Annotated in this window: 238 protein-coding genes and 3 pseudogenes (1 of these 241 running past the window's edge); 147 read left to right on the top strand and 94 right to left on the bottom strand. The window is 69.6% G+C overall.

Translation table 11 applies throughout. The features are described from left to right. The first annotated feature begins 96 nt into the window (after window positions 1-96). The 7 genes and pseudogenes from GPZ80_RS19200 to GPZ80_RS19230 all read left to right on the top strand — a co-directional run bounded on the left by GPZ80_RS19200 (window position 97) and on the right by GPZ80_RS19230 (window position 3,721). Complete coding sequence (locus tag GPZ80_RS19200) at window positions 97-342, top strand: FitA-like ribbon-helix-helix domain-containing protein (protein ID WP_187221971.1); 246 nt, start codon at window positions 97-99, stop codon at window positions 340-342. Beyond that, the gene (locus tag GPZ80_RS19205; protein WP_187221973.1) at window positions 339-776 is read left to right on the top strand and encodes a type II toxin-antitoxin system VapC family toxin; all 438 of its coding nucleotides are present in this window, start codon (window positions 339-341) and stop codon (window positions 774-776) included. The genes GPZ80_RS19200 and GPZ80_RS19205 overlap by 4 nt, the downstream gene beginning before the upstream one ends. 13 nt (window positions 777-789) lie before the next feature. Continuing rightward, window positions 790-1,362 (top strand): annotated as a pseudogene (locus GPZ80_RS19210) (radical SAM protein); the annotation flags it as partial. A gap of 128 nt (window positions 1,363-1,490) precedes the next feature. Continuing rightward, window positions 1,491-2,000, top strand: coding sequence for a helix-turn-helix domain-containing protein (locus GPZ80_RS19215; protein ID WP_187221975.1), 510 nt, complete (start codon window positions 1,491-1,493; stop codon window positions 1,998-2,000). Then, a complete protein-coding gene (locus GPZ80_RS33755; RefSeq protein ID WP_187221977.1) occupies window positions 1,997-2,341 on the top strand; it encodes a HepT-like ribonuclease domain-containing protein in 345 nt (114 codons plus the stop codon). The genes GPZ80_RS19215 and GPZ80_RS33755 overlap by 4 nt, the downstream gene beginning before the upstream one ends. Window positions 2,342-2,393: 52 nt before the next feature. Next, window positions 2,394-3,515, top strand: coding sequence for an ADP-ribosylglycohydrolase family protein (locus GPZ80_RS19225; protein WP_281401352.1), 1,122 nt, complete (start codon window positions 2,394-2,396; stop codon window positions 3,513-3,515). 44 nt (window positions 3,516-3,559) lie between these two features. Continuing rightward, window positions 3,560-3,721, top strand: a complete 162-nt coding sequence (locus GPZ80_RS19230; RefSeq protein WP_166657836.1) for a hypothetical protein — start codon at window positions 3,560-3,562, stop codon at window positions 3,719-3,721. 52 nt (window positions 3,722-3,773) lie between these two features. Here GPZ80_RS19230 and GPZ80_RS19235 read toward each other — a convergent pair whose 3' ends face one another. Both GPZ80_RS19235 and GPZ80_RS19240 read right to left on the bottom strand, forming a co-directional pair. Further along, window positions 3,774-4,085: a DUF2631 domain-containing protein gene (locus GPZ80_RS19235; protein WP_187221980.1), complete on the bottom strand. Its 312-nt coding sequence runs from the start codon at window positions 4,083-4,085 to the stop codon at window positions 3,774-3,776. 69 nt (window positions 4,086-4,154) lie between these two features. Continuing rightward, window positions 4,155-4,424: a GlsB/YeaQ/YmgE family stress response membrane protein gene (locus GPZ80_RS19240; protein WP_091371006.1), complete on the bottom strand. Its 270-nt coding sequence runs from the start codon at window positions 4,422-4,424 to the stop codon at window positions 4,155-4,157. A 216-nt stretch (window positions 4,425-4,640) separates the two neighbouring features. Between GPZ80_RS19240 and dxr the strand changes: the two genes are divergently transcribed. The 8 genes from dxr (at window position 4,641) to map (ending at window position 14,082) form a co-directional block, all read left to right on the top strand. Continuing rightward, window positions 4,641-5,891 (top strand): 1-deoxy-D-xylulose-5-phosphate reductoisomerase, encoded by a 1,251-nt coding sequence (gene dxr / locus GPZ80_RS19245; RefSeq protein WP_187221982.1) that lies wholly within the window; start codon window positions 4,641-4,643, stop codon window positions 5,889-5,891. A 2-nt stretch (window positions 5,892-5,893) separates the two neighbouring features. Then, window positions 5,894-7,114 (top strand): M50 family metallopeptidase, encoded by a 1,221-nt coding sequence (locus tag GPZ80_RS19250; protein WP_187221984.1) that lies wholly within the window; start codon window positions 5,894-5,896, stop codon window positions 7,112-7,114. 41 nt (window positions 7,115-7,155) lie between these two features. Beyond that, window positions 7,156-8,283 carry a flavodoxin-dependent (E)-4-hydroxy-3-methylbut-2-enyl-diphosphate synthase gene (ispG, locus tag GPZ80_RS19255; RefSeq protein ID WP_187222430.1) on the top strand — a complete coding sequence of 376 codons (1,128 nt, stop codon included), beginning with the start codon at window positions 7,156-7,158 and terminating at the stop codon, window positions 8,281-8,283. 58 nt (window positions 8,284-8,341) lie between these two features. Further along, entirely contained in the window at window positions 8,342-9,718 is a 1,377-nt protein-coding gene (locus tag GPZ80_RS19260; protein WP_187221986.1) for an AAA family ATPase, read from the top strand. A 131-nt stretch (window positions 9,719-9,849) separates the two neighbouring features. After that, on the top strand, window positions 9,850-10,452 hold the full coding sequence (locus GPZ80_RS19265) for an HNH endonuclease (protein WP_222719548.1): 603 nt from the start codon (window positions 9,850-9,852) through the stop codon (window positions 10,450-10,452). Window positions 10,453-10,493: 41 nt separating this feature from the next. Beyond that, entirely contained in the window at window positions 10,494-11,351 is an 858-nt protein-coding gene (locus GPZ80_RS19270) for a GNAT family N-acetyltransferase (RefSeq protein ID WP_187221988.1), read from the top strand. 46 nt (window positions 11,352-11,397) lie between these two features. Beyond that, window positions 11,398-13,203, top strand: coding sequence for a penicillin-binding transpeptidase domain-containing protein (locus tag GPZ80_RS19275; RefSeq protein ID WP_187221990.1), 1,806 nt, complete (start codon window positions 11,398-11,400; stop codon window positions 13,201-13,203). Between the two features lie 21 nt (window positions 13,204-13,224). Further along, complete coding sequence (gene map / locus GPZ80_RS19280) at window positions 13,225-14,082, top strand: type I methionyl aminopeptidase (protein WP_187221992.1); 858 nt, start codon at window positions 13,225-13,227, stop codon at window positions 14,080-14,082. 35 nt (window positions 14,083-14,117) lie between these two features. On the opposite strand, the gene GPZ80_RS19285 is transcribed toward map, so the two are convergent. Then, the gene (locus tag GPZ80_RS19285; protein WP_187221993.1) at window positions 14,118-14,807 is read right to left on the bottom strand and encodes an alpha/beta fold hydrolase; all 690 of its coding nucleotides are present in this window, start codon (window positions 14,805-14,807) and stop codon (window positions 14,118-14,120) included. A 49-nt stretch (window positions 14,808-14,856) separates the two neighbouring features. Here GPZ80_RS19285 and GPZ80_RS19290 point away from each other — a divergent pair, with 49 nt between their 5' ends. Next, window positions 14,857-16,377 carry a cobyric acid synthase gene (locus GPZ80_RS19290; protein WP_187221995.1) on the top strand — a complete coding sequence of 507 codons (1,521 nt, stop codon included), beginning with the start codon at window positions 14,857-14,859 and terminating at the stop codon, window positions 16,375-16,377. Between the two features lie 181 nt (window positions 16,378-16,558). Here the strand turns inward: GPZ80_RS19290 and GPZ80_RS19295 are convergent, their stop codons facing one another. Together GPZ80_RS19295 and GPZ80_RS19300 are read right to left on the bottom strand one after the other, a co-directional pair. Next, complete coding sequence (locus tag GPZ80_RS19295; protein ID WP_187222434.1) at window positions 16,559-17,233, bottom strand: FadR/GntR family transcriptional regulator; 675 nt, start codon at window positions 17,231-17,233, stop codon at window positions 16,559-16,561. A gap of 5 nt (window positions 17,234-17,238) precedes the next feature. Then, on the bottom strand, window positions 17,239-18,654 hold the full coding sequence (locus GPZ80_RS19300; protein ID WP_187221997.1) for a mycothione reductase: 1,416 nt from the start codon (window positions 18,652-18,654) through the stop codon (window positions 17,239-17,241). Between the two features lie 47 nt (window positions 18,655-18,701). Between GPZ80_RS19300 and GPZ80_RS19305 the strand changes: the two genes are divergently transcribed. After that, window positions 18,702-19,091: an AMIN-like domain-containing (lipo)protein gene (locus GPZ80_RS19305; protein WP_187221999.1), complete on the top strand. Its 390-nt coding sequence runs from the start codon at window positions 18,702-18,704 to the stop codon at window positions 19,089-19,091. On the opposite strand, the gene GPZ80_RS19310 is transcribed toward GPZ80_RS19305, so the two are convergent. Beyond that, window positions 19,088-19,624: a YbhB/YbcL family Raf kinase inhibitor-like protein gene (locus GPZ80_RS19310; protein WP_187222001.1), complete on the bottom strand. Its 537-nt coding sequence runs from the start codon at window positions 19,622-19,624 to the stop codon at window positions 19,088-19,090. The two genes, GPZ80_RS19305 and GPZ80_RS19310, sit on opposite strands and share 4 nt — an antisense overlap. 127 nt (window positions 19,625-19,751) lie before the next feature. Here GPZ80_RS19310 and GPZ80_RS19315 point away from each other — a divergent pair, with 127 nt between their 5' ends. Beyond that, on the top strand, window positions 19,752-20,801 hold the full coding sequence (locus GPZ80_RS19315; protein WP_187222002.1) for a M48 family metallopeptidase: 1,050 nt from the start codon (window positions 19,752-19,754) through the stop codon (window positions 20,799-20,801). Between the two features lie 493 nt (window positions 20,802-21,294). On the opposite strand, the gene GPZ80_RS19320 is transcribed toward GPZ80_RS19315, so the two are convergent. Continuing rightward, a complete protein-coding gene (locus GPZ80_RS19320) occupies window positions 21,295-21,627 on the bottom strand; it encodes a YnfA family protein (protein WP_187222004.1) in 333 nt (110 codons plus the stop codon). 4 nt (window positions 21,628-21,631) lie between these two features. Further along, on the bottom strand, window positions 21,632-22,522 hold the full coding sequence (locus GPZ80_RS19325; protein ID WP_312880441.1) for a M15 family metallopeptidase: 891 nt from the start codon (window positions 22,520-22,522) through the stop codon (window positions 21,632-21,634). 133 nt (window positions 22,523-22,655) lie between these two features. Here GPZ80_RS19325 and GPZ80_RS19330 point away from each other — a divergent pair, with 133 nt between their 5' ends. Then, window positions 22,656-23,426, top strand: coding sequence for a S1 family peptidase (locus GPZ80_RS19330; protein ID WP_187222008.1), 771 nt, complete (start codon window positions 22,656-22,658; stop codon window positions 23,424-23,426). 13 nt (window positions 23,427-23,439) lie between these two features. Continuing rightward, window positions 23,440-23,895 (top strand): GNAT family N-acetyltransferase, encoded by a 456-nt coding sequence (locus tag GPZ80_RS19335; RefSeq protein WP_187222010.1) that lies wholly within the window; start codon window positions 23,440-23,442, stop codon window positions 23,893-23,895. A 152-nt stretch (window positions 23,896-24,047) separates the two neighbouring features. Here the strand turns inward: GPZ80_RS19335 and GPZ80_RS19340 are convergent, their stop codons facing one another. After that, window positions 24,048-25,214 carry an 8-amino-7-oxononanoate synthase gene (locus GPZ80_RS19340; protein WP_187222012.1) on the bottom strand — a complete coding sequence of 389 codons (1,167 nt, stop codon included), beginning with the start codon at window positions 25,212-25,214 and terminating at the stop codon, window positions 24,048-24,050. 74 nt (window positions 25,215-25,288) lie between these two features. Between GPZ80_RS19340 and GPZ80_RS19345 the strand changes: the two genes are divergently transcribed. The 12 genes from GPZ80_RS19345 to GPZ80_RS19400 all read left to right on the top strand — a co-directional run bounded on the left by GPZ80_RS19345 (window position 25,289) and on the right by GPZ80_RS19400 (window position 38,323). Further along, complete coding sequence (locus GPZ80_RS19345; protein WP_187222014.1) at window positions 25,289-26,590, top strand: SAM-dependent methyltransferase; 1,302 nt, start codon at window positions 25,289-25,291, stop codon at window positions 26,588-26,590. Window positions 26,591-26,704: 114 nt separating this feature from the next. Next, window positions 26,705-27,496 carry an ABC transporter ATP-binding protein gene (locus tag GPZ80_RS19350; RefSeq protein ID WP_187222436.1) on the top strand — a complete coding sequence of 264 codons (792 nt, stop codon included), beginning with the start codon at window positions 26,705-26,707 and terminating at the stop codon, window positions 27,494-27,496. Window positions 27,497-27,504: 8 nt separating this feature from the next. Continuing rightward, window positions 27,505-28,302: an ABC transporter ATP-binding protein gene (locus tag GPZ80_RS19355; protein ID WP_376771701.1), complete on the top strand. Its 798-nt coding sequence runs from the start codon at window positions 27,505-27,507 to the stop codon at window positions 28,300-28,302. Further along, window positions 28,299-30,098, top strand: coding sequence for an AMP-dependent synthetase/ligase (locus GPZ80_RS19360; protein ID WP_187222018.1), 1,800 nt, complete (start codon window positions 28,299-28,301; stop codon window positions 30,096-30,098). Before GPZ80_RS19355 ends, GPZ80_RS19360 begins: the two co-directional genes overlap by 4 nt. Further along, complete coding sequence (locus tag GPZ80_RS19365) at window positions 30,095-31,003, top strand: branched-chain amino acid ABC transporter permease (RefSeq protein WP_246477268.1); 909 nt, start codon at window positions 30,095-30,097, stop codon at window positions 31,001-31,003. Before GPZ80_RS19360 ends, GPZ80_RS19365 begins: the two co-directional genes overlap by 4 nt. Beyond that, window positions 31,003-32,100 (top strand): branched-chain amino acid ABC transporter permease, encoded by a 1,098-nt coding sequence (locus tag GPZ80_RS19370; protein ID WP_187222019.1) that lies wholly within the window; start codon window positions 31,003-31,005, stop codon window positions 32,098-32,100. Before GPZ80_RS19365 ends, GPZ80_RS19370 begins: the two co-directional genes overlap by 1 nt. A 17-nt stretch (window positions 32,101-32,117) precedes the next feature. Beyond that, a complete protein-coding gene (locus GPZ80_RS19375; protein WP_187222021.1) occupies window positions 32,118-33,398 on the top strand; it encodes an ABC transporter substrate-binding protein in 1,281 nt (426 codons plus the stop codon). Window positions 33,399-33,436: 38 nt separating this feature from the next. Then, entirely contained in the window at window positions 33,437-34,642 is a 1,206-nt protein-coding gene (gene cbiE / locus GPZ80_RS19380) for a precorrin-6y C5,15-methyltransferase (decarboxylating) subunit CbiE (RefSeq protein WP_187222023.1), read from the top strand. Beyond that, window positions 34,642-35,352, top strand: coding sequence for a PIG-L deacetylase family protein (locus GPZ80_RS19385; protein ID WP_187222025.1), 711 nt, complete (start codon window positions 34,642-34,644; stop codon window positions 35,350-35,352). The genes cbiE and GPZ80_RS19385 overlap by 1 nt, the downstream gene beginning before the upstream one ends. A gap of 298 nt (window positions 35,353-35,650) precedes the next feature. Then, a complete protein-coding gene (locus GPZ80_RS19390; RefSeq protein WP_187222027.1) occupies window positions 35,651-36,460 on the top strand; it encodes an alpha/beta hydrolase-fold protein in 810 nt (269 codons plus the stop codon). A gap of 51 nt (window positions 36,461-36,511) precedes the next feature. Continuing rightward, window positions 36,512-37,372 carry a DUF7847 domain-containing protein gene (locus GPZ80_RS19395; protein WP_187222029.1) on the top strand — a complete coding sequence of 287 codons (861 nt, stop codon included), beginning with the start codon at window positions 36,512-36,514 and terminating at the stop codon, window positions 37,370-37,372. 54 nt (window positions 37,373-37,426) lie between these two features. Then, window positions 37,427-38,323 carry an NAD-dependent epimerase/dehydratase family protein gene (locus tag GPZ80_RS19400; protein WP_187222031.1) on the top strand — a complete coding sequence of 299 codons (897 nt, stop codon included), beginning with the start codon at window positions 37,427-37,429 and terminating at the stop codon, window positions 38,321-38,323. Here GPZ80_RS19400 and GPZ80_RS19405 read toward each other — a convergent pair. Together GPZ80_RS19405 and GPZ80_RS19410 are read right to left on the bottom strand one after the other, a co-directional pair. Beyond that, window positions 38,310-38,528, bottom strand: coding sequence for a DUF397 domain-containing protein (locus GPZ80_RS19405; protein ID WP_187222033.1), 219 nt, complete (start codon window positions 38,526-38,528; stop codon window positions 38,310-38,312). The two genes, GPZ80_RS19400 and GPZ80_RS19405, sit on opposite strands and share 14 nt — an antisense overlap. A 5-nt stretch (window positions 38,529-38,533) precedes the next feature. Next, complete coding sequence (locus GPZ80_RS19410) at window positions 38,534-39,373, bottom strand: helix-turn-helix domain-containing protein (RefSeq protein ID WP_187222035.1); 840 nt, start codon at window positions 39,371-39,373, stop codon at window positions 38,534-38,536. A gap of 118 nt (window positions 39,374-39,491) precedes the next feature. Between GPZ80_RS19410 and GPZ80_RS19415 the strand changes: the two genes are divergently transcribed. From GPZ80_RS19415 to GPZ80_RS19425, 3 genes are read left to right on the top strand one after another with little or no spacing between them, the layout of a single operon-like run. Continuing rightward, entirely contained in the window at window positions 39,492-39,773 is a 282-nt protein-coding gene (locus GPZ80_RS19415) for a hypothetical protein (protein WP_187222037.1), read from the top strand. Further along, on the top strand, window positions 39,770-40,171 hold the full coding sequence (locus GPZ80_RS19420) for a hypothetical protein (protein WP_187222038.1): 402 nt from the start codon (window positions 39,770-39,772) through the stop codon (window positions 40,169-40,171). Before GPZ80_RS19415 ends, GPZ80_RS19420 begins: the two co-directional genes overlap by 4 nt. A 15-nt stretch (window positions 40,172-40,186) precedes the next feature. Next, window positions 40,187-40,585, top strand: a complete 399-nt coding sequence (locus GPZ80_RS19425; RefSeq protein WP_187222040.1) for a DUF6292 family protein — start codon at window positions 40,187-40,189, stop codon at window positions 40,583-40,585. Here GPZ80_RS19425 and GPZ80_RS19430 read toward each other — a convergent pair. The 3 genes from GPZ80_RS19430 to GPZ80_RS19440 form a co-directional block, all read right to left on the bottom strand. Continuing rightward, the gene (locus GPZ80_RS19430) at window positions 40,564-40,782 is read right to left on the bottom strand and encodes a hypothetical protein (protein WP_187222470.1); all 219 of its coding nucleotides are present in this window, start codon (window positions 40,780-40,782) and stop codon (window positions 40,564-40,566) included. The genes GPZ80_RS19425 and GPZ80_RS19430 overlap by 22 nt on opposite strands. Beyond that, window positions 40,779-41,726 (bottom strand): acyl-CoA desaturase, encoded by a 948-nt coding sequence (locus GPZ80_RS19435; protein ID WP_187222043.1) that lies wholly within the window; start codon window positions 41,724-41,726, stop codon window positions 40,779-40,781. Before GPZ80_RS19435 ends, GPZ80_RS19430 begins: the two co-directional genes overlap by 4 nt. A gap of 280 nt (window positions 41,727-42,006) precedes the next feature. Next, entirely contained in the window at window positions 42,007-45,555 is a 3,549-nt protein-coding gene (locus tag GPZ80_RS19440; protein ID WP_187222045.1) for a carboxypeptidase regulatory-like domain-containing protein, read from the bottom strand. A 257-nt stretch (window positions 45,556-45,812) separates the two neighbouring features. On the opposite strand from GPZ80_RS19440, the gene GPZ80_RS19445 reads away from it, so the two are divergent. From GPZ80_RS19445 to cobA, 3 genes are all read left to right on the top strand, one after another. Continuing rightward, a complete protein-coding gene (locus GPZ80_RS19445; RefSeq protein WP_187222047.1) occupies window positions 45,813-46,217 on the top strand; it encodes a hypothetical protein in 405 nt (134 codons plus the stop codon). Between the two features lie 131 nt (window positions 46,218-46,348). After that, on the top strand, window positions 46,349-46,798 hold the full coding sequence (locus tag GPZ80_RS19450; protein WP_187222049.1) for a winged helix-turn-helix domain-containing protein: 450 nt from the start codon (window positions 46,349-46,351) through the stop codon (window positions 46,796-46,798). 48 nt (window positions 46,799-46,846) lie between these two features. Then, window positions 46,847-48,073 (top strand): uroporphyrinogen-III C-methyltransferase, encoded by a 1,227-nt coding sequence (gene cobA / locus GPZ80_RS19455; RefSeq protein WP_187222051.1) that lies wholly within the window; start codon window positions 46,847-46,849, stop codon window positions 48,071-48,073. Between the two features lie 497 nt (window positions 48,074-48,570). On the opposite strand, the gene GPZ80_RS19460 is transcribed toward cobA, so the two are convergent. From GPZ80_RS19460 to yaaA, 3 genes are all read right to left on the bottom strand, one after another. Further along, the gene (locus tag GPZ80_RS19460) at window positions 48,571-50,205 is read right to left on the bottom strand and encodes a DEAD/DEAH box helicase (protein ID WP_187222053.1); all 1,635 of its coding nucleotides are present in this window, start codon (window positions 50,203-50,205) and stop codon (window positions 48,571-48,573) included. Window positions 50,206-50,464: 259 nt separating this feature from the next. Then, window positions 50,465-51,424 carry a serine protein kinase RIO gene (locus GPZ80_RS19465; protein ID WP_187222055.1) on the bottom strand — a complete coding sequence of 320 codons (960 nt, stop codon included), beginning with the start codon at window positions 51,422-51,424 and terminating at the stop codon, window positions 50,465-50,467. A 175-nt stretch (window positions 51,425-51,599) separates the two neighbouring features. Continuing rightward, on the bottom strand, window positions 51,600-52,340 hold the full coding sequence (gene yaaA, locus GPZ80_RS19470) for a peroxide stress protein YaaA (RefSeq protein WP_187222057.1): 741 nt from the start codon (window positions 52,338-52,340) through the stop codon (window positions 51,600-51,602). Window positions 52,341-52,416: 76 nt separating this feature from the next. Between yaaA and GPZ80_RS19475 the strand changes: the two genes are divergently transcribed. After that, on the top strand, window positions 52,417-53,367 hold the full coding sequence (locus tag GPZ80_RS19475; RefSeq protein WP_187222059.1) for a GNAT family N-acetyltransferase: 951 nt from the start codon (window positions 52,417-52,419) through the stop codon (window positions 53,365-53,367). Here the strand turns inward: GPZ80_RS19475 and GPZ80_RS19480 are convergent. After that, entirely contained in the window at window positions 53,357-53,722 is a 366-nt protein-coding gene (locus GPZ80_RS19480) for a VOC family protein (RefSeq protein WP_187222061.1), read from the bottom strand. The genes GPZ80_RS19475 and GPZ80_RS19480 overlap by 11 nt on opposite strands. A gap of 116 nt (window positions 53,723-53,838) precedes the next feature. Here GPZ80_RS19480 and GPZ80_RS19485 point away from each other — a divergent pair, with 116 nt between their 5' ends. Then, on the top strand, window positions 53,839-55,587 hold the full coding sequence (locus GPZ80_RS19485) for a proline--tRNA ligase (protein ID WP_187222063.1): 1,749 nt from the start codon (window positions 53,839-53,841) through the stop codon (window positions 55,585-55,587). 228 nt (window positions 55,588-55,815) lie between these two features. On the opposite strand, the gene GPZ80_RS19490 is transcribed toward GPZ80_RS19485, so the two are convergent. From GPZ80_RS19490 to GPZ80_RS19500, 3 genes are read right to left on the bottom strand one after another with little or no spacing between them, the layout of a single operon-like run. Beyond that, entirely contained in the window at window positions 55,816-56,781 is a 966-nt protein-coding gene (locus GPZ80_RS19490; protein WP_187222065.1) for a DUF8017 domain-containing protein, read from the bottom strand. Continuing rightward, a complete protein-coding gene (locus GPZ80_RS19495) occupies window positions 56,778-57,521 on the bottom strand; it encodes an HAD family hydrolase (protein WP_312880443.1) in 744 nt (247 codons plus the stop codon). Before GPZ80_RS19495 ends, GPZ80_RS19490 begins: the two co-directional genes overlap by 4 nt. Before the next feature lie 50 nt (window positions 57,522-57,571). Next, complete coding sequence (locus tag GPZ80_RS19500) at window positions 57,572-58,276, bottom strand: DUF8017 domain-containing protein (protein ID WP_187222067.1); 705 nt, start codon at window positions 58,274-58,276, stop codon at window positions 57,572-57,574. Window positions 58,277-58,377: 101 nt separating this feature from the next. Here GPZ80_RS19500 and GPZ80_RS19505 point away from each other — a divergent pair, with 101 nt between their 5' ends. After that, a complete protein-coding gene (locus GPZ80_RS19505; RefSeq protein ID WP_187222069.1) occupies window positions 58,378-59,382 on the top strand; it encodes a YhgE/Pip domain-containing protein in 1,005 nt (334 codons plus the stop codon). Window positions 59,383-59,501: 119 nt separating this feature from the next. On the opposite strand, the gene GPZ80_RS19510 is transcribed toward GPZ80_RS19505, so the two are convergent. Continuing rightward, the gene (locus tag GPZ80_RS19510) at window positions 59,502-59,912 is read right to left on the bottom strand and encodes a YjbQ family protein (RefSeq protein WP_187222071.1); all 411 of its coding nucleotides are present in this window, start codon (window positions 59,910-59,912) and stop codon (window positions 59,502-59,504) included. A gap of 23 nt (window positions 59,913-59,935) precedes the next feature. Between GPZ80_RS19510 and GPZ80_RS19515 the strand changes: the two genes are divergently transcribed. Both GPZ80_RS19515 and GPZ80_RS19520 read left to right on the top strand, forming a co-directional pair. After that, the gene (locus GPZ80_RS19515; protein ID WP_187222073.1) at window positions 59,936-60,943 is read left to right on the top strand and encodes an aminotransferase class V-fold PLP-dependent enzyme; all 1,008 of its coding nucleotides are present in this window, start codon (window positions 59,936-59,938) and stop codon (window positions 60,941-60,943) included. 70 nt (window positions 60,944-61,013) lie between these two features. Beyond that, window positions 61,014-61,754: a hypothetical protein gene (locus GPZ80_RS19520; protein ID WP_187222075.1), complete on the top strand. Its 741-nt coding sequence runs from the start codon at window positions 61,014-61,016 to the stop codon at window positions 61,752-61,754. A gap of 1 nt (window position 61,755) precedes the next feature. Here the strand turns inward: GPZ80_RS19520 and GPZ80_RS19525 are convergent, their stop codons facing one another. After that, complete coding sequence (locus GPZ80_RS19525) at window positions 61,756-62,208, bottom strand: ferritin-like domain-containing protein (RefSeq protein WP_187222077.1); 453 nt, start codon at window positions 62,206-62,208, stop codon at window positions 61,756-61,758. Further along, a complete protein-coding gene (locus GPZ80_RS19530) occupies window positions 62,205-62,663 on the bottom strand; it encodes a hypothetical protein (protein ID WP_187222079.1) in 459 nt (152 codons plus the stop codon). Before GPZ80_RS19530 ends, GPZ80_RS19525 begins: the two co-directional genes overlap by 4 nt. Before the next feature lie 197 nt (window positions 62,664-62,860). Here GPZ80_RS19530 and rimP point away from each other — a divergent pair, with 197 nt between their 5' ends. The 13 genes and pseudogenes from rimP (at window position 62,861) to GPZ80_RS19595 (ending at window position 75,837) form a co-directional block, all read left to right on the top strand. Continuing rightward, window positions 62,861-63,430, top strand: a complete 570-nt coding sequence (gene rimP, locus GPZ80_RS19535) for a ribosome maturation factor RimP (RefSeq protein WP_187222081.1) — start codon at window positions 62,861-62,863, stop codon at window positions 63,428-63,430. Next, complete coding sequence (nusA, locus tag GPZ80_RS19540) at window positions 63,427-64,431, top strand: transcription termination factor NusA (RefSeq protein WP_091371056.1); 1,005 nt, start codon at window positions 63,427-63,429, stop codon at window positions 64,429-64,431. Before rimP ends, nusA begins: the two co-directional genes overlap by 4 nt. Before the next feature lie 21 nt (window positions 64,432-64,452). Further along, complete coding sequence (locus GPZ80_RS19545; RefSeq protein ID WP_187222083.1) at window positions 64,453-64,806, top strand: YlxR family protein; 354 nt, start codon at window positions 64,453-64,455, stop codon at window positions 64,804-64,806. A gap of 85 nt (window positions 64,807-64,891) precedes the next feature. Then, a complete protein-coding gene (gene infB, locus GPZ80_RS19550) occupies window positions 64,892-67,930 on the top strand; it encodes a translation initiation factor IF-2 (protein WP_187222085.1) in 3,039 nt (1,012 codons plus the stop codon). Window positions 67,931-67,991: 61 nt separating this feature from the next. After that, window positions 67,992-68,289 (top strand): annotated as a pseudogene (locus GPZ80_RS19555) (DUF503 domain-containing protein). A 62-nt stretch (window positions 68,290-68,351) separates the two neighbouring features. After that, a complete protein-coding gene (gene rbfA, locus GPZ80_RS19560; RefSeq protein WP_187222087.1) occupies window positions 68,352-68,807 on the top strand; it encodes a 30S ribosome-binding factor RbfA in 456 nt (151 codons plus the stop codon). Next, window positions 68,791-69,663 carry an alpha/beta hydrolase gene (locus tag GPZ80_RS19565; protein WP_187222088.1) on the top strand — a complete coding sequence of 291 codons (873 nt, stop codon included), beginning with the start codon at window positions 68,791-68,793 and terminating at the stop codon, window positions 69,661-69,663. The genes rbfA and GPZ80_RS19565 overlap by 17 nt, the downstream gene beginning before the upstream one ends. Before the next feature lie 49 nt (window positions 69,664-69,712). Then, on the top strand, window positions 69,713-70,681 hold the full coding sequence (locus tag GPZ80_RS19570; protein WP_187222090.1) for a DHH family phosphoesterase: 969 nt from the start codon (window positions 69,713-69,715) through the stop codon (window positions 70,679-70,681). Between the two features lie 23 nt (window positions 70,682-70,704). Next, window positions 70,705-71,169 (top strand): hypothetical protein, encoded by a 465-nt coding sequence (locus GPZ80_RS19575; protein ID WP_187222092.1) that lies wholly within the window; start codon window positions 70,705-70,707, stop codon window positions 71,167-71,169. Between the two features lie 291 nt (window positions 71,170-71,460). After that, window positions 71,461-72,867, top strand: a complete 1,407-nt coding sequence (locus GPZ80_RS19580) for an ABC transporter substrate-binding protein (RefSeq protein WP_187222093.1) — start codon at window positions 71,461-71,463, stop codon at window positions 72,865-72,867. Beyond that, complete coding sequence (locus tag GPZ80_RS19585; protein WP_187222095.1) at window positions 72,864-73,778, top strand: carbohydrate ABC transporter permease; 915 nt, start codon at window positions 72,864-72,866, stop codon at window positions 73,776-73,778. Before GPZ80_RS19580 ends, GPZ80_RS19585 begins: the two co-directional genes overlap by 4 nt. 13 nt (window positions 73,779-73,791) lie before the next feature. Next, window positions 73,792-74,718: a carbohydrate ABC transporter permease gene (locus GPZ80_RS19590; RefSeq protein WP_312880445.1), complete on the top strand. Its 927-nt coding sequence runs from the start codon at window positions 73,792-73,794 to the stop codon at window positions 74,716-74,718. 18 nt (window positions 74,719-74,736) lie between these two features. Further along, window positions 74,737-75,837: an ABC transporter ATP-binding protein gene (locus GPZ80_RS19595; protein WP_187222096.1), complete on the top strand. Its 1,101-nt coding sequence runs from the start codon at window positions 74,737-74,739 to the stop codon at window positions 75,835-75,837. 352 nt (window positions 75,838-76,189) lie between these two features. Here the strand turns inward: GPZ80_RS19595 and GPZ80_RS19600 are convergent, their stop codons facing one another. Both GPZ80_RS19600 and GPZ80_RS19605 read right to left on the bottom strand, forming a co-directional pair. Then, window positions 76,190-76,987 (bottom strand): type I restriction enzyme HsdR N-terminal domain-containing protein, encoded by a 798-nt coding sequence (locus GPZ80_RS19600; RefSeq protein ID WP_187222099.1) that lies wholly within the window; start codon window positions 76,985-76,987, stop codon window positions 76,190-76,192. 115 nt (window positions 76,988-77,102) lie between these two features. Continuing rightward, entirely contained in the window at window positions 77,103-77,618 is a 516-nt protein-coding gene (locus tag GPZ80_RS19605; protein WP_187222101.1) for a CGNR zinc finger domain-containing protein, read from the bottom strand. Between the two features lie 64 nt (window positions 77,619-77,682). Here GPZ80_RS19605 and GPZ80_RS19610 point away from each other — a divergent pair, with 64 nt between their 5' ends. The 11 genes from GPZ80_RS19610 to GPZ80_RS19660 all read left to right on the top strand — a co-directional run bounded on the left by GPZ80_RS19610 (window position 77,683) and on the right by GPZ80_RS19660 (window position 89,086). Continuing rightward, window positions 77,683-78,975: an MATE family efflux transporter gene (locus GPZ80_RS19610; RefSeq protein ID WP_187222103.1), complete on the top strand. Its 1,293-nt coding sequence runs from the start codon at window positions 77,683-77,685 to the stop codon at window positions 78,973-78,975. A 95-nt stretch (window positions 78,976-79,070) separates the two neighbouring features. Continuing rightward, window positions 79,071-80,399, top strand: a complete 1,329-nt coding sequence (locus GPZ80_RS19615; RefSeq protein WP_187222105.1) for an MFS transporter — start codon at window positions 79,071-79,073, stop codon at window positions 80,397-80,399. An 11-nt stretch (window positions 80,400-80,410) separates the two neighbouring features. After that, window positions 80,411-81,319 carry a tRNA pseudouridine(55) synthase TruB gene (truB, locus tag GPZ80_RS19620; RefSeq protein WP_187222107.1) on the top strand — a complete coding sequence of 303 codons (909 nt, stop codon included), beginning with the start codon at window positions 80,411-80,413 and terminating at the stop codon, window positions 81,317-81,319. A 280-nt stretch (window positions 81,320-81,599) separates the two neighbouring features. Next, window positions 81,600-82,550, top strand: coding sequence for a bifunctional riboflavin kinase/FAD synthetase (locus GPZ80_RS19625; protein WP_187222109.1), 951 nt, complete (start codon window positions 81,600-81,602; stop codon window positions 82,548-82,550). A gap of 70 nt (window positions 82,551-82,620) precedes the next feature. Further along, window positions 82,621-83,091 (top strand): XRE family transcriptional regulator, encoded by a 471-nt coding sequence (locus GPZ80_RS19630; protein WP_187222112.1) that lies wholly within the window; start codon window positions 82,621-82,623, stop codon window positions 83,089-83,091. Continuing rightward, window positions 83,088-83,585 carry a 2'-5' RNA ligase family protein gene (locus GPZ80_RS19635; RefSeq protein WP_187222114.1) on the top strand — a complete coding sequence of 166 codons (498 nt, stop codon included), beginning with the start codon at window positions 83,088-83,090 and terminating at the stop codon, window positions 83,583-83,585. Before GPZ80_RS19630 ends, GPZ80_RS19635 begins: the two co-directional genes overlap by 4 nt. Window positions 83,586-83,691: 106 nt before the next feature. Beyond that, window positions 83,692-83,961: a 30S ribosomal protein S15 gene (gene rpsO, locus GPZ80_RS19640; protein WP_091371089.1), complete on the top strand. Its 270-nt coding sequence runs from the start codon at window positions 83,692-83,694 to the stop codon at window positions 83,959-83,961. Between the two features lie 256 nt (window positions 83,962-84,217). Beyond that, window positions 84,218-86,479 carry a polyribonucleotide nucleotidyltransferase gene (locus GPZ80_RS19645; protein WP_187222116.1) on the top strand — a complete coding sequence of 754 codons (2,262 nt, stop codon included), beginning with the start codon at window positions 84,218-84,220 and terminating at the stop codon, window positions 86,477-86,479. A 32-nt stretch (window positions 86,480-86,511) separates the two neighbouring features. Continuing rightward, the gene (locus GPZ80_RS19650; RefSeq protein WP_187222443.1) at window positions 86,512-87,876 is read left to right on the top strand and encodes a M16 family metallopeptidase; all 1,365 of its coding nucleotides are present in this window, start codon (window positions 86,512-86,514) and stop codon (window positions 87,874-87,876) included. Beyond that, window positions 87,873-88,646 (top strand): 4-hydroxy-tetrahydrodipicolinate reductase, encoded by a 774-nt coding sequence (dapB, locus tag GPZ80_RS19655; RefSeq protein ID WP_312880446.1) that lies wholly within the window; start codon window positions 87,873-87,875, stop codon window positions 88,644-88,646. The genes GPZ80_RS19650 and dapB overlap by 4 nt, the downstream gene beginning before the upstream one ends. Before the next feature lie 2 nt (window positions 88,647-88,648). Beyond that, window positions 88,649-89,086: a tetratricopeptide repeat protein gene (locus GPZ80_RS19660; RefSeq protein WP_187222118.1), complete on the top strand. Its 438-nt coding sequence runs from the start codon at window positions 88,649-88,651 to the stop codon at window positions 89,084-89,086. Window positions 89,087-89,091: 5 nt separating this feature from the next. Here the strand turns inward: GPZ80_RS19660 and GPZ80_RS19665 are convergent, their stop codons facing one another. Beyond that, window positions 89,092-89,634 carry a carboxymuconolactone decarboxylase family protein gene (locus tag GPZ80_RS19665; protein WP_187222120.1) on the bottom strand — a complete coding sequence of 181 codons (543 nt, stop codon included), beginning with the start codon at window positions 89,632-89,634 and terminating at the stop codon, window positions 89,092-89,094. Window positions 89,635-89,686: 52 nt separating this feature from the next. Further along, the gene (locus GPZ80_RS19670) at window positions 89,687-90,427 is read right to left on the bottom strand and encodes a class I SAM-dependent methyltransferase (RefSeq protein ID WP_187222122.1); all 741 of its coding nucleotides are present in this window, start codon (window positions 90,425-90,427) and stop codon (window positions 89,687-89,689) included. Between the two features lie 110 nt (window positions 90,428-90,537). On the opposite strand from GPZ80_RS19670, the gene GPZ80_RS19675 reads away from it, so the two are divergent. Next, complete coding sequence (locus GPZ80_RS19675) at window positions 90,538-91,293, top strand: helix-turn-helix domain-containing protein (protein ID WP_187222124.1); 756 nt, start codon at window positions 90,538-90,540, stop codon at window positions 91,291-91,293. Between the two features lie 99 nt (window positions 91,294-91,392). Next, on the top strand, window positions 91,393-91,623 hold the full coding sequence (locus tag GPZ80_RS19680) for a DUF397 domain-containing protein (RefSeq protein WP_187222125.1): 231 nt from the start codon (window positions 91,393-91,395) through the stop codon (window positions 91,621-91,623). Here the strand turns inward: GPZ80_RS19680 and GPZ80_RS19685 are convergent. Both GPZ80_RS19685 and GPZ80_RS19690 read right to left on the bottom strand, forming a co-directional pair. Next, entirely contained in the window at window positions 91,591-92,100 is a 510-nt protein-coding gene (locus GPZ80_RS19685) for a YqaA family protein (RefSeq protein WP_187222446.1), read from the bottom strand. The two genes, GPZ80_RS19680 and GPZ80_RS19685, sit on opposite strands and share 33 nt — an antisense overlap. Window positions 92,101-92,161: 61 nt before the next feature. After that, window positions 92,162-92,719: a GNAT family N-acetyltransferase gene (locus GPZ80_RS19690; RefSeq protein ID WP_187222127.1), complete on the bottom strand. Its 558-nt coding sequence runs from the start codon at window positions 92,717-92,719 to the stop codon at window positions 92,162-92,164. 207 nt (window positions 92,720-92,926) lie between these two features. Between GPZ80_RS19690 and GPZ80_RS19695 the strand changes: the two genes are divergently transcribed. From GPZ80_RS19695 to GPZ80_RS19705, 3 genes are all read left to right on the top strand, one after another. After that, a complete protein-coding gene (locus GPZ80_RS19695) occupies window positions 92,927-93,874 on the top strand; it encodes an EamA family transporter (RefSeq protein ID WP_187222129.1) in 948 nt (315 codons plus the stop codon). Further along, window positions 93,871-95,091: a winged helix-turn-helix domain-containing protein gene (locus GPZ80_RS19700; protein WP_312880447.1), complete on the top strand. Its 1,221-nt coding sequence runs from the start codon at window positions 93,871-93,873 to the stop codon at window positions 95,089-95,091. Before GPZ80_RS19695 ends, GPZ80_RS19700 begins: the two co-directional genes overlap by 4 nt. Window positions 95,092-95,250: 159 nt before the next feature. Continuing rightward, window positions 95,251-97,563, top strand: a complete 2,313-nt coding sequence (locus GPZ80_RS19705) for an ATP-binding protein (RefSeq protein ID WP_187222133.1) — start codon at window positions 95,251-95,253, stop codon at window positions 97,561-97,563. A gap of 108 nt (window positions 97,564-97,671) precedes the next feature. Here GPZ80_RS19705 and GPZ80_RS19710 read toward each other — a convergent pair whose 3' ends face one another. The 3 genes from GPZ80_RS19710 to GPZ80_RS19720 all read right to left on the bottom strand — a co-directional run bounded on the left by GPZ80_RS19710 (window position 97,672) and on the right by GPZ80_RS19720 (window position 100,517). After that, a complete protein-coding gene (locus tag GPZ80_RS19710) occupies window positions 97,672-98,949 on the bottom strand; it encodes a PucR family transcriptional regulator (protein WP_187222134.1) in 1,278 nt (425 codons plus the stop codon). Window positions 98,950-99,153: 204 nt separating this feature from the next. Beyond that, on the bottom strand, window positions 99,154-100,035 hold the full coding sequence (locus GPZ80_RS19715; protein WP_187222136.1) for a DUF4097 family beta strand repeat-containing protein: 882 nt from the start codon (window positions 100,033-100,035) through the stop codon (window positions 99,154-99,156). Then, entirely contained in the window at window positions 100,032-100,517 is a 486-nt protein-coding gene (locus tag GPZ80_RS19720) for a toxin-antitoxin system HicB family antitoxin (RefSeq protein ID WP_187222138.1), read from the bottom strand. The genes GPZ80_RS19715 and GPZ80_RS19720 overlap by 4 nt, the downstream gene beginning before the upstream one ends. Window positions 100,518-100,615: 98 nt before the next feature. Here GPZ80_RS19720 and thyX point away from each other — a divergent pair, with 98 nt between their 5' ends. The 7 genes from thyX to thmT all read left to right on the top strand — a co-directional run bounded on the left by thyX (window position 100,616) and on the right by thmT (window position 106,940). After that, on the top strand, window positions 100,616-101,368 hold the full coding sequence (thyX, locus tag GPZ80_RS19725; RefSeq protein WP_091371120.1) for an FAD-dependent thymidylate synthase: 753 nt from the start codon (window positions 100,616-100,618) through the stop codon (window positions 101,366-101,368). A 5-nt stretch (window positions 101,369-101,373) separates the two neighbouring features. Further along, window positions 101,374-101,766 (top strand): ACT domain-containing protein, encoded by a 393-nt coding sequence (locus GPZ80_RS19730; RefSeq protein WP_187222140.1) that lies wholly within the window; start codon window positions 101,374-101,376, stop codon window positions 101,764-101,766. A gap of 98 nt (window positions 101,767-101,864) precedes the next feature. Further along, window positions 101,865-103,319, top strand: coding sequence for a serine/threonine-protein kinase (locus GPZ80_RS19735; RefSeq protein WP_312880448.1), 1,455 nt, complete (start codon window positions 101,865-101,867; stop codon window positions 103,317-103,319). 23 nt (window positions 103,320-103,342) lie between these two features. Next, window positions 103,343-103,969, top strand: coding sequence for a TIGR03085 family metal-binding protein (locus tag GPZ80_RS19740; RefSeq protein ID WP_187222142.1), 627 nt, complete (start codon window positions 103,343-103,345; stop codon window positions 103,967-103,969). A 71-nt stretch (window positions 103,970-104,040) separates the two neighbouring features. Then, window positions 104,041-105,054 carry a 4-hydroxy-tetrahydrodipicolinate synthase gene (gene dapA, locus GPZ80_RS19745; RefSeq protein ID WP_187222145.1) on the top strand — a complete coding sequence of 338 codons (1,014 nt, stop codon included), beginning with the start codon at window positions 104,041-104,043 and terminating at the stop codon, window positions 105,052-105,054. Further along, window positions 105,051-106,751: a ribonuclease J gene (locus GPZ80_RS19750; protein ID WP_187222147.1), complete on the top strand. Its 1,701-nt coding sequence runs from the start codon at window positions 105,051-105,053 to the stop codon at window positions 106,749-106,751. The genes dapA and GPZ80_RS19750 overlap by 4 nt, the downstream gene beginning before the upstream one ends. A 9-nt stretch (window positions 106,752-106,760) precedes the next feature. Beyond that, window positions 106,761-106,940 carry a 2-hydroxymuconate tautomerase gene (gene thmT, locus GPZ80_RS19755; protein WP_187222148.1) on the top strand — a complete coding sequence of 60 codons (180 nt, stop codon included), beginning with the start codon at window positions 106,761-106,763 and terminating at the stop codon, window positions 106,938-106,940. 167 nt (window positions 106,941-107,107) lie between these two features. Here thmT and GPZ80_RS19760 read toward each other — a convergent pair whose 3' ends face one another. Both GPZ80_RS19760 and GPZ80_RS19765 read right to left on the bottom strand, forming a co-directional pair. Continuing rightward, the gene (locus tag GPZ80_RS19760; RefSeq protein ID WP_187222150.1) at window positions 107,108-109,399 is read right to left on the bottom strand and encodes a SulP family inorganic anion transporter; all 2,292 of its coding nucleotides are present in this window, start codon (window positions 109,397-109,399) and stop codon (window positions 107,108-107,110) included. Between the two features lie 187 nt (window positions 109,400-109,586). Further along, window positions 109,587-110,477 (bottom strand): EamA family transporter, encoded by an 891-nt coding sequence (locus GPZ80_RS19765; protein WP_187222152.1) that lies wholly within the window; start codon window positions 110,475-110,477, stop codon window positions 109,587-109,589. A 185-nt stretch (window positions 110,478-110,662) separates the two neighbouring features. On the opposite strand from GPZ80_RS19765, the gene GPZ80_RS19770 reads away from it, so the two are divergent. Further along, on the top strand, window positions 110,663-111,526 hold the full coding sequence (locus GPZ80_RS19770) for a spermidine synthase (RefSeq protein ID WP_187222154.1): 864 nt from the start codon (window positions 110,663-110,665) through the stop codon (window positions 111,524-111,526). A 134-nt stretch (window positions 111,527-111,660) separates the two neighbouring features. On the opposite strand, the gene GPZ80_RS19775 is transcribed toward GPZ80_RS19770, so the two are convergent. Next, window positions 111,661-112,491, bottom strand: coding sequence for a lysophospholipid acyltransferase family protein (locus GPZ80_RS19775; protein ID WP_187222156.1), 831 nt, complete (start codon window positions 112,489-112,491; stop codon window positions 111,661-111,663). 110 nt (window positions 112,492-112,601) lie between these two features. Between GPZ80_RS19775 and GPZ80_RS19780 the strand changes: the two genes are divergently transcribed. The 3 genes from GPZ80_RS19780 to GPZ80_RS19790 all read left to right on the top strand — a co-directional run bounded on the left by GPZ80_RS19780 (window position 112,602) and on the right by GPZ80_RS19790 (window position 116,436). Then, the gene (locus GPZ80_RS19780; protein WP_187222158.1) at window positions 112,602-115,049 is read left to right on the top strand and encodes a DNA translocase FtsK 4TM domain-containing protein; all 2,448 of its coding nucleotides are present in this window, start codon (window positions 112,602-112,604) and stop codon (window positions 115,047-115,049) included. A 138-nt stretch (window positions 115,050-115,187) separates the two neighbouring features. Next, on the top strand, window positions 115,188-115,877 hold the full coding sequence (locus GPZ80_RS32150; RefSeq protein WP_312880449.1) for a DUF5684 domain-containing protein: 690 nt from the start codon (window positions 115,188-115,190) through the stop codon (window positions 115,875-115,877). Between the two features lie 106 nt (window positions 115,878-115,983). Further along, window positions 115,984-116,436 (top strand): hypothetical protein, encoded by a 453-nt coding sequence (locus GPZ80_RS19790; RefSeq protein ID WP_187222160.1) that lies wholly within the window; start codon window positions 115,984-115,986, stop codon window positions 116,434-116,436. Here the strand turns inward: GPZ80_RS19790 and GPZ80_RS19795 are convergent. From GPZ80_RS19795 to GPZ80_RS19810, 4 genes are all read right to left on the bottom strand, one after another. After that, window positions 116,361-116,897 (bottom strand): phospholipase, encoded by a 537-nt coding sequence (locus GPZ80_RS19795; RefSeq protein WP_187222162.1) that lies wholly within the window; start codon window positions 116,895-116,897, stop codon window positions 116,361-116,363. The genes GPZ80_RS19790 and GPZ80_RS19795 overlap by 76 nt on opposite strands. A gap of 225 nt (window positions 116,898-117,122) precedes the next feature. Then, entirely contained in the window at window positions 117,123-117,998 is an 876-nt protein-coding gene (locus GPZ80_RS19800) for a MerR family transcriptional regulator (RefSeq protein ID WP_222719553.1), read from the bottom strand. Window positions 117,999-118,174: 176 nt separating this feature from the next. After that, window positions 118,175-118,675: an amino-acid N-acetyltransferase gene (locus tag GPZ80_RS19805; RefSeq protein ID WP_187222165.1), complete on the bottom strand. Its 501-nt coding sequence runs from the start codon at window positions 118,673-118,675 to the stop codon at window positions 118,175-118,177. Window positions 118,676-118,685: 10 nt separating this feature from the next. Further along, entirely contained in the window at window positions 118,686-118,877 is a 192-nt protein-coding gene (locus tag GPZ80_RS19810; protein WP_187222167.1) for a hypothetical protein, read from the bottom strand. Between the two features lie 207 nt (window positions 118,878-119,084). On the opposite strand from GPZ80_RS19810, the gene GPZ80_RS19815 reads away from it, so the two are divergent. Continuing rightward, window positions 119,085-120,293, top strand: a complete 1,209-nt coding sequence (locus GPZ80_RS19815; RefSeq protein ID WP_187222169.1) for an acetyl-CoA C-acetyltransferase — start codon at window positions 119,085-119,087, stop codon at window positions 120,291-120,293. Here GPZ80_RS19815 and GPZ80_RS19820 read toward each other — a convergent pair whose 3' ends face one another. Next, on the bottom strand, window positions 120,294-120,647 hold the full coding sequence (locus tag GPZ80_RS19820; protein ID WP_187222171.1) for a VOC family protein: 354 nt from the start codon (window positions 120,645-120,647) through the stop codon (window positions 120,294-120,296). It abuts the gene before it with no gap. A 159-nt stretch (window positions 120,648-120,806) separates the two neighbouring features. Here GPZ80_RS19820 and rimO point away from each other — a divergent pair, with 159 nt between their 5' ends. The 11 genes from rimO to GPZ80_RS19875 all read left to right on the top strand — a co-directional run bounded on the left by rimO (window position 120,807) and on the right by GPZ80_RS19875 (window position 129,044). Then, window positions 120,807-122,297, top strand: coding sequence for a 30S ribosomal protein S12 methylthiotransferase RimO (rimO, locus tag GPZ80_RS19825; RefSeq protein ID WP_376771697.1), 1,491 nt, complete (start codon window positions 120,807-120,809; stop codon window positions 122,295-122,297). Then, complete coding sequence (gene pgsA, locus GPZ80_RS19830; RefSeq protein WP_187222173.1) at window positions 122,294-122,932, top strand: CDP-diacylglycerol--glycerol-3-phosphate 3-phosphatidyltransferase; 639 nt, start codon at window positions 122,294-122,296, stop codon at window positions 122,930-122,932. Before rimO ends, pgsA begins: the two co-directional genes overlap by 4 nt. Beyond that, on the top strand, window positions 122,929-123,438 hold the full coding sequence (locus GPZ80_RS19835) for a CinA family protein (RefSeq protein ID WP_187222175.1): 510 nt from the start codon (window positions 122,929-122,931) through the stop codon (window positions 123,436-123,438). The genes pgsA and GPZ80_RS19835 overlap by 4 nt, the downstream gene beginning before the upstream one ends. Window positions 123,439-123,682: 244 nt before the next feature. Further along, window positions 123,683-124,120 (top strand): helix-turn-helix domain-containing protein, encoded by a 438-nt coding sequence (locus GPZ80_RS19840; protein WP_187222177.1) that lies wholly within the window; start codon window positions 123,683-123,685, stop codon window positions 124,118-124,120. Between the two features lie 12 nt (window positions 124,121-124,132). Then, the gene (locus GPZ80_RS19845; RefSeq protein ID WP_187222179.1) at window positions 124,133-124,537 is read left to right on the top strand and encodes a hypothetical protein; all 405 of its coding nucleotides are present in this window, start codon (window positions 124,133-124,135) and stop codon (window positions 124,535-124,537) included. 174 nt (window positions 124,538-124,711) lie between these two features. Next, on the top strand, window positions 124,712-125,554 hold the full coding sequence (locus tag GPZ80_RS19850) for a PspA/IM30 family protein (RefSeq protein WP_187222181.1): 843 nt from the start codon (window positions 124,712-124,714) through the stop codon (window positions 125,552-125,554). Window positions 125,555-125,561: 7 nt separating this feature from the next. After that, window positions 125,562-126,335, top strand: coding sequence for a phage shock envelope stress response protein PspM (pspM, locus tag GPZ80_RS19855; protein ID WP_187222183.1), 774 nt, complete (start codon window positions 125,562-125,564; stop codon window positions 126,333-126,335). After that, window positions 126,332-127,006: a phage shock envelope stress response protein PspM gene (gene pspM / locus GPZ80_RS19860; RefSeq protein WP_446678430.1), complete on the top strand. Its 675-nt coding sequence runs from the start codon at window positions 126,332-126,334 to the stop codon at window positions 127,004-127,006. The genes pspM (GPZ80_RS19855) and pspM (GPZ80_RS19860) overlap by 4 nt, the downstream gene beginning before the upstream one ends. Window positions 127,007-127,074: 68 nt before the next feature. Beyond that, window positions 127,075-127,338, top strand: coding sequence for a hypothetical protein (locus tag GPZ80_RS19865; protein WP_187222192.1), 264 nt, complete (start codon window positions 127,075-127,077; stop codon window positions 127,336-127,338). A gap of 90 nt (window positions 127,339-127,428) precedes the next feature. Next, complete coding sequence (locus GPZ80_RS19870; protein WP_187222194.1) at window positions 127,429-127,671, top strand: hypothetical protein; 243 nt, start codon at window positions 127,429-127,431, stop codon at window positions 127,669-127,671. A gap of 101 nt (window positions 127,672-127,772) precedes the next feature. Continuing rightward, complete coding sequence (locus GPZ80_RS19875; RefSeq protein ID WP_312880468.1) at window positions 127,773-129,044, top strand: uracil-xanthine permease family protein; 1,272 nt, start codon at window positions 127,773-127,775, stop codon at window positions 129,042-129,044. Here GPZ80_RS19875 and GPZ80_RS19880 read toward each other — a convergent pair. Beyond that, window positions 129,019-130,032 (bottom strand): quinone-dependent dihydroorotate dehydrogenase, encoded by a 1,014-nt coding sequence (locus GPZ80_RS19880; protein WP_187222198.1) that lies wholly within the window; start codon window positions 130,030-130,032, stop codon window positions 129,019-129,021. The two genes, GPZ80_RS19875 and GPZ80_RS19880, sit on opposite strands and share 26 nt — an antisense overlap. A 43-nt stretch (window positions 130,033-130,075) precedes the next feature. On the opposite strand from GPZ80_RS19880, the gene GPZ80_RS19885 reads away from it, so the two are divergent. Then, window positions 130,076-130,900: a hypothetical protein gene (locus tag GPZ80_RS19885; protein ID WP_187222200.1), complete on the top strand. Its 825-nt coding sequence runs from the start codon at window positions 130,076-130,078 to the stop codon at window positions 130,898-130,900. Between the two features lie 103 nt (window positions 130,901-131,003). Next, window positions 131,004-131,669: a phosphotransferase gene (locus tag GPZ80_RS19890; RefSeq protein WP_222719554.1), complete on the top strand. Its 666-nt coding sequence runs from the start codon at window positions 131,004-131,006 to the stop codon at window positions 131,667-131,669. A gap of 68 nt (window positions 131,670-131,737) precedes the next feature. Here the strand turns inward: GPZ80_RS19890 and GPZ80_RS19895 are convergent, their stop codons facing one another. Both GPZ80_RS19895 and ppgK read right to left on the bottom strand, forming a co-directional pair. Beyond that, window positions 131,738-133,048, bottom strand: coding sequence for an RNA polymerase sigma factor (locus GPZ80_RS19895; RefSeq protein WP_312880453.1), 1,311 nt, complete (start codon window positions 133,046-133,048; stop codon window positions 131,738-131,740). Between the two features lie 175 nt (window positions 133,049-133,223). Continuing rightward, window positions 133,224-133,973, bottom strand: a complete 750-nt coding sequence (ppgK, locus tag GPZ80_RS19900) for a polyphosphate--glucose phosphotransferase (RefSeq protein ID WP_187222206.1) — start codon at window positions 133,971-133,973, stop codon at window positions 133,224-133,226. Between the two features lie 80 nt (window positions 133,974-134,053). On the opposite strand from ppgK, the gene GPZ80_RS19905 reads away from it, so the two are divergent. Then, window positions 134,054-134,854, top strand: a complete 801-nt coding sequence (locus tag GPZ80_RS19905) for an inositol monophosphatase family protein (RefSeq protein ID WP_187222208.1) — start codon at window positions 134,054-134,056, stop codon at window positions 134,852-134,854. A 61-nt stretch (window positions 134,855-134,915) separates the two neighbouring features. Here GPZ80_RS19905 and cei read toward each other — a convergent pair whose 3' ends face one another. Next, the gene (gene cei, locus GPZ80_RS19910) at window positions 134,916-135,611 is read right to left on the bottom strand and encodes an envelope integrity protein Cei (RefSeq protein ID WP_312880454.1); all 696 of its coding nucleotides are present in this window, start codon (window positions 135,609-135,611) and stop codon (window positions 134,916-134,918) included. 498 nt (window positions 135,612-136,109) lie between these two features. Between cei and GPZ80_RS19915 the strand changes: the two genes are divergently transcribed. Further along, on the top strand, window positions 136,110-136,418 hold the full coding sequence (locus GPZ80_RS19915) for a DUF4193 domain-containing protein (RefSeq protein WP_091371191.1): 309 nt from the start codon (window positions 136,110-136,112) through the stop codon (window positions 136,416-136,418). A gap of 73 nt (window positions 136,419-136,491) precedes the next feature. On the opposite strand, the gene GPZ80_RS19920 is transcribed toward GPZ80_RS19915, so the two are convergent. After that, on the bottom strand, window positions 136,492-136,977 hold the full coding sequence (locus GPZ80_RS19920; protein WP_312880455.1) for a DUF3093 domain-containing protein: 486 nt from the start codon (window positions 136,975-136,977) through the stop codon (window positions 136,492-136,494). A 24-nt stretch (window positions 136,978-137,001) separates the two neighbouring features. Between GPZ80_RS19920 and dut the strand changes: the two genes are divergently transcribed. From dut to GPZ80_RS19935, 3 genes are all read left to right on the top strand, one after another. Next, complete coding sequence (dut, locus tag GPZ80_RS19925) at window positions 137,002-137,478, top strand: dUTP diphosphatase (protein WP_187222210.1); 477 nt, start codon at window positions 137,002-137,004, stop codon at window positions 137,476-137,478. Continuing rightward, window positions 137,479-138,123 carry a DUF3710 domain-containing protein gene (locus GPZ80_RS19930; RefSeq protein WP_187222212.1) on the top strand — a complete coding sequence of 215 codons (645 nt, stop codon included), beginning with the start codon at window positions 137,479-137,481 and terminating at the stop codon, window positions 138,121-138,123. Between the two features lie 145 nt (window positions 138,124-138,268). Further along, the gene (locus GPZ80_RS19935; protein WP_187222213.1) at window positions 138,269-138,640 is read left to right on the top strand and encodes a single-stranded DNA-binding protein; all 372 of its coding nucleotides are present in this window, start codon (window positions 138,269-138,271) and stop codon (window positions 138,638-138,640) included. Window positions 138,641-138,713: 73 nt separating this feature from the next. Here GPZ80_RS19935 and GPZ80_RS19940 read toward each other — a convergent pair whose 3' ends face one another. Both GPZ80_RS19940 and GPZ80_RS19945 read right to left on the bottom strand, forming a co-directional pair. Then, a complete protein-coding gene (locus GPZ80_RS19940) occupies window positions 138,714-138,998 on the bottom strand; it encodes a hypothetical protein (RefSeq protein ID WP_187222215.1) in 285 nt (94 codons plus the stop codon). Beyond that, window positions 138,995-139,744 (bottom strand): alpha/beta fold hydrolase, encoded by a 750-nt coding sequence (locus tag GPZ80_RS19945; protein WP_312880456.1) that lies wholly within the window; start codon window positions 139,742-139,744, stop codon window positions 138,995-138,997. The genes GPZ80_RS19940 and GPZ80_RS19945 overlap by 4 nt, the downstream gene beginning before the upstream one ends. A 64-nt stretch (window positions 139,745-139,808) precedes the next feature. Here GPZ80_RS19945 and GPZ80_RS19950 point away from each other — a divergent pair, with 64 nt between their 5' ends. The 3 genes from GPZ80_RS19950 to GPZ80_RS19960 all read left to right on the top strand — a co-directional run bounded on the left by GPZ80_RS19950 (window position 139,809) and on the right by GPZ80_RS19960 (window position 142,011). After that, window positions 139,809-140,186, top strand: a complete 378-nt coding sequence (locus tag GPZ80_RS19950) for an OB-fold nucleic acid binding domain-containing protein (protein ID WP_187222217.1) — start codon at window positions 139,809-139,811, stop codon at window positions 140,184-140,186. Next, window positions 140,183-140,893 (top strand): DUF3159 domain-containing protein, encoded by a 711-nt coding sequence (locus GPZ80_RS19955; RefSeq protein ID WP_187222219.1) that lies wholly within the window; start codon window positions 140,183-140,185, stop codon window positions 140,891-140,893. Before GPZ80_RS19950 ends, GPZ80_RS19955 begins: the two co-directional genes overlap by 4 nt. 167 nt (window positions 140,894-141,060) lie before the next feature. Next, window positions 141,061-142,011, top strand: coding sequence for an acyl-CoA desaturase (locus GPZ80_RS19960; RefSeq protein WP_187222221.1), 951 nt, complete (start codon window positions 141,061-141,063; stop codon window positions 142,009-142,011). A 50-nt stretch (window positions 142,012-142,061) separates the two neighbouring features. Here GPZ80_RS19960 and GPZ80_RS19965 read toward each other — a convergent pair whose 3' ends face one another. Beyond that, entirely contained in the window at window positions 142,062-142,718 is a 657-nt protein-coding gene (locus tag GPZ80_RS19965; protein ID WP_187222223.1) for a potassium channel family protein, read from the bottom strand. Further along, window positions 142,718-143,383: a potassium channel family protein gene (locus GPZ80_RS19970; RefSeq protein WP_187222225.1), complete on the bottom strand. Its 666-nt coding sequence runs from the start codon at window positions 143,381-143,383 to the stop codon at window positions 142,718-142,720. Before GPZ80_RS19970 ends, GPZ80_RS19965 begins: the two co-directional genes overlap by 1 nt. Before the next feature lie 123 nt (window positions 143,384-143,506). Here GPZ80_RS19970 and GPZ80_RS19975 point away from each other — a divergent pair, with 123 nt between their 5' ends. Together GPZ80_RS19975 and GPZ80_RS19980 are read left to right on the top strand one after the other, a co-directional pair. Continuing rightward, complete coding sequence (locus GPZ80_RS19975; RefSeq protein ID WP_187222227.1) at window positions 143,507-145,516, top strand: APC family permease; 2,010 nt, start codon at window positions 143,507-143,509, stop codon at window positions 145,514-145,516. Beyond that, the gene (locus GPZ80_RS19980; protein WP_187222229.1) at window positions 145,513-146,709 is read left to right on the top strand and encodes a class I SAM-dependent RNA methyltransferase; all 1,197 of its coding nucleotides are present in this window, start codon (window positions 145,513-145,515) and stop codon (window positions 146,707-146,709) included. Before GPZ80_RS19975 ends, GPZ80_RS19980 begins: the two co-directional genes overlap by 4 nt. A 39-nt stretch (window positions 146,710-146,748) precedes the next feature. On the opposite strand, the gene GPZ80_RS19985 is transcribed toward GPZ80_RS19980, so the two are convergent. From GPZ80_RS19985 to GPZ80_RS19995, 3 genes are read right to left on the bottom strand one after another with little or no spacing between them, the layout of a single operon-like run. Then, the gene (locus tag GPZ80_RS19985; RefSeq protein WP_187222231.1) at window positions 146,749-147,522 is read right to left on the bottom strand and encodes an ESX secretion-associated protein EspG; all 774 of its coding nucleotides are present in this window, start codon (window positions 147,520-147,522) and stop codon (window positions 146,749-146,751) included. After that, complete coding sequence (locus GPZ80_RS19990; protein ID WP_187222233.1) at window positions 147,515-148,693, bottom strand: hypothetical protein; 1,179 nt, start codon at window positions 148,691-148,693, stop codon at window positions 147,515-147,517. Before GPZ80_RS19990 ends, GPZ80_RS19985 begins: the two co-directional genes overlap by 8 nt. Beyond that, window positions 148,690-149,118 (bottom strand): hypothetical protein, encoded by a 429-nt coding sequence (locus GPZ80_RS19995; protein WP_187222235.1) that lies wholly within the window; start codon window positions 149,116-149,118, stop codon window positions 148,690-148,692. The genes GPZ80_RS19990 and GPZ80_RS19995 overlap by 4 nt, the downstream gene beginning before the upstream one ends. A gap of 134 nt (window positions 149,119-149,252) precedes the next feature. Between GPZ80_RS19995 and GPZ80_RS20000 the strand changes: the two genes are divergently transcribed. Beyond that, window positions 149,253-149,864, top strand: a complete 612-nt coding sequence (locus GPZ80_RS20000; RefSeq protein ID WP_187222237.1) for a TetR/AcrR family transcriptional regulator — start codon at window positions 149,253-149,255, stop codon at window positions 149,862-149,864. A gap of 34 nt (window positions 149,865-149,898) precedes the next feature. On the opposite strand, the gene GPZ80_RS33425 is transcribed toward GPZ80_RS20000, so the two are convergent. Beyond that, window positions 149,899-150,810, bottom strand: a complete 912-nt coding sequence (locus tag GPZ80_RS33425; protein WP_187222238.1) for a hypothetical protein — start codon at window positions 150,808-150,810, stop codon at window positions 149,899-149,901. 180 nt (window positions 150,811-150,990) lie between these two features. Here GPZ80_RS33425 and dxs point away from each other — a divergent pair, with 180 nt between their 5' ends. The 7 genes from dxs (at window position 150,991) to GPZ80_RS20040 (ending at window position 156,656) form a co-directional block, all read left to right on the top strand. Beyond that, window positions 150,991-152,910, top strand: coding sequence for a 1-deoxy-D-xylulose-5-phosphate synthase (gene dxs / locus GPZ80_RS20010; protein ID WP_187222240.1), 1,920 nt, complete (start codon window positions 150,991-150,993; stop codon window positions 152,908-152,910). A gap of 92 nt (window positions 152,911-153,002) precedes the next feature. Further along, window positions 153,003-153,677 (top strand): response regulator transcription factor, encoded by a 675-nt coding sequence (locus GPZ80_RS20015; RefSeq protein ID WP_187222242.1) that lies wholly within the window; start codon window positions 153,003-153,005, stop codon window positions 153,675-153,677. Continuing rightward, on the top strand, window positions 153,674-154,804 hold the full coding sequence (locus tag GPZ80_RS20020; protein WP_187222244.1) for a sensor histidine kinase: 1,131 nt from the start codon (window positions 153,674-153,676) through the stop codon (window positions 154,802-154,804). Before GPZ80_RS20015 ends, GPZ80_RS20020 begins: the two co-directional genes overlap by 4 nt. A 64-nt stretch (window positions 154,805-154,868) precedes the next feature. Continuing rightward, the gene (locus tag GPZ80_RS20025; protein ID WP_187222245.1) at window positions 154,869-155,528 is read left to right on the top strand and encodes a hypothetical protein; all 660 of its coding nucleotides are present in this window, start codon (window positions 154,869-154,871) and stop codon (window positions 155,526-155,528) included. A 73-nt stretch (window positions 155,529-155,601) separates the two neighbouring features. After that, the gene (locus tag GPZ80_RS20030; protein WP_187222248.1) at window positions 155,602-155,886 is read left to right on the top strand and encodes a type II toxin-antitoxin system Phd/YefM family antitoxin; all 285 of its coding nucleotides are present in this window, start codon (window positions 155,602-155,604) and stop codon (window positions 155,884-155,886) included. Beyond that, a complete protein-coding gene (locus GPZ80_RS20035; protein WP_187222250.1) occupies window positions 155,883-156,275 on the top strand; it encodes a type II toxin-antitoxin system VapC family toxin in 393 nt (130 codons plus the stop codon). Before GPZ80_RS20030 ends, GPZ80_RS20035 begins: the two co-directional genes overlap by 4 nt. Window positions 156,276-156,290: 15 nt before the next feature. Further along, on the top strand, window positions 156,291-156,656 hold the full coding sequence (locus GPZ80_RS20040; RefSeq protein WP_187222252.1) for a hypothetical protein: 366 nt from the start codon (window positions 156,291-156,293) through the stop codon (window positions 156,654-156,656). Window positions 156,657-156,683: 27 nt separating this feature from the next. On the opposite strand, the gene GPZ80_RS20045 is transcribed toward GPZ80_RS20040, so the two are convergent. After that, window positions 156,684-157,490 carry a DUF72 domain-containing protein gene (locus tag GPZ80_RS20045; RefSeq protein ID WP_187222254.1) on the bottom strand — a complete coding sequence of 269 codons (807 nt, stop codon included), beginning with the start codon at window positions 157,488-157,490 and terminating at the stop codon, window positions 156,684-156,686. Window positions 157,491-157,660: 170 nt separating this feature from the next. Here GPZ80_RS20045 and GPZ80_RS20050 point away from each other — a divergent pair, with 170 nt between their 5' ends. Beyond that, window positions 157,661-158,320, top strand: a complete 660-nt coding sequence (locus tag GPZ80_RS20050) for a VldE C-terminal domain-containing protein (protein WP_187222256.1) — start codon at window positions 157,661-157,663, stop codon at window positions 158,318-158,320. A 72-nt stretch (window positions 158,321-158,392) separates the two neighbouring features. Here GPZ80_RS20050 and GPZ80_RS20055 read toward each other — a convergent pair whose 3' ends face one another. The 3 genes from GPZ80_RS20055 to GPZ80_RS20065 all read right to left on the bottom strand — a co-directional run bounded on the left by GPZ80_RS20055 (window position 158,393) and on the right by GPZ80_RS20065 (window position 162,535). Continuing rightward, window positions 158,393-160,501, bottom strand: coding sequence for a 3-hydroxyacyl-CoA dehydrogenase NAD-binding domain-containing protein (locus tag GPZ80_RS20055; protein ID WP_376771698.1), 2,109 nt, complete (start codon window positions 160,499-160,501; stop codon window positions 158,393-158,395). Then, the gene (locus GPZ80_RS20060; RefSeq protein ID WP_187222258.1) at window positions 160,501-161,730 is read right to left on the bottom strand and encodes a thiolase family protein; all 1,230 of its coding nucleotides are present in this window, start codon (window positions 161,728-161,730) and stop codon (window positions 160,501-160,503) included. The genes GPZ80_RS20055 and GPZ80_RS20060 overlap by 1 nt, the downstream gene beginning before the upstream one ends. A 100-nt stretch (window positions 161,731-161,830) precedes the next feature. Further along, window positions 161,831-162,535, bottom strand: a complete 705-nt coding sequence (locus tag GPZ80_RS20065) for a TetR/AcrR family transcriptional regulator (RefSeq protein WP_187222260.1) — start codon at window positions 162,533-162,535, stop codon at window positions 161,831-161,833. Window positions 162,536-162,690: 155 nt separating this feature from the next. Between GPZ80_RS20065 and GPZ80_RS20070 the strand changes: the two genes are divergently transcribed. Next, a complete protein-coding gene (locus GPZ80_RS20070; RefSeq protein ID WP_187222263.1) occupies window positions 162,691-163,137 on the top strand; it encodes a nitroreductase family deazaflavin-dependent oxidoreductase in 447 nt (148 codons plus the stop codon). 365 nt (window positions 163,138-163,502) lie between these two features. Here the strand turns inward: GPZ80_RS20070 and GPZ80_RS20075 are convergent, their stop codons facing one another. Together GPZ80_RS20075 and GPZ80_RS20080 are read right to left on the bottom strand one after the other, a co-directional pair. After that, the gene (locus tag GPZ80_RS20075; protein WP_376771702.1) at window positions 163,503-164,738 is read right to left on the bottom strand and encodes a ribonuclease D; all 1,236 of its coding nucleotides are present in this window, start codon (window positions 164,736-164,738) and stop codon (window positions 163,503-163,505) included. A gap of 140 nt (window positions 164,739-164,878) precedes the next feature. After that, window positions 164,879-165,595, bottom strand: a complete 717-nt coding sequence (locus GPZ80_RS20080) for a response regulator (protein WP_035282988.1) — start codon at window positions 165,593-165,595, stop codon at window positions 164,879-164,881. 257 nt (window positions 165,596-165,852) lie between these two features. Between GPZ80_RS20080 and GPZ80_RS20085 the strand changes: the two genes are divergently transcribed. Together GPZ80_RS20085 and GPZ80_RS20090 are read left to right on the top strand one after the other, a co-directional pair. Beyond that, the gene (locus tag GPZ80_RS20085) at window positions 165,853-167,004 is read left to right on the top strand and encodes a dipeptidase (RefSeq protein ID WP_376771699.1); all 1,152 of its coding nucleotides are present in this window, start codon (window positions 165,853-165,855) and stop codon (window positions 167,002-167,004) included. 232 nt (window positions 167,005-167,236) lie between these two features. Then, window positions 167,237-169,687 carry a M14 family zinc carboxypeptidase gene (locus GPZ80_RS20090; RefSeq protein ID WP_187222267.1) on the top strand — a complete coding sequence of 817 codons (2,451 nt, stop codon included), beginning with the start codon at window positions 167,237-167,239 and terminating at the stop codon, window positions 169,685-169,687. Between the two features lie 61 nt (window positions 169,688-169,748). On the opposite strand, the gene GPZ80_RS20095 is transcribed toward GPZ80_RS20090, so the two are convergent. Together GPZ80_RS20095 and GPZ80_RS20100 are read right to left on the bottom strand one after the other, a co-directional pair. Beyond that, window positions 169,749-170,057: a hypothetical protein gene (locus GPZ80_RS20095; protein WP_187222268.1), complete on the bottom strand. Its 309-nt coding sequence runs from the start codon at window positions 170,055-170,057 to the stop codon at window positions 169,749-169,751. Window positions 170,058-170,087: 30 nt separating this feature from the next. Beyond that, window positions 170,088-170,651, bottom strand: coding sequence for a DUF3000 domain-containing protein (locus GPZ80_RS20100; RefSeq protein WP_187222270.1), 564 nt, complete (start codon window positions 170,649-170,651; stop codon window positions 170,088-170,090). A 149-nt stretch (window positions 170,652-170,800) separates the two neighbouring features. Between GPZ80_RS20100 and hemE the strand changes: the two genes are divergently transcribed. The 4 genes from hemE to GPZ80_RS20120 all read left to right on the top strand — a co-directional run bounded on the left by hemE (window position 170,801) and on the right by GPZ80_RS20120 (window position 175,716). Further along, on the top strand, window positions 170,801-171,895 hold the full coding sequence (hemE, locus tag GPZ80_RS20105; protein WP_187222273.1) for a uroporphyrinogen decarboxylase: 1,095 nt from the start codon (window positions 170,801-170,803) through the stop codon (window positions 171,893-171,895). Between the two features lie 5 nt (window positions 171,896-171,900). Beyond that, a complete protein-coding gene (hemG, locus tag GPZ80_RS20110) occupies window positions 171,901-173,490 on the top strand; it encodes a protoporphyrinogen oxidase (RefSeq protein ID WP_187222463.1) in 1,590 nt (529 codons plus the stop codon). Between the two features lie 12 nt (window positions 173,491-173,502). Further along, complete coding sequence (gene hemQ / locus GPZ80_RS20115) at window positions 173,503-174,195, top strand: hydrogen peroxide-dependent heme synthase (protein WP_187222275.1); 693 nt, start codon at window positions 173,503-173,505, stop codon at window positions 174,193-174,195. 273 nt (window positions 174,196-174,468) lie between these two features. Next, a complete protein-coding gene (locus GPZ80_RS20120; RefSeq protein WP_187222277.1) occupies window positions 174,469-175,716 on the top strand; it encodes a CoA transferase in 1,248 nt (415 codons plus the stop codon). 2 nt (window positions 175,717-175,718) lie between these two features. Here GPZ80_RS20120 and GPZ80_RS20125 read toward each other — a convergent pair whose 3' ends face one another. The 7 genes from GPZ80_RS20125 to hisS form a co-directional block, all read right to left on the bottom strand. Then, complete coding sequence (locus GPZ80_RS20125; protein WP_187222278.1) at window positions 175,719-178,877, bottom strand: S8 family peptidase; 3,159 nt, start codon at window positions 178,875-178,877, stop codon at window positions 175,719-175,721. Between the two features lie 221 nt (window positions 178,878-179,098). After that, entirely contained in the window at window positions 179,099-179,434 is a 336-nt protein-coding gene (locus GPZ80_RS20130; RefSeq protein ID WP_187222280.1) for an SCO6045 C-terminal-like domain-containing protein, read from the bottom strand. After that, window positions 179,431-180,237, bottom strand: a complete 807-nt coding sequence (locus GPZ80_RS20135) for an MbnB/TglH/ChrH family RiPP precursor modification enzyme (RefSeq protein ID WP_312880458.1) — start codon at window positions 180,235-180,237, stop codon at window positions 179,431-179,433. The genes GPZ80_RS20130 and GPZ80_RS20135 overlap by 4 nt, the downstream gene beginning before the upstream one ends. Before the next feature lie 17 nt (window positions 180,238-180,254). Next, complete coding sequence (locus GPZ80_RS20140) at window positions 180,255-181,121, bottom strand: TIGR04222 domain-containing membrane protein (protein ID WP_187222284.1); 867 nt, start codon at window positions 181,119-181,121, stop codon at window positions 180,255-180,257. Between the two features lie 157 nt (window positions 181,122-181,278). Beyond that, window positions 181,279-181,722, bottom strand: a complete 444-nt coding sequence (msrB, locus tag GPZ80_RS20145; protein WP_187222286.1) for a peptide-methionine (R)-S-oxide reductase MsrB — start codon at window positions 181,720-181,722, stop codon at window positions 181,279-181,281. Window positions 181,723-181,750: 28 nt separating this feature from the next. Beyond that, window positions 181,751-182,077 carry a hypothetical protein gene (locus GPZ80_RS20150; protein WP_187222288.1) on the bottom strand — a complete coding sequence of 109 codons (327 nt, stop codon included), beginning with the start codon at window positions 182,075-182,077 and terminating at the stop codon, window positions 181,751-181,753. Between the two features lie 24 nt (window positions 182,078-182,101). Then, on the bottom strand, window positions 182,102-183,367 hold the full coding sequence (gene hisS / locus GPZ80_RS20155; RefSeq protein WP_222719610.1) for a histidine--tRNA ligase: 1,266 nt from the start codon (window positions 183,365-183,367) through the stop codon (window positions 182,102-182,104). A 110-nt stretch (window positions 183,368-183,477) separates the two neighbouring features. On the opposite strand from hisS, the gene ligD reads away from it, so the two are divergent. The 3 genes from ligD to GPZ80_RS20170 are packed head-to-tail and all read left to right on the top strand — an operon-like array spanning window position 183,478 to window position 186,108. Continuing rightward, window positions 183,478-184,527: a non-homologous end-joining DNA ligase gene (gene ligD, locus GPZ80_RS20160; RefSeq protein WP_187222292.1), complete on the top strand. Its 1,050-nt coding sequence runs from the start codon at window positions 183,478-183,480 to the stop codon at window positions 184,525-184,527. Beyond that, the gene (locus GPZ80_RS32155) at window positions 184,514-185,857 is read left to right on the top strand and encodes a hypothetical protein (RefSeq protein WP_222719556.1); all 1,344 of its coding nucleotides are present in this window, start codon (window positions 184,514-184,516) and stop codon (window positions 185,855-185,857) included. Before ligD ends, GPZ80_RS32155 begins: the two co-directional genes overlap by 14 nt. A gap of 56 nt (window positions 185,858-185,913) precedes the next feature. Next, window positions 185,914-186,108 carry a DUF8847 domain-containing protein gene (locus GPZ80_RS20170; RefSeq protein WP_187222294.1) on the top strand — a complete coding sequence of 65 codons (195 nt, stop codon included), beginning with the start codon at window positions 185,914-185,916 and terminating at the stop codon, window positions 186,106-186,108. A gap of 3 nt (window positions 186,109-186,111) precedes the next feature. Here GPZ80_RS20170 and GPZ80_RS20175 read toward each other — a convergent pair whose 3' ends face one another. Beyond that, window positions 186,112-186,315, bottom strand: coding sequence for a hypothetical protein (locus GPZ80_RS20175; protein ID WP_187222296.1), 204 nt, complete (start codon window positions 186,313-186,315; stop codon window positions 186,112-186,114). Window positions 186,316-186,443: 128 nt separating this feature from the next. On the opposite strand from GPZ80_RS20175, the gene GPZ80_RS20180 reads away from it, so the two are divergent. After that, the gene (locus tag GPZ80_RS20180; RefSeq protein WP_187222298.1) at window positions 186,444-187,064 is read left to right on the top strand and encodes a DUF6319 family protein; all 621 of its coding nucleotides are present in this window, start codon (window positions 186,444-186,446) and stop codon (window positions 187,062-187,064) included. A gap of 119 nt (window positions 187,065-187,183) precedes the next feature. Here GPZ80_RS20180 and GPZ80_RS20185 read toward each other — a convergent pair whose 3' ends face one another. Then, a complete protein-coding gene (locus tag GPZ80_RS20185; RefSeq protein WP_187222300.1) occupies window positions 187,184-188,713 on the bottom strand; it encodes an alpha/beta hydrolase in 1,530 nt (509 codons plus the stop codon). A gap of 268 nt (window positions 188,714-188,981) precedes the next feature. Between GPZ80_RS20185 and GPZ80_RS20190 the strand changes: the two genes are divergently transcribed. Next, window positions 188,982-189,896, top strand: coding sequence for an EamA family transporter (locus tag GPZ80_RS20190; protein ID WP_187222302.1), 915 nt, complete (start codon window positions 188,982-188,984; stop codon window positions 189,894-189,896). Here GPZ80_RS20190 and GPZ80_RS20195 read toward each other — a convergent pair. After that, the gene (locus GPZ80_RS20195) at window positions 189,893-190,987 is read right to left on the bottom strand and encodes an ATP-dependent DNA ligase (RefSeq protein ID WP_187222303.1); all 1,095 of its coding nucleotides are present in this window, start codon (window positions 190,985-190,987) and stop codon (window positions 189,893-189,895) included. The genes GPZ80_RS20190 and GPZ80_RS20195 overlap by 4 nt on opposite strands. A 51-nt stretch (window positions 190,988-191,038) precedes the next feature. Between GPZ80_RS20195 and GPZ80_RS20200 the strand changes: the two genes are divergently transcribed. After that, window positions 191,039-191,422 (top strand): DUF1801 domain-containing protein, encoded by a 384-nt coding sequence (locus GPZ80_RS20200; RefSeq protein ID WP_187222305.1) that lies wholly within the window; start codon window positions 191,039-191,041, stop codon window positions 191,420-191,422. Window positions 191,423-191,424: 2 nt separating this feature from the next. On the opposite strand, the gene GPZ80_RS20205 is transcribed toward GPZ80_RS20200, so the two are convergent. The 7 genes from GPZ80_RS20205 to GPZ80_RS20235 form a co-directional block, all read right to left on the bottom strand. Continuing rightward, the gene (locus tag GPZ80_RS20205) at window positions 191,425-192,021 is read right to left on the bottom strand and encodes an alkaline shock response membrane anchor protein AmaP (RefSeq protein WP_187222307.1); all 597 of its coding nucleotides are present in this window, start codon (window positions 192,019-192,021) and stop codon (window positions 191,425-191,427) included. Next, on the bottom strand, window positions 192,018-192,554 hold the full coding sequence (locus GPZ80_RS20210; protein ID WP_187222309.1) for a DUF6286 domain-containing protein: 537 nt from the start codon (window positions 192,552-192,554) through the stop codon (window positions 192,018-192,020). Before GPZ80_RS20210 ends, GPZ80_RS20205 begins: the two co-directional genes overlap by 4 nt. 4 nt (window positions 192,555-192,558) lie before the next feature. Further along, on the bottom strand, window positions 192,559-192,921 hold the full coding sequence (locus GPZ80_RS20215; RefSeq protein WP_187222311.1) for an Asp23/Gls24 family envelope stress response protein: 363 nt from the start codon (window positions 192,919-192,921) through the stop codon (window positions 192,559-192,561). After that, window positions 192,918-193,100, bottom strand: a complete 183-nt coding sequence (locus GPZ80_RS20220; protein ID WP_187222312.1) for a hypothetical protein — start codon at window positions 193,098-193,100, stop codon at window positions 192,918-192,920. The genes GPZ80_RS20215 and GPZ80_RS20220 overlap by 4 nt, the downstream gene beginning before the upstream one ends. Then, the gene (locus tag GPZ80_RS20225) at window positions 193,097-193,393 is read right to left on the bottom strand and encodes a hypothetical protein (protein WP_187222314.1); all 297 of its coding nucleotides are present in this window, start codon (window positions 193,391-193,393) and stop codon (window positions 193,097-193,099) included. Before GPZ80_RS20225 ends, GPZ80_RS20220 begins: the two co-directional genes overlap by 4 nt. Next, complete coding sequence (locus GPZ80_RS20230; RefSeq protein WP_187222316.1) at window positions 193,390-193,869, bottom strand: Asp23/Gls24 family envelope stress response protein; 480 nt, start codon at window positions 193,867-193,869, stop codon at window positions 193,390-193,392. The genes GPZ80_RS20225 and GPZ80_RS20230 overlap by 4 nt, the downstream gene beginning before the upstream one ends. 178 nt (window positions 193,870-194,047) lie before the next feature. Continuing rightward, window positions 194,048-194,812, bottom strand: coding sequence for a pyrimidine reductase family protein (locus GPZ80_RS20235; protein WP_187222318.1), 765 nt, complete (start codon window positions 194,810-194,812; stop codon window positions 194,048-194,050). A gap of 40 nt (window positions 194,813-194,852) precedes the next feature. Between GPZ80_RS20235 and zapE the strand changes: the two genes are divergently transcribed. Beyond that, entirely contained in the window at window positions 194,853-195,872 is a 1,020-nt protein-coding gene (gene zapE / locus GPZ80_RS20240) for a cell division protein ZapE (protein ID WP_187222320.1), read from the top strand. Window position 195,873: 1 nt separating this feature from the next. On the opposite strand, the gene GPZ80_RS20245 is transcribed toward zapE, so the two are convergent. Together GPZ80_RS20245 and GPZ80_RS20250 are read right to left on the bottom strand one after the other, a co-directional pair. After that, complete coding sequence (locus GPZ80_RS20245) at window positions 195,874-196,032, bottom strand: hypothetical protein (RefSeq protein WP_187222322.1); 159 nt, start codon at window positions 196,030-196,032, stop codon at window positions 195,874-195,876. 132 nt (window positions 196,033-196,164) lie between these two features. Then, the gene (locus GPZ80_RS20250) at window positions 196,165-196,788 is read right to left on the bottom strand and encodes a phosphatase PAP2 family protein (RefSeq protein WP_187222324.1); all 624 of its coding nucleotides are present in this window, start codon (window positions 196,786-196,788) and stop codon (window positions 196,165-196,167) included. Window positions 196,789-196,850: 62 nt separating this feature from the next. Here GPZ80_RS20250 and GPZ80_RS20255 point away from each other — a divergent pair, with 62 nt between their 5' ends. Further along, entirely contained in the window at window positions 196,851-198,473 is a 1,623-nt protein-coding gene (locus GPZ80_RS20255; RefSeq protein WP_187222326.1) for an ABC-F family ATP-binding cassette domain-containing protein, read from the top strand. Window positions 198,474-198,584: 111 nt separating this feature from the next. After that, window positions 198,585-199,718: a reprolysin-like metallopeptidase gene (locus tag GPZ80_RS20260; RefSeq protein ID WP_187222328.1), complete on the top strand. Its 1,134-nt coding sequence runs from the start codon at window positions 198,585-198,587 to the stop codon at window positions 199,716-199,718. Between the two features lie 46 nt (window positions 199,719-199,764). Here GPZ80_RS20260 and rocD read toward each other — a convergent pair whose 3' ends face one another. Continuing rightward, window positions 199,765-201,003 carry an ornithine--oxo-acid transaminase gene (gene rocD, locus GPZ80_RS20265; RefSeq protein ID WP_187222330.1) on the bottom strand — a complete coding sequence of 413 codons (1,239 nt, stop codon included), beginning with the start codon at window positions 201,001-201,003 and terminating at the stop codon, window positions 199,765-199,767. A 137-nt stretch (window positions 201,004-201,140) separates the two neighbouring features. Here rocD and GPZ80_RS20270 point away from each other — a divergent pair, with 137 nt between their 5' ends. Together GPZ80_RS20270 and GPZ80_RS20275 are read left to right on the top strand one after the other, a co-directional pair. Further along, window positions 201,141-202,022 (top strand): PPK2 family polyphosphate kinase, encoded by an 882-nt coding sequence (locus tag GPZ80_RS20270; RefSeq protein ID WP_187222332.1) that lies wholly within the window; start codon window positions 201,141-201,143, stop codon window positions 202,020-202,022. A gap of 63 nt (window positions 202,023-202,085) precedes the next feature. Then, the gene (locus GPZ80_RS20275; protein WP_187222334.1) at window positions 202,086-202,241 is read left to right on the top strand and encodes a hypothetical protein; all 156 of its coding nucleotides are present in this window, start codon (window positions 202,086-202,088) and stop codon (window positions 202,239-202,241) included. A gap of 522 nt (window positions 202,242-202,763) precedes the next feature. On the opposite strand, the gene GPZ80_RS20280 is transcribed toward GPZ80_RS20275, so the two are convergent. The 4 genes from GPZ80_RS20280 to GPZ80_RS20295 are packed head-to-tail and all read right to left on the bottom strand — an operon-like array spanning window position 202,764 to window position 207,538. After that, window positions 202,764-203,759 carry a TIGR03842 family LLM class F420-dependent oxidoreductase gene (locus GPZ80_RS20280; RefSeq protein ID WP_187222336.1) on the bottom strand — a complete coding sequence of 332 codons (996 nt, stop codon included), beginning with the start codon at window positions 203,757-203,759 and terminating at the stop codon, window positions 202,764-202,766. Window positions 203,760-203,769: 10 nt separating this feature from the next. Beyond that, entirely contained in the window at window positions 203,770-205,155 is a 1,386-nt protein-coding gene (gene hydA / locus GPZ80_RS20285) for a dihydropyrimidinase (protein WP_187222338.1), read from the bottom strand. Window positions 205,156-205,164: 9 nt separating this feature from the next. After that, window positions 205,165-206,007 (bottom strand): nitrilase-related carbon-nitrogen hydrolase, encoded by an 843-nt coding sequence (locus GPZ80_RS20290; protein WP_187222340.1) that lies wholly within the window; start codon window positions 206,005-206,007, stop codon window positions 205,165-205,167. Next, entirely contained in the window at window positions 206,000-207,538 is a 1,539-nt protein-coding gene (locus GPZ80_RS20295; RefSeq protein WP_187222342.1) for an NCS1 family nucleobase:cation symporter-1, read from the bottom strand. Before GPZ80_RS20295 ends, GPZ80_RS20290 begins: the two co-directional genes overlap by 8 nt. Before the next feature lie 441 nt (window positions 207,539-207,979). On the opposite strand from GPZ80_RS20295, the gene GPZ80_RS33430 reads away from it, so the two are divergent. Continuing rightward, window positions 207,980-208,108, top strand: coding sequence for a hypothetical protein (locus tag GPZ80_RS33430; RefSeq protein WP_281401359.1), 129 nt, complete (start codon window positions 207,980-207,982; stop codon window positions 208,106-208,108). Here GPZ80_RS33430 and add read toward each other — a convergent pair. Continuing rightward, window positions 208,105-209,142: an adenosine deaminase gene (gene add, locus GPZ80_RS20300; protein ID WP_187222344.1), complete on the bottom strand. Its 1,038-nt coding sequence runs from the start codon at window positions 209,140-209,142 to the stop codon at window positions 208,105-208,107. The two genes, GPZ80_RS33430 and add, sit on opposite strands and share 4 nt — an antisense overlap. Window positions 209,143-209,180: 38 nt before the next feature. Then, window positions 209,181-210,785, bottom strand: a complete 1,605-nt coding sequence (locus GPZ80_RS20305; protein ID WP_187222346.1) for a PucR family transcriptional regulator — start codon at window positions 210,783-210,785, stop codon at window positions 209,181-209,183. An 83-nt stretch (window positions 210,786-210,868) separates the two neighbouring features. Here GPZ80_RS20305 and GPZ80_RS20310 point away from each other — a divergent pair, with 83 nt between their 5' ends. The 4 genes from GPZ80_RS20310 to GPZ80_RS20325 all read left to right on the top strand — a co-directional run bounded on the left by GPZ80_RS20310 (window position 210,869) and on the right by GPZ80_RS20325 (window position 216,109). Beyond that, complete coding sequence (locus tag GPZ80_RS20310; protein ID WP_187222348.1) at window positions 210,869-212,809, top strand: TPM domain-containing protein; 1,941 nt, start codon at window positions 210,869-210,871, stop codon at window positions 212,807-212,809. A 136-nt stretch (window positions 212,810-212,945) separates the two neighbouring features. Beyond that, window positions 212,946-213,188 carry a zinc ribbon domain-containing protein gene (locus GPZ80_RS20315; protein WP_222719557.1) on the top strand — a complete coding sequence of 81 codons (243 nt, stop codon included), beginning with the start codon at window positions 212,946-212,948 and terminating at the stop codon, window positions 213,186-213,188. Window positions 213,189-213,305: 117 nt separating this feature from the next. Beyond that, on the top strand, window positions 213,306-214,616 hold the full coding sequence (locus GPZ80_RS20320) for an aspartate aminotransferase family protein (RefSeq protein WP_187222350.1): 1,311 nt from the start codon (window positions 213,306-213,308) through the stop codon (window positions 214,614-214,616). Beyond that, window positions 214,616-216,109, top strand: a complete 1,494-nt coding sequence (locus tag GPZ80_RS20325) for a CoA-acylating methylmalonate-semialdehyde dehydrogenase (protein WP_187222352.1) — start codon at window positions 214,616-214,618, stop codon at window positions 216,107-216,109. The genes GPZ80_RS20320 and GPZ80_RS20325 overlap by 1 nt, the downstream gene beginning before the upstream one ends. A 50-nt stretch (window positions 216,110-216,159) precedes the next feature. Here the strand turns inward: GPZ80_RS20325 and GPZ80_RS20330 are convergent, their stop codons facing one another. Next, entirely contained in the window at window positions 216,160-216,972 is an 813-nt protein-coding gene (locus GPZ80_RS20330; RefSeq protein WP_187222354.1) for a S1C family serine protease, read from the bottom strand. 102 nt (window positions 216,973-217,074) lie between these two features. Between GPZ80_RS20330 and GPZ80_RS32845 the strand changes: the two genes are divergently transcribed. The 4 genes and pseudogenes from GPZ80_RS32845 to GPZ80_RS32850 all read left to right on the top strand — a co-directional run bounded on the left by GPZ80_RS32845 (window position 217,075) and on the right by GPZ80_RS32850 (window position 218,359). Next, the gene (locus GPZ80_RS32845) at window positions 217,075-217,383 is read left to right on the top strand and encodes an ArsR/SmtB family transcription factor (protein WP_187222356.1); all 309 of its coding nucleotides are present in this window, start codon (window positions 217,075-217,077) and stop codon (window positions 217,381-217,383) included. After that, entirely contained in the window at window positions 217,380-217,856 is a 477-nt protein-coding gene (locus tag GPZ80_RS20340) for an SRPBCC family protein (RefSeq protein WP_187222358.1), read from the top strand. The genes GPZ80_RS32845 and GPZ80_RS20340 overlap by 4 nt, the downstream gene beginning before the upstream one ends. Before the next feature lie 37 nt (window positions 217,857-217,893). Then, a pseudogene (locus GPZ80_RS34060) lies at window positions 217,894-218,154 on the top strand (nuclear transport factor 2 family protein); the annotation flags it as partial. A 52-nt stretch (window positions 218,155-218,206) separates the two neighbouring features. Beyond that, complete coding sequence (locus GPZ80_RS32850; RefSeq protein WP_246477273.1) at window positions 218,207-218,359, top strand: hypothetical protein; 153 nt, start codon at window positions 218,207-218,209, stop codon at window positions 218,357-218,359. A 2-nt stretch (window positions 218,360-218,361) separates the two neighbouring features. Here the strand turns inward: GPZ80_RS32850 and GPZ80_RS34065 are convergent, their stop codons facing one another. Next, the gene (locus GPZ80_RS34065; RefSeq protein WP_376771703.1) at window positions 218,362-218,802 is read right to left on the bottom strand and encodes a glycosyltransferase; all 441 of its coding nucleotides are present in this window, start codon (window positions 218,800-218,802) and stop codon (window positions 218,362-218,364) included. A 157-nt stretch (window positions 218,803-218,959) separates the two neighbouring features. Between GPZ80_RS34065 and GPZ80_RS20355 the strand changes: the two genes are divergently transcribed. The 3 genes from GPZ80_RS20355 to GPZ80_RS32855 are packed head-to-tail and all read left to right on the top strand — an operon-like array spanning window position 218,960 to window position 220,561. After that, entirely contained in the window at window positions 218,960-219,661 is a 702-nt protein-coding gene (locus GPZ80_RS20355; protein WP_187222365.1) for a hypothetical protein, read from the top strand. 58 nt (window positions 219,662-219,719) lie between these two features. Next, window positions 219,720-220,208: a hypothetical protein gene (locus GPZ80_RS20360; protein WP_187222367.1), complete on the top strand. Its 489-nt coding sequence runs from the start codon at window positions 219,720-219,722 to the stop codon at window positions 220,206-220,208. Continuing rightward, a complete protein-coding gene (locus GPZ80_RS32855; RefSeq protein ID WP_187222369.1) occupies window positions 220,205-220,561 on the top strand; it encodes a hypothetical protein in 357 nt (118 codons plus the stop codon). Before GPZ80_RS20360 ends, GPZ80_RS32855 begins: the two co-directional genes overlap by 4 nt. A 109-nt stretch (window positions 220,562-220,670) precedes the next feature. Here the strand turns inward: GPZ80_RS32855 and GPZ80_RS20370 are convergent, their stop codons facing one another. The 4 genes from GPZ80_RS20370 to GPZ80_RS20385 form a co-directional block, all read right to left on the bottom strand. After that, window positions 220,671-221,291: a hypothetical protein gene (locus GPZ80_RS20370; protein WP_187222370.1), complete on the bottom strand. Its 621-nt coding sequence runs from the start codon at window positions 221,289-221,291 to the stop codon at window positions 220,671-220,673. Window positions 221,292-221,367: 76 nt separating this feature from the next. Then, the gene (locus tag GPZ80_RS20375; protein ID WP_187222372.1) at window positions 221,368-221,748 is read right to left on the bottom strand and encodes a nuclear transport factor 2 family protein; all 381 of its coding nucleotides are present in this window, start codon (window positions 221,746-221,748) and stop codon (window positions 221,368-221,370) included. 56 nt (window positions 221,749-221,804) lie between these two features. Next, window positions 221,805-222,173, bottom strand: a complete 369-nt coding sequence (locus tag GPZ80_RS20380) for a VOC family protein (RefSeq protein ID WP_187222374.1) — start codon at window positions 222,171-222,173, stop codon at window positions 221,805-221,807. Next, window positions 222,170-222,712, bottom strand: a complete 543-nt coding sequence (locus GPZ80_RS20385; protein WP_187222377.1) for a TetR/AcrR family transcriptional regulator — start codon at window positions 222,710-222,712, stop codon at window positions 222,170-222,172. The genes GPZ80_RS20380 and GPZ80_RS20385 overlap by 4 nt, the downstream gene beginning before the upstream one ends. A gap of 156 nt (window positions 222,713-222,868) precedes the next feature. On the opposite strand from GPZ80_RS20385, the gene GPZ80_RS20390 reads away from it, so the two are divergent. Beyond that, window positions 222,869-223,115 carry the start of a S9 family peptidase gene (locus GPZ80_RS20390; RefSeq protein ID WP_187222378.1) on the top strand. It continues 1,826 nt past the right edge of the window, so only the first 247 of its 2,073 coding nucleotides appear in the window; it begins with the start codon at window positions 222,869-222,871; its stop codon lies beyond the right edge, outside the window.

The raw sequence follows: 223,115 nt of genomic DNA on the forward strand, positions 1-223,115 counted from the left end.
GCCGCCTGCGGCCAACTCGCCGCCGAAGGCTGACCCAGGGGCGAGCGAGCCAGAAAGTGATAGCATTGACAGCAATGCTGGCACTGGAGGTGAGCTGTGGCGACGTTGACGATCCGGGATTTCGATGATGATCTGAAGGCTGAACTGCGGATTCGGGCCGCCGAGCATGGTCGCTCGATGGAAGCCGAAGTTCGCGCGATTCTCAGCGAGGTGCTGACCAGGCGATCATCTGGATCGGGTATGGCAACACGGATTCGGCAGCGGTTCGCCGACACCGGCGATGTGTCGGTTGAGCTTCCGCCGCGGACTGAGCTCGCGCGAGCAGCGGAGCTTCCCGAGTGATAGTTCTCGATACCAATGTCGTCTCCGAGTTGATGCGGAACGAGCCGGATGAACGAGTGGTCGAGTGGGTTGATCACTACCCGGCCGACGATGTTTTCGTCACAGCGGTGACGGCGGCTGAATTGCTGTACGGGGTCGAGCGGCTGCCCGATGGCCGTCGTAAGAGTTCGCTCATGGTCAAGGTTGCCGAACTCCTGGCCGAGGACTTCCAAGGTCAGGTCCTGCCCTTCGGCATCGCGGCTGCGGCGCACTATGCGCAGATCTCCGCGGCGCGCGAGCGCGGTGGCCGGCCGATCACCATGGTTGACGCGCAGATCGCCGCAGTCTGCCTGCATCACAACGCACACCTGGCCACCCGAAACACCAAGGACTTCATCGACACCGGAGTCCGCGTGCTGAATCCCTGGGACGACACCGAGTCTCTGTCCACTTGATCGTTGTAAAACGGTAGGCATGGGCGAACCTCTGGCGAATTCTCGTCGCATGGTGGATGCGGTGCATCGCATTTGCGATCCGGCGCCTGATGGCCTGGGCATCTCTCAGAGGCACGTCACGGTGTCGACGGTCGGGCTGGTGCCCGCGATCCGAAAGCTCACTGAGGAGAACCTGCAGGTCAGACTCGCTGTGTCGCTGCACACGCCGGACGACGAACTGCGTGACACTCTGGTCCCGGTCGACGAGCGCTGGAAGGTGGCCGAGGTCCTCGATGCGGCCAAGGGCTACGCCGATCGCACCGGCCGCCGAGTCTCCATCGAGTACGCCCTGATCCGAGACATCAACGACCAGCCCTGGCGCGCTGACCTCCTGGGCAAGATCTTGCGTAAACATCTCGGGCAGCTCGTGCACGTCAATGTGATCCCGCTGAACCCGACGCCGGGTAGCAAGTGGGACGCCAGTCCCAAGCCGGTGGAACGCGAATTCGTCCGTCGAGTCAACGAACAGGGCGTTGCGTGCACTGTGCGGGACACTCGTGGTCAGGAGATCGCCGCCGCGTGCGGGCAACTCGCCGCCGAAGGTTAGAGGCTCGCCGAGGGTGCGCGGAAGTCCTGTTGTGCCGAAGCGGTCAAAACACTCAAATGCGGTCGCGGAATCCAGGCGTCTGTTGGAGCGTGTTGGCACCACATACCGGTACCGGTATAGTGCCTCGTATGGATACTGCGACATTGGTGCGTCAGACTCGCGAAGCGGCGGGTCTGACGCAGGCTGAGCTTGCTCGCCGGGCCGGTACCTCGCAGCCTGCGGTAGCTCGTTACGAATCCGGCGTGTCCTCGCCGTCGGTGCGGACTCTCGAGCGGCTGGTCCATGCTGCGGGCCGTCGACTGCGGATATCCACCGCGTCCGCGGGTGCGGTGGCGGACCTGGACGGAGACCGGATGCGGTCCCTGCGCGCTGCCCGGCCGCTCATCATGAGAGCGGCACGCAAAGTTGGGGCCAGCAACGTGCGCGTGTTCGGGTCGGTCGCCCGTGGCGAAGATCAGCCTGCCAGCGATATTGACCTGCTCGTCGACTTCGATGTGCACGCCAACGGTGCCCTGGCGCTGATCCGGTTGCGCCGCGAGTTGTCGGATCTGCTCGACGAACGGATCGACATAGCCACAGTCGATCTGCTGAGGCCGGAGGTAGCCGAGCGCGCATTGGCTGAGGCGGTGCCCTTGTGAGCCCCAGGGCAGGAAGAGCTGTTCGGGAGCGACTAAAGGACATCCTCGATGCGATCGACCGAACCAAGCGCGCGGAGGCGAGCCTCGTTCGCGCCGAGGCCATCGGTGACGCTGATGAGACTCGGGTCGCACTCGACGCGATCTTGTACAACCTCGTCGTCATCGGCGAGGCGGTCAACGCGCTGCCCGCCGAGATCACCACGGCGGAGCCGGAGGTTCCGTGGCGTGATGTAGTGGACATGCGCAACTTCCTGTCCCATGAATACTTTCGAGTCCTCACCGACGTTGTCCGACGCACCATCGACCAACCGTTGGAGCAACTCGGGGGCCGCGGACCCTGATGTCCTGCGGCCCTCCGCTCAGCCAGAGGCTCGGCAGCCTGCCGCATCCCCGTTGCAAGCCCGGCAGTCTGCCTCGGTCCAGTCGACCGACCAGGTTGATCCGCGCCGGTGGCGGGGGAGTCTGCTGGCCGGCGCCGTGGCCGACGCGTTGGGTGCGCCCATCGAGTCGAAGCCGATGGACCAGATCCGGGAGGTCTTCGGGCCGCACGGCATCACCGGCCTGGTCCCCGAGCGTGACGGCATCGGCGGGATCACCGACGACACCCAGATGACCCTGTTCACCGGCGAAGCCCTGATTCGCGCGCACGCGCGGCAGCGCCGCGCGGGCTCCAGCGATGTCCGCTACAGCACCCAGCTCGCCTACCAGCGCTGGCTGCACACCCAGGGCGTGCCGTGGGAGAAGGCCCGCGGGCCGCGGAACCCGACCGCGGTGCCCGACGGCTGGCTGATGGGGGTTCCCGGCCTGTTCAAGCGCCGCGCGCCCGGGGCAACGTGTTTCTTCGCGCTCAAGGGGTATGGGCAGACCGGTGAGATGGGCACGTTCACCCACACTCTCAACAACTCGAAGGGCTGCGGCGGCGTCATGCGGGCCGCCCCGGCCGCGCTGTGGTCCGACGATCCGGCGGCCGTCTTCGAGATCGGCGCGATGACCGCCGCCCTCACCCACAGCCACCCCAGCGGCTACCTGCCCGCGGGCGCCCTCGCGGTCATGGTGCACACCCTGGTCCGCGGCGGCTCCCTGGCGGACGCGCTGGCGGCCTGCCGGGCCCAGCTGTACCGGTGGAACGGCCACGAGGAGACCACCGCGGCCCTCGACGCGGCTGTGGACCTGTCCGGCCGGGGCGCGCCGACCCCGGAGAAGGTCGGCACGCTCGGCGGCGGCAACGTGGGGGAGACCGCCCTGTCCATCGCGGTGTACTCGGCGCTGGCGACGAACGACCTCAACGCCGCCCTGCTGGTCTCGGTCAACCACGACGGCGACAGCGACTCCACGGGGGCGGTGTGCGGCAACCTCGTCGGCGCCCTCTACGGCGAGGACGCCATCGAGCCGACCTGGCTGGCCCAGTTGGAGATGCGCGAGGTCGTCGAGGCGATGGCGGCGGACCTGCTCGCCGAGTTCGGTCCGCGCCCACCGGCCGACGACCGCTGGGCGACTCGTTACCCGAACGACTGAAGCGGTGGTCGCGCGGCTGTGACCTGCGGGTCTACCGTGGAGGCATGGCGACGAAGGTCATCGAAGTCGAGGACGACGAGCTCAAGCTGATCCTGGCCGCGCTGCGTTCGTACCTGACCGACTTCGGCCACGACGAGGCCGATCTGCAGCGCGCGATCAAACACCTGATCGCGAAGCTGCCGCGGCCGGAGAGGACCGTCGCGTAGCGACGGTCGAATAAACCGACGCCGCGTGCGCGCGGCGTCGGTGAGACGCGACCTAGGCGCGCCAGGAAGTGCGGCGCTTGTGGGCGAGCCAGCCCACGCCACCCAGCAGGAACAGCCCGGTGCCGATGAGCCACAGGTTCTCGGTCCAGCCGCTGTGGTTGCCGATGAGCATCGCGAACATCGCCAGGCCGACGAACACACCCGCGATGGTCGTGCCGTGCGGGAACGAGCCGTGCCAGCCCCACTCGGCAGAGGGCTCCTCCTGCGGGCTGACCCTGTGGGCGGGGGCAGGGGTCGCCTTCCGCTTCTCCAGCTCCGTGCGCGCCACGTGTTCCTCCAGCTGATCGGTTCGTGCGCGGGTCATATTTCCATACCCCGGACATGATGCGGGCGCCGTGGTCACCACGGCGCCCGCACTGTGATCGGAGTCGCGCTACACCCTCGCTCGACCACGTCCTGTCACGAGTCGGTACACGCCGAGCAGGATCAGCGAACCCAGGATGGCCAGCAGCCACGTCCGCAGGTTGAAGAACGTGCCCAGGCCGCCGCCGAAGATGGCGTTGCCGATGAAGCCGCCGAGAATGGCGCCGACGATGCCGATCAGGATGGTGACGATGGCGCCACCAGGGTCGTTACCAGGCATGATGGCCTTGGCGATGAGACCGGCGACCAGTCCGAGAACGATCCAGCCGAGAATGCCCATCGGGGTACTCCTTCGCTCGGTTCCCGCGTGCCGCGGGGTCCTGCCAGGTGGATGCCCGGATCCATCTCCGGGTATTCGCCCCGGAGATCAGATTGCGCTGAACGGGCTAATTTGACTCCTGCGGGCCGGGGGTATCGGCGAGACCAGCGTCACGGACAGCTACATCACGCCCCGCCTGTGCGTCCGACCGCTGGACTTCGGGAACAATGGACCCTGATGAACCCCTCTCCCGCGCGCGAGCGCTCACTGCTGGTACTCGGCTCGACCGGATCGGTCGGGACGCAGGCCCTCGACGTCGTGGCCGCCAACCCCGACCGGTTCACCGTGGCGGGCCTGGCCGCGGGCGGGTCCGACCCGGCCCTGCTCGCCGAGCAGGCGCTGCGGTTCCAGGCGGGCGCCATCGCGGTCACCAAGGCCACGGCCGCCCAGGACGTCCAACTCGCCTTGTTCGCCGAGGCCCAGAAGCGGGGCTACACCTCGGGCGACTTCCAGATGCCGCGCATCTTCGCGGGGCCGGACGCGGTCACCGACCTCATCGAGGCCGTGCCCGCCGACATCGTCCTCAACGCCATCACCGGCTCCCGAGGCCTGCCCGCGACCCTCAAGGCCCTCGAGTCGGGCGCCACCCTCGCCCTGGCCAACAAGGAGTCGCTCATCGCGGGCGGCTCGCTGGTCCTGGACGCGGCCAAGCCCGGGCAGCTCGTCCCCGTCGACTCCGAGCACTCCGCGATGGCCCAGGCGTTGCGGGGCGGTCGCAGCGAGGAGGTCGACCGTCTCGTCCTCACCGCATCGGGTGGTCCCTTTCGGGGGAAGGCCCGCGCCGAGCTGACGGACGTCACCGCCATCGACGCTCTCGCGCACCCGACGTGGGCGATGGGTCCGGTCATCACCATCAACTCCGCGACCCTGGTGAACAAGGCGCTGGAGCTGATCGAGGCGCACCTGCTCTTCGACGTGCCCTATGACCGCATCGACGTGGTGGTGCACCCGCAGTCGATCGTGCACTCCATGGTCACCTTCACCGACGGGTCGACGCTGGCCCAGGCCAGTCCGCCGGACATGCGGCTGCCGATCGCGCTGGCCCTGGGCTGGCCCGACCGCATCCCCGGCGCCGCGAAGGCGTGCGACTGGACCACGGCGAGCCAGTGGACGTTCGAGCCGCTCGACCACGAGACATTCCCGGCCGTGCGGCTGGCCCAGGCGGCGGGGGAGACCGGGGGCTGCCTGCCCGCGGTCTACAACGCGGCCAACGAGGAGGCGGTCGCCGCGTTCCTGCGAGGCGACGCCACCTTCACAGCCATTGTGGACACTATTGCTCGGGTGCTCGATGACGCGGGCGACTGGCAGGGTGCGCCACGCGACGTCGATGAGGTGCTCGCCGCCGAGCACTGGGCACGCGCCCGCGCGCGAGAACGCCTCGCGGTGACAGCTGGTCCGCGTGACGTCGTCGGGCCGGGAAGGAACTGACCGTGCTCGTTTGGCTCCTGGGTCTCGTGCTCTTCGCGCTGGGCATCTGCGTGTCCGTCGCACTGCACGAAGCGGGGCACATGCTGACCGCGAAGGCGTTCGGCATGAAGGTCCGCCGGTACTTCGTCGGTTTCGGACCGAAGATCTTCTCGTTCCGCCGCGGCGAGACCGAGTACGGCCTCAAGGCGATCCCCGCGGGCGGCTTCTGCGACATCGCGGGCATGACCGCGCTCGACGAGGTCACCCCCGAGGAGGCGCCGCGCGCCATGTGGCGCTACCCGGCCTGGAAGCGCATCGTCGTGCTGTCCGCCGGGTCGATCACCCACTTCATCCTCGGCTTCATCATCCTGTACCTGATGGCCGTGTCGATGGGCCTGCCGAACTACGAGAACCGCGCGGTCGTCGGCTCCACGTCGTGCGCGGCGCCCACGATGGATCCGAAGACGTTCAAGCAGGCCGACTGCGGCCCGAGCGACCCGTCGCCCGCCATCGCGGCCGGGATCCGCGAAGGCGACGAGATCGTCAGCGTCGACGGGAAGCGCGTCGCGAACTGGCCCGAGGTGCTCACGGTGGTGCGCGGCCTGCGTGGGGAGAGCACCTTCGTCGTCCTGCGCGACGGCCAGGAGCTGTCCATGAAGGTCGCCGTCGCCACGGTCCAGCGAGTTCCGGTCGACGCCCAGCCCGGCAAGGACGACACGAAGCTCACCGAAGTCGGCGCGATCGGCATCGGCAAGGCCGGATTCGTCGACTTCACGGCCCTCTCGGCGGTCGGCGGCACCGTGTCGTTCACCGGCGAGATGTTCGTGAAGACATGGGAAGGCCTCATGCGCTTCCCGGAGAAGATCCCCGCTGTCGTGCGCGCGATCGGCGGGGCGGAGAATGACCCCGAGCGACCGGTCAGCGTCGTCGGCGCGAGTGTCATCGGCGCGGACGCGGCCGAGCAGGGCATCTGGGAGATCTTCATCCTGATGCTGGCCGCGCTGAACTTCTTCGTCGGCGTGTTCAACCTGCTGCCGCTGTTGCCGCTCGACGGCGGGCATATCGCGATCACGCTCTATGAGCGGGCGCGCGATCTGATCCGCAAGCTGCGCGGCCTGACCCCGGCGGGTCCGGTCGACTACACCAAGCTCACCGGGATCACGATGGTACTGGTGATCGTGGGTGGCGCGATCGTGCTGCTCACCGTGACCGCCGACATCGTCAACCCGATTCGATTGCAGTAACCACGAGAGGTCTGAGGAACATGTCCGACGTGATGCTCGGGATGCCCGCGCTGCCGCCCCCGGTGCTCTCCGAGCGCCGCAAGACGAGGCAGTTGCAGGTCGGCTCCGTCGGTGTCGGCAGCGAGTCGCCGATCTCGGTGCAGTCGATGACGACGACGGTCACCGCGGACGTGAACGCCACCCTGCAGCAGATCGCCGAGCTCACGGCGTCGGGCTGCGACATCGTGCGGGTGGCGTGCCCGTCGCAGGACGACGCGGAGGCGCTGGCGGCGATCGCGCGCAAGTCGCAGATCCCGGTGATCGCCGACATCCACTTCCAGCCGAAGTACGTGTTCGCGGCGATCGAGGCCGGGTGCGCGGCGGTGCGGGTGAACCCGGGCAACATCCGCAAGTTCGACGACCAGGTCAAGGAGATCGCCGCGGCCGCGCGCGATCACGGGACCCCGATCCGCATCGGCGTCAACGCCGGTTCGCTGGACCCGCGGCTGCTGAAGAAGTACGGCAAGGCCACCCCGGAGGCGCTGGCGGAGTCGGCCATGTGGGAGGCGTCGCTGTTCGCCGAGCACGACTTCCACGACATCAAGATCTCGGTCAAGCACAACGACCCGGTGGTGATGATCCGCGCCTACGAGCTGCTGGCCGAGCAGTGCGACTACCCGCTGCACCTCGGCGTCACCGAGGCGGGCCCGGCGTTCCAGGGCACGATCAAGTCCGCGGTGGCGTTCGGCGCCCTACTGCGTCAGGGCATCGGCGACACGATCCGCGTCTCGCTCTCGGCCCCTCCGGTGGAGGAGGTCAAGGTCGGCATCCAAATCCTGCAGTCGCTCAACCTCAAACAGCGCAAGCTGGAGATCGTGTCGTGCCCGTCGTGCGGGCGCGCGCAGGTCGACGTCTACAAGTTGGCCGATGAGGTGACCGCGGGCCTGGAGGGCATGGAGGTCCCGCTGCGCGTCGCGGTCATGGGCTGTGTCGTGAACGGGCCAGGCGAGGCGCGGGAAGCCGACCTCGGGGTGGCCTCCGGCAACGGCAAGGGACAGATCTTCGTCAAGGGCCAGGTCATCAAGACCGTGCCTGAGCACCAGATCGTCGAGACCCTGATCGAGGAAGCGATGCGGCTCGCGGAGCAGATGGGCGAGTCCGAAGGGACGCCATCGGTCACCGTGGGCTGACGAACACGGATCAACTTCCGTAGAGTTCCCCGCGTCGACAGGAGAGGGGACCTTCGTCATGTACCTCGCCCGCGTGACACTGCGGAACATCCGCGGCTTCTCCGGCGCGCGCGACGTCGACCTGCCACTCACCCGACCGGACGGCTCGCACGCGGGCTGGACGGTGATCGCGGGCCGCAACGGATCCGGCAAGACGTCCCTGCTGCGGGGCATCGCCCTCGCGGTCAGCGGACCGGCCGTGGCCCGCAGTCTCGTGCCCGACTTCGAGAACTGGGTGACGGTGGGGTGCCGCGAGGCCTCCGCCCAGGTCCGCATCGCCTACGACCCGGTCTATGACCGGTTCTACGGAAAGGGCAGGCTGCCTGCCCGCGACTTCGGCGCGGGCCTGCAGTGGACCTACCCGGACGACCGTGATGATGGCGCTGACGACGGCAGGCGCACCAACCAGCCGTCGATGGCGGCCGCGGGCAGCCCCAGCAGCCGCAGCCAGTTCGTCGCCCGTGGTCCGTGGCAGGACAACCCCGGCGGGTGGTTCTGCGCGGCCTACGGGCCGTTCCGCAGGCTGGTCGGCGGGGCCGGTGACGCGCAGCGGCTGATGCTCAGCCCCGGCCCGGTCGCCCGGCTCGTCAGCCTCTTCCATGAGGACGCCTCGCTCGCCGAGGGTGTCGGGTGGCTCATCGAGCAGCACCTGCGAACCCTCGAACAGCGGCCCGGCGCCGAGGAGCTCAAGGAAGCGGCACTGGAAATTCTGGCCAACGGACTGCTACCGGACGGTTATCGGATCGAGAAGGTCGATTCCGACGGCCTGTGGGTGGCCAATGGCGACAAACGATTCCCGTTGCGCGAAATGAGTGACGGTTACCGAACGGTAGCGGCACTCGTTGTCGACTTGTTGAAGCAGATCAACGACGCGTATGGGACCATTCCGGTGAATAATGACTCCGGGATCACCGCGGTCACCGCACCCGGAGTGGTCATCATCGATGAGGTGGACGCCCACCTGCACGTCTCCTGGCAGAAGCGTATCGGCGGCTGGCTCAAGTCTCATTTTCCCAACATTCAATTCATCGTCACCACCCATAGCCCCTACATTTGCCAGGCCGCCGACCCCGGTGGTCTGATCCGCCTCGCCGGTCCTGACCAGGAAGAACCTCCTTCCGTGGTCGGTCAGGACCTGTATGAGCGCATCGTTTTCGGCAGCGGGGACGACGCGGTGCTCTCTGACCTTTTCGGGCTGGATACGCCATACTCGGAGAAGGCGCAGTCATTGCGCCGCGAACTCGTCGATCTCGAGGTCGCGGTTGTCAGTGATGTGGCCGACGAAGAGCAGGAACGGCGCTATCTACAGTTGCGGGAATTGCTTGAGAGTTCACCCGTGGCCAGGGTGGGAGAGGTGACTGCCCGGCTGCACGAAGCGGGAGCTGCCGGCGCGTGATTCGCATCGCTCGCGTCACTTTGCACTCGACAACAACGGACCGACTATCGGACCTGACCAACAAAATCTCCGCCGTCCGCCGCGCGGAACGTGTGGCGTCGGCCCGCGCCTTCTGGCGGACGAATTCCGCGGTGAAAGGCTCCTTGCGTGAGGCGCTGGCCTACATGGCGCCCGGTGTCCAGCGGTGCATGTACTGCGGCGACAGCCTCGGCGCCGACATCGACCACTTCGACCCGCTCTCCCGTTCCCCGCTGCGGACCTTCGACTGGCTCAACCATCTCCTCGCCTGTTCGGTGTGCAACAGCCATCAGAAGCGCGACCGGTTCCCCGTCGACGAGGACGGCAGGCCGCTGCTCGTCGACCCGACCAGCGAAGACCCGTTCGACCACCTCCTGCTGTCGCTGTCGGTCGGCGAATACCGGGCGCTGACCCCGAAGGGGACCGCGACGATCGAGGTGTTCGGGCTCAACCGCGCGCTGCTCGTGCGCGGCCGCGAGCAGGCCAGGCGGGTCGTCGTGGCGAGCCTGCGCGGCTGGGAGCGGGCGCGGGCCCGCGATGACGAGCCGGACATGGAGGAGTGCGTCCTCACCATCCGCGAGCAGCCCTTCGCCGACGTGTGCCACGCGATGCTGCGCCAGGCCGACGTGCCGCGCGCCGAGATCGTCTTCGGCCGCGACCGCGACGTCCTGCCCACGCTGCGCGATCCCCGGCTCCGCGCGTGTTTGGCCAGGTGACTCCGTTTCCCGTGCGGCCCTCCATCTGGCAGGCTTGAGGGGTGTTGCGGCTTGCAGGAGCGCGGCTGCTCGACGAACGGGACGGTCAGGCGGTGCGCGCGGTGCTCACCGCCGACCCCGTGGCGTCCTGCATGGTCGCCTCCCGAGTCGAATCGGTCGGTCTGGACCCGTGGCGCCTGGGTGGCGAGGTCTGGGGCTGCGAGGCCCGCGGGCTGCGCCCGGTGAGCAGGCTCGAAGCCCTCTGCTTCGCCGGCCCCAATCTGATTCCCTTACGCGGCAAGCGCTCCGCCTTGCAGGCCTTCGCCGAGCGGGCGCTGCGCAGACGCCGGATGTGCTCGTCGATGGTCGGCCCCGCCGAGCAGGTGCTCGGCCTGTGGTCGGAACTGGAGTCCGACTGGGGCCCGGCCCGTGAGGTCCGTGCCGACCAGCCGCTGATGGCGATCTCCACCCCGCCCGTCACCGCGCCCGACCCTCTGGTCCGCCCGGTCCGGCCCGATGAGCTCGACCGCTACCTGCCCGCCGCCATCGCGATGTTCATCGAGGAGGTCGGCGTCGACCCCCGCATCGGAGATGGCGGGTCCGGTTATCGCGCGCGGGTCGCCGAACTGATCGCGGGCGGGCGCGCGTTCGCCCGGTTCGAGGGCGGCGACGTCGTGTTCAAGGCGGAGATCGGCGCGCTGTCGAGCGCGGTGGGCCAGATCCAAGGGGTGTGGGTGCATCCCGACCGCCGCGGTGAGGGGCTCGGCAGCGCGGGCACCGCCGCGGTGGTGCACCGGTTGGTCGACGGAATGGGCCGCACCGCGAGCCTCTACGTGAACTCCTACAACTCCGCCGCGCGGGCCGCGTACACGCGCATCGGGTTCGCGCAGGTCGGCCAGTACGCGACTGTGTTGTTCTGAGGAGATCCCGCACGAGCCTCACACGGCGCCGGGCATACTGCGGGGCGTGCGCGTCTCCTTCAGCCGCCCCGCCGCTCTCCTCGCCGCGCTGGTGGCCGTCCTCCCGCTGACCGCTTGCGCCTTCGGATCCGACTCCGGTCCCAAGGACGCGGCCGACCAGTTCGTCGCCGCGTTCGCGGGCGGCGACACCGTGACCGCCTCCCAGCACACGGATTCCGCCGAGTCGGCCAAGGCGCTGATGGACAAGGTGCGCGGCGGGATCAAGCCCTCGACGGTGATCGCGCACGTCAAGGACGTCGCGAAGGTCGAAGGTGAGCCGACGGCGAAGGCGACCTACGAGATCACCTGGGACCTCGGCCGCGGCAGGCTCTGGACCTACACGAGCACCTTCGACCTGCGCACCGAGAACGACGCGTGGAAGGTGCACTGGGAGCCCAGCGTCCTGCACCCCAAGCTCGCCGCGCAGCAGACGATCGCCGTGCGCGACATCGAGGCGTCGCTCGCCCCGGTGCTCGACCGCGACGGCACCCCCGTGCTGCAACCCGAACGGGTGATCTCGGTGCTGTTCGACCAGGGTAAGGCGGGCGACGCCAACGCCATCGCCGGGCAGCTGGCAGGCGCCCTTTCCGGGATCGACCCGACGATCACCCAGGCGTCCATCCTCGAAGGCGCGACCAAGGCGGGCGCAAAGGCTTACCAGGTCGTGGCGCTGCGCGACGGCGACTACCAGAAGGTCCGGGCGCAGATCTACGAGTTGCAGGGCGTCCGCTTCACCGCCGAGTCGCGGCTGCTGCCGGTGGACAAGGCGCTGGCGCCCACGCTCCTGCCGGGCATCCGCAAGCTCGTCGAGCAGGAGGTCGAGGGCGCGGCCGGGTGGAGCGTGCACACCGTGGACGGCGCGGGCGCAGACGTCGAGGAGCTGTTCAGCAAGCCTGCCGAGACCGCCACCGCGGTGCGGGTCGCGATGAGCAAGCAAGTGCAGAGCGCCGCCCAGGCGGCGATCGCGGGCGAGGCGACGCCGTCGATGATCGTGGCGATTCAGCCATCGACCGGCGATATCCTCGCCGTCGCGCAGAACGCGCCCGCCGACGCCCAGGGCCAGCTCGCGCTCACCGGCCGTTATCCGCCGGGCTCCACGTTCAAGATCGTCACCGCCGCCGCCGCCCTGAAGTCCGGCAAGGCCGCCGCGGACACCCCGCTGGGCTGCCCGGGAACGAAGGTCATCGATGGCCGGGAGATCCCCAACAGCGGCAAGTTCGACAAGGGTGTCATCCCCCTGCACTCGGCGTTCGCCTTCTCGTGCAACACCACGTTCGCCGAGTTGGCGGTGGCCATGGCGCCCGACGAGCTGACGACCATGGCCAAGCAGCTCGGCCTCGGTGTCGACTACGTGGTGCCGGGCTTCACCACCATCACCGGTTCGGTCCCGCCCGCCACGGGCAAGGTCGAGCGCGCCGAGGACGGGTTCGGCCAGGGCAGGGTCGTCGCCAGCCCGTTCGGCATGGCGGTCGTGGCCGCCACCGTGGCGTCCGGGTCGGTGCCCAAGCCGGTCCTGGTGCGCGGCGCGGAGACCAAGTCCGACACGGTGCCGGACGCGGTGCCCGCGGCGGTGCTCGGCGCCGTGCGGGAGATGATGCGCGAGGTCGTCACCGGCGGAACAGCGGGCGCGCTCGGCCCGTATGGGGACGTCCGTGGCAAGACCGGCACCGCGCAGTTCGGCGACGGCACGCACTCGCACGGCTGGTTCGTGGGCTACCGCGGCGACCTCGCCTTCGCGGTGTTGCTGACCGATGTCGGCCAGTCGGGCACGGCCGTGCAGGCCACGGCGAGGTTCCTCGGCGCGGTCGGCTGAGCGGGTCGTAGGCTGGTAGGCATGTCTGTGCGTGCTCCACTGAAGCCGGGAGAGCAGTCGCCTCGCCGCGTCGTGCCCTCCACCATCGCCCGTCCCGAGTACGTCGACCGGCCCGCGCCCCGGAAGAACACCGACCCGTGGGTGCAGCCGCCGGAGGTCGTCGAGGCGATGCGGGTGGCCGGGCGGATCGCCGCGCAGGCGCTGCAGGAGGGCGGCAAGGCCGTCAAGCCGGGCGCGACCACCGACGACGTCGACGCGGTCGTGCACGAGTACCTGCTCGACCACCACGCCTACCCGTCGACGCTGGGCTACCGCGGCTTTCCGAAGTCCTGCTGCGTCTCGCTCAACGAGGTCATCTGCCACGGCATCCCCGACTCGACGGTGATCGAGGACGGCGACATCGTCAACATCGACGTCACCGCGTTCATCGGCGGCGTGCACGGCGACACCAACGCGACGTTCCTCGCGGGCGAGGTCGCCGAGGAGGCCCGGCTGCTCGTCGAGCGCACCCACGAGGCGACGATGCGCGCGATCAAGGCCGTGCGGCCGGGTCGCGCGATCAACGTGATCGGCCGCGTCATCGAGGCTTACGCGAAGCGCTTCGGCTACGGCGTGGTGCGCGACTTCACCGGCCACGGCATCGGCACGTCGTTCCACAGTGGACTGGTGATCCTGCACTACGACGAGCCCACGGTCACCACGATGATCGAGCCCGGCATGACGTTCACGATCGAGCCGATGATCACCCTCGGCGGCATCGACTACGACATCTGGGACGACGACTGGACGGTCACGACCAAGGACAAGAGCTGGACCGCCCAGTTCGAGCACACCATCGTCGTCACCGACACCGGCTCCGAGATCCTCACCCTGCCTTAGGTCGTGTCCTGCGTGCCGAACTCACAGGACACGACCTAAAGCACTTCCAGGACGGCCGCGGCGACCGGCCCCGGATCGGTCGCCGGGGCGAGGTGGTGCGAGTCGAGGACGCGGGTCGGCCAGCCCAGCTCACGGGCCTGGGTCAGCTCGTCGGTGTAGGCCTCGGAGAGGCAGACGTAGCTCGAGGGCCCGGACCACTCCACGCTCGGCCGCGCCTCCTTGAGGAACGCGATCGGGACCTCCGGTGCCTCGTCGGCGATCTCCGCGCGCAAGGCCTCGTCGTGGACCAGGTCGGGCAGCGGGTCCGCGTCGAACCAGTCCGGCCAGCGGGGGAGCCTGCCGTTGCGGCTGATCTTGTACAGCCCGTCGTAGACCTCGGGGGACACCGTCTCGCGCCAGCTCCGACCCGGCGTCGGCAGACCGGCGTCGAGGTAGACCAGACCCGCGACCGCGTCTTCCAGGTCCTCGGCGAACGCGGGCAGCAGCGGCCCGGCGGCGCTGTGGCCGACGAGCACCACCGGCCCGGTGAGCGCCACGTCGGACAGGGCGTCGGCGAACGCGCCGATGAGACGCTGGTGGACGGGTGAGGCGACGACGCTGAGGCGCAGGTCCAGCAGGACCGCGGGATGCCCGAGAGCGGCGAGTGCGTCGGCGAGCGGCCGCAGGCTGGCGGGCCCGAGGAACGGGCTGTGCACCAGGACGGCGGTGACGGGTGCGGCGGGCATAACGGGGATGATGGCAGCCTGGCCCGACGAAAGGTGAGGGGACGGTCGAATGTCCGGAGCGTTGTTGGTCGCGGGGACGACCTCGGACGCGGGCAAAAGCGTCCTCGTGGCGGGTCTGTGCCGGTGGCTGGCCCGCTCCGGGGTGCGGGTGGCGCCGTTCAAGGCGCAGAACATGTCCAACAACTCGATGGTCACCCCCGACGGCGGCGAGATCGGCCGGGCTCAGGCGCTGCAGGCGGCGGCGTGCGGGATCGAGCCGAGCGTCCGGTTCAACCCGGTGCTGCTCAAGCCCGGGTCCGACCGCAGTTCGCAGGTCGTGGTCCTGGGCAGACCGGTCGGCGTCACCACGGCGCTGTCGTATCGCGCGCGCAAGAGCGAGCTGATGGAGACCGTCCTGGCGACCCTGGCCGACCTGCGCTCGGACTACGAGGTCGTGGTCTGCGAAGGCGCGGGTTCACCCACGGAGATCAACCTGCGGGCCAGTGACATCGCCAACATGGGCCTGGCCCGGGCGGCGAACCTGCCGGTCCTGGTCGTCGGCGACATCGACCGCGGTGGTGTCTTCGCTCACCTCTTCGGCACCCTGGCCCTGCTCGACCCGGCCGACCAGGCGTTGATCTCGGGCTTCGTCATCAACAAGTTCCGCGGCGACCCGGCCCTGCTGGAGCCCGGTCTGCGTCAGCTGCACTCGTTGACCGGCCGCGATGTCCTCGGTGTGGTCCCGTGGTCCGAAGACCTCTGGCTCGACGCCGAGGACTCCCTGTCGTACGCCGCCGACGGTGTCGTCGGCCGCCCCGCGCCCCCGGTCGGCACCCAGTGGCTCCGGGTGGCCGTGGTCCGCCTTCCGCGCATCTCGAACGCCACGGATGTCGAGGCGCTGGCCTGCGAGCCCGGCGTGTCGGTCCGGTTCGTCACCGAGCCGTCCCGGCTCGCGGACGCCGACCTGATCGTCCTGCCCGGCTCCAAGTCCACAGTGGACGACCTCGGCTGGCTCCGGCGCACCGGCCTGGCCGACGCGGTCATGGCCCATGCCCGACGCGGCCTGCCGGTGGTCGGTATCTGTGGTGGCTTCCAGATGCTCGGCACCGGCATCGACGACCGCGTCGAATCCGGCGCGGGCGCCGTGGAGGCGTTGGGGCTGCTGGACGTGGACGTGGAATTCGCCGCGGAGAAGGTCCTGACGCGTCCACAGGGGACGGTGTTCGGCGAACCGGCGGTCGGCTACGAGATTCACCACGGCCGGGTCACCCGGTGCGAACACGAGGGTCTTGTGGCCCTGCCCGACGGCTCGACCGAGGGCGTGGTCGACGGCGCGATCCTCGGCACCCACTGGCACGGCCTCCTGGAGAACGACGACGCCCGCCGCGCGATCCTGCGCTGGGCGGCCGAGTGGTCCGGCCGCGACGGCTTCAAACCCGCCTCGGACACCTCGTTCGCCACCGCCCGAGCCACCCAACTCGACATCCTCGGCGACCTGGTCGAAAACCACCTCGACACCACCGCGATCCGCCGTCTCATCGACAACGGCCCCCCAACCCCCCTCCCCTTCATCCCCCCAGGCGCCCCCTAACCGCGAGTCCCACGTTCAAAACAATGAGTTCCACGTTCAGGACAGTGAGTTCCACGTTCGCGACGCCGTGTGTTGGTTCAGACCCAAGGTTTGGTTGGGTTATGCCGTCGCGAACGTGGAACTCACTGTCCTGAACGTGGAACTCATTGTTTTGAACGTGGGACTCGCGACTTTGCCGGGGTCAGGGGGTGTCGAGGTCGGCAAGGAGTTCGTCGAGGAAGCCTGCTGCCTCGGCCGCCGCGCGGTTCGCGTCCTGGTCTCGGATGGCGTTGAGCAGCTGCCGGTGGTCGACGTTGGCCTTGCTCGGCGTGGTGCGGACCGTGCTCGCCACCGAAGCGCGCACAACCTCCGTCAGCCCCTGGTACAGCTCCGCGAGCAGCTGGTTGTGCGAGCACCGGACCACGGCGAGGTGGAAAGCCGCGTCCTTGTCGACGCCCACCTCGTAGTCCTTCGCCTCCATCGCCCGCTCCCGCGCGTCGAGCAGCGTGGTCAGCTCAGCCAGCTCCGCGTCCGTGCGGCTGCTCGCCGCCAGGCGGGCGCCCTCGACCTCCAAGGTGCGCCTGACCTGCAGGACATCACGCAGCTCAGTGCCCGCCAACCGGCGGACGGCGCCCGAGAACTCGCTGGTCGCCCGCACGAACGTGCCGTCGCCCTGCCGGACTTCCAGCAGACCCGCGTGGGACAGCGCCCGAACGGCCTCCCGGACCGTGTTCCGGCCTACGCCCAGGGCCGTGACCAGCTCGGGCTCGGTGGGGATGCGCTCGCCCACCTTCCATTCGGCGTCCGCGATCGCCGTGCGCATCTGCTCGATCACCTGGTCCACCAGACCGGCTCGCCGAGTCGTCGCCAACGGCACCGCGCTCATCCTCTCGTCCTGACATCCGACATCCGTCGGACCCAGTGTCCCATCTCCAGGGGAAGCTTGAGCAGCGCGTTCTCGATCAGTTCCGGCATGGCCGGGTGAATCCAGTACTGGCCGTGCGCCATGGCCCGCGCGTCGAGCCCGAAGCTCATGGCCTGGATGACCGGCTGGATGACCGTGGAGGCCTGCGGGCCGATGATGTGGGCGCCTATCAGCTGCCCGGTCTTCGGGTCGGCGAGCAGCTTCGCGAAACCGGTGGTGTCCTCCATCGCCCAGCCGTAGGCGATACCGGCGTACTCGTGGGTCGCCGTCACATAGTCGACGCCTTGGCGCTGCGCTTCCTGCTCGGTGAGCCCGACCGAGGCGATCTGCGGCGACGTGAACACCGCGTGCGGGACGAAGCGGTGGTCGGCGGCCAGCAGCTTGTCCGGGTTGAGCAGGTTGTGCTGCACGACCCGCGCCTCGTGGTTGGCGACGTGCTTGAGCTCCCATGGCGAGCTGATGTCGCCCAGGGCCCACACGCCCTCAGCGCTCGCCCGCTGGAACTCGTCGACCACGACGTAGCCGTGGTCGTCGACCTTGATGCCGCCCACGGCCACGTCGAGCTGGTCGGAGTTCGGGGTGCGACCGGCGGCGACCAGCAGCACGTCGGCGTCGATCACCTCGTCGCCGACCAGCCGGACCCGCACACCGTCGCCCGCGCGCTCCACCCGTTCGATCTTGCGGTCGAGCCGGACGTCCCAGCGGGCCTGGGCCAGCTCGGTGAACCGGGCGCTGATGTCGCGGTCCTCCTGGCGCAGCAAGGCCCCGGAGCGGACCACCACGGTCACCTCGACACCGAACGACGAGAACACGTGGGCGAACTCGGCGGCGATGAACCCGCCACCCAGGATCACCATCCGCGCGGGCAACTCGTCGAGTCGCATGACCGTGTCGCTGGTGTGGAACGCGATGTCGTCGATGCCCTCGATGGCGGGGACCACCGGCCGCCCGCCCGCGGCGAGCACGATCCGGTCGGCGGTGATGGTCTCCTTGCCGTCGATCTCCAACCGCCGCTCGCCCACAAACCGCGCGTTGCCCGTGTAGAGCGTCACGTTCGCGTTGTCGGGGTGCTCTTCGCGGTACGCCTTGCCGCCCTCGGCGATCGGGTCGATCCGTCCGAAGATCCGGTCGCGGATCTCGGGCCAGCGCACGCCGTCGAGCGTCTCGTCGACGCCGAGCCGCGCGGCGGCCCCCGGCGTCGCGGCAAGGTCGGCGGCGTGGACGAACATCTTGGTGGGGATGCACCCGACGTTGACGCACGTGCCGCCGAACACCCCGCGTTCGACCAGGGCGACGTCCAAGTCCGCGAACCTGGGGTCGAGCAGGGAGTTGCCGGAACCGGTCCCGATGATGATCAGATCGAAGTGGCGCACGTTCCCATCAAACCGTATCGGCGGACGCGCCCGGCGCTCTTGCTCATATGACGACTTCGCTCACCGGGATCCGCGTCGGCAGACACGACACGTTCGACCGGGTGGTCCTCGACTTCACCGGCCCCGCGCCCACCGCGACCTATGAGGCCGCCGACGAGCTGTTCGCCGACGCGAGCGGCGAGATCGACTGGCTGACCGGCGCCACGTTCGTCCAACTCCGAGCGCAGCCCGCCGCCGCCCACAACGACGCCGGCGCCCCGACCTACACCGGCCCGCGCAAGTTCCGCACCCGCGAACTGGCCAACGTCATGGCCGTCTCGCTCAACGGCGACTTCGAGGGCATCGTCAGTGTCGGGCTGGGCCTGCGCCGGGCCGCCTCGGTGAACGTCTTCTCCCTGACCTCGCCGACCCGCCTGGTGGTCGACGTCCAGCACTAGTGCTGGTAGGTGGGGGTGATGATGGCCCGGCCCAGGGTGTGGAAGGCCAGGTTGAAGCTCACCACCGCCGCGCTGGCGTTCTCGTCGACATCGAGCTTCTCGACATCCACGGCGTGCACGACGAAGTAGTAGCGGTGGTTCTGGTCGCCCTCGGGCGGGGCCGAGCCCGCGTAGTCGCGCGTGCTGAAGTCGTTGCGGACGTGGAAAGCGCCCTCGGGCAGCGTCTCGTCGCGCGCGCCCGCGCCCGCTGCGAGCTCGCGGATCGATGCCGGGATGTTGACCGCGATCCAGTGCCAGAAGCCACCGGGAACCGGGGCGTCGGGGTCGAAGCAGGTCACGACGTAGCTCTTGGTGCCTTCGGGCGCGCCACTCCACGCCAGGTGCGGGGAGAGGTTGTCGCCGCCCGCCCCGCCGTGGACGTGCTTGAGGTCGACCTTCTCGCCGTCGCGCACGTCGTCGGACGTCACGGTGAACGATTCCGTGCGCGGCAGCAGCGCGTACGGGTCGGGTGCGACAGGGCGGTCCAGGCTCATCGTCTTCAATCCTCCGCGGGCTTGCCGGTGCTTGTGCCTCGCAGGTTAGTGCCTGTGGACAAACGACGACGCTCTCAGCCGAATCGGCCTACTGTGGGTCCGGAACACACCCAGGGGAGGAACGAAAGTGACGGACAACGAGGTCTCGCGCTCGACCACGCGCGTGCGGTTCCCGCGGATCAGCCCACGCGCCTACGAACACCCGGCCGACCGCGGCGCGATGGCCGGTCTGCGCGCCATCCCGGGTGTGTCCGAGGTGCTCAAGGCTGTCTCCGGCCTGTTCAGCGAGCGCGGCGAGCGGCTGCTGGCCCTCGCCTCGGCGATCCGGGTGGGGGAGAAGCAGTACCCGAAGATCCACCAGCTGGTGGTCGAGTGCGCCGAGACCCTCGATCTCGACGTCGTCCCCAAGGTCTTCGTCGAGCGCAACCCGGTCGCCAACGCGATGACCGTCGGCATCGACGAGCCGTTCATCGTCCTGACGACGGGATTGGTCGAGGCCCTCGACACCGAGAGCCTGCGGTTCGTCATCGGCCACGAGATGGGCCACGTGCTGTCCGGCCACGCCGTCCTGCGCACCCTCCTGCTTCGCCTGCTCCACCTGCAGATGACGATCGCCTTCATCCCCGCGGGAGCCCTGGCCCTGCGCGCCGCCATCGCGGCCCTGCGCGAGTGGTTCCGCAAGGCCGAACTGACCTGTGACCGGGCGGGGCTGCTGTGCGCCCAAGACCCGGCGGCCGCCCTGCGCACCCACGTCTACCTGGCGGGCGGCACCGACCTGACGCAGATCGACATCCCGTCCTTCCTCCAGCAGGCCAAGGAGTACGAGGAGGTCGACGACATCCGCGACAGCATCCACAAGCTCCGCAGCGTCGAGGGGATGAGCCACCCCTTCGCCGTGGTCCGCGCCGCCCAACTGCAGAAGTGGGCCGCCTCCGAGGAATACCGCGCCATCCTCGCGGGTACTTACGCCCGCCGAGACGACGACAACCCCTCCTCGGCCTTCACCGACGACCTCCGCTCCGCGGCGAAGTCCTACAAGGATTCCTTCAACGAATCCTCAGACCCCCTCTTCAAAATCTTCAACGGCGTAGGCGACGCCATGTCGGACGCGGCCAACAAGGTCTTCAGCAAGTTCGGCACCCGGCCAGAGGGAAGCGCCACCAGCACGGACTCCTGACACGGCCGAACGCACCTTTGAACCCGAACCACCACACCGCGCCACCCGCTCGGTGGCGAGCGCCCGAACACCCCGGGGTAGCACCGACGTCCTGGGTTGGTTGTCGGCACCCGTCTCCGAACGGACGAGAAGCAACACAACGGCACCGCCTGGTCGGCGGTCGTGTTCGAGCCGGTGCGGCCGCAGGGGTGCTGGGCGGTCGCCTCCGAATCGGCGGAGGACCAACTGCCTGGTTGACGGCCACCATCCCACTCACCACTAGAAGGTGACGGGCGCGCCGCCAACGGCCTGTTTGGGTGGTTCACCCTTATTTGGGGGTGCAATCGGCCTAATGCGCACGGCACGGGGCGCTGTCTTCACCATCCGCGCTCTACCCACGCAGACCGATGTCCGGCGTCCCCAGATCCAGGCGGACCACCAAACAGGCACCTACGTGCCAAGGCGCTCCAGCACGCAACAGGAATCCGGCCGAACCTGGCCCCAGTCCACGGCATCACCCACGTGGGGCGTACATGATCACGACAACGCCGACCAGGCACACAGCCGCCCCGATCACATCGAACCGGTCCGGCCGAAACCCGTCGGCCACCATCCCCCACAACAGCGACCCGACGACGAACACCCCTCCATAGGCCGCCAAGATCCGTCCGAAGTGCGCGTCCGGCTGCAACGTCGCGACGAAACCATAGGCTCCCAACGCGAGCACCCCGCCCAGCACCCACAACCATCCCCGCTGCTCGCGGATGCCTTGCCACACCAGCCAGGCCCCACCGATCTCCGCGACCGCGGCGATCCCGAACAGCAGCACCGACTTGACGACACTCACCGGTTCACCTTCCCGTCGCGCTGAAGTGCTGGATGTCGACCGGTGACCGCCAGGTCCCACCCCACGTCCACCCGATCGATGCGAAGGCCCGGACCACCGCGTCGCCGGCGAAGATCATGCCGGGCCGCACGTTCTTGCGGTCCACATAGGACGAGGCGAGCTCCGGCAGAACCAGGTCGCCCCGAATGTAGGGGTTGCAGAACGGGTTGATGTCCACCGCGAGCCCGTAGGCGTGCGCCGACCACGACGTCGAGCTCACCGCGTGCCTGCAGACGAACGCCGACGTGTTGTTCCCGTCCCCGGTCGGGTGCAGGTCGAGTTCGGCCAGGGCCGTCACCCGCATCTCCTCCAACGGGAACCGGTTCGCGAACAGCGTCTCGAACACCTTGGTCACGTTCTGTGTCACCGAGGCGTTGACGATCATCTCGCCGGTGTGGGCTCGTCCGTCGAACCCCCAGAACGACATGGTCAGGTACCGCAGGTCGTTGCGGCTCACTGGGCAGTCCGGTCGCCATGTGCTCCTCCTCAGCACGTCGTCCGGGATCGTCGACACCGTGGCCGTGTAGCCCTTCGAGGGTGGCGGCAGCCGGTCGGCGGTCGGGAGTGACCGGTTCTCCAGGACCGCCGGTGTCGGGAGCACCTTGCCGAAACCGTCGGGCCGCAACGGAAGCGGCGTCGCCCCCACGATCCACGCGGGCTTCGCCGCCGTGCTCGGCGGGGGAGCCGCGCTCGACTCCGTGGGGGCGGCGGACGTCGACGTACCCGGCGTGGGAGAACCGGTCGTCGGCACGGGTTCGGTGGACCGCCGTGCCGCGTCCTGTTCGGGCGGTGTCACGCACGCACCCACGATGAGGACCAGCGTGAGCGCGAGGACGACCCGGATGCGATGGGGCACGTCTCCAGCATGCCCGCACGAACTTCCACCCATTCGTGGGACCACACGGAGTCACTATTTGGGGTCCGTTTGACCTAGCGTGTCTTGCGGAGCACGGATCGTTGCCCAAAACTCACCGACAGGAGACTCTCCCATGGGGGGAACCGCCGCGCGCCGCATCATCGGTGTCGCCGCCGCCATCGCCATCGTCGCCGTCATCCTCGGCCAGTTCGCCGCGGACGCGCGTGAGCAGATCGTCGGCGGGACCCGCGCGAAGATCGCCGAACATCCGTACATGGTCTACATAGCCACCAGAGACGGCTATCAGTTCTGCGGTGGCACGCTTGTCTCCGAGAACAAGGTCGTCACCGCCGCGCACTGCGCCCAGGCGTACGCGGCCAAGGACATCCGTGTCGTCGCGGGCCGCGAGGACAAGCGCGGCACCGAAGGGGTCGAGGTCCGCGTCTCGGACGTCTGGATCCACCCCAAGTACACCGACGTCGCGAGCGGCGCCGACATCGCGGTGCTCACGCTGAAGGCGCCGCTGGAGTACCAGACCCTCCCCGTCGCCGACTCCCGCGACGACGCCCTCTACAAGCCCGGCACCCGCGGCACGATCCTCGGCTGGGGCCGCACCTCCGACGGCGGCCCAGCGTCGCGCTACCTGCTCAAGGCCGAGGTACCGACCATCTCCGACAGCGCGTGCCAGAAGTCCTACAAGGCCTTCGCCGAAGAGTCGATGGTCTGCGCCGGCTTCCCCGAGGGTGGCGTGGACACCTGCCAGGGCGACTCGGGTGGCCCGCTGGTCATCGCCGGCAGGCTCGTCGGCATCGCCTCCTGGGGCGAAGGCTGCGCCGAGGCGAACAAGCCCGGCGTCTACACCCGCATGACCGTCTACGCCTCCGACATCGCCGAGCAGCTGTGATATCCAAGGTGGCGTGACCGCACTGCACACCGCCGCCGGGCCGGACCTGACAGCAGCCCAGATCTACGCCCTGCTCAAGCTCCGGGTCGACGTCTTCGTCGTCGAGCAGGAATGCCCCTACCCGGAACTCGACGGCCGCGACCTCGCCCCCGACACCGTGCACCTGTGGTGGCAGCCTGCCGACGCCCCCGAACCCCTCGCCTGCCTGCGCATCCTCCCCGCCGACGCAAGCCGCCCGGTGCGCATCGGCCGAGTCTGCACCGCGAAGGACGCCCGCGGCACCGGCCTCGGCGGCAAGCTCATGGCCGCCGCCCTTGCCCACATCGGCGACGTCGAAAGCGTCCTCGACGCCCAAGTGCAGGCCCAAGGCATGTACGCCCGCTTCGGGTACGTCCCCGTCGGCGACCCCTTCGACGAGGACGGCATCCCCCACATCGCCATGCGTCGCCCCGCGCCCTCAAGGGCTTAGGTTCGGTCCGGTAAATCCCGGCACGCGCTATCCGCACCCCCGGTGCGAGGCCCACGTGGGCTGCGCGTGGGGCGAAATGCGAAAGTGGCGGCAGGCTGCGCTTGGTGAGCCGAGCCTCGCTCTTGCCGAAGGGCTCGTGGTCGCCGAGCCGGTCAGGCCCGCGGCGGGGCGTGTTCGGTGATGACCGCTACCGCCCGGTCGATGTCCGCCGGGGTGAGGTCCGCTCGCGCCGTCAACCGCAGGCGAGAGATCTGGTCCGGCACTGACGGGGGCCGGAAGCATCCGACCCAAACGCCTGCCGCCCGGCAGTCGTCCGCCCACTTCACCGCGGCCTCCGGCGACGGCGCACGCACCGACACCACGGCCGCCGTCGGTTCCGACACCTGCAGCCCGGCCTCCCGCAACCGCTCCGCCAGGGTCACCGCGACCGCCAGCGCCCGGCCCGCCCGCTCGGGCTCTTCCTTCAGCACAGTGAGCGCGGTCAGTGCCGCCGCGGCGCTGCCGGGGGCCAGGCCGGTGTCGAAGATGAACGACCGCGCGTTCTCCACCAGGTGCCGGATGACCTTCCGGGGGCCGACCACGGCCCCGCCCTGCGCGCCGAGCGACTTCGACAGAGTCAGGGTTGTCACCACATCGGGTGCACTGGACAACCCGGCAGCGTGAACCGCGCCGCGTCCTCCGTCACCCAGGACGCCGAAGCCGTGGGCGTCGTCGGCGATCAGGGCTGCCTTGTTGGCCCGGCAGACCTCCGCCAGTTCCGTCAGTGGCGCCAGGTCCCCGTCCACCGAGAACACCGAGTCGGTGACCATCAGCCCGCGCTCGGCCCGCCGGGTCGCCAACGCGCGCCCCGCGGCGGCCGGATCGCTGTGGGCGACCACCGCCACGTCCGCGCGCGACAGCCTGCACCCGTCGATCAGGGAGGCGTGGATATAGGCGTCGGTGACGATCGCGCAGTTCTTGCCCGACAGCGCCGTCACCGCGCCCAGGTTCGCCGCGAAACCCGACGAGAAGACCAATGCCGCCTGCGCGCCGCAGAACCGGGCCAGTTCGAACTCCAGCTCGCTGTGCAGCTCCGTGCTGCCCGTGACCAACCGCGACCCGGTGGATCCGGCACCCCAGCGCAGGGTGGCAGCCGCGGCCGCGCCGCTGACTCGCTTGTCCCGGGCGAGGCCGAGGTAGTCGTTGCTCGCCAGGTCGAGCAGGTCGGAATCCGCGCGGCGCGGACGGAGCTGCCTGCTCAGTCCCGCGCGCCTGCGGTCGTCGGCGTGGGCGTCGAGCCAGGCGAACGCCGCTTCGGCCGGATGGGTTTCTTCGGTCACGCATCGGAGTGTTACATCGCGGAGACACAGGCCCAGGTCCGGGTGGCGAACGCGACACCGATACGGTCGTCCCCATGCGTGGCGCCGTGTATTTCATCGGAGCGGGACCGGGAGCGGCTGACCTCATCACCCTGCGGGGGGCGAGCCGGATCGGTGAGGCCGATCTGGTCGTCTACAGCCCGGCGGTGATCGACCCCGTCTGGCTGCGTGAGCACACCAAGGCAGGCGCTGAACTCGTCGACAGTTCGCGTGCCACGCCAGAGGAGATCGTCGAGCACTACCGGATGGCCGCCAGCAGGCGCTCCAGCGCGGTCCGCCTGTTCGCAGGCGACGCCGCGCAGTCGCCCGAGATGCGCGAGCAGCGCGAACTCTGCGAGAAGCTGGGCCTCGACGTCGAGATCATCCCCGGGGTCTCGCCCGCCTCCGCCGCCGCCGCCGCGACCGGCAACGCGCTGGTGGAGTCCGGTGTGGCCGAGACGGTCGTGTTCACCGAGGCCGACTTCTCCCGCGTCCGCGCGATGGTCACCCGGTGCGCCACGGTCGCCGTGCACGCCCCGGCCGCCCGCGCCGCGGACCTCGCCGACGCCCTGCTCGGCGGCGGCGTGGACCCCGAGATGCCGGTCGCCGTGGCATACAAGACCACCTGGCCCGACGAGGTCCTGCTGCGCACCACCGTCGGCGAACTCGCCGCGGCCGTGAAACGCCGCAACCTGTGGCGCCACACCCTGTTCCTCATCGGCGACGCCCTGCGCGAGGACAAGCCCCGAGCCGGATACGTGCGACCCGCCGACACCGACGTCCCCGCTCCCCGCTGGGCCTCGCGAAACGGTGGCTGGCGCTCCCGGATGCAGGCCGAGGTCGGGACGTCCTGGGCGCGCAACGGCAGCACCAAGACGCGCACCTGCGTCGAGCAAACCGAGCAAACCGAGCAGCCCGAGCACACCGAGATCGAGCCCGCCCCGGTCGCCGCGCGCAACGGCGCGGTCAACGGCGCCGCCCGCAACGGCGCGCCAGTCGAGGTGGCGACCGTCGACATTCCCGCGGGCGACAACGGTGGGCAGGCCACACCGCCTCCCGCGCCTGCGCCGCAGGTCGAGATCCCCGCCGAGAGCGCTCCGCGGCCCGCCACCAACGGCTCGGCCGCACCCCTCCGCAACGGGTCCGCGGTGACCAAGGCCAAGCCCGAGACCAACGGCTCCACCCGGTCCGCAGAGGCCAAGGACGCCAAGGACGCCAAGGAGACCGCGGCCAACGGCGCCAAGCAGGCCGAGGTCAAGGCCAAGTCGACCACGGCCAAGCCCGCCGCCAAGGCCACCACCAGGAAGAGCACCAGCGCCACCCGCACGGCGAACCGTCGGACCACGAAGAAGTCCTGACCCGCCGGTAACATCTTGTGCTCGACCCTTGCTCCTGATCGGGCCACCGTCTACCGTCCTGCCTACTTGTGATCTAGGTCACGCAGGAGGGCGATGGTGGCGGCGGGCGAGTCGATCCTTTCGGTGTCCAACCTGGAGGTCGTCTACGACGATGTCGTCCTGGTCCTCCGCGGACTGAGCCTGACCGTCCCGACCGCAGGCGTGGTCGCCCTGCTCGGCGCCAACGGCGCGGGCAAGACAACCCTGCTGCGCGCGGTCACCGGCCTGCTCCACTCCCACCGCGGCCGCATCACCAAGGGCACCGTCCAGTTCGACGGCCGGGACATCACCGGCGCCGATCCCGCCCGCGTGGTGCGGCTCGGCATCGCCCAGGTGATGGAGGGCCGCCGGATCTTCGCCGAGATGACCATCGACGAGAACCTCCGCGCGGGCGCGCACACCCGCCGGTCCCGCGCCGAGGTCCGAGAGTCCTACGCCCGGGTGCTCGACTTGTTCCCAGTGCTGGCGAGCAGGCGGCGCTCCACCGCGGGCTACCTGTCCGGCGGCGAGCAGCAGATGCTCGCGATCGGCCGCGCCCTGATGGCCGCCCCGCGCCTGCTGCTGCTCGACGAGCCCTCCCTCGGCCTCGCCCCGAAGTTGGTCGAGCAGGTCCGCGACATCATCAGGCACATCAACGAGCAGGGCACGAGTGTGCTGCTGGTCGAGCAGAACGCGATGATGGCACTGTCCATCGCGGACTTCGGCTACGTGCTCGAAGTGGGCACCGTGGTGCGCGACGACCCGGCGGGCGACCTGCTCGCCGACGAGGACATCCGCGAGTTCTACCTGGGTGCCCCCGCAGACGGTGCGCAGCGGTCGTTCGCCGAGGTCAAGAGCTACCGGAGGAAGAAGCGATGGAGCGCCTGACCGCCGAGATGGAGTCGGCCGCCGCGCCGACGCCCGTGGCGGCGCCCCTGGTCTCGGTCTCCGAGCTCACTCTGAAGTTCGGCGGTGTGACGGCGCTCAACGGTGTCAGCTTCGAGGTGGCGCGCGGCGAGCTGTTCGCGGTGATCGGTCCCAACGGCGCCGGGAAGACGTCCATCTTCAACTGTCTCAACGGTGTCTACCGCCCGCAGCACGGCACGATCACGCTCGACGGGCAGAGCATCGTCGGCAAGTCGCCCGCCGCGATCGCCGGACTCGGTGTGGCGCGGACGTTCCAGAACCTCGGCCTGTTCGAACACCTCACCCTCATCGACAACCTCATGTTGGGCCGACACCACTTGATGCGCACCGGTTTCCTGGCAGGCATGGCCTGGTGGGGCCGGGCCAAACGCGAGGAGATCGAGCACCGCGCCGCCGTCGAGGAGGTCGTGGAACTGCTTGAACTGGAGCCCTACCGGCGGATGCCCGCGGGCCTGCTGCCCTACGGGGTGGCCAAGCGGGCCGAACTCGGGCGGGCGCTGGCGATGGAGCCGACACTGCTGCTGCTCGACGAGCCCGTGGCGGGCATGAACGTCGAGGAGACCGAGGACATGGCCCGCTACCTGGTTCAGGTCCGCCGTGAGCTCGACCTCGCGATGATCCTGGTGGAGCACGACATGCGACTCGTGATGGACCTGGCCGACCGGGTCCTGGCCCTGGACTTCGGGGTCGGGATCGCCGCGGGACTGCCCGCGCAAGTGCAGAACGACCCCAAGGTCATCGAGGCCTACCTTGGTGGTGGCGAATGACCGCGACACTCAGCGACGTGGCGACTCTGCCCGCACGCCTGCTACAACTGGCCGAGGAACGCCCCAACGACCCGGCGATGCGTGAGAAGCACCGCGGCATCTGGCGGGAGTGGACCTGGGCGACCTACGCCGACCGGGTCGCCTCCGTCGCGATAGGACTCAAAGCCCTCGGTGTCGAACCCGGAGACCGGGTGGCCATCCACGCCGAGAACCGTCCGGAGTGGGTGGTCGCGGACCTCGCGATCCAGGGCATCGGCGCGCAGTGCATCGGCGTGTACCCGACGTCCCCGGCCGCGGAGGTGGAGTACCTGCTGTCGCACTCCGGCGCCACCGTCCTGATCGCCGAGGACGAGGAGCAGTTCGACAAGGTCGCCCAGGTTCGCGACCGGCTGCCCGCGCTGCGCCACATCGTCCTCATCGACCCGCAGGGTGTCCGCGTCGAGGACCACCGGGACGTCCACACGTTCACCGACCTGGAAAGCCACGGCGACGCCCGCGTCGAGTTCGCCCGCGAGGTGTCCTCGGTGGACCCGGACGCCACCGCGATTCTGGTCTACACGTCGGGAACCACCGGACCACCCAAGGGCGCGATGATCTCCCACGCCAACCTCGTCGCGTCCGGCGAGTGCTTCATCAACGCGCTGGGCGCGACCCGCGACGACGAAGTGCTGAGCTACCTTCCGCTGTGCCACATCGCCGAGCGGCTGATCTCGGTGATCGACGCCGTCTGGGCGGGCCTGGTGGTCAACTTCGGCGAAGGCGGCCCGGCCTTCCAGCACGACCTGCGGGACGTGCAGCCGACGGTCTTCCTCGGCGTCCCCCGCGTCTGGGAGAAGATGCTGGCGGGCGTGGAGATCCGGATGGCCGACGCGTCCCGGCTCAAGCGCGGCCTCTACAAGCTGTGCCTTCGGCAGGGCCGACGCATCGCTCCGCGCCGGATGACCGACTCCACGACTCTCGGCGACAAGATCGTGCTGGCCGTGTGCGAGGTGCTGGTCTTGCGTGCCCTGCGGGAGAAGTTGGGCATGTCGCGCGTCCGCACGGCCATCAGCGGCGCCGCGCCGATCGCCCCACAGGTCCTGGAGTTCCTGTGGGCCATCGGCATCCCGGTCCGTGAGGGCTACGGCCAGACGGAGAACACGGCGATCTGCACCCTGACCCCGGTCGGCGACGTGCGGCTCGGCGCGGTCGGGACCACGCTGCCGGGCGTCGAGATCCGCATCGCCGACGACGGCGAGATCCTCACCCGCTCGGCGGGGGTCTTCCAGGGCTACCTGGACAACCCGGAGGCGACGGCGGAGACCGTCGACGCCGAGGGCTGGCTGCACACCGGCGATGTCGGCGAGGTCGACACGGACGGCTTCCTGAGGATCACCGACCGCAAGAAGGACATCATCATCACCGCGGGCGGAAAGAACATCTCCCCGTCGGAGATCGAGAACCTGCTCAAGGTCTCGCCGTTCGTCCGCGAGGCCATCGTCATCGGCGACCGCCGCAAGTTCCTCAGCGCGCTCATCGGCGTCGAGCGCGACACGGTCGGCAACTGGGCCACCCGGCGCGGAATCACCTACACGACCTACGCCGACCTGTCGGCCAAACCCGAGGTGGAGGCGCTGATCGCGAAGGTCGTCGCGGAGGCGAACGACTCGCTCGCCAACGTCGAGAAGATCAAGCGCTTCAAGGTGATCACCAAGGAACTCGACCACGAGGACGGCGAGCTGACCGCCACCCAGAAGGTCAAGCGCCGCGCGGTCGAGCAGCGGTTCGCCGAGGAGATCGAGGCGATGTACACATGAGCCCGGAACTGACCGCCTTCCTGACCAACTGTTTCGCCGGCCTCGCCCTCGGCTCGACGTATGCGTTGGTGGCGCTCGGATTCGTGGTCATCTACAAGTCGACCGGCGTCATCAACTTCGCCCAGGGCGGCCTGCTCGCCCTGGGCGCGTACCTCGGCTACACGTTCTCCGAGAACCTGGCGCTCGCCTTCGGACTGTCGATCCTGTTCGCCTGCCTCGCCGCCGCGTTCGTCGGCGCCGGGTTCGAGCGGATCGTGCTGCGCCGGATGGTCGGACAGCCCCCGTTCGCCGTAATCATGATCACCATCGGGCTGCTGTTCATCATCGAGCCGGTCCTCACGGCCGTCTGGGGATTCGACAACCTCCAGGTCCCCAACCCGTGGAACATCCAGACCGTGGAGGCGGGCGGCCTCGTCTTCGGCGTGCGCGACCTGTGGACCATCGGCATCACGATCGCGGTGGTCACGGCGTTCTTCCTGTTCTTCCGCTTCTCCGGCTTCGGCCTCGCCATGCGCGCGACCGCGTTCGACCCGGAAGCCGCGCTGGCGCAGGGGATCAGCGCGAAGAAGGTGTACGCCGTGTCGTGGGCGATCGCCGCCGCGCTGGCCGCGCTCGCGGGCATCACGCTGGCGGCCGGACCGGGCGGGCTGTCGCCGTCGATCGGCTTCATCGCGCTGGCCGCGTTCCCAGCGATGATCCTCGGCGGCATGGACTCCCCGGCCGGGGCCGTGCTCGGCGGCATCGTCATCGGCCTGGCCGAGGCGCTGACCCGCGGCTACCAGGACCAACTGTTCTCCTGGGCGGGTGACAACGTCTCGATCATCGTCCCGTATCTGCTCATGATCGTCATTCTGCTCATCAGACCGTACGGCCTGCTCGGCACCAAAGACGTGAGGCGGATCTGATGGCCAAGCCGCACCGCAATCTGACCCGTGCCTACGCTCAGGACCTGCGGTTGTTCGGCACGCCGTGGGCGAAAGCCGGTCTGGCCATGATGATCCTCGTGGTCGTCATGCTGCCCATGGTGGTGCACGACGACTTCTGGCTCTCGATCCTGGTCTACGTCGGCATCACCGCGGTCGGCGCGATCGGCCTGAACCTGCTGACCGGCTACTGCGGGCAGATCTCGCTCGGCCACGCCTTCTTCATCGGGGCGGGCGCCTACTGCACGGCGATCGTCGGCGGCGACCTCGGCCTGCCGCTGCCCCTGTGGCTGCTCGCCGCGGCCGCCGTGGGCGCGCTCCTGGGTGGGGTGATCGGGCCGTTCGCGTTGCGGCTGCGCGGAAACTACCTCGCCATCGTCACCCTCGGGCTGATCTTCGTGGGCGAGCACCTGTGGCGCAATCTCAAGGACGTCACCGGCGGCAACTCCGGCACGTCGGTCGCCGCGCCCCCGGCCGTCGGCCCGATCGACTTCAGCCGCCTGGAGATCGCCGGTGAGGTGTACTCCCGCAACCAGGGCTACTTCTGGCTCGTGTGGGGCCTGGTCGCGCTCATCGCGCTGCTGGCCAAGAACCTCGTGCGGACCCGGCCCGGCCGGGCCCTACAGGCGGTGCGCGACCGGGACCAGGCCGCGGAGGTCATCGGCGTGCGCGCCGGGCACTACAAGATCGGCGCTTTCATGGTGTCCAGCGCGATCGCCGCGGTCGCGGGCGCGCTCTTCGGGTCCTACCAGCAGTTCGTCAGCCCCGACGAGTGGAACCTGCTGCTGTCCATCCAGTACATCGCGATCGTCATCGTCGGCGGACTCGGGACGATCTTCGGCTCGATCCTCGGCGCGGTGTTCGTCGGGGCACTGCCCGCCCTCATCGACCGCTACAGCGCCGACATCCCCGGCGTGCGGACCTCGGTCGGCGGGGAGGGGTTCATCAGCGTCTTCGCGCTCAATCAGGCGATTTTCGGTGTCCTGATCGTGTTGTTCCTGGTGCTCGAACCGCGCGGACTCGCAGGAATCTGGCTGCGCGTCAAGACTTACTTCAAAGCGTGGCCATTCTCGTATTGACTCAAGGAGGGCGTCACATGCCGCACAACCGATTGGCTCTCGCCGCGGGCTTCGCGGCACTCGTGCTCGCCGTGTCCGCGTGCGGCGGCGCGGGCGACAGCGGGGGTGGGTCCGGCGGCGGCGACGCGGGCACGCCAGGCACCACCGCGGGCTTCGACGGCACCACCATCAAGCTCGGTGTGCTCTCACCGCTGTCCGGCCCCGTCGCCGTCATCGGCCTGCCCCTCACCGCGGGCAACAAGGTCTGGTTCGATCACCTCAACTCCACCGGCGGCGTCGCCGGGAAGTACAAAGTGGAGCTGGTGCAAGAGGACACCCAGTACAAGCCGGACGTCACCGTCCAGCAGTACAACAAGGTCAAGGGAAACGTCGTCGCGTTCACCCAGGTCCTCGGCACCCCCTCGACCCTGGCCGTCCTCCCGCAGCTCAAGACCGACAAGGTGCTCGCCGCCCCCGCCTCGCTCGACGCGCTGTGGGTCCGTGAGGAGAACCTGTTGCCCGTCGGCGGCCCCTACCAGGTGCAGGCGATCAACGCGATCGACTACTACCTGACCGAGGGCGGCGGCTCCAAGGACAGCAAGATCTGCACGATGAGCCAGGACGACGTCTACGGCGAGGCCGGACTCGCGGGCGTCGCCGAGGCGGCCAAGGTCCACGGGTTCACCGTCGCCAACCAGCAGAAGTTCAAGGCGGGCACGGAGAACTACGCGGGCCAGATCCAGGCGCTCGCGGGCGCGGGCTGCCAGATGGTGTTCCTGACCGCCACGCCGAGCGACGCGGGCAAGATCTTCGGCACCGCGGCGCAGGGTCGGTTCGCCCCGAAGTGGTACGCGCAGTCGCCGAGCTACGCCGGCGCGCTCTCGAAGTCCGCGGTCGCGCCGTACATGCAGGCCAACGTGCTGATCGTGTCCGAGGGCACGGAGTGGGGCGACACCAACGTCCCCGGCATGAAGGACATGGTGGAGCGGGCGACGAAGTTCGCGCCCGCGCAGCAGCCGGACTACTACTTCGCCTTCGGCTACAACCAGGCCCGCGCGATGACGGCGGTGCTGGAGAAGGCGGTGGCGAAGGGCAATCTGAGCCGCGACGGCATCCTCGCCGCCTCCAAGGAACTGGGCACCGTCACGTTCGACGGCTTGACCGGCGACTACAAGTACGGCTCGGTCGACGACCGCAACCCGCCACGCACGAGCACGCTGTTCGCGATCGACCCGGCGAAGCCGTTCGGACTCAAGACGGTCAAGTACAACTTCACCTCTGACGCGGCGAAGAACTACGAGTTCAAGAAGGCGGGCTGAGGCTGCCGAACAGGTCAGGTTCGTGATCTCATGAGTCCATGACGACGGTGACGGTGGTCGGTGTCGACGGGGCGGTCCTGCCCGCGGGCGCCGAGGTGGCGCTGGGCAAGTCCCAGTTGGTCGTGGGCGCCAGGTGCCATCTGGACGCCCACGGCCGCCATGCCGAGCGCACCCTGATCCTGGGCGGCCACACCGTGGAGGACTCCATCCTCGACGCCTTGGCCGACACGGTCCGCGCCGAGGAATCGGCCACCGTCCTGGTCTCCGGCGACGCGGGCTTCTTCGGCGTGCTGCGGGCGTTGCGGGCCAAGGGACTGCCGGTGGTCACCTGGCCGTCGGTGTCGGCCCTGCAGCGGCTGGCCGCGATGATCAAGCGGCCGTGGGACGACCTGACTGTGGTCAGCGCCCGCGGCCGCGACTTCCGCCATGCCGTCAACGTGTGCCGGGCCCGCAAGTCCGTCGCGGTGCTCACCGCGCCCGGCGCGGGTCCCGCCGAGCTGGCCCGCGAACTCGACGGCTGGCAGCGCAACCTCGCGGTGCTCGAAGATCTCGACGGCCCCCGCGAGAAGCTGTCCATCGTGGACGCGACAGAGGCGGTCCGCCGCACCTGGCGGGAGCCGAACCTGGTGCTGTGCCTGGTGTCGATCGACTCGCTCGGGTCGGACACCTGGATCGCGGGCGGCGAACCGGCCCCGGCGGCCGACGGCTGGGCGCTTGGCGAGAGCGCGTACCAGACGAGGGCAGGCGTCGGGATCGCCCCGGAGGTCCGGGCGCTGGCTTTGGCCCGGCTCGCCCCGCGTCCCGGCGCGCTCGTCTGGGACGTCTGCGCCGGTTCCGGCGCGCTGGGCATCGAGGCCGGGAAGCTCGGCGCGGCCGTGGTCTCGATCGAGCGCGATCCCGCGCTGTGCATACGAATCGTCGCCAACGCCGGTTCCCACGGTGTCGACCTGCGCTTGGTCGACGGCGACCCGCCCGCGGCCCTCACCGGGCTGCCGCGCCCCGACTCGGTGTTCGTCGGCACGTCCCGGCCCGAGGTCGTGCGTGCCTGCGCGGGCACCGGCGCGGACCGGATCGTCGTGCTGGTCCCGGAACTGGACCGCCTCGGCGACGTCCGCAAGACCCTCGTCGACGCCGGCTACTGCGTCGACGGGTGCCAACTGTCCTCAGCCGCCCTGACCGAACTCCCGACCGGCGTCGGTATCGCGCAGGCGGATTCGACATTCCTGTTGTGGGGGAAGCGATAATGCCCGACCTGGAACCCATGCCCACCGACTGGCAGCGCGCCCTCGCCATCGTCGCGCACCCGGACGACCTGGAGTACGGCGCGTCCGCGGCGATCGCCGGGTGGACCGACGCGGGCAAGACTGTGACATACCTGCTCGCCTCCCGCGGCGAGGCGGGGATCGACACGATGCCGCCGCACGAGTCCGGCCCCCTGCGCGCCGCCGAGCAGATCGCCGCGGCGGCGATTGTCGGCGTCGACGTCGTGGAGTTCCTCGACCACCCCGACGGCGTCATCGAATACGGCGTCCCCCTGCGGCGGGACCTGGCCACGGCGATCCGCAGGCACCAGCCGGAACTGGTCGTGACGATCAACCACCACCCCACCTTCCCCGGCGGCTTCCTCAACATGGCCGACCACCGCAACGTCGGCAACGCCACCCTCGACGCCGTCCGCGACGCCGCCAACCGCTGGGTCTTCACCGACGCGGGCGAGCCCTGGTCCGGCGTGCGATGGGTGGCGGTCGCGGGCTCGCCGCTGGCGACCCACGCGGTCGACGTGACCGAGACACTCGACCGCGGCATCGCCTCCCTCAAGGAGCACGCGGTGTACCTGGCCGCGCTGGAGGGACCCATGGCCCAGCCGGAGGGATTCCTCCGCACGATCGCCGAAGAGACCGGGGATCGCTTCGGCACCCCGCTGGCCGCTTCGTTCGAGCTGATCCCGATGTGACCGGCGGCTGGACCGAGTGACCTTGTGCGGGTGCCTGCTCTGCTCAGCGCGTGACCGATCCGGACCTTCTTGTGGTTCCATTGCGCCGAACGGTGTAGTGGTGCGGACCAGTTACCGGAGGGCAACCGACTGGTGGCTCGATCGCCGCTCACCAAATGTTCACGTGACAAGGTCAACGTGGCAGGTTTGCGCGGACTGCCCCACAGGCCCCGCTAGACCCATAGGATCTCGCCAGGGGTCCGTGACGAGCGGAGAACTTGTGAATACTGCGCGAACTGTTCGGCTTTCTCGTCGGGCGGTGTTGGTCGGTGGGCTGGGTCTCGGTGCCGGGCTGCTGGCGGGATGTCAGCGGGAAATGGCGCCCGGGGGCCAGGCCGACAACATCATCCAGAGCAAGGCCCCCACCTCGGCCACCCAGCCGGTGACGACGGGACGCAACCTGTCGTCCGGCCGGTACCGCGAAGTGGACATCGTGATCATGCGCCCCGCGGGCGTCACCGGACCGCTCCCCGTCTGCGTTGCCCTGCACTCCGACCGGCTGACCTTGGCGAAGAGTTTCCTGGAGTATGGCCTCCCCGACATGTTGACCAAGGTCGTCCAGGACGGCTCCGCGCCGTTCGCGGTCGTCGCCGTCGACGGTGGCAACTGGGTCGGCTACAAGGACGACGACCCACAGCGCATGCTCTTCCAGGACCTTCCCGGCTGGCTGGATTACCACGACCTCGCCAGCACCCCGTTCTCCGTGCTCGGCATCTCCGAGGGCGGCGCGGGCGCGCTGAACATGGCGCGCACGCCAGGGCTGTCGGCTGTCGCGGTGATCAGCCCGAAACTGTTCGACAACTGGACCGACGCGCAGGCCTCCGACATGTTCGACGACGGGCAGAAGCAGTGGGAGCAGCGTGAGCCGCTGCGCCACATGGCGGAGTTCGCGACCCAGAAGCTGGGTGTCTGGTGCGGCACCGAGGACAGGGCGTTCATCGGCCCGGCGCGGCGGCTGGCCGAGAACACCAAGGCCGTGGAGGCGGCGTTCACCCCGGGCGGCCACGATGAGGCCTACTGGAAGTCGGTGCTTCCCCAGGCGCTCAAGTTCGTGGGCAGCGTTCTCTGACGCCCCGGTGTGCGGCTATCGTCCACACACCGACCCCTGGGGAATCAACTGATGAGCACTGACAACGAAGCCCTGCGCCTGGGCATCGTCCCGCTTCGGCCACTGACCCTGTCCGACCTGGTCAGCGGCACCGTGCAGGCTTTGCGCCGCAATCCGCGCGCGCTCTTCGGCGGTGGCCTGATCGTCGCGGTCCTCGCCGAACTGGTGACGGTCGCGGTCACGGTTCTCGTGGTGGGTGGGCTTCCCGAGGTGCCGACCACGGCGATGCCGACCTTCGCCGAGCTGCGCCCGTACCTGATCGCCACCTTGATCGCGCTGCTGGTCGTCGAGGTCATGGCGCTGGTCTTGGTCGGCGTGGTCAACGTCGTGGTTCCGCGGGCGGTGTTCGGGCACGTCACGGGCCTGCGGACGGCGCTGTCGGCGATGCTGCCCAAGCTGCCCAGGCTGTTCGGGATCCTCGCCGCCATAGGCGTGATGATGCTCGGGATCGCCGCCATCGCGGTCGGTGCGATCGCGGTCGGTGGTGAGGCGGGCATGCTGCTGGCCCTGCCGGGTGTGGTTGCCATCGTGTATCTGTCGATGGCGTTCACGTTCGCCGCGTCGGTCGCCGTCGTCGAGGACAAGGGTGTCATCGAGTCGCTGCGCCGCTCCCGCACGCTGGTGCACGCGGTGGGCTGGTGGCGCGTGTTCGGGATCCTGCTGCTCGCCGGGCTCGCGACCGGCATCGTGTCCGCGATCGTCGGAGCCGTCTTCGAGACCGTGAGCGGCGGGTCGGCGCTGGGCATCTCGCTGGCCACGATCCTCACCAGCGCGGTGTTCGCCCCCGCCATGACGGTGCTCACGACCTTGCTCTATATCGACCACCGCTGCCGGTCGGAAGGCATCGAAGGGCTCTGGCGCGAAGCCGCCTAGCCGGGAATAGCCCGATCCTCCCCGCGTTGGAGTAGTCGACAGCGGAGGGGAGACATGGGGCACATCTGTGTCATCGGCGGCACAAGGTTCTTCGGTAAGGCATTGGTCAGGCGCCTGCTGGGGGCGGGCCACAAGGTGACGGTGCTGACCCGCGGCCGCTCGGGCGACGACTTCGGCCAGACGGTGTCGCGGCTGTCCGCCGACGCCAACGACGTCGCCGCGCTCAGCGAAGCGGTGGCGGGCCACGAGTTCGACGCCGTCGTCCACCAGATGTGCTACTCGCCGGTCACCGCGCTCGCCGCCGCCAAGGCGTTCCAGGGCCGCACCCGCAGGCTGGTCATGACCTCGACGATCGAGGTCTACACGACCGTGCCCGGCATCCGCCCGTTCGCCGCCGCGGCCGACCTTGACCCGGCCGACCACGGGTACGACGTGTCCCTGCCGTGGTTGGACCCGGACTTCGCGGATGCCCACTACGGCGAAGGCAAGCGCCAGGCCGAGAGCGCGCTGACCGACGCGGCCGAGTTCCCGGTGGCGTTCGCGCGGGCAGGCCATGTGCTCGCCGAGGGGGAGTTCACCGGCAGGCTCGCCTTCCACGTCGACCGCGTGCTGGCAGGCGCCAGGATCGTCACGCACCGGGTGCCTGGGCGGTCGTCGTTCGCGCACGCGGAGGAGATCGCCGGGTACCTGGCGTGGCTGAGCGGGTCGTCGGTGACCGGGCCGGTCAACGCGAGTTCACCCGATGGGCTGAGCGCGCGGGAGCTGTGCGCGGTGATCGAGGACGTGACCGGGCGCGCGGCGGTCGTCGAGGAACTCGACGACCCGGAAGGTGACCCGGATCTGTCGCCGTTCTCCTACCAGGCGGACTTCGGCATGTTGGTCGAGCACGAGTTCTCGCCGGTGCGGGCGTGGTTGCCCGAGGTGGTGCGAAGAGAAGTCAGCGGCCGGTGAGGGTGGCGAGGAAGGTTCGGTAGGCGGGGGCAGGGAGGGTGAGGTGGCCCGCCTCGGGCTGCTTGGAGTCGCGAATGTTGGCGATGGGTTCCCTGAACGCGACCTCGACGCAGTTGATCTCTTGGCCACTGAAGCTGCTCTTGCGCCACGCCACCTCAACGCAGTTGGCGTCTCCACTGAAGCTGCTCGTGTGCCACTCCGCCATCACGGCTACCTCGCTCGTTCGTGCTCCTCGGCGATGTCGTCCAGCACCCGAGCGGATCGCTCTTGATCCAGTGCCAACGCGACCAGGCTTTCGGCCGCCATTCTATAGGTTTCGATCTCCGATGGGTTCTCGGGAAACATGGCCGACTGTCGACCCTCTACGAACACCACCGGCGGTTCGTCGGCGAACTCCAGGACCACGAACGCACCCAAGAGTCCTGGGTGCGCCGCCACAGATGTGGGCAGCACGAGAACCGACACGTTTGGCCGTAGGGCTTCCTTCAGCAGCCTGCGAGTCTGGCGAGCCATCACCTCATGGCCGCCAAGGGGCTGCCGCAACATCAACTCACTGACAACAAACGCAAAGGAGGCGTAGGGCCGGTCCAAGATGACCTGCCGCCCCAGTCGCCGTGCGATTCGATGGTTCATGTCCAGGGGATCGATTGCGCAGGCCGCAAGAAGCGCACGGTAATAGTCGGGGGTTTGCAGCAAGCCCGGAACCAGCAGGGGTTCCACGTCAACAATGTTGGTCGCTTTGGCCTCAAAGGCCATGTAGGTCCGGGCTTGATCGCTGAGGTTGGTGTCGGTTCCCTCCCACCAACCTTGCTCGCGATGGCCAGTGGCCATCCGCATCACCATGGCACGCTCGTTACCGGTCACCCCCATGCCCGCGAGCAGGGCCGAAACCTCATCCGGCCGCGTGTCGCGACGCAGGCCGCGTTCCATCCGGCTCACGGTGTTGGCTGACCAGCCGAGCACCTCACCGACTTGTGCGCATGTCATCCCGGCTCTCTCCCGGAACTTCCTCAGCTCCATCCCCAGCCCCCGCTCGCTGACCCCACTCACGCCCGCTCCCTCGATGTCATGCCTGCCATGAAGACCGACCAAGATCGCTCTCCGTGCCCGTGGAAATCACTCGTCCGCGCATGTTCGCGCAGGTCAGAGCCATGTAAGTGTTACCACTATGAGCCGACACGCACTCGTCGAGCCACGCAGGCCGACGCAAGCCGAGCGGGCCGATCACGCCGTTCGCGGGCACCTCGCCGCCCTCGTGGTCATCGTCCAACAGGGCACCGACGACGAGGTCTGCCTGGCCGCCCGCTCCGAGATCTGCCGCCTCGTCTCGGCCGTGTGCACCGCACTGTCCCCACACCGGCTCGATTCCAGCGGCCACTGCGCCGTCTGCGGGCCGGACTGTGAACTCCTCAACCGCCTGAGCCGAGCCCTGCTGCCGGTGTGGCTGTGACCGCCGTCGTCCGGCACGCGGCCGTCTACTCGCACTTCGCCTGCCGCTGGTGCGTCAAGGGCCGCAACGCCGACCGGCAGTCCATCACGACGATCTTCGACCTCGCCCCGGACCACCGCTCGATCCTCGTGCACCCAGGCGCGATCGACACGTTCTCGCTCCAACTGCTTCCCGACACCATCCCGGCGCTGGTCGAAGCCTGTGAAGACCTGCGATCCCGAACCGTCAGTGGCCTGCACCCGCGCCACGGGAAACGGACGCTCGAACTCCGGGAGATCCACGACGGAATCTCGACCGTTTTCACCATCCCCGGCGCGCGGCTCGTCATCGACTACCAAGGCGTCGGGCTTCACGCGCTGCAGGACATGCTCACCGAGATCCGCGATTGTTTTCGCTGAAGTAACGTGCACGACGTGAACAACGCGGACAGCACCTACGCCCTCCGGCGCGGCCTGGAGGCCTACCTGCGTGCCGTGGCCGAGGCCATCGACCTGCCCGCTGAGGGAACCTCCTGCGAGATCAGCGACACCGCGACCGCCTACGTCGCCCTTCCCGGGCGGCCGGGCAAGGACCTCATGCTCCTGTGGGACGAGCGCGCCGGGTGGTCGCTGGCGATCGAGCACAACCCGCCCGGCAAGGCCGAGACCGTGGCCAGGCTTGGCACCGACGTCGTCCCGGCGCCCGACGACGTCGCCGCGTTCGTGGAGAACGCCGTCGCGGGCCGGTCCACGAGCACGGACCGGCCCGCGACGGCGAGCGACAGGGCGGCGTTGGCCGAGCGGCTCAGCGGCTACATCGCCGGGCCCACATAGGCCAGCAGCGGGTCGTGCGGCCGCTCGGTGCCCGCGTCGAGGCCGAGCATGAGCAGCAGTTCCCGGCAGTCCTCGACGCCGACGGACTGGCCCGCGACGACCACCGCGGCCCGGCCGCGCTGCAGCACCATGTCGTCCAGGGCGTCGGAGCGGGAGCGGGCGAAAGTGGACATCGGACCGGTGAGAGCTTCGCTCACTTGGATACCGCCAGTTTCTCGAGTCGTTCCTGAGTGGGCCAGCGGACCTGCCACACCCAGCCGAGCTTCTCGAACACCCAGATGAGCCGGGCCGAGATATCGATCTGACCGCGCAGCACGCCGTGGCGGGCCGAGGTCGGGTCGGCGTGGTGGGAGTTGTGCCAGGACTCGCCCATCGACAGGATCGCCAGCGGCCAGAAGTTGGCCGAGCGGTCGCGGCTGGTGAACGGGCGGCTGCCGATCATGTGGCAGATCGAGTTCGTCGACCAGGTCACGTGGTGCTGGAAGGCGACACGGGCCAGTCCGGCCCACAGGAAGCCGGTCAGCGCGCCCCACCACGACATGGTGACCAGGCCGCCGATGACGGCGGGCAGGCCGACGCTGAGCGTCACCCAGAGCGGGAACAGCTTGTCGAGCACCTGGATGTCGCGGTCCTCGGCGAGGTCAGGCGCGAAGCGGTCGATGTTGGTGCGGTCGCGGCCGAACAGCCAACCCATGTGCGCGTGCCAGAAGCCGCGCAGGATCGCCTTCGGCGACGTGCCGAACAGCCAGGGGGAGTGCGGGTCGCCCTCGCGGTCGGAGAACGCGTGGTGCCTGCGGTGGTCGGCGACCCAGCCCAGGACACTGCCCTGCGCGGCCAGCATCCCGGCGATGGCCAGGGCGATCCGCAGCGGTCGGGCGGCCTTGAAGGCGCCGTGCGTGAAGTAGCGGTGGAAGCCGATGGTCACACCGAGCGTGGACACCGTGTAGAACACCGCGGCCACCGTCAGGTCGACCCAGCTCACACCCCAGCCCCACATCAGCGGGACAGCCGCCAGCAAGGCGATGAACGGGATGATCAGAAACGCGCGGATCGTGATGATCTCGGTCCGCGAAGCGGGCTCACCGAAGATCGGTTTGGGCGCTTTGGGGGGTCGTTCAAGAACGGAAGAACTCGCTGACATGGTGAAAACTCGTCTCGGGTGTCGTGGGCGCCTGTTCCCGGCGATCGGGACGAACATGCTGGATTGTCAGGTCCGCGACCCTGGTCCCACGACACGCTCAGTGTCCGCCGGGGCATCCGCGGCCCAATCCGGGGGCTTGACGCCACCCGGTCTGTCGAGACGGACGGTTCCTGGTCCGGTCCGAGAATTCTCTCGACTGACTACAGGATACCCCGAAATGCCCGGAGGCAACCTCCGTCGAGCTGAAGGCTGCCTCCGGGGGTGATCGGACTACTCGGGGCTATTCCGTCCGGTCCGGACGATGCGTGATCCGCACCGCGTTCAGGACCGGTGGTTTCTTGCCCGCCTGAGCGGCGAGTTCGATGGCAATCGACCCTCCATCTGGGACGGTCACCCAGAATTCGTGCACGTCCGCGGTAAGCGCGCCGACGCGGGCGGCGATGTCGTAGTTCGCCAACACCTTCGTCCCGTTGACGGACACGTCGAACACCCGCCTGCCCACCGGCTGGAAGGCGTTGAGCTCGGCGAAGTTCAACTGGACCTGGTATGTGCCCGCGGGCAGCGTGTCGAACCGGTAGCCACCCGCGCTTTCCCGCTGCGACTGGAACAGCGCGTCGTCCTCGGTCCCCGCGATCGCCTTGCGGGTGGTCGTGACCGGGCCCGCGCTGAGGTAGCCGGAGCCGCCCGGAGCCCAGCGCTGGTCATCGACCCAGACGTCGGTGTCGCGGTCGGTCATACCGGCGCCGCCGACGTTGATTCCCTTTCGGTATTCGGGAACCACGAGCCGGACGGGGACCGTCAGCGTGGGCGTGCGGCCCGCGTTGGTGGTGAACGTGATGACCGAGTCGTGCACCCCGGGCGTGAGGCCGACCGGGTCGACGCGCACGGTGACCGCCTGCGCCGACTCGGGTTTCACGCTCGAGGTCCCCGGCACCGCCCACAGCCACGCCGCGCCGCTGCTCAGGCTGTAGTCCAGCGACAGAGCGCTGGTGCTGCGCAGCGACAGCGTGGCGGCGCGCAGCTGTCCGGCCTGCGCGAGGAACGCGAGCGGGGTGGTGTCCAGTTCCGCGCGTGGCGTGTTCAGGGCCACGTTCTGGGTGTGGTCGCCGTTGAGGGTCAGCGGCGAGGAACTGGCAACGTAGTGCTGCTTGGTGACCTCGACCGTGTAGTCCGCGGCGAGCAGCCGCAGCCGGTAGGCGCCGTCGGCGGCCGTCGTGGTCTGGGCGACCTCGGTGGCGCCGTTCAGCGCGCGCACCACCGCGCCCGCGACCGGCAGGGCGTCGTTGGCGTCGGTGACGGTTCCGCTCAGCACGCCGCTCGCGGGCGGGGTGAAGCGGATCGACTGGGCGTTGCTCAGGACCGGTGAGTTCAGCGAGTACTGCAGCGCCACGGTTCCGGTGCCGTTCTCGATGCCGACGGTCGCGGAGCTGCCGGTTTCCCTCGGGGTCGCGGAATCGAGATTGCGATAGCGCAGGGACACCTCGCCGTTCTCCGACAGGACCGCCTCCACGTCGATGCGCGTGGTGGTGGCCTGGAAGAAGGTGGCGTTGCGCCACTCGATGACGAACTCGCGGTTCGGCGCGGTGCCCGACGTCTTCGTCATCATCCGGCTGGAGGCGTCGATGAGCAGGTCGTCCCAGAAGGGGTAGATCGCCGCGTTGGGCGCGGCGGTGCCCGGGAGCGCCGCGTTCGCGTACGCCGTGCTGCGGGCCAGGAAGTTGACGTGGCCGTTGGTCGCGACGTGCGCTTCGCGGTAGGTCTTGCCGTAGAAGAAGAACTCGAACGGCAGCGACACCACGGTGGCCTGATCGTCGCCGGTCAGCGCCAGCGGCGTGTCACCCTCCACATAGGACGCTGTCTCCAGGGTGCAGTGGTGGCCGAAGGAATCCGAGCGGTTCGGCAGGGTGAAGTCGATGGTCTCTGGGCCGTCGACGGTCAGCGCCTGGGTGCGCGGATCGGAACAGCCGCCCGCGGACGCGGTCAGCTGGTAGTCGCCGTGCGGGACCCTGTGGACAACAAAAGCGCCGTCGGCCCCGGAAGTGACAGACTGAATGGGCCCAGGAGTGATCCGGACAGTCGCGTTGGCCACCGGCTGTCCCGCCGACGAGCGGACGACGCCGGTGATGTCGCTGCTGGGCTGGGGAACCAGAGCGACGTCGCGCGTCGTCGTCTGGCCCTCGGTGACGGACACCGTGCCCGCGAGTGTGCCGTACCCGAACGCTGAGACCGAGATCGTGTAGTCACCGATGGGAAGGGAGGAGCTATACGAACCAGGTGCCCCAGTCAGTAGCGAGCGGTTGCTCGGGCCGGTCAGCTCGACCCTGGCCCCAGAAATCGGCGCGGCGGTGGACGCGTCGGTGATGGTGCCGGAGAGCGTGCCGACCGGGCCGCGCGGGGAACGGTCGACGGCGGCGTAGGCGTCGAGTTTGCCTTCGCCGAACACGTTGTTGTCATCAGCCGTGCCGCCGCAGGTGAGGGCGTCGACATCGACGGCGGTGTCGTCGAGCAGGGCTTCGGTGCGGGCGATGTCGCCGACCAGGCTCGGCGCCGACGACCACATCAGGGCGACCGTGCCGGAGGTGTGCGGCGAGGCCATCGAGGTCCCGCTGTTGGCCGCGTAACCGTTGCCGGGGACTGACGAGCGCACATTGACACCTGGCGCGGCCAGGTTCGGCTTCACGTCACCGTTCTCACCGGGGCCGCGGCTGGAGAACGAGGCAATCGCGCCGTTGACGTCGAACGCGCCCGACGAGTACGACTCGCGGTTGTCGCCGGGGGAGCCGGCGGTGTTGCAGCCGGGGCCCGAGTTGCCGTTGGAGAACGACGGGAAGATGCCCGCCGCGCGCCAGGCCTGCACGGTCGCCCGGTACCAGGGGTCGATCGTCCCGCCGTTCGACGCGCCCCACGAGTTGTTGACCACGTGCGGGCGCAGGTCGGGACGCGGGTTCGCGCCGCTCGAGTCGGTCGGGGCGAGCATCCACTGGCCCGAGGCGAGCAGCGCGGCCTCGGAGCACCCGTTGGACTCGCAGCCCTTCGCCGCGATCCAGCGGGCGCCGGGGGCGACGCCGACCTGGTTGGCGCCGTCGCCACCGACCATGGTGCCCATCGTGTGGGTGCCGTGGCCGTTGTTGTCACACGGGGTGCCGCCCGGGCAGACCCGGGACGGGTCGAACCAGTTGTGGTTGTGGTCGAACGTGCCGGACCCGGTGTTGCCGCGGTACTTCCCGACCAGCGCCGGGTGGTCGAACTGCACGCCGGAGTCGATGTTGCCGACCACGACTCCTTCGCCGCGCACACCGAACCCGGACCAGACGTCGTCGGCGTTGATGGCGGCGAGACCCCACTCGACCGCGTTCACCGCGGTGGCGTCGGCGCCCGGCCGCGGTGTGGGCAGAGCGTAGGTGTGCGTCGCGAGGATCGACGCGACCTCGGCGCGCTTGGCCAGTGTGTCGGCCAGGGCGGCGGTTCCGCCGCGCACGAGCAGGGCGTTGGTGATGAAGAACGACTGGTAGTCGACCCGCGCGCCGTCCAGGTCGGCCCGGACGGGGGCCTGGCTCCGGTCGGCGGTCTCACGCAGCGCGTCGAGCACCGCCTGGCCACGCGCGTCCCAGTCGGCGACCTGGGACGGTCCGGAGAGGTCGGCCTGCTCGGTGAACACCACCCAGAAGTCGCTGCTGTCCTTGACTTCCAAGGCTTCGGCGACGGCGCGCTCGATCTTGTCGGCCGGGTCCGGCTCCGCCAAGGCGGGGACGGTCAGGGTGCTGAGCATGGCGAGTAGAGCGGTGAGCAGGACCAGCCAGGCCCGGCCGGGATGACGGTGGGGTAACAAGGTCGCTCCCATCTTGTGCGGTCAGGGGTGCCCGCGCGTGTGACCGCCGGTAGTTGGCTGATAACCACCGGTTCCATTCGACGTTTCCCTACCCGTGATCCGCCGTGAAGGACTCCAGGCGGGCGGTATCGGGTCGATTCGCGGCCGGCGTGCCCGGACCTCGGACCCTGCACGGAAGGGCAGTTCGGCCGCGTCGCTTCCCGGTCGCCCCGGCGAGGTTGGAGCTGACCACTGACCGAGTCGGCGTAGGAGCAGAGATGACACGACACGTGACGTCCGCCCCCGAGAGAGTCCGCCATCGGGGCGCGTTGACCACACTCACCGCCACCGTGGCGGTGTGGGCGTATGCCGGCGCGGTCGGCATCATCGGCGGCGGGATCGACTTCGGACCGACCATCGAGGGCAGACTGCCCTGGCAGAGCACCACTCTGGCCGGGGTGGCCCTGCTGCTCGGGGTGGCCGGGCCGATGACCGCAGCGGCCGTCGCGCTCTGGCGTCAGGCTCCGTACGCCACCAGGACGGCGGTGATCGCCGGCGTGATGCTGGTTGGCTGGATCTTGGTCCAACTCGCGTTCATCCGCACGTTCTCCTGGCTGCAGCCGGTGTGCGTCGTGCTCGGTCTTGCCGTCGTCGGCCTCGCGGTCCGGGCCGCCACCCCCTGATCTCAGGTCAGGGGGTGGGCTGGTCCAAAAAGCTGTAACAAAGCGAACCCTGTGGCGAAAGGCCTTGTCAGTGGATGACGTGCCTGGGGGTTGGCGTGCTCAATGGCCTGGATACACCGCTCGTGTTCTGCGTGGGGACCACCGCCGATCAGCTTGCCGCCGTCGCGGCGGCCACCGGCGGCCAAGTCGCGGTGCTCTATCTGCCCGACTCGTCGGCGTTGCGGGCTGTCCTCGACGGGGAGTCGGTGCTGCCCGCGCACCGGGTGGTCGAACAGGGCAAGCTGCGCCTCGACGCCGATCTGCGGGAGGCGACCTGGCACGGCACCCGGATCACGCTGTCCTCGCGGGAGTTCGACCTGCTGTTCGCGTTGGCCGGCGACCCCGGGCGGGTGTGGGCGTTCGCGGAGTTGACCACGCTCGTGTGGGGCAGGCCCTACGTGGGCGACACGCAGGCCGTGGTGTCCGCTGTCAAACGATTGCGCCGGTCGTTGCGCACGGGTGCGCCAGGGGTTGTCGTCGAGTCGGTGCGCGGTGTCGGATACCGGGTCCGGGTGGCGGAGGTGCCAGTTCCGTCACACTGACGGGCGTGGGTGAGTGGCGTCCGGCGGCGGACCAGGCATGCTTGCGCAATGGCAGAGCAGCATTATCTGGTCGGACTCGATCTCGCGGGCCGCCGCGTCGTCGTGGTCGGCGGCGGCACCGTCGCTCAGCGCAGGCTTCCCCGACTGGTCGCCACGGGCGCCAAGGTCGAGGTCATCGCGCCGGAAGTCACCCCGTCCGTGCAGGCCATGGCCGACGCGGGCGAACTGACCTGGCACGAGCGCCGCTACGCCGGCGGCGACCTGGCCGACGCCTGGTATGTGCTGTGCTGCACGTCCGACACCGACGTCAACGCCTCGGTGGCCGCTGAGGCCGAGCTTGTCCGCGTGTTCTGCGTCCGTGCCGACGCGGGCAGCGAGGGCAGCGCGGTCACCCCGGCCAGCGGCTCCTACGACGGCCTGCTCATCGGTGTCCTGGCGGGCGGGGCCCATCAGCGCTCCGCCGCGGTCCGCGACGCCCTGCTCGACGCCCTGCGTGAGGGTCGGGTCTCGGACCAGGCCCGCACCCCGGAACTGCCCGGCGTCGCCCTTGTCGGCGGCGGCCCCGGCGACCCGGAACTGATCACCGTCCGAGGCAGGCGCCTACTGTCCCGGGCCGACGTGGTCGTCGCCGACCGCCTCGGCCCCCGCGACCTTCTCGACGAACTGCCGCCCTCGGTGACGGTGATCGACGCGGCCAAGATCCCCTACGGCCGCGCCGCCACGCAGGAAGCCATCAACGACGCCTTGATCACCCACGCGCGCGCGGGCAAGTTCGTGGTCCGTCTCAAGGGCGGAGACCCGTATCTGTTCGGCCGGGGCTTCGAGGAACTGATCGCCTGCGCCCAGGCAGGCGTGCCGGTCACCGTGGTCCCCGGAATCACCTCGGCCTTCGCGGTGCCTGCCGTGGCGGACGTCCCGGTCACCCACCGGGGCATCGCCCACGAGGTCGTGGTCGTCTCGGGCCACGTCGGCCCCGACGACCCCACGTCCCTCACCGACTGGTCCGCCCTGGCAAAACTGCGCGGCACCATCGTCCTGATGATGGGCGTGGACAAACTGGACCAGTTCGCCAAAACCCTGATCGAAGGCGGCCGCCCGTCATCAACGCCGGTCGCGGTGGTGCAAGAGGGAACCACACGCAACCAGCGCATCCTGCGGTCCACTTTGGACACGGTGGCGGCTGATGTGGTGTCGGAGGGAATCCGACCCCCGGCGGTGACGATCATCGGGCCGGTGGCAGGCCTGGCGGGTGAGTTGGAACAGCCCGAAAGCTAAGCCCGGCCATCCGGGGTTGCGCGGCGTGCCCTGGTTGTTGGTGGCTGTTTGGGTGGAGTGGTTTCTTTGGGGCCCCTACGAAGAAAGGCCCCTGTCGTGGAAGAGCGGGTGGGAAGCCTTCGGCCCCCACGACCACAGCAAGTTTAGGGGCCTTTCTCGTCCCCCAAAGAAACCGCTCCACCCAAACAGGCCGTCGGGCGGTCAAGCGCGAGGCGTAGCGGTGAGAGTGGCAACTGCGTGTCGACGCACACCCAAACAGGCACCCACCACCAACCGCCGAGCCGTCTGCCCTGTACCGCAGGTCGCCCGTGCTGCCTCCCCGCGCGGCGTATCGCTGAACCTCCGGCCCGCACCGCGAATCGCCGAACCACCAACCCTGCACCGCGCAGTCGAACAGCACGCGCGCAGCCTGCTCAGCGTTCGATTAGACCCAACGCAAACGAAAGCCGCCCCCAGGTTTCCCCAGGGGCGGCTCTCAGTGTCTATCTATGCCGAGATCAGTAGCGGCGGTCTCCGTCACGCGACCCACGGGCGGCACCGGCAGGTGCCGAGCGGCGGTCGTCCGAGCGGGGAGCGTCGCGGAAGTCGCGGCGCGGGCCGTCGCCGCGCGGGGCGTCCGTGCGCGGGCCGTCGCGGAAGTCGCGGCGGGGGCCGTCACGGAACTCGCGGCGCGGGCCACCCTCGCGGGGGGCGTCGCGACGGTCGTCACGGGGGTGGTGCGCCTCGCGGGCGCGGCCCTCGTGGCCGTGGCTCTCGCGGCCGGTGCGGCGGCGGAAGTCACCGCCACCCCGACGCGGGGTGTGGCCACCCGAGCGCGGCGGACGGGCCGGTGCGACCCGCTCGATGACCGGCTCGCCGGACGGGGTGCGGGCACCGGTGATGCGCGCGAGGTCCGGGTCGCCGGGGCGCACCTTGGTGCTCTCCGGCTTGACGCCCGCCTTGTCCGTCATCCGCACAACCGTGCGGCGCTGGTCGTGGGTGACCACCGTGACGACCGTGCCGGACTCGCCGGCGCGCGCCGTACGGCCGGCGCGGTGCAGGTAGTCCTTCGAGTCGGCGGGCGGGTCCACGTGCACGACCAGGCTGACGTTGTCGACGTGGATGCCGCGGGCCGCGACGTCCGTGGCGACCAGGACGGGCATGTTGCCGTCACGGAACTGGCTCAGGACGCGGTTGCGCGCACCCTGGGTCTTTCCGCCGTGCAGCGCGCCTGCGTGGACGCCGACCGAGCGCAGCTTGTCGGCGAGACGGTCCACGTGGTGCTTGGTGCGCACGAACATGATCGTGCGACCCTCGCGGGCGGCCATCTCGGCGATGACGTCGGCCTTGTCCTGCTTGGACACCAGCAGCATGTGGTGGTCCATTGTGGACACGCTGGCGGTCGCGGGGGCGACCGAGTGGGTGACCGGGTTCTTCATGTACCGCTTGATCAGCTGGTCGACGTCACCGTCGAGCGTCGCCGAGAACAGCAGCACCTGGGCGTCGGGGTCGGCCTGGTCCATGATCTCGCGGACCTGCGGCAGGAAGCCCATGTCGGCCATCTGGTCGGCTTCGTCGATCGCCATGTACTGCACGTCGTGCAGGATGCAGGTGCCCTGGCGGACGTGGTCCGACAAGCGGCCCGGCGTGGCGATCAGCAGGTCGACACCGCGCTTGAGGGCGTCGGACTGCCGCGGGAACGACATGCCGCCGACGGCGGTGCGGACCCACAGGCCCAGCGACTTGCCCAGCGGGGTGAGCGCGTCGCTCACCTGCAGCGCGAGTTCACGGGTGGGGACCAGGATCAGCGCACGGGGGCGCAGGGCGCGGGGGTTGCCGCCCTGGAGGCGGGCGAGCAGCGCGAGGCCGAAGGCGAGGGTCTTGCCCGATCCGGTCTGCGCGCGGCCGAGCACGTCCTTGCCCTTGAGGGCGTCGGGCAGCGTCGCGGCCTGGATCGGGAAGGGGGAGGAGATGCCTGCGTCAGCCAGCGCCTTGAGCAGCGGCTGCGGCAGACCGAGGTCGGCGAACGAGATGACGCCCTCTTCGTGGAGGTCGTGCTTGCCCTTGCCGCTCTGGCGGTGACGGGGCTTGCGGTCCTCTTCAGTGATGTCGTTCGAAATCAGGTCGTTCGTGGGCAGGGCAGTATTCTGCACGGGGTCCTCTCCGGACGTGGCACGTCTCGGGAGGCTCCGCTCTCTTCAAAGGAGACCGGCAGGCATTCACACGGACGGGCCCGGCGCGTATGTCACGCCGTTAGTTGCGGGTGGCACCGCTGGCCATCCGGCGGTCATTCGGTTGCCGGGCGGGGAGCGACGTACATGTGTCGCTCACGATGCGTGTCTAGGTTAGCGCACACCCAGTAGCGAGTGCGCACCAAGGGACCAGGATCACGTACGCCGCTCCCCGAGTCGATCAGTCGATACCGGCCGTGACCAGCAGACGAGCGGTCAAAGTGGCCGGATCGGCCACGTCTTCGGGCAATCCGCGAGAACGGAACCACCCCGAAATGTTGGCAACGTCACGCGCGAGGAACTCCGGTCCGCGGGGATTCGCGATGAGATCGACGACTTGGGGGAGGTCGATCAGCATCAGGTGTCCATCGTGGACCAGCGTGTTGTACGCCGACAGGTCCCCGTGGGTCAGGCCCACGACCGCGAACAGCTCCAGGCCCGCGACGAGTTGCTCCCACAGCTCGCGCAACTCGTCCCGCTCCGGGCGAAGCTGGGCGAGCCGGGGCGCGGCTTGGTCTTCCTCGTCGCGCAGGAACTCCAGGAGGATCTCCGTGCCGTCGCGCTGGACCGGGTACGGCACCGGGGCGCCGATGGACCACAGCCGCGACAGCGCGGCGAACTCGGCGACCGCCCACTGCTCGGCGATCAGGTTGCGGCCGAACGCGCTGCGGTTGGCCATCGCGCGCATCTCGCGGGAACGGCGCATCCGCCTGCCCTCGAGATAGCCCGCGTCGCGGTGGAACATCCGGTGCTCGCCGCTGCGGTACCGCTTGGCGGCCAGCAGGCAGCGCAGACCGTCGGGGACGGCGCGTTCGATGACGAACACGTCGGCCTCTTTGCCCGTCTTGAGCACGCCCAGTTCGGTGTCGGCCGCGGCGAGGTCGGTGATCAGCCAGTCGGGCCGCGGGTGCGGACCCTGGTCGCTGTCACCCCACGTGGACCAGCGGTCGGCGCCGTCGGGGAGTTCCTCGGCGGCGGTGTAGGCGTCGTCGCGGACGCGGGCCAGTCGGGCCTTCTCGGCCTCGGTGAGCCTGCCCGTGCGCTGCGGCTGGGGATCGTCGTCGAACCGGACACGGCGCATGCGGCCGCGCGGGGTGCTGTCGAAACTGTCGAACTCGTCGGTGAACTCGTGCTTTCGCACTGGTGGGTCTCCTAGACCTGGGAAGGAAGCCCCACCGCGAGAGTCAGCGACGTGGGGCGGGTGACCGGGCTGGTGCGGCCACCGGGACAGTCATCACCACAGCGCACCTCCTCAGGTCCTTCTTCGCCTCTGTCGCGCACAGCTTGCCCGGCCCAGGTCAGGGCCGTCAATCGAATTAAACGACGATCAGGTCGAGCGACTTCTTGCCGGTCGGTTCGAGCCGCATCCCGTTGGCCGCGGCCACCGAGATCAGGGTGCGGACGGAGCCCGGTTCGCGCGGGGCCAGCGCCAGCGCGGCGGCGAGTCTGCCCTTGTACGCCTTGTTGAAGTGGCTGACCGTCTTGCGCCTGCCCGCGCCGTCGTCGGTGACCACGCGGACGGTGACGGCGTGCGGGATCGCGGCCAGGTTGGCGTAGGCGCCCGAGCGCAGGTCGACCACCAGCTCGTCCACAGTGGACAGCGTCTTCTCCAGGTCGGACCGCCACAGCGTCCGCAGGCCGCCGACGCCGGGCAGGACTGTGTCGCCGGAGAGGCGGTAGGCCGGGATCGGGTCGCCCGTGCGCACCACCCCGAACAGGGCGGACGCCACCGCCAGTCTGCGGTTGGCCCGGTTGCGTTGCGGCTTGGTGAACGACTTCGCGTCCAAGGCGTCGTAGAGGACGCCGGTGTAGCGCTCCAGCGCGGGCATCGTCGGCGACTCGCGCAGGACCGCGTTGCGGGTGACCTCGTCGGCCTGGCGTTGCGAGAGGCCGAGCGCGGCCAGGCTCGCCGGGACGTCCGCGGCCAGCTCGCTCAGCGCGGTCACCAGCCGCTCGCGCACGGGCGTGAGCTCGGGGAACGACAGGGCGGTGAGGTCGAGGGGCGCGCCTGCGCCGCCCTCGGCCTTGGTCTCCGATGGGGGCAGCAGCACGAGCACGCGGTGAGCTTAAGCGGGTGGCGGCGCGGTCGGTAATTCGGTCGATCGCGGCTCGCGCCGGTCGTACCGTCGGTGGATGACCATCACCTGGCGGAACCTGGTCGCCGACGACGCCGATCAGTGGGTCGACCTGCGGGCCGCGGCCGAGGCGGTCGACAAGACCGGCGAACACACCGGGCCGGACCAGTTCGCCGAGCTGATGGCCGACCCGACCACCGGCACGGTCGGCGGGTTCGACGGTGACCGGCTGGTGGCCGAGGGTGTCGTCTGGTTCAAGGCGGGCAAGACCGAGGTCAACGGGGTGCCCCTCGATGGGCACGTGCGTCCGTCGCACCGCAGGCGGGGCATCGGGCGGGAGTTGCTCGATCGACTCGTGGTGGTGGCCGAGGACCTGCATGCCGCGCACTGCCCGCACCTGCGGCTGGAGCCGCGGTCGTCGACCCATGAAGGCAACCCCGGGCACACGGCGCTGCTCGTGAACGCCGGGTACGTGCCCGTCCGCTGGTTCTTCGACATGCGCGCCGAACTCGACGGGCAGACCCCGGACCTGCCGTTCCCATCCGGCCTCACCGTCGAGAAGTACACCGCGGCCATCGACGACGAGCTGCGCCGCACGCATGACGACTGCTTCGTCGAGCACTGGGGCAATACGCCTTCGAACCCGGCCTACTGGACCGCGCATTACACCGGCAACCCCGCGTTCGCGCCCGACCGGACCGTCGTCCTGCGCGACGACGCGACCGGCGAGATCGCCGCCTACGTCATGGGCTACGACTCCCCGGCCCACACCGCCGCCACCGGGCTGCGGGATCTGTGGCTCGGCCAGGTCGGCACCCGCAAGGCCTGGCGCGGACGCGGCGTGGCGACCGCGCTGCTCGCCCAGGTGCTGCGGGAGTCGCGCGCGGCCGGGTACGACACGGTGACGCTCGCCGTGGACGCAGGCAACGCGACCGGCGCCCTCGGCGTGTACGAGCGGTGTGGGTTCAGCGTCGTCGAGCGGTGGACGACCTATGCGCTCATTCGGTAGACGACGCGACGCAGAACTCGTTGCCCTCAGGGTCGGCGAGGACCGACCACGTCAGGCCGGGGATCTTCTCCTCGCCCAGCACCGACGCGCCGAGGCCGACCAGCCGCTCGACCTCGGCGAGCCGGTCCTCGGTGTGGAAGTCGAGGTGCGCGCGGTTCTTGCCGTCGCGCTTCTCCGGCACGCGCTGCAGGCCGAGGTACGGGACCTCGCCGAGCGCGCTGCCCTCGGGCAGCAGCATGACGAACTCGCCGCCGTAGTCCTCGCTGATCTTGTAGTCCATCGCGGCCGCCCAGAACTCCGCCAGTGCTCGCGGATTCTCGCAGTCGATCGTGGTCCCGCCCAGGTGGATGGTCATGGCGGGCATGCTGCACCCGACCACCGACAATTCCGCGACGTGTAACCCGAATGCGCAGGCCAGGGCCGGGTCACTACGCTTTGACCTGCTTTCTACGAGGCCTAGAGGAGTCCATTGTGATCACCAGGATGTCGTCGCTGTTCCTGCGCACGCTGCGCGAGGACCCGGCGGACGCCGAGGTGCCCAGCCACAAGCTGCTGGTCCGCGCCGGGTACGTCCGCCGCGTCGCACCGGGTGGTTACTCCTGGCTGCCGCTGGGCCTGCGCGTGCTGCGCAACATCGAGCGCGTCGTGCGCGAGGAGATGGACGCCATGGGCGCCCAGGAGATCCAGTTCCCCGCGCTGCTGCCCAAGGAGCCCTACGAGGCGACGAACCGGTGGACCGAGTACGGCCCGAACCTGTTCCGCCTCAAGGACCGCAAGGGCGCCGACTACCTGCTCGGCCCCACCCACGAGGAGCTGTTCACGCTCACCGTGAAGGGTGAGTACACCTCGTACAAGGACTACCCCGTCACGCTGTACCAGATCCAGACCAAGTACCGCGACGAAGCGCGTCCCCGCGCGGGCATCCTGCGTGGCCGCGAGTTCCTGATGAAGGACTCGTACTCGTTCGACCTCACCGACGACGGCTTGTCCGAGAGCTACCAGAAGCACCGCGCGGCCTACATCAAGATCTTCGACCGCCTCGGCATCGAGTACGTGATCTGCTCGGCCACCTCCGGGGCGATGGGCGGGTCGGCGTCCGAGGAGTTCCTGGCCGTCGCGGAGACCGGTGAGGACACGTTCGTCCGCGCCACCGAGTCGGACTACGCGGCCAATGTCGAGGCTGTCGTCACCCAGGCGCCCCCCGCGATCCCGCTTGAGGGACTGCCCGACGCCCAGGTTCACCACACGCCGGACACCCCGACCATCGAGACCCTGGTCAACTTCCTCAATGGCGCGAACCTGGGCCGCACCTTCACCGCGGCGGACACGCTCAAGAACGTGCTCCTGAAGACCCGCAAGCCGGGGGAGACCGACTGGGAGCTGGTGGCCGTCGGACTGCCCGGCGACCGCGAGGTCGACATGAAGCGTCTCGAGGCGTCGCTGGAGCCCGCCGAGGTCGCCATCCTCGAAGAGGCGGACTTCGCCAAGAACCCGTTCCTGGTGAAGGGCTACATCGGCCCGAAGGCGTTGCTGGACAACGGGGTCCGCTACCTCGTCGACCCGCGCGTGGTCACCGGCACCGCCTGGGTGACCGGCGCCGACAAGTCCGACCACCACGTGGTCGACCTGGTCGCGGGCCGCGACTTCACTCCCGACGGCACCATCGAGGCCGCCGAGGTCCGCGAGGGCGACCCCGCCCCCGACGGCGGCGGCACCCTGGTCGCGGCGCGCGGCATCGAGATCGGCCACATCTTCCAACTGGGCCGCAAATACGCCGACGCCTTCGCCCTCGACGCGCTCGGCCCGGACTCCAAGCCCGTGCGGATCACCATGGGCTCCTACGGCGTCGGCGTCTCCCGGCTGGTCGCGGTGCTCGTGGAACAGAGCCACGACGAGCTGGGCATCGTGTGGCCGCGCGGCATCGCCCCCGCCGACATCCACCTGGTGATCGCGGGCAAGGACGACACCCTGCGCGCGGGCGGCGAGGCACTGGCCGCCGAGTTGGACGCGGCCGGGCTGTCGGTGCTGCTGGACGACCGTCCGGCTTCGCCCGGGGTCAAGTTCAAGGACGCCGAGCTGATCGGTGTGCCGACGATCGTGGTCGTCGGGCGTGGACTGGCGAATGGTGTGGTCGAGGTCAAGGACCGGGCGACCGGGGAGAAGGCCGAGGTCGGTGTGGACGAGGTTGTCGCACACCTGACTGGGCTTGTTCGGGGCTGACCGACGGGCATGCGAAATGGGGTGCGGGGCCGATGGCCCCGCACCCCATTCGTTTGCTCATAGTCCTCGTGAACGCGATCGCCACGCCCGCCACCACGGAAGTTGTCCACAACCCGCTTGCCTATCCACAGGCGCCCCGAGACAACCCGGTCCTGTCGGTGCCCGCCGATAGACTGGCCAAGGGCAGTGCCCCCCAGGGAGGGCGGGGGTTTGCGGTGGCTCCGTTTTTCATTCCTTGTAGATTCGCAGGCTGGCGATGATCTTCTGGAGCGTCTCGGCGGGCAGCGCGTCGGGGACGCCCTGGTCCATGTAGCTGATGAAGATCGCTGTCTTGCCGCCCTCGATCTTGAAGGCCACCGAGGTGAACTCGACCGTCGGGGACGCGCATTCGCCCGGCTGGTTGACCGTCAGCGTGCCCTTCGCGGTCATCGCATCGATCTTGCCCTGGCCCACTTTGGTGGCCACCGGTTCGGTGTAGGTCACCGGCGCCTTCGAATCGTCCTTGTTCAGCGCGGCGGCCTCGGCGAAGACCTTCACGCCGTTCTTCGCGCCCAGGGTGAGGTCGAGGTTTTCCACCGACACCAGGCCGACGTGGCCCCGGTAGGAGCCGCGCACGTTGGTGCAGGCGTTCTCCCGGTACGTCGACACACCGTGCATGATCGCCTTGGGCTTGCCCGCGTTGTCCTCGAAGCCGACGACCATGCCGGGCGTCTCGATCTTCCAGTCGGTGGGCACGTCGTAGGCGACGTTCTCCTTGTACGACAGCACACCCTGGAATCCCGGGGTGACCGCGTCGACCTTGATCTCCTCGACCTCGGTCGGGGTCTTGTTCGTGGTGGGCTTCTTGGCCGTGGTCTTCGTCGGCGACGGCTTGCCCTTGGTCGTTGTCGGCGCGCTGGACGACGACGCGGGCCCGGCGATGGGGGCCTGCTCGGGCGTGTCATCCTCGCTCAGCAGGAAGTAGGCGCCGACACCGCCGCCGCCGAGGACCAGGAGCGCGACCAGCGCGATGATCCACGGCGCGTTGTTGCTCTTCGGCGGCTCGGGCGGCTGGTACATGCCGAAACCCTGGTAGCCGCCGTAGGGCTGCTGTTGCTGGGGCTGGCCCTGGAAGGGCGCGGGCTGACCGGTCATCGGGTCCACTTGGTACTGCGGCTGCGGTTCCTGCCAGTACGGACCCCCTGGGGTGCTCATGCCCGGAACGGTATCCGGCCCCCAGTTGCCCGCGTGCCGGAACCCACGCATCCGAGCAGGCAGGCCAGCACGGCGGGGGTGTCGGCCAGGTCGTCGAGGACCGCGCGGGCGCCCGCGGCGGCCAGTTGCTCGGCGCTGTGCCGCCCGGTGGCCACGCCGATGGCGACGGCGTCGTGGTGCAGGGCGGCGGCGATGTCGTGCGGGGTGTCGCCGATGACGATCACCGAATCGGGGGTGAAGGTCGTCGCGTGTTTGTCGCTCGCCGCGCGGATGGCGGCGAGGACGAGTTCGTGGCGGTCTTCGGACAGCGTGCCGTAGCCGCCGATCTCGAGGTCGATGAACCCGTCGAGGCCGAACGGGATGAGCTTGTGCGCGGCCACCTCCGGCAGGTTGCCGGTGACCAGGGACTGCACGACGTCGTCGCGGTCGGCGAGGGCGGCGAGGATCTCCGTGGCGCCGGGCAGCGCGCGGCCGACGGCGGCCAGGTCGCCCTCGGTGGCGAGGCGGACCAGTTCGGCGTACATCCGGGCGATGTTGTCCTCGGTGGGCTCGGCGTCGTGCGCCAGCAGCATCTCGGTGGCGATCGAGCGCTCCGTGCGGCCCGGGAACACCGGGACATGGCTGATCTCCACGCCGAGGACCGTGGTCAGCGCCTCGCCGTACCAGCGGCGGCCGATGCCGCTGAAGTCGACGAGGGTGAGGTCGATGTCCCAGAGCACGAGGGTGGAGGGTGCGGTCACCCAGCCATGGTGGCACGGGTCGCCGACAGCTTTCCGCCCGTTGGGACGGTTCAACCGGAAGGACGCACGCTGTCGGTGATCGTCCGCACTTCGTCGGGGCTGACGAGCGGGGCGCTCGGCGTCGACCCCGTGTCCGCGTCGGCGGCGAGGACGACGACCGACGTGCCCGCCGCGGTGCTCAGAGCGACGACCACGATCGTTCCCTTGGTGCTCGCGCAGTGGTCCGCGCTCTCGGCGGTGACCTCGGCGTCGGCCCGGACGATCGTGCCCCGGGCGCCTGTGCGGGTGATCGGCATCGGCGCGGAAAGGGTGACCTGGGCGGTCTGGCTGCCGTCGCTGTACTGGTCGGCGGCGACGGCGGCGGCGAGTTCGGCGGCGGCGTCCGCGGGATCGCCATGGGTCAGGCCGCTGCCGCTGAAGGCGCGGCCGTACTCGGCGCCCTGGCACAGGTAGGGGCCGAAGTCGGCGAGGTGCCCGAGTTCGACCCCGCTGGAGGACTCCAGGGTCTCGGTGCCCTCGGCGAGGGTCCAGCCGGGCGGGACCTCGTAGGTGAGCGCGGCGGTCTTGTCGGTGACGACCTGCCAGCCGGGCACGGTCGGCACGACCGGGGCGGCCTCGCGGGTGGCGGTGGGGCGGGGTGGTTCGCTGACCTCGGTCCGGTGCTGGTCCGCCGCGTCGAGGGTGGACACCGTGACTATCGCGCCTGCGAGGACCGCGAGCGAGATCGCGCCGATGGCCGCACGCTGGATTCGCACACCGCAGACCGTAGCGGGTGCCGTTATTCAACGCGTGTTGATCTGATCGAAGGGCAGGCGTACCGTTCGAATTCAACGCGCAATGAACTCAGGAGGCGGACATGTCCGGACCCAAGCGAACCGGTGCTCTCGTCGTGGCGCTGTCGATCGCGGGAGCGCTCGTCGCGGCCCTGCTGGGCCTTTTGACCTTCGGCGCCCAGGCCACCTCGCGACCCGAGGCCGTCCCGCTGGCCATTTCGGCGCCAGGCCCGCTGCGGCCCATTGCCGACCGGGTCGCTTCGCGCGGGGGCGAGGCGGTGTCCTGGCGGGTCGACACCCCGGAGGGCGCGCGGCAGCGGCTCGCGGACAAGGACGTCTACGGAGTCCTCGAACTGGCGCCCGCGGCCAACGGCGTGGGCGCGACCATCGTGGTGTCGGGCGCGGTCAACCCGCAGGGCACCCAGATCGCCCAGCAGGTGCTGACCGGAGCCGCCCAGGCGATGGGCGCCCAGGTCACCACCGTCACGCTCAACCCGGTCAGCGTCGCGGGCCGCACGGCCCCGCTGGCGGCCACGGCGCTGCTGTGGGTCGGCGGGCTGGTCGCGGGAATCGGACTCGTGGTGGCGTCGGCGCGGTTAGGTCTCCGAGTCGGACGGCGTCACCGCCTCGCCTTGGTCGCCGCGGCGAGCCTCACGACCGCGGCCGCGGTGGTCGGGCTGCTGGCGCTGTGGGACTCGGCGCTGCCGCTGACCTGGGACGTGCTCGGCTTCCTGCTCCTCGCCGCCGTGGCGTTCGTGTCGGTCCAGGGCGGTCTGCTGCGGCTTCTGGGCATCCGGGCGGCGGCGATCCTGGGTCCGCTGTACCTGATCGCGCCCGCGGTGGCCGGGCAGTTGCCGGAGCTGCTGAACCCGGCGTACCGGGCGCTGCTGTGGTCGTGGACGCCGTTCCGCTTCGCCGCCGAGGGGCTGCGGAGTCTGCTGCAGGGCACGGGCTCGGCGCCGGACGTGCGGCTGGGCGTGATCGTGCTCGGATCGATGGCGGTGGTCGGACTCGTGTTGCTGGTGCTGCCCGGTAAGTCCGCTCCGGCGCCCGCGCCGGAGGCGCGACGGGTGCCGGAGCACGTCTGACCGGTCGAGTAGGTGTCGGGAACGTGGAACTCGGTGTCGGGAACGTGGGACTCGGTGTCGGGAACGTGGGACTCGCGGTTTCTCCGGTGAACTCGCTTGCCGGGAGGGCGACTCGCTGGTCAGGCGGGGAGGTAGCTGAGGCGGATCTTGCGCACGTGGTTGTCGGTGTTGGTGTCGACCAGGCAGATCGACTGCCAGGTGCCCAGGGCCAGCGTCCCCGCCATGACGGGGATGCTCGCGTACGGCGGCAGGAACGCCGGGAGGACGTGGTCGCGGCCATGACCCGGGCTGCCGTGGCGGTGCCGCCAGCGGTCGTCGGCGGGCAGCAGGTCGCCCAGGGCCCGCAGGAGGTCGGTGTCGCTGCCCGCGCCGGTCTCGATCACGGCCAGACCCGCGGTGGCGTGCGGGACCCATACGTGGAGCAGGCCGTCGGTGGCGTCGGCGTCGGTCAGGAAGCGGGCGCACCGGTCGGTGAGGTCCACGACGACCTCGGTGTCCCCGGTGTTGATCTCTATTTCCTCGCTGTGCACGAGACCACCGTAAGGTCGAAAGCGTGCGCATGGCTTACGGAGAGCGGTTCGACGTCCCCGCCGGGTATCTCAACACCGCCAGCATCGGTGTCCCACCGGCCTTCGCGGCCGACGCCATGGCGGAGGTGATCGACCGCTGGCGGCGCGGGGACACCAACGCCCCCGAGTTCGACGAGCCGGTCGCGACCGCGCGGGCCGCCTGGGCGCGGATCGTCGGCGTCGACGCCGACCGGGTGGCGATCGCGTCGGGCGTGTCCCAACTGGTCGGGCAGGTCGCCGCGGGCGTGCCGGACGGGACCCGGGTGCTCGTCGCGGCCGGTGAGTTCACCAGCGCGACGTTCCCGTTCGCCGCGCAGGGTCGCGGAATCACCGTCACGGAAGTGCCGCTCGCTCAGATCGCCGAGCGCGCGTCCGATTTCGACCTTGTCGCGGTCAGTGTCGTGCAGTCGGCCGACGGCGCGATCGTCGACCTGGAGGGCCTGCGCGCCGCGGGCACCCGCGTCCTGCTCGACGTCACCCAGGCGGCGGGCTGGCTGCCGCTCGACCTCGGCTGGGCGGACTGGGTGGTCGGTGGCAGCTACAAGTGGCTGCTGTCCCCGCGCGGGTCGGCCTGGCTGGCGATCCGCGCGGACGTCGAGGAACTGACCAAGCCGGTCGGCGCCAACTGGTACGCGGGGGAGAACCCGTGGGACACCGTCTACGGCCTCCCGCTGCGCCTCGCGTCCAACGCGCGGGCGTTCGACCTGTCCCCGGACTGGTTCGCGCAGGTCGGCGCCGCGAGCGCGCTGCCATGGCTCGCGGGCCAGGACATGAACGAGATCCACGCCCACTGCGTCGGCCTGGCCGACAAGTTCCTGGCAGGACTGGACCTGCCGCCCGAGGGCTCGGCGATCGTCTCCATCGACCGGTCGGCCGAAAGCCTCACCGCGGCAGGCATCCGCTGCGCGTCCCGCGCGGGTCGCACGCGGCTGGCTTTCCACCTCTACTCGACCGAGGAGGACGTCGACCTCGCGCTGGCCGCACTGCGCTGAACTGGACATTCGCAACTAATTCGACGGGAGGCCTGACGTGGGGCGCCCAGACCGTTTACGGTGACCAGTCGTGTCGGCACCCCAGCGTCCAGAACAGCCTCCGCAGCACCGCCCAGGTGAGACGGAGTGGATTCCGCGCGTCACGGACACGCCCCGCCGCGACGAGCCGTTCCACTTCACCGAGGAGCAGCCCGAACCGGAGCCCGCCCCGGCCATGACCTGGGCGATGCGGATCCTGGGCCTGGTCGCGGTGGCGGTGCTGTCGGGCGTTGTGTACTGGTACATCACGATCAACGACAAGCCCGCCGGTGGCGGTGCCGGTCAGCAGACCACGGCCGCCCCACGCGAAGGCGTCTACGACTTCGCGGTGCACCCGCAGGTGAAGACACCGAGGCTGGACACCGACTGCCCAGGCCACGCCTACGGCAAGACGAAGACCTTCCTTGCCGGGCCGGGTGTCTGCACCAAACTCGTCCAGGCGGCCTACACGACGAAAGCCGAAGGCCGGGATGTCCTGATCACCGTGTCGGTGTTGCACCTGTCGAGCCAGGACAAGGCGCTCGAACTTCAGGCGTTGACCATGGAGAACAACACGGGCAACGTCAGCGACCTCGTCCTGCAGAAGGTCATCAAGGTCGATGGACTCGACTCGCTGGCCAAGGGCGGTGGTTACCAATCGCGCGTCGAAGGCTCGGTCATCACCATCGTCGAAGGCGACTTCACCAATCGCGGCGAGAAGGACGAGAAGACGCTCGACGCAGTCTGCGAGGACGCGCTCAGGCTGGGTAAGACGATCGACCCGGGTGCCTGAACTAGGGCAGTCCCGGCTGAGCGGGGCTGAGCGGGGCGATCCCGGCCAGTTTGCGCCACCTGGCCGCCCGCACCGCCGCCGCCGTCAGACCCTCCAACGCAGTCTTGCGCACGTCGGCATCGTCACACCGTTCCAGCGCCGCCCGCCACGCCACGGTCGCGTCCTGTTCGGCCGTCACCAGCACCGCCAGCGCCGAGGCCTCGTCGGTCACCGGCTGCGGGGTCAGATACGCGGCCTTCGCGGGCTCCGGTGTCTTCCCGAACCGCCCCAGCAGTCGCGCGATTGCGTCGCGACGGGCGCGGTGAGCCGTGGCGCCATCGCGGATCGGGGCGTCGAATGAGGCCTTGAGGAAGGCGCTGACCAGGCCGTACACCCAGATCGCGGCGTGCTCGGTGCCCAGCGCGGCCTGAACGGCGGCCACTGTGTCGTCGGGAAGCGTGGGTTGCTGGTTCATGTCAGGACCTCCCGCAGGCCCGCGCACGCCGCGGCGACCGAGCCGACCATGCCCGCGCGGTAGCGGGGGACGGCCAGGACCACCGCCGCGGCCTTCTGCTCGGCCGCGACCAGGGCGTCCAACAGCTGCTGCCGCGCGGTGGCGGCGTCCGACGGTGGCGCCTGTGGCGAAGCCGACGTCGGGGCGGGCGCGCCTGAGCTGCTCACCGGCGGCCGCTCGCGGTCGACCTCGGCCTGCAGCACCTTGGCGTGCTCCGTGCGAATCGCCGCGATCTCGGCCGCCTGGGCGACCAGCGAAGCCATCGCGGTGGCGGCCTCGGCGTCGGCGCGGGCCTGCGCGGCCAACTCGACCAGCGGGTCCGGTGGCCGTGGCTTCTCCGGCTCAGCCGTGCAGGCACCGACCGCGACCGTGGCGGCTGTGGCGCCGGCGGCACGGAACAACGCGCGGCGGCTCACCGTTGACTGTCTCGCCGAAGGGATCACAGTAAGTCATCCTGCCAGGCCACCCGTTCGGGCCTGCCACGCTGCCGGATGATCGCCTGCGGCAGCCCCGTCCCGGTGGGCGAGATACGCTAGGTGACCACGGTCGGTGTGTCTCATCGCCGACCGGCAGACAATCGCACCACCTACCTGAACAGGGGAGCGGCACCGACGTGGCCAACCAGCGACATCGCGACAGCGGAACGAACGCCGCGCCCACCAACCCGGCCGCGGCGGCGCTGGAGCCGATCGTGGCCGAGGCCGTCGCGTCGACCGGTTTCGAACTGGAGCAGCTCGACGTCGCGCAGGCCGGGCGCAGGCGCCAGGTCAAGGTCGTGGTCGACGGCGACGACGGGGTCGAACTCGACGAGGTCGCCGCGGTCAGCCGAGCCGTCTCCGCGGTGCTCGACGAGCACGACGAGGTCCTCGGCGGCCCGTACACCCTGGAAGTCACCTCTCCCGGCCTCGACCGCCCGCTGACCCGGCCCCGCCACTGGCGCCGGGCCAAGCTGCGGCTGGTCAAGGTCCGGCCGGTCGAGGGCGCCGAGTTCACCGGCCGGGTCGGCTCGGCCGACGAGGAGCCTGACGGCGGCGTGGAGATGCTGATCGACGGCAAGCTGCGGCGGGTCGGGTACGCCGACATCGCGCACGCCGTGGTCGAAGTGGAATTCAAGCAACCGCCGGTGGCGGAATTGGCGATGCTCGAAGGTCGAGCGTCCGATGGTGAGGAGGACGCGCGATGAACGTTGACATCGCCGCGCTGCGGGCGATCGAGCGCGACAAGGACATCCCGTTCGAGACGGTGATCGACGCCATCGAGACCGCGCTGTTGACCGCGTACAAGCACACTGAGGGCCACCAGCCGCACGCGCGCATCGACATCGACAAGCGCAGCGGGCTGGTCCGGGTCCTGGCGTACACGACCGGTGCCGACGGCCAGGTCGAAGAGGAGTGGGACGACACCCCCGAGGGCTTCGGCCGGATCGCCGCGACCACCGCCCGGCAGGTCATCCTGCAGCGGCTGCGCGACGCCGAGCACGAGCGCACCTTCGGCGAGTTCTCCGCCAAGGAGGGCGAGATCGTCGCGGGCGTCGTCCAGCGCGACACCCGGGCGAACTCGCGCGGCATGGTGATCGTGCAGGTCGGCGACACCGAGGGCGTGCTGCCCGCGGTCGAGCAGGTCCCGGGCGAGAGCTACGAGCACGGCACGCGCATCAAGTGCTACGTCGTCGGCGTCGCCCGCGGTAACCGCGGCCCGCAGATCACGCTCTCGCGCACGCACCCCAACCTGGTCCGCAGGCTGTTCGCTCTGGAGGTCCCCGAGATCGCCGACGGCACTGTCGAGATCCCGGCGGTGGCGCGCGAAGCGGGACACCGGTCCAAGATCGCGGTCCGTACGTCCGTCTCCGGCGTCAACGCCAAGGGCGCGTGCATCGGCCCGATGGGCGCGCGTGTACGCAACGTGATGAGCGAGCTGGCAGGCGAGAAGATCGACATCATCGACTGGTCGGACGACCCGGCGACGTTCGTGGGCAACGCGCTCTCGCCCGCCAAAGTGGTCTCGGTCACGGTGGTGGACGAGCGGGCCAAGACGGCCCGCGTCGTGGTCCCGGACTTCCAGCTCTCCCTGGCCATCGGCAAGGAAGGGCAGAACGCCCGGCTCGCGGCCCGCCTGACCGGGTGGCGCATCGACATCCGCAGCGACGCGGCGGCCCCCGCTCCGGTATCCGGTTCGGCTGACTGAGCTTGACGGGATAGACTGATCGTGGTTCATCGTCAGGAACCGGTCTCCGCACGTCCCGATGGCGCAAGCCCGGTACGGACCTGTGTCGGTTGCCGCGCCCGGGCGGCGGACAGGAAGTTGCTGCGGGTAGTGCTCGTGGACGGGGACGCGTTCCCCGATCCGCGGCGCCGGATGCCCGGTCGGGGCGCATGGATTCACCCCGACCTGGGATGTCTGGCCTTGGCCGAGAAGCGACGGGCGTTCACCAGGGCCTTCAAGGTCCCGGGGGTCCTCGGCGTGGACGTGGTGCGAGCGGAGATAGAGCGCCTCGCGGGAAGTGGTGTGGGACGACCCCACACCGTGGAAGAAGACAGGAAGCAGGTCGACCCGTCATGAGTCAGCCGTGAAGCTGAAGACATGAACGCGCGACGATAGGACGAGGTCGACGGGTCTGCCGCCGACCTCCCGGACTAGGAGAGCAGTGGCAGGTAAGGCCCGTGTGCACGAGCTGGCAAAAGAGCTCGGAGTCACCAGTAAGGATGTACTCGCCAAGTTGAAGGATCTGGGCGAGTTCGTGAAGTCTGCGTCCTCCACCGTGGAGGCGCCGGTAGCCCGCAGGTTGCGGGATGCATACCCCGGCAAGGGCGGAGGCGACGCGAAGCCCGCGCCGCGACCCGGCCCCAAGCCGGCCCCACGCCCGCCCGCGCCCGCGCCGAAGCCCGAGCAGTCCGCTCCGGCCCCGGCTCCGGTCGCGAGCACCCCAGCAGCAGCTGCGCCGAGCGGCCCCAAGCCCGCGATGCCCGGACCGAAGCCGGCTCCCAAGCCCGCGCCGAAGCCCGAGCCCGTGCGCGAGGTGCAGGCCCCGGCGGCCGCCGCCGAGGCCCCGGCTCCGGCTCAGCAGCAGCCCAAGCCCGCCACCAAGCCTGCCGAGCGGCCCGCCGCTGCGGAGAAGCCTGGCGCGGTCGTTCCACCCAAAACGCAGTCCCCCAAGCCCGGTCCGCGCGCGCCGCGTCCCGGCAACAACCCGTTCGGCGTCGGTGGCGGCACTCCCGCCCAGCGTCCGGGCGACCGGCGTCCCGGCCCGGCAGGCCCGACTCCCGGTGGCGCGCCCGCCGGTGGCGAGCGTGGCCCGGCCCGGCCCGGTGAAGGCCGTCCGGCGGGCGCCCCTCGTGGCGACCGCGCACCCGGCGGCCCGCGTCCGGCCGGTGGCCCGACGCCCGGCAACATGCCGCCTCGGCCCAACCCGGGCATGATGCCGCCTCGCCCTGCCCGCCCCGCGGGTGGCGGTCGCGGCGGTCCTGGTGGCGGTCCCGGTGGACCTCGTGGCGGCCCTGGTGGCGGTCCCGGCGGTCCTCGTGGCGGTCCCGGCGGCGGTCCCGGTGGCGGCGGCGGAGGTTTCCGCGGCGGTCCCGGTGGTGGCGGCGGCGGTGGCGGCGGTTTCCGTGGCGGCCCTGGTGGCGGTCCCGGTGGTGGCGGCGGCGGTGGCTACCGCGGCGGTCCCGGTGGCGGCGGCCCTGGTGCCGGTGCTCCGGCCGGTGGCGGCGGCGGTTTCCGTGGCGGCGGTGGTCGTCCCGGTGGCGGCGGCGGTCGCGGCGGTGCCGCGGGTGCCTTCGGTCGCCCCGGTGGTCCCTCTCGGCGTGGCCGCAAGTCGAAGCGGCAGAAGCGCCAGGAGTACATGGACAACATGCAGGCGCCCAGCGTCGGTGGCGTCCGCCTGCCCAAGGGCAACGGCGAGGCGATCCGGCTCGCTCGTGGCGCCTCGCTGACCGACTTCGCCGACAAGATCAACGCCAACCCGGCTTCGCTGGTGCAGGTGCTGTTCCACCTCGGCGAGATGGTCACCGCGACGCAGTCGGTGTCCGACGAGATCCTGGAGCTGCTCGGCTCCGAGATGAACTACACGGTTCAGGTCGTTTCTCCGGAGGAGGAAGACCGCGAGCTGCTCGACTCGTTCAAGATCAGCTACGGCGACGACGCCGGTGGCGAGGAAGACCTGCAGGCACGCCCGCCGGTCGTCACCGTCATGGGTCACGTCGACCACGGTAAGACCCGACTCCTCGACACGATCCGTAAGACGACCGTGCACGAGGGCGAGGCCGGTGGCATCACCCAGCACATCGGTGCCTACCAGGTCGCGACCTCCCTCGAGGGCGTCGAGCGCCTCATCACCTTCATCGACACCCCGGGTCACGAGGCGTTCACCGCCATGCGTGCGCGTGGTGCCCAGGCGACCGACATCGCCGTGATCGTGGTGGCCGCGGACGACGGCGTCATGCCGCAGACGGTCGAGGCGATCAACCACGCCCAGGCCGCCAGCGTGCCGGTCGTGGTCGCGGTCAACAAGATCGACAAGGAAGGCGCGAACCCGCAGAAGATCCGCCAGCAGCTCACCGAATACGGGCTGGTCGCCGAGGAGTACGGCGGCGACACCATGTTCGTCGACATCTCGGCCAAGCAGGCCGTGAACATCGACGGGCTGCTCGAGGCGATCCTGCTGACGGCGGACGCGGCGCTCGACCTTCGGGCCAACCCCGACATGGAAGCCCAGGGCGTTGCCATCGAGGCGCACCTCGACCGCGGTCGCGGTCCGGTCGCCACGGTGCTCGTCCAGCGCGGATCGCTCCGCGTGGGTGACTCCATCGTCGCCGGTGACGCCTACGGTCGTGTGCGTCGGATGGTCGACGAGTTCAACGAGGACGTCACCGTGGCCCTGCCGTCGCGGCCGGTCCAGGTGATCGGTCTGACGTCGGTTCCCGGCGCGGGCGACACGTTCCTCGTGGTCGAGGAAGACCGCACCGCACGGCAGATCGCCGAGCGGCGCGCGGCGAGGAACCGGGCGGCGCTCAACGCCACCAGGCGCAAGCGCGTCAGCCTGGAAGACCTCGACGCGGCGCTGAAGGAGACCAGCTCGCTCAACTTGATCATCAAGGGCGACAACTCGGGTACCGTCGAGGCACTCGAGGACGCGCTCACGAAGATCGATATCGGCGACGAGGTCGAGCTGCGGGTCATCCACCGCGGCGTCGGTGGCATCACCGAGGGCGACATCAACCTGGCGACCGCGTCCGACGCGATCGTGATCGGGTTCAACGTCCGCTCCGAGGGCAAGTCGACCGAACTCGCGAACCGCGAGGGCATCGACGTGCGCTACTACACGGTGATCTACCAGGCGATCGACGAGATCGAGGCGGCCCTCAAGGGTCTCCTCAAGCCGATCTACGAAGAGGTCGAGCTGGGCCGCGCGGAGGTTCGCGACGTGTTCAAGTCGTCCAAGGTCGGCACCATCGCCGGTTGCATGGTCATGTCCGGCGAGATCCGGCGCAACGCCAAGGCCCGCCTGATCCGCGACAGTGTCGTGATCAACGAGGGTCTGCCGATCAGCTCGCTTCGTCGTTTCAAGGACGACGCGACCGAGGTCCGCGAGGGCTTCGAGTGTGGTCTGACGCTCGGGTCGTACAACGACCTGCGGGTCGGCGACCTGATCGAGACCTACGAGATGCGCGAGAAGCCGCGCACCTGATGTCAGCCGCCGGGGCGCCCGTTCGCGGGCGCCCCGGCTTGACTCCCCTTGGTGATGCCTGTTGTACGTAGGTGCGCTCGAATTGGACGTGCTCCTCGGAGACGTCCACTCGCTCAAGCAGAAGCGTTCCGTGGTCAAACCCGTGGTCGCCGAGTTGCGGCGCCGGTTCGAGGTGTCCGCCGCCGAGGCGGGCCACCAGGACCTGCACCGCAGGGCGCTGGATCGGGGTGGCCGCGGTCGCCGCCGAAGCGTCGCACGTCCGCGATCTTCTCGACGCCTGCGAGCGTTTGGTCGCCGGGCGTCCGGAGTTGGAACTGCTGTCCGCCCGGCACCGTTTGCTGGGACCGGACGACGAATAGCAGAGATAGCCCAGCAGTTATCAGCACAGCCGAATGAAGTTCAAGCCGAAAGGGGGAGCGTCGTGGCCGACGCACCCCGCGCCCGCAAGCTAGCGAAGCGCATCTCCCAGATCGTGGCCTCCGCGTTGGAACACGAGGTCAAAGACCCGCGTCTGGCCCGGGTCACGATCACCGACACCAAAGTGACCGCCGACCTGCACGACGCGACGGTCTACTACACCGTGCTCGGCGACAAGCTCGACGTCGAGCCGGACCGCCAGGGCGCGGCTCAGGCACTCGAAAGCGCCAAGGGCGTGCTGCGCACGATGGTCGGTCAGGGCACAGGCGTCCGGTTCACCCCGACGCTGACGTTCGTGGCCGACACGGTGCCCGAGGACGCCAAGCACATCGACGACCTGCTCGCCCGCGCCCGCGCGGCCGACGCCGAGGTCGCCGCTATCGCCTCCGGCGCTTCACACGCCGGTGAGCCGGACCCGTACCGCGCCCCGCGCGAAGACGAGGATGACGAAGACGAGTGATGGGCAGGACCGTGCGCCGCTGAGCCGGCGCAGGGTGCTGGCCGCGTCGGCGGCGGGGCTGTGCTCCGCCGCCGGTCTCGCCGTCCTCGGAAGTCACCTGCTGCGGTCTGAGCCCGCTCCGGCCACGCCGCGCAGCCCGCTCCCCACTCCCAGCAGCACTGCTCTCGTTCAGTCGGTCACGTCCCAGGTGCTCGCCTCGGCGGCCCGGGGCCGTGACGTCGAACTGATCGTCATGCGGCCCGAAAGTGTCCCCGGCCCCCTGCCCGTGTGCCTGGCCCTGCATGGCCGCGGCAGCTCGGCTCGGATGTTCGTCGATCTCGGAATCCCCGCCATGCTGACCAGAGCCGTCGCGGCGGGAGTGCCTGCCTTCGCCGTCGCCGCGGTCGACGGCGACAACTACTGGGTGCCCGCCGATCCCGCCGACGATCCGCGGCGGATGCTGAACGACGAAGTCCCCGCCTGGCTGGAGGGCCAAGGGCTGCGGCCCGTTCCCGTGGCAGCGATGGGTATCTCGATGGGCGCGTACGGCGCCCTCAACTACGCGCGTGCCCACCCGTGCGCGGTCGCCGCGATCAGCCCCGCACTGTTCGGCTCGTGGTCCGAGGCGCGGGCCCGGAAGGTCTTCGCCGACCGCGCCCAGTGGGAGGCGACCGAACCCCTGCGCCACACCGCCGACCTCACCCCGGCCAGGGTCGGCGTCTGGTGCGGCACCGCCGACCCGTTCGCCGCGGTCGCGCGGGAGCTGATCGCGAAGGTCAAACCCGCCGAAGGCATGATGGGACCGGGCGCGCACGACGAGGCGTACTGGATGGGCGTGCTGCCCGAGGTGCTGCGGTTCGTGGGATCTCGGGTCTGACGACCATGTCGGAGTGGACGCGCCTGCCTCGGTGCGCGACTGTGGCGCCATGGGTTCCGACTACGCCGCCGCCGCCGACCTGCTGCGCGCCGCCACCGACGTCACGCTCCTCGGGCATGTGAACCCGGACGCCGACGCGCTGGGCAGCGCGCTTGGCCTCGCACTGGCGTTGAAGAAGCTCGGCAAGCGCACCCGCGTCTCCTTCGGCTCGCCGGACACCGTTCCCGAGGCGCTGCGGGGGCTCGACTCGGACGGTTTGCTCGTACCCGCCAGTGAGGTGCCCGCCGCGCCCGCGACCCTGGTCGTCCTCGACTGCGGCAGCGACCGCAGGCTTGGCCCGCTGATCGACCGCGTCACGACGACCCAGGCGGCGGGCGGCCGGGTGCTGGTGATCGACCACCACGTCGGCACCCCGCGCTTCGGCACCGACCACATTCTCGACGACACCGCCGTGGCCACCGCCGTGCTGGTGCTCGCCCTGCTCGACGAGCTCGAAGTGCCGCTGGATCCCGCCATCGCGACGTGCCTCTACGCGGGCGTCCTGACCGACACCGGCTTCTTCCGCCGCGCGACCGGTGCCACCCACCGCATCGCCGCCCGCCTCCTCGACGCCGGTGTCGATGCCGAGGGGCTGAGCAGGCGGTTCGACGAGCACCCGTTCGCCTGGCTCCGGATGCTCTCGACCGTGCTGGGCCGCGCGGAGCTGGTCCCGGAGGCGGCCGGTGGGCGCGGCCTGGTGCACACGGCGGTGCACCTGTCGGACATGGTCGGGGTGACGATGGACGACGTCGAGGGCGTGGTCGACCTGATCAGGTCCAGTTCCGAAGCCGAGGTCGCCGCCGTCGCCAAGGAACTGGAGCCGGGCGTCTGGACGGTGTCGCTGCGCGCGGTCGGCGACTTCGACGTCCGCGCGGTCGCCGTGTCCCTGGGCGGCGGCGGACACCGGCGCGCGGCCGGGTTCACCGCGCACGGTGCGGCTGACGAGGTTTTGGCTTCGATCAAGAAGGCCCTCGGCTGACCGGACCGGGTACCGTGCGCTGCGTGTCGACACTTCACCGACTGGCATCGGTCCTCTTCGTGGCCTGCGCGCTGACCGCGTGCGGCACTGACGACCCAGCACCCGCGCCCACCGCTCCACCCACGAAGGCGAGCGTCGTGGGCACCGCCCCGCAGGAGTCCCCGGAGAAGCTCTTCGCCGAGTACGTGACCCGGCTGAGCAAGGTGGACGGCCCGGGCACGTGCGCGCTGTTCACCGAGGGCGGCGTGATCGCCTTCGAGGACGAGTGGCAGGAGACGCCCTGCGACCTCGTCGTCACGAAGGCCGCGGGCCGGATCAAGGACCTGTCCGCCTTCGGCGCCAAGACCACGCCGAAGTCAGTGCTCAAGGACAGCGACACGGTCGTGGAACTGAGTGCCTGCGACGTCGGCGGCATGAAGGCCCTCAAGTCCGACAAGGGCTGGCTCATCGACGCCTACCGCGGCCCCTCCTCCGTCGACGGCTGCTGACCCAACACGGTCGCGAGTCCAACCTTCAAAACAACGAGTCCAACGTTCAGAACATCCCGCTTCCAACCTCACGTGACGTGAGGCGGAAGTTCGATGTTCTGAACGTTGGACTCGTTGTTTTGAAGGTTGGACTCGCGACCGTGTTGGGGGTGTGACCGGCCAAGATCCGGTCGAATCGTGTCCGCCGGGGGGTGACATGGCGCACCTGAATGGTATATACCAATCTGGTGCCAGGCGCCCTGCTCGCATCTTGGGGCCTGCTCGTGCCGACTGAAGATCTGGATGGTGACCATGCGTTCGACCAATGGGCTGGTTCTCGCCGCCGCGCTTTCCCTCGCGTTGACGGGCTGTGGCGGCGGGACCGACGCGGGCGGGGGCGGCGCCGCGCCGCTGACGTTGCCCGGTGTCGATGAGTACCTGAACGCGCCGTGTCCCGAGGTGGGGACGAAACCCGCCACCGACAAGGAGTTCACCTACTGGTCGATGTGGACCGCCGACGAGCCGCAGGGCAAGGTGCTCGGCAAGGCCATCAAGTGCTTCACCGAGAAGACCGGCGTCAAGGTCAACGTGCAGTGGCTGGGCCGCAAGCTGCTCACCCAGAACGTCGCGCCCGCCCTGAACACCGACACCGTGCCCGACCTGTTCGACCAGGACATCAGCCAGGTCAAGGCCGCCATCGTGGCGCCGGGCGGCACGCAGCCGGTCGACGACGTGCTCGACTACAAGATCGGTGAGGGCGACAAGACCGTCCGGGACGTGCTCCCCAAGTCGTCCTACGACATCCCCCAGAACAAGGACGCGAACGGCAAGATCTTCGAGATCCCGTACGAGCTGCTGGGCAACGCCTGGTGGTACGACAAGGCGAAGATCAAGGACTTCAAGGCCCCCGCCACCATGGCCGACCTGTTCGCCCTGTTCGACAAGGCGAAGTCCGACGGCATGGCCGCGGTCAGCCAGGACGGCGACATCAACTTCTACAACGCCTACTTCTTCACCCAGATCGCCGTGCGCTACCTCGGCGCGGGCGGGCTGGAGAAGGCCGCGCTCGACAAGTCCGGCGCCGCGTGGACTTCCGACCCGGGCCTGCTCAAGTCCGCCGAACTGGTGGAGAAGCTGGCCAAGGGCGGCTACTTCATCGACGGCTGGGACGCGGCGAAGTTCCCGCAGATCCAGCAGCGCTGGGCCGACGGCGACGCGGCGTACCTGTTCGTCGGCAGCTGGGGCCCGAGCGAGACCCGCGAGTACCTGAGCAAGCAGGGTGGCGACAAGGGAATCGAGTACGCCTCGTTCCAGTTCCCGCAGCCCGAGGGCGCCACGCACAAGGTCGTCGAGCAGCTGCCGATCGGCTTCGCCGTGACGGCCAAGGCGAAGCACCCGGAGGCGGCCAAGGCGTTCATCGCCTACATGCTCAACAAGGACATCCTCTCGGGCATCCCCGCGGTCGCCGACAACCTGACCCCGCGCGCCGACCTCCCCGTGCCGGACTCACTCAAGGACGTCAAGGCCGCCCTTGAGGCCCCGGGCGTGGAGCACGCGATCTTCATGGACGCGCTCGACGGCCTGGCCGCGGGCAAGTGGGTCGACAACGTCTTCTACCCGCTCAACAACGACCTGCTCAAGGGCAAGATCACCGCGAAGCAGTTCATCGACGGCCTCGCGGCGAAGCAGGCTGAGTTCTGGAAGAGCACGAATTCATGACCGCTGCTCTAGGTGCGCACAAGGCCGGTCGACGGCGGCTGTTCCTGCCGTTCTTCCTGCCCGCCGTGTCGCTGTACGTGCTCTTCCTGCTGGTTCCGACCGTCGCGACGGTCGTGCTGGGCTTCACCTCGTGGGCCGGGGCGGGCGACACGCCCCGGTTCACCGGGTTGGCCAACTTCGGCGAGTTGCTGGCGTCGGACTCGTTCCGTTTCTCGTTCCTGAACACGCTGCTCTACATCGTGGTCGGCGGTGTCGGGACGTTCCTGCTGGCGTTCCTGTTCACGATGGTGCTGCGCGACATGCGCGGCGGCAAGACGGTCCGGGCGATCCTGTTCTTCCCCAACATCGTCGCCCCGGTGGCGCTGGGGATGTTCTTCGGGATCGTGCTGATCTTCCGCCCGAACCGGCAGGGGCTCGTCAACTTCGTGCTGGAGTCCTTCGGGATCGACGCGGTGAAGTTCCTGGCCCCGGAGAACGTGACCTGGGTCGTGACGGGCTGCCTGATCTGGGCGAGCGCGGGGTTCTACATCACGATCCTGATGGCAGCGGTTGACCGGATTCCGCCGTATCTCTATGAGGACGCGGACATCGCGGGCGCGTCGCCGTGGCAGAAGTTCCGCAACATCACGCTTCCGCTGACGTGGGACGTGATCGGGGTGGCCGGTGTGCTGTGGACGATCGGCGCGATCAAGATCTTCGAGTTGGTGTTCGTGCTCGCCGGGCCGGGCACCTACTCGCCGCCGATCCAGTCGTGGACGCTCGGTGTCTACGTCTTCGACCGCTCCTTCGGCACGGCGGGCTCGCCCGAGTACGGCATGGCGTGCGCGGCCGCGGTCGTGATGATCGCGCTCGTGTCCGTGCTCGTGGTCATGCTGCGCAGGATGATGAGGCGCGACAGTGTCCAGTTCTGAGAGGCAATCCACTGTGACCGTCACCGCTCCACGGGTCCCGAAGCCGACCGTGCCGCCGCGGGTCGCTCCCCGCAGGCCGCGTCCGGCGCCGGGCTCCCGCGGCCTGAGTCCGTTGCGGCTGCTGGGAATGGCGTTCGTCTGGCTGTTCACGGCGTTCAACATCCTGGTTCTCTACTGGCTGCTGACGGCCACGTTCAAGACACCGATCGAGATCTTCACCAAGCCGTTCGCCCTGCCGTACCAGTGGTTCGAGCGCGGCGACCCGTTCCGCAACATCATCTACGCCTGGAGCAACGCCGGTTTTGGCCGTGCGTTCCTGGTGACGGTGGTGCTGGTCGCGGTGTCGTCGGTGGCGATCGTTCTGGTCTCGGCCCCCGCCGCCTACGCGCTGACCCGCCTGGGCGTGCGGGGATCCAACGGGCTGACCAACTTCATCGCGATCGGGATGGGCATCCCGTTCCAGACCGTGGTGATCCCGCTGTTCATCGGGATGGCCAAGCTGAACCTGACGAACAGCCTGTTCGGCATGTTCCTGGTCTATGTGGCGCTGTCGATCCCGTTCACGGTGTTCCTGCTGACCGGGTTCTTCCGTTCCCTGCCCGACGAACTGGAGGAGGCGGCGTCCATCGACGGCGCGTCGCCGCTGCGCACGTTCTTCTCGATCATGCTGCCGCTCGCCCGCGGCGGCCTGATCACCGCGCTGATCCTCAACGCCATCGGACTGTGGAACGAGACCCTGCTCGCGTTGGTGTTTCTCAACGAGAACGCCAACTTCACCCTCGCCCGCGCGCTGTTCTCGTTCTACGGCGCCGCGAGCTACCAGTCGGAGTACGGCGGCCTGATCGCCGGTGTCGCGATCGTCGTGCTGCCGATGCTTGTGCTGTATGTGTTGCTGGCCCGCCGGATCATCACCGGCCTGACCCTCGGCGCCGGTAAATAGCGTCCACTAGGGAGAGAAATGGCAACGGTCACCTACGACTCCACCACGCGGTACTACGCGGGCAATCCGCAACCCGCGGTGGACAACCTCGACCTGGAGGTCGCCGACGGCGAGTTCCTCGTCCTGGTCGGCCCCTCGGGCTGCGGCAAGTCGACCACCCTGCGGATGCTCGCGGGCCTCGAAGGCGTGGACGGGGGAGCGATCCGCATCGGGTCGCGCGACGTCACGAACCTGCCGCCGAAGGACCGGGACATCGCGATGGTGTTCCAGAACTACGCGCTGTACCCACACATGACGGTGGCGGAGAACATCGGCTTCCACCTGAAGATCTCCAAGATGGCCAAGTCGGAGCGGGAGGAGCGCATCAAGGAGGCGGCCGAACTGCTCGACCTGACGCCGTACCTGGACCGCAAGCCCGCCAAGCTCTCGGGCGGCCAGCGCCAGCGGGTGGCCATGGGCCGGGCGATCGTGCGGCGCCCGCAGGTCTTCTGCATGGACGAGCCACTGTCCAACTTGGACGCGAAGCTGCGCGTGCAGACCCGCACCCAGATCGCCTCCCTGCAGCGCAGGCTGGGCGTGACGACGATCTACGTCACCCACGACCAGGTCGAGGCCATGACGATGGGCGACCGGGTCGCGGTGCTCAAGGACGGCGTGCTGCAGCAGTGCGACACGCCGGTCGGCCTCTTCGGCAGGCCCGCCAACCTGTTCGTCGCCGGCTTCATCGGCTCGCCCGCGATGAACCTGATCCCATCCACGGTCATCGGTGAGAGCGCCACCGTCGGCGGCAGGCCGATCCCGCTGACCCGGGCCCAGCGCGCGGAGCTGACGTCGGACAAGGTCGTCGTCGGCGTTCGCCCGGAGGGCTGGACCATCGTCGCCGAAGGCATCGACGCCACGGTGGACGTGGTGGAGGAACTGGGAAGCGACCAGTACCTGTACTGCTCGGCGACCACCCCGCAGATCGACCCGACGGACTCGCCGGACGCCCCGCACGCCATCACGGTGCGCACGCCCGGCATGTCCCCGTGGCGGCCGGGGGAGAAGCTGGCCCTCGCCCCGCACCCGGGCGCGGTCCACCTGTTCGACGCGGTGACCGGCGAGCGTCTGCCGGACTAGTCGCGTGCCGAGTCCCCGGTTCCGGTGCCCCGGAACCGGGGACTCGCGCGTTTCGACGACGCACCCGGAGAAGCTGGGACACCTTGGGCGGCAACCACCAGTTCCACTCGCCTACCGTGGCCACGGTCGCGGGCAGCAGCACCGACCGCGTCCAGGATGATGCCCAGCGCGATCCCGGTCGACAAGATCGCGACGTCGAGTCCGCCTCCCGCCGCCATCGACGCGGAGGCGAAGAACGGTTGCGGGCTTGCGGCGGAGCGGGCCTGGGGTTGTCCATTGTGGCCTCGGTCGTGGCCGCCCACGGCGGAAGGCCACGGTCGACAGCGGCTCGACTTTCGTGGTTCGGCTTCCGCTAGGAGATGTCCGCCCGTAGCACCTCACCGGCAAGGATCTTCGTGAGCTCCGCCGGGTCACAGTTGTGCCCGGTCTGCCGCCGAAGCTCCTTGCGCACCGCCTCCACCACGGGTTCGGAAAGGACGACGGCCGACAGCGACCGGGGTGAGGTGGCGGCTTTGGCCCGCCACAACTCATCCAGGTAGCGGCGCTTGATGGCCTCTTTGGAGATGGCAAAGAGGTGGTCGGACTTGACGGCCACGGTGTCGGGGCCCAGCAGGTCGACCTCCATGGCGAGGTCGAGCACGACCGGAAGGCCGCCGGTGAGATGCCAGACCTGCCAGACCTGTCCGTTGGTGAGGATCATCCACTCGACACCCTCGTTCACGGCGTACATCTGGACTTGCCGCAAATGCCGGGCGCCGAGCTTCTGCGTGCAGCGCTTGACCTCGATGAACGCCACGAGTTGCTTGTCGATGCGGATGCCGTAGTCGGCGAACTCGCCCTTCACCTGGTACTCGGTGGTCAGGTCCTCGTACTTGTCGAAGCCCAGGGCGTCGCAGAGGAAGTCGGTGATCAGCAGCCGAGTGTCGCCTTCGTTGGCGTCCCGCTCCACCAAGTCCTGCAGGGGCTTGTTGAACCGCCGGATCGCCAGGCGAACCCGCTCCCGCGCCGTGCTTTCCCACTTCGGCGCCGACCTCTTGATCGGCTGGCGCGGCATGGGGGCGGCAGGCGCGATGGGCGGAGCCGGTGCGATGGTCGCGTCGATCACGGCACCGTCCACTTCGGCGACGGGCCAGGTCGGGGCGGCGGTCACCGCGCGATCCATTTCGGAGACCGGCCAGGCTGGAGGGTGCTCATCCATCATCAAGGCTCCTCATGACGTCGTGTCACTAGGAGTCGCCGGCCGACCCGGTTTTGTAACAGGCGGGCTATCCGCGATGCCGTGAGCGGAACGCCGCCACGTGCACCCGATTCGCGCACCGAGGCGAGCAGAAGCGCTTTGCCTGGTTGGTGGAGCTGTCCAGGTAGTAGTTGCCGCAGCCCTCAGCCGCGCAGTGCCCCCACCGGCTCAGCGGGTGGCGCACGATCGCCTGCGCGAGTCCCCAAGCCGAAGCGGCGGCGACCTCGGTGGCGGGGGAGGCGTCCTGGTCGGCCACGTGGATGTGCCACCCGCCCGACCCGTGGCCGGAGACCCGAGGGCGCGGCGGGTGTTCGGCCAGCAGGCCGTTCACCGACGTCAGCACCGCCTCCCCGTCCCCGCGCACCGCCGCGTCCAGGGTCGCGCGGATGGTCGAGGCGACCACGCGTAGGGCGGTGACGTCCGTCGAGTCGGCCCGGGAGGACCACCAAGGCTCGTCGTGCAGTGCCGCGCGCAGTCCGGACAGGTCGCTGAGGTCGGCGTTGGCGAGCCGAAGGGCGACGTCTAGGTAATCAGCGTTGTCCACGGACGGTCCTTACGGCTACTGTCAGGTGCGAAACACGTTATCGCACCTTACCGGACGGTGGACCATGCGTGACCTGCGTCAAGTGCTGCGTCTCGCTGTCCCCGCGCTGCCGGTGCTCGCCGCCGAGCCGCTCTACCTGCTGGTCGACACGGCCGTCGTCGGCCATCTCGGGGCCAGGGAACTCGGCGCGCTCGGGATCGGGGCGATCGTCCTCGCCATCCTGTCCACCCAGTTGACCTTCCTGTCTTACGGCACCACCGCCCGCGCCGCCCGGCTCCACGGTGCGGGCCGACGCGCCGACGCGGTGGCCGAGGGGATCCAGGCGACCTGGCTGGCGCTCGCCCTCGGCGTCCTGATCGTCGGGGTCGGCCAGCTCCTCGCCGGTCCCATCGCCCGGGCGCTGGCCGGTCCGGGCGACCTCGCCGACGCGGCCACCGGCTGGCTGCGCATCGCCCTCCTCGGCGTCCCGATGATCCTGGTGACCCTCGCGGGCAACGGCTGGATGCGCGGCGTCCAGGACACCGGCCGACCTCTGCGCTACGTCCTCGCGGGCAACGCCACCTCCGCCTTCCTCTGCCCGTTCCTCGTCCACGGCCTCGACTGGGGCCTTGACGGCTCGGCCGTCGCCAATGTCGCCGGGCAGTTCCTGGCAGGCGCGCTGTTCCTGCGCGCGCTCCTGTCCGAACGAGTGGAACGCCGACCGCACCTCACGGTCATGCGCGCCCAACTGGTTCTCGGCCGCGACCTGATCCTGCGCAGCCTCGCCTTCCAGGCCTGCTTCGTCTCCGCCGCCGCGGTCGCGGCCCGGACCTCCGTCGGGGCCGTCGGCGCCCACCAGGTCGTGCTCCAGCTCTGGACTTTCCTCGCGCTGGTCCTGGACTCACTCGCCATCGCCGCGCAGTCGCTCGTCGGCGCGGCGCTGGGGGCCGGGGACGACAGCCGCGCGAAGGTGCTCGCCCGCAAGCTCACCGGCTACGGGCTCGCCTTCGGCTGCGCGCTCGGCGTCGTCTTCGCCGCCCTGGCCGGCGTGCTGCCCCGCGCGTTCACGACAGATCTCGTTGTCCTGCAGGAGATCCCGCGCGCCTGGTGGTTCTTCGTGGCGCTGCAGCCGGTGGCCGGGGTCGTGTTCGCGCTCGACGGTGTCCTCCTCGGCGCGGGTGACGCGCGCTTCCTGCGCACGGCCACGCTGGCTTCCGCGATCCTGGGATTCCTCCCGCTCGTCTGGATTTCCCACGCGCTGGGTTGGGGTCTGGTCGGCATCTGGACCGGTCTGAGTCTGTTCATGCTGATCCGCCTGGCCACGATCCTGGTGCGAATCCGGGCCGGCCGCTGGGCCGTCGTCGGAGCGTCCACTTAGGACTGTGACAGAGAACACGGTTAGCTAGGCTAACAATCTTTCTGTTCAGAAAGACACACTGGTAGAGACCATTTAGCGAAGACGGGAGAGCCGCCGTGTCGGGCACCACGCGCACCGCGCTGGTGATCTGGGCGACCGCGGCGACGGTCTACCTCCTGGCGGTGTTCAACCGCACCTCCCTCGGTGTGGCGGGCCTGCAAGCCGCCGAGCGCTTCGACATCGGACCGGCCGCCCTCGGCGTGTTCACCGTCCTGCAGATCGGCGTCTACGCCGCCATGCAGATCCCCACCGGCCTGCTCGTCGACCGCTTCGGCCCGCGCCGCACCCTGACCGCGGCGGCCGTCCTCATCGGACTCGGCCAACTCCTCTTCGCCCTCGCCCCGTCCTACGGCCTCGCCCTGTTCGCGCGCGGCGTGCTCGGCCTCGGCGACGCGATGACCTTCGTCAGCGTCCTGCGCCTCGTCGCCGCCTACTACCCGCCGCGCCGCTACGCCACGGTCACCGCCATCACCGCCGCCCTGGGCACCGTCGGCAACCTCGCCTCCACCGTCCCGCTCACCTTCGCCCTCGCACACGCGGGCTGGGTCTGGACTTTCGCCGTCACCGGCGGAGTCACCATGGCCTATGCCGCAATCGTGGCCTGGCGGGTGCGCGACACCCCCGAAGGCGCCCCGGTCCACCGGTCCACCGCGACGACCCTGTCCGAGGTGGTCGACCAGGTTCGGCACGCCTGGCAGACGCCCGGCACCCGGCTGGGGTTCTGGGTCCACTTCTCGACGATGTTCGCGCCCTCCGTGCTCGGTCTGCTCTGGGGCTTCCCGTACCTGGTCAAGGCGCAGGGCATGTCCGAGGCCGCCGCGGGCGCGGTGCTCAGCCTGCTCGTGGTGATGGCGGGCGTGACCGGCCCGGTCATCGGGGAGGTCACCGGCCGCAGGCCCGCGCTGCGCGTGCCGATCGTCGCGGCGTACATCGCCATCTCGGTGGGTGTGTGGGCGGTGCTGCTCGGGTGGCCCGGCGGGGTCGTCCCGGCGCCGCTGGTGACCGTCGCTTTCGGCTTCATCGCCATCGGCGGCCCGCTGTCGGGCGTCGGGTTCGCCCTCGCCCGCGACTACAACCCGATCGTGCGGGTCGGCACGGCCAGCGGGGTGGTCAACGTCGGCGGCTTCTTCGCGATCACCGTCACCACCCTCGCGATCGGACTGCTCCTCGGCGGCGATTCCAACCAGGCCGACGCGGCCGCGTTCCGGGTCGCTTTCCTTGCCATAGCGGTGATGTTGCTCTTCGGCGCGTGGCGCACCGGCGTCTGGTGGCGGCGCGCCCGGGCCGCCGTCCTGGCCGCGGACGCCCGTGGCGAATTGGTGCCAGTGGTGATTCGGCGTCGCTCCTGGGACATCCGGGCGCACACGGAATCAGCGTCGTCATAGGATTCCCGCTCGTGTCTCGCCCAAGTCAGCGCCAGCCCGTCGCCCCCGGTCTCCTCGTCGTCGACAAAGCACCCGGGATGACCTCGCACGACGTCGTCGCCCGAGTCCGCCGGATCATCGGCACCCGCAAGGTCGGCCACGCCGGCACCCTCGACCCGATGGCGACCGGTGTGCTGGTGCTGGGGGTCGAGCGGGCCACCAAGCTGCTCGGCCACCTCGCGCTCGACCGCAAGACGTACCTCGCCACCATCCGCCTCGGCGCGAGCACCACGACCGACGACGCCGAGGGCGAATTCCTCGGCGAACCCGACCCGGCGGCTTTGGCGGCGGTCACCGACGAGGCCATCACGGCGGGCATCGCCGCGCTGACCGGCGCCATCGAGCAGGTGCCCAGCTCGGTGAGCGCGGTCAAGATCGACGGCAAGCGCGCCTACGCCCGGGTCCGCGCGGGGGAGGACGTCCAGATCCCGGCCCGCCCGGTGACGGTGTTCCGCTTCGACCTGCTCGGCACCCAGCGGAGCGAGACGGGGATCGACCTGGACGTGATGGTCGACTGCTCGTCGGGCACCTATGTGCGGGCGCTGGCCCGAGACCTGGGCGCCGCCCTCGGCGTCGGCGGTCACCTCGCGGCGCTGCGCCGCACCCGGGTCGGCCCGTTCGACCTGCGCCTGGCCCGCACGCTGGAGCAGTTGGAGACCGACCCGGCCCTGTCTTTGGACATGGAGGGCGCCGTCGGCGCGGCCTTCCCCCGCCGCGACCTCGGCAAGGCCGAGACGACCGCCCTGGCCCACGGCCGCAAGCTCCCCGCGGCGGGCATCGAGGGCACCTACGGCATCTTCGACCCGGCAGGCAAAGCCGTGGCACTGGGTGTAGACGAAGGCACCACATCCCGCGCCCTGGTCGTCCTTAACGTCCCCTGATCTCCGGTCCACAGACCGAGCGGGTTATCCACAGGAAGATCGACAACACCCCGCCGCAGCCCCATCCCCGATAAACTGGACAAGGGCAGCCCCCCAGGGTGGGTGGGGGTCTGCGCGCGTGGACTGCGCGCGAAGAGATCGGGAGTGGGCGGCCCAAGTAGGCAGGTCAAGTCCTGCGGCGTGAATGTTGGACTCACTGTCGGGAACGTGCGACTCGCGAGTGGGCGGCGGTGGGGTGGGACACGGTGGCGCGGTTATCAAGAGCCACTAGGGTGGAACTGTGCAGCGATGGCGCGGACTTGAGGATCTTCCGAGCGGGTGGGGTCGCTGCGTGGCGACCATCGGTGTGTTCGACGGTGTGCACCGCGGACACCAGGAGCTGATCAGCCGGGCGGTCGAGATCGCCCACGACCGGGGTCTGCCGTGCGTCCTGGTGACGTTCGACCCTCATCCGTCCGAAGTGGTCCGCCCCGGCAGCCACCCCGCCCAGCTCACCACCCTGCGCCGCAAGGCCGAGTTGGTCGAGGGCCTCGGCGTCGACGCCCTGTGCGTCCTGCCCTTCACCTCAGAGCTGTCCAAGGTCACCGCCGAGGAGTTCGTGCACGAGGTGCTCGTCGAGCGCCTCCACATCGCCGCCGTCGTGGTGGGGGAGAACTTCACCTTCGGTAACCGCGCGCTCGGCAACGTCGAGTTGCTGACCAAGCTGGGCCACCGCTTCGGCTTCTCCACCGAGGGCGCCAAGCTGGTCACCGCCGACTCCAGCGGCGAGATCACCTTCTCCTCCACTTACATCCGCGCCTGCATCGACGCAGGCGACGTCCGGGCGGCGCAGGCCGCGCTGGGGCGTCCGCACCGGCTTGAGGGCATCGTGGTCCGGGGCGACGGCCGCGGCCACGAACTGGGCTTCCCCACGGCCAACCTGTCCACCCCACGCTTCGCCGCCGTGCCCGCCGACGGGGTCTACGCCTGCCAGTTCACCTTGCTCAACAGCGCCAACCGCGGCCCGCTCACGGCCGCCGTGTCCGTCGGCACCAACCCGACCTTCTCCGGCCGCGAGCGGCGGGTCGAGGCGTTCGTGCTCGACGTCGACGAGGACTTCTACGGGCAGCGGGTGGCGATCGACTTCGTCGAGCGGCTGCGCGCCATGGAGAAGTACCCGTCGTCGGAGGCCCTGGTCGAGCAGATGCACCTCGACGTCGCCCGCACCCGCGAGCTCCTTGACAACGAGTAACCGATTCGCCCACGAGCGTCGCGCGAGCCTGGCAAGATAACCGCAGGCAGACGTCAAGAGAGAGGCGAACGTGGAGGACCACAAGATCGTCCAGCGCAACATCGCGCTGCAGCGGGAGTGGTACGGCGAACCCCTGGGTGACCGTGTCCGCAGACTTGTGGTCGCCTTCGACGTCTCCCAGGCAGGCCTCGCCGACGTGCTGGGCATCAGCGCGCCGATGCTGAGCCAGGTCATGAGCGGCCGCCGCGCCAAGATCGGCAACCCCGCGGTCCTCGCGCGGCTGATCATGCTCGAACGCAAGATCCTCACGCCCGACGTCGCCTCCGGCCGCCGCGAGGCACTGCAGCGCGCGCTCGACGACGTCCGCTCCTCCAAGCCCGCCGTGACCAGGGACAACCTGCCCGTCGACGTCGGCCGCAGCGCGATCATGGCGTTGCGCAGGCTCATCCCGTCCGACCACCTCACCGAGGCCGCCGCGGCGCTCGACGGCCGGTTCCCCGAACTCGCCGAGCTGCTCCGGCACGCCGGAAAGCGAATATGACCAGGCTTTTCACCGCGTTCCCCCTGCCCGACCCGGTCGCCGACCATCTGGCCGACCACCTGCCAAAACTCCCGGCGGGCGTGAGATTTCCCGGCCGCGACACCTGGCACATCACCGTCGTCTTCCACGGCGAAGACGATCCGGACGCCCGTCTCGCCGCCCTCGCGGAAATCGACATGACACTGCCCGCCCCGCGCCTTAGGCTGCGCGGGTCGGGAACGTTCCCCGGAGTCGGCTGGATCGGAGTCCAGGCCGACGGCGCCCTCCCCGCGCTCGTCGCGGCGGCCGGTCGCGGCCCCGAGGAGTACATCCCGCACGTGACCATCGCCCGATGGCCCAAGGACCAGCAGGTCCAGTTGGGCCTCGACGACTACACGGGCCCCGAGTGGACCCCGAGTGAGCTCGTCCTCTTCACGAGCGAGCGTGGGCCGGTCTACACGCCGATCGGCCAGGCCAGGCTGCTCCACGCGGAGCAACCGAGGCCTACCTGCTAACCTTGGTGATTGGGTCCGGCTGCAGTCCGTGGCGGCCGGTACCGACTCACCCGAGTGAGAATTCCCAGCTCGGGCCACACGGGACAAAAGAACAAGGAGTTGACGAGTGGCTCTGTCCACCGACCAGAAGAAGACGATCCTCACCGAGTACGGCGTGCACGACTCGGACACCGGATCACCCGAGGCCCAGATCGCGCTGCTCACCAAGCGCATCAAGGACCTCACCGAACACCTCAAGATGCACAAGCACGACCACCACTCGCGTCGTGGTCTGCTGCTGCTCGTCGGCCGTCGCCGTCGGCTGCTCAACTACCTGACGAAGGTGGACATCGAGCGCTACCGGTCGCTGATCCAGCGACTCGGCCTGCGCCGATAGCTTGACCCTGGGGGGAGTGGCCATTCGGTCACTCCCCCCACCCAAAACTCAACAAAGACGCAGAACACAACAGAGCCAGCACGCCGCGCACCACGGGACCAAGTTCGCCGGTCCTCGGTAGTGGTTCCCGGGTACAGCCGACCGACACAGGGAGTGTCGTGTGGCCCCGAGGACTTCGATCGAAGACCGGCCTCGTCCGAACCGCGACCCCGTGCTCGGGTTGCGCGCTGGCTCGCATACGAGGAGTACCGAATACATGACTGAAAACACCGTGCACGAGTCGACTGCCGTCATCGATAACGGCAAGTACGGCACGCGCACCATCCGCTTCGAGACGGGCCGCCTGGCCCGACAGGCCGCGGGCAGTGTCGTGGCCTACCTCGACGAGGAGACCATGCTGCTGTCGGCGACGACCGCGTCGAAGCACCCGAAGGAGCACTTCGACTTCTTCCCGCTGACCGTGGACGTCGAAGAGCGCATGTACGCCGTGGGTCGCATCCCCGGCGCGTTCTTCCGCCGTGAGGGCCGTCCGTCCACCGACGCCGTCCTCACCTGCCGGCTCATCGACCGCCCGCTGCGCCCGTCGTTCGTCGACGGTCTCCGCAACGAGATCCAGGTCGTCATCACCGTCCAGTCGCTCAACCCGCAGGACCTCTACGACGTCGTGGCGATCAACGCCGCGTCCGCGTCCACCCAGCTCGCCGGGCTGCCCTTCTCGGGCCCCATCGGCGCCGTCCGGGTCGCGCTCGTCGGAGACCAGTGGATCGCGTTCCCGACCCACGAGCAGCTCAAGACCGCCGTGTTCGACATGGTCGTCGCGGGTCGCAGTGTGAATAAGGACGGCAACAACGGCTCTGCTGATGACATTGCGATCATGATGGTCGAGGCCGAGGCCACCGACAACGTGATCGACCTGATCGCCGAGGGCGGCACCGCCCCGACCGAAGAGGTCGTCGCGGCAGGCCTCGAGGCCTCCAAGCCGTTCATCAAGGTCCTGTGCGACGCGCAGGCCGAACTCGCCGCCAACGCCGCCAAGCCGACCGGTGAGTTCCCGACCTACCCGGCCTACCAGCCCGACGCGTACGACGCCGTCGCGGCGGCCGTCAGCGACGAGCTCGCGCAGGCGCTGACCATCGTCGGCAAGCAGGACCGCGAGTCCCGCATCGACGAGGTCAAGGCCCTGTGCCTGGAGAAGGTCGGCGCCGTCACCGGCGGTGCCTTCGAGGGTCGCGAGAAGGAGATCGGCGCGGCGTTCCGCTCGCTGAACAAGAAGCTGGTCCGCCAGCGCATCCTGCGCGACAACGTCCGCATCGACGGCCGCGGCCTGACCGACATCCGCGGCCTGTCCGCCGAGGTCGCGCTCATCCCGCGCGCCCACGGCTCGGCGCTGTTCGAGCGCGGCGAGACCCAGATCCTGGGTGTCACCACGCTGAACATGCTGCGCTTGGAGCAGCAGATCGACTCGCTGTCCCCCGAGACGCACAAGCGCTACATGCACCACTACAACTTCCCGCCGTTCTCCACCGGTGAGACCGGTCGCGTCGGTTCGCCGAAGCGCCGCGAGATCGGCCACGGCGCGCTGGCCGAGCGGGCGCTCATGCCCGTTCTCCCCAAGCGCGACGAGTTCCCCTACGCGATCCGCCAGGTCTCCGAGGCCCTGAGCTCCAACGGCTCGACCTCGATGGGCTCGGTCTGCGCGTCCACCCTGTCGCTGCTCAACGCCGGTGTGCCGCTGAAGGCCCCGGTCTCGGGTATCGCCATGGGCCTGGTGTCCGACGAGGTCGACGGTGAGACGCGCTACGTCGCGCTGACCGACATCCTCGGCGCCGAGGACGCCTTCGGCGACATGGACTTCAAGGTCGCGGGCACCAAGGAGTTCGTGACCGCGCTGCAGCTCGACACCAAGCTCGACGGCATCCCGTCGGACGTGCTGGCCAAGGCGCTCGACCAGGCCAAGGACGCCCGGTACACGATCCTGGAGGTCATGGCCGAGGCCATCGACGGCCCGGACGAGATGTCGCCGTACAGCCCGCGGGTCACCAGCGTGAAGATCCCGGTCGACAAGATCGGCGAGGTCATCGGCCCGAAGGGCAAGATGATCAACTCGATCACCGAGCAGACCGGCGCCGACATCTCCATCGAGGATGACGGCACGATCTACGTCGGTGCCGCGGACGGCCCGTCCGCCGAGGCGGCGATCGGCATGATCAACGCCATCGCGAACCCGCAGATGCCGAAGGTGGGCGAGCGGTTCCTGGGCACGGTGGTCAAGACCGCCGCGTTCGGCGCCTTCGTGTCCCTGCTCCCGGGCAAGGACGGTTTGGTCCACATCTCCAAGCTGGGCAACGGCAAGCGCATCAACAAGGTGGAGGATGTCGTCTCGGTGGGCGACAAGCTCCGCGTCGAGATCGCGGACATCGACCAGCGCGGCAAGATCAGCCTGATCGTCGTGGGTGACGACGCGGCTGAGGCCGCTCCCGCCACCGACGCTCCGGTCGAGGCGGCTCCCGCCCAGTGATCAAAGGTTCCACGGCGGCCGCGAGTGCTCTTCTGAGCGCTCGCGGCCGTTCCGCAAAGGTCCAAGGCCACCTGCAGAAGCCCGGCAGCACGGTCACCCTGGAGAACACCCCCGACGCCGAGGTCAAGCGCACGCTGCTGCCCGGCGGCCTGCGGGTGATCACCGAGCGGGTGCCCGGTCTGCGCAGCGCGTCGGTCGGCATCTGGGTGCAGGTCGGCTCGCGCGACGAGCCGAACGCTGTCGCGGGTGCCGCGCACTACCTGGAACACCTGCTGTTCAAGGGAACCGCGAAGCGCACGGCCCCGCAGATCGCCGAGGAGATCGACGCCGTCGGCGGCGAGCTCAACGCGTTCACCGCGAAAGAGCACACCTGCTACTACGCGCACGTCCTCGACGAGGACCTGCCGCTGGCCATGGACCTGGTGTCCGACGTCGTCTTCGACGCGTTGTGCACCGAGGCGGACGTGGAGACCGAACGGGGCGTCGTCCTCGAAGAGATCGCCATGCGCGACGACGACCCGGAAGACCTGCTGCACGACGCGTTCTGCAGCGCCCTGCTCGCCGACCACCCGCTGGGGCGGCCGGTGCTGGGCTCCGAGCAGTCGATCACGGGGATGACCCGCACGGCGCTCAACGGCTTCTACCGGCGTCGCTACACGATGCCGAAGATGGTGCTCGCGGTCGCGGGCAACGTCACCCACGCCCAGGTGCTTTCCTTGGTGCGCAAGGCTTTGCGCGAACGGCTGACCGGCGACAAGTCGCCGGTCGCCCCGCGCTCCGGCCGCGCGCGTATCGGCAACTCGTCGCGGCTGGTGCTGCACACCGACGACACCGAGCAGGTCCACATGATGCTCGGCGTGCGCGCGATCGACCGCCACGACGACCGTCGCTTCACCCTCAGCGTGCTCAACGCGGCGCTGGGTGGTGGCATGAGTTCGCGGCTGTTCCAGGAAGTCCGGGAGCGGCGCGGGCTGGCGTACCAGGTGTACTCGTCGGTGGCGTCCTATGCCGACACCGGCCACCTGTCCGTCTACACGGGATGCCAGCCCGAGCGGCTCGGCGAGGTCGCCAACGTCATCCGCGACGTGCTGGGCCAAGTCGCCAAGGACGGGTTCACCGACGAGGAAGTCGCCCGCGGCAAGGGGCAGCTCCGCGGCGGGATGGTCCTTGGGCTGGAAGACACCAGCTCGCGCATGTCGCGCATCGGCAAGGGTGAGTTGGCGTACGCCGATTACCTATCGGTCGAGCAGACGCTGGACCGCATCGCGGCGGTCACCGCCGAGGACGTGGCGAAGCTCGCCCGCGAACTGCTGACCCGGCCGCTCGCCGCGGCTGTCGTCGGCCCTTACGATCACGCCGACGACGTTCCGCTCGAGTTGCACGAGGTGAACAGGTGACGAAGTCCGTCAGGTCCGAAGACAACCCCATTCGCGTGGGTGTTCTCGGTGCGCGCGGCCGGATGGGCGCTGAAGTGTGCCGGGCCGTGGAAGCGGCCGGTGACATGGAAGTGGTCGCCATGGTCGACACCGGCGACTGGATGTTCGACATCGCCGACGCGGGGGCCGAGGTCGTCGTCGACTTCACCCACCCCGACGTGGTGATGGACAACCTGCGGTTCTGCATCGACCAGGACATCCGCGCCGTCGTCGGCACCAGCGGCTTCGGCGACGACAAGATCGCCACGATCAAGCAGTGGCTGGAGCCCAAGCCCGAACTCGGCGTGCTCATCGCCCCCAACTTCGCCCTCGGCGCCGTGCTGTCGATGCGCTTCGCCCAGCTCGCCGCGAAGTACTACGACACCGTCGAGATCATCGAACTGCACCACAACCGCAAGGCCGACGCCCCTTCCGGCACGGCCGCGCACACCGCCCGCCTGGTCGCGCAGGCGCGCGAGGCGGCGGGTATGAAGTCCATCCCGGACGCCACCACGCACGACCCGGACGGCGCCCGCGGCGCCCTGGTCGACGACATCCGCGTGCACTCCGTGCGCCTCGGCGGCCTTGTCGCCCACCAGGAAGTCCTCTTCGGCGGCGAAGGCGAGACGCTGACCATCAGGCACGACTCGCTCGACCGCAAGTCCTTCATGCCGGGCGTCCTGCACGGCGTAAGGGCCATCCTCGACCACTCGGGTCTCATCGTGGGCCTCGAGAACCTGCTCGACCTTTAGCCGTGTCCGCGCGCACGGTTTCCCTGATCCTGACCGCCGTCCTGGTCCTGTACTTCGTCCTGCTCGGCGGCCGGGCGGTGGCCCTCTTCCGCGACGGCTCACCCCTGGCCGTGGCCTTCGGCGTAGGCGTCCTACTCCTGCCCATCGTCGGTGCGTGGGTGGCATGGTCGACGATCCGGTTCGGCATGCGCACCTCGGAACTGGGCAAGCGTTTGCAGGCCGAAGACGGCCTCCCGGACACCTCAGACCTCCCCCGCATGCCCTCCGGCCGCGTCGACCGCGCCGCCGCGGACGCCTGGTTCGATGAGCGTCGCGCAGAGGTGGAGGCCTCCCCGGACGACTGGCGCTGCTGGTACCGCCTGGCGGTCGCCTACGACGTCGCCGGAGACCGCGCCCGGGCCCGGGAAACGATGCGCAAGGCCCTCGAACTGGCTCCCTGAGCAGGTCAGTTCGTGTAGCCGTGCTCGATGATCCGTCGCGCCGACTGGGCGTACCTCTCGGGGTCCGTGGGGGCCAGTGTGGCGAGGCCGTCGACGTAGCGGTTGTACATGCAGAAGGCCGCCGCGATCAGCACCGTGTCGTGGATCTCGATGTCGGTCGCGCCCTCGGTCCTCGCCGACTCGACATGGTCAGCCGTGACCTTGCGGCCCGTCTCCTGCACAGCACCGGCGATCCGCAGCAGGGCGCGCAGCTTCGCCGAGACCGGTGCCTCATCTAGGTTCGCCCGAACCTGGTCGACGAGCGCCATGCCCTCGTCGAGTTGGGCGGCGGCGAACGCGGAGTGCGAGTTGCGGCAGAAGTCGCACTCGTTGAGTCCCGAGACGTAGGCCGCGATCAGCTCACGCTCGCCCGCTGTCAGCGAGTGCGGTCCACGCAACAGGACTTCAGCCAACTCGTTGAGCGGCCTTGCTGTCTCTGGGCGGAACCGCATGGGTCCTGTGATGCCAGGGAACTGGGTCTCGTCGACCCCGAGATCGATGTGCGCCATGGTGATCACGCTAGTGGCCGGTGATGGGCTTGGGCAGTGTGCGATTCACGATCTAGAGATCGGCGATGAGGAGCCGGTAGCCCGCGTCGAGGGTGTCCAGGGCGAGCAGATCGGCGTGCTTGTCGTGCCAACGGCCGGTAGCGAGGTCCTCAGCCAGCCGAGCCAAGCCCGGCTGCAGCGCAGGTTCCCCAGTCTGCGCCAACATGGACATTCCGGCCCGCACCACCGGGTCGAGGTATGCCTCCGGCCTGCGCCAATAAGCGGCGCCAAACCCATCAGTGCAGTCGTGAGGCACCGGCACCGTTTCGATGCGGGCGCCGCCGAGCATGGTGGCCAGCTGGTTGATCGGTACCGCGCGTGCGTCGTCCAGTGGAATCGCCTCGGGCAGGTATTCGTCGAGCAGCCAGAACGCCCGGGTGACGGTCTGGTCCCAGGTGAGGATGACGACGCGCTCGCGGGCAATCCGGCGCAGTTCCGCGATTCCTGCGGCCAGGTCGGTCCAGTGGTGCACCGTCAGCAACGCCATCGCCGCGTCCGCCGAGTTGTCGGCGAGCGGGATGGACTCCGCGCATGCCCGCAGCACCGGAGCCGACCCCGTCGGCCGCTGCGAGATCATCACCGAACTCGGCTCGACGGCGAGAACCGTCTGCGGCGGCTCGTACGACCCGGTGCCCGCGCCCACGTTGATCACGGTGGCAGCGTCCCCCAGGGCTTGGTCGATCTGGGCACCGATACGTGGGTCGGGCTTGCGCGTGGTGGCGTAGCCGGCGCCGATGGTGTCGTAGGTCGTCACGGTCGAAGTATGTCTTGCGCGCGTTGCAAGCACGGCGCTTCAGTGATTCTTTCCGGTGGTACCAGCGGTTTCAGGGCCGTTTCGCCGGGTTGCGCCGCTAGCGTGCCCGTATGGATGCGACGGTGCGGAGCCGCGAACTGGGCGACGAGTTGAGGCGCGTGCGCATGGTCCGGGGGCTCAAAGCCGCCGAACTGGCGCACGCGATCGGCTGGTCGGAGACGAAGATCTCGCGGGTGGAGTCGGGGAAGACTTCGTGCAGTGAGGTGGAAGCGGCGATCTACCTCGCGTACTGCCGGGTGACGCCAAGGGAACTCGATCGGATCATCGCGCTGTGCGGCGGGGAGGACGAACACGGCTCCTTCCTCCGCCACCACGGCGAACGCCTACCCGACCAACTGCGAACCCTTGTCCTGCACGAAACCACCGCAGACCTGGTCGAACAGTTGGAGCTGAACCGAGTGCCTGGTCTGCTCCAGACCGAGGACTATGCCCGCGAGATCATCGGCGGTCCGGGACTTCTTCCCTCACCCGCGATCGAGCCCCGGGTGCGTGCGCGAATGGATCGACAGACGGTCATCCACCGATGGAACCCACCGGGTTTCACCTTCTACATCCACGAGGATGCCCTACGACTGCCGATTGGTGGCACGGCCGTGATGCATGAACAGATGCTGCAGCTGTTGTTCCTGGGGGAACTCCGCCATTGCGCGATCCAAATCATTCCGACAGCAGCCGGCGCGCATGCCGGCCTGGATGGGCCGTTCCGCATGATGCGGTACGAGGACCACTCGCCAGTCGTCTGTGTGGAGACCCAAAACCGCAGCTTGTTCATGGAAGCCCTCGGGATATCGCTACCTACCAGCTGATTCTTGGCAGGCTCGCGGATGTTGCTCTGTCTAGGGAACAATCGCGGTCGGTGCTTGCGGCACTCGCAAGCGACTACGACCGACCGGGAGCAGGCAGCCATGGGGACGGCTTGGCGCAAGAGCACCTTTAGTGGCACTAACGGCGACTGCGTGGAGGTCCGCTGGCGCAAGAGTTCCTACAGCGGCGACAACGGGGCTTGCGTCGAGGTCGATTTCAGGAAGTCCGTGGCCGTCAGGGATTCCAAGAACCCCGACGCGGGCAGGCTCGCCTTCACCCCGTCCGCGTGGGCGTTGCTGCTACAGGAACCAGCCGGCGAACATCGCCGGTGACGCCGCCAGCGCGCTGAACCGCACGAACCGGCCGACCAGGCCCACCGACACGAACGTGTGCAACGGCATCCGCACCAGCCCGGCCAGCACGGTCATCGCCATGTACGGCGGCAGCCCCACGACCGAACTCACCCCGTAGGTGCCGAACATCCAGTGCGGGTGCCGCTCACACCGTTCCTTGACGCCCTCCACCCAGCCGCGCACCCGTTTCGTGCGCAGCTGCCAGCGCAAACGGGTCGGCGTCATCGGCTTGGGCTTGCGGTGCAGGAACGCGGGCAGGTGGATCGACCCACGCCCGGCGTAGTAGTAGACAAGCTTCCCCGCGACCTGCGCGACGGCCACGACAGCGCCCAGCGCCACCCACGAGATCCCCGGCCGCTGCATCATCAACGCCAGGACAAACACCTCAACGCTCACAAAAGGGACAAGCGCCGACCCGAACGCGACGCCGAACGTCACGCAGAGCCAAGGCAGCACCAAGGAATGTCCCCCACTCGATAACGAGGCCGTCGTCGACGGTACCCCAACCGAGTGGCCGCTAGGCCAGCTTCAGATCGAGCGACCCGGACATCCGCAGCTCCCGTAGGGGCTGCCCACCCGCGTCAAGCGTGCGCACGACCCCGTCCGGCGCCCATCCGGCCCGGGTGAAGAAACTGACCTGCGACTGGTTCGCCTCCGGAACCCAACAGATCCCGCGCGTCAACCCCGCGGCCCGCACCGCCTTCGCCGCGGCGGCCAGCAGCCGCCCGCCATGCCCGCGCCGACCCCAGCGGGGCTCGACCAACAGCGTGCCGATCAGCGCCACGGTGGCCGCGTCCTCCGGCGGGAGGTCGTTGGCCATGGCCGACTCCGACTCCGGCGAACTTCCCGCGCTGCAGAACCCGACGATCCAGTCCCCCTCGACGGCCGCGAACACCATCGCGGGACCCTGCTCGATCGTCTGCCGCCACTGGACGGCCGCGTCGGCCGGATCAAGCGCGGCCAGGACGGCGGCGGGCAGGATGCCTGAATACCCGGCCTGCCAGGTGAGCACCTGGATCCGGGCGATCTCGTCGACATCGGCGGGTACGGCGGGACGAACCGTGGCATCAGCCATGGCGGCAACCTAGTGGTTGCCCCACTCGCCGCGAATGGCGGACCCGCAGCGCCACGGCCGGAACCCGCGAGAACCGGAGCCCGCAGCCCGGCACACTGCCCTTGTCCAGGTGGAATGCCCGACGACGCGAGCGTGTAGCCGTAGAGACCCGGGCCTATCACAAATAACCGGCATACAAATGTCGGTGGTTCGTGCGAGGGTGGGGGCATGTCGTCCAAGTCCTGGTTCGCGTGGACCGCTCTCGGGGTCGTGTACGTGATGTGGGGGTCCACGTACCTCGCCATCCGCTTCACCATCGAGTCCATGCCCGCCCTTCTCTCCGCGGGCGCCCGCTTCCTCGTCGCGGGCGCGATCCTCGCCGCGCTGGTCGCCCTGATATCCGGGACCAAAGCGCTCCGCCTGACCCGCGCGCAGTTCGGCTCCGCTGTCCTCCTCGGCCTGCTGCTGCCCGCCTGGGGCAACGGCATGGTGGTTCTCGCCCAGCAGCACGTGGCCTCCGGGCTGGCCGCGCTCTTGGCCGCGTCGGTGCCCCTTTACGTCGTCGTCCTGCGCCGGGTCTGGGGCGATCGCCCTTCCAAGATCACTTTTGTCGGCGTCGCGATCGGGCTGGTGGGGCTGGCCGTCCTGGTGTTCGGCGGGCCCTCCGAGGGTGCGCACGGCACCGCCTGGTTCGGGCCGTGGCTGGTCTTGCTGGGCGCCCTTGGTTGGTCGTTCGGCACGTTGCTGAGTACCAAACTCGCGCTGCCACCCAATCCGTTCGCGCTCGCCGCGGTCGAACTGGTCGCGGGGGGCGTGGCCCTGGCGGTCGCAGGCATGGCGATGGGGGAGCGGCTCGACCTCGCCGAGATCACCACGGGCTCCTGGGTCGCGTGGGGCTATCTGGTGCTCGCCGGCTCGCTCCTCGCGTTCAGCTCCTACGTCTACGTCCTGGGCCGCCTGCCGGTGTCCACCGTGGCCACGTACGCCTACGTCAACCCAGTGATCGCCGTCCTGCTCGGCTACCTCTTCGCAGGCGAGCGCTTCGGGCTCGCGCAGCTCGGCGGCGGCCTGATCGTGCTGGTCGCGGTCGTCCTGGTGGTCCGCGCCGAGCGGCCCGGGCCGAAAGTGTCGGTGCCTGCCGGCAGTATCCCGGAGTCGTGCGAGGTGAAACGGTGAGCGAGACGATCACGGCTTCGGCCGCGCGGCGAACAGCCCTGGCCGCGCAGGGGTTCGCCGACGCGCGCCCATCGGGCCCACCCACGCGACGTCATCTGGCCAAGGTGCTCTCGCGCGTCCAACTTCTGCAGCTCGACTCGGTCAACGTCGCGGTTCGCGCGCACTACATGCCGGTCTTCTCCCGCCTCGGCGCTTACGACTCGGCGCTGGTCGACGACGCCGCCTGGACGCACAGCCCGCGCAAGCCCCGCCTCCTGGTCGAGTACTGGGCGCACGAGGCGAGCCTGATCCCGGTCGCTGACTGGCCGCTGCTGCGGTGGCGCATGCGCCGCTACGAACACCGCTACATCCACCACCTCGAACGCATGACGGCCAAGGCGCCGGGTCTCATCGACGACGTCCTCGCCGCCGTCAAGGAACTCGGCCCGGTCGGCGCGGGCACTCTGGAAACCGCTTTGGGTGCAACGGCGGTCCCGAAGGTCAAGGGCGGCTGGTGGAACCGCTCCGACGTCAAACACGCCTGCGAGTGGCTCTTCGCTGTCGGCGAGCTGACCACCGGCACCCGCCGCGGTTTCCAACGGCTCTACGACCTGCCCGAGCGCGTCCTCCCGCCCGAAGTCCTAGGCGCCACACTGGTTTCCGATGAGGAGGCGGCCCGGCAGCTGATGCTGCGCGCCGCCGTCGCCCACGGCATCGGCACCGAGAAGGACCTGCGCGACTACTACCGCCTGCAGCCCGCCCGCTCCCAGCAGGCTGTCGCCGAACTGGTCGAAGAGGGCCTGCTTGAGGCTGTGACGGTCCAGGGCTGGCGCCACCAGGCCTACCGGCACGTCGACGCCCGCACCCCGCGCAGGGTCACCGGGCGGGCGCTGCTGTGCCCGTTCGACCCGTTGATTTGGGAGCGCGACCGCACCGAGCGGATGTTCGGCTTCCGCTACCGCATCGAGATCTACGTGCCCGAGCCCAAGCGCGTCCACGGGTACTACGTCTTCCCGTTCCTGCTCGACGGCGAACTCGTCGCCCGCGTCGACCTCAAGGCCGACCGTGCCAACGGCGCGTTACTCGTGCGGGGCGCGTTCGCCGAACCGGGTGTCGACACCGCTCGGGTGGCCGGGGAACTCATGGCCGAGCTGCGCACAATGGCGGTCTGGCTTGAGCTCGACGAGGTCCGCGTGGGTGTGAAGGGCGATCTCGCCACCACGCTGAGTACCGGCTAGTAGCCTATTACTCCGAGTCCGGCTAATGTCACATTTGGGGTAGATGACGAGGTGTTGCTGCTGTCTTGCGACAGTCGTGCGGCAGGATCGGACCTCCGTCGGGGCGAACGGACGAACGGGACGTTGGTGCACCGAGTGCTGGGCAGGTGATGAGTGAGCGTGTCGATCGCAGTCGCCGCACGTTTCAGCGGAGATCGACTTCCGGTTGAGGTCACGACCTATGTAGGACGCGGTAACGAGATCCGCGAAGTCAAACGGCTGCTGGGAATCGCGCCGCTGGTGACCCTCACCGGGCCGGGTGGGGTCGGAAAGACCCGGCTCGCCATGCGCGTGGCCACCTCCACCCGCGCTTCCTTCGACGACGTGGTCTTCGTCGGCCTCGCCGATCTGCATGACCCGAAACTGCTGGTCAACACGGTCGCCGACCGGCTCGGTCTCGGCGACCGCTCCACCAGGGCGCCGATCGACCTGGTCGTCGACTACCTGCGCGCCCGCAGGCTGCTGCTCGTGCTGGACAACTGCGAGCACCTGATCGAGGCGAGCGCGCACTTCGCCCAGGCCATCCTGACCTCGTGCCCGGACGTGGTCATCCTCGCCACCAGCCGTCAGTCGCTCGGCGTGGCTGGCGAACACGTGATGCCGGTGCCGCCGCTGGCCGTGCCGGACCTCGGTGAGTCCGCCGCCGCGGTGCACCAGTACGACGCGGTGCGCCTGTTCCTCGACCGGGCGACAGCGGTCGTGCCGTCGTTCACCATCACCGACGACGACGTCGACGCCGTGATCCAGCTGTGCCGCTCGCTCGACGGCCTGCCCCTGGCCTTCGAACTCGCCGCGGTCCGGCTGCGGTCGCTGTCGGTGCGACAGCTCGCCGACCGGCTCAGCAAGCGGTTCACCCTGCTGACCCGGACGAACCGGTCCGCGCCGAGCAGGCACGAGACGCTGGAGGCGCTGATCGACTGGAGCCACCAGCTGTGCACCGAGCAGGAGCGCCTGCTCTGGGCGCGCGCGGCGGTGTTCCCTGGCGGCTTCGACCTGGAGGCCGCTGAAGCCGTGTGCTGCGGCGACGACCTGACCTGCGACGACCTGCTCGACATGCTCGACAGCCTGATCGACAAGTCGATCCTGCTGCGCGAGGAACACGACGGGCAGGTCCGATTCCGGATGCTGGAGACGGTGCGGCAGTACGGCGAAGACCGGCTCCGCGCCGACGGCGACCTCACCGGGCTGCGCCGCAGGCACCGCGACTGGTGCCGAGAGGTCACCCGGGACTTCGGGGCGAAGTGGATCGGTCCGGGGCAACTCGCCCTGGTCCAGATGATCGACCGGGAACACGCCAACCTGCGCCAGGCATTCGACTTCTGCCTCAGCGATCCCGACGAAGCGGTGACCGGGCTGCGGATGGTCACCGAGATCAGGGATTACTGGCTCATCCGCGGTCTCACCGAGGGCCGGATCTGGGCGGGCAGGCTGCTCGCCGTCGCCGTGCCTGACACCTCCGAGTGGGCGGGCGCGGCGTGGGTCGAAGCGTTTCTCGCCCTTGTCCAAGGCGACATGGACGCCTATGCGGCACGGCTGGCCGAGGCCTCCGAGGTCGCCGAGCGGATCGACGACGCCAGTGCCCGCGCGTACGTCGATCATGTGCGGGGCTACGCCGCACTGATGGCGAACGAGGGTGAGCAGTCGGCCGAGCTTTTCCGGAAGGCGTCGAACGCCTTCATCGCGCACGGTGACCTCAGCGGCGAGCTGTGGTCGACCTTCAACTACGGGCTCGCGATGAGCCTGGCGGGCGATTTGGAGACCGGCCGCACGGTCATGCGGGCCTGCGCAGACCGGTGCGCTTCCCTTGGGGAGGCGGTGTTCCGCTGCTGGGCCCTGTGGTCGCTCAGCGCCGCGGAGTACCTGCACGGGGAGTACGAGCGGTCGCTTGAGGCGGGTCTGGAGGTGCTGCGGCTGCAGCGTGAGGTGGTCCACCGGGTGATCCTCGGGTTCAGTCTCAACGTGTTGGCCGGGTGCGCCGCCCACCGCGGCGAGCACCGCCGCGCGGCGCGACTGCTCGGCGCGTCGGTCACGGTGTTCCAGATGGTCGGCGCGTCGCCGACCAACTACGCCGCCTTCGGCGAACCGATGCGCCGGGACATGGAACTGGTGACCGGCGTACTGGGCATCGAGGCGGCTGGCGCGGAGTTCATGGTGGGCGCGAAACTCCCCACCGACACCGCCGTCTCCTACGCCCTGGGCGAGGACATCACCCGCGCCGTCCCGGAGTCGGACGAGTCGCGGCTGACCAAACGCGAACGCGAAGTCGCCGAACTGGTCGCGAAAGGCATGACCAACAAGGAGATCGCCAAGGCCCTGGTCATCTCCCTGCGCACCGCCGAGACCCACATCGACCACATCCGCACCAAACTCGGCTTCAGCAACCGCGCCCAAATCGCCGCCTGGATCTCGCGAGTCCAACGTTCAGGCCAATGAGTTCAACATTCAGAACATCGACTTCGCCCCAGCGTCACTGTCGTGCTGAAACTGGATGTTCTGAATGTTGAACTCATTGTCCTGAACGTTGGACTCGCGAGTACGGGGTCAGCAGGCTTCGTCGACGGTGTCTTCCTCTACCTGCTTGGAGGCGGTGCGGAGGAGTTCGGCGCGGACGGCCAGTTCGAGTTCGAAGCGGGCCCGCGGGTCGCTGAGCTGGTCGCTGAACAGCTCCTCGATCTTGTGCAAGCGGTAGCGCACGGTCTGGGGGTGCACGCCCAGGCGGTCGGCCACCTCACCGGCGCGGCCACGCAACGCGAGCCACTCGTGCAGGGTCAGCAGCATCCGCTCCCGCTGCCGCGGCGTCAGGTCGTTGAGCGGGGCCAGCCGCCGGTTGACCAGTTGCTCGATCAGGAAGTCGTCGGAGAACAGGGCCAGCGCCAGACCGTTCTCGGCGCAGTCGACGACCGGCGAGTCGGTGATCAGCCCGCGCTCGGACAGCTCGATCGCCTTGCGCGCCACCCGAAGCGACGACCGGATGGCCGTGATCGGAACCGGCGGCCCGACGGCGATCCGCCAGCCGGGGAACGACTTGGCGAGAGCCGCCTGGTCGACGTCGTCGGCCGCGATCACCAGGCACGGCCGGGCGCCGTCGAGGTCGGCGAGGATCTCGGTGCCCAGCGGGCCCTGCCCGGGGACACTGGGTCCCTGCGGGCAGCGCAGCGCCACGGCCACGATCGCCTCGGGCACCCGCCACCGCGCCGCGTGCGCCTCATCGGTGATCACGTGGGTGTCGGTGGTGCGTTCGTCGAGGAGCAGCCGCAGCAGCCGGGCGCGGCGGTCGGCCAGGGTGTCGGTGGAGGTGGCACGGGCGGTCTCGTAGCCCTCAAGGGACACCGCGCGCAGCCGGTCGACCTGCCGGGACACCGCGCCGGTCAACACGGTGATCGCCTGCGCGGACACCGAGTTCGCCAGGCCATAGGTGCGCATCTGCTCCGACATGACCCGCTCGCCCGCCTCGTACGCCTTGGGCAGTGCGTCGGCCGGGCAGCCCGCGCCGTAGATCATGGCGCCGATGCCGCGGAACATCTCCGTCCAGTCGTCCGAGGTGGACCGCGGCGCGAGCACTGTGTCGATGCCGCGCAGGATCACCGCCTGGATCGCCGACGGCAGCAGCCCGCCGATCGGCCCCGCCAGCGGCGTCGCCAGATCGGGCACGGCCCGGCGGACCTCGGCGATGATCGCCATGGCCACACGGCCCGCGTGTGCCCGGAACCCGGCGACCGCCTCCCGTTGCACCGAAGGCGACCACCGCGCCTGCACATCCCGTCGGACTGTCGACGCTTGCGCCGGGGTGTCGCTGACCAACCCGTGTTGAAGTCCCATGTGCCTCTCCAGCCTGCATCGTTGCCCGCGTGATCACGATGCCTTCCGGGCGACACGTACTACATCGTCAGAACTACGTACCTACGTACCTATATCCACCGTCTACGGGCCCTAACTATCGGGTTTCGAGCAAAAGCATGATCATCGAATCCGAACGTCGCAGGTCGCGGCCTCGGATTTTGAGCACAGCGGAGTCATCTGTGTTCATAGAGTTGCGAGGGTGATGAGTGCGGAGCCGGACCCTGTCCGACCGTTCACGCGCAACGGGGACGGTCCGTCCGGCCGTTCGTCCGACAGCGGCAGTTCGCTTCGGGCCTCGCCGGATCCGGAGGACAGGTCGACTTCGGCCGCCGACCCGGCACGCACCGCGACCCGCAGGTCGCCCGAGCCGGTCGTGAGTTCGAGCTGACCGGACGCCGCGTCGGCGACCGTGATGTCGCCGGTGCCGGTGCGCACGAGGACGTCGTCGGTCACCGCGCCCAGCCAGACGTCGCCGCCGCCGGTCGAGACCGACGAGGGGCCCGCGATCTCGGTCGCCTCGACGGCGCCGGAACTGGTGCGGGCCCGCAGACCCGAGCCGGACCGGCCGATCCGGATCGAGCCGGAGCCGGTGGTCAGGTGAGCGCCGGAGGCCGCCTCGACGTCGATCGCGCCGCCCGCCGTGCCCGCCTCGACCCGCCCGGCCTGCCCGGTGACGGTGATCGACGCGGCGCCCGAGCGCGACGTCAGGTGTGAGCCGAGGGGAGCGCGGATCGACACGGCCACCGGCACGCCGCGCAGGCTCGCCTGGTGTGGCGTGCGTACGGTCAGCCTGCCGCCGCCGAACTCGATCTTCGTCTGGCGCACCGCCTCGCCGGGCACATCGGCGGGCACCTGCTCACCGAGTTGGCCGCTGAACCACGTGACGAGGTTCGACAGGCCCTCCACCCACGGGCTTCCGCTGTCGGGCGCGTGGCGCACGCTCACCGCGACGTTGGGTTCGTCGACCAAGCGCACCTCGATGACGCCCGCGCCGATGGTCACCGTCATCTCTATGGGTCCGTCCGCGTCGAAGGTGCGCGCGGCGACCGGCTGGGTGTCGGTCATCCGCTGTACCAGCCCCGCACGCGCGACCCGTCGGCCTTGTTCCAGCCCTTGTCGCCACCCCTTGCCTTGCCGTGCAGCGCGCCCTGCAGGGCCTGCTGGACGAACGTGTTGAGCGACACGCCCTGGGCGTTGGCGGCCTGCTCGGCCTTCGCCTTGAGCTCCTCGAACAGGCGCAGGGTCATCCGGCTCATATCGCCGCCGTCTTGGAGCGGCGGGGGTGGTGTCTCTTTGGCACCACCTGACGTCTCGGTGACGACGACACGCACATCGCGCCCGTCCAAGCGGATATCGACCACATGCTCGGGCAGCGCCGCGGTCACCTCGGCGGCAAGGTCGGACAGGGCGTTCATCATGGCCAACCGGGCGGCGGGCTCGATGGCGGCGGACAACACCGCCGCCGCGCGCCGCATCGTCTCGTCACCGGCCGACGCTGTGGTGGCCAGGTCGTCACGCAAAGCTGCGAGGTACGGGTTCAGGTCCATGACACCACCATGACACCACCGGTGACATCGGTCAAGGAAAGCAGGCGGGTGCGGTTAGGCTGGCCGCCGTAGTCGCAATCGAGTAGAGGACGGGCCACGTGACCGAGACGGTGTCGCCGAAGGTGCAGCTCATCGCCAAGACCGAGTTCTTCGCGCCGGCGGACGTGCCGTGGTCCACCGACGCCGACGGCGGTGAGGCGCTGGCCGAGTTCGCAGGCCGCGCCTGCTACCAGTCGTGGAAGAAGCCGAACCCGGCGACCGCGACCAACGCCGGCTACATCAACCACATCATCGAGGTCGGCCACCTGTCGGTCCTTGAACACGGCAGCGTGAGCTTCTACATGACGGGCCTGTCCCGCTCGCTCACCCACGAGCTGATCCGCCACCGCCACTTCTCCTACTCGCAGCTCTCGCAGCGGTACGTGCCGGAGAAGTCGGCCGCGATGGTCGAGCCCGACGTCATCGCCGAGGACCCGGAGCTGCACGCCAAGTTCCTCGAGGCCGCCCAGGCCGCGCAGGACGCGTACAACGAGCTGCTCGCAGGCCTGGAGAAGAAGTTCGCCGACGTCAAGAGCGCCACCCTGCGCAAGAAGCAGGCGCGCCAGGCGGCCCGGGCGATCCTGCCCAACGCCACTGAGACCCGCATCGTCGTCACCGGCAACTACCGCGCCTGGCGCCACTTCATCGCCATGCGCGCCACCGAGCACGCCGACGTCGAGATCCGCGCGCTGGCCATCGAGTGCCTGCGGCAGCTGCAGAAGGCGGCGTCGAGCGTGTTCGCCGACTTCACGATCACCGCGCTGCCCGACGGCACCGAGGTCGCCTCCAGCCCGCTCGTCGCCGAAGGCTGAGCCGGGTGAAGCGGCTCGCCATCGACGTCATCGACGGCGATTACACGGTCACCAGGCTCGACGCGGGAACGAAGGTCCCCGCGAACCTGTTCGACGGCGACGGCCTGGTCTCGGTCAGCCGCACGCCGACCGAGGTCTCGATCGTCTCGCCGAGCGCCACCGCGCCCGAGGGCGGCCAGACCGAGCCGGGCTGGCGGCTGCTGACCGTGCGCGGCCCGCTGGAGTTCACCCTCACAGGGATCATGGCCTCGCTGGCCGGTTCGCTCGCCGCGGCCGGGGTGTCGCTGTTCGCCCTGTCCACTTTCGACACCGACCACATCCTCGTGCACGCCACCGACCTCACCCGCGCCCTCGCCGCCCTCCGCGAGGCAGGCCACGAGGTGTTCGAGTCGGCCTGACGACACGAAAACCCCGCCTCCGGCGATCGTCTACGCGGAACCGCCGAACGGCCGATCGCGGTCTGACTAGGATTCGCGGCGGCTGAGGAGGTAGCAGGGTGTCGCAGGAGCAAGGACCGACCGTGGCGCACGGGCCGCGCATGGTGGCGGGCCGGTACGCCGTGCTCAACGAGTTGGGCCGCGGTGGCATGGGCGTGGTGTGGCTCGCCGAGGACACCATGATCGGGCGGCACGTCGCGATCAAGGAACTGCACCTGCCCGACGGGGTGCCGCAGAGTGAGCGGCAGATCTTCGAGGAGCGCGTGCTGCGCGAGGCCCGCACCGCCGGGCGGCTCAACGACCCCGCCGTCGTCACCGTGTACGACGTCGTGCAGGAGTCGGGCGCCACCTACATCGTCATGGAGCTGATCCAGGCCCCGACGCTGTCCGACGTGGTCAAGGAGCGCGGGCCGCTGCCCGCCGACCAGGTCGCCAAGCTCGCCGACCAGTTGCTCTCCGCCCTCGACGCCGCGCACCAGGCGGGCATCGTGCACCGCGACGTCAAGCCCAGCAACATCATGCTGGCCGCGAACGGCCGGGTGAAGCTCACCGACTTCGGCATCGCCCAGTCCCTCGACGACCCGCGCCTGACCAGCAGCGGCATCCTCATCGGCTCGCCGTCCTACATGGCCCCCGAACGCATCCGCGGCGAAGAGGCCAGCGCGAGCTCGGACCTGTGGGCGCTCGGCGCGGTCCTGTTCTTCGCGATGGAGGGCTACTCGCCCTATGAGCGCGCCACCACGGCCGCCACCATGCACTCGATCCTCAACGAGGTCCCATACCTGACCCGCGGCCAGGGTGCGCTGGCCTCGGTGATCACCGGCCTGATGATCAACACCCCGCAGGCCCGGCTCACCTCCGGGCAGGCCCGCGGTCTGCTCACGCACGTGCAGACAGGCCCGGTGACCGGCCCGACGATGATGACCGGCGGCACGGCGTACTTCCCGCACGGCCAGGCCACCCGAGTGGTCGCCGCGCCGCCGAAGGGTGGGGTGAACAAGAAGCTCGCCCTGATCCTCGCGGGCATCCTGCTGATCGCGGGCGCGGTCGGCGGCTTCTTCCTGAGCAACGCGATCAACACACCCGACGAGGCCACCACGCCGCTGGCGCAGACCTTCACCTATGGCACTGGCGGCGACATCGTCGAGTTCAAGATCTCCAACGGTTACTGCAACACCGGGGCGTTGCAGGCAAGGTCCTCGTTCGAGTCCGGCACGGACTGCAAGAAGCCGTTCCAATTCCAGGTTTACGGACAGGTGGAGCCGACCAACGCGGAGCTGGACTACGCCGGCACGGAGTTGAAGGCGCTGGGCGAGAGCTACTGCGGTTGGTTGTTCGCGACCGATCGGGTCAAGGATCAGGGCAAGTCCAATTTGGCCTATTCGGTGCTCGTCCCCTCCCAGAAAACCTGGGAAGCCGAATCCTCCGATGGTGGCGACCGGACAGTGTCCTGCGTGCTCAGCGACCGGACCGGCGCCGACCTCAGAGAGTCGCAGATCACCGAGAAGAACTAACTTACCCCCGGTAATGTAGGTCCATGGGTGTAGCCAGGGACGAACGCGCGCAGCTCAGCGACCTGTTCACCGCCGTCGGGCCGGACGCGCCGACGCTGTGCGGCGACTGGAAGACCCGCGACCTCGCCGCCCACCTCGTGGTCCGCGAGCGCAGGCCAGACGCGGCGGGCGGCATCCTGGTCAAGGCCCTCGCCGGCTACCTGCGGAAAGTCCAGGACGGTTACGCCGCCAAGCCGTGGCCCGAGCTCGTCGACTTGGTGCGCAGCGGTCCGCCGCTGCTGTCGATCTACCGCCCGGCCCTCCTCGACGAGCTGATCAACACCACCGAGTACTACGTGCACCACGAGGACGTCCGCCGCGCCGTCCCCGGCTGGGAGCCGCGCCCCGCCGACAACGAGCGCGACCGCGCCCTCTGGGTCGCGCTGAAACGCTCCGGCCGGATGTTCTTCCGCAACAGCCCCGTCGGCGTCAACGCCCGGACCCCGTCCGGCAGGCACGTCGACCTCAAGAGCGGCCCCAACACCGTCACCCTCGTGGGTGAACCGGGTGAGCTGCTCCTGTTCGCGTTCGGCCGCGACGAGTGCCGCATCGAGTTCGAGGGCGAGCAGTCGTCGATCAGTGTCGTCTCCGGCCTCAACAGAGGTCTCTAGCAGCCAGACCTGCGCCGGTGACCGCAGGTTGCGGGCGTCGGGTCGATGACCACGAGGTAGCGTCTAACCCCATGACCGCAAGTCCCACAGCCACGCCCGGCAGACCGTTCGGCCGGGTGCTCACCGCCATGGTCAGCCCCTTCGACGCCGAGGGGGCGGTCGATCTCGACCGGGCGCAGGAACTCGCCGCGCACCTGGTCGACCTGGGCAATGACGGTCTGATCGTCAACGGCACCACCGGCGAATCGCCGACCACGACCGACAAGGAGAAGTCGGACCTGGTCCGTGCCGTCATCGAGGCCGTGGGGGACCGGGCGACCGTCGTCGCCTCGGTCGGCACGTACAACACCGCGCACTCGGTGCACCTCGCCGGTGAGGCCGAGAAGGCGGGCGCGCACGGCCTGCTCGTGGTCACCCCGTACTACTCCCGCCCGCCGCAGTCCGGCCTGCTCGCGCACTTCACCGCGATCGCCGACGCCACCGGCCTGGGCGTCATGCTCTACGACATCCCGCCGCGCTCGGTCGTCCCCATCGAGGTCGACACCCTGCGCAAGCTCGCCGAGCACCCGCGCATCCTCGCGGTCAAGGACGCCAAGGGCGACCTCCTCGCGGGCAGCCAGGTCATCGCGACCACCGACCTCGCCTACTATTCGGGCGACGACGCCCTGAACCTGCCGTGGCTGTCCATCGGCGGCGTCGGCTTCGTCAGCGTCATCGGCCACGTCGTCGCCGACCGCCTGCGCACCATGGTCGACAGCTACGAGAGCGGCGACGTCGCCGCGGCCCGCGAAGTCCACAATGGACTGCTTCCGGTGCTGCGCGCGTTCAGCCGGGTCGGCGGAGTCGTGTTCTCCAAGGCCGCGCTGCGGCTGCGCGGCATCGACGCGGGCGACCCGCGGCTGCCGCTGCTGCCCGCCACCGATGAGCAGATCGCCGCCATCGCGGGCGACCTCGGCGAGGCCGGACTGACCAACGCCGACGGCCAGGGCATCGACCCCGCCACCGCGCGCGTGGCGCACACCGACGCCAACGCCGCCTACGTCAACACCACGACCCACACAAGCGCCGGGACGGTTCATAAGTGAGTGAAAACCGCACGTCGGGGAAGTGGCCGCACAATCTGCCCGCCCCGCTGGCTGAGGGCGGCCTGCGCATCGTCGCGCTCGGCGGGATCGGTGAGATCGGCCGCAACATGACCGTCTTCGAGTACGGCGGCAGGCTGCTGATCGTCGACTGCGGTGTGCTCTTCCCCGAAGATCAGCAACCCGGCGTCGACCTGATCCTCCCGGACTTCCGCGCGATCGAAGACCGGATCAACGAGATCGACGCGCTGGTCCTGACCCACGGCCACGAGGACCACATCGGCGCCGTGCCGTTCCTCCTGCGCCTGCGGCCCGACCTGCCGATCATCGGCTCGCGGTTCACTCTCGCCCTGGTCGCGGCCAAGTGCAAGGAACACCGCCTCAGCCCGAGCCTGCACGAGGTCAAGGAAGGCGAGCGCCGCGCGTGGGGCGTGTTCGACTGCGAGTTCTTCGCCGTCAACCACTCCATCCCCGACGCGCTCGCCGTGGCCATCCGCACACCCGCGGGCCTGGTGCTGCACACCGGCGACATCAAGCTCGACCAGCTCCCGCTCGACGGTCGCCTCACCGACCTCGCGGGCTTCTCCCGTCTCGGCGACGAGGGCGTCGACCTTTTCCTGGTCGACTCGACCAACGCCGAGGTCCCAGGCTTCGTCATCTCCGAGCGCGAGATCGGCCCGGTCCTCGACGGCGTCATCCAGCGGGCCAACCAGCGGGTCATCGTCGCCTGCTTCGCCAGCCACGTGCACCGCGTCCAGCAGGTCCTCGACGTCGCCGTCGCGCACGGCCGTCGGGTCGCGCTCGTCGGCCGGTCGATGGTCCGCAACATGGGCATCGCCGCCGACCTGAAGCTGCTCACCGTCCCACCGGGCCTGCTCGTCAGCCTCGACGAGGCGATGACCATGCCCGAGGACCAGGTCCTGTTCGTCTCCACCGGCTCCCAGGGTGAACCCCTCTCCGCGCTCTCGCGCATGGCGCGCGGCGAACACCGGCACATCTCGATCCGCCCCGGCGACACGGTGATCCTGGCCAGCTCCATGATCCCCGGCAACGAGACCGCGGTGTTCGGCGTCGTCAACGGCCTGGTGCGGCTCGGCGCCCACGTGGTCCACCAGGGCAACGCCAAGGTGCACGTGTCCGGCCACGCCCCCGCGGGTGAACTGCTGTTCCTCTACAACGCCGTGCGCCCCAGCAACGTCATGCCCGTCCACGGCGAATGGCGCCACCTGCGCGCCAACGCCGCCCTGGCCGTGCAGACCGGCGTCCCCGAAGACCGTGTGGTCATCGCGGAGGACGGTGTGGTGGTGGACCTCGTCGACGGCCGCGCCAAGATCACCGGCCGGGTCGAGGTGGGCCACGTGTACGTCGACGGCCTGTCCGTCGGCGACGTCGGCGAGTCGACTCTCTCCGACCGGCTGGTCCTCGGCGAGGGCGGCTTCATCTCCATCACGATCGCCGTCGACTCCGCCACGGGTCGCGCGATGGCGCCGCCGACCATTTCCGGCCGCGGTTTCTCCGACGACCCCAAGGCACTCGACGATGTCGTGTCCCTGGTGGAGATGGAGCTGTCGCACACGGAGTCCGAAGGCATCACCGACACCCACCGGATCGCCCAACACATCCGCCGGGTCGTGGGCCGCTGGGTCGCCGACACCTACCGTCGACGCCCGATGATCGTGCCGACCGTCATTGCGGTGTAGAAGAGGGACATGCCTTACATCTCGGTTTCCATGTACCCCGGCCGCACCCAGGAACAGAAGCGCGAACTCGTCGCCAAACTGACCGACGCCTTCGTCGAGACCTGCGGCGGCAAGCGCGAAGGCGTGTGGGTAGTGATCAACGAGGTTCCCGCGGAGAGCTGGGGCGTCGGCGGCGAACTGCGGGGATAACACCCCCAGTCACAGCCCGGCACCCCGCCGCCAGCGGCACGTGGCGGCGGGGCAAGCCCGGGGTTACGCGCGACGAGCCGCCGAAGCCACGAGGACGGCCACGGCAGCGCTGAACAACTGCCGCAGCAGGAGGTTGCGTTCACGACGGCGTTCACGCCTGGTCTGGTTCATCGCAGCTCCGTTTCCGCTCGCGTCTCATGCGGTGTCGCTCCATCCGTCGGCGGCGTAACGGGCCCCGACGGCGCGCGCAGGGGTTCGAACCGTTCCCCGGCGTCGTCCAACATCAACAATGTTCCGCTCGGGATGTCGAAGAACAGCCCGATCAGCCGGACCCGCCCGGCGGTGACGGCCTCCGCCACATCAGGCATCTTGCCCAGCGACTCAAGCTGCACCGCCACGTTCACCATCGCCAGTTGATCGATGTCCGACCAGCCCGCCTCCGCGGCGCGCCTCGCCAGCGGATGCCCGTCCTTCCACGCCTGCAGGCTGGGAGCGGCCCACCGCAGCCACCGCCCGATCGGATCGTTCTCCGGCCCCGAGAGCAGCGCCGTCATCGCGCCGCAGCGGGAGTGCCCGCAGACGATCATCGTCGGCACCTTGAGGTGGTCGAGCGCGTAGAGCACGCCCGCCCGCATCGACAGGTCACCCGGCACCAGGTTGCCCACGTTGCGCAGGGTGAACAGGTCGCCCGGGCCGGAGGTGGTGATCACGTTCGGCACGATCCGCGAGTCCGCGCAGGTGAGGAACAGGGCGTGCGGATGCTGGTTCGCGGCCAGCCTGCGCAGGTGCGGACGCATGATCGGCGCGGTCCGCCGGTGGTACTCGCGGGCGCCGGTCAGCAGCGGCCGCAGCACGTGGTCGCGCGACTGCTGCGGGATCGGCACGTGCGTGTGATCGTGTTTCTTGTGGGAGTTCAGCGACTCGCCGTCCTGCCAGTGCGACCACGGCAGGAACCAACGCGGGCCGGGCCCGCTCCGCTTGCGCCGGGTGTTGGGGCCAGGTCCGCCGATCTCGTCGATGACGATCGTGCCGCCGGTCGACTCGTGTTGGCGCCGCCACGCCGAGAGGTGTTCGAAGGCGGCGTGGTCGAGGTAGTCGACGACGAGTTCCAAGTGGACGGAGGTGCCGTCGGGCACCTGGGCGAGCACCCGGGAAAGCCTTGGTACGGAAAGAAAGCTTAAAGTTCCCTCGACGACGACGGCGTAGACGTCGTCGGCTCCCCGCTCGACTCGCACGCGCGCCCAGACGATCCGGCGCAGCGTGGCGAGGAGCGCGACGGCGAAGCCGAGCACGACGCCTTCGAGGAGGTTGAGCATGACCACGCCCGCGATCGTGACCACGTAGACCATCAGCTCGCCGTGTCTGCGCGCGGTCCGCATGTCGGCGAGCTTGACCAGGTTCATGCCGACGACCACGAGCAGCCCGGCCAGCGCGGCCATCGGGATCTGCTCGACGAGGTCGACCAGCAGCACTGTGAACAGCAGCACCCAGACGCCGTGCAGGGTCGCCGAGGCCCGGGTGCGGGCGCCCGCGCGGACGTTGGTCGCGCTGCGCACGATCACGCCGGTGATGGGCAGGCCGCCGAGCATGCCGGAGACGATGTTCGCGCTGCCCTGGCCGACCAGTTCGCGGTTGAGGTCGGTGCGGTGGCCGTCGCGCAGTTTGTCGACCGCGACAGCGGAGAGCAGGCTCTCGACGCTGGCGATGATCGTCATGGTGAACACGCCGAGCGCGAACGCGACCCAGTGGCCGTCGGGGAGCGCGGGCAGGGCGATCGCCGAGAGCGGCGAGTCGGGCAGCGACACCCGCTGCACGTCGATTCCCAGGGTGACCACGGTGGCGAGCACGATCGCCACCAGCGGGCCGGGGACCGCCCTGATCCGCGCGGGCAGCTTGGGCCAGACGAGTAGCAGCGCGACGACCGCCAGGCCGATGAAGGTGGCGGGTTGGTGCAGGTCGGTGATCTGCGCGGGCAGGTCACGCAGGTTGTGCCACGTGTTGGCGCTCGCCGAACCGCCGAGCAGCACGTGCACCTGGCTGATCACGATGACCACGCCGATGCCTGCGAGCATGGCGTGCACCACCGTCGGGGAGATCGCGAGCGCGGCGCGACCGATCTTGCACGCGCCGAGGACGACTTGGAGCACCCCGGCGCAGACCGTGATCGCGCAGGTCACCGCCCAGCCGAACTGGCCGATGAGTTCGGCGACGACCACTGTGAGACCCGCGGCGGGCCCGCTGACCTGCAACCGGGAGCCGCCGAGCGGGCCCGCGACCAGGCCGCCGACGACGGCGGCGATGAGTCCGGCGATGACGGGCGCGCCGGACGCGGCGGCGATGCCGAGGGAGAGGGGGACGGCGATGAGGAAGACGACTAGTGAGGCCTGCACGTCATGGCGGGCGTCGAGCAGGCGGTGGGGCGGGGCGTGGGCCGGGCCACTGGAGCGTGGTGCACCCATCGGGTACCTCCTTGAGGTCGGTCGGAACGGACGCTCTCGGGTGCACCATGTTTCGGTACCGAGATGAGCACATGGTGACCGATTGGCCACGATGTGTCGCCTGCGACAAGTAAACATCGCTTTACTTTCAGCGCGTCCAGTGACCCCCGGATAGATCAACTTCACTCGACAGCGTGTGGTGTGGGTCTCAATCGGTGGGTAGCGGGTCGGCGGGCGTGACCGGCCCGTGCGACGCGACCTGGACCAGCGCGGCCCCGCTCAGGAGCACCACCATCCCGATGATCTGGTCGGGTGACAGTGTCTCGCCGAGCATCAGCCAGGCGATCAGGGTGGCCACGATCGGCTCCGACAGCGCGAGGACGCTGGCCACCGTGGAGGGCAGATGCCGAAGCGAACTGATGCTCAGCGTGTAGGCGAGCGCGGTGCTGACCAGCGCGACGATGACCAGCAGCGCCACTACCGGCACCTGCGCTCCGCCGAAGGCCGAGGTCGTTCGGATCGCCGCGTAGGGCATCGTCCACGGTGGCGCGACGGCGAACAGGGCGAGCGCGCCCACCACCATTCCCCAAGTCACCATCCCGATCGGGTGATGCTCGCTCGCCCCGCGCTCGCCGAGCAGGTAATACGCCGCCGAACACAGTGCCGCGCCGATCCCGGCGAGCAGTCCGACCCCGTCGAGTTCGAGTGACTTCCATACCTGCGCCACGAGCGCCAGCCCGAAGAGGGCCAGCGCGATCCCCGCCCAGGACAGCATCGGCAGCCGCACCTTGCGGACGAACCGCACCCAGAACGCCACCAGGACCGGCGAGGTGTACTCCAGCAGCATCGCGATGCCGACGGGCAGGCGGGACACGGCGATGAAGAAAAGCAGCTGGACCAGGCCGACTCCGGCAAGCCCGTAGGCCACCAGTAGTCGCCACTGGTCGCGGCGCACCCGCAGGATTGACGGCTTGACCAGGGCGACACCGATCAGCAGCACGACGGCCGCGATGCCCACCCGGGCGCTCGCCACATGCTGGGGGGACAGGCCCGCGTTCATCGCGGCCTTGGCCAACGGCCCCGAACTGCCGAACGCCATCGAGGCGCCAAGGATGTAAACAACGCCTCGGCCTCGGTGAATAACCGGTGTCTTAAGTTCAGTCGTCACGAAGTCCAGTCTGCCTTAAGTCAACGAAAGCGGTGGTTGGATGGTAGGACGTATCCACTGATCGGTAACCGCTGGGCTGCCTCTATGCTTGCGCGCGCACAGGCGGCGGAGGTGTCATGCAAGGCGAACGACGTGGGCCCGTGCCCGGACTCCACAAAGTCCGATTCGGCACCGCCGAACTACTCGCCGACGCCGACCGCGACAACGCCTGGCTGCTGACCGTCGAGGGCGTTGCCCAGTCCTATGTGGACCTCGATGACCCGTGGCACCTCGAGTTCGACTACGTCAGACGCATCGGCGATGTGATCGACGTGCTTGCCCAGGGCCCACTGGATGTCCTGCACGTGGGCGGGGGAGCGGGCACCCTGCCCAGGTACCTGCACGCCACCCGCCCCGGCTGCGACCAGTTGGTGATCGACGCCGACGGCCCCCTGATCGACCTGGTGCGGTCCGAGTTGGACCTGGACTCGGTCCCAGGCCTGGAAGTCCGCGTAGACGAAGGTCGACCGGCTGTCGCGCAACTCCCGGACAGCAGGTACGACTTGGTCATCCTCGACGCCTATGTCCGCGCGGCCATGCCCGGGGGGCTGGCCACTCTGGAATTCATCACCGAGACAGCCCGCGTTCTACGCCCCACAGGAACGGCAGTCGTAAACATCTCCGACGGCCCCGGCCTACGCTTCGCGAGAAGGTTCATCGCCACCATGACGGCGGTGTTCCCCCACGTGGTGATGCTGGCGGAACCGAATGTCCTCCGCGGCAGGCGTTATGGAAATCTGGTGGTAGCCGCATCCCGCGAGCCGCTTCCGGTAAGGGATCTGGCGTCACGGGTGGCATCAGCGGCCTTCCCGGCCAGGTGTGTCCCCACCGCACAACTCCTGGCGTTATCGGCAAACGCGGAACCCATCACCGACGCGTCCCCTATGGCCACCCCCACGCCACCGGAACACGCCTTCGGCCTGCCCGACAGCGCAAGCTAGCGACAAGGCCCAATCCGGGGAATTTGACGGGCCGAACCACCCACGCACCCTGCGGACCTGCCGGGATCAAGAAGGCGGGATCGCGATGTGGCGCGAAATGAGAACTCGCTGTCTTGAGGTGGGGACTCGCGAGCTCAGCGAACGGGACGCCAAGGACTCTTGGCATCACAAGGCCGAGTCGGATCGACAAACGCAGGCACATCAGGCTCACCTGAACGAAGCGGAACCAGATCAGCCGTGATCGCCTGCATGATCCGAGCGTGCGCCCGCACGGCATCCCCAGGCTTGCCGTCAGTCAGATCGGAAAGATCAACCTGCTGTCCGAAGTGGACACGAAACACCGGCCGATCCCGCACCGCACGGAAGAACGACAGCAGCAGCGGCTTCACATCACGCCACCCCGTGACAACCTCAGTCCCCCAGTAGACGGCCTCATGCGCCCCCCACTGGCTGATCGTCACCACCGGCACATTCCCGCCAAGCGCCATCCGCGCCACCCCGGTCTTGCCCCGCTCGGGCCACAGCCCAGGCTCCCGGCTCACCCGTCCCTCCGGATACACCAGCAGCGGCACCCGAGCCTCACCAAGCGCGTCGACCGCCCGGTGGAAGGCCTCCGCCACATGGGCTTTGCCACGGTCGACTCGCAGATGCCCCGCCTTGCGCAGGAAGTAGCCCAGCACGGGAGCGTCGAGCAGGCCCGCGGTGAGCATGAACCGGGGCGGAAATCCGGCCTTCGCGCACGCGGCGATCAGGACGAACGGGTCGAACATGCCGATGTGGTTGGCCGCGACCAGAACCGGGCGTCCACGCAGTTCCTCGGGGAACTCGCCGGTGATCTCGATGCGTCCGACGGACCGCACCAGTGCTCGATCGATCCAGACCATCGCCCGCCAGACCAGCGGGGACTTGCCGAACGTCTTCCCACGGCGTGTCGACTGTTCTCCGTCGGTCCGCAGCGCAACCATGGCCAGAGCATGACATGCCCCAGGTCGGTGTCGGCCGCCAGGTCGACACGGATTCATGTTGTCCGTGTGACCCGTGGGGCGGGAGGGCAGGGCGGGTTACCGTGTGGGCTATGGCGAGCCGGACGACCTCCTCCAACAACGCGGGCAAGCGTCCTGTCGCGCGCAAACCCGCGGCCAAGCGTGCCCCGGCGCGCAAACCGGCCGCCCGCAAGGCTGTAGCCGGCAAAGCTGGAGTCCGCAAGTCGGCCGCCCGGCAGAACGTCCTTGTCGCGATGTTCGCAGGCGGCTGGGGGCTGCTGGCCAAAGGCGCGGGCTCGATCGCCCGGGCCGTCGGTCGTACCAAGGAACTCGACCCGGCCCACCGCCGCGACGGTGTCGGCTTCGGCCTGATCGCGCTGGGTGTCGTCCTCGGCGCCGCCGTGTGGTGGCGGGCGGCGGGCCCGGTCGGGCGGGGCATGGAGATCGGCGTGCGCAGCGTGTTCGGCGCGCTGGCCGTGGCGCTGCCGCTGATGCTGCTGGTCACCGGCATCGTCTTGATGCGCTCGGACCCGCAGCCCGAGAAACGTCCCCGGCTCGTCGTCGGCTCGCTGCTGATCATCCTTTCGCTGCTCGGTGTCCTGCACGTGATCAGTGACCTGCCCACCGACAACGCCGGCCGGATGTTCGCGGGCGGCGCGCTGGGCTACGTCTCCGGCGGCCTGCTCGCGAAGGGCGTCACCGCGTGGGTGGCGATCCCGGTCCTCGTCCTGATGCTCGGCTTCGGTGTCCTGGTCTTCACCGGCACCCGCATCCGTGAGATCCCGACCCGGCTGCGCGAGCTGGCGGGCATGGAACCCGACGATGAGGGTCTCGACGACCTCGAAGAACCCGAGCCCGAGCCGGTCAAGCTGCGCAGGCCCTCGCGGCGCCGCGTGGGCACGGCCGCCGAAGACGGCGCCGTGCAGCCCGAGCTGCCGATCGACGAGCCGACCCCGCGGGTGCGCCCGGAGCAGGTCAGGGAGAACAAGCCGCCCGCCGAGCCGAAGAAGCCGAAGGACGCGATCACCGTCACCCGGGTCGTCGACGGCGACTACCGGCTGCCCGACCCGTCGATCCTGGCCGACGGCGACGTCCCCAAGACCCGCAGCAAGGCCAACGACCTGATGATCGAGGCGATCAGCGGCGTCCTCGACCAGTTCTCCATCGACGCCCAGGTCACCGGCTTCACCCGCGGCCCGACAGTCACCCGCTACGAGGTCGAGCTCGGTCCCGGCGTGAAGGTCGAGAAGATCACGGCGCTGACCAAGAACATCGCCTACGCCGTGGCCACCGACAACGTCCGCCTGCTCGCGCCCATCCCGGGCAAGTCCGCGGTCGGCATCGAGGTCCCCAACAGCGACCGCGAGATGGTCCGACTCGGCGACGTCCTGCGCAGCGCCACCGCGATCAAGGACACCCACCCGATGGTGGTCGGCCTCGGCAAGGACATCGAAGGCCACATGATCACCGCGAACCTGGCCAAGATGCCGCACCTACTGTGCGCGGGCTCGACCGGTTCCGGCAAGTCCAGCTTCGTGAACTCGATGCTGGTCTCACTGCTGGCCCGGGCCACCCCGGACGAGGTCCGGATGATCCTCATCGACCCGAAGATGGTCGAGCTGACGCCGTACGAGGGCATCCCGCACCTGATCACGCCCATCATCACCCAGCCGAAGAAGGCGGCCGCGGCGCTGACCTGGCTGGTCGAGGAGATGGAGCAGCGCTACCAGGACATGCAGGTCAACCGGGTCCGGCACATCGACGACTTCAACAAGAAGGTGAAGTCCGGCGAGATCGCCGCCCCGCCCGGCAGCGAGCGCGTCTACCGGCCGTACCCGTACATCCTGGCCATCGTCGACGAGCTGGCCGACCTGATGATGACCGCCCCGCGTGACGTCGAGGACGCGATCGTCCGGATCACCCAGAAGGCCCGGGCCGCGGGCATCCACCTGGTGCTGGCGACCCAGCGGCCCTCGGTCGACGTCGTCACCGGCCTGATCAAAACCAACGTGCCGTCGCGGCTGGCGTTCGCCACGTCCTCGCTCACCGACTCGCGGGTCATCCTCGACCAGCCGGGCGCGGAGAAGCTGATCGGCATGGGCGACGCCCTGTACCTGCCGATGGGCTCCTCCAAGCCGGTCCGCATCCAGGGCGCGTACGTCAGCGACGAGGAGATCTCGGCGATCGTCTCGTTCACCAAGGAGCAGGCGCAGCCGGAGTACCAGGACGGCGTGACCGCGGCCAAGGCGGGCGAGAAGAAGGAGATCGACGACGACATCGGCGACGACCTCGACGTGCTGCTGCAGGCGACCGAGCTGATCGTCACCTCCCAGTTCGGCTCGACGTCGATGCTGCAGCGCAAGCTGCGCGTCGGCTTCGCCAAGGCTGGCAGGCTGATGGACCTGTTGGAGACCCGCGGCGTCGTGGGCCCGTCGGAGGGGTCGAAGGCGCGCGAGGTGTTGATCAAGCCGGACGAGCTGGAGAACGTCCTGTGGGAAATGCGGGGAGGCGGGCCCGCGGCGGGAGACCCCGACGACTGACGGGGTGCAGCGTCCTGTTAGGTCTCGAATCGCTAACGACCGGTGGATATTCGCCCCAGGGAAGCGTATTGGCGGCGAAGGTACCGGCGGACGAATGTGGCGTGCCGTCGTAGCGGCATGATCGACGGAAGGACACGCGTGCAGTACGACTACAGCTACAGCTCGGGACCGGACATGGCGGCCCTCGTGCCGCTCATGATCGTGGGCTTCGCGGCCATGGCGGTGATGATCATCGCGATGTGGAAACTCTTCACCAAGGCTGGTCAGCCCGGCTGGGCATCCATCGTTCCGTTCTACAACACCTACATCCTTCTCAAGATCGTCGGCAGGCCCGGCTGGTGGCTGCTTCTGCTGCTCATCCCGCTGGTCAACCTCGTGATCATCATCCTGGTGATGATCGACCTGGCGAAGGCGTTCGGCAAGAGCGGCGGCTTCGCCGTGGTGCTGATCCTCTTCGGCTACATCGGCATGTGCATCCTCGCCTTCGGCGGCGCGCGCTACGTCGGCCCCGTCGCCGACCCGGCGTTCGCGGCAGGCGGCGGCTACCCGCCCCACGGTGGCTACCCCCAGGGCGGTTACCCCCAGCAGGGCGGTTACCCGCAGCAGCAGGCCTACGCGCAGCCTGGCTACCCCGCGCAGCCCGGTTACCCGGCCCAGGGCGGCTACCCGCAGCAGGCGTCCGCCCAGCCCGGCTACCCCGCGCAGCCCGGCTACCCGGCGCAGCCCGGCTACCCGGCGCAGCCCGGCTACCCGGCCCAGGGCGGTTACCCGCAGCAGCCTGGCTACCCGCAGCAGGGCGGCTACCCGCAGCAGCCGTACGGCCAGTAAGTCACGGCTCACCACACGGGCGTCCCGGCATCGCCGGGGCGCCCGTCGTGCATCTCAGGCAACCGCACGGGCCGCGAATTCCGTCTGAGCGGTGAAGACTGGAGGAATGACCATGGTGAACGGGTTGACCCGCGTCGTCGCGCTGGCCGCGCTGCTCATGCTCACGGCGTGCACGCCGGGTGGGGCCGCCCAGCCGGGCTCGCCGACCACCGAGCCTCGGGGGACGACACCGACGACACAGCCGCCGGGTCCGGCGCTCGACGCCGACTTCCCGCTGCGCCAAGGCGAGTCGCTGACCCTGTCCGCCGAGGGGCTCACCGTCGGGTACCAGACGCTCGTGGACGACAGCCGGTGCAAGCCCGGCCAGGTGTGCGTCTGGGAGGGGGACGCGACCATCCGGGTCACGGTCAACAAGGGCGGTGGGCCCGAGGCGATCGAACTGCACACCCACCGGGATTTCCCCACGTCGGTCGTGTCCGAGGGTTACCGGGTCAGGCTTGTGCGGCTCGACACCGCGGGGGAAGTGGCGACCCTGCTGGTGAGCAAAGAGGCTTCCTGACTTCGAGCGTGGCGCAGGGCTTCGGCTGTGCTGCGGTAGCCGCCGCCGAACTCGCGGACGGCCGCGTAGTAGATGTCGGCCGTGCGCTTGCACAGCCAGTTCCGCCCGCACACCGAGTACAGGTCGGCCCGGAACACGTTGTCGATGCTCAACCGGGCCTCCTCGTCGAAGCGGGCCTGTGACTTGTAGTTGCGGTAGCCGAAGTCGTGCCGGTGGCAGGCGGACAGGAAGTTGAAGCCCAGCGGTGCGTCCGGCGAACTGGAGCAGCCGTCGGACGACCAGTCGATCTGGTCAGCGAACGGCTGGGCCACCCGCGTCTCGGCGAACCGCGGCAGCGCCAGGGTGAAGAGGAAGGTGTCGGTGGTGGCGCGCAACTCGGTCTGCGGCAGTTCCGCGGCGGCGGTCCCCGCGCCGATGACAAGCATGATCACGGTGGCGAGCATGGCTCGGACGGCGAGCATGACAACTCCTCGGTGACGTCGACGCTGCGCCTATTACGCATGGCCCCCGCGGTGCTTGGCGACCGCCGTTCGGGTCAGTCGCCACCAACATCGGGTGAAGTTCGGCCGCACGCGAACGTCACGGCGAGTCGCGCCTGTTCCGGCGCCAAACCCAGCAGTGCCAGGAGGTCGCGGTCGGCCGCGCCACCGAGCAGGTATCCGGCGAGTCCGCGGTGAGCTTCGTGGTCACGGTGTCTCCTCAGGATCGCCGTCCGGGGCCGCGTCGACTGCGGCGAGGAAGGCCTCGATGTCGGCGTCGGCGGGCTCGTCCGCGTGGGCGGCGGCGCCTTCGAGTCGCTCGGCCAGGACCGGGACGGTGTGCCCGGCCCAGGCGGGCGGCCGGTCCTCAGGCAACAGATTGTGCTTGCGGGCGAAGGTTTCCGCGGAGTCCCGAATGGAGTCCCGCAGCGCGCCCGCCACCACGCCCTGCGCGGTTTCGGTGAGTTCGACGAGGAGGGCGCGGACCCGGTCGAGCTGGTCGTCGCTGCCTGCCTGGTCGGCCAGTCGCGGCCAGACGACGCGCTCGAACACGTCGACGAAGTCGGCCGCGATCTGGTCGGTCTGGGCGCGCAGCCGCTCGAACGCGTCGAGGATCTCACGCGGCGGCATGGCCATCTCGGTCATCGCGGTGCCCGAGTCCATCGCCCAGCGCCGGACGAAGGGTTTGCCGCGCTCCCACCGGATCAGGCCCATCCGACTGGCGCGGCGGAAGAGCTGCGGGCGCAGGTCTCGCACGGACACCAACGCCCGCAGCTCCCGGAAACCGACCGGCACCCAGTCGTCCGGGCCCCCCTTGCCGGTCAGGCCGAGCACGTCGCCGACGCGAGCCCCCAGGTCCCGCGCGGCGATCAGCTCGGCGATCGCGGGCAGCGAGAAACCCCGCTGCTGCAACCTGTTCACCAGCCCGAGCCGCTCGACATGGGACGAGTCGTAGCGGGCCGTGCGGCCCTCGCGCCGAGGCGGATGCAGCAGTCCCCTCGTCTGGTACATCCGGATCGTGCTCGTCGGCAGCCCGGCCTTGGCGGCCAACTGCTCGACGGTCAACGCGTCGTCTCGTCCCACAGACATTATCCTGTCGGACCAGAACTACTATAGTCAAGACTCTTCGAGTAAACGTTCGAATAGTTGCCCCGCCGATCCGCACCTAAGGGGACCGCGACGCTAATGAACCACGGTGCGCGCACAAGCCGCCCTTGGCGAACCATCGTGACCAAACGTAGAAAATTTCGGGGAGGCCGCTACAGCTTGAGTAGCATCCTGGTGTTGCCGAGGGTGTTCGGCTTCACATAAGGCAGGTCGAGGAACTCCGCGACACCCTCGTCCATCGAGCGCCGCATCTCCTCGTAGACCTCCGGGCTGACCGGCGTCCCGTCGATCTCGACGAACCCGTGCCGGGCGAAGAACTCCGTCTCGAAGGTGAGCACGAAGATCCGCGACAGCTCCAGCTCCCGGGCGGTCGCCACCAGCCGCTCCACCAGTGCGTGTCCGACGCCGAGGCCTACGGCCGAGGGCAGCACGGCGATCGTCCGGATCTCGGCGATGTCCTCCCACAGCACGTGCAGGGCGCCGCACCCGACCAGTTCGCCGTCGACCTCCGCGACCCAGAACTCCTGGACGTCCTCGTAGAGAGTGACCAGTTCCTTCGCGAGCAGCACTCGCCCGACATAGGTGTCGACGACGGTTTTGATCGCACGGACATCGGTGGTCCTGGCGCGACGCACCAGCGGAGACGGCTTCACACGGGAAAATCTAGCCCTCCGCCTGGGTGGCCGTGCTCCACGCACCGAAGAATCCGAGGAAGGCCGTCAGCGCGGCCAAGGCCGTGTAGTACGCCAGCTCACCGGAGAACCGGTAGCCGACGAAGGCGGCGGCGGAGATCAGCACCCAGGCCAGCGGATGCCCCCACCGCAGCAGCCACGCGCGAAAGCCGCTCGTCTCCACCCGCGGGTGGAGACGAACAGGAACACGATCGCGGGCACCAGCGCGGCCAGCCCCGGGATCCACAGCGGAACTCCGGCAAACGTCACCTTTCCACCATCACCCCGCGCAGTCCGTCGCGCATCAGGGTTTGCCCTGATCAGGGTATGTAGTTCGGTGGTTCGGGTGGACGGGCAGAATCGTGGGTGGCGGCACGAACCTAGGAGAACCATGCGCGAGGCAGTGATCTGTGAGCCCGTCCGTACTCCCGTCGGAAGGTTCGGCGGGGTGTTCAAGGACGTCCCCGTCACCACCCTCGCCGCGACGGTGATCCGCGAACTGCTGCGGCGCACCGGCATCGACCCGGCCGTCATCGAGGACGCGGTCTTCGGCCAGTGCTACCCCAACGGCGACGCCCCCGCCCTCGGCCGGGTCGCCGCCCTCGATGCCGGCCTGCCCGTGGAGGTGCCCGGCGTCCAACTGGACCGGCGCTGCGGCTCGGGCCTGCAGGCGGTGATCGACGCGGCCATGCGGGTGCAGACCGGCGTCAACGACGTGGTGCTCGCGGGCGGCGCGGAAAGCATGAGCCAGGTCGAGTTCTACTCCTCGGCGATGCGTTGGGGCGTCAAGGGAACCGGCGTCGAACTGCACGATCGGCTCGCCCGCGCCCGAGTCACCGCGGGCGGCGTCCACCACCCCGTGGACGGCGGCATGCTGGAGACCGCGGAGAACCTCCGCCGCGACTACTCGATCCCGCGCGAAGAGCAGGACGAACTGTCGCTGCGCTCGCACACCCTCGCCGTGGCCGCCATCGAGGCGGGCCGCTTCACCGAGGAAATCGTCCCCGTCACCGTCCCCGGCCGCCGCGGCGACACGGTCATCGACCGCGACGAACACCCGCGCCCCGAGACCACGATGGAGAGCCTGGGCAAGCTCAAGCCGATCATGGCCCGGCAGGACCCGGACTCGACGGTGACCGCGGGCAACGCCAGTGGCCAGAACGACGGCGCCGCCGTGTGCATCGTCACCACGCCGGAGAAGGCCGCCGAACTGGGCCTGCGCCCGCTGGCCAAGCTGGTGACGTGGGCGAGCGCGGGCGTCCCGCCCCGGACCATGGGCATCGGCCCGGTGCCCGCCACCGCGAAGGCGCTGGACCGGGCAGGCCTGACGCTGGCGGACATGGACCTGATCGAACTCAACGAGGCCTTCGCCGCGCAGGTCCTCGCGTGCACCCGCGAGTGGAAGTTCACCGAGTCGGACTGGGACCGCACCAACGTCAACGGCTCCGGCATCTCCCTGGGCCACCCGCTGGGCGCCACCGGCGTCCGCGTCCTCTCGACCCTGCTGCGCGAGATGCACCGCCGGGATTCGCGCTACGCCTTGGAGACGATGTGCATCGGCGGCGGCCAGGGCCTGGCCGCGATCTTCGAGCGAGTCTGATCAGCCCGCCCGCGCCGTGAGCACGCAGAACTCGTTGCCCTCAGGGTCCGCCAACGTCACCCAGGGCACGTTCCCCTGCCCGATGTCCACCCGCGTAGCCCCGAGCGCGATGAATCGTGAAACCTCAGCCGCCTGGTCTTCGGGCCGAAAATCGAGATGCAGCCGGTTCTTGACGATCTTCGCCTCAGGGACGGTCGTGAACAGCAGTCCAGGCAGTTGATCCTCGCTCGGCCGGATCTCGAACTCGTCCGGCTTGTCGCAGACCACCACCCAGCCGAGCGCGTCGGCCCACCACCGCCCCAGCGCCTCCGGATCCGCGGAGTCGACCATGACCTGTTCCCATTCCAAACCCATGGTGGGGCACCCTACCGAAGGCCTGGCGGGCTCCGCCGGAAACGGGATGGCACCCTTGACGATGGCGGCCGGTGGCGCTGACCAACCCCAGTGCCCCGGCCGCCCTCGAAGGACCCGTGGCCGCCACTGGTCATAGTGGCTGTCCAAGGCGGTTACCCTGTGTCCGTGCCCTCTCCGACCACGTCACGCCGTGTCGCCATGCTCACCCTCGGGTGTGCCCGCAATGAAGTCGACTCCGAAGAACTCGCAGGTCGCCTCTCCGGCGGCGGCTGGGACCTGGTCGACCTCGAAGGCGATGAAGCGGCCCCCGACGTCATCGTGGTCAACACCTGCGGCTTCGTCGAGTCCGCCAAGAAGGACTCCGTGGACACCTTGCTCGCCGCCGCCGACACCGGCGCGAAGGTCGTCGCCGTCGGGTGCATGGCCGAGCGCTACGGCGCCGAGCTGGCCGAGAGCCTGCCCGAGGCCAGCGCGGTCCTCGGCTTCGACCACTACCCGGACCTCGCCGAGCGCCTCGGCGACATCGTCCAGGGCCACGCCATCCCGTCGCACACCCCGGTCGACCGCCGCACGCTGCTGCCGATCACCCCCGTGCAGCGCCAGGAGGCGGCCACCGACGTCACCGTCCCCGGTCACGGCTGGGGCCCGCGGGTCATGCGCAAGCGCCTCGACGACGCCCCGGTGGCCTCGCTGAAGATCGCCTCGGGCTGCGACCGCCGCTGCTCGTTCTGCGCGATCCCGTCCTTCCGCGGCTCCTTCGTCTCCCGCATCCCCGACGAGATCGTCGCCGAGGGCGCGTGGCTGGCCGAGCAGGGTGTGCGCGAGCTGGTCCTGGTCAGCGAGAACTCCACCTCCTACGGCAAGGACCTCGGCCGCGAGCACGCGGGCCAGGGCGCCCTCGAAGCCGTCCTGACCCGCCTGGCCGCGATCCCCGGCATCGACCGCGTCCGCGTGTCCTACCTGCAGCCCGCCGAGACCCGCCCGAACCTGGTGCGCGCCATCGCCACCACCTCCGGTGTCGCGGACTACTTCGACATGTCCTTCCAGCACTCCAGCGAGACCGTGCTGCGCCGAATGCGCCGCTTCGGCAACACCGAGTCGTTCCTCGGGCTGGTCAAGCAGATCCGCGAGCTGTCGCCCGCCGCAGGCATCCGCAGCAACGTGATCGTCGGATTCCCCGGCGAGACCGAGGACGACGTCGACGAACTCGCCCGATTCCTCACCGAGGCCAAGCTCGACGCGGTCGGCGTGTTCGGCTACTCCGACGAGGACGGCACGGAGGCCGAGAACCTGGGCGACAAGCTCGACGCCGACACCATCGGCGCGCGCGTCGCCCGGATCTCCGCGCTGGTCGAGGAGCTGACCACGCAGCGCGCCGAGGACCGCATCGGCTCCGAGGTCGTCGTGCTCATCGAGCGCGAGGAGTCCGAGGACGAGGACTGCAGCGGCCGCGCCGCCCATCAGGCTCCTGAGGTCGATGGCGAGTGCGTCGTGGTCGACGGCAGCAACGAAATCGACAGCGGGCCCGTCCTTGTCAGCGACCTGGTCGTTGGCGACCTCGTTCGCTGCCGGGTGATCGACAGCGAGGGTGTCGACCTCGTCGTCGAGCCCGTCGAGATCATCCCGCGCGCGGTGGTGGCGTCCCCATGAGTCCGGCCGCGACCGGCGACGACGCCCCCGCCGCCGAACCGACGCGGCCGGTGTTACCGGAGCCGACCCAGGTCCCGGTGCTCAACATCGCCAACCTGCTCACGCTGTCGCGGCTCGCTCTTGTCCCGGTGTTTCTGGTCGCCCTTTTCGTCGGCGACGGCCACGACACCACCTGGCGGCTCATCGCCACCGCCGTGTTCGGCGTCGCCTCCGTCACCGACCATGTCGACGGCTGGCTGGCCCGCAAGCACGGCCTCATCACCGACTTCGGCAAGATCGCCGACCCGATCGCCGACAAGGCCCTCACCGGGGCCGCGCTCATCGGGCTCAGTGTGCTCGGCGACCTGCCGTGGTGGGTGACGCTGGTCATAGCCGCCCGCGAGATCGGCGTGACCCTGCTCCGCTTCTGGGTCATCCGCCAAGGCGTGATCCCGGCGAGCCCCGGGGGCAAGCTCAAGACGCTGACGCAGATCCTCGCGATCACGCTCTTCCTCCTTCCGCTGCCCGCGGGCTGGCTGGTCGTCGCCTGGACGATCATGGGCATGGCGATCGCCCTGACCGTCGTCACGGGCGTCGACTACGTGATCCGCGCGGTGCGCCTGCGCGCGATGGGCAAGCGGGCCGTCGGATCATGACCCCGCTGGCGCTGGTCCCCGGTCTGACGGCGGAGCCCGTCGCCGCGCTGATCGACCGTCTCCGCGAGCGCGGCGAGACCGTCGCCACCGCCGAGTCGCTCACCGCCGGGCTCCTCACAGCCGTCCTGACCAGCGTTTCCGGCTCCAGCGCGGTGGTGCGCGGCGGGCTGGTCGTCTACGGCACCGACCTCAAGTCGTCCCTCGCCGGGGTCGACGCCGCGTTGCTCGCCACGAACGGCGCGGTCGATCCCGACGTGGCCGTGCAACTCGCCGCGGGCGCCCGCGAACGGTGCCGGGCGAGCATCGGAATCGGGCTCACGGGCGTCGCCGGACCGGACCCGCAGGACGGTGTGACGCCGGGCACGGTCTGGGTGGCGTTGATCAGCGCGCGCGGCCCGAGTGTGGCGTTGCTGACGCTCTCCGGAGATCGCGAGGAGGTCCGCGCGGGCGCTGTCCGAGGTGCGCTGGACCTGCTCACGGCCGATCTCGATACGCTCATCGAGTGAGGTTGTCGTCACCAAGAGTGCCTGACATGATCACGTCCGAAACCGGCGAACCGGCGTCCACCAGGGAACATTCGATCCTCTTCGATCGTTCGCTCTTGGCGGACTACCCGCAAAGACGCTGCGGTTCGTCGGCGTCAGTCGGTAACGTTGTGGAGGAGACGGCCACGCGTTGTCCCCGAGCCGGTCACCGACCGGGACGGGAACGACGTTCGGACTGGTTCCGCAGGAGGAAGGGAGGTGCGCGATGACCGTGCTGTTGCGAGAGGCGATCGGTGATCGGCTCCGACACGCCCGCACCAACCAGCAGCGCACGCTGCGGGAGGTCTCCCGCTCCGCGCGGGTCAGCCTGGGCTACCTCTCCGAGGTAGAACGCGGGCGCAAAGAGGCCTCCAGTGAACTCCTGGCCGCCATCTGCGACGCCCTCGCCCTGCCGCTGTCGGAACTGCTCCACAAGGTGGCCGCCGACATCGGCGCGCTGACCGCGGTGGAGCACTCCATGCCGGAGCAGGCCGTCGAGGAGTCCACCAGGCCGACCGGCCCACGTGCCTCGGCCGAGGGCGGCAGGCTGGTCCCCGCGATCGTCGGGGAGAACCTGGCCGATCTGCGCATTCAGCCCGCGCTGTCGCACCGGATCGAGACCTCCCTGGGCGGCACCAGGGCGGGCGCGGTGTTCGCGGCCTGACCTGTGTGGGTCATGGTCGCGATCGCGGCCGCCGTCGTCGTGGCAGCGGCCGTTCCCGTGCTGACCGGCGCGCACCGGCGTCCCATGGGCGCCCCCGTCCGGGTACGGGCTGATTCCGCGATCGCGCGGTCCCGACGGCTGCTCGCCGACATCGACGCCGTCGCCCTGAGATCCACAACACTGGGCCCGGTCCGTCGTGCGGCGGCGGCACTCGTCTCCGCGATCGAGCGCGCCACCGACGAATCCGCGCAGGCCACAGCCGTGGACGGGCTGCGCGAGGTGCGCGACGACGTCCGCGCGCCACACCCCGACCCCGTGGCTTTGGTCGCCCGTTCGGCCGCGCTGACCGCCGCCCTGGTCGGGGATCACCCGCAGACCGGGTCCGGACATCAGGGTCGATCTCCGAGGGAACCCTGAAATCTGCTGGGTCTGGTGGTACGGCTTCCACGCACCTGACACGATGGAACCCACAACGGTGCCGGAGCGTTGCCTCTTCGTTGGCGGCGCGGACCCCAGCGGGGCCCGCGAGGGGTCGCGACGCGGCAGCGGGGTCCAGTGATCCGGCAGGTACGAAGAAGGCAGGCGGAGGAGATGGCCAACCCGTTCGTGAAGTTCTGGAAGTACCTCATGGCGTCGTTCTCGTCGAAGATCGACGAGCACGCCGACCCGAAGGTGCAGATCCAGCAGGCCATCGAGGAGGCGCAGCGCGCGCACCAGGCCCTCTCACAGCAGGCCGCGGCGGTGATCGGCAACCAGCGCCAGTTGGAGATGAAGCTCAACCGCCAGCTCGGTGAGGTCGAGAAGCTGCAGTCCTCGGCTCGCCAGGCCCTCGTGCTGGCCGACGAGGCCCGGTCCAAGGGCGACGAGCAGAAGGCGACGCAGTTCGAGAACGCCGCGCAGTCCTTCGCCACCCAGCTCGTCACCGCCGAGCAGGGCATCGAAGACCTCAAGACGCTGCACGACCAGGCCCTGCAGGCCGCGGGCGCGGCCAAGACCGCGGTCGAGCGCAACGCGATGGTCCTGCAGAACAAGCTCGCCGAGCGCACGAAGCTGCTCAGCCAGCTCGAGCAGGCCAAGATGCAGGAGCAGGTCTCCAAGTCGCTCAACCAGATGAGCGAACTCGCCGCGCCGGGCAACACCCCGTCGCTCGAGGAGGTCCGCGACAAGATCGAGAAGCGGTACACCACCGCCCTCGGGTCCGCCGAGCTCGCCCAGAACTCGGTGCAGGGCCGGATGATGGAGGTCCAGGCCTCCACCACGGAGATGGCGGGCCACTCGCGGCTCGAGCAGATCCGCGCGTCCATGGCGGGCGGCAAGGTCGCGGGCGAGGTCACCAGCGGACCGGCGGCGGCCGCGCCGACGGCCAACATCCAGGCGGAGATCCAGCAGCGGGTGGCCCAGGAGCAGAAGGCCAACCCGCAGGCCGGTTCCTGACCGAGCGATGACGGGGTCGCGCAGGCGTGAGCTGATCAAGCTCGGAGAGTTCGTAGGCCAACACGTGCGCGGCCCCTACGCGGACCAGATCCGCGGCACGATCGCCAGATGGCGTGATCCGCGGGCCAAGGCCCTGCGGCTGCGCCGCCAGGCGCAGAGACGGACCAGGCTGTGGGCCGCCACCGGTGTCACCACCGGTGGCGGCGCCGCCGTCCTGCAGACCGCCGTCGAGTCCCCTGGCGCGGCCCCTGGGGTCCTCATCGGCGCCACCGCCATCGCGGGCTTCATGGCGGTCACCGCGGGCCTCAAGTCGCGACGGCTGCACAAGGAGCCGCTGCCGGAGCCGATCCGCGTCCCCGCGCCGCTGCCCGCCCGCGGCTCCCAGGCCCGCGAACCGATGCGCCGCCTCGAGGAAGCCGAGGACACCCTCCACGAACTGCTGTCGCAGCTTGCGCGCGGAGCCTTGGTCCCGGCCGACTCGGTCGAGCAGGCCCGGCGCACCGGAGCTGAGGCGGCAGCCGCACTGCGCGCCACCGCCGCCCAACTCCACGCCGTGGAACGCGCCCGCGACCACGCCCCGCCGTCCGACCGCGCGGCCCTGTCCAACGGCGTCCGGCGATTACGGACCCACCTCGACGAAGGCATCGACGGCTACTGCCGCCTGGTCGCCGCCGCGGGCCACGCCCTGGCCGCCAGCACCCAGACCGGTGGCCGCGCCGAACTCGTCGACGCCACCGACCACCTCGCGGGCCTCGCCCACGCCCTGCGCGACCTTTCATGAAATATCGAAGACAGCTGCGGCGTCGACGGGCCCTCTTTCAGTTCGCTCTGGCGTTGTTCCTCATCCCGACTTTGGCCTTCCTGTTCATGGCGATGGCACAGTGGACCGGCCTTGATCCGAATCCGGACACGGAAGCCGCCCTGGGCGGGGTCTTCCTCGCGCTCATGACCGGCCCGGTGGCGGTCTTCTGCGGCGTCCAACTCCGCCATGTCAACGCTGACCTGCGCGCTCTGCGGCACCCACCCGCCGCCCCCGGCCAGGTGACGCCCGCCCAGTGGTCCCACACGCAGGAGTCGCTTCGCCGCCTGGCCGACGCCGAGACGGCGCTGGACGACCTGCTCAATCTCTTGGCCGCCAGAGATCTGCCGTCGGGAACTGTGCCGACCGCCAGGGCCGCGGCAACCGATGCCGCGACGACCATCCGTTTGGTCATCGACGAACTCGCTCTCGTTGAACGGGCGCTGCCCTACGCGATGGACGACCCGCGGATGGCGTCCGCCCTTGAACGGCTGACCGAACGGATCGAGAAAGGGCTCGCCGGGTACGGCGCCCTGATCGCCGCCGCGGGTCAACTGCTCGCCGAGACGTCGACGCCGACCGGCCCCGACCAGCTCATCGAGGCGACCGACCACCTCAAGGCCCTTGCCTACGCCCTGCGTGAGCTGGCATAAACCAGGTTCGCAATCGAGGGAGCGAACCGGACCCGCCGCGCGTCCCACTGTCGACACGAGGGGGCGAGATGACCGATCGAAGCCAACTGCTGCGCCGACAGCTGCGCACGCGGATCTTGTCGGCCCTGCTGCTCATTTCGGCGGGTTACTTCTTGCTGCCCGTGGTGTCCGTGTGGCTTGGTTTCCTCCCGCACCCGGGCACCGCGGTCCTCGATCGGTCCCTCTCGGCCGCTTTCGTCCTGGGACTGCCCGTGGTGGCCTGCTGGGCCCACCTCAAAACCCTGGGCGATGCCCTGTCGGCCGAGCGCGAGCATGGCGCAGATGGTGCGTAACCGGCCGTGTGCCCATGATCACTTCCAGGCCACGTCATAGCCTCCGGAAACCACCGTCTCCGCCTCGAACCGACCCGAGGGGAGCCCGACGTGGACACGATCGACCTGGCAGCACTGCGTGAGACCGTGGCCGAGCGCGTGGCCGAGGCGGCGGCCTATGAGGACCGCTTTTGGGACATCGTCGACAACAGCGGTGTGGACCGCACCCGCGCCTCCCGCATGCTCGACGTCGCCGTCGAGTGGATCGGCACCGGTCGCGGCACGATCGTGGACCCGTACGCCCTCGCCCTGTCCTGGATGCCTGAGCGCGACGATCTCACTACCTGCCACTAGGGCATCTGTGTGAACATCACGGTGTCGTATCGACTTCGCGACTACTTGCTGTGGCACCATGCACCGACAAATCCCGGGCGTGGGTGGAGGCGGCGTTGACGGTGTGGTCCGTGCACGGTGACGGCCGCCGCGTCCGTGATGGTGATCAAGTCGCGCCGAACGAGCGGCTCAGCTGGCCGCTGACCATCGGGCTCGGCCTGCAGCACGTGGCCGCGATGTTCGGCGCCACCGTGCTCGTGCCCGCCCTCACCGGTTTCCCGGTGACGACCACGCTCCTGTTCTCCGGCATCGGCACCCTGCTGTTCCTCATCATCACCCGCAACCGCGTCCCCAGCTACCTGGGCTCGTCGTTCGCGTTCATCGCGCCGCTGATGGCCACCCGCGACGAGGGGATGGCCGCGCAGCTCGGAGGAGTGCTCACAGCCGGTCTGCTGCTCATGGGCGTCGGCGTCGCGGTCAAGGCCCTCGGGGTGCGGCTGCTGGACTCGGTCATGCCGCCCGTCGTCACCGGCGCCGTCGTCGTCCTGGTCGGCCTCAACCTCGCGCCGACCGCCACCCAGTCATTCGCCAAGCAGCCCGTGGTCGCGGTGGTCACCCTCGCCACGATCCTGATCTGCGGGGTCGCGCGCGGCCTGCTCTCCCGGGTGTCGATCCTGGTCGGCATGCTGGTCGGCTGGGCGTTCGCCGCCTTCACCGGCGCGTTGAGCGACGAGCGGCTTGCCGCGATCGCCACCGCGCCCTGGTTCGGGCTGCCCGAGCTGAGCGGCCCACAGCTGCGACCGTCCGTGGTCTTACTCGTCATCCCCGTGGTGATCGTCCTCGTCGCGGAGAACGCGGGCCACGTCAAAGCCGTCGGCACGGTCACCGGCCGCAACCTCGACGGCAGCGTCGGCGACGCGCTCATCGCCGACGGCCTCGCCACCACGCTCGCGGGCGCGGGCGGCGGCTCCGGCACGACGACCTACGCCGAGAACATCGGTGTCATGGCGCTGACCAAGGTGTACTCGACCGCCACCTACGCGGTCGCCGCGCTGACCGCCATCCTGCTGTCCCTCGTCCCGAAGTTCGGCGCGGTGGTCAACACCATGCCCGATGGTGTCCTCGGCGGCGCCACGCTGTTGCTCTACGGGATGATCGGCCTGGTCGGCGTCCGCATCTGGATGGCCAACAAGGTCGACTTCACCGACCCGGTCAACCAACTCGTCGCCGCCGCGGCCGTGGTCGCGGGGGTCGGCAACCTGACCATCACCATCGGCGAGCTCACGATCGAGGGCATCGCCTGGGGCTCGATGTTCATCGTGCTGGCCTACCCGCTGCTGCGCTGGTGGCGCGGCCGCGGCGACGAGGTCACCGTGCGGCGACCGCGCGGTTGATCCGGCGCACCAGTGGCGGTCCCTCGTAGATGAACCCGGTGTAGAGCTGCACCAGGGTGGCGCCCGCGTCGAGCATCCGCAGCGCGCCGTCGGCGTCGAAGATCCCGCCCACGCCGATCACCGGCAGCCCGCTCTCCTTGTGGACGAAAGCCACGACTTCACGCGCCCGCTCCGCCAGCGGCCGCCCGCTCAGGCCGCCCGCCTCCGCGCCCGTCGCCACATCGGACGGCGCGAGGCCATCCCGGCTGAGCGTGGTGTTGGTGGCGATGATCCCGTCGACCCGGTGGTCGGCGCAGACCTGGAGCACCTCGGCGATGGCGTCGTCGGTGAGGTCGGGGGCGATCTTGACCAGCAGCGGCTTCGTCGACTCTCGGCGCAGCTCGCTGACCAGCACGTCCAGCGCTTCCCGGTCCTGCAGCCCGCGCAGGCCGGGGGTGTTGGGGGAGCTGACGTTGATCGCGAAGTAGTCGCCGAACTCGTGCAGCGCGCGCAGTGAGTGGCGGTAGTCCTCGACGGCCTCGTCGACCGGCGTCACCTTGGACTTGCCGATGCTGATGCCCAGCGGCACCCCGACCGGTCCGGTCGCGCGCAGGCGTGAGGCCAGCGCGTCGGCGCCCGCGTTGTTGAAGCCCATCCGGTTGATCACGGCGTCGCTGTCGGTGAGCCGGAACAGTCGCGGCTTCGGGTTGCCCGGCTGCGGGTGCTGGGTGACCGTCCCGACCTCGACGAACCCGAACCCGAGCGCGGGCCACGCCCGCAGCGCGTGTCCGTCCTTGTCCATTCCCGCCGCGAGCCCCACGACGCCCGGGAAGTCCACGCCGAACGCCCGCACCGTCTTCGACGTGCCGAAATAGTGGCGAAGGGCGGACACGGCCGGGCGGACTTTCGCCAGGCGCGCCAGGCCCGCCATCGTGCGGGTGTGGGCGATCTCGGGATCGCCGCCGCCGAGTTTGAACAGGGTGCTTCGAATCAGCTGCTGGTAGACCACGTCCACATCGTGTCACCCGCCCCGTTCGGACATGATGGTCGGTGTGAGCGTCGACGACTTGTACGGGCTGCCGCGGGAGGAGTTCATCCCCGCCCGCCGCGAACTCGCCCGCCAGGCCCGGGAGGCGGGTGACAAAGAGGGCGCCGCGGCCATCGAGAAGCTGGCGAAGCCCACCACGGCCGCCTGGCTGGTCAACCGGCTGGCCCGCGAACACCCGGACGAGATCGAGTCCCTGGTCTCCCTCGGCGACGAACTGCGCGAAGCCACGGGCAACGCGTCGGGTTCGGAACTGCGGGCCCTGACCCGGCAGCGCACGGAGTTGATCGGCAAACTCGTCGGCCTGGCGGGTGGAGCCAAGCTGACCGACGCGATCACCCGCGAACTCGAGGACATGTTCACCGCCGCCGTGGCCACCCCCGAAGCCGCCGAGGTCCTGCGCGCGGGCCGGATCACCACCGCCCGCGACCTGGCCATCGCCCCCACCTGGCCGGGCCTGACCTTGTCGCCGCCGTCGAAGCCTGCTGCCAAGAAGCCCGCGGAGAAACCCAAACCTCGCGCCAAAGCCGACGACGAACGCGCCCGCAAGGCCGCCGCCCGCCAAGCGCTGGCCGACGCCAAAGCCCAGGTGAAAGCCGCCGAAGCCGAACGCGCCGCGGCGGACAAGGCCATCCGCAAGGCCGAGGACGCGGTCACCGCCGCCGAAAAACGCGTCCGCGACCTCAACGCCGAACTCGACGCCGCGGAACTGGCCGAACTGGAGGCCCGCCGTGCCCTCCAGCTGGCCCGCCGGGAGGCGAAAGAGGCGGAGCGGGCCGCGGGACTCGCCTGGCGCAAGATGCAGCAGGTAGAGGAGAGTTCAGGGGGTTAGGCCCGTCGTGGAGGAGGTCCCGCTCACCGGGGGTAACGCGAGCACCGGCGTCGTCCGAGTCGGAGACACCGTGCGCCGCCCGGCAGGCCCATGGACGCCTTCGGTGCACGCGCTGTTGACGCACCTGCGCTCGGTCGGCTTCCCCGGCGCGCCCCGACCGCTGGGCATTGACGAGCGGGGCCGGGAGGTCCTGGAATTCGTGCCCGGCGAGGTGCCCTGGCCGGTCGCGGGCACCCAGTTGGAGCCCGACCGGGCCCTGGTGGTCGTCGGCAGGCTGATCCGAGACTTCCACGACGCGGTCGCGGACTTCGTTCCACCCGCGGGCGCGACGTGGCAGGTGCTCATCCCGGCTGACGGGGCCGAGACGATCGCCCACCACGACCTCGCACCGTGGAACCTCGTGGTGAGCGAGGCGCGCTGGGCATTCATCGACTGGGACACCGCCGCACCCGGAACCCGGCTGTGGGACCTCGCCTACGCCGCGCAGAGCTTCGCCGCTCTCACCGCGGGCGTGCCCACAGACGTGGCTGCTCGCAGACTGCGGCTGCTGGTCGACGCCTACGTCCTGGACGAACCGCAACGGCACGCACTGCTGCGCCTGCTCGGCCCGCGCGCGTGGTCGATGCGCGACTTCCTGGCCGCCCAGGCCGCCGCCGGGACCCAGCCCTGGGCTCGCCTGTGGCTGGAGGGCCACGGCACGGCGTGGCGGTTGACCGCCGAGCACATCGATCGGCACGCCGAGAGCTGGGCGAAGGCCCTGCTCGACTAATCCCGCGCGAATACAAAACGCCGCCCGCTCCGAAGGGGAGCGGACGGCGTCCGTAAGCGGTCCTCGGCTTATTCGAGGTAGTCGCGCAGCACCTGCGAGCGCGACGGGTGGCGCAGCTTCGACATCGTCTTCGACTCGATCTGGCGGATGCGCTCACGGGTCACGCCGTAGACCTGCCCGATCTCGTCCAGCGTGCGTGGCTGGCCGTCGGTGAGGCCGAAGCGCAGCCGGACGACGCCCGCCTCGCGCTCCGACAGGGTGGCGAGGACCGACTGGAGCTGGTCCTGCAGCAGGGTGAACGACACCGCGTCCACGGCCACGACGGCCTCGGAGTCCTCGATGAAGTCGCCGAGCTGGCTGTCGCCCTCGTCGCCGATCGTCTGGTCGAGCGAAATGGGCTCCCGGGCGTACTGCTGGATCTCCAGCACCTTCTCCGGGGTGATGTCCATTTCCTTGGCGAGCTCTTCTGGCGTGGGCTCGCGGCCCAGGTCCTGGAGCAGCTCACGCTGTATGCGGCCGAGCTTGTTGATGACCTCGACCATGTGCACCGGGATACGGATGGTGCGCGCCTGGTCGGCCATCGCGCGGGTGATGGCCTGGCGGATCCACCACGTCGCGTAGGTCGAGAACTTGTAGCCCTTGGTGTAGTCGAACTTCTCGACCGCGCGGATCAGGCCCAGGTTGCCTTCCTGGATCAGGTCCAGGAAGGCCATGCCGCGGCCGGTGTAGCGCTTGGCCAGTGACACCACGAGCCGCAGGTTCGCCTCGAGCAGGTGGTTCTTGGCCCGCTCACCGTCACGCACGATCCAGCGCAGGTCGCGCCGCATCTGCGGCTGGAGCTTCTCGCTCTCGTCCTCGGACTTGCGCACGCGCTCCGCCGCGTAGAGGCCCGCCTCGATCCGCTTGGCGAGTTCGACCTCCTCCTCGGCGTTGAGCAGCGCGACCTTGCCGATCTGCTTGAGGTAGGCGCGCACCGAGTCGGCCGAAGCCGTCAGCTCGGCGTCCTTGCGGGCCTGGCGGAGCGCCTCGGACTCTTCTTCGTCCCAGACGAAGTCGCCGTCCTTGCCGGGCTCCTTGGGGTCCTTCTCCTCGGGCTCCTCGGCGACCTCTTCCACCGGCTCGACCTCGACCTCTTCCAGGTCGGCCAAGTCGGGGTTGTCGGCGTCGTCGGGCTCTTCGCCCTCGGGACCGTCGCCCTTCTTCGGCGCGGCCTTGCCCGCGGCGGCCTTCTTCGGCGCGCGGGGCGTCTTGGCGCCCGCGGCCTTCTTGGCCGGCGTCTTGGCGGCGGTCAGGTCTTCTTCCGACGGCTCGCTCTTGGTCGTCTTGGCGGCGCTTGCCGACGCGGTGGAGCGTCGGGTTGCGGTTCGTGCGGCTGCCACGTACGCCCTTTCACAACTGTCCATCACAGCGGCGCCAAACTGGAAAAACACCTGGTCGCTGCCGGAGTTCGGGGGAGTGCCCTGCGGCTGCCTGAGCCATGGGCGTGTTCCATTGTAGCGACGCGCGGCGTGTCGCCGGGACACGCCAAGACCGAAAGTCGCCCGAGTCGTGCTTTCAGGCCCCGGCAGCGGCCACCGCCGCGCCGACAATGCCCGCGTCATTGCGCAATTCCGCGGCGACGATCTTGGTCCGCACATCGAGCAGCGGAAGCCACTTATCGGCCTTTTTGCTGACTCCGCCGCCCACGATGATCAGGTCCGGCCAGATCAGGTTCTCCAGGGACGAGATGTAGCGGGTGACCCGCTGCGCCCACTCCGTCCATGACAGGTCTTCCTCGTCCTTGACCGACGCCGCCGCGCGCGTCTCCGCGTCGTGGCCGTCGATCTCGAGGTGGCCGAACTCGGTGTTCGGGACGAGTTTGCCGTCGAGGAACAGCGCGCTCCCGATGCCGGTGCCGAAGGTGAGCAGGACGACGACGCCCTCCTGGTCGCCCGGCCAGCCGTAGCGGATCTCGGCCATCCCGGCGGCGTCGGCGTCGTTGAGCACGACGACATCACGTTCCAGCCGCTTTCCGAACACGGCCGCGGCGTCGGCGTCGAGCCACGACTTGTCGATGTTGGCCGCCGTGTGCGCGACGCCCTTCTTGATCACCGCGGGGAGGGTCACGCCCACCGGGCCGTCCCAGTCGAACCTGGTCACGATCTCTGCGACCACGTCGGCGACCGCGTCCGGCGTGGACGGGTTCGGCGTCGGGATGCGCACGCGCTCGCCGATCAGCCTGCCGGTAGCGAGGTCCACGACGCCGCCCTTGATGCCGGATCCGCCGATGTCGACGCCGAAGCCCTGGCCTGCTGCCGCACCCATCGCTCGACCTTCCTGCTCGATTCAGAACCAATGTCCGCAGACATTAGCCGCCGTCGGGAGCGTGTGGTCGGATAGGCCACGTGACTCTCACCCCAAACGACTTGCTCAAGATCGCGGTCGATGTCGCCACCGAGGCGGCCGACCTCGCCCGGACCGCCCGCGAGAGCGCCATCCAGGACGTCGACACCAAGTCCACCGCGACCGATGTGGTCACCGCCGCGGACCGTGCGGCCGAACGCCTGATCCGTGAGCGCATCGCCGAACTGCGCCCGGAGGACGCCGTGCTGGGCGAGGAGGACGGCGGCGCCGTCGGCGAGGGCGTCACCTGGGTCGTCGACCCGATCGACGGCACGGTCAACTACCTCTACGGCTACCCCTGGTACTGCGTGTCGGTCGCCGCGCGGGTCGACGGGCACTCCGTCGCGGGTGCCATCGTCGAGCCGGTCAGCGGCCGGGTGTGGACGGCGGCGAAGGGTGCGGGCGCCTGGCTCGACGGCAGGCCGCTGCGGGTGTCCACGCCGGAGTCGGTCGAGTTGTCGCTGGTCTCCACCGGCTTCGCGTACTCGCGGCAGCGGCGCACGGACCAAGCAGCCGTCGCGGCCCGATTACTGGCGCGTGTCCGCGACATCCGCCGTGGCGGGTCGTCCGCGATGGACCTGTGCGCCGTCGCCGCGGGCTGGGTGGACGCCTACTACGAGCGTGGACTCTCACCGTGGGACTGGGCCGCGGGCGCCCTCATCGCCGCTGAGGCGGGCGCGATGGTGTCCCTGCCCGGAGACGACCCGGAACTAGGCCACGACGCCGTCTACGCCGCCGCGCCAACCATCGCCAACCCGCTCCGCGCCACCCTCATCGACATCGGCGCAGGCGGCGATTACTAGCAGGAACTGCCTGCCCCGCCCAACCGCGGCCCCTTGGGCTGCGGTCGGTCGAGTCCCTTGTCTAACAGCGTTGGTCTAGGGCGCCGTCGATGAGGTCTTGGGGGATGGGGGCGGCGGCCGTGCCGTCGGAGAGCAGTCCACCCTGGGCGTCCGGGTGGGACGCGGCCCACTCGGCGAGCGTCTCGACGACCTTGCGGGCCTCCGGGCTCGGCTTGAGGTGGTCGAACCTCTGGCCGATGGCGAAGTCGACGGTGGCGTCCTGGCGTTCGTCGCGGACCAGTTCCGCGCACGGCTCCAGGATGTTCAGCGTCCGCGCGACCGACGCGCCCTGCGGCCCGAACCGGATCTGTGAGCGGCAGTCAAGCGAGCCCCGCGGGTAGATCAGGTCGTTCGCCGGGTCGGCGATCTGCGTGAAGCCGAGTTCGCGCAGGGTCTCGGTGACGGCACCCGCCTGGCGATTCTGTCCGCTGGCGTTGACCACGCGCACGAGCGCGGTGCCTGCGGGAGCGGGGTTGGTCCGGTCGAGGCCTGCGCGGTCGAGGGTCTCGCCCAGCGGTGGGGGTGCGGTGCCCTCGGCGGGGACCGCGGGCGGCGAACAGGTCATCTGGCGCGCGCTCGACCGGTCGGCCTTGATCACCTGGAGCCAGACGATGCCCGCGGCGACGCCGAGGACCACGATGAGGATCAGCGCCGGGAGCGGACGACGCTTGCGGTAACGGCCTCCAGGCGCGTTCCGCATCACGTTGCCGGCCGCCACGGTCGCGCCCTTCCTACGAACACCATGCCCTACCCCCGTAGGCATTGGGAGCCGGTTGTTCCGACTCGACTCTCGCTGCTGATCAGCCTATTTGATTCCGCGGATTTCGCAGCCCGGGCTGTGTCGCGACCCGTGGTTCCAGGATTGTCCACCGGGAGCCGCCGCAAACGTGATCCATTTTGGGGGATCGCACCACGCTACTCGCTGGTGGGCAAGGAACGTGTCCGGACCGCAACACGCTGTAGATGATCTCATCCGGGCCGCCGACGCGCCCGAAACACCCCCACTCGGGTGATGCTGTGCATGAGCGGCCGCTTATGAGCTACCCTCTGCCCGCTCCGGTCGCCGAAGAAGCCTGCCGAATCGATTCGGACGGCTGTGCCAAGCCGACGCGACCGGCGAGACCACCGTCACTCTAGTGGCGGGCACAAACCGGGGTGCTGGAACGTTGACCAGCGGCACGACCCACATCCTGATGGACCGCAGGGGTGAAAGAAGATGGCTACCGACTACGACGCACCGCGCCGCAGCGAGGCGGACGATCTCGCTGAGGACTCTCTTGAAGAGCTCAAGGCGCGGCGGAACGAGAACCAATCCGGTGTCGTCGATGTGGACGAGACGGACACGGCGGAGAGCTTCGAGCTGCCTGGTGCTGATCTGTCCGCGCTCTCGGGTGAAGACCTCACCGTTCGCGTGGTGCCCAAGCAAGCCGACGAGTTCACCTGCTCGAAGTGCTTCCTCGTGCACCACCGCAGCCGATTGGCCGAGGACAACGGCGGCACGTACGTCTGCCGCGACTGCGCGTAAAGCCCACCACGCAGCGCGTCGGACGAGCACGACCTGGAACAGCCGGGTCTCCCTTCGGGGAGCCCGGCTGTCCTCATGCCGCGCGAAGGATCGCCGCCAGCTCCGCGGGCTTTCGCGTGCTGAACACCCAGTACGGCGTGGGGTCGGCGGGATCGGTCACCTGAACCCGCAGCAACGGCCCTACCCAACCCCGGTGGAGCATGAACGCGGCCGGGTCCAAGTGCGGACCCAGGACCCGTCGTTTGTCCTTCGCCTCGAAGACCTCGACCTCGCCGACGAACTCCAGGGGCAGGTGCGCGTCGCCGACGAGCAACTCGCCGTCCTCGACGGCCACCTTCGTGCGGCCCGAGCGCACGATGAGCAACAGCGCCAGCGGCACGATCACCACGTAGGGCAGCCACGCCCGGACACCCGGGTAGCCCATGTGAATCTCGGCGGACAGCAGGACCGCGGCGATGAGCGGCAGCGGCCACCAGTACCAGGTCACATACATCCGTTCGCGGTAGCGCGCGTCGGTGGTTTCGGGTGCGTGCGCACCCGTGCCTGAGGTATCTGTCACGAAGCCAGGGTAGTCTCGCCGCTCGTGCCCAGCGTGGAGGTCCTGCTCACCCGGATCGATCCGGACGTCCCCCTGCCGTCGTATGCCCGTCCGGGCGACGCGGGGGCCGACCTGGTGACGACCGTGGATGTCATCATCGCCCCGGGACAGCGGGTGACTGTCGGAACGGGCATCGCCATCGCCCTGCCCGAGGGGTTCGCCGGCTTCGTCCATCCGCGATCCGGGTTGGCCGCCAAGGCGGGGCTGAGCGTGGTGAACACGCCTGGCACGATCGACTCGGGATACCGCGGGGAGATCAAAGTCTGTTTGATCAACCACGACCTGACCACACCGATCAGCCTGCGACGCGGAGACCGGGTCGCGCAGCTGGTGGTGCAGCGGGTGGAGCACGCGGTGTTCCGCGAGGTGGACGAGCTGGGGGAGTCCCGGCGCGGCACCGCGGGATACGGGTCGACCGGGGGGCACCAGGTGCTCAGCGGCTCGGCGGGGACGGAGGACTAGGTGGGACTGTTCGGGCGCCGCAAGCGCACTGCCGAGGAACCGGCCGTTGTCGAAGAGGACTTCGACGACTATTCAGATGACTCTGATGCCTCTGACGACGAGCTCGTCGCCCGCGACGACGGGCCGTTCGACGAGTCCGAAGCCCCCGAGGACGACTTCCCCAGGCTCGACCTGGGATCGGTCCGCATCCCGGTGCCCGACGGCGCCCAGCTGCAGGTCGAGATGGACCCGAGCGGCCCCGTCCGGGCGGTGCACGTGCTCACCCCGGTCGGGCAGCTCACGCTGAACGCCTACGCTGCGCCCAAGTCCGGCGGCCTCTGGCGTGAGGTCTGCGGCGAACTGGCCGAACAGCTGCGCTCCGACGGCGCCACCGTCCGCAGCCAGGTTGGCGACTGGGGCCAGGAGCTGAGCGCGTCCCTCGGCGAGGTCGCCCTGCGCTTCGTCGGCGTCGACGGCCCCCGCTGGATGCTCCGCGGAGTCGTCGCGGGTCCCCCGGAACTGGCCGACACCAGCGCCGAAGCCCTGCGGGCCATGGTCCGCAGCACGGTCGTCGTGCGCGGCACCCAGCCGATGCCGGTCCGCACGCCGCTGCAGATCGACCTGCCGCAGGCCATCGCCGAGCACATCGCCCAAGCCGGCCAGTAGCACACCGGTCTGACACTTTCGCCCGCCCGGGCCTCGGCGGTCCACAGCTGCCGAGGCCGGGTCCACAGCTCCCGCACGCACTCTGCCGCCCCGCCCGCTTCCACGGGAATGTGGTCGGGACAGCAGCTGCGGAAGGAGCGGGAACGTGTACGAGACGGTTGTGACGATCGTGGGCTGGATCTGCGGCGAACTCATGCGCAGGCGCACTGGGGACGATGTCCAGGTGGTCAGCTTCCGAATGAGAGCCCAGGAGCGGCGCTACGACGCCGACACCGGCGAGTGGTCCGACGGTGAGCGGATGTTCCTGTCCGTCCACTGCTGGCGCACGCTGGGCCAGAACGTGGCGGCGTCACTGAAGCGTGGTGATCCGGTGGTCGTCACGGGCAGGCTGTACCACCGCGAACACCTGGCTGAGGGCAAGCAGCGCCTCAGCGTCGAACTGGACGCCAGATCGGTGGGACCGGACCTGTCCCGGTGCGCTGTGACGGTGAGCCGGGAGGAGACGGCGGCGGCATGAGGACGACACAGAACGTCGGCCTGGTATCGACCGAGTGCCTATGGAGACTTGGTCGACGTTCGGTGTCGTGCCGTTAGTCGGGCGGGATGTCGGTGACTGGCAACAGTTCCACCGTGGCGCCCGAGGCGGCCAGCAGGTGTGCCGCCGCGGCGCGGCGGGGGTCGGCGCGGTAGGTGGTCAAGCCGGACTCGTCGGTGAAGGACAGCAGGTGCACCTCGGTGCGCCCATCGAATGAGCGGAGTCTGCGGTCGATCCGGCCGCCGTGGTCGGAGAGGAGGGGAAGCACGGTCGACTCATAGGCGAGGAACGCTTCGAGGCCGCCCTCGGGGATGCGGGCCACGGCCACGTACTCGGTCATCCCTGGCTCGCCTTCAGCCATGCCAGCACGGTTGCCCGCCCCAGGGCTTCCGGGTCGACTCCGATGATCTCCAGGCGGGTCGTGCACAGGACGGCTTGAGGGAGGACGCGGGTCCAGGCGGTCGCGACCTCGATCGGGTGAATGGCGTCGTCCGTGCAGCCCGCCACGCCGCACGGGACGCTCAGCCCGGCCAGTTCGTCGAGGGTCGGGGCGAGGCGGTCGGCGGCGGTGTCCAGAGAGTCGGCCAGGGCGTCGCCGTAGCCGGTCCAGGCTCTAGTGAGTTCGGTGGCCAGCCAGGCGGGCACGTCGGCGACCGCGGCGGCGATGGCCGCCGTTGGGCCAAGTGACCGAACGGAGGCGGCGCTGTAGCGGGCGGCGACGGCCGCGGGCGCCGCTTCGGGCTTGCCGTGCCAGCCGGGCAGGGCCAGCAGCAGGCCCGCGCAGCGGTCGGGGTTGCGCAGGGCCCATTCGGCTGCCAGGTGGGCGCCCAGGGAGATGCCTCCGGCGATGATCGGCTCGTCCCGAGCGGCCTCGTCCAAGGCGGCCAGATGGGCGCTGACCAGGTCCGCTCCGGGAATCGGCGCGGGCAGGACCGCCTTGAGGCCGACCGCCGCCAGCGGCACGTCGAACACCGACCGCACGAACACGTCGTCCGAGCCGGTTCCGGGCAGCAGTACGGCGGTGCGGGCGCCAGTCGGCGGCTGGGTCACACTGACGCCTCGTTCCTTGTCCTGTCGGTACCCCACGCGGTTAACCTGATTGTGCATGGGTCGTTCGTCGGGGCCGACCCCACCACGGAAGCGGATTCACATGGGTACCAAGGGGGACGGTTATTGGCACCGTCTGGTCAAACGACTGACCACCGACGTGGACGTGCTCGACGCTGACGACCTGTCCGAGCAGGCTCAGGCGCATGGCGCGCGACGGGCGAGCGAGTGTTGCTCCGGCGACGAGGTCACCGTCCTGGGCAGGCTGCGCAGCGTCGAGCTGTGTCCGCGGGACGCGGTGGCCACGTTGGAGGCCGAACTGTTCGACGGGACCGAGGGCGTGACACTAGTCTGGCTCGGTCGTCGCCGGATCCCGGGGATCGAGCCGGGCCGCACGGTCAAGGCGAAGGGCCGGATCGCGGTCCGCGACGGCCGCAAGGTCCTGTACAACCCCTACTACGAGCTGCAGACCACCACATGACGCAACCGGCCCCTGAGGTCAACAAGCCCGCCGACGACGACCAGCCGATGCCCACCCTGCTGGAGCAGATGGGTGGAGTCAGCGGGCTGATCTATTCGTCCGTGCCGGTGCTGGTGTTCGTACTGGCGAACGCCCTGTTCGGCCTCACGGTCGGCATCTGGAGCGCCATCGGCGTGGCCGTGCTGATCACCGTCCTGCGCGTCGTGCGCAAGGAGGCGCTGCAGCCCGCCATCTCCGGCTTCTTCGGGGTCGCGATCGCCGCGTTCATCGCCAACCAGACCGGTTCCGCCAAGGGCTTCTTCCTCCTCGGCATCTGGACCAGCCTGGTCTACGGCGGGATCTTCCTACTGTCCGTGCTGGTCCGCAGGCCGCTTGTCGGCGTGATCTGGTCCCTGCTCAACGGGCTGGGCCAGTCCTGGCGCCAGGACAAGCCGTCCCGGCAGGCCTACGACATCGCGACACTCACTTTCGTCGCCGTGTTCGCCGCCCGCTACGTGGTGCAGAAGTGGCTCTACGACGAGGACCTCACCGGCTGGCTCGCCGTCGCCCGCCTCGCGATGGGCTACCCGCTCTTCGCCGTCGCGCTGGCCGTGACGGTGTGGGCCGTGCGCCGCGCCAAGCACCGCCAGGAACTGCGCGAGGCGACCGAGGAATCCGACGAGCAGGTCGAGGCCCGGTTGCGCGCCAAATACGGCGAGACCTCCTGACACCGACGCTGAACAGGCCACCACCCGCGGGGTGGTGGCCTGTTCCCGTATCCGGAGAAGTTTCTCTTCCGGCCATTCTGCGGAAGGCCGCCGTCGCGTAGACTTACGGTTACGTAACCGTAGGGACGTCTTGGGGGAGACGCCGGGAAATCCGAGGTAGCCAGCCAGTGACGACCACTCTCGAAGCCACACCGCCACCCGCCGCCCCCGGATCGAAACCCCTCACCGACCGCCGCAGAGGCTTCGCCGAGCAGGCCGCCGTCTACGCGTTCGTCGTGATCCCCTTCCTCGCCCTCGCCGCCGCGGTGCCGTTCGCCTGGGGCTGGGGTCTTGGCTGGGTCGACATCGCCCTCGCGGCCGCGTTCTACGTGATCAGCGGCCTCGGCGTGACCATCGGCTACCACCGCCTGTTCACCCACGGCTCGTTCCGGGCCAACCGGGGCCTCAAGATCGCGCTCGCCGTCGCCGGTCAGCTCTCGGCGCAGGGCTCGGTCATCGAGTGGGTCGCCGACCACCGCCGCCACCACGCGTTCTCCGACAAGGAGGGCGACCCGCACTCCCCGTGGCTCTTCGGCACCGGGCCGGTCGCCATCGCCCGCGGCTTCTGGCACTCGCACATCGGCTGGCTCTTCGACCGTGACTGCACGACCGTCGACCGCTTCGCCCCCGACCTGGTCGCCGACGCCGACCTCAAGGCCGTCGACCGGCTGTTCATCCTGCTCACGACCCTGTCGCTGGTCCTCCCGGCGGTGCTCGGCGGCCTGATCACCTGGTCCTGGTGGGGAGCGCTGACCGCGTTCTTCTGGGCGGGCCTGGTCCGCATCTCGCTGCTGCACCACGTGACTTGGTCGGTGAACTCGATCTGCCACATGATCGGCGAGCGCCCGTTCAAGTCCCGCGACAAGGCGTCCAACTTCTGGCCGCTGGCGATCCTGAGCTTCGGCGAGTCCTGGCACAACCTGCACCACGCCGACCCGACAAGCGCCCGCCATGGCGTGCTGCGCGGCCAGCTCGACATCTCGGCCCGCACGATCTGGATCTTCGAGAAGCTGGGCTGGGCCTCCAACGTCCGCTGGCCCACCCCCCAGCGCATCGAAAAGCTCCGAGTAGCCAAGTAAAGCCAGGACAAGCGAAAGGCCCGCACCGAGTGCGGGCCTTTCGTTGCGCGCTAGTGCCCCAGGGCTTTGCGGATCTCGTTCTCCACGTCCGCGGACGCCACGAACAGCAGTTCGTCGCCGCCTTCGAGGGAGTCGTCCGGCTGCGGCACGATGACCCGTCCGCCGCGCAGGATCGTGACCAGGGCGGCGTCGCGCGGCAGCTTGATCTCTCGCACCGCCCGCCCGGCCCACGGCGTGTCGTGCGGCAGGGTCATCTCGACCAGATTGGCCTGGCCCTGGCGCAGGGTCAGCAACTGCACCAGCCCGCCGACGCTCACCGCCTCCTCGACCATGGCCGCGAGCACCCGCGGGGTCGACACGGCGACGTCGACACCCCAGGCGGAGGTGAACAGCCACTCGTTGGACGGGTCGTTCACCCGAGCGACCACCCGCTTGACCGCGAAGACCGTCTTGGCCAGCAGCGAGACGACCAGGTTGACCTTGTCGTCGCCGGTGGCGGCGATGACGCAGTCGCACAGCTGGATGCCCGCGTCCTCCAGCGAGGCCAGCTCGCAGGCGTCGGCGAGGACCCACTCGGCCTGCTCGACCGTGTGCGGCTCGAACTGCTTGGCCTCCCGCTCGATGAGCATCACCTGGTGGTCGCCGCCGACCAGTTCGGCGGCGATGGAGCGGCCGACAGCGCCTGCTCCGGCGATCGCGACACGCATCAGTGACCCTCCTCCGGCGCCTGGGCGGCGGCCGTCGTGACGTCGGTGACCGTGCCGGAGAGCGCGGCGACATAGACCTGGTCGTCGGCCTGGATGACCGTCTTCGACTCGGCCAGCACACCGGTCCCGAACCGCATGATGAACGCGACCCGGCAGCCCGTGGCGCTCTGGAAGTCGCGCACCGTGCGGCCGACCCAGTCCTCGTGTACCGGCACCTGCAGCAGCGCGACCTTGCCCGACGGGTCCCGCCAGGCCGAGGCGACGCCGTCGGGCAGCAGCGTGCGCAGCAGCCGGTCGGTCGTCCACGGCACGGTGGCCACGGTCGGGATGCCGAGGCGCTCGTAGACCTCGGCGCGCTTGGGGTCGTAGATCCGGGCGACCACGTGGTCGACGCCGAAGGTCTCCCGGGCCACCCGGGCGGAGATGATGTTGGAGTTGTCGCCGCTGGACACCGCCGCGAAGGCGCCCGCGCGCTCGATGCCCGCCTCGATCATCACCTGGCGGTCGAAGCCGGGGCCCACCACCTGCTGGCCGTGGAAGTCGGCGCCGAGCCTGCGGAAGGCCTGCGCGTCCTTGTCGATCACGGCGACGGTGTGGTCCAGGCGCTCCAGCGCGTGGGCCATCGAGGCCCCCACACGGCCGCAGCCCATGATCACCACGTGCACGACCAGCCTCCTCGCGGATAAAACGCCCGAAACGGACGTCCGTCGAGCAGTCGGCGGACGCCACGGTTGAACCTACCGGTGCCTGGTCCGAATGTGTGATGGGACCGCCTACGCTGTGCACCCGTGTCCAAGTTCTCAACGGCGGTCAAGCGACTGCTCGTCGGACGGCCGTTCCGTAGTGACCGCCTGGCGCACACCCTGCTTCCGAAGCGCATCGCGCTGCCGGTGTTCGCCTCCGACCCCATGTCCAGCGTGGCGTACGCGCCCGAAGAGATCCTGCTGATGCTCTCGGTCGCGGGCGTCTCGGCGTACATGTTCACGCCGTGGATCGCGGTGATGGTCGCCCTCGTCATGATCGCCGTGGTCGCGTCCTACCGGCAGAACGTGCATGCCTACCCCTCCGGCGGCGGCGACTACGAGGTGGCCACCGTCAACCACGGCGACCGCTGGGGCCTGGTCGTGGCGAGTGCCCTGCTGGTCGACTACATCCTCACGGTCGCGGTCTCGATCGCCTCGGCAGCGGCGAACATCGGTTCCGTCGTGCCGTTCGTCGCCACCCACAAGGTCGAGTTCGCCGTCGGCGCCATCATCGTGCTCACCGCCATGAACCTGCGCGGCGTGCGCGAGTCCGGCGCGCTGTTCGCCATCCCGACCTACGCCTTCGTCGCGGGCATCCTCGCGATGGTCGTCTGGGGCGCGGTCCGCGTCTTCCTCATGGGCGACGACGTGCGGGCCGAGAGCGCGGACCTCCAACTCCTGGAGGAGGGCGACCACCTGACCGGCTTCGCCCTGGTGTTCCTCATCCTGCGCGCGTTCTCCTCCGGCAGCGCCGCGCTGACCGGCGTCGAGGCGATCAGCAACGGCGTCCCCGCCTTCCGCAAGCCGAAATCGCGCAATGCCGCCACGACCCTGCTGCTCATGGGTGTCCTCGCGATCACCATGTTCCTCGGGCTGATCATGCTCGCCATCGTCACCCGCGCGAAGCTCGCCGAGAACCCGGCGCACCAACTGGTCAACGCCCCCGCGGGCTACGAGCAGAAGACGCTCGTCGCGCAGCTGGCGAACGCGGTCTTCGGCGATTTCACCCCGGCGATCATCTACGTCATCTTCTTCACCGGCCTGATCCTGGTGCTCGCCGCGAACACCGCGTTCAACGGCTTCCCGGTGCTGGGTTCGATCCTCGCGCAGGACCGCTACCTGCCCCGGCAACTGCACACCCGCGGCGACCGGCTGGCCTTCTCCAACGGGATCATCTTCCTGTCGGCCTTCGCGGTGGTCCTCGTGATCGCCTTCGACGCCGAGGTCACCCGGCTCATCCAGCTCTACATCGTGGGTGTGTTCGTCTCGTTCGTGCTCAGCCAGAGCGGCATGGTGCGACACTGGAACCGCAAGCTCGCCACCGAGAAGGACCCGGCCGCGCGCAGGCGGATGCGGCGCTCCCAGATGATCAACGGGTTCGGCTTCGTGATGACCAGCGTGGTGCTGGTCATCGTGCTGATCACCAAGTTCCTCGCGGGCGCCTGGATCGCGATCGCGGCGATGGCCGCGTTCTACGCCCTGATGACCGGCATCCGCAAGCACTACGACCGGGTCAACCAGGAGCTCGCCAAGGCCGAGGGCGGCGCGCCGATCCTGCTTCCGTCGCGCATCCACTCGATCGTGCTGGTCTCGAAGCTGCACCTGCCGACGAAGCGCGCGCTCGCCTACGCCAGGGCGACCCGGCCGGACGTGCTCGAGGCGATCACCGTCAACGTCGACGACCTCGACACCAAACGGCTGGTCGTAGAGTGGGACAAGCAGAACTTCACGGTCCCGCTCAAGGTGATCGAGTCGCCCTACCGTGAAATCACCAAACCGGTGCTGGACTACGTCAAGCGGGTCCGAACCGACAACCCACGCGATGTGGTCACCGTGTTCATCCCCGAGTACGTGGTCGGGCACTGGTGGGAACAGTTCTTGCACAACCAGAGCGCCCTGCGGCTCAAGGGCAGGCTGTTGTTCCAGCCTGGCGTGATGGTGACCAGTGTGCCGTGGCAGTTGGCGTCCTCGGCGGGTGTGCACGTCGACGACGTGGTCGCGCCCGGCCTGGTGCGCCGCGGCCTGGCCGTCGACGAGGAGGAAGAACGCCGGTGACCGACTGGACGGGACGACGGGTCGAAGTGGAGGTCGGCGCGGTCGCGCACGGCGGCCACTGCGTCGCGCGGGCCGAGGGACGGGTCGTGTTCGTCCGGCACGCGCTGCCGGGGGAGCGCGTCATCGTCGCGATCACCGACGACAAGGGTGGCTCGTTCTGCCGCGGCGACGCGGTGGAGATCCTGACCGCGTCCCCCGCACGCGTCGAGCCGCCGTGTCCGCTGGCCCGGCCCGCGGGCTGCGGCGGCTGCGACTGGCAGCACGCCACGGGTGAGGAGCAGCGCAAGCTGAAGGCGGCTGTCGTCATGGAACAGCTGAAGCGGCTCGCCGGCCTCGACTGGGACGTCGAAGTCGAGGAACTGGCGGGCGGGCTGCTGCACTGGCGCACCCGCACCAGGCTCGCCGTCGACCGCCAGGGCCGCCCGGGCTTCCGCGCGCACCGCAGCCACAAGATCATCCCGGTCGAGCACTGCTACATCGCCGCGCCGGGCACCGTCGACCAGATCGTCGGCAAGAAGTGGAAGCCGCGCGCCGAGGTCGACGTCTCGGTCGACGCGAACGGCCGCACCCACATCAGCGAGATCTCCGAGGTGCGCCGGGAAACGGTGACCCGCCGGGTCTCCGGCTCCAAGGTCGCCGTCGAACGCGCCGCCCGCCGCGACTGGCGGCTCGACGCCCACGGCTTCTGGCAGGTCCACCCAGACGCGGCCGACATGCTGGCCGAGGTCGTGGCCCAGTGGTCGGGCGCCAAGCCCTCAGCGTGCGCGTGGGACCTGTACGCGGGCGTGGGGCTGTTCGCGGCCGTGCTGGCCGAGCAGGTCGGTTCGGAGGGGTCGGTCATCGCGGTCGAGTCCTCGCGCCGCGCGGCCGAGGACGGCGCCGACAACCTCAGCGACCTGCCCCAGGTCCGGGTGTTCGCGGGCATGGTCGAGCAGGTCCTGGTCGACGGCGACCTGCCCACCCCGGACGTGGTCGTGCTCGACCCGCCCCGCAAGGGCGCGGGCCGGGAGGTTGTGGACGCCATCGCGGCGCGGTCTCCCGAGCGCGTGATCTATGTGGCGTGCGACCCGGCCTCACTGGCTCGGGACGTGGCGTCCTTCGCTGGACACGGGTACCGGATGACCCGACTCCGCGCGTTCGACACGTTCCCGATGACACAGCACGTGGAGTGCGTGGCCCTCTTGGAGCGCTGACGTGTTGGCCCGCCCTGGATCAGGGCGGGCCAACACGTGTCACAGGGCGGTCAGCTCGCCCATGGTCTCGGTGATCCGGCTCCGCATGGCGGCCCGGTCCGCGGGCGCCACGGTGATCCATGGTCGCCCGTCGGCCCCGGCGGTGTTGATCGCCAGATAGCGCCCGTCGTCTGCGCGGTCGAACCACCGGGCCGCGAGCGCGCGCCGTCGCCTGCCGGACTCCCGCAGGTTGATTCCGATCTGGCCGCCCGCCGGGTGTGTTCCGCTCATCAGCTCCCGCAGCAGCGGAGCCCGGTCCTTGGGCTCCCATGGGCTCGTCTCCTCGGGAACCGCGCCCAGGGCGTCCGCCGCCATCGGCTCCGGTCGCCACGCGCCGGGTTTGCCTTCGGGCAGCTCATCGAGGGCGGCGTCGACGAGCCGCTGCGGCGGAATCACCTTCAGCGTCAACGTGCCGCCCGCGTGCGGGTCCGGGCCGGGTTCCTGTCGCAACAGGACCGTGAGCCCCTCGGTGCGGGCGGTGATCACCCGCACCGGGGACGCCAGGTTCTCGCCCGACAGCCACACTGAGTCGAGCCACTGCTCGGCCGCGGCCACCACGCGAAGTGCCCGTTCCAGCTCCGGATCGGGGGCGCTGACGTGGAACAGCCCACGGTCCCGCAGGCTGTCGCGCACCCGCAGCGCGATGGACACGCGGTCGCGGTCGGTCCGGCCGAAGCTGGGGACCTGCAGCGGGAACGGATAGTCGCCCAGGTTGAGCGTCTGCCAAACGTAGTCGAACTCGGTGGTGGTCAACGACCACGGCTGCTCAGACACCGATGATCGGCCTTGCGCACGGCTCATCGGAGGCGAACAGCCCGTCGTCCTTCTGCACGAACTTGCTCAAGCGCTCCTCGTCCTCGTCGCCTTGCCCCCGCGCGCCGCCGCCGCCGAACGGGCCGCCGAGCCCGCCCGCGCGCCCCGCCGCCCCACGGCCCGCGCCGATGCCACCTCGACCGGCGGGCCGCATGCCCGCCCCCGCGCCGAAACCGCCACCCAGCCTGCTGTCCACGCCGCTGCCGGACCCGCCTCCGGAGAGCCCGGAGGCGATCCCCGCCGCCGACCCGCCGCCGCCAGGGACTTGCCCGAACGAACTGGCCGACGTGCCTGCGGTGCCCGGACTCGTCGACGACACCGCCGTCGCGAACGCCGGTGTGGTCGCATCCACGTCGACGTAACCCTTGGAGTAGAAGCGTTCCATCACCTCGGCGCCGCGCTGCTGGGCCTGCTGCTGCTCGACGAACTGCTTGAAGACGTCGCCACCGCCGCCGACCGTCGCGCCCGCCGCGGCGCCCAGAGCCGCGCCCGCGGCGATTCCGGCCGGTCCCGCGGCGGCGCCCGCGATCGCACCGACCACGCCGCCGATGATGGCCCCCTCGGCCGCCACGACGAGCAGTCGCTGCCAGTTGAAGTCCTGCGGCTCCGGCAGGTTGATCTTCGCCAGATCCACCGCGGCCGCCGCCTGGTGGATCCGGATCCCCGTGCCGTCAACCGCCGCGCCGAACGCCGAACCCCACTGGGCGAAGGCGCTGCAGTACCCGTCGGCGGCCGCGGCGGCCGGACCGGTCCAGGTCTCGGCGACGGCCTCGGTCACCTCGCGGCGGAACGTCTCGAAGCTGTCGGCGATCTGACTGCCGAGCGCCTGCCAGGTCGCCCCGGTCTCGGCCATGGCGTCCGGGCTGATGGCGTCGAGCAGCGCGCGCATCTCCTCGAGCTGCCACGCCTGCCAGTTGTCGAGTTCGGCGATCGTCGGGGAGTCGTAGCCCGCGCCCGCCACGTCGGCCTGCTTGTCGCCTTGGGCCGCGAGCGCGTCGTGCCGGGCGCCGCTGTCCGCGGTGGCCGCGGCCTGCCCCTGCGCCTTCGCGTCACGTGCGCTCGGGCCGTCTGTGCCGACCAACGCGGACTGCACTTCCAGGACGGGGGCCAGCAGCTGTTCGACGGGGTTCACGCGCCAGTCCTCTCCGCCAGGGTCCGGAACTCGGTCGCGGCCGAGGAGTCGGTGTGGTCGTAGCCCGCGGCCGCGTTGTCGTAGCTCGCGCCGAGTCGGGTGAGCAGGTCGCGGGCCTGGGTGAGCAGGCTGATCAGCGAGTCGGGGCCGTCACCTGCCTTCGCCGTGAACTTGTGCGACAGCGACTCGCCGACCGCGCACTGGCCGAAGTTGTCCGTGCGCACCAGCGCCCGGGCCGTCTCCAAGGCACCGTCGATGCGGTGCACCTGGTCCCGGCAGGCCTTGGCGGCGCGCCGGGCGCCGTCGGGATCGACGCTGAACCGGTCCTTGTCCAGCAGCGTCTCGATCTGACTCTGTCGCCCGATCAGCTCGGCCAACGCGCCTGCCGAATCGGCGAAGGCCGGGTCGTTCGGTCCCCGCACCACTACCCCCAGATTATGCTCATCATCCGGATTACAGTCGCAACGTTACCGCTCGTGGTCGTCCCTTGGCGCGAAATGTCTCGAATGCGCCGGGTAGCCTCTCGACACTCGTAGATCGACCCAGTAGGGACACAGCAGTGACATCACGCCGACTGCCACGGGCCGAGCGGGCCGCGCAGACCCGTGAGGAACTGCTGGCCGCCGCCAAGCGGGTCTTCGCCCGGCGCGGGTACGCGGGCGCCTCGATCGCCGACATCGCGGAGGAAGCCGGCTACAGCCACGGCGCGGTGTACTCGAACTTCGAGAGCAAGCAGGACCTGTTCTTCGCCCTCTTCGCGGAGAGCACCGAAGACCGGGTCGCGGTGATCAAGGCCTTCTTCGCCGCCGCGGGCGGCACGTTCGCCGAGCGGGTCAAGATGCTCGCCGACGAGAGCACCCGCCAAGTCCACCTGGACCCAGACCGGTTCCTGCTGAACCTGGAGTTCTCGATCGTGGCCGCCCGCGACCCCGCGCTGCGCGCCAAATTCGCCGACCGGATCGAGTCGATCCCCCGGGCCGTCGCCGAGATCATCGCGGCCGAGCAGCGGGCGGGCCACATCCGGCCCGACGTCGACCCGATGGAACTGGCGATCGGCTTGCACGCGCTGAGCATCGGCCTGGGAATAGACCACTGGATCGTGCCCGGCGCCGTCCGCCCCGAGTTCTACGGCGAACTCGTCGGCTACATCATGTCGTCCATTACGACCTAGCGGGCTCGGATAGGCGTCGCTGTGAGCGGGCTGATCAGGGGCGGGGCGGTCCTGGGGGGCGTCCGGGGAAGCCGGGGCCGTTGGGCGGCGGGAAGCCTGGCTGGGGTGGGCGGTTGCCCATGGGCGGGTGGCCAGGTCCGGGCATGCCGCCGCCGGGGAACGGGCCGCCGGGACCGGCAGGGGGTGGTCCGGGCGGGACGGGGCCGGGCCCGCTGGGGCCGCCGGGTCCGGGAGGCATCGGCGGTCGGCCCGGCGCGGGCGGAACCGGTCCGGGACGCGCGGGACCACCGGGCGCAGGGCCGCCAGGGCCGGGGCCTGCCGGGCCGCCAGGGCCACCAGGTGCGGGGGTCGCAGGGCCGCCGGGGACTGCGGGCCCGGGAATCGCGGGACGGCTGGGTCCGGCAGGCGTGCCCGCGCCAGGTGTCTGACCAGCGGGAACAGGCGCACCCGGGACCGGGATCCCGCCCGCGGGCGTGTGCGCGGCCTGGGTCTCCGCCGACACGGCGGGCGGCATGCCCGCCCGTGTCCGCAGCCAGTCCGGAATGTGTTCGTCCGATCGGGGGAAGAATCGCAGCTCGTCCATGAACCCGATCGGCGGCGGCACGCGGCGCCACGTGGGTTCGATGTCCGGCTCGAATTCGACCGCGAAACCGCCCGGCGGCTCGATCTCGTAGACCGCGACCAACCAGGTCCCCCGACCCGGCCGGTACATCCCGCCGCGCAGCCGGGCGAAGCCGGAGACCACCTCGGTCGGCGGGCGGATCGCGTGTTCCTGCCCGTCATGGGCGGTGATCGTCAGGTCGACCTCGACGTGGCGGCCCGCCGAGCGGTACTCGGCGCGGATTTTCTGCCAGTGCTGGCCCGCGACGCGCACCATCGCCCGGCCGACGTCCTTCGTCAGCCGATTCTGTTCGGCCGGATCCATCACCGGCTGCGGTTCCGTCATCGTTCCCCCACCACAGATCCCCCATACGTGCGTGCGGAACCATACCGGGCGTGTGGGGTCGGTGTGCACGTTCGGTGATGATCGCGTGGATGTGTGCGACGCCTCCGGCGAGCACACGGACGCCCCTCGTAGACTGGATGCCGCAGGAACAGCCGACTAGGACGACGAGGTGACCACGCGGTGACGCTGCTGGAGTCCGTGCACGAACCGGCTGATCTGACCGGATTGACGCCGGAGGAGCTCGATCGCCTCTCCATCGAGATCCGCGCCTTCCTCGTCGACAAGGTCACCAAGACCGGCGGCCACCTGGGCCCCAACCTGGGCGTTGTCGAGCTGACGATCGCGTTGCACCGGGTGTTCGACTCCCCGCGGGACACGCTGATCTTCGACGTCGGCCACCAGGCGTACGTCCACAAGATCCTCACCGGCCGCCGCGACGGCTTCGACGACCTGCGCCAGCAGGGCGGCATCTCCGGCTACCCGTGCCGCGGCGAGAGCGAGCACGACCACGTCGAGAACAGCCACGCCTCGGCGGCGCTGTCCTATGCCGACGGTCTAGCGAAGGCCTACGAGCTGCGCGGCGAGCGCCGCAGCGCCGTGGTCGTCGTCGGCGACGGCGCGCTGACCGGCGGTATGTGCTGGGAGGCGCTCAACAACATCGCCGCCGGCACCGACCGCTCGGTCGTCATCGTGGTCAACGACAACGGCCGCTCCTACTCGCCCACCATCGGCGGTGTCGCCGACCACCTCGCCGCGCTGCGGCTGCGCCCCGGCTACGAGCGGGCGCTGGAGGAGGGCAAGCGGGTCCTGCAGGGCACGCCGGTCGTCGGAAAGCCGCTCTACGCGGCGCTGCACGCGGCCAAGCGCGGCATCAAGGACGCGCTGAGCCCGCAGGCCATGTTCGAAGACCTCGGCATGAAGTACATCGGCCCGGTCGACGGCCACGACTTCGAGTCGCTGGAGTCGTCCCTGCGCCGCGCGAAGGACTTCGGCGGGCCGGTCATCGTGCACGCCGTGACCCGCAAGGGCAACGGCTACCCGCTGGCCGAGAACGACGAACTCGACCAGATGCACCAGACCGACCCGATCGACCCGGTCACCGGCAAGCCCCGAAAGTCCAAGGGCACCGTGTGGACGTCGGTGTTCGCCGACGAACTGGCCAAAATCGGCGCCGAGCGCGAGGACGTCGTCGCCATCACCGCGGCCATGCTGCGGTCCACCGGCCTGGCGCCGTTCGCCGAGCGGTTCCCGGAGCGCTGCTTCGACGTGGGCATCGCCGAGCAGCACGCGATCACCTCGGCGGCAGGGATGGCCATGGCTGGCCTGCACCCGGTCGTCGCCATCTACTCGACGTTCCTCAACCGCGCGTTCGACCAGCTCCTGATGGACGTCGCGCTGCACAAGCAGCCGGTCACCGTGGTCCTGGACCGCGCGGGCATCACCGGCCCGGACGGCGCGAGCCACCACGGCATGTGGGACCTGTCGATCCTCGGGGTGATCCCCGGCATCCACATCGCCGCCCCCCGCGACGCCCTCACCTTGCGCGAGGAACTGCGCGAGGCCGTGGCGATCGACGACGGCCCGTCGGTCCTGCGTTTCCCGAAGGCCACCGTCGGCGAAGACATCCTGGCCGTCGAACGCGTCGGCCCGGTCGACATCCTCCGCCGAGGCGAGACGTCGGACGTGCTGCTGGTGACGGTCGGTTCGTTCGCGGAACTGGGCTTGGCCGCCGCCGACCGCTTGGCCGACCAGGGCATCGGCGTGACGGTGGTCGACCCGCGCTGGGTCGCCCCCGTCCCCCGCGAACTGGTCGACCTGGCCGCCAAGCACCGCCTGGTGGTGACGGTCGAGGACAGCGGCAGGCACGGCGGCTTCGGCTGGTCCCTCGCGGCCCTGCTGCGCGACAGCGACGTGGACGTTCCCCTGCGCGACCTGGGCATCCCGAACGAATTCCACGCCCACGGCTCCCGCGACGAGGTCCTGGTCAGGCTGGGTCTGACCGCCCAGGACGTGGCCCGACGGGTCACGGGTTGGGCCTCGGACCTGATCGGCGGCAATGACCAGGAGAGCGCCGAACAGGTCGACAGGGCATTGCCCTAACCCGCCAGACCACAGAGAAGCACCCCCACAAAACGAGAAGCCACGAAGCACCCACAGCACCGGGTCCACAGTGGTGTGGCACCGTTGTACCCGTGCGGATCCTGATCGTTGAAGATGAACCAGCGCTGGCCGAGGCGATCGCCCGTGGCCTGCGACGTGAAGGCATGGCGGTCGATGTCGCCCTGAACGGGGACGACGGCCACGAGAAATCCAGCTTCACCCGCTACGACGTGGTGGTGCTCGACCGTGACCTCCCCGGCATGCACGGCGACGAGCTGTGCCGGGAGATCGTGGCGTCCGGCGCACTCACGCGGGTGCTCATGCTGACCGCCAGCGACGCCGTGGAAGACCGGGTCGAGGGCCTTTCCCTGGGCGCCGACGACTACCTCGCCAAGCCCTTCGCCTTCCCTGAGCTCGTGGCCCGCGTGCGCGCCCTGGCCCGGCGGGCGACCCCGGTGACGCCGCCGGTGCTCGTCGCCGGTGACGTCGAACTGGACCCGGCGCGGCGGACCGTGTCGCGAGCCGGGCAGCCGATCGAGCTGACCCGCAAGGAGTTCGGCGTCCTGGAGGTCCTGCTCGCCGCCCGTGGGTCCGTGGTCAGCAGCGAGGAACTCCTGGAGCGGGTCTGGGACGAGAACGCCGACCCGTTCACCACGACCGTCCGCGTCACCGTCATGACGCTGCGGAAGAAGCTCGGTGAGCCCGGTGTGATCGACACCGTCGTCGGGTCGGGCTACCGCGTGCCCTCCTCCGCGGGCAATCAATGACCGGACGCCGCCGCGGCCTGGGGCTGCGCGCGAGGATCACGCTGCTCACCACCGGGCTCGTGGCGGCGGTCAGCGGGTTGCTCCTGTGGCTGGGTTGGCTGCTCGCCGGCGGTGTGGTGGCCTCGGTGCCGTCGCTGCCTGAGGGTTCGACGGTTGTCGTCGGCGGTGTCCGGGTCCGCGCCGACCAGCTCGCGGAGGCCCTCGCTGAGAACGCCCGCGAGCGGGTGCTGCTCGCGGGCTCCGTCGCTTTCGTCTGTGTGGTCGTCGCGACCGCCCTGCTCGCCTGGGTGATCACCGGGCGCGTCCTGCGGCCCCTGCGGGAGGTCACCGCGACCGCGCAGCGCCTTTCGGTGGAGTCCCTCGGCGCGCGCATCGGTCACCGCGGCGCCCGCGACGAGGTCGCCGAGCTCGCCGACACCTTCGACGCGATGCTCGACCGGCTGCAGGCCGCGTTCTCGTCGCAGCGCCAGTTCGTCGCCAACGCCAGCCACGAGCTGCGGACCCCGCTCGCGGTGATCCGCACCGAACTCGACGTCACCCTGGCCGACCCCGACGCCGACGAGGCCGAACTGCGCCGCATGGCCGAGGTGGTCCGCTCCGCGACCCTGCGCGCGGGCGAGTTGGTCGAGGCCCTGCTCGTCCTGGCCCGCACCGACGGTCTCGGCGTCAACGTGACCGGCCCTGTCGACCTCTCGACGGTCATCGCGGCCGCGTGGCGGTCCGCCCGCGTGGAGGCGGAAAGCCGTGGGGTGCGGGCCACTTTCCACGAGTCCGGCGCCCGGGTCGCGGGCGACGCCGCCCTGCTCGAACGGGTCGCGGGGAACCTGCTGGAGAACGCCGTACGGCACAACGTCGACGGCGGCTGGATCGACGTCCGCACCGCCTGCGGTCCACAGTGGACAATGCTGACCGTGTCGTCCTCCGGTCAGGTCGTGGAATCGGAGCGGGTGGCCGAACTGTTCGAACCGTTCCGCCGCGGCGGGGTCGACCGGACAGCGCACACGGGCACGGGTCTGGGGCTGTCGATCGTGCGTGCCGTCGCCCGCGCCCACGGCGGCCATGTCACCGCGGAACCCGTGCCGGGCGGCGGTTTGAGCGTCACCGTGCACCTGCCGTCCCCGCCCTGAATCAGGGACGAACCCCGGGACATCCTGGATGTGCCCCGGTCGGTGTCCGGCCACGCTTGGGGCCATGGGGAATCCGAAACGATGGCGCCAGGGCGCCTTGTGGCTGCACGTGATCACGTCCGTCGGCTGGATGAGCCAGGCGTTGACCCTGTTCACCCTGCTGACCGTGAGTCTCACGACCAGTGACGCGGCCATCCGGCTCAGCGCCACGACCATGGCCCACACACTCGACAACGCCCTGCTCGCGCCCATGGCCAACGCCTCGGCATTCACCGGGCTCATGCTCTCGGCCTCGACCGCTTGGGGCTTCTACCGGCACTGGTGGGTGCTGGGCAAACTGGTGATCACGTTGGCGCAGCTCTATTTGGGAATCTTCATCTTGTCCGGCGCCTTGGGCGACGCGGCGACCGCGGCCAAGGCGGGCGACCCCACCCCGACCCCGGTGGCCCTGGCGGCGGGAACGGCCCTGATGGCGGGCGCGATCGCCTTCCAGGCCTGGCTTTCGGTGGCCAAGCCGTGGAACCGCACACCGTGGACCCCGGAACGCCCGCCGAAACTCCCCACCGCGCCGACATGGGTCTTCGCGGCGATCGTGATCGTCCCGTTGTTCGACATCGCCCTGAGCGTCTGGACGGGTCGGCCGCTGCCCGCGTTGTCGCTCGTGGTGCTCACGGCGTGGCTGATCACCCGCCAGGTCCGCCGACCCGTCAGTGCCGCCCGATGAAGTCGAGCACGCGCCGCTTCAGCGGAGTAGCACACCTGTAGCGCATTGCGCAGATAGTTGCTACGGTAGTGGTATGAGTCAGGTCATCGGCCAGCGCGAACTCCGCAACGACAACGCGGAGATCATGCGGCGGGTCGAGTCCGGCGAGCGTTTCACCGTCACCCGCAACGGCAAGCCGGTGGCCGACCTCGTCCCGCACCAATCTGAGCGAGCGGCGAAGCGGCGCACCTTGGGTGAGGCGCAGGCGGCGTTCCGTGGGCTCCCTCCGATGGACGCGCAGCGCTGGCGTCGTGAACGCGAAGCCGATGACCAAGTCTTCGGTTCCGATGATCCCGCCGACGACGCGTGGTCTCGATGATCAGTGTCCTGCTGGACACCTGCGTGATCATCGACCTCGACCGAGTGGACTTGGGCGACAACGCCTCGGCCACCGCGTTCGTCAGCGCTGTCACGATCGCCGAACTGGCCTATGGCCTCGATGTCGATGACCCGGTCGAACGCAACGCCCGAACGGAGCGCTACTACGCCACCCTCGAGCAATTCGACGTGCTGCCGTTCGACATCCCGGCGGCGAAGCTTTATGGAACGATGGCGGCCCTGGTCAAACGCTCCGGGCGGAACCTACGACTGCGACGGATGGACCTTCGGATCGCCGCGACCGCGGCGGCGAACGGGTTGCCGCTGCTCACCAGGAATGCGACCGACTCCCATGGCCTGGAGCGGGTTCTCGACGTGATCTCGATCTGAGCGGGGGGCTGCGCCGTGGGTGTCTACGTCTCGGTCAGAGGGTGGCTGGAGTGCGACGACAAGCAGTTCGAGGCGATCCGGGCGATCATCGCCGCTCATGAGGACGGCCACTATTCCGGAGGTTGGGGCAGGCCGGGCAGGCCGGTGGGCTGGGCGAAGTATGTCTTCTACTGCGCCGACATTCGCTGGCAAGCGGTTGGCTGGTTTCTCGGCCAGGTCCGCGAGATCGCACGGATCCCGCCTTCCAACGACGACAACGATCTGGTGCGTGGCCTGTTCTTCCTCTCCCATGAAATCGAGGGGATGAGCGAGTGGCAGGTCCGCGGAGGCGAAGTCCACATCACGGCGGGCGACGAGCGGCATCGCTACCTGGACGAATAGCCGCTTGGCTCAACGGATCAGGGCTGGTCACAGCCGTTCGATGAGTCCCTTCGCGTCGTAGGGGGCACGGACTTTCACGTCGTTGTCGAAATACACGAACACGTCCCCCTTCTTCCGCCACCGCTTGACCTTCTTCGCCCACTCGTCCAGCGCCCTGTCCGTGTAGCCACTGGTGTACAGCTCCTCATCCCCGTGCAGCCGCACGTACATGAACTCCGTCGTCACCTCGTCGAACAGTGGCCAGCGTCCCGCCGTGTCCGCGACCACGAGGGCGATCTGCTTGTCCCGCAACAACTCCACGAACTCCGACCGCGGGTAGTCCGGGTTGCGGACCTCCAGCGCGTACCGCAGCGGGCGGTCCGTGTCGGTCTCCGTCCACGCGCGACCGTCCAAACGGGAGTCATGGGACTTGGCGAGCTTCGCGGCAGCCTTGGTTGTCCTTGGCAGCTCATCGAAGAAGCCCGCGAACAGGTCGCGGTCCCAGCGGAAGTTCTCCGGCAGCTGCCACAGGATCGGGCCTAGTTTCTCCTCCAGCGCCAACACCCCGGAGGCGAAGAAGTTCGCCAGCGTCGTGTCCGAGTCCTTGAGGCGCTTCATGTGGGTGATGAACCGGGGGCCCTTGACCGAGAACACGAAGCCCGACGGTGTCTCGTCCCGCCACCGCTGGTAGCTCTCGGGACGCTGCAACGAGTAGAACGACCCGTTGATCTCGATCGACGATACCTGCCGCGACAGGTATTCCAACTCGCGCTTCTGGGTGAGGCCCTTGGGGTAGAACGTCCCCCGCCAGGGCGGGTAAAGCCACCCGGACGTTCCGATTCGCACCTCGCTCATGGGTGATCAGCCAACCACGAACCGCGATACCTGCTGGCCACAGCGTCAAGCCTACCTGCGGAAATGTGGCAGCCGACACCCTGGCGAGACATTTCCGTGGCCGTTTCGTTACGTTGCCTCGGGCTCGAAAGAGCCTGCCCCGTCCCCGACGCATTGCGGTGATCCACGATATGGCAGGTCGACATAGCAACAAGGCCGCGAACTGGCACCTGCCGGTCGCGCTCGCCGTCACCACCGGCGCGGTGCTCGCGGCCACAGCCTGGGTCGCGGGCAGCGACCCGGATGTGCAGAACGCCAGCGCCGCCATGGTCATGGCCGCGCCGGTGACGACCACGTCGACCACCACGACCACGACCACCGTCGCCCCCACGACGACGACCACCACCCCTCCACCGGCCCCGGTCACGACTACTCCGCCCCCGGTCGCCACCACCACGGTGAAGACGACCACCCCGCCGCCACCCCCGGCCACGTCATGCTCGACGAAGCTGGACGGCGCGCAGCCGCACGTGGCGCAGGTCGGCAACCACGTCGCCGCCAAGTTCGGCGTCGACGACATCGGCGGCGCGGCGGGCCGCAGCGGCACCAGCGACCACCCCGAGGGCCTCGCCCTGGACTTCATGGTCGACACGGCGAAAGGCAATGCCATCGCCGACTACATCCTGGCCAACCGCCGGGCCTTCGCCGTCACCTACGTGATCTGGCGCCAGCGCTACAACGACGGCAGCGGCTGGACGACGATGGAGGACCGCGGCGGCGCCACGGCCAACCACTACGACCACGTCCACGTGTCCTTCAGGGCCGGCGCGAAGGTCTCTGTTACTTGCTAGCGCGCTTGAGATAACCAAAGCGCCCCTGGTGTCTAGTAGGAGACACCAGGGGCGCTTTGTGGACTATCTGCGTCAGGCAGTCGGGACCGATGCGACGCCGGGGGCGAGGAACGGCTTGCCGTTGACCTTCTCCGAGATGCCCTCACGGTCCAGGAACGGCGTGATGCCGCCCAGCCAGAACGGCCAGCCGCCGCCGAGGATCATGCACAGGTCGATGTCCTGCGCCTCCGCGACCACACCCTCGTCGAGCATGATGCGGATCTCCTCGGCCAGACCCTCCAGGGCCCGCGCGCGGACCTGGTCGGTGGTGAGCGGCGCGTCGCCGAACTCCCACAGGGCCTGGACCTCGGGGTCGACACTGGGCTTGCCGGAGGCGTCCCAGGTCCACACCGCGTTCTTGCCCGCCGCGACGAACTTCTTCATGTTGTCCGAGACGCCGAAGCGGTCCGGGAACGCGCGGTTCATCGTCTCGGCCACGTGCAGCGCCACCGGGGCGCCGACGAGTTGCAGCAGCACCAGCGGGCTCATCGGCAGGCCCAGCGGCTCCAGCGCGTTGTCCGCCACCTCGAACGGGGTGCCCTCGTCGATCGACTGGACGACCTCGCCCATGAAGCGGGTCAGCAGCCGGTTGACCACGAACGCCGGGGCGTCCTTGACCAGCACCGAGGACTTCCGCAGCGCCTTGCCCACCGCGAACGCCGTCGCCAGCGTGGCGTCGTCGGTGCGGTCGGCGCGGACGATCTCCAGCAGCGGCATGACCGCGACCGGGTTGAAGAAGTGGAAGCCGACGACCCGCTCCGGGTGCTTCAGCTTCGAGGCCATGTCGGTGATCGACAGCGACGAGGTGTTGGTCGCCAGCACGCACTCCGCGCTGACGTGCTCCTCGACCTCGGCGAACACCGTCTGCTTGACGCCCAGTTCCTCGAACACGGCCTCGATGACGAAGTCGGCGTCGGAGAACGCGGCCTTGTCCAGCGAGCCGGACACGAGTGCCTTGAGCCGGTTCGCGCCGTCCGGGGAGACCCGGCCCTTGGCGGCCAGCTTGTCGATCTCGGTGTGGACGTAGCCCACGCCCTTGTCGACCCGCGCCTGGTCGATGTCGGTCAGCACGACCGGCACCTTGAGCTGGCGGGCGAACAGCAGCGCCATCTGGCTGGCCATCAGGCCCGCACCGACGATGCCGACCTTGGTGACCGGCCGCGCCAGCGACTTGTCCGGGGCGCCCGCGGGCTTCTTCGCGCGCTTCTGGACGAGGTTGAACGAGTACAGACCCGCGCGCAGCGTGTCCGTCATGAGCACGTCGGCCAGCGCCTCGGTCTCGGCCGCGTAACCGCGGTCGAGGTCGTTCTCACGAGCCAGCTCCAGCAGCTCGATCGCCTTGTTCGCGCCCGGGGACGCGCCCTTGGTCTTGCCGTGGACGATCGCCTTCGCGCGCTCCACGGCCGCGTCCCACTCGGCGCCGCGGTCGATCTCGCGGCGGCTCGGGGTGATCTCGCCGTTGACGACCTTCGACAGCCACAGCAGCGACTGCTCGAGGAAGTCGGCCGAGTCGAGCAGGGCGTCGGTGATACCCAGTTCGAGCGCCTGCTTCGGCTTGAGCATGCGGTTCTGCGACAGCGCGTTCTCAAAGATCACCGTCACGGCCGCGTCCGGGCCGATCAGGTTCGGCAGCAGCTGCGTGCCGCCCCAGCCCGGGAACAGCCCGAGGAAGACCTCGGGCAGCGCGATGGCCGCCGCGCCCGAGGACAGCGTGCGGTAGTGGCACGACAGGCCGAGTTCGAGGCCGCCACCCATGACCGCGCCGTTGATGAACGCGAAGGTGGGGATCTCCGACTCGGTGAAGCGCCGGAACACGTCGTGGCCCGCCTGGGCGATCTCCAGCGCGCGCTCGCGCTCGGCGACCTGCTCGACGCCGGAGAGGTCCGCGCCGACGGCGAAGATGAACGGCTTGCCGGTGACGGCGATCGCGGCGGGCTCAGCGGCCACCGCGACGTCGAACGCGGCGTTGAGCGACACCAGGCTCTGCGGCCCGAAGGTCGAGGGCCGGGTGTGGTCGTGGCCGTTGTCGATGGTGATGAAGGCGACCGGCTTGTCGAGACCGGGGACCTTGATCAGGCGGGTCACCGCGTGGGTGACGACCTCGTCGGGGAAGGCCGCGAGGGCCTGTTCCTGGGTCAGCATCAGTTGCCACCACCGTTCCAGTGCGGGTTCTCCCAGATCACGGTGCCGCCCATGCCGATACCGATGCACATCGAGTTGATGCCGTAGCGGACCTCGGGGTGCTCGGCGAACTGGCGCGAGAGCTGGGTCATCAGCCGGACGCCGGAGGACGCGAGTGGGTGGCCGCACGCGATGGCGCCGCCCCACTTGTTGACCCGCGGGTCGTCCTGGTCGATGCCGAAGTGGTCGAGGAACGCGAGCACCTGCACCGCGAACGCCTCGTTCAGCTCGAACAGACCGATGTCCTCAATGGACAGACCGGCGCGCTGCAGAGCCTTCTCCGTGGCCGGAACCGGCCCGACGCCCATGACCTCGGGCTCGACGCCGACGAAGGAGTAGCCCACCAGACGCATGCCGACGGGAAGACCCAGTTCCTTGGCGGTCTCCTCCTCGGCCAGGATGCAGCCGGTGGCGCCGTCGTTGAGGCCCGCCGCGTTGCCCGCGGTGACGCGGCCGTGCGGCCGGAACGGCGTCTTGAGGGCGGCGAGCTGCTCGAGCGTGGTGCCCGGGCGCGGCGGCTCGTCCTCGGTGGCCAGACCCCAGCCCAGGGTGGCGCTCTTGGTGGCCACCGGCACGAGCTCGGGGCCGATCTTGCCCGCCTTCACCGCGTCGGCGTACTTCTCCTGGCTGCGCGCGGCGAACTCGTCGCAGCGCTGTTTGGTGATCGCCGGGTAGCGGTCGTGCACGTTCTCCGCGGTCTGACCCATGACCAGCGCGGTCGGGTCGACGATCTTGTCGGCGACGATGCGCGGGTTCGGGTCGACGCCCTCGCCCATCGGGTGGCGGCCCATGTGCTCGACACCGCCCGCGATCACCACGTCGTAGGCGCCGAAGGCGATGCCGCTGGCGCTGGTGGTCACGGCCGTCATCGCACCGGCGCACATGCGGTCGATGGCGTAGCCCGGAACCGACTTGGGCAGGCCCGCGAGCAGCGCGGCGGTGCGGCCGATGGTCAGGCCCTGGTCGCCGATCTGCGTGGTCGCCGCGATCGCGACCTCGTCCACCCGCTCCGGGGGCAGTTCTGGGTGCCTGCGCAGCAGTTCACGGATGACCTTCACGACGAGATCGTCGGCGCGGGTCTCCGCGTAGATGCCCTTCGGGCCGGCCTTGCCGAACGGCGTGCGTACACCGTCGACGAAGACCACGTTCCGAACGGCGCGCGCGGCTGCGGATGCAGCGGGTGCGGCCACGGGGGTGCTCCTTAGTCGAATATGGGCTACCGACTGGTAACAAGGGCTACTCTAGCGCTGGTTACCAGTGGGTAACATGTTGACACGGCTATGGAGTGGGTCACAGGCCGACGAAGTCCGCCATCGCCGCCGCGGAGAAGTCGAAGAAGTCGTCCGCCGGGTCCGCCGAGCCGACGAGTTGGCCGAACAACTCGAAGCTGATCACGCCGAACAGCTGTGTCCACGCCACCATTACCCGTGCCAGCGCGCCGGGCGGCAAGTCGATCGAGTTCATGCCGATGACGGAACTCAGCTGGCTGCGCAGGCCGTGGCCGATGCTGCTGTCTTCGACCTTCCCGGCTGTCGCGATGGCGGTGAGCAGGAGCGGGACTCGGGTGGCTGGGGCGACGGTGTCCTTGGGCGCCTCGTAACCGGGCACGGGGGAGCCGTAGATCAGCTCGTACTCGTGCCGGTGGTTCACGGCCCAGGTTCGGACGGCGCGGCAGACGGCGAGCCAGCGGTCGCGGGGCTCGGCCTCGCCGGTGCTGTCCGCGCTCTTGCCCCGACCCTTCCGGATTTCGCTGTCAGCGTGTTCCGCCGCCGCGCCCATCGCGTCGTAGGCGTCGATGATCAGGGCGGTGAGCAGGTCGTCGCGGCTGGGGAAGTAGCGGTAGAGCGCTGAGGAGGCCACTCCCAGGCTGCGTGAGACCGCGCGCAGGGACAGGCCGTGGGCGCCTTCGGTGACGAGGTGCCTGCGCGCCTCGTCCTTGATCTCCTGTGCGACCTCGGCCCGGGCGCGGTCACGTGCGGTTCTGCCTGCGTTCATCGCCAGAATGTATCACTGCTCTCGTTTGTGAGCAGTGCTCTCTGATGTGAGCGGTGCTCTTGACTTGGAGCAGTGCTCTCGGATTTACTGTGCGCGCAACAGAGAGCACTGCTCACAAACGAGAGCACTGCTCTCGCGGATAGGGGAGGAAGATCATGTCGGCTCGCTACCAGCGTCCGGGCGTGTTCACCAAGAGCGTCTTCAACCGCGTCGTCGCGTTCCTCGTGCGGCGTGGCGTCAATGTCTGGGGGTCGCGGGTGCTGTCGGTGCGCGGCCGAAAGTCGGGGGAGATGCGCTCGACCCCGGTCAACCTGCTCGTCGTCGACGGAACGCACTACCTGGTGGCGCCCCGGGGCCACACCCAGTGGGTCCGCAACCTGCGGGCCGCGGGCGAGGGCGAACTACGCCTCGGCCGCCGCGTCCAGCCGTTCACCGCCACCGAGGTCCCCGACGACGCCAAACCCGACCTCCTGCGCGCCTACCTCAAGCGCTGGAAGTTCGAGGTCGGCACGTTCTTCGACGGCGTCGACGACAAGTCCCCGGAAGCCGACCTCCGCCGCATCGCCCCGGACCACCCGGCCTTCAAGGTCGTCCTGAGCTGACAGCACAGCGTTCACCGACCGGGTCCCGCGGCTTCGCCACCAGCCGACGCGGGCGCACCATCACACCGGCTCCGCCGCCAAGGGCGCGCAGCTTCGCCGCAAGCTGACGCGTGCACCCTCACTGACCGGGGCGCGCAGCTTCGCCGCAGGCTGCCGCGTGCACCATCACTGACCGGGGCGCGCAGCTTCGCCGCAGGCTGACGCGTGCACCATCACTGACCGGGGCGCGCAGCTTCGCCGCAGGCTGACGCGTGCACCATCACTGACTCTGGCGCCAAAGGCCGCACAGCTTCGCCACTAGCTGACCGCGCACCATCACCGAGTCCGTCGCCACGGGTGCACAGCTCAACCGGCCGCAATCGACCTCAGTCGGTGCTCGGCGTGGCGGGCTTGGCCCGCAGGGCGGTGGCGAGCGCGTCGGCGGTCAGGCCGATCTGCCACTCGCGGGCGCCGCCCGCGCGCAGCGTCTCCGAGACCGTGTCCAGGTCCGTCTCCGCAGGCGGCTGCCAGCACGTGCGCCGCACCAGGTCCGGTTGCAGCAGGTTCTCCACCGGCAGTCGGTTGGCCTCGGCGATGGCCGTCAACGCCGTCCGCGCGGCCGACAGCCGGGCCGCGGCCTCCGGGAACTTGTCCGCCCACCGGTTCGCCGGCGGCGGTCCGTCGTTGGGCGGTGACGGGTCCGGCAGTTCGGACTTGGGCAGCTCGGCCGCCGCCCGCAGCGCCCGCATCCAGACGCCCGCCAGACGCCGCTGGGCGCGGCCCTTGAACACGGGCAGCTGCAGCAGCGCCTGCTCGTCGGCCGGGTTGACCGACGCCGCCTGGATGATGGCGCTGTCGGGGAGGACCCGGCCCGGCGCGATGTCGCGGTCGCGGGCCATCGTGTCCCGCGCCTCCCACAGCGCGCGGATGCCCGCGAGCCCGCGGGCCGTCCGGACGCTGTGGATACCCGACGTGCGCCGCCAGGGCTCCTTACGGGGCGCCGGTGGCCCTGCGGTGCGCAGCGCCTCGAACTCCTCCAGGGCCCACTCCAGCTTGCCCTGGTTGCGCAGCTCCTCCTCGAGCGCGTCGCGCAGCGGCACGAGGAGCTCGACGTCGAGGGCGGCGTAGTTCAGCCAGTCCAGCGGCAGCGGCCTGCGCGACCAGTCGGCGGCGCCGTGGCCCTTCTCCAGGTGGTAGCCCAGCAGCAGCTCGACCAGGGTGCCCAGGGCGACCCGGTCGAACCCGGCGAGCCTGCCCGCCAGCTCGGTGTCGAACAGCTTGCGTGGCCGCAGTCCCAGCTCAGCCAGGCACGGCAGGTCCTGGGAGGCGGCGTGCAGCACCCACTCGTCCGCGTCGAGCGCGTCGATCAGGGGATCGATCTCGTCGTTGATCGCGACCGGGTCGACCAGGCACGTGCCGGAGCCCTCACGACGGATCTGCACGAGATAGGCGCGCTGGGAGTAGCGGTAGCCCGACGCTCGCTCGGTGTCGACGGCGATGGGGCCGGATCCGGCGGCTATGCGCTCAGCCGCGCGACGCAGGGCGTCGGCGTCGGCCACGACGTCGGGGGTGCCTTCTCGGGGTTCGGTGAGCAGCACCGGAGCCGGAGCAGCGGGGTCGATGGCTGCCGAGCCTGAGCTGGGTCCTGGTCCGGGGGTAGTCACGGCGAATGACCCTACGGCACGACGGAGCAAGATCGCGCTAGATCAGCAGCAGTCGTGTGGCTGGGCCATGCCCAGCCCAGCCACACGACCGCTGTTGTCTAGCGGATGACGCCCGCCCGCATGGCGAGAGCCACCATCTGGGCGCGGTCGCCCGTGCCCAACTTCCGGCCGATCCGCGAGAGGTGAGACTTCACCGTGAGCGCCGAAAGGTTCAGCGCCTCGCCGATCTCCTTGTTGGACTGCCCGTCAGCGACGAGCTGGAGCACCTCCACCTCGCGAGCCGACAGCTCACGCGGGGTGTTGTCGGTGCCCGGGACCCTGGTTCCCGTGGCGAGGACCGGCGCGACACTCGGGTCGGCGTAGACGCCGCCTTCGAGCACCCGTCGAACCCCGTCGGTCACCACGACCGGCGATGCGGACTTCAGCAGGTACGCCTGAGCGCCTGCTTGGAAGGCCGACCGCACTGCGTACGGGTCGTCGGAAGAAGCCAGCACGACGATCCGCGGCCAACCGTGGCTGCGGAGCTCCGTGACGAGCTCGATCCCGCTACCGTCAGGCAACCCGAGGTCCAGAATCGCGAGATCGCACGGACCAGTGGCCTGTGCTCGCGCTCTTGCCTCGGCCACCGTGGCGGCCTCGTGCACTGTGCCCGCGCCCATCTGCGTGAGCCGGGCGGCTATCGCCTCCCTCAACAGTGGGTGGTCGTCAACCACCAGCACTGAGAACAACTCTTCCCGCGGGTGCGGGACCATGTTCGCCGGCAATGAGCCGGCTGGCGTGGTTCGAACGGCCTGACCTAAGCCGACGGCAGCCACGTCACTACCTCCCTGGAGTCGGTCGTTGCCCCCCGACCGGCACTGGGACTTTCGACCAAACAGCCGCGCCGCCGTTGGACCGAAAGTGGTGTCGACGAAGGCAGCCTAGCCGCCCAAGCGGGTTAGCGGGACGATCAATCGGGTAAGTATCCGATCGGGTTGTGACTGAGGGACGTGAATGTCCCACGATTGGGTGACTCACTGAATGGTGACGTAACGGATGTACACGGTCACACGATGGAATGAGGTCAGGGGTAGTGAACAACCCTGGATTTGACCGCGCTCGACGGCTTCTCGCCTGCACGCCGTTGGTCGATGGACACAATGATCTCCCGTGGGCGCTCCGGGAGAAATGGGGGCCCGACCCCCGGGCCGCGGTAGCGGGCACCGACCTCTCCGTCGAGCAGCCTGACCTGCACACCGACCTGGTCAAACTCCGTCGCGGCGGCGTCGGCGCGCAGTTCTGGTCGGTCTACGTCCCCTGTCAGCTGACCGGCCACTCCGCTGTCACGGCCGTCCTCGAACAGATCGAGATCGTGCACGGCCTGGCCGCGCGCTACCCCGACGACTTGCGCCTTGCCTACACCGCTGACCAGGCGGAATCCGCCTTCGCGGACGGCCGCGTCGCCTCGCTGCTGGGTGCTGAGGGCGGTCACTGCATCGCGGAATCCCTCGGCGTCCTGCGCGCGCTGCACCGTCTAGGGGTTCGCTATATGACCCTTACCCACAACGACAACACCCCGTGGGCTGACTCCGCCACCGACGAACCGCAGGTCGGAGGCCTTTCCGACTTCGGTCGCGAGGTCGTCGCCGAGATGAACCGGCTCGGGATGCTCGTCGACCTCTCCCACGTCGCCGCGACGACGATGCGCGACGCCCTGGACGTGAGCACGGCGCCGGTCATCTTCAGTCACTCCTCCTGCCGCACGATCACCGACCATCCCCGCAATGTGCCGGATGACGTGCTGAAACGGCTCCCCGACAACGGGGGCGTGCTGATGGTGACGTTCGTTCCGCGGTTCATCTCGCCCGCCATCGCCGAGTGGGACGACCGGCTCGCCGCGGCCATGGAGCAGGCCGGGGAGAAGCACGCCGACCTGGCCGCCCGGGAGCGGTTCTGTGAGACCTGGGAAGGCCGCCACGATCAGCCTCAAGCCACGTTGGCCGAGGTCGTGGCCCATTTCGAGCACGCCAGGGACGTCGTCGGCGTCGATCACATCGGGGTCGGCGGCGACTACGACGGCTGCCCGGAGTTCCCGGCGGACCTGGAGAACGTCGGCACGTATCCGGCGCTGTTCGCCGCTTTGCTGGACGCCGGGTGGAGTGAGGACGACTGCGCGAAGGTTGCTGGGCGTAACGTCCTGCGCGCCTTGCGTTGGGCCGAACGGGTGGCGGCCGGACGCGAATAACTGGCAAAAGGTAAAAACTTCTTCGTCTTCGTGGCGGTATGGGCCCCGTCGTGGACCCACTGGACGCACCGACTCCACCAGACGTCCGCTCCACATGATCTGGCAACTGGTAAACCGTCAATTCTGTTGATGACGTGGTTAGCGTCACGCTGCCGCCACGTTTGCGGGTGGCGGCGGATCTTGGGAGGAAACGGGCGTGAACTCTTCAGTCAGATGTGTACCGGCGTGGCGGGTGGCAGCCGCGGTAGGACTCAGCGGGGCGGTGGTCATCGGCCTGACGTCGTCGACCGCCAGCGCGGAGGACAACGTCCTGCGCAGCGACCACGCGGTCGCGCGGTCCTGCTTCGAGAAGCCCCTGCCCGCGGGGACCCGGGGCGCCGACCGCCGCGAGGTCACCTCGACGGTCGACGGCCTCGTCCAGGCGCGGCTCAAGCCGCACGGCCTGGGCTCCGGCGACTGGGACGTCGCCGTGTTCGACAAGGCCACCGGAGCGGTCGTGTCCGCGTCGGCGGCCCTGCGCAGCAACGAGCTCGCCGAGAGCTTCGTGGCCAAGGGCCAGGAGCTGATCGTGCAGGCCTGCCGCTACGCGGGCACCTCGCGCAACGTCGCCCTCGGTGTCGACTTCCTCGCGCTCAACGCGCAGGGCGGGGCCACCCAGGCCGCGCAGCGCGCCGAGATCGTGCGGGTCGAGACCCCGAACAAGCAGCAGAAGGACCGGCTCTTCGCTCTCGGCCTCGACGTCACCGAGAAGGCCGACGCCACCGGCGTCGAGGTCGTCCTCGCCAGCGACGCCGACCGCGAGACCCTGCGCTCCAGCGGCATGAAGTCGACCGTCGTGCAGGCCGACCTGACCGCGCGCTCGATCGCCAACACCAAGGCCGACAAGGAGTACGCGGCCAAGTCCGCGGGCTCGGTGCTGCCCTCGGGGCGGACGTCCTACCGGCGCCACTACGAGTACGACTTCGACATGAAGGAGCTGGCCCGCAACAACCCGGGGCTGGTCAAGGCCTTCACGCTGCCCGAGCCCACCTGGGAGGGCCGCGACGTCGTCGGCGTCGAGATCGCCACCAACGTGGAGAACATCCGCGACGGCAAGGCCGTCAACTTCACGATGGGCATCCACCACGCGCGTGAGTGGCCCGCGGGCGAGCACGCCATGGAGTGGGCGATCGAGCTGGCGAAGGGCTACAAGGCGGGCGGTGAGCTGCGCACGCTGGTCGGCAAGACCCGCAACATCGTGGTGCCGATCGTCAACCCGGACGGCTTCAACATCTCCCGCGAGGCCGAGCCCAAGGGCGACTTCACCCGCTTCGACTACGAGATGAAGCGCAAGAACTGCAACGTCAGCGACTCCCCGGAGGCATTCCGCACGGGTGTCTGCAAGGCCAACCCGGCGGGCCGCCTGCGTGGCACCGACCCCAACCGCAACTACGCGGGCTTCTGGGGCGGCGCGGGCGCGTCGACGGCGTGGAGCAGCGACACCTTCCGCGGCTCGGGCCCGTTCTCGGAGCCGGAGACCCGCAACGTCCGCTCGATCGTCTCCAACCGCCAGGTGACCAACCTGATCACCCTGCACACCTATTCCAACCTGGTGCTGCGCGTGCCCGGCGTGGCCGACGTCCGGCCGCCGCTCGACGAGCCCGCCTACAAGGCGCTCGGCGACAAGATGGCCTCACGCAACGGCTACACCAGCCAGCCCTCGTGGGCGCTGTACGACACCACCGGTTCCACCGAGGACTGGTCGTACTTCGCCACCGGTGGTTGGGGCTTCACCTTCGAGGTCGGCCCGAACGAGTTCCACGGGCCGTTCGCCGACGGCGTCGTCGCCGAGTACGCGGGCCTGGCACCGGCCGCGGGCGCGGGCAAGGGCGGCAACCGCCAGGCGTTCATCGACATGCTGGCCAACGCCGCGGACTCCACCACCCACGCGACGCTGACCGGCTCGGCGCCGAAGGGCTACCAGCTGCAGGTGCGCAAGGCGTTCCAGACGCCGACCTCGCCGGTCGTGCAGCCGGACGGTTCGACCAAGGAGCCCATCCAGGTCGCCGACGTGATCAAGTCCGACCTGCTCAGCACGGGCGGGCGGTTCACCTGGGCGGTCAACCCGTCGACCCGGCCGTACGTCGCGGGCCGCTACGGCCGTGACCCCCAGGGGCCTGCCCAGGCTCCGATCGCGCTGGCGAACCCGGCGGGCATCCCGGCGGAGAACACCAACTTCCCGTCCGACATGACCGCCGAGAGCATCCCGTTCCACATCGACGGCATGCCGGCGGTGGACAACGGGAAGATGGAGGTCACCGTCGAGTGGGGCAGCGCCGCCACCGACTGGGACCTCTACATCTTCGACTCGGCGGGCAACATCGTCAGCTCGTCGGCCAGTGGTGGCACCCGCAGTGAGAAGGCGGTGCTCTTCGACCCGCCCGCGGGCGACTACACCGCGGTGATGGTCAACTACGAGCAGGGCGACCCGGGAACGCCGGACGACTGGTCGAACCTGAACGTCAACTTCTTCTCGCCGCTGCCCACCACCTACGGCCCGAAGGAGCCCTACACCCTGACGTGCAGCGACCAGCGCGGCAGGCTCGTGGGCCTGGCGGAGGTCTACGCCGACCGCGGCCAGACCGTGGATGTCGGCGACGTCTGCACCCGCTCGGCACTGGAGACCAAGGCACGCAAGAAGTAGTAGCGCTTCAACGACAGCGGGCCGGTGCTGGTGCACCGGCCCGCTGTCATGTTCGGCAAAGTCAGGATTGGCCGGGCCACTGCTGACCGTGCTGCTGGACGGCGGGCTGCTGGCCGGTGTGCGGGCCCGCCTGGGGTGCGCCGAACGGCGGGTACTGGGGCGCGGGCTTGGGCTGGGCAGGGCCGCTGGTGCGGAACGCGGTGGCGCAGATCCCTGAGCCGATGCTCAGCACGCCGAAGGTGAAGGCGCTGATCATCGCCACCCACACTTCGTTCTGGTTGCTCGCGGTGAGCGATTCCATGGCGAGCAGCATGCAGATGACGGCACCGATGAAGGACAAGGCCATGACAGCCGAGCAGGCGATTCGCATGTTCGGTGACCCTATTAGGCCATCGAAAGGTCACTCGCCGCGGCGTTGCCCGAACAGCGCGATCCCGACCGGCGGCAGACCGACCACACTGGCCATCAGGTCGCAGAACGCCTCGCCGTGCGCGCGCAACGCGCCTGTTCGTGGGGTCCAGGAAGCGCGAAGTTCGAGGTCGTCGACCCGGGCCGGGCCCGCGATGTCGCCGAAGCGGGCGGAGGAAGTGTCGGTGACCGTGCCGCCCAGCGCGGTGAACTCCGCGCCCGAGGCGGCCAGCGCGTCGGTCAGCCAGGACCAGCCGACACTCGGCAGCAGCGGGTCGTCAGCCAGTTCGGCGTCGAGTTCGGCACGGACGTAGGCGACCACGCGCAGCACGCCCTCCCACGCCTCCTGGCCCTCCGGGTCGTGCAGGAGGATCAGTCGGCCGGTCGCCTGCACTTCCGCGGGCCCCACCGCCTCGGCGCTGATCGCGAACGCCCAGGGCGCCAGCCGTTGCGGCGGGCGGACCTCGGCGAGCTGCAGCTCCGGTCGAGGTCGCAGCGACTTCAGCGCCTCGACGGCCTGCCTGAAGAGTTCAGGCGCTGTCGACGTTCCGGTCACGACTGGTAACTGTAAGACCACCCGAGTCAGTGAGTTGGAACGGCGCGCCGAGTATTTGACGCCTGATTGCGCCACCGTGAGTGTGACATTGGCCGATTCGACTCCCGCTCGACCGCCGCGAGTCCGCGTCGTGGGACCATGGCGGGGCGATGACTGACATCAACACCGCCGTGAAGTCCCCGGCGAAGTCCGCCCGTCGAAGCTTGCCCGGGTCGCCGTTCCTGGTGGCCGCCCGAGGTGGGAGGCCCGCACGGGTCCCGGTCTGGTTCATGCGCCAGGCGGGCCGCTCGCTGCCCGAGTACCGCGCGCTGCGGGCGGGCACCAAGATGCTGGCCGCCTGCTTCGACCCGGACCTGGTCTGCGAGATCACCATGCAGCCCGTGCGCAGGCACGGCGTCGACGCGGCGATCCTGTTCAGCGACATTGTGGTGCCCCTGGTCGCCGCCGGGGTCGACCTGGACATCGTCGCGGGCACCGGCCCGGTCGTGGCCTCGCCCATCCGCTCCGCCGAGGATGTCGCCGCGCTGCCGACGCTCGACGCGTCGCAGGTGGAGCCGGTCGCCGAGGCCGTGCGGCTGCTGACGTCCGCGCTGGGCGACACCGCGCTGATCGGGTTCGCCGGGGCGCCGTTCACCCTGGCGTCCTACCTGGTGGAGGGTGGCCCAAGCCGCAACCACGAGCGCACCAAAGCGCTGATGTACGCCGACCCGACGACCTGGCACGCCCTGCTCGACAAGCTCGCCGACATCGCCCTGACGTTCCTGCGCGCGCAACTCGCCGCAGGCGTCGACGCGGTCCAGCTGTTCGACTCGTGGGCGGGCGCGCTGTCGCTCAAGGACTACCGCGAGTTCGTCCTGCCGCACTCGTCGAAGGTGCTGGCGGGCCTCGCCGACGCGGGCGTGCCCCGCATCCATTTCGGGGTCGGGACCGGCCACCTCCTGGGAGCCATGCGCGAGGCGGGCGCCGACGTGGTCGGCGTCGACTGGCGCACGCCACTGGACACCGCGGTCACGCGGCTCGCGGCCGTGCCGGGCTTCGAGTCCGGCCCGGTCGTGCAGGGCAACCTCGACCCGGCCGCTCTGTTCGCGGGCGACGAGGTCGTCCGGCGCGAGGTCGCCCGGATCATCTCCGAAGGCCGGGCGGCGCAGGGGCATGTGTTCAACCTGGGCCACGGGGTGCTGCCGGAGACAGACCCGGATGTGCTGACCAAGGTTGTCGACCTGGTGCACGGCTCCACCCGGTGAGTGCCGTGCGGGTGGCGGTGATCGGCGGCGGCATCGCCGGACTGACCGCCGCGCACCGGCTGCGGGCCCTGCTGGGACCGGACGCGGTGATCACGGTCATCGAGCAGTCCGACCGCCTCGGCGGCAAGCTGCGCACCGTCGACTTCGCGGGCATCCGCTACGACGTGGGCGCCGAGGCCTACCTGGCCCGCCGCCCCGAGGCGACCGCGCTGATCCGTGAGCTTGGGCTGGAGGTAACCCACCCCAGTGGAGCACGCTCGACGGTGCGGGCGGGTGGGGTGACCCGGATGATCCCGAGCGGGACCATGCTGGGCATTCCGGCCGACCCCGCCGCGGTCACGGAACTGCTCTCGGACGAGGGCCGCGACCGGGTGGCCGCGGAGCGGACACTCGCCCCGATCCGGCTGGAGGGCTCGGACGTCGGCCTGGGCGCCCTACTGCGCTCCCGGTATGGCGACGAACTGCCCGACCGGCTGATCGACCCTCTACTCGGCGGGGTGTACGCGGGAAGCATCGACAACCTCGGCCTGCGGGCGACGATGCCGCAGATCGCCGCGGCCCTGGACGCGGGCGCGACCTCACTGACGGCCGCCGCCAGGACAGTGCTCACCCCGGCGAGCAGTGCTCCGAGTTCGGGTGCGGCGCTCTCGTCAGAGAGCAGTGCTCTCGGTTCGGAGCACCGCTCCGGTTCGGTGAGCGGTGCCCTCGGTGAGGAGCGGGCGCCTCGCTCGGAGAGCAGTGCTCTCGATTCGGAGCGGCGCTCTGTTTCGGTGAGCACTTCGGACGGTTCCGGAGCGGTGTCCACATCGGGTCGCGGCGCTGCGGTCTTCGGCACCTTGACCACCGGCCTCGGCACCTTGGTCGACCGGCTCACGCGCGATGTCGAAGTTCGGCTTGGGGTGCCGGTCCGTGAACTGACGAAGCGGCCGCACGGGTGGCGGCTGGTCCTCGGCGCCGCCGCTCCCGGGCATGAGCCGCGGGAGTCGGTGATCGAGGTGGACGCGGTCGTGGTCGCCGTGCCCCCGCCCGCCGCGCGCAAGTTGTTCGAGCGGGTGGTGCCGGTGGCGTCGGTGGCGTACTCCCGCATCGAGGTGGCCTCGGTCGGCGTGGTCGCGTTGGCTCTTCCCACCGGCACCGAGTTGCCCGGCACGTCCGGCATCCTCGTCGGCGCGGGGGAGCGGCGGTCCGATGGGGCTCCGTTCGCCGTCAAGGCCTTCACCTACTCCGCCACCAAGTGGTCCCACCTCGACGCCGTCGTCGTCCGCGGCTCCGTGGGCCGCTTCGGCGACCCGGGTGCGCTGCGCGCCGATGACGAGGAGTTGGTGCGGCTGGTGCGCGCCGACCTGTTCGACCTCACCGGCGTCACCGCCCCGCCCCTCGACGCCTTGGTCACCCGCTGGGGTGGTGGCCTTCCGCAGTACGGGGTCGGCCACACCGCTCTGGTCGCCCGCCTCGAAGAGGCGGTGGCCGCCCACCCCGGCCTGGCCGTGGCAGGCGCCGCGCTGCATGGTGTCGGGATCCCCGCGTGCATCGGGACCGGGGAGGCCGCGGCCCGACGTGTCGCTGCCCACCTGCGCACGCTCACCCGCGAATGAGACGATGAACGTATGGCCCGCCTGAACTACGCCGAGCTCAACGACACCATCCGCTACACCATGTGGTCGGTGTTCCGCATCGAACCCGGTCGCCTGCCCGACGACCGCGGACTCGCAGGCTCGGAGGTGACCGACTACCTCGACGGCCTGGAAAGCAAGGGCGTCGTCGTGCGCGGCGTCTACGACGTCGCCGGGTTGCGGGCCGACGCCGACTACATGATCTGGTGGCACGCCGAAGAGGTCGAGCAGGTGCAGGCCGCCTACACCGGTTTCCGCCGCACCGCCCTCGGCAAGGCCTCCACCCCGGTGTGGAGCCAGGTCGCCCTGCACCGCCCCGCGGAGTTCAACCGCAGCCACATCCCCGCGTTCCTGGCCGGTGAGGAAGCACGCAAGTACATCTGCGTGTACCCGTTCGTCCGCTCCTACGAGTGGTACCTGCTGCCCGAGGAAGACCGCCGCAAGATGCTTGCCGACCACGGCAAGGAAGCCCGCGACTACCCGGACGTGCGCGCCAACACCGTCTCTTCGTTCGCCCTCGGCGACTACGAGTGGATGCTCGCGTTCGAGGCCGACGAACTGCACCGCATCGTCGACCTCATGCGCCACCTGCGCGGCACCGAGGCCCGCCTGCACGTGCGTGAGGAAATCCCGTTCTACACCGGCACCCGCGTGCCCCCGGCCGAACTCGTCGCGAACGTGCCCTGACCGTCGGGACTTGACCGGTCGCGTCGTGCCCGGCCCATTCCGAGTCGCTCACGCGACCGATGCATGAGCGCGTGGCGGAATCTGTGGCAGACGGCTCGCCAAGCCCTGCTTGACCGGGCGTCCTGCGTGGCCGTGCTGATCCGGGCGCGCTTGAGCCCGGCCGGTTCGGCTCGTCACGCCGGCGCTCGGCGTGAGCGGTTTGAGCGTGTTCTGTCTGGGCCGGGTTTGGTCGCTTGCTGAGCGGGTGGAAGTGTTGCGGGAGCGAGGTAAGTCATGACCGAGTGCCTGTTGCCTGGTCCGTTCCGGGTCGCGCACGCCGCCGCCCGCTGTGTGGAGCGGGTGACGGAAGCCGCAGCCGAACTGTTGCGGGAGCGCGGAACCGACCCCGGCCCCGTCTCGGTCGACGTCAGACATGCCGCGGCCGCGTTTGGAAGCGAACGGCATGTCCTCGTCGACGGTCGGTCGCCCGGTGACACCTGGGCCCCGCTGTCCGGTGACTACCGGGCCGCCGACGGCTGGGTGAAGTTGCACTGCAACTACCCCCACCACGAAGCCGCCGTCCGCTCGGTCCTCGGTGACGACATCGCGGCCGAGGTGGCGCGCGGGCGGGCCCACGACGTCGCGGAGGCGGTGCTCGCCGCGGGTGGGGCGGCCGCGATGCTGCGCGGGCGCGACGAGTGGCGGGAACACCCGCAAGGCAAGGCCGTCGCGGCTGAGCCGCTGGTCTCCGTCGAGCGGATCGCCGACGCGCCCGCCCGGCCGCTGCCACCCGCCGACCGGCCCCTCGCAGGCATCCGGGTCTTGGACCTGACCCACGTCATCGCCGGCCCCGTCTGCGGCCGCGTCCTCGCCGCCCACGGCGCCGACGTCCTGCATGTCGGCGCCGCGCATCTGCCGACCGTGCTTCCGCTGGTGATCGACACCGGCTTCGGCAAACGCACGTGCCACCTCGACCTTCGCGCCGACGAGAACCGCGCGACCCTGCGTGGACTCCTCGCTGACGCCGACGTGATGGTGCAGTCGTTCCGCCCGGACACCTTCGCCGCCAAGGGGTTCGGCGCGAATGACCTGCCGCCGGGCGTGGTCATGGTCAGTCTGTCCGCGTATGGCCACAGTGGACCATGGCGAAAGCGCCGCGGCTTCGACAGCCTCGTCCAGCTCGCCACGGGCATCGCGACCGAATCCGACGGCAAGCTGGTCTCCCTGCCCGCGCAAGCGCTTGACCATGGCACGGGCTGGTTCGCGGCCTACGGCGTCCTCGACGCCCTCCGCAGGAGGTCGGTCGAAGGCGGCACTTGGCACGTCCGGGTTTCCCTGGCCCGCACGGCGTTGTGGCTCGACGAGCTCGGCCGAGTGGACTCCGCCGAAGAACCCGGCTTCGCCGACCCGTATCTGTCTGAAATAGACAGTGACTTCGGGATCGTCCGGCACGTCTGCTTTCCCGGCACGATGCCGGGGTCGCCCCCGGCGTACGGTCACGGACCCCATACACCCGGCGGCGACCCCGCATCCTGGTGGTAGACCTACTTCAACTTGTACGCCCGGATGATCGTCTGCTCGACCGTCGCACCTCGACCGTCCTCCGCCTTGGCGCGCAGTGACACGGACTTCGCGTCAGCGGGGTGCAGGAGCAGCGCGGTGTTGTTGGCGACAGTCGCCCGTCGCCATGTCTTCCCCTCGTCGTAGGACACCTCGACGCCGAGTTTGCGTGGCGTGACAGTCGATCCGTCTTCGAGCCGCATGCCCACCGGCAGCAGGAAAGGCCTGCCCGCGCGGGCGCTGTTGCTCTCGTCCAACACGCCGTGGAACCGCAGCACCGACAGCGGGATGATCTTGTCCCCGGCCGCGGAGGTGAACGTCCACGCCGCGGACACCTTGGTGCTCACGTCGAACAGCTCGCCCCGCACGCCTTCCGTGGCAAGCCGATACGCACCTTGCTCGGCCGGTACCGGGAACATTCCATAGCCCGCCCCCGGGCCCTCGCCGATCTGGACACCGTCGCGGTGGAGGGTCGTCTTGCCGGAGGTGACCACGGTGGATCCGGCGTTGCCCGCGCCGTCGCCGAACAGGCCGATGCCGAACGTGATGTCGTCGCCGACCCGCTCCGCCCAGGGGTACGGCGATCGTGGCAGCGCCGGGCTGAAGATCGCCCCAGCCATCCGCTCCTGGTACGTCCGGCCTGCGCGCAACGACTTCGGCACCGAACGGAACGAGCCTTGGATCGCGGGCGGCTCGCCGAGCATCACCTCCGATTCCCACTCTGTGTTCTCGGTGGAGAAGTGCTCGGTGAGGCCACCCGGCAGCGAGACCTCGCGCCCGATCGCCCAACTGCTTCCCCGCCCGTCCGGATGGCGGGGGAACGTCAGCCGAATGCCGTTGGTCGCCTTGGCGGTCGGCTGTCCGAGCGCGGTGCGCACGGTCGCCACGTCGGCTGGCCGGTAGGTCTTCTCCAACCCGGTCGGGACGGACTTCGGCTGGAAATGGACCAAGCCGTAGAAGTCCTTGCCCGCCATCCACGACGTGCTCAGCGTCCAGAGGAACTTGTCCGCGGGCAGTTCCGGCCCCACGTGCGCGGTGTGGATCTGCTCGGCCGAGTCCCCGAGCGCCGACACACTGATCCACCCCGTCTCCGTGGCGAACTCATAACCCGCGGAGGCCAGGACCGACACCGCCGCCGGATCCGGCGCGACGACCTTGAGCTGCTTGGTGACCCGGGCGTCGACCACGGTTTCCGTGTCCTTGGTGAGCGTGAACGCCGGCTCGGTGACCACGTGCGAACCCGTCTCCATGGCGAAGAACGTGTCGACCAGGTATCGGCCCTTCGGCATCCGCCGCGTGACCACCCCGCCCGGACTGTGGATAAAGGACAGCTGACCCGTGTCGAGCGCGAAGACCAGCGTGTACGCGTTCGGCGACGGTTTACCGTCCAGACCGAGGAAGGTCGTCTTGACGTCGTAGCTCTCGACCTCGCGGTCAACCCCGACCGGGGTGCGCGTCGCCGACTCGCCGGACGTCGCCACGACCGTGCCGGAGTAGGTGCCGTCGACCGAGCCCAGGCGCGTGTCCGAGGTGACGCCGACCGTCGCGGTGCCGCCCGCGGGAACCTCGACCCGGTCACGCGACAAGGCGATCATCCCGGCCGGTGCGGGCTTTCCGTCGGGACCGACGAAGTCCACCTTCAGGTCCAGGGTCACCGGTGCGGTGCCGCCGTTGCGGTAGGTGATCTCCTTCGTCACCGGCTCGTCGTCGCCATGCGGCCACCTCGGCACCCCGAAGCCGACCGACGTCGGTTCACTGGTCACGTTCTGCGCCAACGCCCTCGGCACGTCGATCCGGCCGGAGCCCTGCGCGTACGCGGGCTCCTGGGGCGTCGGCCTGGCCGACGCGGTCAGCGCCGCCTTGAGCTGCGCGGCCGTCCACTGTGGATTCTTCTGGGCCAGCAGCGCGGCCGCGCCCGCGACGTGCGGGGTGGCCATCGAGGTACCCGACATCGACACGTAGCCGGGCTCCACGGGACTGCCGATGACGCCCTCCTTCGCCTGCGCGGCAACGATGTCCGAGCCCGGGGCGGTGACGTCGGGCTTGATGGCCCCATCGCCCACGCGCGGACCGCGGCTGGAGAAGAACGAGAGTGCGTCGTCGCGCTCGACCGAGCCGACCGTCAGCGCCGCGTCCGCGCTGCCTGGCGAGCCCACCGTGCCCGCCGACGGACCGGAGTTGCCCGCGGCGATGACGAACAGGGTGCCGTGGTCGGCCGTGAGCCGGTTGACCGCCGCTTCCAGCGGGTCGACCTCGGCTGTGTCCTCCCCGCCGAGGCTCAGGTTCACGATGTCGGCACCCTGCTCGGCGGCCCACTCCATGCCCGCGATGATCCACGACTCCTGGCCCCAGCCCTGGTCGGAGAGCACCTTCCCATCGAGCAGCTTGGCGCCGTGCGCCACACCTTGGTACTTCGCTCCGCCGCCCGCGATGGTCGATCCGACATGCGTGCCGTGCCCCATGCGGTCCACCGCGTCGGCGGAGTCGGTGAAGTTGCGTTCCCCGATCTCACGGCCCGCGAGGTCGGGGTGGGTCTGGTCGACCCCGGTGTCCAGGACCGCCACGGTGACACCGTCGCCGGTCAGCCCCGCCTGCCAGGCCGCGGGCGCGCCGATCTGCGCTGTGCTGCGGTCGAGGTTGGCCTTGTGCCGGGCGTCGAGCCACACCTTGCCCGGCCCCGCCGCCAGCGCCCGCCAGGACTCGCCCAGCGACGACTTCTCGGCGGCGACCGCGCGGGCCCCCGCCGAAGGCAGTTCACGCACGGTCCGCACTCCCGCCGAGCGCGGTGTCGGGCCGGTGAGGATCAGCGGCAGGTCGCCGCGGCCGTCGCCGTAGCCCGCGTCGAGCAGGCCGGTCACGTCGAACAGTCGCGGGTCGAGCTTGCCCGAGGAGATCAGGGGCAGCGCGTCGGCCGGGATGACATTGAGCCGCCCGCCCGCGGTGTACGTGCGGAACGTAATTCGTTCGCGGCCTTTTCCGGGCAGCACAGCGGGTCTGCCCGCTGAGAGCAGCACCCGGTCGCCGGTGATCAGGGTGACCGCCCTGGCGTCGTTCGTCGGCGGCTTCGGTGGCTCCGCCGTGGCCGCGGTCGAGCCCGCGGCCACCAATCCGATCGCGATAGCGAGAGAAATTGTCCGTTTCATCTGTTACCAGCCCCCACCGGTCAGGAAAATGACAACGCACAAGGGGCCGACGACAGGTGACGTGCAATTCCCCCAGAAATCAAGCCCCAGTAATTTCAAGTTAATGAGTTTCGGTGGCTCGCGCATCGCCCGATTGGGTGGGCCGGGTGGTGTCGACAGGGTCGACACCACCCGGTGAACCCGGCCACCGGCTCGCGAGAGCCGTTGCCCCGGCCGGGAACTCAGGTACGACGCCACCAGCGGCGTTGGGGTTCCGCCACATGACCACCGGCGATGAGCCACTCGCGGAACGCCGCCGCGTCCTCCCGGGCACGCGAGCCCACCGTGCGCGGATGGGCGCGCGCGTACTCGTCGAAGAGGGGACGGTAGCGCTCCTCCAACTTGTCCGCGACCTCGGGCGCTAGTTGCGCGACAACCCGCCTGCGTTTGGCGAGCAAGGCATCGGCCTCCACCTGGAGGGCGATCTCGTCGAACCCCGCGGGGGGCTGGCCGCCTGCCAGCAGGGCCCGCAGCAACGCGGCCTGCTCCGCGGCCAGTCGTTCCCGCGCGCCGCTCACGCCGTCGCCGCGAGAACGCCGCGGATGGCGTCGAGTTCGGCCAGCAGCGCGGCATCCGTCGGGTACAGGTCGTCGCGTTCCAACAGGACACCAGGCGGGCGGACCCGGGAACACAGCTCCCGCAACACATCCAGCACACCGGGCGGCACCGGGTGGGCGTGCGTGTCGTGGTAGACGCCGTCGCGCTCGACCCCGCCCGCCACGTGCACGTAGGCGATCCGGTCGAGTGGCAGCCCGTCGAGGAGGTCGGCCGGGTCCTGTCCCAGATTCCGGCCGTTGGCCCACATGTTGGCCACGTCGACCAGCAGCATGCACCCGGTCCGCTCGACCAGCTCGCTGAGGAACTGCGCCTCGGTCAGCTCCTCGTCGGGCCACCGCAGCAGGGCCGCGATGTTCTCCAGCGCGAGCGGCACCCCCAGCGCCGCTTGTGCGGTCTTCACGTTCGCGGTCAACACATCGAGGGCGTCGCGGGTGCGCGGCACCGGCATCAGGTGCCCCGAGTCGAGCCCGCCCGCCCGGACGAAACAGACATGGTCGCTGGCCATCGGCGCGCCGAGCGCGTCGGTCACCGCGGCGAGGTGGTCGAGCCGGGCTCCGTCGACCGGATCGGCCCCGCCGAGCGAGAGGGAAACGGCGTGGGGGAGCACGGGGACGCCCCGGTCCAACAGGACCCGCAGTGACTCCGGGAGGCTGTCGTGGTGGATGTTCTCCGCCACGACCTCCACGAAGTCGATTCCCGGCATCCGCTCCACGGTCAGGTCGATCTCCGACCGCCAGCCGATGCCCACCCCGAGCTCACCCACGCCAGTCACCCTCGATCTCATCCGCCACAGCCACCGCCGCCGCCGCAGCCACCCCCGCCGCTGCTGCCGCACGACGATCCTCCCCCGGATGAGGACCCGGAACCACACCCCGACGAACCGGAGTTGTTCGCGGCGATCGCCTGCTTCTGTGATTCCAGAGCCGAGGCGAGTTCGGTGTCGGGGTGGGCGGCGAGGCCGCTGAGCGCGACCACGCCGACCACCCCCGCCGCACCCCCGTACAGCACCGCCGCGTCGTTCACCTGCCTCGCCGACCGGGTTCCCCGGGCCTCGGTGAGCAGCCGTTCCGCCGCGTACGTCCGGTCTGGCACCGACTTGCGGTACAGCAGGACCGTCACCACCGCGGTGACGACCAGGGCGAGCGTGAGCCAGCCGATCGGCCGCCCCTCCGCCAGCCCGTTCGTCCACCGCGCGCCGCCCACCACGAACAGCACGGTCAGCGGCAGGACCCCCCAACGTGCCCGAGCCGCGTCCTCGCCGACGAGCAACCCCTTGCGGGCCAGGGATTCGCCGAGCTTGCGCACGACGTCACCCCGACCGACCTTGTCGACGAGCAGACCGATACTGCGTTCCCGGTTCCGCTGGATGTCCGCCAGCACCGCCTGGTCGATCGGGTCCGTCGCGGTGGACCCCTCGACCACCCGCACGGTTCCCTTACGGCTCGGCCGCACCTTCTCGCGGTCGATCAACCTGGCGACAGCGGTCTCGACGACACGCCGGGGCCCGCCTGCCAGGTACGCCAGCTCGTCGAGCGAGAGCTGACCCGGCCCGATCGCCCCGCTCGCCGCCCGCGAATCGGCGGACCCCGCGCGGACCATGATCCGCACCGCCAAAGCGAACAGCAGAGCGAAAGCGAAAGCGACCACGTAGATTCTCAGAAAATCCGGTCCCGCGATTCCCCACGGTTCATTCATCTCGGTCCCCCCCTCACGCCAAGTTGCCCTGACGTGACCCATGCTGTTCGCGGTGTGACCGCGAGCACAAGGGACCTTGATTTAGATTTAGGGAACCCGTGGGCCAGATTTAGGCTTCTTGAGCCGGATTTGAGGTATCGGGCACCAGGCGCAGGGAAATCGAATTGATGCAGTACCGCTGGTCGGTCGGCGTCGGGTATCCCTCGCCCTCGAAGACGTGCCCAAGGTGGCTGTGGCAGGTCGCGCACAGGACCTCGGTGCGCACGGTGCCGAACTGGCGGTCCTCCCGCAGCATGATGGTGTCGCCCGCGAGCGGGGAGAAGAACGACGGCCAGCCGCAGTGCGACTCGAACTTGGTGTCGCTGCGGAACAGCTCCGCCCCGCACGCGCGGCACTGGTAGACCCCGACGGTCTTGGTGTCGGTGTACTCACCGGTGAACGGGCGCTCGGTCCCGGCCTGGCGCAGCACCGCGAACTCCTCCGGGTTGAGCTGCGCCCGCCATTCCTGCTCGGACTTCACGACCTTGGGGGTGGCGCCGACAACGGGTTTCACGAGATCTCTCCTCCAAGCGCGCACGGGTTCAGCCCAGCAGCATGCTGAAGACGAACGCCAGTGTGTCCCACGCGGCGACGATGACGCCGAGCAGGATCAATGTCACCACGATGCCCGCGGTGACCCGGTAGTGGCCACCCAGGCGGTTGGCCGCGTCGGCGAAGTCGCCGACGCCGCCGAGGTAGCCCTCGACGGTGTAGCCGGGCCGGACCCGCTCGACCCGGTCGAGGTGCTCGGCGAACGCCTTGGCCTCGGGGTCGTCAGGGTCCAGACCGATCAGGTCGTCGGCGAACCGGCCCGGTGGGCCCGGGCGCGGCTCATCGTCGGCTGTCCCCGAGGAACCTGTCGCGACCATGCTTCAACGGTAACCCGAACGTGGTTACCTGTCGCCCAGCTTGCGTTCCTCGATTTCACCCGCGGTGTCGCTCTTGAGGTGGACGAACGAGGTGAAACCCCACTCCTCCAGCCTGCCCAGCTGCGCGCCGAACTTCCCGCGCCTGCGGATCGGGGAGACCGACCGGCCGTCCGCGCGCAGCTCGCGTGCGGCGCCGGTGACCCGCGCGAGCGGGACGTCGGCCTCGTAGAGCACCGCGACGGACTCGCCGCGCGCCTGGCCTTCGAGCAGGTCGACGATGCGCTCGAAGCCGATGGAGAACCCGCAGGCGGGGACGTCGCGGCCCAGGGAGCGGCCGATCAGCCGGTCGTATCGCCCGCCGCCCGCGACCGAGCCGGACGAGCCGGGGTGCACGATCTCGAAGATCTGACCGGTGTAGTAGCCCATGCCGCGGACCAGCGTCGGGTCGAATTCCCAGGTCAGCGGCCTGGTCTCGGCCAGCGAGCGCAGCGCGTCGGCGGTGGCGGACAGGTCGGCGACAACCTCGTCGGACAGGCCGGGGACCGACGCGGTGAGCTGGTCGGCGAGTTTGGCCGGGTCGATGCCCTGCAGGCCGGTGATGCTCGCCTGTAGTTGGTCGATCCGCTCGGCTTCGAGGCCGCGGCCCGCCAGTTCGGCGCGCACACCGTCCCAGCCGACCTTGTCGAGTTTGTCGAGGGTGATGAACAGGCCGGTCCACTCCGCCTCCGGCAGCCCGATGCCCTCGGCCAGCGCGGACAAGAACCGACGGTCCGATACGCGGACCGTGGTCCCGTCGAGGCCGACCGCGGCCAGCGCCTCGGTGGTCGCCTCGATCAGTTCGACCTCGGCGAGCACGGACTCCTCGCCCAGCATGTCGATGTCGCACTGGTAGAACTGCCGGTAGCGGCCCTTCTGCGGGCGCTCGGCGCGCCACACGGGCCCGACCTGGAACGAGCGGAACGGCTGCGGCAGGCTCGCCTGGTTGTTGCCGTAGAAGCGGGTCAGCGGGACCGTCAGGTCGTAGCGCAGGCCGAGGTCCACAAGCTCGTTGAGGGTGGTGTCGGCGGCGACCGTCTCATCGAGGCCCCGGCGCAGGACCCGGTAGATCAGCTTCTCGTTCTCGCCGCCCTGGCCGCCGGTGAGGCGCTCGATGTTCTCCAGGGCGGGCGTCTCGATGCGCTGGTAGCCGAAGCGGTGGTAGACCTCGGTGATCTGGGCCAGGACATGGTCGCGCACGGCGACGGTCGCGGGCAGCAGGTCACGGGTGCCCCTGGCGGGGCTGTTGTCCATCTTCACCGGTACGGGTTCCTCGCAGATCGCGGTAGCTATGACGAGCAGTACGGTACCGGGGGTGTGGATACTTCCGCGCATGCATTGCCTCGTCGCCGTAGTCTGGGGCGGTGGCAACAGAGGCTGTGGAGATCACCGTCGGCGACCGCGCCGTGCGAGTGTCCAATCCGGACAAGCCGTACTTTCCCGAACTGGGGCTGACCAAGCGCCAGATCGTCGAGTACTTCCTGTCCGTGGGCGACGGCATCCTCGGCGCTCTGCGTGAGCGGCCGACGACGCTGGAACGCTGGCCTGGCGGCGTCTTCGAGGGCGCGAAGCTGTCCACCAGGGCGGACAACCGGGGTGACGCGTTCTATCAGAAGCGCATCCCGAAGGGCGCGCCCGATTACGTCGAGACCGCGCGCATCGCCTTCCCCAGCGGCCGTTCCGCCGACGAGGTCTGCCCGACGGAGCTGGCGGTGGTGGCGTGGGCGGTGAACCTGGGCACGCTGACGTTCCACCCGTGGCCGGTCAGCCGGACCGACGTCGACCACCCCGACCAGCTGCGGATCGACCTCGACCCGCAGCCGGGCACCGACTTCACCGACGCGGTCAAGGTCGCGTTCACCGTGCGTGAGCTGCTCGCCGAGCACGGCATCGAGGCGTTCCCCAAGACTTCGGGCGGTCGGGGCGTGCACCTTTACGTGCCCATCGAGCCGCGCTGGACCTTCGTGGAGGTCCGCCGCGCGCTGATCGCCTTCGGGCGCTCGGTGGAGCGGCGGATGCCCGACGAGGTGACGATCAACTGGTGGAAGGAGGAGCGCGGCTCGCGCATCTTCATCGACTACAACCAGATGGCGCGTGACCGCACCATCGCCTCCGCGTACTCGATCCGCCCGACCCAGCGCGCGCTGGTGTCCGCACCGGTCACCTGGGACGAACTGGGCGACGTGCACCCGGAGGACTTCTCGGTGCTCACGATGCCCGCCCGGTTCGCACAGGTGGGCGACCTGCACGCGCCGGTGGCCGAGAAGGCGTTCTCGCTGGAGCCGCTGATCGAGCTGGCCGACCGTGACGAGCGCGACCACGGGCTGGGTGACCTGCCCTATCCGCCCGACTATCCCAAGATGCCGGGGGAGCCCAAACGGGTCCAACCCTCGAAAGCCCGTGACGACACCTGACCCCACGGAGAGCTGGGCGACCGCCGCCGCCCGCCGCACGCTGGCCGGTGACGACCCCTGGCTGTGGATCGCCTTCGACACCGACACCCGGCGTTACTGGCAGCGCCCCCGTGATCGCTCGGCCACCCGCGCGCTCGCCGTCGCCATCGCGGCCTGTGACCGGTCCGGGTGGGTGCGTGAGACCGCCTTGACCGAGATCGCCGAACTCGGCGACCCCGCCGTGTGGCCCGCGCTCGCCCTGCGCTGCGCCGATTGGGTGCCGCAGGTCCGTTCCCGCGCCCGGGAGGTGGTTCTGCGGTGCCTGGCCGAGTCGCCGAGGGCCGCGTTCGAGGCGTTCGCACCGCTCGCGTTCGTCCTGTCCAGGAAGGTCGAAGGGGGTTGGCTGGCCGGTGTGCTCGACGAGCACCTGCGGGATGGGCCCGCCGAGGTCCTGGAGTCGGCACTCGACTCGCGGCATCGGGTGGTCCGCCGTGCCGCGTTGCGGATCGCCTTGGCGCGGCTGCCTCTCGATCGACTCCTGCACGCGGTGCGCTTCGACGATGACATCGCCATCAGGGTGCGCTGTGCGGAGGCGGTGATCCGCATGCGCGATCCGGACGTCACGCGCCTGCTGTTATCGAACAGAACGGCTGGGGTTCGCGCGGAGGCCGTGCACGCGTTGGGGCTGGCCGGTGAGGTCGACCCGGCCGAAGCCGCGCTGACCGACCGCAGCGGCCTGGTCCGCGCTACGGCCCAGGCTGTGCTGCGGCGCGCGGGACGCGACCCCGCGGCGGCTTATCGGGCGCTGCTCGCTGTTCCGCCGACGGCCGAGGGCATCGCGGGCCTGGGTGAGACCGGTGCTGATGCCAAGTCGTTGTATCCCTACCTCAGCCATCCCACCGCCCGGGTCCGTGTCGAGACCGTCCGCGCGTTGCGGCGATTGGGTGACACACCGGTCGACCGGCTCGCACCCATGCTCGCCGACCCGTCGCCCCCGGTGACGCGACAGGTGGTGCTGTCCCTGCGCGGGCGTGAACTCGACATGTCGTTCCTGTTGCGCCACTTGGGTGTCGACCATCCGCGTCACATCCGCTTCGCCGCATACCTGCTGCTCGTGGCGCGCGACACGTGGACCCGGATCGAGACGGATCTCGCGCTCCTCGAGGATGCTTTCCTGGGCGGCCAGGCACGGTCGGATGTCCTCTCCTGGCTCAGGAACAGCTCCGCGACTTCCTACCTGACGCCCACCGTCGAGCGCATCACCCGGGTGGACGCACTGCTCCGCGTGTCGACGACACTCGGCGAACACCACGTCTCACTTCTGCGGTTCCACATGGGTCTGCACCGGTAGAGACGCGAATTTGTCGTTCCCTTCCTTTACACTGCAAGGAAGGGAAGGAGACCGCCATGACGGATTCGTACCTTGTGCGTTACGTCGGCGGTCCATTGGACGGCCGGGTCGACACGCTGGCGGCGTCGCCGGAGAGTCCGCGGTCGACGGTGACCCATGTCCATCTGCACGGCGGGCCCAAGATCGTGCATCATTACGACCTGCATTACGCGGTCGAATACGGTTGCGAATACCGGCTTCGCGAACACTGAGTCCTAAGTGGACTGCCGGGTTTCCAGGATCATCACGCAGAGCTCGCACCGCGGCCCGTCACTGCCTTCAGGCTGCAGGTCGGGCGGCGCGGCGTGCGTGCATGACGCCCGGTAGTGCTGGTGGCCCAACGGGGTGCCGGGCGCCATCGGGAACGCGTGCAGTTCGCCGTCGTAGCAGCTGCGCCACCAGAGATACCGCGCCGTCATCTTCGGCAATGTAAGCCTGCCGTCCGTCCACGGCATCCGGTGCCGTCCGAACGGGTGGCCGCGGGCCTGCCGAACTGTCGGACCCACCGGGCACACTACGCGCGGACCAGTGCACCGGGAGGAAATGAATGGCGAGGGTGGCGTCGCTGTCGACCGAAGAGGTCGAGCGACTCAGGAATGACGTGGCGGCGGGCAAACCCGCGGGCGTGTGGTTCACGGCGGCGGCCGTGGGAGTGACGGCTGGCCAGTCGGGCAAGGTCATCGGTTTCACCGAGCCCGCGGAAGGCGATTTCATCCAGGTCCGCCCCACCGGCTCACGCGACGAACTCACCTTCTCGCCGGCGGAGTTGACCCTGGTCAAGCCCCCACCGAAGCCGAAGCAGGCCCCGCCCCCACCGGTCGCGGCCAAACCGGTCGCCGCTGCTATGCCGGAGGTGGTGGTCGGCATCGAGCCCGCCCCCGTGGTCCGCAAGCCGCCGCCGCACAAGCCCGCGGAGGTGACTGTCACCCTGCACTCGACCCTCGAGGGCGAGTGGACCGTGGACGTGGTGGTGGGAAAGAAGCGGGTGGTCCGCTGGGAACCGGTACCCGCAGGCGACGTCGCGCGGGCAGCCAAGTCACTGCCCTCGGGAGTGGGCGAGGCGATCGGGACGGCCTTGGAGTCGGCGAAGCGCAGGCAGTTGGCCCGGGTGGAGCAATTGAAGGCAGAGCTGGACGCGGCGCAACGGGCCTTGCGGGACTTGGGCTAGAAGGAAGCTTCAAGCGGATCGCAATCGCCCACTGGCAACAAGCAGGCCAATCAGCGGCAACCCGACGGGCAGCTTCCGGATGGCCCGTCAGAGAGGAACCCACACGCGGCTGATGGCGATCAGGGCGGGCAGACAGTCCCATCACGAGGAATCTTGCCGTCGCTGAAGAACGTGTAAACCGTGTCGGTCGCGCACGGTGAGACACCCAGCGCGCCATGACCAGTTCCCTGCCAGGACACCAGCACCGCCGACGCCAGCTGTTGGGCCGCGTGTTGGGTGCCCGCGTGCGGGGTGACCGCGTCCGTGGCCGTCGACAGGACGACGATCGGGGGTGCGGACATCGCGTGCGGCTGGGTGACCGGGTGGCTCGCCACCGGCCACGGGCTGCACAGCGCCAGCCACTGCGCGGTCAGGCCGCCGAAGACCGGGTATCGGGTGTTCCAGTCCTTCGCCGTCGCCTCCAACTGCGCTGTCGAGAGGCGGCCTCGGGTGTCGTTGCACCTGGTCACGAGGGTTCCGTCGAACATCGCGGGAAGTTCGTCGGTTTCCTGGACCACGGGGGCGGCGAAGGCGGCCAGAGCGTCCGGGACGCCGCTTCGGGCGTCGGCGATGGCTTTCGACAGGGCGGGCCACGCCTGCCGGTCGGGGAGTGCGGCGAGGACTCCGCGCAGGACGATCCCGGGGGTGAGGTCGAAGTCGTCGGTGGCCAGTGGCTCCGCGGCGAGCACCTCGCTCAGCGCTTGGCGGGCGTCCGCGCCGAGTTCGCAGCCGCGGCGGGCGCAGTCCTCGGCGAACGCGCTGAACAGGGCGTCGGCGCCTTCGGCGACGCCCGCGAGGGTGACCGCGGCATCCTCGTTGGGGTCGGGGACGCCGTCGAGGACCATCCGGCCGACCCGGTTGGGGTATCGCTCAGCGAACACGGACAGCACCCGGGAACCCTCGCCGTGGCCGATGGCGTGCAACCGCTCCATGCCGAGTGCCACCCGGGCCGACTCGAGGTCGGCCGCCGTCCGCCAGGTGTCGATCGCGGGCAGCCGCGACTCCAGCGCCAGCGTGCACTGCTGCCCGGCGGTGCGCGCCAAGTCGACCCAGGCGTTGACGTCGCCCGCCCGCGGGTCCAGCGCGACCAACTCGGCGCGGACCTCCTCCGGGACGCACCGCACGGCGTCGGAGTTGCCGGTGCCGCGGCGGTCGAGGCCGACGAGGGAGAACTTGGTGAGGAAGTCGGGGGACAGGGTCATGGCCAGCTTCACGGCGTAAAGGGTGCTGGGCAGCCCATCCACGTCATTCACCACGACGAGCGGCACGGGCCCGGAGCCCACGCGCAGCACCTGCATCCGCATGGTGCCCCGGCCAGGCGCGTAAGGGGAGTCCAGGACGCCGTTGACGCGGCCGCAGTCGATCTTCAGTGCGGGGGGCGGAGCCAGTTTGGCGAGCCGGTCGGTGATCTCCGGGCCACACTGCGCCCACCGCACGGCCTGGTTCTTGGGCTCGCCCAGCGGCGGCAGCGGCTGCGGGCCTGCTTCGGTGGTCGCGGGCGGACCGGGGTCGCCGTCGTTGACCACGATCGCCGGCCGCTCGGAAGGCCCCGCGGTACACGCGACAAGCAACGCGACCGGCAGCAGCCAGGACACCCGTCCGACCCTCACGCCCGCGCGTCCCTCCTATGCCCGATCACCGGCCCACAGCGTGCCGGCTTGTGGGTGAGACCACGGTAAATCCCTCGTGCTCCGACTTAGGATGAATTCGCCGGGATTGTCCACAGTGTCTGCCAGTTGTCCACAGCAAGATCAACAAAGCCACTGCCGTGCGCGGGGTGTGGTCCAGCGCTGCGGGGTTTGCTTGGTGGGCCGTCCGAGGGCTTGAGTGCCTGCTGCGGCGGGGCATCGGGGTGGCGGGAAAGGGAGGCTTGGGCTCGTGGTTGTCGCGCACGTCGACGGGGTGGGGCGATCGCCCTCCTCGTGGTTTGGGGCCATCGTCTCCGGGACGCCTCGGTTGGTGGGGGCCATTCCGCCGACGGCGCAGGTGTTGGTGGGGATCGTCAGCGTGCAGGTTGGCGCCGCGCTGGCGAAGCAGTTGTTCGCGGTGACGGGGTCCTCCGGAGTGGTGACCCTGCGGCTGGTGTTCGCCGCCGCCGTCCTGCTGCTCATCTGGCGGCCCTCGCCGCGGGTCGCGCGGGCTGATTTGCCGGTCGTCGTGGGCTACGGGTTCGTGCTGGCCACGATGAACGTCCTGTTCTATCTCTCCCTCGCCCGCATCCCGCTCGGCATCGCGGTGACCGTGGAGTTCCTCGGCCCCCTCAGCGTCGCCCTTCTGGGCTCGCGGCGCTGGCTTGACGCGCTGTGGGCGGTGCTCGCCGGGGCCGGGGTCGTGCTGCTCGCCCAGACCCTGGGTGGGGCGGACGTCCTCGGGCTGCTGTTCGCGCTAGGCGCCGGGGTCTGTTGGGCGGGGTACATCCTGCTCAGCGCCAAACTCGGCCGCCAGTCCAGCGACGGCAAAGGCCTCGCCCTGGCCATGGCGTGCGCCGGACTGATCGCCGCCCCCATCGGCATCGTCGAGGCCGGGACCGCCCTGCTCTCCCCGATGGTCTTGCTCGTCGGCCTTGGGGTGGCGCTGATGTCGTCGGTGATCCCGTACTCGCTCGAACTCGAAGCGCTGCGCAGCATCCCGCCGCGGGTGTTCGGTGTCCTGATGAGCCTGGAACCCGCCGTCGCCGCTATCGCGGGGCTGGTGGTGCTTCGGGAGGCCCTCAGCCCCGCCCAGTGGGTCGCGATCTGCTGCGTCGTCGCGGCCTCGGCGGGCGCCACCCGCACCGCGCGCCCAGACGTCTAGCGCGCCCGCACCTCACCGCGCAGCACCGACGCCAAGTCGTACCGCGCGGGCTCCTCCAACTGCTCGTACGTGCACGAAGCGGGCTCGCGGTCCGGGCGCCACCGCTGGAACTGCGCGGTGTGCCGGAAACGGCTCGGGTAGCCGCCCTCGGTGTGCTCATAGGCGACCTCGACCACCCGCTCCAGCCGCAGCGGCACCCACGGCTGCTCCGTGGTGCGCCAGCGGCTCACCGCCCCCGGCATCCGGGTCGTCTGCGCCTCATGCCAACTCGCCCAGGGGTGTCCCTCGGCGCCGCCGGGGATCAGCTCGGCCAGCTCCACCGCCAGTTCCCGCCTGCGGGCCGCCGAGAACGACCCGACGACACCGACATGGTTGAGGCCGCCCGTGTTGTCGTAGAGCCCCAACATCAACGATCCGACGGCCTCGCCCGGCTCGGTGTCCTTGTACCAGCGCAAGCCAGCCACCACGCAGTCCGCTGTGCGCGAGTGCTTGAACTTGAGCATCGTGCGCTTGTTCGGCGTGTACGGCCCGTCCGCGGGCTTGCCCATCACCCCGTCGAGGCCCGCGCCCTCGAAGATCTCGAACCACTGGCGGGCCAGGTCGGAGCTGGTCGTGGCCGGCGTCAGGTGCACGGAATCGGTGACCTGCAGCAGGTCTTCGAGCCTGCGCCTGCGCTCGACGCCGGGGGTCTCCAGCAGGAGTTCGTCGCCCAGGGCGAGGACGTCGAAGGCGATGAAGCGCGCGGGCGTGGTCTCCGACAGCATCTTCACCCGGCTCGCCGCCGGGTGGATGCGCTCGGCGAGCTTGTCGAAGTCGAGCCTGCCGTCGATGTCGACGACCAGCTCACCGTCGATCACGACCCGCTCCGGCAGCGCCTCCCGCAGGGCCGCTTCGGCGTCGGGGAAGTAGCGGTTGAGCGGCTTGCCCGAACGCGACTGCAGGACCACCTCGTCGCCGTCCCGGAACACCAGGCAGCGGAAGCCGTCCCACTTCGGCTCGAACACGAGGTTCGTGTCGTCCGGGATGGACTTGACAGCCTTGGCCAGCATCGGTTGCACCGGCGGAGTCAGAGGAAGCGCCACGCCGCCCATACTGCCCGCTCAGCGGACTTCCGGCAGCCGAACGCGATTATCGTGAAAGCCATGACTGATCCACGCGTCGACGCCCGCATCGAGAGCCTGCTGCCTTGGCAGCAGGTGATCTACCGGCAGGTGAGGGAGCTGGTGCACGCCGCCGACCCCGAGGTCGAGGAGACCATCAAGTTCACCGACCGGCCGTACTTCGTGCTTCAGGGCAACATCTGCGCGCTGCTGCCCGCGAAGGACCACGTCAACATTTTCCTCTACGACGGCGCGATCGTCCCCGACCCGGACGGGATCATCACCGGCGGCCACGACAACAAGACGGCGCGCACCGTCGCCGTCCGTCCGGGCGAGGAGATCAACGCGCCCGCTCTGCTGGCGATGTTCAAGCAGATCATCGCGAACAACCGGGCCGGTGGCTGGCGCAAGCTCAAGAAGGGCTGAGTTCAGCGCACCCGTTGGCGTTCTGCTGTGTTCAGTTCCAGGCGTACCGCTGTGGGCAGGTGGTCGACGCCGAGGGATTCCCGGGCCTGGCGCAGGACGGTGTCGTCCACTTCCCGCCACACCTGTTTGACGTCGGTGCCGTCCTCCAGCCACAGGCTCAGCCGCAGGGCGGGCTCGTCTTCGTCGCCGACCATGGTGGCGCGGGCCTTGCTCACGCCGGGCACCTGCTCCGCGTCGGTCGCGATGGCTTCGGTGATGGCGGTGGCCGTGACCAGGACGCCGTGGCCCCTGGTCGGGTTGAGGGCCAGGTCCGGGTGGTGTTCCGGGCGCAGGGTGGCGAAGACGATCCGCAGCCCGAGGACCAGCAGCAGCAGGCCGAGCACGATCGCGCCGACGCGGGCCGCCAGTTGCCAGTCGACCAGGGTTCGCAGGACTTCTGGGTCGAGGACTGGTCGGGTTGCCCTGTCCTGTCCGAAGACGCCGTAGCCCAGCAGGGCCGCGCCCACTCCGAGCAGCAGCAGGAGCAGGCCGGTGGTCATGGTCAACGCGCGTTCGCCGCCGTAGGAGCGGGCGGCGGCGCGGGTGGCGGGGGAGGTCATGAGCGGTCCCTCCGAGAATCGACGACCACGGATACCTGCGGCTGACGCTGCAGCGGCAAGTCGGCCAGGGTGGACCGGACGGCATCGGACAGGCGAGGACGCAGTTGGGCCTCCGACTCCAGGGCGCTGGTGGCGCGCACCCGGACCCGCTTCGCCGTGGCGCTCACCGAGGCGCCGGTCACGTTGTCCTCGCCGCGGACACGGGTGCCCACGATCCTGGCCAGCGAACGCGGCGACGTTTCCACCGTGACCCCCGGTGACGGCTCCCGCAGGCCGACGTTCGTCCGGCGGGCCAGGGAGGCGAACAGCGCCAGCAGCAGGCCCACCACGGCGACGGCCACCGCCGTGATCAGCACCGGGGTGCTCTGCCAGCTCAGGTCGGCCAGCGTCTCGCGCCACTGCCGCCAGGGGACGAGCAGCGACGGGCTCTCCGGCCGCCACCACGCCCACGCGACTTCGACGGCCAGCAAAGCCCCCGCCGCGGCCAACGCCAGGCCGAGCAGCAGGCTCAGGACTCTCACCAGGACACGCACGGGCTCACTCCACTCGGGGACGGATCTTGGGTCGCAGCGCGGAGACGATCACGTCGACACCGCGCACGTGGTAGCCGGTCAGTCGCTCGACCTCGGCGATGACGCGCTCGCGCACGTCCTCGACGACGGTCCGCACGGGAGCCGGGTAGTGCAGTGCCACGTCGACCTTGAGCCGGACCTGGTCGCCGTCGCCGGTGACGTCGACCTTCGCGCCGTGGGTGCCGACCTCGACGCCCACCAGCTTGCGGGCCATGGCCGTGGTGCCGGGTGACTCGTCGGCGGCGTGTTCGGCGATCTTGCGGACCACCGACCGGTCGACGCGCAGGGTGCCGCGGTCGTCTAGCGGCCGCTCGCTGACCTGGGTCACCGGTCCTTGCCCTTGGCGCCGCTGAGCACCTGGGACAGGTCGAGCTCGCCGTCGAGCACCCGCCCGACGACCAGGCCGACGAAGCCGAGCACCAGGGTGATCATGAACGCGCCGAACCCCTGGGTGGCGGCCAGTCCGAGCAGCAGGCCCGAGACCAGGCCGAGCTGGGTCGTGTTCATACCGGTTCTTCCTTGCTCTCGAGGTCGTTGACGTGCACATCGATCGGGAGGTCGCCCGCGACGCGCCGGACCCGCTCGCGCAGGGCCGCGGCGACCGCGGGGATCGGCTGATCGAGCCGCAGGACCACCGAGACGGTGATCCGGTCGGCCGCGGTCACACCGACCACGCGCCGTCCAGGCAGGTAGGTCGCGATGGTCTGGAAAGGCCCGCCGTCGAGCCGGACCACGGCCGGATCGGCGAGGACAGCCTCGCCGATCCGGTCGACCAACTCTCCGGTGTGGATCGCGGTCATTCGACCCGGGACTTCTCGGGGGCCTCGTCGCCCCCGTTGTCGTCGGGCAGGTGGACATCCTCGACGGAGATGTTGACCTCGATGACCTCCAGGCCCGTCATCCGCTCGACCGCGGTGATCACGTTGCGGCGGACCGCACGCGCGAGGTCGGCGATGCTCGCGCCGTACTCGACGATCATGTCGAGGTCGATCGCGGCCTGCTTCTCGCCCACCTCCACCGACACGCCCGCGGTGGACGACGTGCCCGCGCCGGGGATGCGTTCCTTGATCGCGCCGAACGCGCGGGACATTCCGCCGCCCATCGCGTGCACGCCGGAGACCTCTCGGGCGGCCATGCCCGCGATCTTCTGCACGACGTTGGACGCGATGGTGGTCTTGCCCTGGCCGTTCTCATCGGCCAGACGGGCGGGCGCCGGGGACTGGCGGGCGGCCGGGACCGCGTCGCGCAGGTCGTTCTGACTGTTGGTCGTCACCATGCTGGGCAGGCTCCTTCGGCTGGATTGCAACGGATCGACGTCGCATCCATTCTCAAAGGGGCCGGGGGACTTGCCCGGGTGAAGCGGCAGGTTGACCGGAAAGAGTTAACCCAAAAGGACACCATCAGATGACATCCGGCGTCTCATGTGGATAGTTGCCGCCCGCTCGACGAGTGTGTCACTCCTCGCGGCGGTAGCGCAGCATCAGGAAGCCGTCCTCGGTCAGCACCGACGCCAGCGCGAGCCTGCGCGGCACCTCCGGCGGCGCCCCCATGGCGATCCGCCCCGCGCGCCCGCCCGCGAGCAGCGGCGAGACCGTCAGGCACAGCTGGTCCACCAGGTCCGCCTCGATCAGCGAGCCGAACAGCTGCGGGCCGCCCTCACAGCACACCCGCCGCAACCCGCGCGCGGCCAGTTCGACCAGCGCGGCCCGCGGATCGACCCGCTCGTCCCCGGCCACGACCACCTCCGCGCCCGCCGCCGTCAGCGCCGCGCGCCGGGCCGCCGGGGCGGACTCGGCGGTCACGACGATGGTCGGCACCCGGGTGTCGGTCACCAGCGGTGAGTCCGGTTCCACCGAGCACCGCCCGGTGACCACGGCGATTGGCGGCACCGGCGCCAGACCGAGCCGGGAACGCCGCTCACGTCGCAGCTCCGTGCTCTTGATCCCGCGGTAGCGCTCGTCGCGCGCGGTGCCCCAACCCACGAGCACCACGTCGGCGAGGTCGCGGCCCAGGGCGAAGATCCGCTTGTCGCCGGGGCTGGACAGGCCCGCCGACTGCCCCGCCACGGCGACCGCGCCGTCGGTGCTGCTGACGAAGTTGACCTGTACCCAAGCCCGGTCAAGGTCGGCCGGATAGGCGTAGAGCACTTCGAGTGCGGTGTCGTCCACCACAGCCGGTGAAGCCTGACCTGGGGAAACCCGGTTCTCGGGCCACAACATGTGCACCAGGACATCCCATCACGCCGCTACGCTCCCGTGCATGCCCGCCAGCCTGCTCGCCCGCGCGCCCGAGATCGGCGCGGAGGAGCTGATCGCCACGATGGCCCCGCCGCCCCGGTTCGGCGCGGTCCGGTTCGACACCTACGTCCCGAACCCGGACGAGCCGAGCCAGGCCGCCGCGGTGCGCGACTGCGCCGCGTTCGCCGCGAAGGTGGACGCGCGGCCGGACAAGTCGCTGTTCTCCCGCATGTTCGGCGGCAAGGCGCAGACGGGTCGGCCCGGGCTCTACCTCGATGGCGGCTTCGGCGTCGGCAAGACCCACCTGCTCGCCTCGATCTGGCACGCCGTGCCCGGGCCGAAGGCCTACGGGACGTTCGTCGAGCTGACCCACCTCGTCGGCGCGCTCGGCTTCACCCAGGCCGTGGAGCGGCTCAAGCAGCATCGGCTGCTCGCGATCGACGAGTTCGAACTCGACGACCCCGGCGACACCATGCTCGTCACCCGGCTGTTGTCCCAGCTCACCGACGCGGGCGTGCACGTCGCGGCCACGTCGAACACGTTGCCGGACAAGCTCGGCGAGGGCCGCTTCGCCGCGGACGACTTCCTGCGCGAGATCCAGGCCCTGTCGTCGCGGTTCTCCGTGGTGCGGGTCGACGGGCCGGACTACCGCCACCGCGGCCTGCCCGACGCGCCAGCCCCGCTGTCGGAGCTGGACCTGGCGGCCAGCGCGGAGGCGGTCGAAGGGTCCACTGTGGACGATTTCGACGCGCTCTGCGGGCACCTCGCCTCGCTGCACCCCTCGCGCTACGGCAAGCTCGTCGACGGCGTGACGGCGGTGCACCTGCGCGGCGTGCACGCGCTGAAGTACCAGGACGTCGCACTGCGCGTGGTGTCGTTCGCCGACCGGCTCTATGACCGCGCCATCCCGGTTGTCGTGTCGGGGGAGCCGGTGTCGGCCCTGTTCACCGAGGACATGCTGCGCGGCGGCTACCGCAAGAAGTACCTGCGCGCGGTCAGCAGGCTGGTCGCGCTGTCCCGGGACGCGGCGGCCGCTCGCTGAGTCAGCGCCGCGGGGAGTCGGCGGCGCGCTGCGAGCGGTCGATCAAGGCCCACACGGACACACCGGCGTCCGAGTCGGCGGCCCGTGATCGGGCCTTGGCGGGTCGCGGATGATCCCGCAACTCCTGGCGCACCTGGTCGTAGATGGGCGTGTCAGTCACGTACATCCTCTCGTCCGGCTTCCCCGTACACGCACAGTACGCCCGCGACGCTCTGACGCCACAGGGTGGTCTGTTCGCTACTTCGGGTGATCCGACCGGGTGAACTCGTTACGGTGAGGTGCTTTCAGCGAGTCATCTGACGGAAGGTGTATCGCCCACACGCTTGGCCGCCAAGTCGATCAAAGCGGCCAAGACGATCACCGCGGCGACGCCCCAGAACAGCGCGCCGATCGTGTCGGTGAGGTAGTGGAACTCGCGGCCGACGATGGCTCCCGCGCCTACGACGTACAACCCGAAGGCGATCACCGCGGTGCGGACCGTCTGGGCGCGGGTCGAGTTCGCCGCGGCGACGAGGACGATCACCGTGAGGATCGCCACCAGGGTCGTCGTGTGGCCGCTCGGGTAGGCGAGGGTGTCCTGGTGCGTGCGGTTGAAGAGCGGCTTGAGCGCGACGGTGTTGATCCCGGCCGCGAGCACCGGCCCGAGGACAGCCAACACGGCCACCTTGGGCCTGCCCGCCCGCACGGCGATGGCCGCCATGATCGCGATGACGGCGACCATCGCGGCGGGGTGCGTGCACAGGGTCAGCGGGATCGCCAGGTCGGGCCTGCGGGTCATCACGTCGAACACGGCCTTGTCGAACGGGCCCTCCGCGGTGTTGCCCGCGACGTCCACCCCGATCACGGCCATGGCGAGCACGAAGAGGACCGCCAGGGTCAAGGCGAATCGGGGCGCGGTGAGCAGCGGACGTTCCACGCCGCCACTATGCCCGACAACTGGTTCGCCTCCGGCGGCCCTCATAAGACACCATCTCGGGCATGGGACACCTCGACGCCTCCGGGCTTTCTTACACGCTGCCCGACGGCCGGACGCTGTTCCGCGACGCCGGACTGCGCATCGGCGCGGGCCAGGTCGTCGCGGTGGTCGGGGAGAACGGGGCGGGCAAGAGCACGCTGCTGCGGATCATCAGCGGGGAGCTGACCTCGCCGGACGGCGGTGTCTCGGTGCAGGGTGGGTTGGCGGTGATGCCGCAGTTCGTCGGCTCGGTCCGCGACGACCGCACGGTGCACGACTTGCTTCTTGCCGTGGCCCCGGCCTCGCTGCGGGCGGCGTCGGCGGAGCTGGACCGGGTCGAGTTGGCCCTGATGGAGACCGACGACGAGCCGACGCAGATGCGCTACGCCCAGGCGATCGCCGATTACGACGAGGCTGGTGGGTACATCGCGGAAGTCCTGTGGGACACCGTGACCGTCGCCGCGCTCGGCGTCGGCTACGACAAGGCGCGCTATCGCGAGGTCCGGACCTTGTCCGGTGGCGAGCAGAAGCGGTTGGTGTTGGAGGCGCTCCTGCGCGGGCGCGAGCAAGTCCTGCTGCTCGACGAGCCGGACAACTACCTCGACGTGCCGGGCAAGCGCTGGCTGGAGCGGCAGCTGGCGGAGAGCGCGAAGGCGATCCTGCTGATCAGCCACGACCGTGAGCTGCTCGCCGGGGTGGCTACCCAGGTCGTCACGGTCGAGGCGGGCACGGCGTGGACGCACTCCGGCGGATTCGTCAGCTGGCACGACGCCCGCGAGGCGCGCTGGGAGCGCATCGCCGAGCAGCAGCGGCGCTGGGACGAGGAGCACGCCAAGCTGCAGGACCTGGTCAAGCTGATGCAGCGCGCGGCGGCGTCGTCGCACGAGATGGCCAGCCGGTACAAGGCCGCGCAGACGCGGCTGCGCAAGTTCGAGGAGATCGGCCCGCCGCCGGTCCCGCCGCGGCCGCAGAAGGTCAAGCCGCGGCTGCTCGGCGGTCGCACGGGAATCCGGGCGATCACGTGCGAGAACCTGGAACTCACGGGTCTGATGAAGCCGTTCGACGTCGAGGTCTTCTTCGGCGACCGGGTCGCGGTGCTCGGCTCCAACGGTTCGGGCAAAAGCCACTTCCTGCGCCTGCTGGCCGACGGCGACAGCGTCGCGCACACCGGCGTCCGCAAGCTCGGCGCGCGCGTGGTGCCGGGTCTGTTCGCCCAGACCCACCACCACCCGGAGTGGGTCGGCCGCACGCTGGTCGACATCCTCTGGCACGGCGAAGGCGCGCGCACCGGTCTCGACCGCGGCGCGGCGGCCTCGGTGCTGAGCCGCTACGGCCTCGGCGGGTCGGCCGAGCAGCGGTTCGAGACCCTCTCGGGCGGACAGCAGGCCCGGTTCCAGATCCTGCTGCTCGAACTGGGCGGCTCGACCCTGCTGCTGCTCGACGAGCCCACCGACAACCTCGACCTGCATTCGGCCGAGGCGCTGCAGGACGCGTTGGAGGCCTACGAGGGCACGGTGGTCGCGGTGACCCACGATCGCTGGTTCGCCCGGTCGTTCAACCGGTTCCTGGTTTTCCAATCGGACGGCGTGGTGTCCGAATCGGACGAGCCGGTGTGGGACGAGACCCGCGTGCGCAGGGCGCGATAACGCGTTCCCCCGAAAGGCCGGGCTTCCACCCGGTCGGTTCGGCGCGTGGCTTTCCGCACGCGGAGCGGCTGGGTGAGTCTGGAGGCCCATCCGACTACTCGGGACGGTCATATGAGGACTCGCCTCGGCGCCTGCGCCCTTGCCGCCGCCGCTCTGCTCGCGTCACCGACGATGGCGGGCGCCGCGCGGCCCGCCGCCCTCTTCCTGGTCGAGTCACGGTCCGACGTGGTGGCCGCCGGCGTGGCGAACAGCGCGCTGGTGCGGGTCGACGCGGCGGTGGTGTCGCCGGACACGGAGGCGATCGAGATTCCGCTCGGCGACCAGGTGGTGCGGGCGGTGCGCGACCACACGGAGGTCACCGGGTCCGGTGGGATCGCCTGGTTCGGCGGTGTCGACGGCGCGCCGCTGAGCGACTCGCTCGAAGCGGTCACCCTGATCCGCCACGGCGACCAGGTGACCGGCACGGTCGCCCACGGCGGCACGGCGTACACGCTGCGGCCCGCCGCGGGCGGCGGGCACCTCTTCGACGAGGTCGACTACGCCACCATGCCGCCATCGCGACACGCCACACCGACGGGTGAGCCGGATACCCTCGGAGTGAGCGTCTCGGTGGGAGTGACCGTCGTGCGGGTGCTGGTCGCGGCGAGCGAGCAGGCCTCGACGGTGCCGGATCTGCGGGGCCTCGCCGAACTGGCCATCGCCACGGCCAACCGGGGTTTCGCCAACAACCGCCTGCCGATCAGGTTCGAACTCGCGGGCGTCCTGCCGACCGACTACGCCGAGCGGGGTTTCGACAAGGACCTCAGCGCGCTCAGGACCGGCCGGGTCGGCGGGGTGGCCGCCAAGCGGGACGAGGTCAAGGCCGATGTGGTGAGCATGCTGGTGCGGCACAACGGGAACTGCGGCGTCGGCTTCATCAAGGCGACGGCCAACACGGCGTTCTCGGTGGTCAACACCGACTGCGCGCGGGCGAACTTCAGCCTGGCGCACGAGATCGGGCACAACTTCGGGGCGGACCACGACGCGGCCAACGAGGTGGGTGGCTTCCGCCATGGACACGGGCATGTGGTGCCGGGGCGATTCCGGACGATCATGTCGTACGCCTGCCCGGCTCCGTGCCCGCGGATCAACTACTGGTCGAGCCCGCTGGTGAAGTACAAGGGCCAGGTCTTGGGCAACGCCGAGACGAGCGACAACGCCCGCGTCCTGCGGGAACGGGCTGCCGTGGTGGCGGCGTTTCGGTGAGTGGAGGCCGGGCGGCCGGGGCTCACAGCTCCCGGCCGCCCGGAGTTCAGTGGGTGACGATCGAGGCGATGGCGTCGACCCCGAGGTCGATCTCCGCCTCGGTGATCACCAGCGGCGGCGCGACCCGCAGCGTCGTGTCGTGGGTTTCCTTGCACAGCACGCCGCGCTGCATGAGGGCCTCCGAGGCGACCCGTCCGGACGGGCCGCCGGGGGCGATCTCGACGCCTGCCCAGAGGCCGCGGCCGCGCACCTCCGCGACGCCGTTCCCGACCAACTCGCCGAGGCGCCCGTGCAGGTACGCGCCCAGGGTCGCCGAACGTTCCTGGAACTCGCCGGTCGCGAGCAGCTTGATCACCGCCCGGCCCACGGCGCAGGCCAGCGGGTTGCCGCCGAAGGTCGAGCCGTGCTCACCGGGCTTGAGCACGCCCAGGACGTCGCCGCGGCCGACGACCGCGGAGACCGGCAGGATGCCGCCGCCGAGCGCCTTGCCCAGGGTGTACAGGTCGGCGCGGACGCCTTCCGCGTCGAGGGCGAACAGGGTGCCGGTGCGGGCCAGGCCGGACTGGATCTCGTCGGCGATGAACAGCACGTTGTTGCGGTCGCACAGCGCGCGGACCTCGCGCAGGTAGCCCGACGGCGGCGCGAGCACGCCCGCCTCACCCTGGATCGGCTCGACCAGGATCGCGGCCGTGCGGTCGGTGATGGCGGCTTCCAGCGCCTGCGCGTCGCCGTACTTGACGACCTTGAAGCCCGGGGTGAACGGGCCGAAGTCGGCGCGGGCGACCTCGTCGGTGGAGAACGAGATGATCGTGGTGGTCCGGCCGTGGAAGTTCGAGCCCGCGACGATGATCTCGGCGGTGTTCTCCGGGACGCCCTTGACCCGGTAGGCCCACTTGCGGGCCACCTTCACCGCGGACTCGACGGCCTCGGCGCCGGAGTTCATCGGCAGCACGAGGTCGGTGCCGGTCAGCTCGGCCAGCTCGCGGCAGAACAGCCCGAGCTGGTCGTGGTGGAAGGCGCGGCTGGTCAGCGTCACCTTGTGCAGCTGCTCGACCGCCGCGGCGACGAGCGCGGGGTGGCGGTGGCCGAAGTTGAGCGCGGAGTACCCGGCGAGGAAGTCGAGGTAGCGGTTGCCGTGCACGTCGGTCACCCAGGCTCCCTCGGCCTCGGTGATCACCACCGGGAGCGGGTGGTAGTTGTGCGTGCTCCACTGCTCGTCGAGAGCGATGAAGTCGGCCGCCGACTCCGGCGTGGCTGCGGTGGTGGGAGGGACGGTCACGGTCATGTCCCCAGGCTAAGGGGGCGGCATGATGGTTTCATCCGGCGAGTGTTGCTTATTACGCTGATTCGTTGCGCCATTCCCGGGTTGAGCAGTCGTTTGTTGCACGAGCGGAAGTCGGCTCGGCGGTTTAGTCTTCCTGGATGGGTAAGAAACAGGGCACGTCCACGTCCGTCCGCGACGCGCTGAGGGTACGCCCGGGCGGCGGGATCCCGCACGAGCCACGCGACACCCCGGTCGGCCCGAAGTCCAAGGCGCAGGCCGCGGAAGGCCTGGCCGAGACCGGTGCGGAGCTGGGCAGGCTGCAGGAGGCGCTGTGGGTGGAGGGCACCTTCGGCGGCGGCGACCGCAGTGTCCTGTTGGTCCTGCAGGGCATGGACACCTCGGGCAAGGGCGGCACGATCGAGCACGTCTTCGGCCTGTTGAACCCGCAGGGCGTCCGGATCGCGTCCTTCAAGAAGCCCACGCCCGCGGAGAAGCGCCACGACTTCCTCTGGCGTATCCGCAAGCAGGTCCCGACGGCGGGCCTGATCGGCGTGTTCGACCGGTCGCACTACGAGGACGTCCTGGTCGTGCGGGTCGACGAGTTGGTCCCGCCCGCGCAGTGGGAACCGCGCTTCGACCAGATCAACGAGTTCGAGGCCGAACTCGCCGAGGCGGGCACCACGGTGGTGAAGTGCTTCCTGAACATCTCCGCAGACGAGCAGCGCGAACGTTTGCTTGCCCGGCTGGAGACCCCGGAGAAGCAGTGGAAGCACAACCCGGGCGATCTCGACGTCCGGGCCAAGTGGACCGACTACGAGCAGGCCTACGCCGACGTCCTCGACCGCTGCTCCACCGAGGACGCCCCCTGGTACGCCATTCCGGCCGACCGCAAGTGGTACCGCAACTGGTCGATCGCGCGGATTCTCCTGGAGACCCTGCGCGATCTCGACCCCCAGCTGCCGGCACCGGACTACGACGTCGCCGCGGAACTCAAGCGGCTCAAGGAGAACGACCCCCTACTGGCCGGCGAGGCGGGCTGAGCCGTCGCAGCGCGCTCAGCCGCGGAAGACCTGCTTGTACCAGTGCTTGTCGTAGATCATCGAGTGCGTGCGGATGATGTCGACCGTGCACGGCAGCTCGACGATGCCCTCGCTCCGGTCGACTCAGCGACCCTCGCCAGGGAAGCCGACTTCCACTCCCATGCGGTCTGGTCGGAGACCAGGCTGGTGCGCGCGTCGGCCGACGCGTCGAGGATGTAGGCGCACACGGTGTCGAGGAACTCCGGGTTGGGGGCCGCCCCAGTCGCAGTTCGACTCGTGCGGGTCGTCGGGACCCTTCCACTAATTACTGTCGTTGGTCCGATTGATATCCGCTATCTGGTCGACCCTCAGCGCCGGGTGGAGTTCTGGTTCGCGTCACGCCGGTAGGTGTAGGGGATAAGATCCCGACCATCCTGCCGTCCAGCCGAGCGGCGATCCCGCGCGTCTGCTCCCCTTCGAGCAGACGACTCCAACACTGTTCGTAGGCGTCGTCGCCGCGTTCGACCTCGAAGTGTGCGTCTTTACCGCGGGTCAACACTTCCCAGCAGGCGCGATCGGGTTCGGCAAGGAAGCTGATCTCCACCATGGTTCCCATCCTGTCCTACGACTGGGTCGGTGGTGGGCGCATATCGGGATGCCGTCAGCACCGCGTCGAACGTTGGTGCCGGCGGGCGACACCAGACGACGGTCATGGCGGGCGCGTTGGAGGATTTCGGCGCACAGGCGTCCCAGGCACGGGACTCACCGGGCGTGCGGGATCACGTCGTCCCCGTAGGCGGCCAACGTCTTCTCCCGCTGGTCGTGCATCAAATAGAGTGCGAACTGGTCCACCCCCAGCTCGGTCAGCTCGGCGATGCGGTCCACATGGGCCGACGCCGGTCCGAGCAGGCAGAAGCGGTCGACGATCTCGTCTGGGACGAAGTCCGTCGACGGGTTTCCCGCCTTGCCGTGGTGGGAGTAGTCGTAGCCCTGCCTGCCCCGGATGTAGTCGGTCAGCTCGTGCGGCACCGGGCCGGACTCGCCGTAGCGGGCGACCAGGTCGGCGACGTGGTTGCCGACCATGCCGCCGAACCACCGCAGCTGGTCGCGCTGGTGGGCCAGGTCGTCGCCGACGTAGGCCGGGGCGGCGACGCAGACGGTGATGCCGCCGGGGTCGCGGCCGGCGTTCTTCGCCGCGTCCCGCACGGCGTCGATGGTCCACTTGGCGATGGCCGGGTCGGCGGTCTGCAGGATGAAGCCGTCGGCGTGCTCGCCGACCATCCTCAGCGCCTTCGGCCCGTAGGCGGCCATCCACATCTCCAACCTGCCGTCGCGCACCCACGGGATGCGCACGGGCGCGCCGTGGTGCTCGACCTCGCGGCCCTCCGCCAGTTCGCGGATCACGTGCATGGCCTCGCGCAGGACGTCGAGTGTCGCGGGCTTCTGGCCGATGACCCGGCGCGCCGAGTCGCCGCGCCCGATGCCGCAGACCGTGCGGTTGCCGAACATGTCGTTGAGGGTGGCGAACAGCGACGCGGTCACCGACCAGTCACGGGTGCTCGGGTTGGTCACCATCGGGCCGACGACCAGCGAGTTCGTCGCCGCGAGCACCTGCGAGTAGATGACGAACGGCTCCTGCCAGAGCACGCACGAGTCGAACGTCCAGCCGTGGGTGAACCCCCGCTGCTCGGCCTCGGCCATCAGCCGCACGACTTCCCGGGCGGGCGGGTCGGTCTGCAGCACCACTCCGAAATCCATGTCCCGCTCCTTAGATGAGGTACTGAGACAGGTCGCGCTTGAGGAACTTGCCGTGCCCCTCGCGGCCGTGGAACGCGCCGTCGGCGATGACCACCGCGCCGCGGGAGAGGACCGTGTCGACCTTGCCGGTGATGTCCATGCCCTCGTAGGCTGAGTAGTCGACGTTCATGTGGTGCGTGGCCGCCGAGATGGTCTGTTTGGCGGTCGGGTCGTACACCACGATGTCGGCGTCCGCGCCCGGCGCGATCGTCCCTTTGCGACCGTGCAGGCCGAACATCCGGGCGGGCGTGGTCGAGCTGATCTCGACCCACCGCTCCAGCGTGATCTCACCGGCCACGACCCCTTGGTGCAGCAGGTCCATCCGATGCTCTACGCCCGGCATCCCGTTGGGGATCTTGGAGAAGTCGTCGCGGCCCAGCTCCTTCTGGTCCTTGAAGCAGAAGGGGCAGTGGTCGGTCGACACCACCGACAGGTCGTTCGTCCGCAGTCCGCGCCACAGGTCGGTCTGGTGGTCCTTGGGCCGCAGTGGGGGAGAGGCGACGTACTTCGAGCCCTCGAAGTCCGGCTTCCTCATGTCCTCGATGGACAGGTAGAGATACTGCGGACAGGTCTCGGCGAACACGTTCTGCCCGGTGTTCCTGGCCGCCGCCACGGCTTCGAGCGCGTGCCGGGCCGACAGGTGCACGATGTAGAGCGGCGCGTTGGTGACCTTCGCGAGCTGGATCGCCCGGGAAGTCGCTTCGCCCTCCAGCTCCGGCGGCCGGGTCAGGCTGTGGTGCACCGGTTCGGTGCGGCCCGCCGCGATCGCCTGGGCGACGAGCTGGTCGATCGCGATGCCGTTCTCCGCGTGCATCATGATCATCGACCCGGTCTCCGACGCGCGCTGCATCGCGCGCAGGATCTCGCCGTCGGTGGAGTAGAAGACACCGGGGTAGGCCATGAACATCTTGAAGCTGTTCACCCCGGCGTCGATGCACGACTCCATCTCCTTGAGCGACGAGTCGGTCACGTCGGAGATGATCATGTGGAAGCCGTAGTCGATGGCGCAGTGGTTGTCCGCCTTCTCGTGCCACTTGTCCATAGTGGACAGCAGGGATGTTCCCTTGGCCTGCACGGCGAAGTCGATGATCGTCGTCGTGCCGCCCCATGCCGCCGCCGTGGTGCCGGTGGCGAAGGTGTCGTTGGAGAACGTGCCGCCGAACGGCATCTCCATGTGCGTGTGGGCATCGATCCCGCCTGGGATCACGTATTTGCCCGCGGCATCAATGATTGTGTCGGCCTCGGTGAACACGCCAGGAGCGGCCACGGCGGCGATCGTCTCGCCGTCGACCAGGACGTCGGCCGCCATCCGGCCGGTCGCGTTGACGACCGTGCCGTTGCGGATGAGTGTGGTCATCGCGTCCTCTCAGGGCCGGGTGAGCGACTCGTAGGTGTCGGGCCTGCGGTCGCGGTAGAAGGCCCACAGGTCGCGGACCTCGGCGAGCATGTCCATGTCGAGATCGCGGACGAGGACTTCCTCCTCGGTGTCCGACGCCGCGTCCCCGATGAGCTGACCGCGCGGGTCGACGAAGTAGGTCTGCCCGTAGAAGTCGTTGTCGCCCAGCGGTTCCACGCCGACCCGGTTGATCGCGCCGATGAAGTACTCGTTGGCGACGGCCGCCGCGGGCTGCTCCAGTCGCCACAGGTGCTGCGACAGGCTCCGGCTGGTCGCCGACGGGTTGAACACGATCTTCGCCCCGGCCAGGCCCAGCGCCCGCCAGCCCTCGGGGAAGTGCCGCTCGTAGCAGATGTAGACGCCGATGCGGCCGACCGCGGTGTCGAACACCGGGTAGCCCAGGTTGCCGGGCCGGAAGTAGAACTTCTCCCAGAACCCCTTCACCTGCGGGATGTGGTTCTTGCGGTGTTTGCCCAGGTAGGTGCCGTCGGCGTCGATCACCGCGGCGGTGTTGAAGTACACCCCGGGTTGCTCCTGCTCGTACATCGGCACGATCAGCACCACCCCGTGCCGCTCGGCGACCTCGCACATCAGCTCGGTCGTCGGGCCGTCCGGGATTCCCTCGGTGTAGGAGTAGTAGTCGGTGTCCTGCACCTGGCAGAAATAGGGGCCGTAGAACAACTCCTGCAGGCACACCACCTGCGCGCCCTGCGACGCGGCCGACGCGATGGCCTCCACCGCGTTGGCGATCATGGAGTCCTTGTCGCCGGTCCACTTCTGCTGGACCAGCCCTGCCCTGACGATGTTAGCCACGGGCCTCTCCTTCCAGTAGCTGAGCGGGAACGCTGTCGCGCGAAGGCAACGACAGCGCGAGGTACGTGGCGAAGGCGGCGACGACGCCGACGAGCCAGTTGTAGTCGTAGAGCGGCTTGAGCAGCGGGATCAGTCCGTCGGCGGGGAACGGCCCGCCGTAGGCGCCGCCGACCGCGAGCACCGCGCCCACCAGCGTGGCGATGACCGCGCGGGAGTTCCAGCCGCCGTTGAACCAGTAGCGGCCGCCGCCGTCGCGGTAGAGGTCCTTGACGTCGAGGTGCGTGCGCACCACCAACCAATACCCGGACACCAGCACCCCCGCCACCGCTGCGAGCACGCCGCCGTAGAAGCCGAGCCAGGCGAAGATGTAGATCGACGGGTCGGAGATCAGCCGCCACGGCATCACCGCGATGCCGATGACCCCGGTGATGAGCCCGCCCATCGCGAACGTGATGCGCTTGGGGAAGGCGTTGGAGAAGTCGTAGGACGGGCTGACCACATTGGCCGCCAGGTTGCACGACACGGTCGCCAGCACCAGGGCGACCAGCGCGACGATGATGACCGCGGGGTTGTCGAACTTGGCCGCGAGCAGCGCCGGGTCCCAGATCGCCTCGCCGTAGAGCACCTGCCCGCCCGAGGTGGTCAGGATGGCGACGATGGCGATGAACGACATGGTGGTCGGCAGCCCGAGGATCTGGCCGCGGACCTGCTTGCGCTGGCTGCCGCCGAACCGGGTGAAGTCCGGCATGTTCAGCGACAGCGTCGCCCAGAACGCGATCATCGCCATGAGTGACGGCGCGAAGACCTTCCAGAAGTCCGCGCCCCAGCCCAGCTTCGACGGCGCCGACAGGATCGGGCCGAGCCCGCCCGCCTTGATGAGCACGTAGCCCAGCAGGATCAGGAAGCCAACCGACACCAGCGGGGCGGTCCAGTTCTCGAACCGGCGGATCGCGTCCATCCCGCGCCAGATGATCAGCATCTGGATGATCCAGAACAGCCCGAAGCACAGCCACAGCGTCCAGTGCTGTCCCCACACCATCGCCGAGTTCGTCCACCCGTCGCCAGCCAGGGTGCCGACGATGACGTAGAGCGCCTGCCCGCCGACCCAGGTCTGGATGCCGAACCAGCCGCACGCGATGAACCCGCGCAGCAGGGCGGCCAGGTTGGCGCCGCGGATCCCGTAGAACGCGCGGGCGAACACCGGGAAGGGGATGCCGTACTTGGTGCCCGCGTGGCTGTTGAGCAGCATCGGTATGAGCACGATCAGGTTGCCCAGGGTGATCGTCATGAACGCCTGGAACCAGTCCATCCCGAACGCGATCAGCGACGCCGCGAGTGTGTAGCTGGGGATGTTGTGCGCCATCCCCATCCAGAGGGCGAAGTAGTTGTAGGTCGTCCAGGTGCGTTTCTCGACCGGGACGGGCGCGAGTTCGGGGTTGTAGTAGCGGCTGTTCGCTATCCCGGCGTGATCGGGCAGGTCGACTCGGCCGTCGGGCTGGGTGATCTGGGTGGACTGTTCCGCAATCGCCATCGCCTACTCCGATGCTCGTGGATCAGAGTTCCATCCCGGCATCGTGGAGGCAGCCGCTGTCACCCGGCAGTGTCACTGTGTTCGGGCTTGCCGCACACAGTGCACACAGTGCCAGTTGCTTAATGCCGGCCGTCTTCCCGCCGTGTCGCATACGCTCACCGGAACCTGAGGTCGGCGCGGTGTGGTGTTGTCATGGCCACGCGAGCGAGCCCCTATGCGGTGACCCCTGTGCGTCGACTTGGGCTATTGCCCGATCTTGGGGAAAACGTTACGTTCGAGGCTCGGAGGGAAATCGGCGCTATTTCTCCGCATTTCCCTGGGCGACGGTGACCGGGGGGTTACATGGCCGCGATCGATTCGCGATGGTCGACATCGGACAGTGTTGATGACGACAATCCTGTTGCTTGGCCGGAGAGACCGTCCGATCTCGGCACTCGGCTCGTGCCCGCGGCGGCGATCGCCGTGATGGTCGCGTTGGCCGTGGTGCTGGTCTGGCGGGTCGGCGCATTGGAAGACGGGATCGGCCGAGTGCCCGCGGCGGAAATGGTCGTCCCCATTCCGGCCCCCTAATTTGTCGGGTCAAGGAGTAGGGGTGCCTGAGCGCGGACTTGAATGTCCGCTATCCGGTCGGTCAAGTCCTTCTTTAGCGAGTCCGGTGCATAGCTCGCGGCCACGCCCGCGCGGGCGAGGTCGCACACGCCCGCGACGTCGAGCCCCGCCAAGTCGGCGATGAGGCGGTACTCGCGGTCGAGGTCGGTGTCGAACATGCCGGGGTCGTCGGTGGCGACGCAGACCGTCACCCCGGCGGCGAGCAGCGCGGCGACCGGGTGGCTCGCGAGGTCGGACACGGAGTTGGTGCGCAGGTTCGACGACACGCACACCTCCACTGGGACGGCGTGCTCGACGAGGTGGGTCACGAGTTCGGGGTCGCGGGTGGCACTGGTGCCGTGGCCGATGCGGTCGGCTTCGAGGTCTCGCAGCGCCGACCACACGGTGTCCGGCCCGGTGGTCTCGCCCGCGTGCACGACGGATTTGAGGCCGAGGGCTCGCGCTTGGGCGAAGTGGTCGGCGAACCTCGCTCGCGGCACACCGTCCTCCATTCCGGCGAGTCCCAAGGCGACTGTTCCCTCGGGAGCGTGGGTGCGGAGGAAGTCGAGAGTCGCGTCGGCGGCGGGGAGTCCGCGTTCGCCGGGGATGTCGAAGATCCAGCCGAGTTCGACGCCATGGTCGGCGCGGGCTGCTTCCCTGCCTTGGGTGAGCGCGGCGTGCAGGTCTGCTGGGGCGATTCCGGCCATGAAGTGGGTGTTGGCGGTGACGGTGATCTCCGCCCACCGGACGTTGCTCGCGGCCGCGTCTCTGGCCGCGCCGATGACGAGGGCCGCGATGTCGTCGGCGGTGGTGACGAGGGCGTCCACGGCGGTGTAGACCTCGATGAAGTGGGGAAAGTCGCGGAAGGCATAGAAGTCGGCGAGTGCCTCCCGGTCAGTTGGGACGCCGCGGTCCGGATGTCGTTTGGCCAGTTCGAGGACCGTGTCGACGGACGCTGAACCTATGAGGTGGAGGTGGAGGTCGGTCTTCGGGAGACTCGCGATCACGTCTGTCACGTTCACTGAGACTATCGGCAGGCTTGCTTGCGTGGGGGCTATCCGCTGTTTCGCACGTCCAGGGCCAGAAGCGCCACATGCAGCGAGAGCACCGACTCCGGGTCGTCGAGGGAGACGCCCAGGATTTGTTCGATCCTGGCAAGTTGTTGGTAGTAGGCGGTTCTGGACATGTGGGCGGCCGATGCCGCCGCCGACTTGTTGCCGCCGAGTTCGCAGTAGTGCCGCAGGGTGTCCAGCAGCCTGCTGCCGTGGGCCGTGTCCCGCGCCATCAGGGCGGCCAGCTCACGGTCGGCGAACGCGGTGACCCGGTCGTCGTCGGCGAGCAGGTGCAGCAGGCCCCTGAGCCGCACGTCGTCGAGGCGGTGGAAGGGTTTTGTGCCTGGGGCGCGGAGGGCGGCTTGGGCCACGTGGGCGGCTTCGACCAGGCTGCGGCGGGCCTGGCTGATGGCGTCGACCGTCGTGCCCACCGCCAGGATTATGGCGCGGGGCGACTGGTGGATTTCCTTCGCCAGCCTGCGCAGGACCGATTGGGTGTCGGCTTGCGGGGTCAGTGAGAGCAGTGCTCGCACACTGGTGTCATCGACGATGCCGACCAGCGCCGCCACTCGGGCCCGCCGGGTGGCCAGCGACGTGGCCTCCGCCAGGTCGCGCAGGACCTCCTGGGTGGCCATCGCGGGCGCCGGTGTCACCTCCGTGCCGGGTCGCACGGAGACGCCGATGAGCTGGCGGTTCTCCAGGGGCACGCCAAGTCCCGTGGCCCGCGCGACGAGGTCCGGGGGCGGCGTGGGGGCGGCCAGCAGCTCGGTGAGCAGGGTTCTGTGGGCGTGGCGTTCGAGGCCTTCACGGTCGCGGGCCGCCAGCCGGTGCACCGCCAGCGCCGATGCGGCTCGCTCGACGATCACGATGTGGTGGTGGGCGGGCGGTTCCGGGCAGAGCAGCACGAGCCTGCCCCAGTCGTTGCCCCGCGCGCCGACGACGGTGACCAGCCAGCCCGCCGCGTCGTGGTAGGCGGTGCGTTCGGAGACCGTGACCGCTCGGGACCGCCGGGCCCAGTCGGCCAGGAGTTCGCCGGGGGACTCGCCGCCCGCGTCGTAGGCGAGGACGTCGTGCGCCAGGGTCTCCAGCACGACCGGCAGACCCGACGCCCTGGTGACCTCGCGCAGGACCTCGGCGGGTTCGGCGCCCGCGACGGTGAGCGCGGTGAACGTCTCGTGGACCTGTTCGGCGGTGCGCAGCTCGGCGACCTGGGCGTCGACGATCAGGCCGACCACGGCCTCGGTGACCGCGACGAACCTGGTCTCCCGCGACAGGGTGATCAGCGGCAGCCGGTGCCGCTCGGCGGCGGCCGACAGCGCCGGGGGTAGGGCGTGGCTCCAGTGCCGGACCAGCTCCACCACGATCCCGGCGGCGCCGATCCCGGCCAGCTCGTCGACATAGCGGGTCAACGCGTCCGGGTCGTCGGGCAGGGCGATGCCGGTGGTGAGGACCAGTTCGCCGCCGCGCAGCAGGTGGGCGATGTCGGCGACCTCGGCGGCGTGCACCCAGCGGACCCGGTGGGAGAGCCCGGACGCGCCCGCGACCACGGTCGGCGCGCCCTGGCGCATGACCGGCAGCGCCAAGATCTCCGACACGGTCGGGTACATCAACACACTGTAAGGCGAGGCGCGGCCCGCCGGTACATCTTGACCAGCCGGTACACCCGTCCGCCACCCGATAGATTCACGCCATGCCGTTCGCCCGGGTGTTGACCGTCGTGGCCCTCCTAACCCTGATCTGCCTGCCCGGGACGGCGTCGGCCGACCCGCCGTCGCGGCTGCCGAACCAGATCACCGACACCGCGCGGGCGCTCGACGGCGGTGACCGGTCCGAGGTGCAGGCGGCGATCGACAAGCTCTACGACTCGCGCAAGCTGCGTCTGTGGGTGGTCTACGTGCCCGACTTCGACGGCCAGGCCGCCGCTTCCTGGGCCCAGCGCACCGCCACGCTCAGCGCGCTCGGCGACCGCGACGTGATCCTCGCCGTCGCCACGGTGGACCGCGAGTACAACCTGTTCTCCGCCGGCCTGCCGCAGGAGATCAGCGACACCGAGTTCGAGAACCTGCTGGTCAACGACATCGAACCCGCTCTGCGCAAGCAGGACTGGGCCGGTGCGGCCGTCGCCGCCGCATCCGGGCTCGATTCCGCCGCCGGGGGGTCCACGGGCGGCCGCGACCTGCTGATCGGCGGCGCGGCGATCGCCGCGGGTCTCGGCGGGGTGTACGTCTACACGCGCCACCGAAAGCGCTCGCGGGTCAAGGCGGGCATCGAGGCCGCCCGCGACATCGACCCGGTCGACACCGCGGCGCTGAGCGCGCTGCCGGTGGAGGCGCTCGACCAGCGCTCCAAGGACCTCCTGGTCGAGTTGGACAACGCCCTGCGCGCCAGCGCGGAGGAGTTGGAGCTGGCCCGCGGCGAGTTCGGCGCGGACCAGACCCGCCCGTTCGCCGAGGCGTTCGACACCGCGAAGGCCGCGCTGGCCAAGGCGTTCACCATCCGGCAGCGGCTCGACGACAACGTCCCGGAGACCCCGCAGCAGCAGCGGGACCTGCTCCTCGACCTGATCAGCGGCTGCGGCAAGGCCGACCAGGAACTCGACGCCCAGGTCGCCGAGTTCGACGGCATGCGCGACCTGCTGATCAACGCCCCGCAGCGGCTCGACGCGCTGACCCAGGAGATGGTCACCCTGAGCAGCCGCCTCCCCGCGTCGTCGGCCACGTTGGAACGGCTCGTCGGCGAGTTCCCGGCGCCGACCCTGGCCCCGGTGCGCGACAACGTCACGCATGCGAAGGAGCGGCTCGAGTTCGCCGACCGCAACATCACCGAGGGCCGCTCATTCGTCGCGCGCCCGGCGGGCGAACAGGGCCCGGCCGTCGCCACGATCCGCGCCGCCGAGGGCGCCATCTCCCAAGCCCGCACCCTCCTCGACGCGGTCGACAGCGCGTCCGACAACATCCGCCACGCCATCGCCACGCTGCCCGCCGCGCTGGAGGAGGCCCGAGCCGACATCGCCGCCGCGGACGCGCTGACCGCCCACGGCGGCAACGACTTGGCGTCCGCACGCGCCGCCGCGTCCGAGGCACTGGCCCGCGCCGAGGCCGCGCGAGGCGACAACCCACTGGGCAGCTTCACCGAGATCGCGGCGGCCGACGTCGAACTGGACAAGGCCATCGCCGCCGCCGCTTCGGAAAAGCAGCGCGTGGAACGGCTGCGCCAACAACTCGACCAGGCAATGACCGCCGCGTCCGCCCAGGTCTCCGCCGCGGGCGACTTCATCTCGACTCGCCGCGGTGCCGTCGAAGCCGAAGCGCGCACCCGGCTATCGGAGGCCCAGCGCCACCTCGACGAGGCCACCCGCCTGCGCGAGTCCGACCCGTCGACGGCCCTGCAACACGCGCAGACGGCGGCCGACTTGGGCGCACGCGCCGCCCGAGCAGCGGAGGCGGACGTCCGCGAATGGGAGCGCCGCAACACCCCGCAATCACCTTTCGGCGGCACGTCGGGGGCGATCCTGGGCGGGATCCTTCTGAACAGCGTGCTTCGAGGCGGTGGTGGTGGCGGCGGCTACAGCCCGGGGTCGTTCGGCGGCTCCAGCAGCTCCCGCCGGATCGGCGGAGGCGGCCGCTTCTAGCCGTCGCCCCGGTTCGCGGCTTGCCACAGGCGGTCGATGAGCTTCACGAACTCTTCCAGCCGGTTGTCGATGGTGTTCTGCAGCTGTTCGAGGTCTGCTACTGGCGCGCGACACGATCGACACCCCCGGTCGGGTGGTGAAGGTCGATCCGCGTTTCACCAGTCAGCGTTGTTCGGCGTGTGGGGTCGTGGATCGGGAGGCGCGCGAGAGCCAAGCCGTCTTCCGGTGCCGGTCCCGCGGTTTCGCCTGCACCGCCGACGTGGACGCGGCACTGAATATTCGGCTCGCGGCAGGGCATGCCGTGACCGCACGGGGAGGCCCACCGTTGGGCGAGCCGGCGAACCCTGGACCTCGACGCGACCTTCGCTTCGTGGAGTAGTCCTGTTGGAATCCCCGGCCTTCAGGCGGGGGAGGATGTCAATGTGTATCGGCGATGCCCATCGCCGATACAGAGTGTCCATGGTGTCGCCGCCGGTCGCCGACCAGACTCGCGGACATGGCCGACATCGAGCAGAACCAGCTGATCGACCGCCACCGCGCCGTCCTGCCGTCGTGGCTGGCGCTCTACTACGACGAGCCCATCGAGATCGTGCGCGCCGAGGGCAGGCGCGTCACCGACTCCAACGGCGTCACCTACCTGGACTTCTTCGCGGGCATCCTGACCAACGCCATCGGCTACGACGTCGCCGAGATCAGCGACGCGATCCGGCGCCAGCTCGACACGGGCGTGCTGCACACCTCGACCCTCTACTTGATCCGCGGGCAGATCGAGCTGGCCGAGAAGATCGCCAAGCTGTCCGGCATCCCCGACGCCAAGGTGTTCTTCGCCAACTCCGGCACCGAGGCCAACGAGACCGCGCTCATGCTGGCCACCCAGTTCCGCCGCAGCAACCAGGTCCTGACGCTGCGCAACTCCTACCACGGCCGCGCGTTCGCCACCGTGGGCATCACCGGCAACCGCGGCTGGTCGGCCAGCGCGCTGTCACCGGTCAAGGTCAGCCACGTCCAGGGCGGCTACCGCTACCGCAGCCCGTTCGGCCATCTGTCCGATGTGGACTACATCCGGGCCTGCGCGGACGACCTGCGGGAAGTGTTGCAGACCACCACCTCCGGTGATGTCGCGTGCATGATCGCCGAGCCGATCCAAGGCGTGGGAGGGTTCTGTGTCCCGCCGGACGGCTTGTTCAAGGCGTACAAGGAGATCCTCGACGAGTACGGCATCCTGCTGATCTCCGACGAGGTGCAGACCGGCTGGGGTCGCACGGGCGAGCATTTCTGGGGCATGCAGGCCCACGGCGTCACGCCGGACATGATGACCTTCGCGAAGGGCTTGGGCAACGGCCTGGCCATCGGCGGACTGGTCGCGCGCCCGGACGTCATGGACTGCCTGACGGCGAACTCGATCTCCACCTTCGGCGGCAACCCGATCTCCACCGCGGGCGCGAACGCCGTGCTCGACTACATCCTGGACAACGACCTGCAAGCGAACGCTGCCAAGCTCGGATTGCGCCTGTCCGAGGGGCTCCGCGACATCGCCGCGCACAACCCGGTCATCGGCGACGTCCGGGGCAAGGGGCTGATGGTCGGCATCGAGTTCGTGGTGCCGGGCGGCAAGGAACCCAACCCGAAGGCCGCGGCGCGGGTGCTGGAGGAGACCCGCGCGCGCGGGCTGCTCGTCGGGAAAGGCGGGCTGCACAACAACGTCATCCGGCTGGCGCCACCCATGACGCTGACGGAGGACGAAGTCGACGAAGCCCTCGACGTGCTCGGCGAGTCCATCGCCGCGGTGCCGGGCGGTGCGAGCTGATGCGCAGGATCAGCCACTGGATCGACGGCAAGCCGTGGTCGGGCGACACCGACCGCTTCGGCGAGGTCTTCGATCCGGCGACCGGACAGGTCGCCGCCCACGTCGACTTCGCGGGGGCCACGGAGATCGAGGCGGCCGTCTCGGCGGCGCGCACGGCCTCCGTGGAGTGGCGGGACGCCTCGCTGGCGGCTCGAACGTCTGTCCTTTTCGGATTTCGCGAACTGCTCAACGCCCGGAAGCGGGAGCTGGTCGATCTGGTCACGGCCGAACACGGCAAGGTGACTGACGACGCGGCGGGCGAAGTGCAGCGCGCGATGGAGGCGGTCGAGTTCGCCTGCGGGGTGCCCACCCTCCTCAAGGGCGGGTACAGCGAGAACGTGTCAACCCGAGTCGACGTGTACTCGCTGCGCCAGCCGCTGGGCGTGGTCGGGGTGATCTCGCCGTTCAACTTCCCGGCGATGGTGCCGCTGTGGTTCGTGCCGAACGCGTTGGCGTGCGGCAACACCGTGGTCCTCAAGCCGAGTGAGAAGGACCCGTCGGCGGCCAACTTCATCGCCGAGCTGTTCGCCGAGGCCGGTCTGCCCGACGGCGCGCTGAACGTGCTGCACGGCGACAAGGTCGCGGTCGACGGCCTGCTCGAACACCGCGACGTGCGGGCGATCTCGTTCGTCGGCTCGACCCCGATCGCCCGCTACGTCTATGAAACCGGAACACGACACGGGAAGCGCGTGCAGGCGTTGGGCGGGGCGAAGAACCACATGGTCGTGCTGCCCGACTCGGACCTGGACCTCGCGGCGGACGCGGCGGTGTCGGCGGGCTTCGGCTCGGCGGGGGAGCGGTGCATGGCCGTCTCGGTCGTCGTCGCCGTCGACCCGGTCGGCGACGAGCTGGTGAGCCGCATCCGCGACCGGATCGCGAAGTTGAAGGTCGGCGACGGCAGGCGGCCGGGCTGCGAGATGGGTCCACTTGTCACCGCCGCCCACCGGGACAAGGTGACGTCCTATGTGGATAAGGGAACCGGCGAAGGCGCCGAGTTGGTCGTCGACGGACGCGAGCACGAGATCGACGGCGAACCCGAGGGATTCTGGCTCGGGCCGACACTGTTCGACCATGTCGAACCGGGAATGGCGCTCTACCGAGACGAGATCTTCGGCCCGGTGCTGTCTGTGGTCCGCGTTGCGACCTATGAGGACGCTGTCGAGATGGTCAACGCCAACCCCTATGGCAACGGGACGGCGATCTTCACCAACGACGGCGGCGCGGCCCGGCGGTTCCAGCACGAGGTGGAGATCGGCATGGTCGGGGTGAACGTGCCGATCCCGGTGCCGGTCGGCTACTACTCCTTCGGCGGCTGGAAGGACTCCCTCTTCGGCGACACCCACGCCTACGGCCCGGACGGCATCCACTTCTTCACCAGGACGAAGGTGGTCACCAGCCGGTGGCTCGATCCCTCACACGGCGGCGTCAACCTCGGATTCCCGCGCAACGTGTAGGACACGCACCGTGCGGGCCACGGCCCACGTGGCCCGCCCGGTGTGTGGTGTCACTCGAGCTTCGCCAGCACCGACTTCACCGTGTCGATCGGGATGCTGAAGCCGATGCCGACGCTCCCGGCCGCGCCGTTCGCGCCGGAGACGGGAGAGTAGATCGCCGAGTTGATCCCGATGACGCGGCCCGCGGTATCGAACAGTGGGCCCCCGGAGTTGCCCTGGTTGATGGACGCGTCGGTCTGAATCGCCTTGTACGAGGCGCCTTGCGAGCCTCGGTTGGGGATGGAGACGTCTCGGTCCAGGGCACTCACGATGCCGGTTGTGACCGTCCCCTGCAGACCGGCGGGCGAGCCGATCGCGATGACCTCGTCGCCGACCTTCAGGTCGCCGGAGTCGCCAAGGGTTGCCGGAGTGAGACCGGAGACGCCTTCGGCTTGCAGCAGAGCGAGATCGGCGCCCGGGTCGGTCCCGAGCACCTCCGCCTGGGCGGTCTTGCCGTCGGCAAAGGTCACCGTGATCTCGCGGGCGCCCGCGACGACGTGGTCGTTGGTCAGGATGCGGCCCTCGGCGCTGAGGATGACGCCGGACCCGACGCCCTCGGCGTTCGCGGACCGCACCCCCACTTGCACGACGCTCGGCATCACCTTGGCGACCGTCGCGGTGATGTCGGTGGGTGTGTTGGCTGACGCGTTCTGGGCGATGGTCTGGTGCGGCGTGGACGGTTGGTCGGCCCCGATCAGTGCGCCGGCCACGCCGCCGAGGGCGCCCGCGCCCAGCACGGACGCGGCGACCAGGGCGACGGCGCCGCGCTTGGCGCGGCCACGCGGCGGCTGGGGGTGGGTGTAGAGCGGCGGGTACTGGTGCATGACTCCACGGTCGGCTCCCCGGGTATGAGAAAGCTGTGGAATGGCGAGGGATTGGCCAAGAAACCGTTGACCCGCGACTTGGTAAGGCGTAACTTACCGTTCGTGGTGACTTACCAAGCGGCGTTCGCGGCCCTCACCGACCCGACCCGTCGGGCGGTGTTCGAACTGCTCGTCGAGCGGCCGCGGGCGGTGGGCGAACTGGCGGCCGAGCTGCCGGTGAGCAGGCCCGCGGTGTCGCAGCACCTCAAGGTGCTCAAGGACGCGGGCCTGGTCGTCGACCACGCCGAGGGCACCCGCAGGCGCTACCGGGTCGACCCGGCGGGCGTCGCGGCGCTGCGCGGCTATCTAGACCAGTTGTGGGATAAGGCATTGGCGGCTTTCGTGGTCGCTGTCGAGGAGGAGGAGACATGACTCAGGGGACCGAGCTGCGCGTCCGGAAATCGATCACCGTGAAGGCCACTCAGGAGCGCGCGTTCACCGTGTTCACCACCAAGATGGGCACGTGGTGGCCCGCCGACCACCACATCGGGGACGGAGTTTTCGCCGACATCGTCATCGAACCCAAGCCCGGCGGCCGCTGGTTCGAGCGCAGCCAGGACGGCGCCGAATGCGAGTGGGGCTCCGTGCTCGCCTACGACCCGCACGACCGGTTCGTCCTGACCTGGAACCTGCAGGGCGACTGGAAGTACGACCCGGACACCGCCCGGGCCAGCGAGGTCGAGGTGCGGTTCATCCCAGAGGGCCCGGACACGACCCGGGTGGAACTCGAACACCGCCACCTCGAACGCCACGGTGAAGCAGCCGAAGGCATCCAGACCTCCGTCGACTCCGAACGCGGCTGGCCACTGATCCTCACCCACTACGCCGACGCCGTGGTGGGCTGACTCGGTACCCGGCCAGGCCGCAGCGGCATGGCGGGCAGCGGGCGAAAACGCTGACGTGACAGCGGTTCGGCCGCTGCTCGCCCCGACCGTAACGGTCATCTCGCCGCTGACCGCCCGCTTCCGCTTCACCGGCCCCGACCAGGTGTCCGCGATGATGGCCGCCGCTTTCACAGTGATCAGCGACATCAGGTTCCACACCGAGGTCGGCGACGACAAGACCCGGGCTCTGTTCTATCACGGGCGTTGCGGCCGGGAGGCGCTGGAAGAGGCGCAGTTGCTGCGGTTCGACGAGAACGGGCTGATCACGGAACTCACGTTTCGGCAGGCCCCTGCCCGCGGCGACGGAGATCATGGGGAAGATCGGCCCACTCCTGCTGTGCAAACAGGGCAGGCCGGCTGTCGCGCGCTTGGTCGCGGTCCTGAGCAAGCCACTGGCACTGGTCACCCGACTCGGCGAAAAGCACATCGTCCCGATGGCCGACCCGGCCCGCGCCAAGTCCTGAACTCATCGCGCGGCTGGGCGCTCATCGCCGTGGTGCTGTGGCTTGCGGGCTCGCCGGTGGTCGGCAGATCCGGGTTTCCGTGAACGCGGAGTCGCCCGGGACGTGGTCATTTCACGCGCCACAGTCTCGTGTACAGCCGTTCGAGCTGTACGGCGAGGCGCACGATGTCGTACCGATCCACTATCGCTGGTGGCGGGATGCGCCATGGGCCGGGCGGCACGCAGGGCCGCCAACTCATCGCGATAGCGGATCGCGTCACACGGCAGCTTGCGGGCGGCGCGAGGAGCAACAATCGGCGAGACATCCTCGAGCGCTGGACAAGTGGTGTATAGCATCGGCAGCCCAGTCGCGACCGCCTCGATGATCGCAAGCCCGAAAGTCTCGTCCGTCGCAGGGGATGCCAGAGCATCCATCGCACAGAGTGCGGGCGCGACGTCGGTGATTTGCCGGTGAACACGGCCCGGTTATCGGTGCCCAGCATTCGAGCCTGCTCTTGAGTTCCGCAGACCTTATCTTGGTGGCCGTCGCGCCGGCCTGGTGCCGCCGGCAGCGTCTAGGCTTCCGCTCGATCACATGTCGGAGCATGCTTCGGGAGTATCCGTGAGTGAGGACAGCAAGACCAGGAGGTCGCCGGTCCGCGTCCTGGAGAATGCGCTTGACCGGTCCCTTGAGACGCAGTGGAAGCGCGCCTTTGTCAGCGTCGATGGGCACCGCCGCCGCTCGCCAAACGCCACCCCTGACATGCTCGCTCAACGAATCGTGGACGAGTTCGTCCGCGACGTTTCCGTCATCGGTGCCGCCGGTGGCGCATTGGCTGCAATCCCCGGTCCCGGCACCGTGGTCAAACTCATCGGCGGCACCGTCGTGGAGACCGGCGCGCTCCTGGAACGCGCCACCTACATGATCATGGGTGTTGCCGAGGCCTACGGGCTCGGCCTCGACGAGATCGAAGTCCGCCGCTACGCCGTTCTCCAAGTCCTCGGCGCGTGGGTCGGAGCCTCGCAAGGCGCGGCCGGACTCGCGGGCACCCTTGGCGCAGGTCTGGGCAAGAAGGCCACCGAAGCCATCCCGATGACAGCCATTCACGCTTTCAACAAGGCGATGGGCAAGCAAGTCCTCTTCAAGTGGGCCTCCCGAACCGGCGCCATCCGTTTGGGCTCTGCGTTGCCCTTCGGAATCGGCGCAGGGATCGGCGGCACCAGCAACTATATCCTCGGCAAGTCCCTGGGCCGCGTAGCGATCAGCCAGTGCTCCCCCACCGAGCCTGAGCTCACTGACAACGGGACCTGCGCCGACGAGTGATAAAGCGGGGCCTTGCCCGCGTATGGACAGCCAGCGACTTTTAAAGTACCTTGCAACTATGACCAGGGTAGTGTCCGAGATCAACTTCAGCGAGTTGTCCAACAAGCCCGCTGACTCTGTGCGCAAGCTGCAGGAGTCGCCGAACCAGACCCTTCTTGTCCATCGTCGCGGGGGCGAGGAGGACCTGGTGCTCACGACGGTCAGTCGGGCGGAGGAGGTGCGGGAGGTCGTCTCCACCACCACTGCTCTCTTCGTCGCGTTGATGCAGAACCACGCCGAGGTCCGTGGTCTGGTTGCCGATGTGATGCCGAAGGCGTTCCCATGGGTGCGTTTCCTGCCTCGTGAGGACATGCAGGCTTTCGTTGTCGAGTTGGTCGAGACACTCGAGGCTGCGGGTTCCCTGGGCACCCCGGCACCGGTCGTGCAACTGATCGCGGAGTGGCGGCACACCGCCGAGGTCTACGCCGACCCGGGGCTGCTCGACATTCTGCGTCGGGATGGCGGGGACCTGGGTGAGGTCAGTGCACCGGTGGTCGCCGACTCGTGAGCCCGAAGAGGAACGACCCTGTCGCCGCGCCGACGCTCGACGGGGAGTGGCGCATCAGGTACGGCAGCACTGAGGCGGTCGACGGGTGGAGAGAACTGGAGAACCGGGCGGCGAGCAACCTTCGTGACGCATGGGAGACCATGCGTCACAACCCTGGGCCTGGTCCGGGCAGGCCGACCAGCCGCCATCACCAGTTGAAGGGCAGCCTCGCCACCGGCACTCACGGCGGCCAGACTTTGCCCCGGTGGCAGATCGAGGTCACCGAGGGAGACCGGGTGTGGTACCTGCTCGACACTGACACCCGCTCGGTGTGGGTCGAGTACGCGGGGGCGCACCCGAAGGCGACCGACTGAGCGAGGCTCTGCCGGACCGGACCATCGCCCCGATTGGCCTGACAACCGTGCGCTCATCGGCAGAAGAGTGCGTTGTCACGCGCGGGCGAATCGGTGACTGGTCAGGGATTCAGGGTTTCGGGGTAGGGCGGCACCGGTCGTCGATGTCGGGGATCCAGTAGCAGAGTTCGAGTGTCTTCATGGTTGCCCAGTGCCCGAGTCGCCGGGCTTGGACGATGAAAGCGACGAAGCCGCCGAGGAACAGGACGGCGCAGCCCGCGGCCAGTGCGTGGTTGCGTCCGACGAACAACTCGACCACCGCCGCGCCGAAGCCCAGGGCGGCTGGGGGTGCGGAGTTGCGCAGCATCAGGCCCGTCGCCCGCAGGCGTTTCACCTCGATGGCGACGTCCTTGTCGTGCAGCTCAATAGCGGACAGCAGCAGGGCTCTGTCCGTGTCGACGAAGTCGCGGCCCTCGGCGGCGGGAACCCGCTCCACGAACTCCCGGGTCGGATTCCGCTTGCGCCGCCGCGGGACGATCCGGTTCGCCGCCTCGCCCGCCGGGTAGGCCAGGTAGCCGAGCAGGTAGCTCAGCAGCACGACCAGGACCACCACGAGCCAGGCCGGGGTGCCCGCCATCGTGCCGCCGCCGAGCAGGTGCAGGCGGGTGATCACGTGAGCGAAGAATGCCAGGTACAGCGATCCGGGGATGGCGTAGGTGAACAGGTCGAAGATGCCGACGGCGAAGGTCACCCTGCGATCTAAGACCATGCGCCGCCCGGACATCCAGGGATTGGCGATCTTGCCGCTCGCGCGCGACCAGCCAGGCTCAAGCCTCGGGGAGGAAGGTGGCGTGGGCCGCGATGATCTTCCAGTCCGTCTGCTCGTCCCGGGTCCAGGTCCGGGTGTAGCGCAGTCGGGCGGCCACCGGTTGCCCGCCGACAGCGCCTTCCAGGGTCCCGAGGAACCAGGTGACACCAGTGTGCGCGGTGGCCATCACCCGCAGGTCCTCCTCGTCGAGTCGGCTCAGCACCTGATGGCCGGTTTCGTGCGCGGTCAAGTCGTCCTGCTTGGTGTAGAGCTTTCCGTCCGGGCCGGTGAACCATGCGGCGTCGTCGATCAGCTCGTCCAACGCGGTCACATCGGAGGCGAGTTGGGCACTCTGGAGACGCCGCTCGGCGGCACGGAGGCTTTCGGTGTTGCTCGGCATGGTTCCCACTATGGATGTCCCGGAACCGCATCGCGTTGGCGTTCACTCGTGGGGGATCAGCCGAGCAGGCAGAAGGGGTGGCCCGCCGGGTCCGCCAGAACGTGCCAGCCTCGGGGGTCTGCGTGCAGGAGGGTGCCGCCGAGGTGGACGACCCGCGCCTGGGCTTGGTCGAGGTCTTCGACCTCGATGTCCAGGTGGAAATGCTGTGGGTGTGCCGGGTCCGGCCATCGCGGGCGGCGGAAGTCGTCGACCCGTTGGAATGCGAGCACCAGTCCGGATTCCGTGTGCAGGGTGGCGAAGTCGTCGTCGATCGACCAGCGGCGGTCGGGATGGTTGACCGTGCCGCCGAGGAGTTCGCGGTAGAAGTCCGCCAGTTCCAGGACGTCTGGGCAGTCCAGCACCACGCACTGGAGTTTGCCGATCATGGGTCGGTCCCTCCTCGAAGCCGGTCCAGGAGCAGCCGGTAGGCCGCGCGCAGCTCCTCTTGGGGGAGTGGGGGCAGCATGTGCCGGGCGCCGATGTGGATCGCGTACAGCAGTTGGCCCACCCGTCGGGCCTCGTCCGGGTCGCCGCGGTCGCGCAGCCACAGGGACTCCATGTAGGCGATGCGACCTTGGTCGACCCTGGTCATCATGGCCCCGACCTGCGGGTCCTGTTGTGCCCACGCCCGCATCGCCGTTTCCAGGCCGTCCTCGTGCGCGGCCAGCACCAGCTCGAGCAGGCGGTCGAGCATGGCCGCGGGCTCGTCGGTCTCGGCTTCGACGACCTCGATGAAGCGCTGCGTGCCGACCTTCTCGACATGCTCCAGCAGGGCGGCCTGGTACCCCGCCATACCGCCGAAGTGGTGGTAGAACGACCCCTTCGTCAGGCCGAGTCGCCCGCAGAGCCGGTCGATCGTCAGCGCTTGCGACCCCTCGGTGGACAAGACCGCGATGCCCTCGCGTAACCAGTCCCGCTTAGCCATCAGCAACCTCTCTGAAACATGCCATACCGTATGGTACGTTGCCTGCGGGTCGGCGGGGACTGGGGGTCCCCGCCGCCTCTCCTTCGCCTGCTGCCGCAATCGGCCGCCGGCTGGTTCGGGACAGGGTCCCGGCCGCCGTTCGTTTAGGTTGTGAGGGTGACCAGTGAGACGACCTTTCTCCGCCTGCAGGCGCGCACCCAGCGCTTCACCCTCGGCTCCCCCCGCGAGTTCCGCGTCGCCCCGGACGGCTCTTACGCGCTGTTCCTGAGGTCGGCGAGCGGCGAGGACCGCACCCACATCCTCTGGAAGCAGGACCTGGCGAGCGGGGCCGAGACCCGGCTCGGCGACCCGGCCGTGCTGCTCGGCGGCTCCGAGGAGCTGTCCCCCGAGGAGCGCGCGCGCC

Source organism: Actinokineospora xionganensis, assembly GCF_014323725.1.
In the GTDB taxonomy this organism is placed as follows: domain Bacteria; phylum Actinomycetota; class Actinomycetes; order Mycobacteriales; family Pseudonocardiaceae; genus Actinokineospora; species Actinokineospora xionganensis.

Coding starts and splice junctions, on each gene's coding strand:
- GPZ80_RS19775 (WP_187222156.1), bottom strand. CDS start 112,491: ATGGTTGCGCTGCGGACCGACGGAGAACAGTCGACACGCCGTGGGAAG.
- GPZ80_RS20330 (WP_187222354.1), bottom strand. CDS start 216,972: ATGCACCAGTACCCGCCGCTCTACACCCACCCCCAGCCGCCGCGTGGC.
- GPZ80_RS19710 (WP_187222134.1), bottom strand. CDS start 98,949: ATGGGACTTCAACACGGGTTGGTCAGCGACACCCCGGCGCAAGCGTCG.
- GPZ80_RS19680 (WP_187222125.1), top strand. CDS start 91,393: ATGGGGACGGCTTGGCGCAAGAGCACCTTTAGTGGCACTAACGGCGAC.
- GPZ80_RS19850 (WP_187222181.1), top strand. CDS start 124,712: ATGGCCAACCCGTTCGTGAAGTTCTGGAAGTACCTCATGGCGTCGTTC.
- GPZ80_RS19480 (WP_187222061.1), bottom strand. CDS start 53,722: ATGACCATCCACCTGGGCGGGACCACGATCGACTGCGAGAATCCGCGA.
- GPZ80_RS19415 (WP_187222037.1), top strand. CDS start 39,492: ATGAGCCGACACGCACTCGTCGAGCCACGCAGGCCGACGCAAGCCGAG.
- GPZ80_RS19845 (WP_187222179.1), top strand. CDS start 124,133: ATGGTCGCGATCGCGGCCGCCGTCGTCGTGGCAGCGGCCGTTCCCGTG.
- GPZ80_RS19865 (WP_187222192.1), top strand. CDS start 127,075: ATGACCGATCGAAGCCAACTGCTGCGCCGACAGCTGCGCACGCGGATC.
- GPZ80_RS20030 (WP_187222248.1), top strand. CDS start 155,602: ATGAGTCAGGTCATCGGCCAGCGCGAACTCCGCAACGACAACGCGGAG.
- GPZ80_RS20270 (WP_187222332.1), top strand. CDS start 201,141: ATGGGTAAGAAACAGGGCACGTCCACGTCCGTCCGCGACGCGCTGAGG.
- GPZ80_RS19665 (WP_187222120.1), bottom strand. CDS start 89,634: ATGGCGCACATCGATCTCGGGGTCGACGAGACCCAGTTCCCTGGCATC.
- map (WP_187221992.1), top strand. CDS start 13,225: ATGTCTGTGCGTGCTCCACTGAAGCCGGGAGAGCAGTCGCCTCGCCGC.
- GPZ80_RS20225 (WP_187222314.1), bottom strand. CDS start 193,393: ATGACCGCGATCCACACCGGAGAGTTGGTCGACCGGATCGGCGAGGCT.
- GPZ80_RS19260 (WP_187221986.1), top strand. CDS start 8,342: ATGTACCTCGCCCGCGTGACACTGCGGAACATCCGCGGCTTCTCCGGC.
- GPZ80_RS19330 (WP_187222008.1), top strand. CDS start 22,656: ATGGGGGGAACCGCCGCGCGCCGCATCATCGGTGTCGCCGCCGCCATC.
- GPZ80_RS20255 (WP_187222326.1), top strand. CDS start 196,851: ATGGGACACCTCGACGCCTCCGGGCTTTCTTACACGCTGCCCGACGGC.
- GPZ80_RS19720 (WP_187222138.1), bottom strand. CDS start 100,517: ATGGACCTGAACCCGTACCTCGCAGCTTTGCGTGACGACCTGGCCACC.
- GPZ80_RS19370 (WP_187222019.1), top strand. CDS start 31,003: ATGGCCAAGCCGCACCGCAATCTGACCCGTGCCTACGCTCAGGACCTG.
- GPZ80_RS19355 (WP_376771701.1), top strand. CDS start 27,505: ATGGAGTCGGCCGCCGCGCCGACGCCCGTGGCGGCGCCCCTGGTCTCG.
- GPZ80_RS20195 (WP_187222303.1), bottom strand. CDS start 190,987: ATGGGCGGCGTGGCGCTTCCTCTGACTCCGCCGGTGCAACCGATGCTG.
- pspM (WP_446678430.1), top strand. CDS start 126,332: ATGAAATATCGAAGACAGCTGCGGCGTCGACGGGCCCTCTTTCAGTTC.
- GPZ80_RS19285 (WP_187221993.1), bottom strand. CDS start 14,807: ATGCCCGCCGCACCCGTCACCGCCGTCCTGGTGCACAGCCCGTTCCTC.
- GPZ80_RS19230 (WP_166657836.1), top strand. CDS start 3,560: ATGGCGACGAAGGTCATCGAAGTCGAGGACGACGAGCTCAAGCTGATC.
- GPZ80_RS19780 (WP_187222158.1), top strand. CDS start 112,602: ATGGCGAGCCGGACGACCTCCTCCAACAACGCGGGCAAGCGTCCTGTC.
- cobA (WP_187222051.1), top strand. CDS start 46,847: ATGGCAGAGCAGCATTATCTGGTCGGACTCGATCTCGCGGGCCGCCGC.
- GPZ80_RS19570 (WP_187222090.1), top strand. CDS start 69,713: ATGGGTTCCGACTACGCCGCCGCCGCCGACCTGCTGCGCGCCGCCACC.
- GPZ80_RS19395 (WP_187222029.1), top strand. CDS start 36,512: ATGAGCACTGACAACGAAGCCCTGCGCCTGGGCATCGTCCCGCTTCGG.
- GPZ80_RS20200 (WP_187222305.1), top strand. CDS start 191,039: ATGACTGATCCACGCGTCGACGCCCGCATCGAGAGCCTGCTGCCTTGG.
- GPZ80_RS19795 (WP_187222162.1), bottom strand. CDS start 116,897: ATGCTCGCCGTCCGAGCCATGCTCGCCACCGTGATCATGCTTGTCATC.
- GPZ80_RS19580 (WP_187222093.1), top strand. CDS start 71,461: ATGCGTTCGACCAATGGGCTGGTTCTCGCCGCCGCGCTTTCCCTCGCG.
- GPZ80_RS19940 (WP_187222215.1), bottom strand. CDS start 138,998: ATGACCGAGTACGTGGCCGTGGCCCGCATCCCCGAGGGCGGCCTCGAA.
- GPZ80_RS19385 (WP_187222025.1), top strand. CDS start 34,642: ATGCCCGACCTGGAACCCATGCCCACCGACTGGCAGCGCGCCCTCGCC.
- GPZ80_RS20375 (WP_187222372.1), bottom strand. CDS start 221,748: ATGCCGAGCAACACCGAAAGCCTCCGTGCCGCCGAGCGGCGTCTCCAG.
- GPZ80_RS19770 (WP_187222154.1), top strand. CDS start 110,663: ATGCAAGGCGAACGACGTGGGCCCGTGCCCGGACTCCACAAAGTCCGA.
- GPZ80_RS19525 (WP_187222077.1), bottom strand. CDS start 62,208: ATGAACCAGCAACCCACGCTTCCCGACGACACAGTGGCCGCCGTTCAG.
- GPZ80_RS20170 (WP_187222294.1), top strand. CDS start 185,914: ATGACGGATTCGTACCTTGTGCGTTACGTCGGCGGTCCATTGGACGGC.
- GPZ80_RS20120 (WP_187222277.1), top strand. CDS start 174,469: ATGACCGAGTGCCTGTTGCCTGGTCCGTTCCGGGTCGCGCACGCCGCC.
- GPZ80_RS20050 (WP_187222256.1), top strand. CDS start 157,661: ATGGCAGGTCGACATAGCAACAAGGCCGCGAACTGGCACCTGCCGGTC.
- GPZ80_RS19290 (WP_187221995.1), top strand. CDS start 14,857: ATGTCCGGAGCGTTGTTGGTCGCGGGGACGACCTCGGACGCGGGCAAA.
- GPZ80_RS20095 (WP_187222268.1), bottom strand. CDS start 170,057: ATGCGAATCGCCTGCTCGGCTGTCATGGCCTTGTCCTTCATCGGTGCC.
- GPZ80_RS20260 (WP_187222328.1), top strand. CDS start 198,585: ATGAGGACTCGCCTCGGCGCCTGCGCCCTTGCCGCCGCCGCTCTGCTC.
- GPZ80_RS19400 (WP_187222031.1), top strand. CDS start 37,427: ATGGGGCACATCTGTGTCATCGGCGGCACAAGGTTCTTCGGTAAGGCA.
- pspM (WP_187222183.1), top strand. CDS start 125,562: ATGACGGGGTCGCGCAGGCGTGAGCTGATCAAGCTCGGAGAGTTCGTA.
- GPZ80_RS20235 (WP_187222318.1), bottom strand. CDS start 194,812: ATGTTGTGGCCCGAGAACCGGGTTTCCCCAGGTCAGGCTTCACCGGCT.
- GPZ80_RS20230 (WP_187222316.1), bottom strand. CDS start 193,869: ATGGTGACGACCAACAGTCAGAACGACCTGCGCGACGCGGTCCCGGCC.
- dxr (WP_187221982.1), top strand. CDS start 4,641: ATGAACCCCTCTCCCGCGCGCGAGCGCTCACTGCTGGTACTCGGCTCG.
- GPZ80_RS20385 (WP_187222377.1), bottom strand. CDS start 222,712: ATGGCTAAGCGGGACTGGTTACGCGAGGGCATCGCGGTCTTGTCCACC.
- GPZ80_RS19635 (WP_187222114.1), top strand. CDS start 83,088: ATGACCAGGCTTTTCACCGCGTTCCCCCTGCCCGACCCGGTCGCCGAC.
- ispG (WP_187222430.1), top strand. CDS start 7,156: ATGCCCGCGCTGCCGCCCCCGGTGCTCTCCGAGCGCCGCAAGACGAGG.
- GPZ80_RS19375 (WP_187222021.1), top strand. CDS start 32,118: ATGCCGCACAACCGATTGGCTCTCGCCGCGGGCTTCGCGGCACTCGTG.
- GPZ80_RS19405 (WP_187222033.1), bottom strand. CDS start 38,528: ATGGCGGAGTGGCACACGAGCAGCTTCAGTGGAGACGCCAACTGCGTT.
- GPZ80_RS19690 (WP_187222127.1), bottom strand. CDS start 92,719: ATGGCTGATGCCACGGTTCGTCCCGCCGTACCCGCCGATGTCGACGAG.
- cbiE (WP_187222023.1), top strand. CDS start 33,437: ATGACGACGGTGACGGTGGTCGGTGTCGACGGGGCGGTCCTGCCCGCG.
- GPZ80_RS20045 (WP_187222254.1), bottom strand. CDS start 157,490: ATGAGCGAGGTGCGAATCGGAACGTCCGGGTGGCTTTACCCGCCCTGG.
- GPZ80_RS19475 (WP_187222059.1), top strand. CDS start 52,417: ATGACCATCACCTGGCGGAACCTGGTCGCCGACGACGCCGATCAGTGG.
- pgsA (WP_187222173.1), top strand. CDS start 122,294: ATGAGTCCGGCCGCGACCGGCGACGACGCCCCCGCCGCCGAACCGACG.
- GPZ80_RS33425 (WP_187222238.1), bottom strand. CDS start 150,810: ATGACGGAACCGCAGCCGGTGATGGATCCGGCCGAACAGAATCGGCTG.
- GPZ80_RS19610 (WP_187222103.1), top strand. CDS start 77,683: ATGCGTGACCTGCGTCAAGTGCTGCGTCTCGCTGTCCCCGCGCTGCCG.
- GPZ80_RS19585 (WP_187222095.1), top strand. CDS start 72,864: ATGACCGCTGCTCTAGGTGCGCACAAGGCCGGTCGACGGCGGCTGTTC.
- hydA (WP_187222338.1), bottom strand. CDS start 205,155: ATGACCACACTCATCCGCAACGGCACGGTCGTCAACGCGACCGGCCGG.
- GPZ80_RS20295 (WP_187222342.1), bottom strand. CDS start 207,538: ATGGCGATTGCGGAACAGTCCACCCAGATCACCCAGCCCGACGGCCGA.
- dapA (WP_187222145.1), top strand. CDS start 104,041: ATGACCGCAAGTCCCACAGCCACGCCCGGCAGACCGTTCGGCCGGGTG.
- GPZ80_RS20280 (WP_187222336.1), bottom strand. CDS start 203,759: ATGGATTTCGGAGTGGTGCTGCAGACCGACCCGCCCGCCCGGGAAGTC.
- GPZ80_RS19305 (WP_187221999.1), top strand. CDS start 18,702: ATGACGACTTCGCTCACCGGGATCCGCGTCGGCAGACACGACACGTTC.
- rocD (WP_187222330.1), bottom strand. CDS start 201,003: ATGACCGTGACCGTCCCTCCCACCACCGCAGCCACGCCGGAGTCGGCG.
- GPZ80_RS19215 (WP_187221975.1), top strand. CDS start 1,491: ATGGATACTGCGACATTGGTGCGTCAGACTCGCGAAGCGGCGGGTCTG.
- GPZ80_RS19760 (WP_187222150.1), bottom strand. CDS start 109,399: ATGGGTGCACCACGCTCCAGTGGCCCGGCCCACGCCCCGCCCCACCGC.
- GPZ80_RS19695 (WP_187222129.1), top strand. CDS start 92,927: ATGTCGTCCAAGTCCTGGTTCGCGTGGACCGCTCTCGGGGTCGTGTAC.
- zapE (WP_187222320.1), top strand. CDS start 194,853: ATGCCCGCCAGCCTGCTCGCCCGCGCGCCCGAGATCGGCGCGGAGGAG.
- GPZ80_RS19675 (WP_187222124.1), top strand. CDS start 90,538: ATGGATGCGACGGTGCGGAGCCGCGAACTGGGCGACGAGTTGAGGCGC.
- GPZ80_RS19815 (WP_187222169.1), top strand. CDS start 119,085: ATGCGCGAGGCAGTGATCTGTGAGCCCGTCCGTACTCCCGTCGGAAGG.
- GPZ80_RS20380 (WP_187222374.1), bottom strand. CDS start 222,173: ATGATCGGCAAACTCCAGTGCGTGGTGCTGGACTGCCCAGACGTCCTG.
- GPZ80_RS20020 (WP_187222244.1), top strand. CDS start 153,674: ATGACCGGACGCCGCCGCGGCCTGGGGCTGCGCGCGAGGATCACGCTG.
- GPZ80_RS20175 (WP_187222296.1), bottom strand. CDS start 186,315: ATGACGGCGCGGTATCTCTGGTGGCGCAGCTGCTACGACGGCGAACTG.
- GPZ80_RS19490 (WP_187222065.1), bottom strand. CDS start 56,781: ATGAGCACCCCAGGGGGTCCGTACTGGCAGGAACCGCAGCCGCAGTAC.
- GPZ80_RS20055 (WP_376771698.1), bottom strand. CDS start 160,501: ATGCTGACCCAGGAACAGGCCCTCGCGGCCTTCCCCGACGAGGTCGTC.
- GPZ80_RS20340 (WP_187222358.1), top strand. CDS start 217,380: ATGACTCAGGGGACCGAGCTGCGCGTCCGGAAATCGATCACCGTGAAG.
- GPZ80_RS19840 (WP_187222177.1), top strand. CDS start 123,683: ATGACCGTGCTGTTGCGAGAGGCGATCGGTGATCGGCTCCGACACGCC.
- GPZ80_RS32850 (WP_246477273.1), top strand. CDS start 218,207: ATGGGGAAGATCGGCCCACTCCTGCTGTGCAAACAGGGCAGGCCGGCT.
- GPZ80_RS20325 (WP_187222352.1), top strand. CDS start 214,616: ATGCGCAGGATCAGCCACTGGATCGACGGCAAGCCGTGGTCGGGCGAC.
- hemE (WP_187222273.1), top strand. CDS start 170,801: ATGACTGACATCAACACCGCCGTGAAGTCCCCGGCGAAGTCCGCCCGT.
- GPZ80_RS20070 (WP_187222263.1), top strand. CDS start 162,691: ATGTCGGCTCGCTACCAGCGTCCGGGCGTGTTCACCAAGAGCGTCTTC.
- GPZ80_RS20305 (WP_187222346.1), bottom strand. CDS start 210,785: ATGTACCCGACCGTGTCGGAGATCTTGGCGCTGCCGGTCATGCGCCAG.
- GPZ80_RS19565 (WP_187222088.1), top strand. CDS start 68,791: ATGACGAAGACGAGTGATGGGCAGGACCGTGCGCCGCTGAGCCGGCGC.
- GPZ80_RS19360 (WP_187222018.1), top strand. CDS start 28,299: ATGACCGCGACACTCAGCGACGTGGCGACTCTGCCCGCACGCCTGCTA.
- GPZ80_RS19235 (WP_187221980.1), bottom strand. CDS start 4,085: ATGACCCGCGCACGAACCGATCAGCTGGAGGAACACGTGGCGCGCACG.
- GPZ80_RS19345 (WP_187222014.1), top strand. CDS start 25,289: ATGCGTGGCGCCGTGTATTTCATCGGAGCGGGACCGGGAGCGGCTGAC.
- GPZ80_RS19820 (WP_187222171.1), bottom strand. CDS start 120,647: ATGGGTTTGGAATGGGAACAGGTCATGGTCGACTCCGCGGATCCGGAG.
- GPZ80_RS19505 (WP_187222069.1), top strand. CDS start 58,378: ATGTCCGGACCCAAGCGAACCGGTGCTCTCGTCGTGGCGCTGTCGATC.
- GPZ80_RS19790 (WP_187222160.1), top strand. CDS start 115,984: ATGACCATGGTGAACGGGTTGACCCGCGTCGTCGCGCTGGCCGCGCTG.
- GPZ80_RS19435 (WP_187222043.1), bottom strand. CDS start 41,726: ATGTCAGCGAGTTCTTCCGTTCTTGAACGACCCCCCAAAGCGCCCAAA.
- GPZ80_RS19715 (WP_187222136.1), bottom strand. CDS start 100,035: ATGACCGACACCCAGCCGGTCGCCGCGCGCACCTTCGACGCGGACGGA.
- GPZ80_RS19645 (WP_187222116.1), top strand. CDS start 84,218: ATGACTGAAAACACCGTGCACGAGTCGACTGCCGTCATCGATAACGGC.
- hisS (WP_222719610.1), bottom strand. CDS start 183,367: ATGGACAACAGCCCCGCCAGGGGCACCCGTGACCTGCTGCCCGCGACC.
- GPZ80_RS19950 (WP_187222217.1), top strand. CDS start 139,809: ATGGGTACCAAGGGGGACGGTTATTGGCACCGTCTGGTCAAACGACTG.
- GPZ80_RS19955 (WP_187222219.1), top strand. CDS start 140,183: ATGACGCAACCGGCCCCTGAGGTCAACAAGCCCGCCGACGACGACCAG.
- ppgK (WP_187222206.1), bottom strand. CDS start 133,973: ATGGGTGCGGCAGCAGGCCAGGGCTTCGGCGTCGACATCGGCGGATCC.
- GPZ80_RS19595 (WP_187222096.1), top strand. CDS start 74,737: ATGGCAACGGTCACCTACGACTCCACCACGCGGTACTACGCGGGCAAT.
- GPZ80_RS19240 (WP_091371006.1), bottom strand. CDS start 4,424: ATGGGCATTCTCGGCTGGATCGTTCTCGGACTGGTCGCCGGTCTCATC.
- GPZ80_RS20220 (WP_187222312.1), bottom strand. CDS start 193,100: ATGAACACGACCCAGCTCGGCCTGGTCTCGGGCCTGCTGCTCGGACTG.
- GPZ80_RS20150 (WP_187222288.1), bottom strand. CDS start 182,077: ATGGTCGCGACAGGTTCCTCGGGGACAGCCGACGATGAGCCGCGCCCG.
- GPZ80_RS20180 (WP_187222298.1), top strand. CDS start 186,444: ATGGCGAGGGTGGCGTCGCTGTCGACCGAAGAGGTCGAGCGACTCAGG.
- GPZ80_RS19365 (WP_246477268.1), top strand. CDS start 30,095: ATGAGCCCGGAACTGACCGCCTTCCTGACCAACTGTTTCGCCGGCCTC.
- GPZ80_RS19915 (WP_091371191.1), top strand. CDS start 136,110: ATGGCTACCGACTACGACGCACCGCGCCGCAGCGAGGCGGACGATCTC.
- GPZ80_RS20035 (WP_187222250.1), top strand. CDS start 155,883: ATGATCAGTGTCCTGCTGGACACCTGCGTGATCATCGACCTCGACCGA.
- hemQ (WP_187222275.1), top strand. CDS start 173,503: ATGGCCCGCCTGAACTACGCCGAGCTCAACGACACCATCCGCTACACC.
- GPZ80_RS19740 (WP_187222142.1), top strand. CDS start 103,343: ATGGGTGTAGCCAGGGACGAACGCGCGCAGCTCAGCGACCTGTTCACC.
- GPZ80_RS19835 (WP_187222175.1), top strand. CDS start 122,929: ATGACCCCGCTGGCGCTGGTCCCCGGTCTGACGGCGGAGCCCGTCGCC.
- nusA (WP_091371056.1), top strand. CDS start 63,427: ATGAACGTTGACATCGCCGCGCTGCGGGCGATCGAGCGCGACAAGGAC.
- GPZ80_RS20205 (WP_187222307.1), bottom strand. CDS start 192,021: ATGACCTCCCCCGCCACCCGCGCCGCCGCCCGCTCCTACGGCGGCGAA.
- GPZ80_RS20025 (WP_187222245.1), top strand. CDS start 154,869: ATGGGGAATCCGAAACGATGGCGCCAGGGCGCCTTGTGGCTGCACGTG.
- GPZ80_RS20310 (WP_187222348.1), top strand. CDS start 210,869: ATGCCGTTCGCCCGGGTGTTGACCGTCGTGGCCCTCCTAACCCTGATC.
- GPZ80_RS19965 (WP_187222223.1), bottom strand. CDS start 142,718: ATGCGTGTCGCGATCGCCGGAGCAGGCGCTGTCGGCCGCTCCATCGCC.
- GPZ80_RS20065 (WP_187222260.1), bottom strand. CDS start 162,535: ATGAACGCAGGCAGAACCGCACGTGACCGCGCCCGGGCCGAGGTCGCA.
- GPZ80_RS19445 (WP_187222047.1), top strand. CDS start 45,813: ATGACACGACACGTGACGTCCGCCCCCGAGAGAGTCCGCCATCGGGGC.
- GPZ80_RS19765 (WP_187222152.1), bottom strand. CDS start 110,477: ATGGCGTTCGGCAGTTCGGGGCCGTTGGCCAAGGCCGCGATGAACGCG.
- GPZ80_RS20360 (WP_187222367.1), top strand. CDS start 219,720: ATGACCAGGGTAGTGTCCGAGATCAACTTCAGCGAGTTGTCCAACAAG.
- thmT (WP_187222148.1), top strand. CDS start 106,761: ATGCCTTACATCTCGGTTTCCATGTACCCCGGCCGCACCCAGGAACAG.
- GPZ80_RS20320 (WP_187222350.1), top strand. CDS start 213,306: ATGGCCGACATCGAGCAGAACCAGCTGATCGACCGCCACCGCGCCGTC.
- GPZ80_RS20125 (WP_187222278.1), bottom strand. CDS start 178,877: ATGAAACGGACAATTTCTCTCGCTATCGCGATCGGATTGGTGGCCGCG.
- GPZ80_RS19310 (WP_187222001.1), bottom strand. CDS start 19,624: ATGAGCCTGGACCGCCCTGTCGCACCCGACCCGTACGCGCTGCTGCCG.